This window comes from Mesorhizobium sp. M0028, assembly GCF_040323855.1.
GTDB lineage: Bacteria > Pseudomonadota > Alphaproteobacteria > Rhizobiales > Rhizobiaceae > Mesorhizobium.
In genome coordinates this window covers 1-172,455 of the sequence record NZ_JAMYVG010000012.1, presented here as the reverse complement: position 1 = coordinate 172,455, position 172,455 = coordinate 1, and the positions used below count along the sequence as shown (strand labels likewise).

153 protein-coding genes and 16 pseudogenes are annotated in these 172,455 nt (G+C 60.3%); 82 read left to right on the top strand and 87 right to left on the bottom strand.

The annotated features are described in order from the left end of the window. Both NKJ93_RS21885 and NKJ93_RS21880 read right to left on the bottom strand, forming a co-directional pair. A partial coding sequence (locus tag NKJ93_RS21885) for a methyltransferase family protein (RefSeq protein WP_502904404.1) occupies positions 1–206 on the bottom strand: 206 nt, incomplete at its 3' end. Between the two features lie 336 nt (positions 207–542). Then, a pseudogene (locus NKJ93_RS21880) lies at positions 543–788 on the bottom strand (DUF2285 domain-containing protein); the annotation flags it as partial. Between the two features lie 562 nt (positions 789–1,350). Here NKJ93_RS21880 and NKJ93_RS21875 point away from each other — a divergent pair. Then, positions 1,351–1,881 (top strand): Ros/MucR family transcriptional regulator, encoded by a 531-nt coding sequence (locus NKJ93_RS21875; RefSeq protein ID WP_023721808.1) that lies wholly within the window; start codon positions 1,351–1,353, stop codon positions 1,879–1,881. Here the strand turns inward: NKJ93_RS21875 and NKJ93_RS33660 are convergent. After that, a complete protein-coding gene (locus NKJ93_RS33660; protein ID WP_084643003.1) occupies positions 1,871–2,140 on the bottom strand; it encodes a DUF736 family protein in 270 nt (89 codons plus the stop codon). The genes NKJ93_RS21875 and NKJ93_RS33660 overlap by 11 nt on opposite strands. Before the next feature lie 315 nt (positions 2,141–2,455). After that, positions 2,456–3,016, bottom strand: a complete 561-nt coding sequence (locus tag NKJ93_RS21865) for a DUF1003 domain-containing protein (protein ID WP_023721810.1) — start codon at positions 3,014–3,016, stop codon at positions 2,456–2,458. 859 nt (positions 3,017–3,875) lie between these two features. Between NKJ93_RS21865 and NKJ93_RS21860 the strand changes: the two genes are divergently transcribed. After that, entirely contained in the window at positions 3,876–4,298 is a 423-nt protein-coding gene (locus tag NKJ93_RS21860) for a YidB family protein (protein ID WP_023721812.1), read from the top strand. Between the two features lie 38 nt (positions 4,299–4,336). On the opposite strand, the gene NKJ93_RS21855 is transcribed toward NKJ93_RS21860, so the two are convergent. From NKJ93_RS21855 to NKJ93_RS21835, 5 genes and pseudogenes are all read right to left on the bottom strand, one after another. Then, positions 4,337–4,495: a KTSC domain-containing protein gene (locus NKJ93_RS21855; protein WP_023721813.1), complete on the bottom strand. Its 159-nt coding sequence runs from the start codon at positions 4,493–4,495 to the stop codon at positions 4,337–4,339. Positions 4,496–4,579: 84 nt separating this feature from the next. Beyond that, complete coding sequence (locus NKJ93_RS21850) at positions 4,580–4,810, bottom strand: hypothetical protein (protein ID WP_352496536.1); 231 nt, start codon at positions 4,808–4,810, stop codon at positions 4,580–4,582. A gap of 200 nt (positions 4,811–5,010) precedes the next feature. Then, on the bottom strand, positions 5,011–5,214 hold the full coding sequence (locus tag NKJ93_RS21845; protein ID WP_031194857.1) for a CsbD family protein: 204 nt from the start codon (positions 5,212–5,214) through the stop codon (positions 5,011–5,013). Positions 5,215–5,368: 154 nt separating this feature from the next. After that, positions 5,369–5,669 (bottom strand): annotated as a pseudogene (locus tag NKJ93_RS21840) (DUF1236 domain-containing protein). A gap of 201 nt (positions 5,670–5,870) precedes the next feature. Beyond that, positions 5,871–6,257, bottom strand: coding sequence for an alpha/beta fold hydrolase (locus tag NKJ93_RS21835; protein WP_245278717.1), 387 nt, complete (start codon positions 6,255–6,257; stop codon positions 5,871–5,873). Positions 6,258–6,385: 128 nt separating this feature from the next. Between NKJ93_RS21835 and NKJ93_RS21830 the strand changes: the two genes are divergently transcribed. Beyond that, positions 6,386–6,970, top strand: coding sequence for a CGNR zinc finger domain-containing protein (locus NKJ93_RS21830; RefSeq protein WP_023721817.1), 585 nt, complete (start codon positions 6,386–6,388; stop codon positions 6,968–6,970). A 113-nt stretch (positions 6,971–7,083) separates the two neighbouring features. Here NKJ93_RS21830 and NKJ93_RS21825 read toward each other — a convergent pair whose 3' ends face one another. Together NKJ93_RS21825 and NKJ93_RS21820 are read right to left on the bottom strand one after the other, a co-directional pair. Further along, positions 7,084–8,301: an MFS transporter gene (locus NKJ93_RS21825; RefSeq protein WP_352591058.1), complete on the bottom strand. Its 1,218-nt coding sequence runs from the start codon at positions 8,299–8,301 to the stop codon at positions 7,084–7,086. A gap of 151 nt (positions 8,302–8,452) precedes the next feature. Further along, entirely contained in the window at positions 8,453–9,346 is an 894-nt protein-coding gene (locus tag NKJ93_RS21820) for an NmrA family NAD(P)-binding protein (protein ID WP_352591055.1), read from the bottom strand. Between the two features lie 120 nt (positions 9,347–9,466). Here NKJ93_RS21820 and NKJ93_RS21815 point away from each other — a divergent pair, with 120 nt between their 5' ends. Continuing rightward, positions 9,467–10,369 (top strand): LysR family transcriptional regulator, encoded by a 903-nt coding sequence (locus NKJ93_RS21815; protein ID WP_352591052.1) that lies wholly within the window; start codon positions 9,467–9,469, stop codon positions 10,367–10,369. Between the two features lie 458 nt (positions 10,370–10,827). Here NKJ93_RS21815 and NKJ93_RS21810 read toward each other — a convergent pair whose 3' ends face one another. The 6 genes from NKJ93_RS21810 to NKJ93_RS21785 all read right to left on the bottom strand — a co-directional run bounded on the left by NKJ93_RS21810 (position 10,828) and on the right by NKJ93_RS21785 (position 17,308). Beyond that, the gene (locus NKJ93_RS21810; protein WP_023721821.1) at positions 10,828–11,577 is read right to left on the bottom strand and encodes a ribonuclease activity regulator RraA; all 750 of its coding nucleotides are present in this window, start codon (positions 11,575–11,577) and stop codon (positions 10,828–10,830) included. A 22-nt stretch (positions 11,578–11,599) separates the two neighbouring features. After that, on the bottom strand, positions 11,600–12,763 hold the full coding sequence (locus NKJ93_RS21805) for a mandelate racemase/muconate lactonizing enzyme family protein (RefSeq protein WP_352591049.1): 1,164 nt from the start codon (positions 12,761–12,763) through the stop codon (positions 11,600–11,602). A 33-nt stretch (positions 12,764–12,796) separates the two neighbouring features. Further along, positions 12,797–13,894, bottom strand: coding sequence for an ABC transporter ATP-binding protein (locus tag NKJ93_RS21800; protein WP_352591046.1), 1,098 nt, complete (start codon positions 13,892–13,894; stop codon positions 12,797–12,799). A 10-nt stretch (positions 13,895–13,904) separates the two neighbouring features. After that, positions 13,905–14,795, bottom strand: coding sequence for a carbohydrate ABC transporter permease (locus tag NKJ93_RS21795; protein ID WP_352591043.1), 891 nt, complete (start codon positions 14,793–14,795; stop codon positions 13,905–13,907). Further along, complete coding sequence (locus NKJ93_RS21790; RefSeq protein ID WP_352591041.1) at positions 14,792–15,751, bottom strand: carbohydrate ABC transporter permease; 960 nt, start codon at positions 15,749–15,751, stop codon at positions 14,792–14,794. The genes NKJ93_RS21795 and NKJ93_RS21790 overlap by 4 nt, the downstream gene beginning before the upstream one ends. 78 nt (positions 15,752–15,829) lie before the next feature. Then, positions 15,830–17,308: an ABC transporter substrate-binding protein gene (locus tag NKJ93_RS21785; protein ID WP_352591038.1), complete on the bottom strand. Its 1,479-nt coding sequence runs from the start codon at positions 17,306–17,308 to the stop codon at positions 15,830–15,832. Positions 17,309–17,515: 207 nt separating this feature from the next. Between NKJ93_RS21785 and NKJ93_RS21780 the strand changes: the two genes are divergently transcribed. The 5 genes from NKJ93_RS21780 (at position 17,516) to NKJ93_RS21760 (ending at position 23,253) form a co-directional block, all read left to right on the top strand. After that, positions 17,516–18,226, top strand: coding sequence for a GntR family transcriptional regulator (locus tag NKJ93_RS21780; RefSeq protein ID WP_023721827.1), 711 nt, complete (start codon positions 17,516–17,518; stop codon positions 18,224–18,226). A 55-nt stretch (positions 18,227–18,281) separates the two neighbouring features. After that, positions 18,282–19,448: a mandelate racemase/muconate lactonizing enzyme family protein gene (locus NKJ93_RS21775; protein WP_352591035.1), complete on the top strand. Its 1,167-nt coding sequence runs from the start codon at positions 18,282–18,284 to the stop codon at positions 19,446–19,448. Between the two features lie 52 nt (positions 19,449–19,500). Further along, positions 19,501–20,862: a mandelate racemase/muconate lactonizing enzyme family protein gene (locus NKJ93_RS21770; RefSeq protein ID WP_352591032.1), complete on the top strand. Its 1,362-nt coding sequence runs from the start codon at positions 19,501–19,503 to the stop codon at positions 20,860–20,862. Positions 20,863–20,879: 17 nt separating this feature from the next. Continuing rightward, complete coding sequence (locus NKJ93_RS21765) at positions 20,880–22,079, top strand: mandelate racemase/muconate lactonizing enzyme family protein (RefSeq protein ID WP_352483892.1); 1,200 nt, start codon at positions 20,880–20,882, stop codon at positions 22,077–22,079. Positions 22,080–22,305: 226 nt separating this feature from the next. Further along, positions 22,306–23,253: a DUF5996 family protein gene (locus NKJ93_RS21760; RefSeq protein ID WP_352549518.1), complete on the top strand. Its 948-nt coding sequence runs from the start codon at positions 22,306–22,308 to the stop codon at positions 23,251–23,253. 387 nt (positions 23,254–23,640) lie between these two features. Here NKJ93_RS21760 and NKJ93_RS21755 read toward each other — a convergent pair whose 3' ends face one another. Together NKJ93_RS21755 and NKJ93_RS21750 are read right to left on the bottom strand one after the other, a co-directional pair. After that, complete coding sequence (locus NKJ93_RS21755) at positions 23,641–26,646, bottom strand: hypothetical protein (RefSeq protein ID WP_352483893.1); 3,006 nt, start codon at positions 26,644–26,646, stop codon at positions 23,641–23,643. A 1,202-nt stretch (positions 26,647–27,848) separates the two neighbouring features. Continuing rightward, positions 27,849–27,971: pseudogene (locus tag NKJ93_RS21750) on the bottom strand (tyrosine-type recombinase/integrase); the annotation flags it as partial. A 195-nt stretch (positions 27,972–28,166) separates the two neighbouring features. On the opposite strand from NKJ93_RS21750, the pseudogene NKJ93_RS21745 reads away from it, so the two are divergent. Continuing rightward, a pseudogene (locus NKJ93_RS21745) lies at positions 28,167–29,704 on the top strand (adenylate/guanylate cyclase domain-containing protein); the annotation flags it as partial. 90 nt (positions 29,705–29,794) lie between these two features. On the opposite strand, the gene NKJ93_RS21740 reads toward NKJ93_RS21745, so the two are convergent. Both NKJ93_RS21740 and NKJ93_RS21735 read right to left on the bottom strand, forming a co-directional pair. After that, positions 29,795–29,968: a hypothetical protein gene (locus tag NKJ93_RS21740; protein WP_352591066.1), complete on the bottom strand. Its 174-nt coding sequence runs from the start codon at positions 29,966–29,968 to the stop codon at positions 29,795–29,797. A gap of 619 nt (positions 29,969–30,587) precedes the next feature. Continuing rightward, a complete protein-coding gene (locus NKJ93_RS21735; RefSeq protein WP_352483895.1) occupies positions 30,588–31,124 on the bottom strand; it encodes a DUF3624 family protein in 537 nt (178 codons plus the stop codon). A gap of 1,061 nt (positions 31,125–32,185) precedes the next feature. Between NKJ93_RS21735 and NKJ93_RS21730 the strand changes: the two are divergent. The 4 genes and pseudogenes from NKJ93_RS21730 to tnpC all read left to right on the top strand — a co-directional run. Further along, positions 32,186–32,612, top strand: a pseudogene (locus NKJ93_RS21730) (response regulator transcription factor); the annotation flags it as partial. A 76-nt stretch (positions 32,613–32,688) separates the two neighbouring features. Next, positions 32,689–33,135, top strand: coding sequence for an IS66-like element accessory protein TnpA (gene tnpA / locus NKJ93_RS21725; protein ID WP_352591029.1), 447 nt, complete (start codon positions 32,689–32,691; stop codon positions 33,133–33,135). After that, complete coding sequence (gene tnpB / locus NKJ93_RS21720) at positions 33,132–33,488, top strand: IS66 family insertion sequence element accessory protein TnpB (RefSeq protein ID WP_352483897.1); 357 nt, start codon at positions 33,132–33,134, stop codon at positions 33,486–33,488. The genes tnpA and tnpB overlap by 4 nt, the downstream gene beginning before the upstream one ends. A 69-nt stretch (positions 33,489–33,557) precedes the next feature. After that, positions 33,558–35,085, top strand: a pseudogene (gene tnpC, locus NKJ93_RS21715) (IS66 family transposase). 404 nt (positions 35,086–35,489) lie between these two features. Here tnpC and NKJ93_RS21710 read toward each other — a convergent pair. Then, positions 35,490–36,024, bottom strand: a pseudogene (locus NKJ93_RS21710) (transposase); the annotation flags it as partial. A gap of 1,865 nt (positions 36,025–37,889) precedes the next feature. Between NKJ93_RS21710 and NKJ93_RS21705 the strand changes: the two are divergent. Further along, positions 37,890–38,996: a helix-turn-helix transcriptional regulator gene (locus tag NKJ93_RS21705; protein WP_352483898.1), complete on the top strand. Its 1,107-nt coding sequence runs from the start codon at positions 37,890–37,892 to the stop codon at positions 38,994–38,996. Between the two features lie 115 nt (positions 38,997–39,111). Here the strand turns inward: NKJ93_RS21705 and NKJ93_RS21700 are convergent, their stop codons facing one another. Beyond that, the gene (locus tag NKJ93_RS21700) at positions 39,112–39,918 is read right to left on the bottom strand and encodes a hypothetical protein (RefSeq protein ID WP_352483899.1); all 807 of its coding nucleotides are present in this window, start codon (positions 39,916–39,918) and stop codon (positions 39,112–39,114) included. A 474-nt stretch (positions 39,919–40,392) separates the two neighbouring features. Here NKJ93_RS21700 and NKJ93_RS21695 point away from each other — a divergent pair, with 474 nt between their 5' ends. The 13 genes and pseudogenes from NKJ93_RS21695 (at position 40,393) to NKJ93_RS21635 (ending at position 56,947) form a co-directional block, all read left to right on the top strand. After that, positions 40,393–41,325, top strand: a complete 933-nt coding sequence (locus NKJ93_RS21695) for a hypothetical protein (protein ID WP_352483900.1) — start codon at positions 40,393–40,395, stop codon at positions 41,323–41,325. Next, positions 41,322–42,596 carry a hypothetical protein gene (locus NKJ93_RS21690; protein ID WP_352483901.1) on the top strand — a complete coding sequence of 425 codons (1,275 nt, stop codon included), beginning with the start codon at positions 41,322–41,324 and terminating at the stop codon, positions 42,594–42,596. The genes NKJ93_RS21695 and NKJ93_RS21690 overlap by 4 nt, the downstream gene beginning before the upstream one ends. A 160-nt stretch (positions 42,597–42,756) precedes the next feature. After that, positions 42,757–42,934, top strand: a pseudogene (locus NKJ93_RS21685) (IS5/IS1182 family transposase); the annotation flags it as partial. A gap of 69 nt (positions 42,935–43,003) precedes the next feature. Then, complete coding sequence (locus NKJ93_RS21680; RefSeq protein ID WP_352483902.1) at positions 43,004–43,387, top strand: hypothetical protein; 384 nt, start codon at positions 43,004–43,006, stop codon at positions 43,385–43,387. Next, a complete protein-coding gene (locus tag NKJ93_RS21675) occupies positions 43,384–44,733 on the top strand; it encodes a hypothetical protein (RefSeq protein ID WP_352548550.1) in 1,350 nt (449 codons plus the stop codon). The genes NKJ93_RS21680 and NKJ93_RS21675 overlap by 4 nt, the downstream gene beginning before the upstream one ends. 350 nt (positions 44,734–45,083) lie before the next feature. Further along, positions 45,084–48,197, top strand: a complete 3,114-nt coding sequence (locus NKJ93_RS21670) for a virulence factor SrfB (protein WP_352591026.1) — start codon at positions 45,084–45,086, stop codon at positions 48,195–48,197. 15 nt (positions 48,198–48,212) lie between these two features. Continuing rightward, entirely contained in the window at positions 48,213–50,894 is a 2,682-nt protein-coding gene (locus NKJ93_RS21665) for a virulence factor SrfC family protein (protein WP_352548552.1), read from the top strand. Continuing rightward, entirely contained in the window at positions 50,891–51,832 is a 942-nt protein-coding gene (locus NKJ93_RS21660; RefSeq protein ID WP_352483906.1) for a hypothetical protein, read from the top strand. The genes NKJ93_RS21665 and NKJ93_RS21660 overlap by 4 nt, the downstream gene beginning before the upstream one ends. Positions 51,833–51,890: 58 nt before the next feature. Further along, a complete protein-coding gene (locus tag NKJ93_RS21655) occupies positions 51,891–52,640 on the top strand; it encodes a PAN domain-containing protein (RefSeq protein ID WP_352483907.1) in 750 nt (249 codons plus the stop codon). Between the two features lie 46 nt (positions 52,641–52,686). Beyond that, complete coding sequence (locus tag NKJ93_RS21650) at positions 52,687–53,571, top strand: PAN/Apple domain-containing protein (RefSeq protein WP_352591023.1); 885 nt, start codon at positions 52,687–52,689, stop codon at positions 53,569–53,571. A gap of 2 nt (positions 53,572–53,573) precedes the next feature. Continuing rightward, positions 53,574–54,776 carry a glycoside hydrolase family 3 N-terminal domain-containing protein gene (locus tag NKJ93_RS21645; protein ID WP_352548554.1) on the top strand — a complete coding sequence of 401 codons (1,203 nt, stop codon included), beginning with the start codon at positions 53,574–53,576 and terminating at the stop codon, positions 54,774–54,776. Positions 54,777–54,824: 48 nt separating this feature from the next. Then, a complete protein-coding gene (locus NKJ93_RS21640) occupies positions 54,825–55,424 on the top strand; it encodes a PAN domain-containing protein (RefSeq protein ID WP_352548556.1) in 600 nt (199 codons plus the stop codon). Between the two features lie 641 nt (positions 55,425–56,065). Next, the gene (locus tag NKJ93_RS21635; RefSeq protein WP_352483910.1) at positions 56,066–56,947 is read left to right on the top strand and encodes a PAN domain-containing protein; all 882 of its coding nucleotides are present in this window, start codon (positions 56,066–56,068) and stop codon (positions 56,945–56,947) included. Between the two features lie 647 nt (positions 56,948–57,594). Here NKJ93_RS21635 and NKJ93_RS21630 read toward each other — a convergent pair. The 6 genes and pseudogenes from NKJ93_RS21630 to NKJ93_RS21605 form a co-directional block, all read right to left on the bottom strand. Then, positions 57,595–58,227, bottom strand: a complete 633-nt coding sequence (locus NKJ93_RS21630) for a hypothetical protein (RefSeq protein WP_352483911.1) — start codon at positions 58,225–58,227, stop codon at positions 57,595–57,597. Positions 58,228–58,983: 756 nt separating this feature from the next. Then, complete coding sequence (locus tag NKJ93_RS21625) at positions 58,984–59,457, bottom strand: transposase (protein ID WP_352548559.1); 474 nt, start codon at positions 59,455–59,457, stop codon at positions 58,984–58,986. After that, entirely contained in the window at positions 59,457–59,942 is a 486-nt protein-coding gene (locus tag NKJ93_RS21620) for a hypothetical protein (protein WP_352548640.1), read from the bottom strand. Before NKJ93_RS21620 ends, NKJ93_RS21625 begins: the two co-directional genes overlap by 1 nt. 33 nt (positions 59,943–59,975) lie before the next feature. Beyond that, positions 59,976–60,029: pseudogene (locus tag NKJ93_RS21615) on the bottom strand (SEC-C metal-binding domain-containing protein); the annotation flags it as partial. Positions 60,030–60,333: 304 nt separating this feature from the next. After that, complete coding sequence (locus tag NKJ93_RS21610; RefSeq protein WP_502896961.1) at positions 60,334–61,599, bottom strand: ABC transporter substrate-binding protein; 1,266 nt, start codon at positions 61,597–61,599, stop codon at positions 60,334–60,336. A 97-nt stretch (positions 61,600–61,696) separates the two neighbouring features. Then, positions 61,697–65,116 (bottom strand): AAA family ATPase, encoded by a 3,420-nt coding sequence (locus tag NKJ93_RS21605; protein WP_352483914.1) that lies wholly within the window; start codon positions 65,114–65,116, stop codon positions 61,697–61,699. A gap of 808 nt (positions 65,117–65,924) precedes the next feature. Between NKJ93_RS21605 and NKJ93_RS21600 the strand changes: the two genes are divergently transcribed. Beyond that, a complete protein-coding gene (locus NKJ93_RS21600) occupies positions 65,925–67,304 on the top strand; it encodes a tetratricopeptide repeat protein (protein ID WP_352548561.1) in 1,380 nt (459 codons plus the stop codon). Between the two features lie 56 nt (positions 67,305–67,360). Here NKJ93_RS21600 and NKJ93_RS21595 read toward each other — a convergent pair whose 3' ends face one another. Next, positions 67,361–67,522 carry a hypothetical protein gene (locus NKJ93_RS21595; protein WP_352591020.1) on the bottom strand — a complete coding sequence of 54 codons (162 nt, stop codon included), beginning with the start codon at positions 67,520–67,522 and terminating at the stop codon, positions 67,361–67,363. Positions 67,523–67,669: 147 nt separating this feature from the next. On the opposite strand from NKJ93_RS21595, the gene NKJ93_RS21590 reads away from it, so the two are divergent. The 8 genes from NKJ93_RS21590 to NKJ93_RS21555 all read left to right on the top strand — a co-directional run bounded on the left by NKJ93_RS21590 (position 67,670) and on the right by NKJ93_RS21555 (position 74,839). Further along, positions 67,670–68,281 (top strand): cupin domain-containing protein, encoded by a 612-nt coding sequence (locus NKJ93_RS21590; protein WP_352483916.1) that lies wholly within the window; start codon positions 67,670–67,672, stop codon positions 68,279–68,281. 116 nt (positions 68,282–68,397) lie between these two features. Then, the gene (locus NKJ93_RS21585; RefSeq protein WP_352548563.1) at positions 68,398–69,336 is read left to right on the top strand and encodes an ABC transporter substrate-binding protein; all 939 of its coding nucleotides are present in this window, start codon (positions 68,398–68,400) and stop codon (positions 69,334–69,336) included. Between the two features lie 74 nt (positions 69,337–69,410). Beyond that, the gene (locus NKJ93_RS21580; RefSeq protein ID WP_352591017.1) at positions 69,411–70,208 is read left to right on the top strand and encodes an ATP-binding cassette domain-containing protein; all 798 of its coding nucleotides are present in this window, start codon (positions 69,411–69,413) and stop codon (positions 70,206–70,208) included. Beyond that, the gene (locus NKJ93_RS21575; protein ID WP_352483919.1) at positions 70,205–71,209 is read left to right on the top strand and encodes an ABC transporter permease; all 1,005 of its coding nucleotides are present in this window, start codon (positions 70,205–70,207) and stop codon (positions 71,207–71,209) included. The genes NKJ93_RS21580 and NKJ93_RS21575 overlap by 4 nt, the downstream gene beginning before the upstream one ends. Before the next feature lie 4 nt (positions 71,210–71,213). Beyond that, a complete protein-coding gene (locus tag NKJ93_RS21570; protein ID WP_352548567.1) occupies positions 71,214–72,302 on the top strand; it encodes a phosphotriesterase family protein in 1,089 nt (362 codons plus the stop codon). A gap of 27 nt (positions 72,303–72,329) precedes the next feature. Next, the gene (locus tag NKJ93_RS21565) at positions 72,330–73,100 is read left to right on the top strand and encodes a glutamine amidotransferase (protein ID WP_352548568.1); all 771 of its coding nucleotides are present in this window, start codon (positions 72,330–72,332) and stop codon (positions 73,098–73,100) included. A 3-nt stretch (positions 73,101–73,103) separates the two neighbouring features. Beyond that, positions 73,104–74,012, top strand: coding sequence for a ribokinase (locus NKJ93_RS21560; protein ID WP_352548569.1), 909 nt, complete (start codon positions 73,104–73,106; stop codon positions 74,010–74,012). After that, positions 74,009–74,839, top strand: a complete 831-nt coding sequence (locus NKJ93_RS21555; RefSeq protein ID WP_352483923.1) for a BtpA/SgcQ family protein — start codon at positions 74,009–74,011, stop codon at positions 74,837–74,839. The genes NKJ93_RS21560 and NKJ93_RS21555 overlap by 4 nt, the downstream gene beginning before the upstream one ends. A 111-nt stretch (positions 74,840–74,950) precedes the next feature. Here the strand turns inward: NKJ93_RS21555 and NKJ93_RS21550 are convergent. Beyond that, positions 74,951–75,198 (bottom strand): annotated as a pseudogene (locus NKJ93_RS21550) (type II toxin-antitoxin system Phd/YefM family antitoxin). Positions 75,199–75,347: 149 nt separating this feature from the next. Between NKJ93_RS21550 and NKJ93_RS21545 the strand changes: the two are divergent. Together NKJ93_RS21545 and NKJ93_RS21540 are read left to right on the top strand one after the other, a co-directional pair. Then, positions 75,348–75,776: a hypothetical protein gene (locus tag NKJ93_RS21545; RefSeq protein WP_352548571.1), complete on the top strand. Its 429-nt coding sequence runs from the start codon at positions 75,348–75,350 to the stop codon at positions 75,774–75,776. Between the two features lie 117 nt (positions 75,777–75,893). Continuing rightward, positions 75,894–76,916 carry a LacI family DNA-binding transcriptional regulator gene (locus NKJ93_RS21540; protein ID WP_352483924.1) on the top strand — a complete coding sequence of 341 codons (1,023 nt, stop codon included), beginning with the start codon at positions 75,894–75,896 and terminating at the stop codon, positions 76,914–76,916. On the opposite strand, the gene NKJ93_RS21535 is transcribed toward NKJ93_RS21540, so the two are convergent. Together NKJ93_RS21535 and NKJ93_RS21530 are read right to left on the bottom strand one after the other, a co-directional pair. Further along, entirely contained in the window at positions 76,904–77,881 is a 978-nt protein-coding gene (locus tag NKJ93_RS21535) for an alpha/beta hydrolase (RefSeq protein WP_352548573.1), read from the bottom strand. The two genes, NKJ93_RS21540 and NKJ93_RS21535, sit on opposite strands and share 13 nt — an antisense overlap. 15 nt (positions 77,882–77,896) lie before the next feature. Next, entirely contained in the window at positions 77,897–79,045 is a 1,149-nt protein-coding gene (locus NKJ93_RS21530; RefSeq protein ID WP_352496437.1) for a Gfo/Idh/MocA family protein, read from the bottom strand. Between the two features lie 437 nt (positions 79,046–79,482). Between NKJ93_RS21530 and NKJ93_RS21525 the strand changes: the two genes are divergently transcribed. From NKJ93_RS21525 to NKJ93_RS21500, 6 genes are read left to right on the top strand one after another with little or no spacing between them, the layout of a single operon-like run. Continuing rightward, complete coding sequence (locus NKJ93_RS21525) at positions 79,483–80,256, top strand: sugar phosphate isomerase/epimerase family protein (RefSeq protein WP_352496446.1); 774 nt, start codon at positions 79,483–79,485, stop codon at positions 80,254–80,256. 10 nt (positions 80,257–80,266) lie between these two features. Next, entirely contained in the window at positions 80,267–81,343 is a 1,077-nt protein-coding gene (locus tag NKJ93_RS21520) for a Gfo/Idh/MocA family protein (RefSeq protein WP_352483928.1), read from the top strand. Then, the gene (locus NKJ93_RS21515; RefSeq protein WP_352591014.1) at positions 81,343–82,161 is read left to right on the top strand and encodes a sugar phosphate isomerase/epimerase family protein; all 819 of its coding nucleotides are present in this window, start codon (positions 81,343–81,345) and stop codon (positions 82,159–82,161) included. Before NKJ93_RS21520 ends, NKJ93_RS21515 begins: the two co-directional genes overlap by 1 nt. Then, positions 82,161–82,994, top strand: a complete 834-nt coding sequence (locus tag NKJ93_RS21510) for an alpha/beta fold hydrolase (RefSeq protein ID WP_352591012.1) — start codon at positions 82,161–82,163, stop codon at positions 82,992–82,994. Before NKJ93_RS21515 ends, NKJ93_RS21510 begins: the two co-directional genes overlap by 1 nt. Then, positions 82,991–83,713, top strand: coding sequence for a ribulose-phosphate 3-epimerase (locus NKJ93_RS21505; RefSeq protein ID WP_352591009.1), 723 nt, complete (start codon positions 82,991–82,993; stop codon positions 83,711–83,713). Before NKJ93_RS21510 ends, NKJ93_RS21505 begins: the two co-directional genes overlap by 4 nt. After that, entirely contained in the window at positions 83,713–84,705 is a 993-nt protein-coding gene (locus tag NKJ93_RS21500; protein WP_352548581.1) for an ROK family protein, read from the top strand. Before NKJ93_RS21505 ends, NKJ93_RS21500 begins: the two co-directional genes overlap by 1 nt. 97 nt (positions 84,706–84,802) lie before the next feature. On the opposite strand, the gene NKJ93_RS21495 is transcribed toward NKJ93_RS21500, so the two are convergent. After that, positions 84,803–85,564 (bottom strand): DeoR/GlpR family DNA-binding transcription regulator, encoded by a 762-nt coding sequence (locus NKJ93_RS21495; protein ID WP_352496432.1) that lies wholly within the window; start codon positions 85,562–85,564, stop codon positions 84,803–84,805. 232 nt (positions 85,565–85,796) lie between these two features. On the opposite strand from NKJ93_RS21495, the gene NKJ93_RS21490 reads away from it, so the two are divergent. The 7 genes from NKJ93_RS21490 (at position 85,797) to NKJ93_RS21460 (ending at position 92,983) form a co-directional block, all read left to right on the top strand. Beyond that, on the top strand, positions 85,797–86,603 hold the full coding sequence (locus tag NKJ93_RS21490; RefSeq protein ID WP_352496431.1) for a beta/alpha barrel domain-containing protein: 807 nt from the start codon (positions 85,797–85,799) through the stop codon (positions 86,601–86,603). Beyond that, positions 86,600–87,538 (top strand): PfkB family carbohydrate kinase, encoded by a 939-nt coding sequence (locus NKJ93_RS21485; protein WP_352591007.1) that lies wholly within the window; start codon positions 86,600–86,602, stop codon positions 87,536–87,538. Before NKJ93_RS21490 ends, NKJ93_RS21485 begins: the two co-directional genes overlap by 4 nt. A 149-nt stretch (positions 87,539–87,687) precedes the next feature. Then, positions 87,688–88,833: an ABC transporter ATP-binding protein gene (locus NKJ93_RS21480; protein ID WP_352591004.1), complete on the top strand. Its 1,146-nt coding sequence runs from the start codon at positions 87,688–87,690 to the stop codon at positions 88,831–88,833. A 707-nt stretch (positions 88,834–89,540) separates the two neighbouring features. Further along, the gene (locus tag NKJ93_RS21475; protein WP_031194880.1) at positions 89,541–90,794 is read left to right on the top strand and encodes an ABC transporter substrate-binding protein; all 1,254 of its coding nucleotides are present in this window, start codon (positions 89,541–89,543) and stop codon (positions 90,792–90,794) included. Positions 90,795–90,952: 158 nt separating this feature from the next. Continuing rightward, entirely contained in the window at positions 90,953–91,834 is an 882-nt protein-coding gene (locus tag NKJ93_RS21470) for a carbohydrate ABC transporter permease (RefSeq protein WP_352591063.1), read from the top strand. A gap of 6 nt (positions 91,835–91,840) precedes the next feature. Further along, positions 91,841–92,689 (top strand): carbohydrate ABC transporter permease, encoded by an 849-nt coding sequence (locus tag NKJ93_RS21465; RefSeq protein ID WP_352591001.1) that lies wholly within the window; start codon positions 91,841–91,843, stop codon positions 92,687–92,689. 54 nt (positions 92,690–92,743) lie between these two features. Further along, the gene (locus tag NKJ93_RS21460) at positions 92,744–92,983 is read left to right on the top strand and encodes a ricin-type beta-trefoil lectin domain protein (RefSeq protein WP_352590998.1); all 240 of its coding nucleotides are present in this window, start codon (positions 92,744–92,746) and stop codon (positions 92,981–92,983) included. A gap of 87 nt (positions 92,984–93,070) precedes the next feature. On the opposite strand, the gene NKJ93_RS21455 is transcribed toward NKJ93_RS21460, so the two are convergent. The 5 genes from NKJ93_RS21455 to NKJ93_RS21435 all read right to left on the bottom strand — a co-directional run bounded on the left by NKJ93_RS21455 (position 93,071) and on the right by NKJ93_RS21435 (position 97,236). Next, complete coding sequence (locus NKJ93_RS21455; RefSeq protein ID WP_352516340.1) at positions 93,071–93,469, bottom strand: type II toxin-antitoxin system VapC family toxin; 399 nt, start codon at positions 93,467–93,469, stop codon at positions 93,071–93,073. Next, on the bottom strand, positions 93,466–93,732 hold the full coding sequence (locus tag NKJ93_RS21450) for an AbrB/MazE/SpoVT family DNA-binding domain-containing protein (RefSeq protein WP_031194881.1): 267 nt from the start codon (positions 93,730–93,732) through the stop codon (positions 93,466–93,468). The genes NKJ93_RS21455 and NKJ93_RS21450 overlap by 4 nt, the downstream gene beginning before the upstream one ends. 400 nt (positions 93,733–94,132) lie before the next feature. After that, positions 94,133–94,741, bottom strand: a complete 609-nt coding sequence (locus NKJ93_RS21445; RefSeq protein ID WP_352590996.1) for a 2-hydroxychromene-2-carboxylate isomerase — start codon at positions 94,739–94,741, stop codon at positions 94,133–94,135. Positions 94,742–95,386: 645 nt separating this feature from the next. Further along, entirely contained in the window at positions 95,387–96,517 is a 1,131-nt protein-coding gene (locus NKJ93_RS21440) for an S-adenosylmethionine:tRNA ribosyltransferase-isomerase (protein ID WP_352590993.1), read from the bottom strand. Then, a complete protein-coding gene (locus NKJ93_RS21435) occupies positions 96,514–97,236 on the bottom strand; it encodes an SDR family NAD(P)-dependent oxidoreductase (RefSeq protein WP_352496565.1) in 723 nt (240 codons plus the stop codon). Before NKJ93_RS21435 ends, NKJ93_RS21440 begins: the two co-directional genes overlap by 4 nt. 309 nt (positions 97,237–97,545) lie before the next feature. Here NKJ93_RS21435 and NKJ93_RS21430 point away from each other — a divergent pair. After that, a pseudogene (locus tag NKJ93_RS21430) lies at positions 97,546–97,760 on the top strand (LacI family transcriptional regulator); the annotation flags it as partial. Between the two features lie 677 nt (positions 97,761–98,437). Here the strand turns inward: NKJ93_RS21430 and NKJ93_RS33655 are convergent. The 6 genes and pseudogenes from NKJ93_RS33655 to NKJ93_RS21405 form a co-directional block, all read right to left on the bottom strand. Then, positions 98,438–98,574: pseudogene (locus NKJ93_RS33655) on the bottom strand (integrase); the annotation flags it as partial. 150 nt (positions 98,575–98,724) lie between these two features. Next, entirely contained in the window at positions 98,725–100,470 is a 1,746-nt protein-coding gene (locus tag NKJ93_RS21425) for an adenylate/guanylate cyclase domain-containing protein (RefSeq protein ID WP_352590990.1), read from the bottom strand. Between the two features lie 638 nt (positions 100,471–101,108). Beyond that, positions 101,109–101,294: a hypothetical protein gene (locus NKJ93_RS21420; RefSeq protein ID WP_156948243.1), complete on the bottom strand. Its 186-nt coding sequence runs from the start codon at positions 101,292–101,294 to the stop codon at positions 101,109–101,111. A 331-nt stretch (positions 101,295–101,625) separates the two neighbouring features. Then, positions 101,626–101,793, bottom strand: a complete 168-nt coding sequence (locus tag NKJ93_RS21415; protein WP_352590987.1) for an SgcJ/EcaC family oxidoreductase — start codon at positions 101,791–101,793, stop codon at positions 101,626–101,628. Between the two features lie 870 nt (positions 101,794–102,663). Then, positions 102,664–103,720 (bottom strand): annotated as a pseudogene (locus NKJ93_RS21410) (adenylate/guanylate cyclase domain-containing protein). Positions 103,721–103,923: 203 nt separating this feature from the next. After that, a complete protein-coding gene (locus NKJ93_RS21405) occupies positions 103,924–104,379 on the bottom strand; it encodes an SRPBCC family protein (RefSeq protein ID WP_352590985.1) in 456 nt (151 codons plus the stop codon). Positions 104,380–104,490: 111 nt separating this feature from the next. On the opposite strand from NKJ93_RS21405, the gene NKJ93_RS21400 reads away from it, so the two are divergent. After that, entirely contained in the window at positions 104,491–104,787 is a 297-nt protein-coding gene (locus NKJ93_RS21400) for a helix-turn-helix transcriptional regulator (protein WP_352590982.1), read from the top strand. Between the two features lie 52 nt (positions 104,788–104,839). On the opposite strand, the gene NKJ93_RS21395 is transcribed toward NKJ93_RS21400, so the two are convergent. Continuing rightward, positions 104,840–105,010, bottom strand: a complete 171-nt coding sequence (locus NKJ93_RS21395) for a hypothetical protein (protein ID WP_023723176.1) — start codon at positions 105,008–105,010, stop codon at positions 104,840–104,842. A gap of 103 nt (positions 105,011–105,113) precedes the next feature. Here NKJ93_RS21395 and NKJ93_RS33650 point away from each other — a divergent pair. Both NKJ93_RS33650 and NKJ93_RS21390 read left to right on the top strand, forming a co-directional pair. Continuing rightward, positions 105,114–105,263: pseudogene (locus tag NKJ93_RS33650) on the top strand (ISNCY family transposase); the annotation flags it as partial. After that, on the top strand, positions 105,214–105,453 hold the full coding sequence (locus NKJ93_RS21390; RefSeq protein ID WP_198030586.1) for a hypothetical protein: 240 nt from the start codon (positions 105,214–105,216) through the stop codon (positions 105,451–105,453). The pseudogene NKJ93_RS33650 and the gene NKJ93_RS21390, both read left to right, overlap by 50 nt. A gap of 130 nt (positions 105,454–105,583) precedes the next feature. On the opposite strand, the gene NKJ93_RS21385 is transcribed toward NKJ93_RS21390, so the two are convergent. The 6 genes from NKJ93_RS21385 to NKJ93_RS21360 form a co-directional block, all read right to left on the bottom strand. After that, complete coding sequence (locus NKJ93_RS21385) at positions 105,584–106,300, bottom strand: ABC transporter ATP-binding protein (protein WP_352590979.1); 717 nt, start codon at positions 106,298–106,300, stop codon at positions 105,584–105,586. Next, complete coding sequence (locus NKJ93_RS21380) at positions 106,297–107,043, bottom strand: ABC transporter ATP-binding protein (protein ID WP_352590976.1); 747 nt, start codon at positions 107,041–107,043, stop codon at positions 106,297–106,299. The genes NKJ93_RS21385 and NKJ93_RS21380 overlap by 4 nt, the downstream gene beginning before the upstream one ends. After that, a complete protein-coding gene (locus NKJ93_RS21375; protein WP_352590973.1) occupies positions 107,040–108,026 on the bottom strand; it encodes a branched-chain amino acid ABC transporter permease in 987 nt (328 codons plus the stop codon). The genes NKJ93_RS21380 and NKJ93_RS21375 overlap by 4 nt, the downstream gene beginning before the upstream one ends. A gap of 8 nt (positions 108,027–108,034) precedes the next feature. Beyond that, positions 108,035–108,907, bottom strand: a complete 873-nt coding sequence (locus tag NKJ93_RS21370; protein WP_352496556.1) for a branched-chain amino acid ABC transporter permease — start codon at positions 108,905–108,907, stop codon at positions 108,035–108,037. 161 nt (positions 108,908–109,068) lie between these two features. Further along, positions 109,069–110,337 (bottom strand): amino acid ABC transporter substrate-binding protein, encoded by a 1,269-nt coding sequence (locus NKJ93_RS21365; RefSeq protein ID WP_023723181.1) that lies wholly within the window; start codon positions 110,335–110,337, stop codon positions 109,069–109,071. Between the two features lie 627 nt (positions 110,338–110,964). Next, entirely contained in the window at positions 110,965–111,774 is an 810-nt protein-coding gene (locus NKJ93_RS21360) for a class I SAM-dependent methyltransferase (protein WP_352590970.1), read from the bottom strand. A 270-nt stretch (positions 111,775–112,044) separates the two neighbouring features. Between NKJ93_RS21360 and NKJ93_RS21355 the strand changes: the two are divergent. Then, a pseudogene (locus NKJ93_RS21355) lies at positions 112,045–112,213 on the top strand (integrase); the annotation flags it as partial. Positions 112,214–112,336: 123 nt separating this feature from the next. Here NKJ93_RS21355 and NKJ93_RS21350 read toward each other — a convergent pair. From NKJ93_RS21350 to NKJ93_RS21340, 3 genes are all read right to left on the bottom strand, one after another. Next, entirely contained in the window at positions 112,337–112,855 is a 519-nt protein-coding gene (locus NKJ93_RS21350; protein ID WP_352590967.1) for an RES family NAD+ phosphorylase, read from the bottom strand. Then, positions 112,852–113,241 carry an antitoxin Xre/MbcA/ParS toxin-binding domain-containing protein gene (locus NKJ93_RS21345; RefSeq protein WP_031195508.1) on the bottom strand — a complete coding sequence of 130 codons (390 nt, stop codon included), beginning with the start codon at positions 113,239–113,241 and terminating at the stop codon, positions 112,852–112,854. The genes NKJ93_RS21350 and NKJ93_RS21345 overlap by 4 nt, the downstream gene beginning before the upstream one ends. A 415-nt stretch (positions 113,242–113,656) precedes the next feature. Then, entirely contained in the window at positions 113,657–114,553 is an 897-nt protein-coding gene (locus tag NKJ93_RS21340) for an aminoglycoside phosphotransferase family protein (RefSeq protein WP_352590964.1), read from the bottom strand. 167 nt (positions 114,554–114,720) lie between these two features. Here NKJ93_RS21340 and NKJ93_RS21335 point away from each other — a divergent pair, with 167 nt between their 5' ends. Beyond that, complete coding sequence (locus tag NKJ93_RS21335) at positions 114,721–114,900, top strand: hypothetical protein (RefSeq protein ID WP_023723152.1); 180 nt, start codon at positions 114,721–114,723, stop codon at positions 114,898–114,900. Positions 114,901–114,987: 87 nt separating this feature from the next. Here NKJ93_RS21335 and NKJ93_RS21330 read toward each other — a convergent pair whose 3' ends face one another. Continuing rightward, on the bottom strand, positions 114,988–115,554 hold the full coding sequence (locus tag NKJ93_RS21330) for a type II toxin-antitoxin system VapC family toxin (protein WP_352496462.1): 567 nt from the start codon (positions 115,552–115,554) through the stop codon (positions 114,988–114,990). A 1-nt stretch (position 115,555) separates the two neighbouring features. After that, entirely contained in the window at positions 115,556–115,975 is a 420-nt protein-coding gene (locus tag NKJ93_RS21325; RefSeq protein ID WP_352590961.1) for a hypothetical protein, read from the bottom strand. Between the two features lie 728 nt (positions 115,976–116,703). Between NKJ93_RS21325 and NKJ93_RS21320 the strand changes: the two genes are divergently transcribed. Further along, entirely contained in the window at positions 116,704–117,750 is a 1,047-nt protein-coding gene (locus NKJ93_RS21320) for an NAD(P)-dependent alcohol dehydrogenase (RefSeq protein WP_352590958.1), read from the top strand. Positions 117,751–117,951: 201 nt separating this feature from the next. Here NKJ93_RS21320 and NKJ93_RS21315 read toward each other — a convergent pair whose 3' ends face one another. From NKJ93_RS21315 to NKJ93_RS21290, 6 genes are all read right to left on the bottom strand, one after another. Beyond that, positions 117,952–118,365, bottom strand: a complete 414-nt coding sequence (locus NKJ93_RS21315) for a hypothetical protein (RefSeq protein ID WP_352590955.1) — start codon at positions 118,363–118,365, stop codon at positions 117,952–117,954. Then, positions 118,328–119,713: an alpha/beta fold hydrolase gene (locus NKJ93_RS21310; protein WP_352590952.1), complete on the bottom strand. Its 1,386-nt coding sequence runs from the start codon at positions 119,711–119,713 to the stop codon at positions 118,328–118,330. The genes NKJ93_RS21315 and NKJ93_RS21310 overlap by 38 nt, the downstream gene beginning before the upstream one ends. A 50-nt stretch (positions 119,714–119,763) precedes the next feature. Further along, positions 119,764–120,444 carry a hypothetical protein gene (locus NKJ93_RS21305; RefSeq protein ID WP_352590949.1) on the bottom strand — a complete coding sequence of 227 codons (681 nt, stop codon included), beginning with the start codon at positions 120,442–120,444 and terminating at the stop codon, positions 119,764–119,766. Positions 120,445–120,646: 202 nt separating this feature from the next. Further along, complete coding sequence (locus NKJ93_RS21300) at positions 120,647–120,817, bottom strand: response regulator transcription factor (protein WP_352590946.1); 171 nt, start codon at positions 120,815–120,817, stop codon at positions 120,647–120,649. Further along, on the bottom strand, positions 120,799–122,316 hold the full coding sequence (locus NKJ93_RS21295; RefSeq protein WP_352590943.1) for a tetratricopeptide repeat protein: 1,518 nt from the start codon (positions 122,314–122,316) through the stop codon (positions 120,799–120,801). Before NKJ93_RS21295 ends, NKJ93_RS21300 begins: the two co-directional genes overlap by 19 nt. Before the next feature lie 802 nt (positions 122,317–123,118). Beyond that, entirely contained in the window at positions 123,119–124,189 is a 1,071-nt protein-coding gene (locus NKJ93_RS21290; RefSeq protein ID WP_352484298.1) for an NAD/NADP octopine/nopaline dehydrogenase family protein, read from the bottom strand. 242 nt (positions 124,190–124,431) lie between these two features. Between NKJ93_RS21290 and NKJ93_RS21285 the strand changes: the two genes are divergently transcribed. From NKJ93_RS21285 to NKJ93_RS21210, 16 genes are all read left to right on the top strand, one after another. Then, the gene (locus tag NKJ93_RS21285) at positions 124,432–125,403 is read left to right on the top strand and encodes a LysR family transcriptional regulator (protein ID WP_352590940.1); all 972 of its coding nucleotides are present in this window, start codon (positions 124,432–124,434) and stop codon (positions 125,401–125,403) included. Beyond that, on the top strand, positions 125,400–126,854 hold the full coding sequence (locus NKJ93_RS21280) for an NAD(P)-binding domain-containing protein (protein ID WP_352590937.1): 1,455 nt from the start codon (positions 125,400–125,402) through the stop codon (positions 126,852–126,854). The genes NKJ93_RS21285 and NKJ93_RS21280 overlap by 4 nt, the downstream gene beginning before the upstream one ends. A gap of 8 nt (positions 126,855–126,862) precedes the next feature. Continuing rightward, the gene (locus tag NKJ93_RS21275) at positions 126,863–127,333 is read left to right on the top strand and encodes a CMD domain-containing protein (protein WP_198023648.1); all 471 of its coding nucleotides are present in this window, start codon (positions 126,863–126,865) and stop codon (positions 127,331–127,333) included. Further along, positions 127,330–127,893, top strand: a complete 564-nt coding sequence (locus NKJ93_RS21270) for a peroxidase-related enzyme (protein WP_352590934.1) — start codon at positions 127,330–127,332, stop codon at positions 127,891–127,893. The genes NKJ93_RS21275 and NKJ93_RS21270 overlap by 4 nt, the downstream gene beginning before the upstream one ends. A gap of 55 nt (positions 127,894–127,948) precedes the next feature. Next, the gene (locus NKJ93_RS21265; protein ID WP_031212966.1) at positions 127,949–128,689 is read left to right on the top strand and encodes an amino acid ABC transporter ATP-binding protein; all 741 of its coding nucleotides are present in this window, start codon (positions 127,949–127,951) and stop codon (positions 128,687–128,689) included. 24 nt (positions 128,690–128,713) lie between these two features. After that, positions 128,714–129,541: a transporter substrate-binding domain-containing protein gene (locus NKJ93_RS21260; RefSeq protein WP_352484295.1), complete on the top strand. Its 828-nt coding sequence runs from the start codon at positions 128,714–128,716 to the stop codon at positions 129,539–129,541. A 69-nt stretch (positions 129,542–129,610) separates the two neighbouring features. Then, a complete protein-coding gene (locus NKJ93_RS21255; protein ID WP_352484294.1) occupies positions 129,611–130,327 on the top strand; it encodes an amino acid ABC transporter permease in 717 nt (238 codons plus the stop codon). Between the two features lie 19 nt (positions 130,328–130,346). Continuing rightward, positions 130,347–131,039, top strand: coding sequence for an amino acid ABC transporter permease (locus NKJ93_RS21250; RefSeq protein ID WP_352484293.1), 693 nt, complete (start codon positions 130,347–130,349; stop codon positions 131,037–131,039). A 784-nt stretch (positions 131,040–131,823) separates the two neighbouring features. Beyond that, complete coding sequence (locus NKJ93_RS21245) at positions 131,824–132,735, top strand: carbohydrate ABC transporter permease (RefSeq protein WP_352590931.1); 912 nt, start codon at positions 131,824–131,826, stop codon at positions 132,733–132,735. Continuing rightward, on the top strand, positions 132,735–133,634 hold the full coding sequence (locus tag NKJ93_RS21240) for a carbohydrate ABC transporter permease (RefSeq protein WP_352590928.1): 900 nt from the start codon (positions 132,735–132,737) through the stop codon (positions 133,632–133,634). Before NKJ93_RS21245 ends, NKJ93_RS21240 begins: the two co-directional genes overlap by 1 nt. A 47-nt stretch (positions 133,635–133,681) precedes the next feature. Continuing rightward, positions 133,682–135,211, top strand: a complete 1,530-nt coding sequence (locus NKJ93_RS21235; protein WP_352548605.1) for an ABC transporter substrate-binding protein — start codon at positions 133,682–133,684, stop codon at positions 135,209–135,211. 65 nt (positions 135,212–135,276) lie between these two features. Continuing rightward, positions 135,277–136,806: a xylulokinase gene (locus NKJ93_RS21230; protein WP_352590925.1), complete on the top strand. Its 1,530-nt coding sequence runs from the start codon at positions 135,277–135,279 to the stop codon at positions 136,804–136,806. After that, entirely contained in the window at positions 136,799–138,124 is a 1,326-nt protein-coding gene (locus NKJ93_RS21225; RefSeq protein ID WP_352590922.1) for an iron-containing alcohol dehydrogenase, read from the top strand. Before NKJ93_RS21230 ends, NKJ93_RS21225 begins: the two co-directional genes overlap by 8 nt. Before the next feature lie 80 nt (positions 138,125–138,204). Further along, positions 138,205–139,287: an ABC transporter ATP-binding protein gene (locus tag NKJ93_RS21220; protein WP_023722153.1), complete on the top strand. Its 1,083-nt coding sequence runs from the start codon at positions 138,205–138,207 to the stop codon at positions 139,285–139,287. Beyond that, complete coding sequence (locus NKJ93_RS21215) at positions 139,288–140,343, top strand: hypothetical protein (RefSeq protein ID WP_352590919.1); 1,056 nt, start codon at positions 139,288–139,290, stop codon at positions 140,341–140,343. A gap of 99 nt (positions 140,344–140,442) precedes the next feature. After that, positions 140,443–141,441 carry a sugar-binding transcriptional regulator gene (locus NKJ93_RS21210; RefSeq protein ID WP_023722155.1) on the top strand — a complete coding sequence of 333 codons (999 nt, stop codon included), beginning with the start codon at positions 140,443–140,445 and terminating at the stop codon, positions 141,439–141,441. 52 nt (positions 141,442–141,493) lie between these two features. Here the strand turns inward: NKJ93_RS21210 and NKJ93_RS21205 are convergent, their stop codons facing one another. The 5 genes from NKJ93_RS21205 to NKJ93_RS21185 form a co-directional block, all read right to left on the bottom strand. After that, the gene (locus tag NKJ93_RS21205; protein WP_031194992.1) at positions 141,494–142,225 is read right to left on the bottom strand and encodes an ATP-binding cassette domain-containing protein; all 732 of its coding nucleotides are present in this window, start codon (positions 142,223–142,225) and stop codon (positions 141,494–141,496) included. A 2-nt stretch (positions 142,226–142,227) separates the two neighbouring features. Next, a complete protein-coding gene (locus tag NKJ93_RS21200) occupies positions 142,228–143,208 on the bottom strand; it encodes an ABC transporter permease (protein ID WP_352590914.1) in 981 nt (326 codons plus the stop codon). Positions 143,209–143,412: 204 nt separating this feature from the next. Then, complete coding sequence (locus NKJ93_RS21195) at positions 143,413–144,396, bottom strand: sugar ABC transporter substrate-binding protein (RefSeq protein ID WP_352484285.1); 984 nt, start codon at positions 144,394–144,396, stop codon at positions 143,413–143,415. A 39-nt stretch (positions 144,397–144,435) separates the two neighbouring features. Next, on the bottom strand, positions 144,436–145,641 hold the full coding sequence (locus NKJ93_RS21190; protein WP_352590911.1) for a mandelate racemase/muconate lactonizing enzyme family protein: 1,206 nt from the start codon (positions 145,639–145,641) through the stop codon (positions 144,436–144,438). A 15-nt stretch (positions 145,642–145,656) separates the two neighbouring features. Further along, positions 145,657–146,376 (bottom strand): FadR/GntR family transcriptional regulator, encoded by a 720-nt coding sequence (locus tag NKJ93_RS21185; protein ID WP_352484283.1) that lies wholly within the window; start codon positions 146,374–146,376, stop codon positions 145,657–145,659. Positions 146,377–146,727: 351 nt separating this feature from the next. On the opposite strand from NKJ93_RS21185, the gene NKJ93_RS21180 reads away from it, so the two are divergent. Beyond that, entirely contained in the window at positions 146,728–147,717 is a 990-nt protein-coding gene (locus tag NKJ93_RS21180; protein ID WP_352591060.1) for a Tim44 domain-containing protein, read from the top strand. Between the two features lie 276 nt (positions 147,718–147,993). Here NKJ93_RS21180 and NKJ93_RS21175 read toward each other — a convergent pair whose 3' ends face one another. The 5 genes from NKJ93_RS21175 to NKJ93_RS21155 form a co-directional block, all read right to left on the bottom strand. Further along, a complete protein-coding gene (locus tag NKJ93_RS21175; protein ID WP_352590908.1) occupies positions 147,994–149,109 on the bottom strand; it encodes a Fic family protein in 1,116 nt (371 codons plus the stop codon). A 128-nt stretch (positions 149,110–149,237) separates the two neighbouring features. Then, positions 149,238–151,250, bottom strand: a complete 2,013-nt coding sequence (locus tag NKJ93_RS21170) for an AAA family ATPase (protein WP_352590905.1) — start codon at positions 151,248–151,250, stop codon at positions 149,238–149,240. Further along, positions 151,247–152,386 carry a metallophosphoesterase family protein gene (locus NKJ93_RS21165; RefSeq protein ID WP_352590902.1) on the bottom strand — a complete coding sequence of 380 codons (1,140 nt, stop codon included), beginning with the start codon at positions 152,384–152,386 and terminating at the stop codon, positions 151,247–151,249. The genes NKJ93_RS21170 and NKJ93_RS21165 overlap by 4 nt, the downstream gene beginning before the upstream one ends. Before the next feature lie 168 nt (positions 152,387–152,554). Continuing rightward, entirely contained in the window at positions 152,555–152,806 is a 252-nt protein-coding gene (locus NKJ93_RS21160; RefSeq protein WP_352590899.1) for a BrnA antitoxin family protein, read from the bottom strand. 479 nt (positions 152,807–153,285) lie between these two features. After that, on the bottom strand, positions 153,286–153,498 hold the full coding sequence (locus NKJ93_RS21155; RefSeq protein WP_031194806.1) for a cold-shock protein: 213 nt from the start codon (positions 153,496–153,498) through the stop codon (positions 153,286–153,288). A 520-nt stretch (positions 153,499–154,018) separates the two neighbouring features. On the opposite strand from NKJ93_RS21155, the gene NKJ93_RS21150 reads away from it, so the two are divergent. After that, a complete protein-coding gene (locus NKJ93_RS21150; protein ID WP_352496499.1) occupies positions 154,019–154,891 on the top strand; it encodes a ferritin-like domain-containing protein in 873 nt (290 codons plus the stop codon). Between the two features lie 342 nt (positions 154,892–155,233). Here NKJ93_RS21150 and NKJ93_RS21145 read toward each other — a convergent pair whose 3' ends face one another. From NKJ93_RS21145 to NKJ93_RS21120, 6 genes are all read right to left on the bottom strand, one after another. Then, positions 155,234–156,865 carry an ABC transporter ATP-binding protein gene (locus tag NKJ93_RS21145; RefSeq protein ID WP_352590896.1) on the bottom strand — a complete coding sequence of 544 codons (1,632 nt, stop codon included), beginning with the start codon at positions 156,863–156,865 and terminating at the stop codon, positions 155,234–155,236. Next, complete coding sequence (locus NKJ93_RS21140; protein WP_502896978.1) at positions 156,855–157,721, bottom strand: ABC transporter permease; 867 nt, start codon at positions 157,719–157,721, stop codon at positions 156,855–156,857. Before NKJ93_RS21140 ends, NKJ93_RS21145 begins: the two co-directional genes overlap by 11 nt. Before the next feature lie 14 nt (positions 157,722–157,735). Then, a complete protein-coding gene (locus tag NKJ93_RS21135; RefSeq protein ID WP_031194803.1) occupies positions 157,736–158,782 on the bottom strand; it encodes an ABC transporter permease in 1,047 nt (348 codons plus the stop codon). A 100-nt stretch (positions 158,783–158,882) separates the two neighbouring features. Beyond that, a complete protein-coding gene (locus NKJ93_RS21130; protein ID WP_352590893.1) occupies positions 158,883–160,490 on the bottom strand; it encodes an ABC transporter substrate-binding protein in 1,608 nt (535 codons plus the stop codon). 99 nt (positions 160,491–160,589) lie between these two features. Next, complete coding sequence (locus tag NKJ93_RS21125) at positions 160,590–160,943, bottom strand: Rieske (2Fe-2S) protein (RefSeq protein WP_292653661.1); 354 nt, start codon at positions 160,941–160,943, stop codon at positions 160,590–160,592. Between the two features lie 11 nt (positions 160,944–160,954). Then, complete coding sequence (locus NKJ93_RS21120) at positions 160,955–162,037, bottom strand: amidohydrolase family protein (protein WP_352496495.1); 1,083 nt, start codon at positions 162,035–162,037, stop codon at positions 160,955–160,957. 134 nt (positions 162,038–162,171) lie between these two features. Here NKJ93_RS21120 and NKJ93_RS21115 point away from each other — a divergent pair, with 134 nt between their 5' ends. The 3 genes from NKJ93_RS21115 to NKJ93_RS21105 all read left to right on the top strand — a co-directional run bounded on the left by NKJ93_RS21115 (position 162,172) and on the right by NKJ93_RS21105 (position 164,953). Next, complete coding sequence (locus NKJ93_RS21115; RefSeq protein WP_352496494.1) at positions 162,172–163,029, top strand: LysR family transcriptional regulator; 858 nt, start codon at positions 162,172–162,174, stop codon at positions 163,027–163,029. A 91-nt stretch (positions 163,030–163,120) separates the two neighbouring features. Continuing rightward, positions 163,121–164,197, top strand: a complete 1,077-nt coding sequence (locus NKJ93_RS21110) for an FAD-binding oxidoreductase (RefSeq protein ID WP_352590890.1) — start codon at positions 163,121–163,123, stop codon at positions 164,195–164,197. Positions 164,198–164,710: 513 nt separating this feature from the next. Beyond that, the gene (locus NKJ93_RS21105; RefSeq protein WP_352590887.1) at positions 164,711–164,953 is read left to right on the top strand and encodes a hypothetical protein; all 243 of its coding nucleotides are present in this window, start codon (positions 164,711–164,713) and stop codon (positions 164,951–164,953) included. Between the two features lie 156 nt (positions 164,954–165,109). Here NKJ93_RS21105 and NKJ93_RS21100 read toward each other — a convergent pair whose 3' ends face one another. The 3 genes from NKJ93_RS21100 to NKJ93_RS21090 all read right to left on the bottom strand — a co-directional run bounded on the left by NKJ93_RS21100 (position 165,110) and on the right by NKJ93_RS21090 (position 167,489). Then, complete coding sequence (locus NKJ93_RS21100; RefSeq protein WP_352496487.1) at positions 165,110–165,748, bottom strand: glutathione S-transferase family protein; 639 nt, start codon at positions 165,746–165,748, stop codon at positions 165,110–165,112. Between the two features lie 540 nt (positions 165,749–166,288). Continuing rightward, positions 166,289–167,182, bottom strand: a complete 894-nt coding sequence (locus NKJ93_RS21095) for an ATP-dependent DNA ligase (RefSeq protein ID WP_352590885.1) — start codon at positions 167,180–167,182, stop codon at positions 166,289–166,291. Positions 167,183–167,243: 61 nt separating this feature from the next. Beyond that, a complete protein-coding gene (locus tag NKJ93_RS21090; RefSeq protein ID WP_352496485.1) occupies positions 167,244–167,489 on the bottom strand; it encodes a KTSC domain-containing protein in 246 nt (81 codons plus the stop codon). 147 nt (positions 167,490–167,636) lie between these two features. Here NKJ93_RS21090 and NKJ93_RS21085 point away from each other — a divergent pair, with 147 nt between their 5' ends. Continuing rightward, complete coding sequence (locus tag NKJ93_RS21085) at positions 167,637–168,449, top strand: thermonuclease family protein (RefSeq protein ID WP_352590882.1); 813 nt, start codon at positions 167,637–167,639, stop codon at positions 168,447–168,449. A gap of 24 nt (positions 168,450–168,473) precedes the next feature. On the opposite strand, the gene NKJ93_RS21080 is transcribed toward NKJ93_RS21085, so the two are convergent. From NKJ93_RS21080 to NKJ93_RS21065, 4 genes are all read right to left on the bottom strand, one after another. After that, positions 168,474–169,049 (bottom strand): PIN domain-containing protein, encoded by a 576-nt coding sequence (locus tag NKJ93_RS21080; RefSeq protein ID WP_502900433.1) that lies wholly within the window; start codon positions 169,047–169,049, stop codon positions 168,474–168,476. Beyond that, positions 169,045–169,491 (bottom strand): helix-turn-helix domain-containing protein, encoded by a 447-nt coding sequence (locus NKJ93_RS21075; RefSeq protein WP_352496483.1) that lies wholly within the window; start codon positions 169,489–169,491, stop codon positions 169,045–169,047. The genes NKJ93_RS21080 and NKJ93_RS21075 overlap by 5 nt, the downstream gene beginning before the upstream one ends. Before the next feature lie 396 nt (positions 169,492–169,887). Next, positions 169,888–170,106, bottom strand: coding sequence for a hypothetical protein (locus tag NKJ93_RS21070; RefSeq protein ID WP_352590879.1), 219 nt, complete (start codon positions 170,104–170,106; stop codon positions 169,888–169,890). An 819-nt stretch (positions 170,107–170,925) separates the two neighbouring features. Further along, positions 170,926–171,135 carry a hypothetical protein gene (locus NKJ93_RS21065; RefSeq protein WP_352496201.1) on the bottom strand — a complete coding sequence of 70 codons (210 nt, stop codon included), beginning with the start codon at positions 171,133–171,135 and terminating at the stop codon, positions 170,926–170,928. 372 nt (positions 171,136–171,507) lie between these two features. On the opposite strand from NKJ93_RS21065, the gene NKJ93_RS21060 reads away from it, so the two are divergent. Next, positions 171,508–171,801 carry a rhodanese-like domain-containing protein gene (locus NKJ93_RS21060; RefSeq protein WP_352496202.1) on the top strand — a complete coding sequence of 98 codons (294 nt, stop codon included), beginning with the start codon at positions 171,508–171,510 and terminating at the stop codon, positions 171,799–171,801. 176 nt (positions 171,802–171,977) lie between these two features. On the opposite strand, the pseudogene NKJ93_RS21055 reads toward NKJ93_RS21060, so the two are convergent. Next, a pseudogene (locus NKJ93_RS21055) lies at positions 171,978–172,214 on the bottom strand (aminoglycoside phosphotransferase); the annotation flags it as partial. Positions 172,215–172,455 lie beyond the last annotated feature (241 nt).

The window sequence follows — 172,455 nt, the reverse complement described above, 5'->3', positions numbered from 1 at the left end:
TTGACTTCGAGGAGACCGATGCTGGCGAGCGCGTAGAGGAGCCGCGACAGACGATCGGGCTCGACTTTGAGCGCGGCCCCAAGGCCGTCAGCGGTCACCGCGCTGCTCCCGAGCCGGGTGAAGATGCCGAGGTCCAGCCCGGCGCGAAGCGCCAAGGCCGCGGGCACCGCTGCGATCAGTTTGTCGATCCGATCAGAACCAACCATGCCACATCTCCTTGCGCAATCCAGGACCGAGTTTGAGGCTCGGAAGATCGGATTGGACCGAGGCGGCGCTGTCCTCACCTATCCAAGCTGAAGAGTTGTGCGACCGACCGTGAAAAACACGCCGCACTCTACAGCACGACCGGTCTATCAGGCATTGCACCACGCCAGTGGCGTGGAATTGGGTTGGGCTGTACCCGGTGCGCGGGTTTGTGAAAGATCATACCCGCGCCGCTGCTTAGCTACTGAAATTTGGGACTTCAAAATGCCGTTCAAACGAGCCGTCCATACCATTCCGATCTTCATCGCGGTGACTTTCACCAGATCTTGGCTTCGCAGCGCGCTACCGGAAAGAAGATATCGATAGCCGTTGATGGTCATCCAGTGCGCGCGCGCTAGATGCGTCTGCCAGGCTGTGAAGGCCCGCTCCGGCTCCTTGTCCGAATCCACGTGCAGAACGATCCTAGAAACTTCCCTCCAATCGGCCCCTTCGTCAGAAGCATCAAGCATAAAGGTAAGCAGGTGCTCTTCGTCGTAGCCAGGCGCCTCGTCGGCAACGTCGGTGTCTAGCAAGGGCTTGAGCATGGCCCAAGAGAAAAACGCACCCGTGGCAAAGCGTCAAGCGAGAAAAGCTCGCCAGCACGCTATCGTAATCACGATCAGATTGCGCACCAACTCCGGATGCTGGATGGCCGTTCTGAAGCGCCGAGGCACCCGAACAGCCGGGGATGTCTGCCTGGCGATGCCGAGGGCGCGAGAGTTCGGCGATATCATCGCCGCTGCTTCCGCGGGCTCATGCGCGTGTCGCGCAGACCGGTCCGGCTGTAGCCTTCGACGTCAATGGGACGCTGACCTGGCACTTCTCAGACAGCGGGCCCAGTGATCTGGGCCTCGTTCCTGCCGCTGCCGATCGGTGGCATTGTGTCGGACCTCGACCCCGCCGAATAAGCTGCTGTTGCATTGCTTCATCAGCAGGCTGCCGACCTCGAGCGCCTCCCAACCTTGTCTGGAGCTGATGAAAGCGAAGCGTGCCGGTTGATATTTGCAACGAATGAGGTTTGTTGGCGAAACGACGAATTGTTTGCCTGATTCCGAAATAAACAGCTCATCCGTTTCAACGCGTGCCATTAGACAAGAGGAAAACTCGATGAACGTTTCTCCGGACCGAAACAACCAGGCTGATCTCACATCAATTACGGCCGACATCGTTTCCGCCTACGTGTCGAACAATCCCTTGCCGGTCGGCGAGTTGTCGAAGCTGATTGGGGACACCTATGTTGCTTTGCAAGGGATCGGCACGCCTGTCGTTCCGGCCGCAGTCAAGCTGGAGCCGGCGGTGTCGATCAAGAAATCAGTGTCACCTGATTTCATCATCTGCCTGGAAGACGGGAAGAAGTTCAAATCCCTCAAGAGGCACATCGGAGTTCATTACAATTTAACGCCCGACGCGTACCGCCAGAAATGGAGCCTGCCGTCCGACTATCCGATGGTGGCGCCGAACTACGCAGCCACCCGCTCGGCTCTTGCGAAATCAATTGGGCTCGGGCGCAAGGCGGCGCCCGCACCAGCAGCGGCAGAAAAACCAAAACGAGCTGCTCGCGCCGCGGCGGCGACAACAACCGCAACGGCCGTCAAGTCGCCGGTGAAGAAGGCGCGCAAGGCACTCGTCAAAGCGTAGCGTGCTGCACCCGATAAGGAGCTCCAAGCAGTGTCGTACCTGAACGTGGCGAAGCCCGCCTTTTGCGACGGGGCTCCGTGTTGGGGCGGATCACTCTGCGGCGCGGCGGGAAAATGATGAGCGAGAACTCGTTTTTTGTCTGGGTATCGACCACGCTTGCATAAATCGGAGCAGGAAAGCTTGGATCGTCGAGCTTGACCGAGTGATATTCGCGGCTTTCGCGACGTCTTCCATGCGGTGCCGACGCGCTCGTTCTGATTGACCTGCTTCCGGCCCGCTCAGATGAACCTCGCGGGTAGGGTGGAGGCGCTGGCCGGCTTCGGGCTTAGCACGGGCGACATTGCCTGCGTGCTCGCCACAGACGAGCAGGTTTAAGGCGACCTATGCCCATAAGCTCGAGAGCGGCGCCATCAAGGCCGACGCACGGGTCGCCGAGAACCTATACCGCAAGGCGAGCGGTGAAGGTCGAGGGCCGTCACTGAAGCAATCTTCTGGCTGAAGACCAGGGCGCGCCGGAAGGAGACGTCGATCCATGAGCTAGAGGGAGACACATCAGTGACCTTCGTCACCACCTTCAGCGCTGGTCCAGCTTCTTCGCAGTCTCCCGCTGCTTCGATTCGATCTCGTCCAGTACTGCTTCTGGCGCAATGTCTCTCTTAATCTCGCCGACTTCTATATCGCTTAAGGCTGGTTTTACACTCAACCGATCCGCTATTGAATCGACAAGTTCAGTAAGCTTTGTGAGTTCGTGCTCCGTTAGCAGGCTCACCTGAAGGTCCAGATCCGCCCGTTTATCTGCGGCAACTGACATCCGGTTTTGGCTGATCAGTACAAAGGTCGAGAGGAATATGGCCTCGACGGAAGCTACCATAGCCAATATCACGAATGTCGGATCAAATGGCGGAGTGATCGGTATCCAGCCCAAGTTCAAGACGATCCAGCCGCCATACACGGCCAAGTGAAGGTACACGAAACGCATACTGCCCGTAAAAGAAGTAATCGCCTCAGCGATTTTCTCTTCCAAAGTTGCATCGCTTGCTTCCTTCGCCCGGCGCTCCTCAATCGCTTGGATATTGCGTTTCAGTGTTTGGCTGAGTTCAGTCGGAGGTGGCGGAGGCAACGTTGGAGAATCCATGGAACACCCGTTGGATAGCTATCGGTCCTGCCACTCAGGGCAACGTACAAAATCATGGGTATTCGACTTTGTTCCCGACTAGAGCCATCTAATCATTGGCTCCGCTTTTTACCGGGGCCCGGGGTCTTAGACGCTTGGCGCCACCAAACGGTGGGTTGCAGTTTGCGCACCCTTGGGGAGGTCAAGTTGCCGAGCGCAGTGGTGTCTCCACGCGGCGGTAAGGCCGCTCGGGACTGGGCATCGAGGCTCAGCGCACCGCGGTCGTCCAGGGGGTGCTACGGCCCTCTGTTTAGGGCTCGGAGTGCCCGATGGGTTCCGCCTCTACATCGTGACGCGTGCCCCTCATGGGAACATCGCCCAGGACCGATGAGCACCACGTGCTGCAGCCTTCCGACTGATCCTTCCCGGCAATCGCCGTCACGACTATACCGAATGCAAGCGAAATGGCGAGGGCGACACCCATTGGGAGATGATGCATGCCTGCCCGCCTACCGAGCGCTTGGAAGACGGTCGATGGAACGTTTGGAGATAGTCCCATCACCCGCCTCAACATGCCTAACGAACCGTTATGCGGCTGGCGGCACGGTGCTGCTTGATCGAACCATCGTCGCAGGCGGGGGTTCTGCCCAAGACAACAAAAGCCCGCCGACCGAAGCCGACGGGCCAAGTGCAACCAACAGCTGATCACAATTTGCTGTCTGGCCGGAGTACAGGCACCAACACGCGAAAGGGCCGAAAGTTCCGCAGATGCTAATATACAACATGTGCGAGGCTGGCCCGGAATTCCGGTGGGAGATCCGACCCAGCGGAACCTTTCAGAGCCGCATGCCTTGTCCCTTTTGGATGAAGGAGACGACAAATGAGCCTTGACATAGGAAAGGTCGCCATAGCGTTGCTTGGCCTGCTTGCCTACAAGAACAAGGACAAGATCGGCGAGCTGATCGCGGGAAAGAGATCGACAGATCCCAATAGTGCCGGCTCGCCCGGCGGCCTCGGCGACATCCTGGACCGCCTCAGGAATGCAGGTGCCGGCGACCAGGTTGATTCGTGGGTAAGTAAAGGATCAAACCGACCCGTTCAGCGGGAGCAGGTTGAAAAAGCAATCGACCCGCAAACGTTGAACGATCTGGCCGAGCAGACCGGATTGTCCCATGACGAGCTTCTCGATCGGCTCACAAGAGAACTCCCTGACGCAGTGGACAAGCTCACTCCCGACGGCCAGTTGCCACCGAGCAAAGGTCCAAGTCTCCTGGACGAGGTCCCAAGGACTGGTCGCACTTAGCGCCACCTCGCCACGACATGTCAGGTCATCCCGGGTCGCTATCGCTCGCGGCCCTTCGCGAACGCGGCTTTGAATGCCGCAAAGGTCTCTGGCGGAACACCCTCAAACTCGTACCGCTTGCCGCTGGCCACGAACCACACCGAAAGTACCTTCCGCTCGGGATCGTACTCCGTTTTGCGAATCGAGGTAGAGGGCATAAAGGATCAACGAGCGGAAAAGCCGTCGCGTTCCTCGTCTTTGATGGCGGGGCGCAAAGGAAGCCCGGCGGCGCGACCGTCCCTCTAGTTCAGCGCCGGCGGCTGCCCTGGCCTGAAACTTTTCAGAGCGGCAGCGATGCCCATCATGATGGACGGGTCAGGAAAGTCGAGCAAGCGCAACGTGCCCGGCTCCTCGCCGCAAACGCAACGGATTGGCACGATTTGGTAGTCATCGTCGAACGGCGTGCCGCAGCCGTTTGCAAGAAAATCATATTCCGGGAAGCAGGCCTTCAGGAATGCTTCGACCTCGCGCAACACCGCTTCGGACCGAGCCCCTGAAGGTGGCAGGATGACGAAGCTATCGACCTCGTCGCTTGCCGGAGTACCGGAAGTATTGATGGCAGTAAGCATGAAGAACCCGACATAGCTCCTGGCGACTTTGGAACCAAACGCGGCATCTCGCGCGTTCCGTGAGGCTGCCCGCCGCCGTATGCCGGCGGCGGGCGCATCGTCCGCTACCATGATTGGCGGCTGTACCAGTCATCGACGTCGGATCGGACCCTGTCCTTTTCGATGCCGTAGCGTTCCTGAATTTTGCCTTCGAGCTGGTCACGCTTTCCGGCAATTAGATCGAGATCGTCATCAGTGAGCTTGCCCCACTGTTCTTTAACTTTGCCTTTGACCTGCTTCCAGTTTCCTTCCACGCGGTTCCAGTCCATGGTTTTCTCCATCAGGCGGGATCGCCATAGTTACGAAACGATTGTCACCGGTTTTGGTTCTACGAAACGAAAGGCTTCCCGATCAGTTGCTTGGATCGGCTGAACGCAAAAAGCCCGCCGCACCTTTTCGGCACGGCGGGCTTCAGGTAGAAAATCAGTCGTAGATCTTAAAAGTTTTGCGGGTACCTGGATCAACCAGGACGGTTCGTCCCTCGGCAACTACATAGCGGTACTGAACGTCCGGCACTTCGTAAAGCTCTGACTGTGTCGGGCAGAGCGGTGCCAATGTTGAGCTCAGCACAGGGAAGGCTCAGGGATGCTATCGGCTTCTTCTTTACATATTCCCGGATCACCATGTCTTGCTCAGGCTGAATGATGACGTCCTGAGCGGCGGCGGTTCCGATACCTACGAATAGAAAGATTCCTGTGGCAGCAGATAAAAGTTGCTTTCCCATATAGCAATCCTCCAGCGAGGCAACCTTCCGCTACGGTGCTTGATGCTTCCGTGAGAGGCTACTTACCTAAACGGGCAGAAGGACTTGTTGGAGCGCTCCTCGCCTGGGCCAGATCCAAGGGCCTCAAGCTCGCTGATCTCTTGGGCCGGGGGCATGGTGCCGATGCGGTCCCAGAACGCCTTTCGCTTCTCCGCCAGCGGGTCAGCCTTTGGATCGAGCTTGTCGCCCACCTCTTTTCGCCAGCTGAGCTTGTCGGCGTCGGTGTGGATGTAGGGCAGCTGCTGCGCACGAAGCGTCGCCGGCCCGACATACACATGACTTGAGCGGGTCGATCGTCTGCGCCAGGGCCTCCAACGTATACGGATAGTCTTCTGGCGCCTCCGTGAAGCTGAACCCGGGCAGATCGGGCGCGACGACCCGTGCCACTTCCGCCAGCGGGTTGATGACGTCGCGGAAGCTGTACGATGAGCTGGGCTGGCCGTGGAGCAGCAGGACACCGGGCGCATCGCGCCGCCCCGCCTCGCGATCGAACAAGTTCACCCCGTCCACTTCGACCGTATGATGCTTGGCTTTATGAACGTTCAGCATGGCCGTTTTCCGTCTTTGGTTTGCAGCGAGCGAAGAAACCTGATAAATCGGTCAATCCGGTTACGTTTTGTAACCATGTAACGGAATATTAAAGGTTAAGTTCCCTGTCGCGCGATCCCACGGCCTGGGTGCCAGAGCACTTCATAGGCGGCCACGCCGCCCTCGACCTTTCGAACGCCGTGTATGACCGGCGAAACCCGCCCCTGCACAATGAACTCTTCAACTCCCCTCGCGATATCGGGACGTGGTTGCTCGCCGCGGGGTTGGCAGACGAACAGGAAGCAGTGGCCGTTGCCGAGATACGGGATCGGCACTTCCTCCACGAAGTTCGTGACATACGGGAATCGTCATACGCGCTCTTCGACGCGATCGCCTCAAATCTGGAGCCTCCCTCGCAACCGCTTGGTCTTTTATGCTCACGCGCCGCAAACAGGTTGGGAGCCCAGCAAGTCGCGTGGGATGGGACACGGCTCGCTCTGGCGTCTGATCAATGGGAAGACCCAGCCTTGGTGACCGCATTCCTTGCGTTCTTGTCCATCGAGGCGTTTTTTACGCTACCCCGCGCAAGGCTCCGCGTGTGCCCACGATGTGGGTGGCTCTTCGTAGACATCTCACGGGGCGGAAAACGTCGCTGGTGCAATATGCGGGTTTGCGGGAATCGCGAAAAGGTAGCCCGCCATCGGGGCCAAGTGGCATCGTACGAGGTAAGATGACAACGCATCCCGCGCCATGGCCTCATTCGTCGCATATTGTGGGCTCCGGATTCAAACATCATGGCGCGTCGTTGTGCCACCGGCGAGCTCGGCGCGAGCTGACTATTCGTTTGTTACAGGTTTGTTGAGGTTTCCCCCGGCACCGAAGGTGTCCCCGGATGCCAGTTCGCAGAGCTGGCGATCAGTGCAGCAAAGGCAAAGACCAAGCTTGCACCGCTGATGCCTGCCCAGCCGGCCTGGGCCCAGCATACTCCAGCGAGACTGGAGCCGGCCGACCCACCCAAGAAGAACAACCCGGTGAAAAGCGCATTCATGCGTCCGCGCGCCTCCGGTCGGACTGTGTTGATGGCGATGCGGCCGAGCACCTGGTCGGCGACAGTACCGAGATTAAGCAGAACCGCCCCAATGGCCAACGCCGCGAGCGACAGCCAGGGGAAGCGATCCGCCTCCCAGAGACCCCAGCCGCCGGAAGTTGGCAATCCGATGAGCACGACGCCGATGAAAGCCGACAGGTGTGCAAATCGCGTTGCGCCATCTGACCAGCCTCGATCGGCGATCCGGCCCGTGAAAGGCGCAATCAACGCAGCGGGTATGCCGACCAGTGCGAAGGCTGCAATGCCAATCTGGTCGAGCCCGAATGGTGGCTCAGCAAGCCTCAGGGCGACCGCCGTCCAGAAAATATTGAAGGCAGCCATCAGCAGGAACTGATAAAGCACGCGACGGCGCAGCAATGGCTCTTCACGGATCAGCTTCCAAAGCGATCCGATGAGAGCGCCGTACTGAAGACCGGTCGCCGGGCGATGAGCCTTGACAACGCGCGCAAGGATCAGGCCGAGCACAGCAACCAATACGGCCATGATACCATAGAATGCACGCCATCCAAGAAACTCGGCAGCCAGGCTTGCGGACGGGCGCGACAGGAGGACGCCCACCACGATGCCGCTCTGCACCGTGCCCACGATGCGGCCCCGATCTTTTTCCGCCGCCAGTCTCGCGATGACCGGAACGAGCATCTGCGCGACCGTGGAGGTGATGCCGACGGAGGTCGAGGCGACAAGAAAAAGTGCCGCCGTTGCGGCAAGCGCGCTGGCAATCAGCGAAAGCACCATGAGGACAAGTGTCAGCCCGATAAGCCAACGGTTCTCCATCAGATCGATGAGCGGGACCAGGAAGATCAGTCCGGCTGCGTAACCAAGCAGTGTGACGGTCGGAACCAACCCCGCCATTTCCGGACCAACCTCGAATGTAGTCCCAATCAAGCCGAGCAACGGTTGAGAGGCATAGAGGCTCAATACGATTGCGGCGATGGCGGCGGTGAAAACTGGGACCAAGCGGCCCTCGGTGGCAGAGGCATTGCTTCTGCCAGGGTAATCGAGAGATGACGTTCCGTGTCTGCGCCGTGGCACGAGTTGGAAGATCAATTGGGAGACCGACATCGGAGATACCCTCTTTGCGAGAAAATGGCCGAAGGCGTCGATGAGATCAGGCGGCCGCGGCCGCCCCGCGCGACGCTGCAGCAAGTTCCTCGAAAAACTGATGCAACGTGCGGGGCTGGCGTCCGAGGATGGCACGCAAGGTCAGGCTGTTTCCGGCGGAACCGAAGTCGGAATAGGACTGAAATACCCGTTCGAGCTGAGCAAGCTGCTCCCCCCGGAAGGGCGGCTTCGCGACAGCGGTCCATTGCTCGAACGTCACCTCGGCTGCCTCCACGGGCCGGCCAAGGGCGACGCTCATCATCCCCGCAATTTCAACGCGATCGTGCATACTTTCTGCCGCAAGCTCGAAAGAGCCGTAGGCGAGCCGGTCGGACGTCAGGGCCTCGGCCGCCACTTCGGCGACGTCGCGGTAGTCGACACGCGCCAGGCGCGCCGTTTTCGCAAACGGCTCGGCAAAGACGCCGGTTTCCACCACGCCTTTCCAAGCAGCTGCCATGTTCTGAAACAGCGTCGCCGGATAGAGGATGGTGTAATCCAAATTCGCGCGGAGAATGGCCTGCTCAACGGGCAGCTTGCTTGCGTGGTTTGCAAGTCGGTTCGCCGGGTGGATAACTGAAGAGAAAACGAACTTGCGGATACCGGCACGCTTTGCGGCCTTGACCATGGTTATGCCTAGGTCCGCTTCATCGGCCACGAACGGCGGTCCGACATGATAGACTCCGTCGACGTTTCTCAGCGCTGCCTTTAGGCTCTCCGGATCTCGAAGGTCACCTGAAGCAATTTCGGTCGCTCCGCTCGCGCGTGCCGTCGCAGCAGCGTACTCACTGCGGACCAACGCCCTCACCGCTATGCCCCGCCGGGCAAGCTCGGCCGCGACGAAGCCGCCGCTGCGGCCGGACGCACCGACAACCAGAACAGTTCGTTTCTTGGGTTCTGACATGAGTTCTTCCTTTCGTAGCGAGGTGGCGTCCCTGCCCCATCGAGTGAAATATCGAGTTCCGCTTTTCGGATGGTAGGCGCGGAAAATGTGATATGGTCTCTCTAAATTTGAGAGATCATCATGGGCGGATTTCGAGACATTGAGGCGTTTCTCGCTGTCGTGGAGCGCGGCAATCTCTCAGCCGCGGCGCGGCACCTCAGCCGCTCCTTGCAATCTTTCAGCCGGTCGCTTGCCGCGCTTGAAACCAGCGTCGGCGTCGAATTGGTCCGCCGAACCACCCACAACACGCAAACGACTGAGGCAGGCCACGACTTTTATCGACGGGTGAAACCGGCACTGTCTGAGATTGTCGAAGCAAAGGCCGAAGCCGGCAAGCGCAGTGCCGAACCTTTCGGACTCCTAAGAGTAGGAGCGCCGGTGCTCTTCGGCCCTACTTACCTGGTACCCGTCGTGGCCCGCTTCATGGAGCGCTATCCGAGGATCGAGGTCGACCTCAAACTGTCGGACCGATTCGTCGATCTCATTGAAGATGAACTCGACCTTGCTGTTCGCATCGGGGAACTCCGCGACTACGATCTCAAGGCCCGGCGCCTTGGAGCGATGCGTCTCGTCATTTTCGGCGCTCCGTCGTATTTCGCCACGTACGGGCGGCCACAACATCCGAAGGAGCTAGCGAACCATCAGTGCATCTTCCGCAACACCGACCGCGATGCTGGAAAATGGCAATTCCTGGAAGCCGGCAAGCAGCTGAGCGTCAATGTGGGTGCGCGATTTCACGTCGACAATGCCGCCGCAAGCCATGCGGCGGTCGCTGCGGGGTTGGGCATCGGTCGGGTACCACTCTGGCAAGTAAGAGACCTGGTAGACGACGGGGCGGTTGAGGTTATCCTGGCAGCGTTCGAACAACCGCCGATCCCGATTCATGTGGTGTGGCCAGCGACCCGGCTTCCACTTGCCAAGATGCGCGTCTTCATCGACTTCCTGGTTCAGAACCTAGTCATTGGGGACAGCGAGCGAAATTGAACCGACATCTGATTTTCTGTTAAGCCTGCCGCCGTTTGTCGCCTTCAGGAGCTCTTTCGAACTAGACTAGGCTGATCGTGCCTCGTACCGGCGGACGCCGAAAAAGCGTTTCGACGCGCCTAGAGACTAGGTGATCCGCGCTGCGAGAAGGATCAGCAGCCGCCTCCTGGCGTGTCTTGGCGATACATGAGGTTACTCTGCAGCAGCCCGTACAAGCTTCGTCACGCCTTCGCCAATGGCGTCGATCGTCGCGGAACTCGGCTGCCGAACGCCCGGTGCTACGTCAGCTTCTAGGCGCTGATGAGGCTTCCGGTTAGCCATTGGAGGTCCGCATGGTGTAACGCTTGGTGCCCGCACGAGATGGCGGGAGCCGGACCGTCTCGATCGTTCAGTGCAGTGCAGTGGGCGCCCGACGACGAAACTCGACTCCCCGGCCCCGCCACGAGGTAGTTGATGCGCTAACTCGGGTTTTCCAAGCGATTTGCTTTGCGCCACTCCTCGTACTCCCCGCGGGCATCGTCATGCAGCGGATAGTAGCGTTGCAATGGGCCCCCCTCCATGAGCTTGGCTCGCGAAAACTCCTCCCAATCGTGATGCTTCTGTGATTCTTCGATCACCTTCGGGGCCATCACGACGGGAAGCACCACCACGCCGTCGTCGTCAGCGACGATGATGTCGCCGGGGATCACCGTGACACCGCCGCAGGCAATCGGAACGTTGACGGCATTGGGATAGATGCTGGTCTGCACATGATAGTTTGGCGTCCAGCCGCGCAGCCATAGGGGTAGATCGAGCTTTTCGACATTGGGCCGGTCGCGCATGCACCCGTCGATGACGATACCCGCCCCGCCCCTGCCCTTGAAATAAGTCGACATCATATCGCCAAAGACACCCGAGCTCATGTCGCCGCGCGCGTCGACCACGACCACATCGCCCTCCTGCGCGTGGTAGAGCACGTGCCGGTGAAGTTGGGTCTCCGGATCGGCATATTCTCCCTCGGTGAACAGGTCCGGCCGCTGCGGCAGGAACTGCAGCGTCAATGCCGGCCCGACGATCGACTTCCCATGGTTTTGCGCCACCGGACCGACCATGTGCGGATTGCGGAAGCCCATTTGGCCAAGCGTGCCGGCAACCGTCGCGGCGCCGATCTCCCTCAGCGCGTCGATCAGGTCTTTAGGCGGCCGCGTGATGTCGGAAGTATGCGTCATTGTCGACTCCGGATGAATGGAACTACCAGTTCGTAACAGAACCATCGCGGCGCTTAAGGTGAGGCGCTTCCCAGAAACGCCAACTCTGCGCCTGGACCGCCACTTCGTTGACCTCGACGCCGAGCCCCGGCAGATCGCCGACCGGGTAATCGGTCCCGTCGAGCCGTGGTTGCACGGGGAAGAAGTCGGAATTGTCGAAGCCCAGCTTTGTCTCGGGCGCCCTGGTCTCGAGCCACGCGAAGTTGGGTACCGCGGCGGCGAGATGCACGGTAGCGGCCGTGCACACTGGACCAAGCGGATTGTGCGGCATCAGGTCCACATAGTGCGCCTCGCTCCAGCCAGCGACCTTCATCGCCTCGGTGAGCCCGCCGACATTGCAAACATCGATCCGGTTGAACTGATGGATGCCGCGCTCGATGTAGGGCAGGAACTGCCACTTGCTGGCAAATTCCTCGCCGATGGCAAAGGGGATGTCGGTCATCGTGCGCAGCGATTCATAGGCCTCCGGCGTCTCGTCCCGTATTGGCTCCTCGAGGAAATCAAGCACGCCGCGGCCGAGCTTGTTGCAGAAGCTCGCCGCCTCTGCCACCGACAGCCGATGATGATAGTCGATGCCGAGAACGGCGTCGTCGCCCAGCGCCTCGCGCGCCTTGTTCAGCATACCCGCGGTAGCGCCGATCGACTCGCGCGGCTCGAAGATGTCCTTGCTGTTTTGCCCAAAGGGGAAGAAGCGGATCGCCTGCCACCCCTGTGCGCGTAGTTCGCGGGCCCGTTCGATGGCAACATCGCCCTCGGCCTCGTCGCCGGTCGAGGCGAAGGTGGGGACGCGGTCGCGCTGCTTGCCGCCTAGCAGCTCGTAGACCGGCACGCCCAGCGCCTTGCCCTTGATGTCGTGAAGGGCGATGTCGATGGCGGAAATCGCCGCCTGCAGGACTCGCCCGCCTTCGAAGTACTGGCTGCGATAAACCTCCTGCCAGATCCGCCCGATCTGCATCGGGTCGCGGCCGATGAGAAACTCGCGATAGTGCTCGACCGCGCCGGCCACGGCCCTCTCGCGACCGCTCAAGCCGCTCTCGCCCCAGCCGAAGATGCCCTGGTTGGTCTCGACCTTGACGAGCATCTGGTTGCGCGTTCCTACCCAAACCGGATAGGGCTTGATCGCGGTGATCTTAAGCTTCTCAGTCATCCACGCCCACGTTCCACACGCATCGGCCCTATCTCAGTTGGCTTTGAGGGCCATTTCAGTTTCGCCGTCGAACAGATGCATCCGCTCCTGGTCGAACTCGAGCCAGATCTGCTCGTCCGGCGAGACGGCAATGTTCGGCGGCACGCTGACGTTGACGATGGCGCCGGACAGAAACGCCTGCACGAAGGTGACGTCTCCGGTCGGTTCCACCGTGTAGGCCTTGGCCGGAATGGAACCGGGGACCGCGCTCTTGTGGAGCTTGATCGTCGAGTGACGTGCGCCGAGCACGACTTTCTTGGTCGTCGCTCTCGCGACCTTCTGGGCATTGCGCGGCGAGAGCTCAAGGCGCCAGCCCTCGGCGCCGGTCAACACCGTGTTGCCGTTTGCCGTCGATGCCTCCAGCGGAATAAGGCTCATCGCCGGGCTGCCGATGAAGCTGGCGACGAACATGTTCACCGGATGGGCAAAGACCTGCGCCGGTGAATCGTATTGCTGCAGGTAGCCGCCATTCATCACCGCCATCTTGTCAGCCATGGTCACGGCCTCGAGCTGGTCATGCGTCACATAGATGATCGTTGCCTTGAGGTCCTGGTGGAAGCGCTTGATCTCCGACCGCATCTGTACGCGCAGTTTGGCATCGAGGTTAGAGAGTGGTTCGTCCATGAGGAACACCGCAGGGTCGCGGACGAGGGCACGGCCAAGGGCCACGCGCTGCTGCTGCCCGCCCGAAAGTTCGCGCGGCTTGCGCTCGAGCAGATGCGTCATGTCGAGCACCCGCGCCGCTTCCTTGACCTTCTTGTCGATCTCGTCCCTAGGGAGTTTGCGCATCTGAAGCGGGAACGCCAGGTTCTTGTAGACCGATTTCTGCGGGTAGAGCGCGTAGTTCTGGAACACCATTGCGATATCCCGGTCCTTGGGGTCGAGGTCGTTGACCACCCGCTCGCCGATGATGATGTCGCCCGATGTGATCGGGGTCAGCCCGGCGACGAGATTGAGCGTGGTTGTCTTGCCGCAGCCTGAAGGGCCGACGAGCGCAACGAACTCGCCGTCATTGACCGTCAGCGAGACGTGATTGACAGCTTTGAAGCCGCCATAGCTCTTGACGAGATCTTGGAGGACCACGTGGGCCATCGGCAACTCCCTAGTGCTTGACCGCGCCTTCTGTAAGGGCGCGTACAAAGTATCGTTGCAGGACCAGGAACAGCACCACGACGGGCACGCTCATCATGAAGCTGGCCGCCATCAGGCCCGGAAAGTCCGTCGTATTTTCCGAGAAGAAGCGCTGGATGCCAACCGGAAGGGTCAACTGCTCGTTCTTGGAGAGGAAGGTGTAGGCGTAGATGTACTCGTTCCACGCGCCGATAAAGGAATAGATTGCGGTGGCGATGATCCCCGGCGTCGAGAGCGGCATCACGATCATGATAAAGGCCTGGAACCGTGTGGCGCCATCGATGCGCGCCGCCTGCTCCAGCTGCACCGGGATGTTGTCATAAAAGCCCTTGAGCAGCCAGATCGCCAGCGGCAGGCCGAAGGTGAGATAGGTGAGGATCAGCGAGCCGTGCGTGTTCACCAGCCCGATCGCGCGCATCAGGATGAAGAGTGGCACGAGAAAGATCACCGCCGGGAACATATTGCGCAGCAGCACGGCAAAAAACAGGAAATTCCGGCCGGGGAAACTGAAGCGCGAAAACGCGTAGGCCGCAGGGACAGCCACGATCACCGAAAGGATTGTCGTAACGGTCGACACGAAAAGGCTGTTCCAGAAGAAGCGGAGGAAATCCTGGCCGACGCTGTTCTGCGGATCGAGCAGCTTCTGGTAACTGGCGAGGGTAGGCTCGTCCGGCCACCATTGCGGCGGGAATTGCGTCGCCGCGAATCCGGACTTGATCGAGGTGATCAGCATCCAGATCATCGGCAACGCAGTAAAAAGCAGCATGAACACGAGGAATATGCGCCCGGCCCACCGCCAACCGTCGACGCGCATGCGGCGACGGGTCGGGGCTCGAGAGGCTGTCTCGGCAATCGTGCTCATGCGCTCCCCTCTTTCCGCTCGTTGCCGCTTAGCGCACGGACGTAGAAGTAGCCCAGTGTCATCAGTGTGAGGAACAGGAGCACTGAATAGGCCGATGCCACGCCCCAGCGCTGCCGTCCGAAGGCGAGCTCATAAATGTGGGTTATCCAGATATGCGATGCGTTCGACGGCCCGCCGCCGGTCATGATCCAAGGGATGATGAAGGAATTGAAGTTGGCCACTGCGAGCAGCAGCATCGTCACCACCGAGACGTTGCGCAAGTGCGGGAAGGTGACGTGCCAAAAGCGCTGCCATGCACTGGCACCGTCGACTTTTGCGGCGCGCAGCAATTGGTCGGGGACTGTCTGCAGGCCGGCCATCATCATGATCATGGCAAACGGAAACTCGCGCCAGATATTGACGACGATCAGGGAGGGCAGCACCGTGCTGACATTGTCGATGAAATTCGGCGGCCGGTCGGCCAATCCGAGGCCGACCAGCACCGCGCCGATGATCCCGAAGTCCGAATGGTAGATCCACTTCCAGATATAGGAGGCGGCGACGGCACTGATGACCCAAGGGATGATCAGGATAGCGCGCATGACACCACGGCCGATGAAGTCGCGGTGGAGCGCCAGCGCCGTTGCAAACCCCAGGACAAAGGAGATGAAAGTGGACCCCAGCGTCCAGATCAGTGTGTTCCAGGTGACCTTCCAGAACACCTGACTGGTGAGGATCGTCGTGTAGTTGTCGAAGCCGATGAAGGTCTTGTCGCGGAGCTGCAGACCAGGCGGTGTCTTAAAGAACGACAGCTCGACCGTGTAGTAGATCGGATAGGCGATGACGATGAGCATCACGGCGATCGCCGGGAGCACATACGCGTAGTCCGCGCGATGCTCCCAGATCTTCCGCAGCGTGCCGGCTGTACCGGGTTGCAATCTTCGGCGAGCCTCGGCCTTGCCGGTCACGATCGTCACTTGTGGCGTGCCCTTATTCTTCGGAACGAGGCGGCTGCGCCAGCGGCGCAGCCGGTCAGGTCGTAGGTCAGGCTTGGACTAGAGTCCGCCCATCACGTCTTTTACCTTCTTGGCCGCGTCGTCCGCTGCCTCGTCGACGGTCATCGCTCCGGTCAGGGCATTCTGCAGCATGTCCGGGATGATAATGTTCATGATCTCGGGGGCCTGCGGCAGCGCTGGGAACGGAATGCCGTATGGCAGCATCGAGGTCGTGACATCGAGGAACTTGATGTTGTCCAGACGTTCCTTCATCCACTTGGTCTTGAAGCCGTTAAGGTTGCCTGGGTTTGATCCGGCGTAGGCCATCTTCAGCGACCATTCAGGGCTCGTCCACATGCAGATGATAGCCTTTGCAGCAGGCTCGTCTACCTTGCCGCCCTCGACATATTCGGGCTTCAGGATGTGAATGTTCGAGCCGCCGAACACGACGGCGCGCTTGCCGTCGGGGCCAGTTGGAATCAGGCCGTAGCGCATGTTGTCGATGACCGTCTGCGCCTTGTCCTTGTCGGTGCCCGTCGCCTTTTTCTGCAGGTCGAGCATGACGTTGTAATCGGACGGGTGCGAGATCATCATGCCGAGCTGGCCGGCGACGAACAGGGGCTGGTTATCGGCCTGCTGGTTGGTGAGCGCCGAAACCGGAACCGACTTGTCGCGAACATACATGTCGTAGGAGGCTTGCAGCGCCGCCTTGCTCTGGGGACTATCGAGCTGGACCTGCTCATAGGTCGGATTCGCGGTGGCTTCGTCGAAGACGCCGCCGCCATAGGCCCACAGCTGTGGCATGAAACGGTACGGCGTATTGCCGGCATTCTTGCGCGCCACGAGGCCGTAGCCGGCAATGCCGAGCTTGTCGTGGATCTGCTTGGAATATTTGACGACGTCTTCCCAGGTTGCCGGAGCCTTGTCCGGATCGAGGCCCGCACGCTTGAAGATGTCGGCGTTCCAGATGAACGCCATCGTCTCGTTGTTGGTCGGAATGCCGTAGGTCACGCCCTCCCAGGTCACGGCCTTCATGGCGCCGGGCCAGAAATCCTCGGTCGAATACCCCACATCCTCTGGCTTGAGCGGCGCCAGATAGCCCTTTGAGGCGAACTCGGTACCACCCAGGATTTGCAGGCGGACCGCCATCGGCGCGGCATTGCCCAGGAGCGCCGTGCGGAACTTGTCGAGAAGGTCGTTATAGGTGAGGGCTTGTTCCTCGAGCTGGATGTTCGGATAGGTTTTGCGGAAGGTCTCGAAGAAATCCTTATAGTACTGGCGCAGGAGGTCGGGGTCGCCCTCGAACACGCCCTGATACCAGAAAGTCAGCCGCCCCTTGTAGTCGAGCGGGGTGACCTTGGCGCAATCGGCCGCCGTGTCAAAATCCTGTGTGCCGGCGATTGAGCGCACATATTCCGGCGACCACTTGCTGAGGTCGACCGGTGGCGCAGCCAGCGCCGATGTGGGCATCAGGGATGCCATCAAAACAGTGACGACAGTGCCGCGCAGGATCGCACTGCCGAGCGTAATCCTCGTCATAGGTATCCTCCCTGGTTCTCCCATGCCGCCCTGCGCCAAGGCAAAGCGGTCCTTGCTCGTTTCGATCGCGAGAATGCTCAATGTATTCTCTCGATCCCTTGGTACGTTTTCAGATCATGGATTGCCTGTCAACGCGCAGGATCGTACATTGTTTGCGAAAGCCGTGTGTGATATCGGGCAAGGTATGTATTAAATTGGGAGCCGGCCTTGGCCGAAATAAGCGATTTCAAAGCTATGCCACCTGTGGGCACTGATCCCATCGGGGCCTCCAGCGAGGGCGCCTCGCTTTATGAATTGATCAGGGAAGACATCATCGAGGGACGGCTCGCCGCCAACGAACGGCTTGTAGTCACCGATCTCGCCCGGCGTCACGGCACCTCGACCAATCCTGTGCGCGAGGCCCTGCAGCTGTTGCGCGGCGAAGGCTTTGTCATCTTTGTCGCCAACCGCGGGGCGCGCGTCCGACCCATAGATCAGGATTTTGTCCGGGATATCTACGAGATCGGTGTTCTGATCGAGCCAGCCCTGACACGATGGTTTGTGAATATGGCTACTGGCGAGGACATCGCCGAACTCGAACGTCTCCAAGGCCTGATTGAAGAGAACAACTTCGCCGACACATTCAGGCACAGTGAGCTTGATACCGCTTTCCACACCGTGATGTACCAGCGGCACTATAACCGCCACGCCGCCGAGCTTTGGTGGAAGCATCGCGAAGTGCTGCGAGCCGTGAGCCGTCGTTTCAACTTCACGCTGGCGCGACGTGCCGCGATCATGCGCGAGCACCGCGAGCTCATCGCGCTCGTAAAGGCGGGAGAGGCCGACAAGGCGGCCGAACTCGTCTCCCGCCATGTCGAGGGCTCGGGCCGGCATATTCTCGAACAGATGCGTGCGCGCAACGCCGCCCGGGCCGGATAGAATGTCCAGTCCAGAACCTCGTTAGGCTGACCATTCTCAGACAAAGGTTGTTGAGATGAAAATCACGAGCATTCGGCCGTGGCTGATCAAGTCCGATGCTTCTTATTGGGGAGAGTTCCTGTTCGTCGAAGTGACGACCGACGAGGGAGTGAGTGGCTGGGGAGAGATCACCACCACCACAAGGCTCGCCAACCGCGCGCTCTGCACGATCCTGCGGCAGATCGGCGTCGCCGTGACAGGCGAGGATCCGGCGCGTATCGAGCATCTCTGGCACAAGATCTTCCGCAGCTTCACCTACATGGGAAGCCGCGGCGCCGCCGTCGAATGCGTGAGCGCCATCGACATAGCCCTCTGGGACATCCGGGGCAAAGTCCTCGGCAAGCCGATTTACGAGCTGTTGGGCGGACCGGTACGCGATGAAATCGCGCTCTACACCCATCCCAACCAAGCCAAATTCACCAGCAAGGAAGCCGTGGTCCGCGAAATTCTAGACGTCGTCGAATCCGGACACACTGCGCTCAAGTTCGATCCGTACCCGCACCAGGGTCGCAGCGCCGATGGCCTGCCTCGCGAACAGCGGGACGGCTATCTCGATGGCAGCATGACCCGCAAGGACGAGCGCGAAGCCGCCGAACTCACGGCTCTGATCCGTGAAACGGCAGGGCCCGATGTCGACATTCTCATCGATGCGCATGGCCGTTTCGACGTTCCCACCGCCATTCGCCTCTGTCGAAGTCTCGAGGAAGCCGGTCAGATCGACTGGTTTGAGGAGCCCTGCCCGCCCGAGAGCCTTAACGCCCTCAAGCAGGTGCGTGAGAAGGTCAATACCGCCATCTCGTGGGGCGAGCGCGGCCACACGAAGTGGGATTTCGTGCCGGTACTTGAGAACAAGCTCGCCGACTACATCATGCCCGACGTCACCTGGACCGGCGGCATTACCGAACTCAAGAAGATTTCTGCCCTTTGCGAAGCCTACTACGTCCCGGTCTCGCCACATGATGCCGCGGGACCGATCAATGTGGTTGCGGGAGCGCAGGTGATGATGACTGTCCCCAACTTCTACAAACTCGAAACGTCGGAGTGGAACCTGGGCAAATACGATCACCTGATCGACAGACCGCTCGACATTTCGAACGGCAGCCTCAAGCTGACGTCGAAGCCTGGTCTCGGTATTGAGATGGACCGCGACTATCTGCAGGCCCACGAGATTGAGCTGGGCTAGCAACACTCTATGCCCAGGGTACGGGGCGACAAGCCGAAAACGAGGATAAGTCATGGCAAAGACAGGTGGCGCCGACGAGGCGCTCAATCGGGTGAACGCGAACTCCAAGCCATCTCAGCTTCGCATCACCGACATGCGGGTAGCCGAAATCGTCGGCGCGCCGTTCACCTCAACCCTGCTCAAGATTTACACCAATCAGGGCATCGTCGGACTTGGCGAAGTGCGCGACGGCGCCAGCGCCACCTACGCGCTGATGCTGAAGAGCCGGCTGCTTGGCGAGAACCCCTGCGACATCGACCGCCTGTTTCGCCGGATCAAGCAGTTCGGAGGGTACGGCCGGCAAGGCGGCGGCGTCTCGGCGGTCGAAATCGCGTTGTGGGATCTCGCCGGCAAGGCGTATGGCGTGCCCATCTACCAGATGCTCGGCGGCCGGTTTCGGGAGAAGGTGCGCCTCTATTGCGATACCGATGCGACCGTGCCGAGCGGCACCGAGACCGGCAAGCGCCTCAAGCAGCGCATGGCGCTTGGCTTCACCTTCCTCAAGATGGATCTGGGGCTGATGCAGATCGCGGATGTACCCGGTGCGGTCGTATCCCCTGCCGGCTCACTTGAAGGGTACCGCGTCCACCCCGGCCGCGGCCCGGTCAAGACCACGGAGGAGCGGCGCGCCCGCAATGCCGCGTATGATTTGCATAATGTCCCCCACCCGTTTACTGGCCTCCACTTTTCCGACAAGGGCCTCGACCTGCTTGAGCAGTACATTGCCGAGGTTCGCGAAATTATCGGCATGGATGTTCCGCTCGCCATCGACCATGTCGGCCACATCTCACTGCAGAACGGTATTCGCCTCGCGAGGCGGATTGAAAAATACGTGCCAGCCTGGCTCGAGGATGTGATCCCATGGCAGTACACCGAGCAGTACCGACAACTGCAGGCCGCCACCACGGTGCCGATCTGCACCGGCGAGGACATCTACCTTAAGGAGGGCTTCGAGCCTCTGCTCAAGAGCGGCGGCCTCTCCGTTATCCACCCAGACCTGCTCACCAGCGGGGGCATTCTGGAGACCAAGAAGGTCGGCGACATGGCACAGGATCACGGCGTCGCCATGGCCATCCATATGGCCGAAAGTCCTATCGCCGCAATGGCCGCGGCACATGTCGCGACCGCGACCGAAAACTTCATGGCGCTCGAATACCACTCTGCCGACGTCGACTGGTGGGACGATATCGTCGCCGGCATTTCCAAGCCGCTCGTGAAGGACGGCTTTATCACTGTTCCGGACAAACCTGGCCTGGGGATTGACGACGTCGTCGACGAGGTGATCTCGCTGCATCTGCAGCCGGGTGTCACCGGCATCTGGCAGCCCACGGATCACTGGGACGACGAGTATTCCTGGGACCGCACCTGGAGCTGAGGCGAAAAGAACCGAAGATGAAGATCACCGACCTCCGCTGCGCCGTCATCGGCAAACATCCCATCGTCCGCATCGTTACCGACGAGGGCCTCTATGGCCTTGGCGAAGTCGAATTCACCAAGACCTATCTCAAGCCTTGGGTGCTGCATTTCCGCGAGGCGCTGATCGGCGAGGACCCGACCGACGTCGAGCGGGTGATGCTGAAGATCCGCCAACGCGGCTCTTTCAAGCCCTATGGCGCGGTGGTAAGCGCTATCGAGCATGCGCTGTGGGACATTGCCGGCAAGGCCGCAGGCGTGCCGGCCTACAAACTGCTCGGCGGCAAGGTGCGCGACAAGGTACGCGTCTATAACGGCTCGATCCGCCAGAAGCGAATGGGGGACCGGCCGGAGGATTACGCCGCTGACGTGAAATGGATGATGGAGCAGCCGCAGAACTTCTTTATGATCAAGCAAGGCATCTCGTTCCATTCCAACATGAAGGACAGCATCGAGGGCTTCCATTACGGTGTGACGCAGAAGAAGGCCGGCTATCACGGTGCTATGGATCAGGGCGTGATCAGCGAGCGCGGTTTCAACCACATGCTCGACTGCGTGATCGCGATGAAGGAAGTGCTGGGCGACAAGGTCAGCCTGGCGCTCGACTGCGGCCCGGGCTGGATGCTGCCCGATGCGATCAAGTTCGCTCGCGCGGTCGAGAAGTACAATTTGATGTGGCTCGAGGATATGCTGACCGGCGACTATGTGCCGTGGGTCAATCCGCAGGCCTATCGGGAGCTGACCACCTCCACCTCGACACCAATTCATACCGGCGAGCAGATCTACCTGCGGCACAATTTCAAGGAGCTGATCGAAACGCAGGCGGTGCGCGTCATCGGCCCCGATCCGGCCGATATTGGCGGCATTGCCGAGCTCAAATGGGTCGCCGAGCACGCCTATATGCACTCGATCCTGATGGCACCGCACGGCACCGCGAACGGCCTTCTCGGCCTCGGCGCGCTGATCAATGTCTGCGCCACCCTGCCCGCCAACTACATCGCGTTCGAATACCCGAGCGCCTCCGACCCCTGGTGGGAGGATCTCGTAATCGGCCTGCCGTCGCAGATCGTGAAGGACAGCATGGTGGACCTGCTAGAAGCCCCGGGGCTGGGCCTCGATATCGACGCCGAAGCAGCCAGGAAGTATCTCGGGGAAGAGGATGCAGGCTTCTTCGACTGAACCGTCCTTCTTGCGCCACCCTGCACACGCGGACTGATTCTCGCAAATTGGCATCCGGAATGACCGTTTCGGGCCGGAATCTGCCGGTCCGTTTTCGAAACACATTTGGCTGAAGCGGACATTCGGCAAACGACCCAATATCAGTCGCCGACTGGCTCCTTGCCGGTGATATGAATACGGGCGGTAGTGCGATTCTATTCAAGCTCCATCGAGTTAGGTTGGCCCAATGAATGAACGCATCCAGGAAAGATGGCCGGCTATACCGTACGGTCCTTGGCGCAGTACGTGTTCCGCGCTGCATCTTTATATTCAGATCATAGGGAAATATCGGCTCGCCCGCTCACCGTGGGTGAACCATTCCTGGCATGCGACCCTTTACATCGACGCTCGCGGTCTCACGACCGGCCTAGTGCCAGATCGACCAGGCGGGATCGAATTGAGCCTCGATCTGATCAACCATGAGGTGGTCGGACGAGCAACCGATGGACGCATTGCCCGGTTCCCGCTTGAGCCGATGTCGGTCGCCTTCTTTCATGGGCGCGCGTTGGATCTCATTCGTACTCTCGGTGGGACACCGGAGTTCCATGGCAGGCCGAACGAGATTCCGCAGGCTATTCCGTTCGCCGAAGACAGGATGGAACGCCCCTACGACGCCAATGCTGTGACACGGTTCTTCAGGGCATGTGTGGCAGTGACGAACGTGCTCCAGATCTTCCGTACGGCGTATCTCGGCAAGGTGAGCCCGGTGCATCTCTTCTGGGGAAGTTTTGACATTGCCGTGACACGCTTCTCCGGTCGACACGCGCCCTCACATCCAGGTGGTATTCCGGCCCTGCCTGACGAAATCACCCGCGAGGCCTACAGCCACGAAGTCTCGTCAGCTGGCTTCTGGCCAGGTGGGGGTGCAATCGACTTTCCCGCGTTCTATTCCTATGCATACCCGATGCCGACCGGTTTTGCAGCTGCAAGAATTTCTCCTGAAGCCGCATATTACGATGAAAAACTCGGAGAATTTCTGCTGCCCTATGATGCGGTCAGGCTTGCCAACAATCCAGAAGACATGCTCATGACCTTTTTGGAAAGCACGTATCGCGCGGCTGCTGAACTCGGTGATTGGGACAGGGCTGCGCTCGAGTGCAAGGTTGGTAAACCTCGACAACCTCGGCCCATGTGAGACACAGAGGATTCGACTGAACTGACGACTTTTCCCGACTACTAGATTGTCGTCGTTCCGGGCGAACTGGCCGAAAGCGGACTTGCGGCTTCGAGGCTCGGAAGGTCAGAAGCGGACCTTCAAGCGCCCCGCGTGCATCGACGTGAACTGACCCGTTGCGGACCCTCTTTGGAAACAAAGGACGTCGCGGTTGGGTCATGACTTCCGGTTCCCGGAATGGCGCGGCCGCGCCCAGTTCCAATCGGAGGATTCCAGTTCGAGCGGCCCTGATCGCGGGGAAAGGTCACGAACACGTCAATAGCCAGTCCATACATAGCCGAACACCACGCTGGTCCAGCGCTTTGGCGCTGCGCAGCGCACGCTATCTTGGATGTTGGGGACACCCCCTCATAGGGGGACCGTAAACTTGCAGGATTCGCGCGGCGCGGGCTTGTTAGCTGGAGATCCGGGCCGTTCAGGATTTCGCAATACCTCCGCAGGAGTCCGCGGCGTCCTATCAGGGGTAAATTCAGGAACCCTTCGACCGCCTTCGTCGCCTGGCACAATGACCGCACCCTCCGGCGGCGGAGCCACCTCATCTAAAGGACAGGGGGTGAGGTCGCGCTCACAGATATCCGCGAAGCCGGACCCATCCGCATCGATAGCCAATGGATCTGGGTTGGTTCCACAAGCCCCGATGTATCTTCCCCAAATTGGGTTTGTGTAGGCGAGGCGCGTTCCGCAGCTACCAGGTTCAAGCTCGCTCTGGCAACTCATCTGACCGTCCGCCTGGGCGAATGCGCGCACGTAGAAAAGGCTTTCATGCTGGGTGGCAAGCTCAAATGTTTTGGGACTTAGGAAGATCCTTGCTTGTCCATGGAGCCTAATGTTATTGGCTTCGCGCTGGAGGTCAACTTGGAGAACGTCGGCTGGATCGGGATCGTAGGCGCTTGGCGAACCGCCCGGATCGTCAAACTGGTTACGTGGGCCATGACTGAATCGTGAAGAGCCCTCATTTGCCCTCCGCTGGTAGGCAAATGTACGCTGGGCATTACCGACGTACAGGTCAACTTTGCTGATTGGACCGAACTCAGGCGTCGACTGCCATTCGATAAGAACCGGTACATGCTCGCCAGGAAAAAGGTTGAACGTTTCGCCCATCTGGAAGTCCGTTAGGTCAATCCGGCCGTTGCGGTTCCTGTCAATAGCGATCCGGAGCGCAGGCCCATCGGTCACCGAGAACCTGCCTGCCGCCAGCGCGTCTATCACCTCCGTATTGCGGTATCGCGCGGTCTCCCGATCGCCAGAGACGGGCGCAAACACAAGTGGTGCCTCTGTACGATTTACCAGCACGAGGTTCCTTGGTTTTCCGATGGCCGTATCCACTACCGGCGTGTCGCACCACTGCTCCTTGCACGGGCGTCCCTCTCGACGGAAGTTGAGGTCGCCATGTGCGTCTGATCCCCCAGCCATGAACCACTTCCGTGGCTCCGCTCTTGGAAGCCAGTCAAGATTGCTGGTCTGGTTTGCGTTCAGTCCCTTACGAAGGAACAAGTCCCAAACGTAAGCACCGTGGTACAAGTTAGAAAAAAGTCTTCGCGGATACTGCGGCTCCTCGCGGCGCTGCCAAAGCCAAGGGAAATGGCCAAGTGCGGAGCCATCGTGCCAAGGTAAGTGGTACTTGTACTTATTATCAAGAGCGCTCACCACTATGCGATATCTCTCGTCCTTACGGGACTGCAGGCGTGTGTCCTCATTCCAAAACTGAAGGCCCAAGATTGCGGGAGAGCTCCATGCTCGGTTAAGCGCCTGGGTGGAGTAGGGTACAATATCAGGGCCAATTACGCTGTCAGGCGCCAGCCCGACGAGTGGATGAGCCAGGAATGCAGCGCCTTTTTTCTCAATTTCCTCGATTAAATCCTCGAGCCTACGCGAAGCACCACCAAATCTTGTAGTATTGCTCGGAATGAAACCACTTGCATCGTCAGCCTTTCGAGGAAAGTAAATCATGTGCTGGCGAGAAGGTTGCGGGGTAGGATTAGGAACCCTAAAGCGCTCTAAAATATCACTCGCGACTTCGCTGCCGAGTTTGTCGCCTATAAAGTCCGCGACAGGCACCCCTTGCTCGTCAAGCACGAGATAACTGTCGGAGCCATTCGCCCCATAGGGTTTGGAATAGCGCGCACGGCAAGCAGACAGGCCATCCGCGGCTATACATCTGTCGTTATCTGGCCAAAGATACGCGAGACCATCGCCGAAGCGGATCGCACCGTTGCGCTGCTCCGTCGCGGACATCTCTGGCCAAGCGTCTAGCTCTTCTCCGAGATAGACCTGTGGAACAACGCGCCGCCCAGTGAAGCCGGGAACGTTGCCAAGCCTGACATCCTCGTCAATGTCGTAGTTTGCGCCCTTTGGCCCATACAAAATGTTCCTCGCAGCAGCAAAGCGCGAGGGGTTCAGATCCCGAGCTTCAAATCCGATGAACCGCTTGCAACCACTGTCGTCTTCGCGGCGGGCATCCGCCGGCCTAGCTACCTCTGCACGGGGGCAAGTTCTGCCAACCGGTCTGCCATTCGGACGTTGAAAACATTGCTCGCCTTCTACGGTCCAGCATCGAGATACGCCGATCGCTCCGTCGACCTGCTTTCCCCCTGAGGCATGATCCGTCGCGAATACAAAATCCATGCCCATTGCGCCCAGGGCCCGAACGACGTTGCGGTACGAATAACCCGATTCACCTTCGTTATCCGTCATTTGCGCGTGGTAATGCAGGTCGCCATAAATCCACCCCGGAAACCGGGGCAGCGGAGCCTCTCCAGCATGCACAACGAGGTAATTGGTAAACTCGCGGCTGTCGCCACCGTACTTAGTTCGTACATTCACTTGGAGATGAATATCTCGGCCGGGGAAGACGGGCGTTTTGGGGGTGTACCACAAGCTCGCATGCCAAGCGTGTGACTGTGAAATTTGCAAAAGTTCAGCGGTACAATCTCGGCCCATCAAAGGACTGCAAAGTTTATGCTCCGGTTCAGCGTCAGGCGTCGAGATCCACCCTTGGCGTTCGATCTCGCGCAGATCGCCGGGTTGGTAGATCGTCGATGGATTGTCCGGGCCCTCTCGGACCCTTTCGATAACCTCGATCTCCTGGAGAGTTCCCGCATGGATCCTTTCGAGGAATAATGCTTCCGTGTCGCCTCGGTTGTCGTCGTAAATCGCGTCGTGAAAAGTCACGGAGATCGGGATAGCAGTGTAAGTGAGCCCGCCATCGCCGGCCTCCACCGGCTCAAGCCGCCAAGGGGCGTCAATTGCGAACTCAAGCCCGAACTGGCCGCCGACAGCATGCACCGGGATTGGCATTTCAGTGAGCCCCAAGAGCAAGAGGGCTCCAAATCCCTGGCGCCAACCTGTCGCCATGCTGTGCTCCATCGCATGCGTCCCCTCGATAGAGAGACGGCAGCAAGTAGCTAATCCTATCTTGCACTTTCTGTCCATTTCATTCGTCCAAGCGAGGCGAAGGCGTGTCGGAAGGCACCGGCCGCCTAATCCACTGGAATGGCCGATGCCGCGGAAATGAGGCGCCGCACTGACTTCGCCCCTTGCACCGAACGCGCCCTTCGTGTGAGGCAGTGTCTCGGCCAGATCAGGAGAGCGTCGCGCACCTTCTTCTGGCTGGCCTAGTCCTAGTTCGGAACTTCGAACTTCCCTGGTCCTCCTGGTTGGTCGACCTTGACGGCGTCCTGCAAGGCGACGGCCTTTTTGACGTCGTTTGGACCTCGGGATCGGCCAATGTGCGGATTGCCGTTCCTACGCAACGCGTGCCGATCTGTTCCTTCGCCAGCCTGTACGAACCCGCCCCGTAGAAGACGCTGGGCACGTACTGATCTTCGTCGATTATCTGAAGCGCCGCGACCTTCATCGCGATGGTCGGAGTTGTGCCTCTGCCATTTGTGGCTTCTTGTTTCCGAAAGTTCTATTGCCAGTGTTCATGTCGTCCGCGGCCTTGCCACCGCAGGGGGTCGACGGATAGCAGCTTTCTTAGCTGCTTCAGTCGGACCAAGAGAACGCTACTGTGGCGCTGGCAGAATTCCAACGGCGCGCGAGATTGCGGATCGCCGAGGCCCGTTTTGGAGTAGTGAGCAGCCATTTGGCGTGAGCGATACGAACGTCTGAGTTGGGTCATTTGACGCTGGTTCGCCTGAACGTACGCTTCCGAGATGCTAATTGGCGTCCGGAAGGTCCGGTCAGGGTCCATGGGTGTGAGTTCGGCCGAGGGTAGCGAACTTCCGCAAGGGGTCGATTTTCCCCGTTCCCGTACGGTCGCAGGAGGGTGGAATGAGACTTTCAGCCTGTCGCAAAAATCAGGTCGATTGGCGCTAGTCTTAGTCTAGCGTCCCCTTTGAGGCAATGGCACAGTCACTCGGAACTAACTTATGAAGGTGGCGGCTTCCGGGGTCTTCGACAAGAGCCCGTGAACGGCTCGAATTGAGGCGCAAACGTGTCATCTCGCCTGTTCGCTCGAAGGCCGCTTTTGAGATTAGGGCTATGGTCTGCTCAACGACCGACATGAGGCGCATTTCAGTTCGCGGCCCCACCGGGATCGTGGGAGCCGCTTTTGGTCATACCTCGGTCGCCTCGGCTAGCTCTAAGGCATCTTCTACATCTACACCGAGATACCGCACTGTATTCTCGATCTTGGTGTGGCCGAGCAGGATCTGAACTGCACGCGGACTGACCGAACGCGGCTATTGCGGCCACACTTTGCACACCAGAAACGGACGCAGCCGGCTCGAAGTCGAGCGCCTATGGGACGGACGAGTGCTAGTCGACCACATGCGTCAGCGGCGCTGCGGCAAATGCGGCAAGGAAGTTGGTAAGCCAGAGCTCCCTTGAGGCCAATTCGGTGCCTCTCCCCACAGGGCGCCATTTCCGTTAGGATGCTCCGAGATGGCGGGAGGTATGACCTGGATCGCGTTCACCGTAGAATGGCTACCATCCTTGCTGCCGACGCAGTTGGCTACAGCCGGCTGATTGGCAGAGACGAGGAAGGGACACTTGCCACCCTGCGGACGCATCGTCAGATCATTGACCGACTGATAGAGGAACATCAGGGACGGGTGTTCGGGAGCGCTGGGGACAGCGTCATCGCCGAGTTCGCAAGCCCCGTCGAGGCGCTTCGATGCGCCACTGAAATCCAGTTCCAAGTCGGCAGACAAAATGCTGAGCTGCCCGAGTCGAGCCGCCTGCGCTTTCGCATCGGCATCAATCTCGGCGATGTTGTCGTAGAGGGCGACAATCTCATGGGCGACGGTGTGAACGTCGCCGCCCGTCTGGAGGCGCTGTCACCTCCAGGTGGAATATGCATTTCGGAAGCGGTGTACACGCAGGCCCGCGATCGGCTCTCGCTCGAATTCGTCGATCTTGGCGAACAAAGGATGAAGAACATCGCCCGGCCTGTGCACGCGTACCGCGTGCCTCTCGCTTCAGAGGAGCAAGTCACGTCGCCTTTTCGAGGTCCCAACCCCTTCGAGTTCGAAAACGCCGACCTCTTCTTTGGCCGAGCTCGGGCGACTGCTGCCTGCATCGAACGCCTGGAGCAGCAGGCCGCCAACGGCAAGGCATTCCTGCTCATCTATGGTATGAGCGGTTCCGGCAAGTCTTCTCTCCTTCGAGCAGGGCTGCTGCCTTCCATCACTCGAACCGGTGCAGCGGCTGGCATCAAGGTTTGGCGCCGCTGCCTAATCCGCCCTTCCGACGCCCCTGATGCGGTCGCCTCGCTGGCCGCTGGGCTGCTTCGCGAAGGCGCCCTGCCGGAGCTGGCTTGCGAACCGGCAGCGCTGGCTCAACTCTGTTGGAGTTCGCCTGATCGAGCTCTGGCGCTCGTCCGCCAGGCTCAGGCCAAAGCGGCGGCCGTCGCAGGTTCAGCCTCCTCACAAGTGCGATTGGTAGTGGCGATCGATCAGATGGAGGAGCTGTTCACGACGGAGCCGGCATCGCGCGAAGTGCTAGTACGGCTCCTCGCGGCACTCGCCAGCAGCGGACTGGTCTGGGTGATCGCGACGATCCGATCGGATTTCTTTCATCGTTGCGGCGAGGTCCCCGGTTTCTGGGCACTCAAGGATGGCCTCGGCAGCTATGAACTCCTGCCGCCGACCGGCGCTGAGATCGCCCAGATCATCCGCGAGCCGGCACGCACCGCCAGGCTGCGCTACGAGGAGACAGCCGAACGGGGCCGGCTGGATGATGTCCTGCAGGAGGCAGCAGCTGCTGATCCTAGATCTTTGCCCTTCTCGAATTTGTGCTCGACGCTCTGTACGATGCGGGGCGAGAGCGCCGGATCCTCACCTTTGCTGCGTATCAGGCACTTGGCGGCTTGGAAGGGGCGATCGCGCGCCGCGCTGACGAAGTCGTAGACGCTCTCCCGCCGGACATCCAGGAGGAGCTACCAGTCGTATTGCGTGCCCTCACCACGGTGCGCCCAAGCGATGAGGCAGTTGCGGCGCGTCCGGCCTTGCGCGCGGAAGTCACGGGCACGCCTCAACGACCCAGGATGAACTTGACAGGCTCATCGGCCACTTCGATGCAAACCCTCGTCAAATTGCTTGCCGGAACGCCCGAGACGGTCGCACAGCTTGCTGATGGCATCAGGCTCGCTGGTAATCTCGCTGAGATATTCCACCGTGCCGGAGCGTCCGCTCTCCGCCACCGCGACCGAAATCCGTTGCTTGTGAATATCCAAACCGACAATCTGATATGTTCCATGTGGCCCGTCTCCTATGCATGAGGCTCTGCGCCGGCCAGCCGGCTTCACCCCAGGCCCAGCAATCATAGGGACTAGCAGGTCTGCCCGCCACAGTCGTTGCCACAGCTATGGCAACGCCAACAAACTCGACCGCCTCCATCTGATCCCCAAAATGGTCGGAAACATGGGTCGCAGTCGTCGTTGCCACATCCCCCATACGATTGGGCTCGGGCCTGGTGTGGGAAAAAGGAAATAATTGCCGCTGCGGACAAACCTCTCCCCATCAACACAAAACTAGAGCGTCGACTAACGTCGAACTGTTCATTGCGCGGGAGCCGAATGCGAAACAGAAATGCGATCATATGTCCGGCCCACAGGAAAGTCAGCATAAATGATGCCGCCGCCAAGTAGATTGCCGCGCTTGTCTGTCCTAACGATATCGCAATTAATACAAACGCCCAAAGGGCTGCGGCAGCTAAAAACGCCTGCCTGATGCAAATGTGGCAATTGCCAAGACGGCCAAAAAGAAAGCTTCGCATCTTGTCCTCCCAGGTTCACCAGAGCTGCGGTATGAAATCATGACCGCATTCCCCGTCCACCTTCCGTTCCGCACGAATTAAAAACATGCGTGGTTACTACTGTCACACGATGTGCCGTCCTGGCAGCACCATGAGCTGTCCCCCCATTGGCAACAGAAAGTGCCTTGGCCGCATTGGCCATCGTAGCAATTCATCGCCAGTTGCGTACCCCTACCCTTTTTGGGCGTCTCCAACTCCTTTATCCTCGGCAAAGTGGTCATAATCGCCAGGCTCGCGAAGGCAGTCGAGAAATTTGCGATGAAAGACCTCCGAAGAGGGGAATACTCGCCAGCGTTCACTGAAGGGGACTGCAACTTCGTTTGCCGCAGGGAGTAGCGAATGGCATATACAACTAGGTGCAGCAGCCAAAGACCTGACAAGAGCAACGCAAGCGCGACGGAACAGTGCAAGATCGGGCCAGCACTTGTAACGAACCCCGATCCATAGGTAATCCCAACGGCTAACCAACCAATGCAGGATGCGAGGAATGACTGACGCATGCAATTTGGACATCTTCCTATATCGTAGAGAAACTTGACGGACCAGTGTCCAGCCTGCAATTGTTGTTCGCTCATTGCATCTACTCCCAGCAGCTGATGTTTATTTAGATGTGCCAAATTCACTCACGGATTGCTCATGGCATGTTTCTGATGCGTTTAAGGGTCGTCGCACAAGCCAGAGCATATTGCTGCGCACGCCTGTCCAGTGAGATCGCAGCCCTTATGTTCATACGCGCAGGCCGCAAAACTTCTCTTGTTTCGGCAACCGGGGGGATACCACCGGCTGTCAGACACAGTTAAAGTCAAACGCCGGCCCCAAGCACTGCGTGGATTTTGCCAAGGAATTGATCCAAGCGTCGCAACGCTGGTCGCATGCTGAGTTCCGCTCTGTTGGGCTAACGTCGCGGATGGCAAGAATGCCGGACTCAACACACAGTTCAAAGCTATAGCCCAATTGAAAAGCCGCCATTTCATGTCGGTCCTCTTGCTCTCCGTCGCCCAAGCGCTCCTGCCACAATCTCATCATAATGTCGTACCACTGCCCTGTTCCGCCCCCCTGCTTTGACTGCCGGGGCGGTGTTACCAGGAAACCTGCTACCCACGATCGAACCCATCCTACCTCCTCCTTGGATTTGGTTCATCTTGGCGATGAGTCCGAAATCTCGTGACGCAAGATATTAGCCGCTCAGCAACGACCACGCCTGACCCGTTTGGGTTATGAGCAAGTCCCTTAATCATCGGACTCGCAACCGTCATCAAAGAGCGTATTGTGGGACATGGAAACGTGTGCCAAGTGGTGTCGTCAACGTCTGCGCACCAAGTAAAACTATTGCCACTTTTGTTCTGGCGAGAAGTTTAAATATGAAGACTTGTCGAGCTCTGTTACGCGGGAACAGCGATTGGCGCATCCTTCGATTTTCGAACGATTAGCACGGCGTTTGCGGAAGCTGCTCTTGGGCAGCAGCACTAAAGATCGCCACCGCATTCAGCAGTGCCCCGCACAGCCTAAGAGCCTTAACCCGAAACGCCCCTCCCCAGGTAAGCCTCATCGACGATAGCGGATTTATCGGGAATGTTCTGGACAAAAATCCGTGGGTCGACCCCGAAGAGCGACATCATGAACAATGCAAAGCCCTCTTTTGCTTCCCGATGGAAGGGGGATCGTGTTCCTTCGCGCCCTGAGGGCGGCCGGGGATGTCACCCCAATCATCATCCTGACAGCGCTCGACCAGGTGTCAGACGACGGGCTGACCGCGGGGGCCGACGACTACATGGTCAAGCCGTTCGATCTCGACGAGCTGTCGGCGCGCATCGGCTCGGTCGCGCGCCGATATTCGGGCAATCCAAACCCCATCATCCGTCTTCGTTCGCTCCCACATAGACATTGCCCGCCGGAGCGTGCGTCGGGACGGCAAGGCCGTTCAGCTGACTGTCCGCGAATGGGCACTGCTGGAGGCCTTCCTGACGCGGCCTGGCCAACTGCTCTCCAAAGCCCAGCTCGAGGAAAAGCTCTACGACTTCGACGCCGAGGTGGAGAGCAACGCGATCGAGGTCCACATCAGCGTAAGCGATGTTCCGACCGCACCTTTCGGGGATCGGCGTGAAGGACGATGTTCGGAGCCTTTGAGGGCTTCGACATATGACGATTTCAGAGCTTACGCTTAAATCGAACGATTTGGAGCCGGTGCGCCGGTTCGAGGTGTTCACGGGCTCCGGCCGGCGACGCGAGTGGCCTCCAGAGGAGAAGGCGCGGATCGTTGCGGAGAGCTACGAGGCTGGTGAGACGGTTTGTGCTGTAGCTCGCCGATATGCGCTTTCCCCGCAGCAACTGTTTGCCTGGCGCCGAGCTGCGCGTCAGCCCTCGGCAGATGCGACGGCATCAGAATCTCTGTTCGTTCCTGCGGTGGTTGCGGCGTCCTCGCCGGAACCGGTGGCGCAGCGCCCAGGACGATCACGGAAGCAGAAGACGGTCCGCGACGCCGGCGTGATCGAGCTTGAGATCGACGGTGTCGCCATGCGCGTTGGTCGTGGCGCCGATACCAAGACGGTGGCTGCTGTAATCCGCGCGCTGAAGGCAACGACGTGATCGGGCCAACGGGTGCGGTCAAGGTCATGGTGGCGACGAAGCCAGTCGACTTCCGCAAGGGCGCGGAAGGATTGGCGGCGCTGGTGCGAGAGACGATGGGAGCCGATCCGTTTAGCGGGGCCGTTTACGTCTTCCGGGCGAAGCGGACGGACCGGATCAAGCTGATCTTCTGGGATGGCACCGGAGTCTGCCTCTATGGCAAGCGTCTGGAGGACGGCGAGTTCCGCTGGCCGAAAGTGCATGACGGCATGATGCGGCTGACGGCCGCGCAACTATCGGCGCTGCTCGAAGGTCTCGACTGGCGGCGGGTCCACGAGGCGCGCCGGACCCGCGTTCCGGTTCAGGCGGGCTGACCCGCGACGAAGTGAATCAGTCTGGATTCCGCTGTCGCGGGCTGTCGGCGAATATGATCTGATCCGGTCATGACGATGACTGCTGACCAGCTTCCCGACGATCCGGACGCGCTGAAGGCGATAGTCCTGGCGCGCGACGTCGAGAAGCCCGCCTTCACCAGATCATCAAGGAATTGCAGCGTCACCGCTTCGGCCGTCGTGCCGAGACGCTGCCAGAAGACCAGCTGCTCCTGGGGCTTGAGGAAGCCGAGCAGATCGAGGCCGCCGGTGAGGAAGAGCAGGCACAGACCGCTCCTGGCGAACGTCAGGCGCGTGTCGCAAAGCGCCGAGCGAACCGGGGCGCGCTGCCACCCCATCTGCCGCGCGTGGAGATGGTCGTCGACATCGAGGATCAAGCCTGCCCGTGCTGCCGCAATGGTCTGCATCGCATCGGCGAGGACGTGAGCGAGCGGCTCGATATCGTGCCGGCGCAGCTGCGTGTGATCGTCGTGCGGCGGCCCAAATATGCCTGCCGTGCCTGCGAGGACGTGGTGATCCAAGCTCCCGCATCCGCCCGGCTGATCGAGGGCGGCCTTCCGACTGAGGCAACGGTCGCCCAGGTCCTGGTCTCAAAATATGCCGATCATCTGCCGCTCTATCGTCAGGCGCAGATCTACGCCCGGCAGGGTATCGCTCTCGATCGCTCCACGCTCGCCGACTGGGTCGGCCGCGCCGCCTGGCATCTGCGTCCGGTGCATGAGCGGCTGCTTGGCAGTCTGAAGGCGTCGCCGAAGCTCTTTGCTGACGAGACCACGGCGAGGTGCTCGATCGCGGCCGCGGCAAGACCAAGACTGGGCAGCTCTGGGCCTATGCCCGCGATGACCGACCATGGGAGGGGAGCGACCCGCCGGGCGTCGCCTATGTCTATGCACCCGACCGGAAGGCCGAGCGTCCGATCGCTCATCTCGCAGGCTTCACTGGAATCCTGCAGGTCGACGGCTATGGCGGCTATCGTGTGCTGGCCGACAAGAGCGGCGTGACGCTCGCCTTCTGCTGGGCGCACGTTCGCCGGCGGTTCTATGAATTGGCCGTGTCCGGACCGGCGCCGATCGCCGGCGAGGCGCTGAGACGGATCGCCGAGCTATACAGAATAGAGGACGATATCCGCGGCCGATCGGCCGATGAACGCCGTGCGATGCGTCAGGAAAATAGCCACGCTATTATCGCCGATCTCGAACCCTGGCTGCGTGAAAAGCTCGGCCTGATCAGTCAGAAGACGAAGCTCGCCGAGGCGATCCGCTATACGCTCTCGCGCTGGGAAGGCCTCTCGCGCTTCCTTGACGACGGCCGCATCGAGATCGACAGCAACACCGTCGAGCGCTCAATCCGCCCGATCGCGCTCAACCGCAAGAACGCGCTCTTCGCTGGCTCGGACGGCGGCGCCGAGCATTGGGCCGTCATTGCGTCGCTGATCGAAACGAAACTCAACAGTGTCGAGCCGCTCGGCTATCTCGCCAACGTCCTCACCAGGATCCTCAACGGCCATCCCAACAACCGGATCGACGACCTGCTGCCTTGGGCCTACATCCGGGCGGCCGAGCTAAAGGCCGTGGCCTGAGAACACCGCTTACGGTTGTGTGCTCGTTTTAGGTGTTTTGGCGATACTTTGTGCGCATCGTCGTTCCTGCTATCGGCTACGATAATATACGCCTCAATTCTCTTGCTACGATTCCACCTTTGGGCGTCGAGTTCCGGTGCGCCGCGCAGTCTTCGGCGCTCCGCGACGGGATAGTTTCGCAGCACTCGAATCGTCGTCGCGCGCTTTTCAATCGGACTGACGGAGCATCGTCACGGGCTGTCGAGCAAGGTCGGCCGTCTCATCGTCGACGCGGCCGCAGGCAGGATAATGTGCGGTCCGTTGTTCCTGGTTTGCATCAGGTCCTAATCCGGCCCACGGATCTCGTTGTTCAGATGGCGTCCGTCAGCGTGCGGGCGCCATGCGTTTGATCCGCCGTCGCACACTCATCGATGCGCTCCCAGAAGCTTGCGGTCCTTGACATGCGCGCGCTGCGCGGCGTCGCCCTGGCTCGCCGTCGCTTGGCCGACATGCAGGAGCGTTTGGCGATCTCCCGGTTCCAGATCTTGACCTTGTCCTTGCCCTCGAGCGGGTCATCAGTCTCGACGTCGCTTCGTAGAGCACGCGACGCATGTTCGCGTCGCCGGCCTTCGAGATGCGGCCCTGAACTCGAGGTGCCCGACTGCCAGCGAGCGCGGCGAAGTCAGCCCGAAGCAGGCCGCGAGGTCGCGCGAACGGCGGAAGCGCGATGGATCGTGGGTCTCCGTCATGAACGAAAGCGCCGCCACCGGGCCGACTGCGCGGATGGCCATGAAGCGCAGGCAAGGTTCGCTGCGCGCCCCCATTTTCACGGACGAGATCGTGCAGCCGGCAATACTCTCGCCATAGCACTGCGCGTGCCGACAGTATGGTGCCCATTAACTCGGCTGACAACGGATCGTCCGCCACTGCTTGGATCACCGCCTGCTCGAACGCACCGCGTCTGGCAATCAGTCTTCGGCCGTGTTCCGGGGGTCCTCGTCGATAGCGCCAAACAGCTGCGGCCGATCTGCAGCCGCCTTGATGATGGAAGCGTATCCCTAGCACGACTGCGGGTACGGCAAAACATGCCAGGCTTGACCTTACGTGCTAGTGGCTGGCCTGGCCATATCGACTGCGAAGACATGCCCGAAACAACCTGGCTGATCAAATGAAGGGGAGCCGACGTGTGGCAGCGGCGCCGCCGCAAGGATATTGGAACAAAGTTGGTGCCGGCAAGAGGGTGCCTGCACCGCCCAAAGCGCCACCGCGGCACCCCGGTGAATTGGGCCCGGGCAAGTGTCGCAAAGGTTCTGACGACTGCAGCCCCCGACGGCTTTCTAATCGACAGGCTGGCTACAAGCCAAGATCCCCGAAAGCAGTATTGTGATATGTCGCTGCACTATTAGGTAAGCCACGCAGCTTTCGCAAATGGCAATTGGAGGTTTGGAAAACCTCAAAGATTACCAATATTTTTCGAGAATTGTGCCAAATCGAGGCCCAGCAGGACTTGCGCCAGTGCGGGGAAGATCTGGCCTGTGATTCTGCTGAGAAACTACCTTCGGCGCCCGCACCTCTCTCGTCTCGGTGGCGGCGTGGCGTCGCGTGGCGGTCGATCGGCACGATCTAACCCGTCTTTAAGAGTACGTGCCTGGTTCTATTGCAGTTTGTTACCGCGGAGTTTGCCAATTGTCGGGCTGTTCAGGGGCGAGAATGGTATCAGGAGCCCGTTTTCGCTCACCCCCTTGAATTCGGCACTCCCGCATGCGGCAGGAACCAGTTCGAAAGCATCGACATCCTAACCCGCGTCATCCAATCGATGGATGAAGCCCACCGTGGGCCGCGCTAGTTTGAACGGTTGCCGCATCGGCACTTTTGTGGGCCGGGGGATGTCTGGGGCACTATTCCGCAGGTGGTGAAGACCCGTGTAACAGGAGCAGAATATGCGAGCATGGCGGTGAGCATGGCTCACGACCTATAAACCAAGTTGGCGGGGATTTTAATACAAAGGGGACGAGCAATAACCGAGGGGAGGAACTATCGTGCGTACGATTATCATTCCTATACTAGTCGGACTGACTTGCGCATCTGGTTGCACCACAGCCCAAATTAATTCAACCACGAACGCATTTGTGCCGTTGATGAACCAGACGCTTTCCCAACCTCGGCGGGCACCTGTTTACCGTCGACCTGCCCCTTATCGTCCGCCGCCACCGCAGCGACCAGCGCCGGTCTTCCAAAACAGCCCAGATTGCCCATCAGGCGAGCATATGTCTAATGGACAGTGCATAGCAGAGAGCGCTCAATAGGACTTGGGGGTAGCCAGCTCAACTTTTGTAGCTTTCCGGGCAAGCCGAGAACGTTGAGGCGGTCTTCATGCCCGGAACCACTCGGTGACGCAATGGACCTTCCCGTCGACCTTCATCGGCTTGTGGATCATAAGCCGCTTCCGCAGGTGCTCCGGTGGACTTCGAAGAGCGTGGTCCTCACGGTGGGGCTGCAGCGGCTGCAATCGAATTCGTGTTTTGCGGATCGCCGCCGCCATATACCATCATCAGGCGGAACGGCAGTAGCGGACGTTGCCGCAGCTGCACTCAGCCTTCACAAGCATGTTGTGTCGGGTGCCGATCGAATCGTGCGCCATGAGAATAGAGTGCGCCATGAGAATAGAGATGGAACAAATTCCTCTCCGGTTGATATTGATCACAAAGACGGCATGATACAGTTGATACTGCGCGCCGCAGCCAGAGATTTGTGTAGCTCCAGTCGGGATGTCACTGAAATTTCAAATCTGCCAATATAGCTCGAAGCCCTCGTGCGATAGCGGAATGGACATGGGTGCAGCTTTCGATCTGGATAGAGTGGCCAACGCGATGGCTGAAGCCGCGGTCGAGCCGTCGCGGTGGGATGCGGCGATGGACGTTGCTGCTGAGGCCACGGGAAGCTTTGGAGCGATGCTCTTCGATATGAGGAGCCATTTGCCCAGCATCCCGCGCAGTCGCAAAATGAGCCCATCTTTCGAAGCATACGTCCGGGATGGCTGGATTGACCGCGACGACCGCTATGACTTAGTGCCGCTGATGGTGCGCCGAGGGGTTGTCAGCGAACTTGACGTTCTGACGCCTGAGGACATGGCCAAGCGGCCGTATTATCAGGAATTTCTAACCCCCTTCGGTTTACGATGGTTTGCGGGCGTAAAGGTTGCAGCTGGCGATGACTTGTGGTGCCTATCAATTCAGCGGTCGATCCAGCAAGGGCCATTTTCGCCTTCCGAGATGCAGCGCCTTGCCGAGCTCTCAAAACTATTAGGTCCCGCGGCAGCCTTGGCTCGGATGCTCGGCCACGCACGGGCCGAAGGTGCAATGGATGCTTTTAGCGCAAGCGCCACGCCCGCAGTAATGCTTGATCGGAACGCGGCAGTGATTCTGGTCAATGAACCTGCCGGCAAAATGTTTGGTCAAGATCTTCTGCTCATTGGCCGCCATCTGGCTTCGTTCGACAGAAACGCCACGGATGCCCTCGACCGCGCCTTACACGCTCTATTGCGTAATCCGCACCCGGCAGCAATGATGCCGCCAATCTCATTGCCTCGACGGTATGGCAGACCCGTGCTGGCCTATCCGTTGCGCCTTCGAAAAATTACCTCGAACGCCTTTGGGTCCTGTCAGGCTGTCATAGTCTTCATTGATCCCGATATTTATATTCGACCGCCCGAGTTTGCGGTGCGGACCTGTTTTGGGCTGACCTCAGCCGAGGCAAGGCTGGCCTGCCGGATCTCATCGGGCGACGGATTGAAGACCGTAGCGGAACATTTGGGAATCTCCTTCGAAACCGCGAGGAACCAGCTCAAAGCCATATTCATGAAAACTGAGACTCATCGGCAGGCGGAGTTGGTCGCCTTACTTGCCAGATTGAACAGCATCTCGACATTATGAGCACCCACACGGGCGCCATTTGGGATTGATCGAAGGCGACAGTTGCGTTCGCACAAAATGGCTTATCGCGAGGCAGGTGACCCAAACGGGTCGAGAGCTCCGCGCGCGCCGCCTTTTACTGATGACTAAGCCATATGTCGATGCGATAGCGGTCCGAGCCTTGCATCGGCAACATGCCGTCTGGTCGTGTTCCGATTCCCAAAGGACGAAGGGTCGAACCCAATTCCTCCAACGCCGCTCCGATTCTCCGATCACCGGCATTCGTCGCGGAATAACCGATGGCCTTGGGCACTAGCGTGCATTGCGGCGTGGTGTCCCTGTCGAACTGTTCAATCCTGCCGGGAATGAGCCGCAACGACTCGAAAACATAATCGTTGATCGACCTGCGCAACGACTCCGCGTCGACCGGGGCTCCGCTGCAAACATTGATATAGACCCAGCCGATCGGGCGCGGGTCTCCGGGAATTGTACGATAAGTGATCTTGCGGCCGCTGACGTCCGGCGGCTCCGGGTGCGCAACAGCTCGCTTCGGCTGGACGGCGGGAGTGGCAGCGGGAGCCACAGGAGGATTTGAGGGAGGACGATATCCGGCGATCAGGTTTCGCGCAGCTGCCGTCGACACCAAGCTTTGGTGGGCTGAGCCCACGATTGAGAAAAGCCGACAGATGCTGCCTTCGGACGAGTGGTCAAAGCCGACACAGCCCGAGCGCGAGGAGCAAAGGGAACGGCATGCTTGCAAGGGCGCGACGACCTTCGCGCTTACGGTCCCGTCCAGGGCAGTCACTGGATAGTCGAAGAGTTCTGCCGTGGCCTGGGCGCTCGCCAGTTGAATTCCAGCCAAGATAACGAGAGCTGTCGAAGACGCGCCGACCGCTACAAGCAGGCGCCCGAGGAATCCGCAGCGAAAAAGGCTCGCAAACATGTTTCCCCCCGCTGTATCTCTGGTGATCTCGACCTGAGTAGGCGAGAACTCTGTGTCTTGATGTCAATAACGATAAGATCACGGCGCATAAAAGCGGCCGCCCGTTCGGGCTATGGCGCTCTGGCGCCATAGAACGGCCAGAACCTCATGGCTGACCGCAGTTTTTCAGGTTACCCCTCTTTTCTTTTGCCCCGGCGGTCCCCACGGCGTCCGACAAGTTGGCGCGGCGCGCACAGTAGTCCTCCAGCGTTTACTTTTCCAGCCCCAAATGGGGGATGCCGCAAGGCAAAATCGGAGCCAAAATAGACCCAGCTGCGACTAAGCAAGGAAATCTGAGTGCGATCCCGTTCCGGTTAAAGCAAGTGTGAAGAAATCTACTTGAGGGCTCGTTGACATAGCGTTTCCTTTCCGTCGAATATCCTGGCCGGGATGCCGCATGGTTAACGGTCAATACGTGTGGCAGGGGAACAGACTATGGCTGGGGGGGGCAACGCCCACTTCATTCGTTCAACACAGGCACGCACCGGCGACGTATTGGCTGTTGCGGGGACTCCCCTATGGCGTGACTGCGAAACGACTTTTGCCCGCATTGACGAACTGTGCGGGGAAAATGCGTCGAGGCTGTTGCCCGAGCCGATCGTCAAGGAACGGAAGGGCTGTGCCCGTCTGGTCGTTGTTGCGTGGTATGGCAGCTTCGACCAGGAGCCGAAGCGGTTCGACGAAGGAATGCGGTCCCGGGTCGAGTCGAACTTGGCCGAGCGGATTGCGGCCCTTCGTCCGGCGCAAGCCGACCAGGAAATCGGCGAGACCGTCCGAGCTATGTTCAAGGTGGCGGACGAAAACTCCATCTTCGCCGTCGGCCAGGACCCTGCCCTCACGAATTGGGGGATGTTGCCGGAGGAAGCCAGCTCCTCTTGCGCGGGGTTCGCGCGGCACAGCGAGAAGACGATAGACCGATACCTTCCGAGCGGCATATCGCCCGGGGTACCAGGTCAGGTGTGGGCTGTAGTCGGAGGGTTCAAGATGGCCGGCCAAACTCCACCGCGACGCGTCATTGCACCCGAGGCCGCCAGTTTGTCCCTGGGGATGGAGGTCGCGGCTTCGTCAAGGCCCAGGCGTTCCTGGCTTTGGCCGCTTGGGGCGCTTTCGCTGGTGTTCGCCGCCTGCCTGGTCTACGTGGCCTGGCTCTGGCCAACTCACCTTCTCTATCCGGAAGTGCTTCCGCCCCAGCCGATGGCTCCCGTCGTGGACAGCGCGGAAGTCAACCGGCTTGTCGAAGAGCAGATCGGCAGAATGAAAGCCGAGCTTGCGAAGGCCGCATGCGATGCAGACCCCGCTGTTTTTGGCCCTCCGCTCCAGGAAGCCGGGAAGAAAGCCGACAGCGACGCGTCGGTACCGCCCCAATGAGCCAGTTCGTCACAACGACTACGCTCAGCCAGATGCGGTCCCTCGGATCGACGGCGGAGCGCTCGGTCCACCGGCTTCAGGCGGTGCTGGGCCGGGAATTCCCCGCCGGGATCGGTCTTGAGCTCGCCGAGCCCGTGCCGCGCACGGACGGCTCCGGGATCGACTGGTACACCGAGCGCGACGAGCCTCTCGTCCGCCTGACGGATTTTCCGCCCGAAACGTCTGCCGTCTACAAGACGCGGCTCTACCAAGCCGTCCAGGCAGTTCTCAGGGCGGCGGCCGCGCACGAAGCCCGCTCCGACCCGGCGGCCAAGTCGACGGCGACTGCGCTGCGCAACGCAGTGACGTTCCCCGGAGACGAGAACGTCTGGGTCTCCGGCGGTTCGGACGGCAGCGACGGAATGCTCGTGGTCACGGCGTGGGGTTACGAAAAGCACGACGCCGTAACGAGCGGCAAGGGAGAGATAATCGACGTCAGTGACCGCCAGCTGTCGAGTGTGGCGCGTCAGACGGAGCAGTCCGCGCGACGGGTGGCCGGGACTTCCGCCGGGGCCTTTTGGTGGCGGTGGGTCGTCGGCAGCCTCGTCTGGCTCGTCCCCCTAGTGCTTGCGGGGGCGACCGCATGGCTGCTGATTCCGGCCTGCGGCCTGATCCTACCGTTCGGGACCGTCGCCTTCGGAAAGGGCGAAGGCGCCTACTGCGCCCTGGCAGCGCCGCTGCCGCCCCTGGACCAGGCCAGCCTGCGGACGCAGCAACTCATCACGGAAGCAGCAGCGGTCGAGGTCCAACTGCGGCGGCACCTGACTTCGTGCGCTCCACCCGTTCCAGAACCAAAGCCCGAGCTTGATCCAGTGAAGGAAGCGGACATACGCGTCATAGAGGCGAACGGGGAGCAAGGCTACACCCAGGTAACGCTCATCTGGAATAACCGGACAGACTTGGACCTCTTCGTAAAATGCCCAGGCGGCGAAATGGTGCCTCTATCTGGAACTTTGGCATGCGGTGGCAAGCACGACATCGACACGAACCTCAATGGGGAGAGGACCGATCCTGTCGAACATATATCGTGGGCGAGCAAGCCTCCGCCCGGACACTACGAGGTTTACGTGAGGATGTACAACAAGCACGGAGATCCGGCCCCGCGGACCGAATTCGACGTCATCCTCAAACTCAAAAAGGGCAAATCAGCGGAACCACCCATCCACGGCGTGCTGACTGAAACATCCCCCGAAGCGACGCAACTGAAAGTCACGGAGTTCGATGTCCCATGACTGCGGCAAGTCGGCCCCACTGGCAGGATTACTCAAATGCTGACCAACCTCGCCGATTTCAGCGACGGCTTTACGCCGGTGCCGGACAGCGGAATCCCATTGGTCGAGTTGGGGATCGACGCGTCTTTGCTTGCGAAGTGCCGAACGACGGCTCGGCCAAGGGGGCGGGCGCAATGTCGAAGCGAGCTTCCATCCCAAAATCGATCGAACGACACGCATGCCTCAACCACCGATCTGGATGCGCGGCCCTATTGCAAGGGGCAAGGCAAGGAGACCAAGCTGTGGTTCATCGGCTGATGGAGAACCGCCATGGCCTGCTGGTCGACCCCTGCCTGACCGATACCTTCCGAGCGGCATATCGCCCGGGGTACCAGGTCAGGTGTGGGCTGTAAGTCGGAGGGTTCAAGATGGCCGGCCAAACTCCACCGCGACGCGTCATTGCACCCGAGGCCGCCAGTTTGTCCCTGGGGATGGAGGTCGCGGCTTCGTCAAGGCCCAGGCGTTCCTGGCTTTGGCCGCTTGGGGCGCTTTCGCTGGTGTTCGCCGCCTGCCTGGTCTACGTGGCCTGGCTCTGGCCAACTCACCTTCTCTATCCGGAAGTGCTTCCGCCCCAGCCGATGGCTCCCGTCGTGGACAGCGCGGAAGTCAACCGGCTTGTCGAAGAGCAGATCGGCAGAATGAAAGCCGAGCTTGCGAAGGCCGCATGCGATGCAGACCCCGCTGTTTTTGGCCCTCCGCTCCAGGAAGCCGGGAAGAAAGCCGACAGCGACGCGTCGGTACCGCCCCAATGAGCCAGTTCGTCACAACGACTACGCTCAGCCAGATGCGGTCCCTCGGATCGACGGCGGAGCGCTCGGTCCACCGGCTTCAGGCGGTGCTGGGCCGGGAATTCCCCGCCGGGATCGGTCTTGAGCTCGCCGAGCCCGTGCCGCGCACGGACGGCTCCGGGATCGACTGGTACACCGAGCGCGACGAGCCTCTCGTCCGCCTGACGGATTTTCCGCCCGAAACGTCTGCCGTCTACAAGACGCGGCTCTACCAAGCCGTCCAGGCAGTTCTCAGGGCGGCGGCCGCGCACGAAGCCCGCTCCGACCCGGCGGCCAAGTCGACGGCGACTGCGCTGCGCAACGCAGTGACGTTCCCCGGAGACGAGAACGTCTGGGTCTCCGGCGGTTCGGACGGCAGCGACGGAATGCTCGTGGTCACGGCGTGGGGTTACGAAAAGCACGACGCCGTAACGAGCGGCAAGGGAGAGATAATCGACGTCAGTGACCGCCAGCTGTCGAGTGTGGCGCGTCAGACGGAGCAGTCCGCGCGACGGGTGGCCGGGACTTCCGCCGGGGCCTTTTGGTGGCGGTGGGTCGTCGGCAGCCTCGTCTGGCTCGTCCCCCTAGTGCTTGCGGGGGCGACCGCATGGCTGCTGATTCCGGCCTGCGGCCTGATCCTACCGTTCGGGACCGTCGCCTTCGGAAAGGGCGAAGGCGCCTACTGCGCCCTGGCAGCGCCGCTGCCGCCCCTGGACCAGGCCAGCCTGCGGACGCAGCAACTCATCACGGAAGCAGCAGCGGTCGAGGTCCAACTGCGGCGGCACCTGACTTCGTGCATTCCCAAGCCGGCGCAGACGAAGGAGTCGAAGGCTATGGACAAGAGCCTAGGAGAGGGGCACACCGGAAAGCTGCAGGTGACATTGTCATGGCAAACCCTGGACGACCTTGACCTTATTGCCTCCTGCCCAGGAGGAATTCTTGGCGGCAACAAAGGCGCCACGGGTCCTGGGATCTGTGGCGATGGCGTAAGAGACCGCGATTCAAACAGGAATCTGAAGAAAAACATAAGTTCTGAACCCGTCGAGAACATCGTGTGGCAAGACGACATTCCACAGGGCACTTACGACTTCACTGTAAATCCATGGTCTACAAAGATTAAAAACAGGGATATTAGTATCCATTTTGATCTTAGGTTTCGCCTTGATGGAAAAGAAACAATTTGTCATGATACTGTGACGCGAGGAGCCGCAAAAGGAGATGGAGTCATTGGGACAGCGAAACACCTAACTTGGAATTACAGCGATACTCTGCCTAATTGCAATTTTGAAACAAACGAAATTACCATGTGTGTTACAGATTGCAAGCAATAGACACTGATATGACGTTGCCCCGCTTGACGCGGATTTATGGAGATCGTCTGAAGAGGCAGTGCAAAGGATGCAGGAAACACGGATGCTGGCGAATGTTGTCAACTTGAGCAAAGGGGCCGCTCTGGTTCCCAGCTCGACCAGATGCGCTTCGGGTTGGAGACGGGACAGAGGCTGCGGCCCGCATCGGTCGGGTGGCGCAGGCTGGGCCGAAGAGGGCGAAGGACCATGTGCTTGAGAAAACAACCGGGTGGCGGCCTCGATACGCCAGACAAAAAATCTGCTGTTGAAAGCCACGGGGTTAGACACGCCATGACAGCGCCTGCCCCGGCAAAGCCCGATGAGGCGACCGCATGCTGACCAACCTCGCCGATTTCAGCGACGGCTTTACGCTGGTTCCGGACAGCGGCATCCAATTCGTCGAGTTCGGGTTCGACGTCGACGCGACTCCGCGCCTGTCGAGGTCGTTCATCGAACGGCTGTCGCCGGGCGAAACGGGTTCGGATGGAAAGACGTTGGTCCGCCTGCTTCCGAACTGGAACGACGACGATCCCGAATCGGACGAGCAGCCCTACCCCCCCAAAGGAGACGACATAGAGTACCCTATCTCGAGTGCGAAGGCGCTGGAGACCTTTTTGGACTGTTGGGTCCCGATGCCGTTCTTCAAGATTGAACCTGGAAAGGACGCGCTGGGCAACGAAATATACGCGCAGGGCCCGACCGACTGGGTCCGTGTAAGGGTGACCGAAACCAGGAAGGCCTACGGAGACCGGAAGGGAACGCATAGGGCGATCTTCGCGTTCGACAGTTCGCTCGCCCCCCGGAAGCCGAACCGCGCCTATCTGGCGCCCAGTCCGGAAGACGCGATGAGGACGGAGTCTTTTCGGTTCGTCAGCCAGATTCCGGACATCATCTCATTCCTGTCCCACAAGGTCGAACTTCCCGGGCAAGGCCCTGTGGACGCGCAGAAGTGGCTGGACGACTGGGTGAAGGACATTTTCTTTGCGATCAAGAAGCTCCAGAGGAGAGGGCGGGAGCTTCGGCCAGAGGACTTCGAGGGTAAACAGTTCGAGCATCTCGCCCGGTACATGACCTTCGTCCAGTTTCTCGCCAGCGCGATCAAGCCGATTCGCGTCACCCTCATCGATACGGTGAGCGAAAACAGAAACGTTCAGCCCGTCGACGTGGACCTCGTGCTGGACATCGGAAACTCGCGGTCATGCGGACTTCTGATCCAGTCGTTTCCGGACGACGTGAACGTTGACCTCAACAACTCCGTTGTCCTGGAGCTACGGGACCTTTCGAAGCCCGAGCTCGTTTATCGCGATCCGTTCGAGAGCCAGTGCGAGCTGATAGCCGGGGAATTCGGCCCGGAGGACATCGCAAGGCGGTCTGGCCGGCCCCGGGCGTTCTTCTGGCCAAGCCTGCTGCGCATTGGCCCCGAAGCCTCGCGCCTGCGCGGCGAGTCGGAAGGCACCGAGGCCGCGACCGGGCTTTCTTCGCCAAAGCGGTATCTGTGGAGTTCCGATCCTGTTCTGCAGGAGTGGAAGTTCCGTTCGAATTCGCCAGAGCCGCCGATCGAGCGCTCAATGTACCGTTTCGTAAACGACAGGGGCGACGTTATCGAACAGATCGAGCAAGACAGGCGCGATTTCAAGTTGAGGGTCAGGGAGAGCGAGATGCAGACGGCGAGCCGCTTCTGCTTCTCGAGGTCGTCCTTCTTCACGTTCATGCTCGTCGAGATCATCGCGCAGGCGATTTCCATGATGAACAATCCCGGCGCGCGTCGCGAAAGAAGACTCAAGGACTCTCCCCGCCGCCTCCGCAGGATCATCATCACGATCCCGTCCGCTACTCCGGTCCAGGAGCAGCGCATCCTCCGGTCGCGCGCGGAAGCCGCAGTCAAGCTGCTATGGTCCCTGTCAGAATGGGGCAGCGGCGGCATCAACAGCGAGCGTCCGAAAATTCACTGCTCGTGGGACGAGGCGAGTTCGGTTCATCTCGTCTATCTGTATGGCGAGGCGGTGCACAAGCTGGGCGGCTCCATCAGGACGTTGTTCGACGTGCTTGGCAAGGACAGGGACAGGCCATCGACACTTCCACCGCCAAAATCCAAGGGGAAGCCGGAGCGCTCTCTGCGCATCGCCAGCGTCGACGTGGGCGGCGGCACAAGCGACCTCATGGTTACGACCTATTACCAGACCGACAACGTTGCGATCTTTCCCGACCAGAACTTCAGAGAGGGCTTCCGCATCGCGGGTGACGACCTCCTCAAGGCAGTGATCGAGCGAGTCGTGATCCCGAAGCTCGAGCAAGGGCTCGCCCAGGCAGGCCTGCCAAATGCGCGGAACTATCTAAAAGCCCGCTTCGCGGGAGACAATCCGAACATGTCCGAGCAGGAAAAACACCTGCGCCGACAATTCGTGCTTCAGGTCCTTCAGCCAATCGCAATCGGGCTCCTTTCTGAATGCGAAGCAATGCCGCCGACAAGCCGCAAGACGGAAATCCGCAAGGCCGGCAGCTTCTTCGAGATGGGGGGCTGGACGATGGAGTCCGGAGGCGACATTCCCGTGGCCGCGCGCATACTCGGCTATCTCAAGGAAAACATGGGTGCGCTCGGAGCCGGCGACTTCAATATCGCTGACTGCGATATCGCGATAGACCCTCTGGCGGTCGAGGAGTGCGTCCTGTCGATATTCGACGGCGCGTTCGACAACATCGCGGAAGCGATCAACCATCTGGACGTGGACGTGGTGCTGCTGACCGGGCGGCCGATGCGCCTGCCGCAGATGATAAACCTGTTCGTGAACAAGATGTCCGTCCGCGCCGACTGCGTCATTCCGATCAAGGACTATCGCGTCGGCACGTGGTATCCCTTCCGGGGCCTCAGCAACACGCACATCAACGATCCGAAGACAACCGCGGTCGTGGGAGCGATGCTGTGCGCGCTCTCCGAACGGCAGCTCACCGACTTCACGCTCTATTCCAAGTACCTCAGGATGAAGTCGACCGCCCGCTACATCGGGCGGCTCCAGGGGAACGCGACGCTACCGGACGAAAGGCTGCTTTTCTCGGAGGTCGACCTCGATGCCGCAACTGCCTCTGCAGACGAGGCAGAGTTCGATTATCACAGCCCGACTCGCCTCGGTTTCAGGCAACTTCCGCTGGAGCGCTGGGTGGCAACGCCACTCTACAAGCTGACGACCGCTCAGATGCATTCGTCGAGAAGCATAAACAATCCAGTCCGCGTCACTATCGGGCGCAACGTGCAGGTTCCGGAAGGGGACGAGACGGGCGAGATCGCCCTTCTGTCAAGCGAGGCGACGCGCGAGGAATTCGTGATCCAGGACGCGGAAGACGCCGACGGCATTCCGGTCAAGCGTTTGATGGAGCTGAAGCTGGACACGCTAGCGGTCGAGACAGGTGACGGTTACTGGCTCGACACGGGAATAATCTCTATCCAGTGAAACGGCGGTTTAAGCATGCGTAAGGAATTGAAGAAAGCCTGTGACACCGCGCTGAAATCGGCGCAGGATGGGCTTGCGTGGATCGGAACCGCTGCGAACTCGGATCGGGTTGGCAGCACGCGCGGAGGAGCCGAGCAGCAGCTCAGAAAGACGATCGTCTCCACCCGAAAGGCGATGGCGGCGATCGACCGCCCGATGTGCGTCGGGGTGTTCGGCCCGAGCCAGGCCGGCAAGTCCTATCTCGTGTCGGTCCTGGCCCGCCATGGAAGCGCGCCCTTGATGGCCCGCTTTGGCGATCTCGGTCGGGAGGTCGACTTCATCCGGGAGATCAATCCGGGTGGGGATCGGGAGTCCACCGGGCTTGTCACCCGTTTCTCGGTTCGCGAAGAGCCGAGCCCTCCGGGCGCGCCGGTCGTCCTGCGAATGCTCAGCGAAGCCGACGCCGCCAAAATTCTCGGCAACAGTTTCTTCCTTGATGGCGACGCGAAAAAGCGTGCGCCGCTCTCGCCAGATGCCGTCGTATCCGCATTGGAAGAAGCCCGCGGCCGGGCCGCTTCGAAAGCGCCAGCCGGAGGCATGACCGAAGAGGACGTATGGGACATCCAGGAATATTTCGAAAAGCAGTTCGCTGGAATGCCGAACATCGAGACGCTCGGCGCGTACTGGGAAGAGGCGGCAACACTTGCGCCGCGGCTTTCCGTTGCCGGGCGGGCCGACCTCTTTTCCGTGCTATGGGGCGGGGTTCAGGCGTTCAGCGACATCTACCTCGAACTCGCCGAAGCGCTCGAGAAGCTCGGGTTCCCCAACGAGGCCTACTGCCCGATCGAGGCGATCGTTCCGAGGGACCGCAGCATCATCGACGTCGAAACACTGCTCGGTCTCGGAAAACCTGGCCAGGAAGAACTGCTCATCCAGCCGATGAAGGGTTCCGCAATTTCGCTTCCGAAGCCGGTCATTACCGCCTTGGCCGCTGAACTCCGCATCGCGATTTCTGAACAGCCATGGCCGTTTTTCGAACACACGGACCTCCTCGACTTCCCCGGCGCGCGGAGCCGCCAGAAGGTGGAGATCGAGTCTTTCCTCGAGCTTAACCCGCACGGGCTTAAAGACCTTTTCGTCAGAGGCAAGGTGGCCTTCCTGTTTGACCGATACGTGGCCGAGCAGGAACTCTCCAGCATGCTGCTCTGCATCAAAGACTCGAACCAGGACGTCGCCACGCTCCCTGACATGATCGACGACTGGATCCAGACTTCGCATGGCGCGACTCCGGCAGAGCGGGCCAACGCCGAGACTGCGCTGTTCCTGGTGCTGACTATGTTCGACAAGCACTTCAACGAAAGAGCAGGGGATGAAGGGCAGAGTCTGGCGGATCGTTTCGGCGCGCGGTTGGGATCTTCGCTGACGCGTTTTTTCGGCAAGGCCCACAAGTGGCCGTCCGAGTGGACACCAAAGAGGCCGTTCAACAACACGTTCTGGCTCCGGAACCCGAATTTCAAGGCCGAGTTCCTGATCAAGTACAAGGGCAGTGACGAGGTCGCAATTTTGCCGGACAAGGTGGCGAAAGTGGCCGCCCTGCGCGAAGCCTATCTCGAAGTCGATGAAGTCAATCAGCACTTCCGTGAACCGGCCAGGGCTTTCGACGAGGCTCTGAAACTAAACGACGGTGGCGTAAGCTATCTGGCGGAGAACCTTGCGGCAATCTGCCGTCCCGAGATTAAATATGGGCAAATCCGCGGCCGCGTTGGCATCATTGTCAATGAAATCCGGCGCGTTCTGGCGCCATATTTCGTCGACAGCGACATCAATACGCGCCTTGCCGAGCGCCGGGAGGTAACAGACCGGATTCTTGGGGGCCTGACCGAAGCATGGGAGCGGGACCAGTTCGGCCTCGCGATGAAGTTGCTGCAGATTTCGCAAAGCGGAATTTCCGAACATCTTCACATCGATTACGGCAACCGTCTCAAGCGCCAGAACGCGCCGGAGGAAGGCACCCAATCGGACCCCACCTCGAGAAGGCGTACAGGGCCCCGACAACCTCCTCATCTGCCTGGGAGAACGAAGGTGGCCACTGCCGCGGTGTCCTCGCAGTCTGTTTCGCAGAAAGCGCCCGCGCGCGAAGCCTATCTCGCCCGCTCCGCGATGAGGCATTGGGTGGACGGGCTTTCTGCTCTTGCGAGAAACGACAGCGCATTGCTCGCCATTGGCCTTGGCCAGGAATTGGCAAGCGAGCTGATCGCGGAGCTGACTGCCGCAGCGCGCCGCTCTGGGGTCGAAGAGAGCATAGCCGAGGACCTTGCCAAGCTCTCGGGAGCTCTCGAGAATCCTGCCATCCTGCTCGAGAAGGCAGGGTTCCTGGCGACGAGCCGCATAAACCGTTTCGTCAGCACGCTCGGTTTCGAGGCGGTGCCCGAGGACAAGCGGCCATCGGCTCCTGACGGCCAAGACGGTGAGGTCAAGGTGTTTGCCCGCCGCCCGAACGTTTCCAACTGCGACGGGATTGGCAAGGAGCGTCGGAACTTTTCCTACCTTGCCCTCTCGGAATGGATGTACGCCTTCAACCAACTGGTCACCGACAATGTCCTTTCAGGCGAAGGGGTCACAGTCAACGTCGGGGAGAACGAACGCTTGAGGGCTATCCTGGAGGCGCTCGATGCGTCGGCGACGCAGCCTGCCGGGTTGGCTGGGGCGGTTCGATGACGGAGGTTAAGATCGACGTCACAGAGGACGAAGAGCGCCTCTTCTGGCATGCCCTGGTAAAATTTCCGCAGCAATTGGGCAGCTCTCCGCAGTTGCGCCTGACGATAACACGCAAGACCTCCGACACTCCGTATCTTGGCGATGCCGGATGGCAGGCGAGCCCGGCGACCATAGAAGCCGTGGTCGTCAGCCGTTCCGCGAACTCGGCCACGGTGGCTGTTTCGCCCGAGGTCTGCGACAACATTAGGGTGGACACCAAAGTTAGGATCGAAGTCGACGGCCATGACGTATGGGGCAACGCCTTCTGGCCGCCGATCACCCCTCGCCCGGGTAATTGGGGCGCAGGGCTGACCCCCCCTCCGAAATTCACGCCTATCAAGAAGCCCTCCGACGATGTCATAGAAAAGATCGTCGACCCGCCCCAGGAGGAGGAAGAGAAGCCGAAGGACCGAACTCCGCCTGTGCAACTGCCAAAGAAGAGGCGGCGGTACCTATACCTTCTGATCCCGTTGGTGTTGCTGTCGGCGGTCGGAGGATACTGGATAATACCTAAGCCCGAGCCTTTGATCGTGAAGTTCGAGAGGCTGAAGCGGACGGACAGTAGCGGTGCTGAACTGTTCGCCCTGAGCGGCGAGGCATACCAAAAAGGCAACGCAGCGATCGGCTTGCAGGCGATCAATCTTGCGATGGAAAGGGGCAATAAGGACGCAAAGCTCGAAGTCGCGCGCTGGTACGATCCGGGTTCCTTCAATCCCGCCAAAGCAGATCGGCCAGACGCAAACAAGGCTGCGAGGACCTATTTCGAGCTGACGATAGAGGGTCAAACGGGGGCCAAGGAACTGCTTCGTTCCCTCTGCGCGAAAAGCGCGAGTTCTCCTCAAGGTCCCGGTTTTGACGGGTTCTTGGTGAACACTTATTGCGAAGGGACTTTAGAATAATGACAAATGACAAGGCCTGGCAACCCGCCGCCTGTGGAATCTTCGGAGGAATGGAAGCATGCGGAAGAGCAACCTAGAGAAGTATCTTGCTTTATGTGCCCTGCCCCTCCGTATTTCTGTGGCGGCCGCGGCAATGCTCCTTTGCACCGCCGTGTCGGCGGGCGCGCAGGATGCTGCCGCGCCCGTCGAGCTTTTTAACTATCCGGGCACTGTGCTGAACGGGATCACCAGCGCCCAGGTTCCCATGAAACTGGAAGCATGTCGGCAACTCTGCGAAGGCCGTTCCGGGTGCCAAGGTTTTGACCACTCTGAAAAGAACGAATGCCGCCTGTTTACGAGCGTAGTTGGTTGCCGTTCGGGGAGTGGCTCGACCTCGGAGACGCGCAGCCTTGTACCGAATTGCCCCGGTCCGACAAATCCTCCACTCGCAGTCAGGCTGGCGAAGCTCAGGGAAACGGACACGGATGGTCATGAACTCTTCGCCCTGAGCCAGGAGGCGTTCAAACGTGGAGATCGGAGCGTCGGCATGGAGGCTATCAATCTTGCCACGCAGAGAGGCAACCAGGATGCGAAACTCGAAATGGCGCGCTGGTACGATCCAAGGACGTTTGCGCCGGATCGCGTCGACGGAATCGATGCCAACAAAGCCGCGCGTTCCTATTTCGAACTTGCGCTCGAGGGCAATCCGAAAGCCAACAGCCTCCTGAACTCACTCTGTCTCGAATCCAGCGATTCCGGCTCGAACCACGCCAACGCATACGAAAACTTCCTTCGCACCACCTACTGCGAAGGGTCGATCAATCCCTGACCAGGCCGCGTTTTCATCGGGGGTTTGGGCTTAGGGGAAGGCGAGTATGCAGCAGAGGTGTCATCGGTTTAGCGCGTTCGCGGCAAGGATCGCGTCGGCCGCGCTGCTGCTGTCCCTTTTGCTAGCGATGCCCGAAATTGTGCCCAGAGTATCTGCACAGGAGCCCGGGGAATTTCTCGACTATCCAGAGACTGCATTGAAAGGGACCACCAGCGCGGGGTTCGAGAGACCTCTGGATGACTGCCGGAAAATCTGTCTAGAACGTTCGGGCTGCGTTGGATTTGATCACTCCTCTGCAACTAACATCTGCCGCCTGTTCGAAGGAATTGGCTCCGCTCAGTCAGATCCGCTTTCGACTGCCGGCACGCGCCAACGGATTCCGGGATACCCCGATCCCGTCAACTCCGAGTCCTGGTACTACGCGTCTTTCAGTGGCATTGATCTCTGGGGCCAAGATATCGTGCCGAAAGGCTTGGCTGCATCCAATGCCGAAAGATGCTCGGTAATGTGTGACGGCCATGCCTCCTGCCGTGCATTCACCTACAACCAAGAAGCGAACCGCTGCTTTCTGAAGTCGGGCTACGATTTCGTGCAGTCTTACTCGGGCGGAACTTCGGGCCTCTATTTCAAGGCAAAGCCTTCGCAGCCCGCCTTGACCCTGAGCACCGAATGGGAACTCTTCATGAACAGCGATTTTCTAGGCAATGACCTAAATGACTGGCCGGCGCGTTCGTACCAGGAATGCATGCAGCAGTGCGGGTCGGACAGCCAATGCGGCGGATTTACATATGTCACGAGGCCCAATCGCTGCTACCTGAAAAGCGGTACATACCTCTCTCCCGTCAGGAGCTCCAAAACGAGGACATCCGCGCGAAAGTCTGAACGGACGGTTTATCCTGACTTTGTCCGCCCCGTCTCTCCGAGGGACTGAAGATGCCGCCGCGGATCGCACCTGTTCTTGCTGTCGCCTGTGCCATCTTGGGTGGCATCATAGCAGAAGCTCTCTCGAGTCCATTGCGGGCGGAACCGATGTCGGAAGCTAAAATTCAAGAGACCAATTTGCACCGGATAATCGAAGACGCCAGATTGCGTCAGATGATCGGTCAGATGGTGCTGGTTGGCTTCGTCGGCAGCGACCCGGATGCCGAGGGCTACAGGAGGGTCGTCAGACAAGCCGAAGACGGAACAATAACGGGAGTCATCTATCTGGGGCGCAATATAGGTAGTCTTAAGGGAGTGCGGCAATTGAACGAAGGCTTGCAGCGAGTCGCCGCAGCCCCACTGCTCATTGCGGTCGACCAGGAGGGTGGCCGCATCCAGAGGCTCACGAGCGCCGTCGGATTCAAGGAGACCCCCAGCGAGGCAGCGGTCGCAAAGACCATGACTCCAGACGCAGCCAACCTTGTTTACCTAGACCTCGCGTCAGGTCTCTCCAATTTGGGTTTCAACCTCAACCTAGCCCCGGTGGTCGACGTCAATCTCAATGCTGCTAATCCCATTATTGGAAAGCTCGGACGAAGTTTTTCCGCGGATCCGCATAAGGTCGAGGCCTACTCGAGGGCTTTCGTGCAAGCGCATCGGGCGAAGGGGGTTCTGACCGCGCTGAAGCACTTTCCGGGACACGGTTCCAGCAACAAGGACACTCACAAGGGCATGGCAGACGTCACCGGGACATGGAGCACGGAGGAGCTTCTTCCTTACGAAGCCCTGATCGGATCGGGCGACGTCGACATGATCATGTCCGCGCATGTCATAAACGACAGGCTGTCCGGTTCGAGCAACGTTCCGTCTTCTCTTTCCCGCGCGACGTTGACGGGGCTCCTGAGAAAAGCCTTGCACTTCTCAGGAGTGATCATCAGTGACGACATGCAGATGCAGGGCATCACCGACCGCCTCAGCTTTGAAGACTCAGTGCGGCAAGCCGTTCTAGCAGGGAATGACATCCTGATATTCGCCAACGACAAACATCCTGACCCTTCGATCCCCGAAAAGATAGCTGATCTCTTGTCTGAGGAAGCTCGCGAAGATCCGGAAATGCTTGAACGAATACGAGAATCTTACGGCAACGTCATGCGCTTGAAAAGGAAGCTTGCGCCGGCTGTTGCCAAGGAAACAATCACTGTGAGAGAACGTTAGCGCGTGGGACGATGCTGGCGCGAGCCTCTGGGGCAAGGAAAATGAAGCATGTCGGCTGATGGCTCTAGGTACAGAGTCGTAGAACTTCTAACGGCATTGCTTAGCACAGTAGCGGCTGCCGTTGTTCAATCGGTTGCAGTCTGGCCAGCGAACGCCCAATCGACCGAGGTACTCTTCGACTATCCACAGACTTTCCTGAACGGGATCGGCACCGCACAGGTCAGTGTCCCGATGGAATCCTGCAGGAATCTCTGCTCCACCCGTTCCGGCTGCGCCGGCTTCAGCTACTCGTCGGCCGCATCACTTTGCAGCCTGTTCTCGAGTGTCGACGGCGCGGGCGAAAACAGGCTATACACTGCCGGCACCCGCAGCCTCATCATCGGCTACCATCCACCAACCAATCCGCCTGCTGCTGCGGCTCAACCGCCAAAGGTTAACGGTCTTAACGTGCCGGTTCCGAAGCTACACGAGAATGCGAAAAGCACGCGGAAAAAAGGCGTTCGCAAATCCAAGCCGGCCGCCGCCCACCGCGTTGTGCCGCAGCAGCAAGAACCGGTAAAGAAGCAAGGGGGGCGGTTTAAAATGTGCAAGACTGTGAGAGGCGTTTTCCAAGTGCCGGCGGGCGAGTTTTGCTCGCCAGGGATGTGAATTCGGGTGCTCGCTGGTTGCGGGAACGTCAGCGCAGGCGCGAGCCGCGGCTTGGGTAGGGAGAATACGTGTCGGCTGACGGCTCAAAGGCGCCAGCGAAGCCGAGCTAGATACCGCCGGCACAGTCTGATCACCGGCTACTCTCCGTCGGCCGGTCCGCCTGTCGCGGCTCAATTGCCGGGATGAATGCCTGATGCGCTCCGAACCTCTCTAGAAGAAGTCAAGGAAGGGCACAAAGTGAAAAGGATCGAGTTGCTTCTTACCATTCTAGTCTCGATTGTTGTCATTCCTTGGCTCGGGCATCCTGACGTTGGTAATTTAGAGTGGGTTGCTCCGTTAGCTCTGCTCGTGGTTTTCGTTGGCATACGCGCCTACGACACAGGTACCGACGAATGGCAAACGCGTTTTCGGGTAACCCGGCTCGTCCATAAGTGGCGGATCGCGCTTCTGTTCTGGCTAGCAATTGCCTGTTTGGTGGGAAGCCTCTGGCTGAGTCCCGGATAAAGGCAATATCAAATGCCTCGAACAACAATCGGCCGATTTGGTGGGGATGCGCAAGATTGAAAGGAAGGTAGCGTTGGAGCCTGTAGCCAAGAAAACAAATACGAGGTCATTGGCGCTGGCGCAGACGAGGAGCGTGCATGTCGGTTGGCAGCTCTAGCTACAGGATCCCCGGGCTCCTTTTGGCACTGGTTGGCGCAGTTACGGCTGCTGTCGTTTCGTTGGTCGGAATTCGGTCAGCGAAGGCGCAATCGACCGAGGAACTCTTCAACTATCCACAGACTTTCCTCAATGGAGAAGTCAGTGCGAAGGTCGGCATCCCGATGGAGTCCTGCAGGAAGCTCTGCTCCACCCGTTCAGGCTGCGCCGGTTTCGATTACTCGTTTGCAGACGGACTTTGCAGGCTGTTCAAGAACGTCGCCGGCGCCAGCGAGAGCCAGCCACACATCGCCGGCACTCGCAGTCTGGTCATGGGCTACCATCCGCCCTCGAATCCGCCTGTCGCGGCTCAACCGCCGGAGCCACCGATCGAGGAAGCCACGGCTTCGCCACCGCCTGCGAGTTTCACGAGATTTCGCAATAGGGATCTCACCGGCGAGGCGACCGAAACAATCGGGGCTCTGGATGCTGACCAATGTGAAGGTATGTGTCGAAGCGCTGACGCTTGGTGTCGAGCCTACACGTTCGATGCTTGGAACAGGAAGTGCTTCCTAAAGGAGGGAACTGGGCAGCTTCTGGTGAACGCCCGCGCCACCAGCGGTGTCCTTTCCAGCCTTGCCACTCCGACTTCGTCGCAGGCCGACATGTACTTCGAATACTTCAACAACAAGGCTTTCCCGGGGGATGGTTTTCATGTCCTGTCAGCACGGAGCCGGGACAAATGCGGGAGCGAATGTTGGGCCTTGAATCAATGTGTGGCGTTCTCGTTCACAGCATCGCAGCGGCGCTGCATTCTTTTCGATCAACCAGGCGAATACTCGAGTAGTCAGGGAACTAGCAGCGGCGCAAAACGCCAAGATTGAGTTCTCCTCCAGGTGAACTCAATCACGTGCAAAGGTAGAAGGAATTGGCTTCTTGTTCGCAGAAGCCCAAGAAGCTTTGTCGCTCCTGGTGTCAAGCTTGGCAATAGTACTTGGTTGAGCTTGTACAGAGAAGAGCGTCCTCCCTCCCCTTCTGGTGCTGTCGCTGATCGCCGCGTACCGACAGAGGAAATGCAGCATTCGACTTGCACCACTTCCTAGCCTTGCCGCCTTGCCGCTGGCGCGAGGCAACTCGACCAAACCTCCTCGGATCGTCCCATATTCAAATTCGCCAAGGACGATTGTTCCGGACGGCCTACTACCACCGATGGCACCGCTTCGATACAAGACTTTGGGCGCAATCGCAGCGAGATCATCCAGAAGGACTCATCGAACGATAGACGTCACGTGCCCCGTGAAAAGCTGAGGACTTCCGAAATCAAGTTGCACCTGGTCCCTCCGAAGAGGCCTACGATGATCAAGGCTGCCTCGACCGGCCTGGCGCCGGACTGATGCCCGGGTAAATGCGGCTCGATCGCCGCCCACGCCTCATCCGGCAACGAGAAGAGCGCCATGCGCCACTTCCCGAGATTCCCATCATACGTGAATCAGGAAAGCTTTTCCGCCTCAAGTCTCTGATCGGTTTGAGCCTAGTTCAGCATGCAACGTTCCTCTGACCAACCTCTCGCCCGCTGCGCGGCGGTACAGACGCTGCCCCCTGGGAGAAGCTGTTTGTTGTTTTGACGGATGTAATTGTCAGCTTGTTTGTTGTACCGCGGCGCTGGGCGGTACGTTTCGCGAGGCGGCGATGGTACGAAAGCCCCAGCCGCGCCGAGCCCGCCAACGAATGCGTTCAAGAACGCGTCCACGTTGCCTGCCGTTTGTTGCTGCCTTTGTTGCCGTGAATACCTGGCGTCTGCCACCGACAAGTTGCGGATTCGGAGCCCGTTCTCGGTGAGGGAGCCGTTTAGGGCGACTACTTGGCACAGGTCATAACCGGCGCTGTAGCAATCATTCAGCGTGGCGGTAATCATGGAACGGGCGTTCTTCATCGTATATTTGAGGCCTTTGTTGTGCCGCCAGAAACAATATGCCTCGCCGTCGCTATGCCGATAGCCGCCGACGAACACTTTCGGATACCGGATTCTGTCGTACTTGTTGGACATTGGCCCTCTGCAGGTGTCCCATACCACCGCGCCGATCGTCTTGGCTGCGATGGGTGTCGTGGCCGCGAAGGGTCCGATCATTGATGCGAGGATAGTAACTGCTAGTTTGTAGCGCATGGTCTGTTCCTCCTAGGTTTCCCTCCTCCCTCTCTGCTCGCGGAGGAGGTCAGGTGAGTAAGCGATTCAGAGTGCGCGGCTTAAACGCAATTATGTGGCGGAGGGCAGCCGAGTCTGGCGGTGCAGCCTTTGACGACCGGGTGCGCAAACATCCCCATTGCTGTCTTCCTGGCAACCTTCCTCGCCGCATTGGCAAGCGAAGGCGCGAACCCCCGGCCTGTGGAAAAGGCAGGCTGCCGGCTACCGCCAGCAAAGCGAGTGTCGCAACTAAAGAGCTTCGCTACCCCCATCATTTCACGACCTCGATGTTGTGTTTGATAACACAAGGAGGCGTATCACTGATTGATTGGTATCCGCTTGACCCATTTGGGTCAGGCGGCATAGTCGGCAATCGACTGCTGAGGAACTGCTGGTATTGCGCTGCCGAATACCGCATCAGCTATAGTCTTCTCGGTTGCCTTGCCGCTGGCCGCGCATTATCCCGGCCTAGCATGCCGAACTTCGTCTAATTTGATCTTCAGGCGTTTCGGGGCACCTCTTAGAGCGACTATCCTCTTCATCGCTACATTGACCGAACGCGGCACAGCTCTCCATCCGATCGATCGCCTTCGGGCGGTTGTGCGTGAAGTTCTGCAAAAAGGGGCGGCCGTGGTGGTGCTCATGCGGCTTGGCGCAGAGCGAGTTTCTTGTGCTCACGCAGGTCGCCCATCTTGATAGCAACATCGCTGCGGCGGCGGATTTCCTCGTTTAAGCCGTTCAAGCATATTGGTGCACTTGAGGTGCTTGTGGTGCTGGCGCGGCAGGCGGAAGAAGGTCAGCGTACGTCGATGGACTCCTCCACCCAAGCCGGCAGTCGGGGATAACGTCCCGACTACTTGGACAACCATGCGACGAAATCAGCCTTGGCCTCGGTGAGATCGCGCGGGTTGTAGGCCAGCACAGTTCCTCCAGGCAATCGTCGCCACGTTTCCTCGTTAGGTGATCGAGCGCGTTTCTGAGGAAGTGCAGGTAGTAGCGCCGCCGTCGTGCTTCCGGGATCACTTCTCCGATCGCCGCAACCAGGCCGGCATGATCGTCGGAGACGACTTCGACGCCCTGAGGCCGCGCCTTCAGCGCGCGAGAGGAAGTCCTTCCAGGCCGAGCGGCTCTCGCGATTGGCCACTCCACGGCCAAGATCTGGCGCCTGCCATCCCATTCGATGCCGACCGCGATCAGCACTGCCTGGCTCATTACAATGCCGGCTTCGCGCACCTTATCGTAGCGGGCGGCGAGGATACCCCGCGAGCATCCGCAAAGGAGCGGTCAATATCGTCGGTTGAAGAGGTCAGATAAGCCAGGTGCAGCCAGCACGCGATGAAGCCCATCATCTCAATGGTCGTCACCTTCCGGTCGCCGGGCTTGTGGCTGCTGTATGCTTGCGTCTTTTGCAACCACCGGAAGAGCGGGTGCCGGCCCTTGCTGCGTTCGCGCTCGCCCCATTCATGGCCGAGCGTCTTCTTCATGAAGTAGTCGAGGAAGTTGGGGAAGATGACCCAATTCCTCCCCCAGTGGACCGTCGTCTTAGCCGCCACGAACCGGAAGCCGTTCGCCTCATCCACCCACGACACGATGGGGTTGCCGTACCCTTGCTGCTGCTGGCGCACGCTCTCCGCAGCCTGATGCTGGCGCATCATGGCTTGCGCTTGCGCCAAGAAGACGGGGTCGCGTTCAGGCATTAGCCCGCTCCGCACACCCTGTTTGGCGGCATTCAAACAGCATTTCTTGAACTTCTTGCCGCTCCCGCAAGGGCACGGCTCATTCATTCCAGTCTTCATTTTTGGGATTATCGCAGAGTCGTGCCGCTGGGTCATACCATTGACAGACGGTTGGTGGCTCGCGCCGCCCGTCTAGAGCGGGACGTCTGCAATTCCCCGATCGAGACCTTGGCCGTGCACCAAGCCAAAGTCCGCCCTTGACCCGTAGCCAATAGTTTTCGCGCGTAGGGATGGCAGCATTGCGCGCCAGGAGCGGCCATTGAGGTCACCAAAACAGCGACAAAGCAATGGATCACCGCTCAGTCGCCTCTTAGCCAGCGGCTTGGTCTCCAGCCTTCCAAGGCCAGACGGCCTACTGGCGGCCGTATTTCTTGAACGTCGCGTTCCAGTCGGCTGCCAGCGCGTCAAGCGTTTCCTTGGCCGTGCCGGAATCGCCGGTCACATAAGGATAGACGCGCTGGTTGAATTGTAGCAGTAGTTCGGCATTCTCGGGAACCGCCCAGAAATCCTTCACCTTGAACATGGTCTCGTGGAAGGCCTTGTTGTAGGGCGTGGCGTTCTGGAACTCATCCGACTTCAGTACGGCTGCGCTGCAGGTGTAGCCGCCGAGCGCTGCCCACTTCTTCTGGGTCTCATCCTTGATGAACCATTCCAAGAACTTCAGGGATTCTGCCTGCTTCGAGGAGTAGGAGACGATCGAGATGCCCTGCCCGCCAAGCGCGGCGAACTGGTCGCCGTTCGGCCCTGCCGGGTTGGCGAAGAAGCCGGTGTTCTTGGCGTTGGGATTGCTCGCTTCGTTGATCAGTGATGGGAAGAACGCGAAAAAGTTCATGCTCATCGAGGCCAGGTTTTCGGTGATCGCCTGGTTGTCGTGGATGAAATTGGCGTTGGCCCAGCCCGGAGGCGTGAACTTGTAGAGTTCCTTGTAGGCATCGAGCGCGGCGATCGCCTTGTCGGAGTTGATGATGCCGTCGACCTTGTAGGTCGAATAGTCGCCAAGCTCGCCGCCGTAGGAGAAGAGCAAGCTTTCGAAGCCGCCTGCCAGCCCGTCGTGGACATTGTCGGTGTAGATGGCGACGCCGTATTTCTTCTGATCGGGACGGTAGAAGAACTCGGCGATGTCGCGCAGCGCCCTGAAATCCTTCGGCACGCCGAGGTCGTAGCCGTACTTGGCCTTGAACGCTGCCATTTCCTTCGGGTCTTCGAACCAGTCCTTGCGGTAGGACCAGCCCATGGCGTCGCCTTCGAGCGGGATCGCCCAGTACTTGCCGCTGTTGCCGGGATATTCGGCGTAGACTTTCACCGTCGCGGGGGCCATCAGTTTGGCTACATCGTGCTTCGCGAAGAAGTCGGTGAGGTCGACATAGTGGCCGCCGGTCGAGCCGGCGCCGAGCCACTGCGAGTCGCCGACGACCATGTCATAGGCGTCGCCCTTGGCGTTGAACTCGGCAAAGGCCTTGGTTTCGAATCCCGGCCAGGCCGTCGTTTCAATAGTTACCTTGACGCCGGTTTCCTTCTCATACTCGTTGACGAGTTCCTGAAGGTAATTCGCCGGGTCCCATTCCGCCCAAAAGATAGTGAGCTCTTCTGCCGAAACCGATCCACTCGCAAATGTCATGGCGGCGCCCACCAACAGACCAGCCCACGTTTGCATATCGCTTCTCCTTCCACGGCGACGTCGTCCAACTAGGAATTTGCGTATCGGATGCAATGCTTCACCCGCGTTCCGTCGAATGCGAAAGCATTCGGAGCAGGCCTTTGGCCTCTACGAGATCAGGCGTGTCAAACCCCTCGGTGAAGCTGGCGTGGACTGGCGCAAGAATATGCCGCGCCTTGTCGTTGCGGCCTTGGCCGGTATAGAGGCGGGTGAGCCGAAGCGCGGCCCTCAGTTCAGAGGATTTCGCGCCTTGATCGCGGGCCGCCGTGAGAGATTGCTGGAACCAGCTTTCGGCGGCTTCATCGGTTGGGTCCAGCGCTGAAACCAACTCACCCCTTGTGCGCAATAACTCTGGTAGCTGATACTTCGAGGTCGATTTGCCCAGAGTATCGAAGGCCTGCGCCAGGAGGGCAAGGCCTTCGCTTGCATCGCCGCGCTCGCCGCAGTTACGCGCAAGAATGCAAAGGTAGTAGGCCATGCCCATATCCGCGCCAGTCGCGGCGATACCCGCAATTCCCAGGCGCATTTGGCGAATGCCTTCCTCCAACTGCCCCAGACCGGCGAGCGCCCAGCCGAAATACACACGAGCCTGGCCAAGCAGCAACGGCATGACGAATTCATCACACAGAGTGATAGCTTTCTTCGCCCATTGAAGGCCTTCGGCGGGCTCGCGCCGCATCAGGTGGACCAAGCAGAAACTTAGCTGCGCTTGTGCTGTGCTGACCGGATGCGAGTCTCGCTCGGCTAGCGCTATTGCATCGCGTGAGCGTACGAGCGCCTGGACCGAATGGCCGCGCATGAAGAGCATCTGTGCGGAAAACGCCCTACAGCATACGCCGGGGTCGTGTCCGGCATAGCCCCAAGCAAGGTGACGATGTCGCTCGTAATCATAAGTGGCCAGGCCATGGCTTGCATGACGTTCGCTCGCGTCGTAGTCACCGAGGTAATAGTAGATCCCCCAGAGTTGGTGATGTGCTTCGAGGATGTACCCCGAATCATCGGATGCTTGCGCGAGTTCCAATCCGAGCGATTGGCATTGGTGGCCCAGCATCTTGGCAGCGCGCAGGTTGCCTGAAATGGTCTGGTAGGAGCTCTCGCCGCGCATCGCGGCGAATATTTGCGGCTTGTCGCCTAGCGTATCGGCAAGCCTCCGCGCGCTCGAAAAGGCCTGAAGGACTTCTGGTGCTCCCCAGCCCTTGGCTGCAATCATTGCCGTTCCCGTTGCGCTTTCAAGCGAAAGCTCCAGTCGCAGGCGGTCCTCAGATCCGGGCAATGATCCGACCAGCTCGAGCCCCTTGCGGAGGTGGGAGGCCGCCTCGAGATTGGCAGATCGCTTCAGCGCGAGCTGCCCTGCCTTGAGCCAATAAACGGCAGCCTGATAATTGACGCCGGCGACGGTATAGTGATGCGCAAGCGTTTCAGGTTCTGTCGCGACAACTTCCTGGAATTGCGCCTCTAGCGTCGCGGCGATCTTGGCGTGAATCTGTTGCCGACGGCTTTTCAGCAGGCTCTGATAGGCAGCATCCCGCACCAGCGCATGCTTGAACGTATAGGTCGCCTCTGGAGGAACGCCTCGCCGACAAACGAGCTCGGATTCTTCCAACTGCGGCATGACGTCTTGGAGACGGATTTCGTCGGGGTCCGTCACGGCAGCGAGCAGTCGGTGATGGAAGCCGCGGCCAATACAAGAGCCGATTTGAGCGACCTCCTTGACCGCCCCCAGTCGGTCGAGGCGAGCCATCAAAGAATCCTGGAGCGTCGAAGGAATCGCAAGAGGAGGCAGAGGACCTGAGAGCATGTAATGGTCGCCCGCGTCGACAAGGAGACCGGAGTCGAGCACGGTCTTGGTCAGCTCCTCAACGAACAGCGGAACGCCTTCGGTTTTGGCCAGAATCTGGCTGGCTACCTCCGGCGGCAACGCCTTTCCACCTGCCACGCGATCCATGATCGCTGCTCCTTGATCGGGTCCGAGGCGATCGAGCGACAGGGCGGTTACATGCGAAAATTGATTCCAACCCGACGGAAATTCGGGTCGAAAGGTTACGATCAGGAGCACCCGCATGTCCCGCAAGCGACCAATCAGCATATCCAGCCATTCGCCGGTCGTGGGATCGATCCAGTGCGCATCCTCGACGAGGACGATGATGGGCTCGCGTGCGGCCAGCGCCTCGACTTGTTGGACAAGGGCAGCCAAAGTACGGGCCTTTTGGGCTGACGGCGGCAGCCTGGTGGGCGGGTAGCGGCCAGTCGTGTCGATCGACAGCAGCGTCGCCAATAGAGGCATTGCTTCCGCAACGTCCGGGACGATGCTGCGGAGCAGGGCCTCAAGCTTGTCAAGCTTGACGTCCGTAGTGTCGTCACGATCCAGTCCGGCGGCTCGCTCGACGTGCGTGGTCACGGGATGGAGCGCGCTGTTGATGTGATAGGGCGAGCAAAAATAGCGTAGCCGCGGAGGCGGCTCGGCGCTCAATCGATCAACCATCGCCGCGATCAACCGGGATTTGCCAATGCCCGGCTCTCCAGACAACAGCACCACTCGGCCATCCCCGGCGCAGGCCCGGTGCCACTGGTCAACCAGAAACTCGAGTTCCTGGTCCCGCCCAACAATCGGCGTCACAATGTCCTGCCGCGCCTCGAAACGACTCTCTGCCGCTGTCTCGCCGACAATGCGCCAGGTGCGGACCGGCTTTGCGAAGCCCTTTAGCTCCCCGCGACCGAGATCGACCATATCGAATAGACCGGCCACCAGTCGTTGCGTGCCGTCAGCTACAACAACGCTGCCCGGCTCGGCGAGCGCTTGCAGCCTCGCAGCCAGGTTAGGCGTGTCGCCTACAACGGCCTCCTCCTGTGCCGATCCTTCGCCAACGAGATCGCCGACAACGACCAGTCCCGTCGCGATGCCAATGCGGGCAGCCAGCGGTTCGCCTCCCGGCGCTGTAAGTCGGGCCGTTGCTGCGGCGGCGGCCATGCCCGAGCGAACCGCTCGTTCGGCATCGTCCTCGTGCGCCTGCGGCCAACCGAAATAGGCCAGCACCCCATCGCCCATGAGCTTGGCGACTCGCCCTTCGTAACGGGTGATCTCTTCCGACACTGCGATCTGATAAGCGCGAATAACCTCCCGCATGTCCTCCGGGTCGAGGCGCTGCGACAACTCGGTCGAGCTGACGAGGTCCACGAACATGACTGTTAATTGGCGCCGTTCGGCGTGCGGTGGCCGCGCGTCACCATGCTCGGGCGACCTTGCCGGCGCACTCCCGCGGTCGCGCGAGGATGCTTTGATCAGTAACGGGCCGGATGTGTCTCCGAATGAAGCCACAGCGGCAAGCAGCCGGCGCCGGTGACCGACCGATGTGATCCCGAGTGCTATCAGATCCTCCGCCGTTAGCTGAGGAAGCATCTCGGATTCAATGTCATTGTCGCGGAAGACCAGAGCGTATCGCTCCAGTCCCAGGCTACTCAGCCATGCCGCGATGTCCACGTCCTTCTCCCAACCAAGCACTAAGGGTGCTGTGTGGAACCATATCCCAAATTGGAAGGGGAGTCGTCATACGCTCGGGAACCAGGCGAATGGCAGTTACGGGTCCCCGGACACCATGCCGCCTGAGCTGTCTGTCTGTTTTCGGGAAACGACCCAGGAGGCCTCAATGTCGGATATTAGGCGCAGAGCAGACAGGCGGCTTTCGAACCGGAGCGACAAGAGCAGACCTTTGTTCGGCGCAAATGTCGTCCTGACCTGACCCAACGTGGTCTTTCGGCTGCGAGCGTCGCTGGCTGGAGCTGCGTTACTCGATCGGAGGCCAATGGTATTTTCAATGGAACGCTAATATACATGGAAACCCCAACGAGCAGCGCCTGCCAGATATTTGAGGAATGCCATGCGAAGGCTCATCTTCACGGCAATGTGTATCGTCGCCGCAACAGCAGCTAACGCCCATGATTGGTACGAAGACAAGATTGACCCGCAGACCAAATTCAAATGCTGCGGTGGTTCGGATTGCCGCGCCGTACCTCGGTCTTCGGTGCGGTCCAGGGTAGACGGTGGGTACACTTATTTGCCGCATAATTTCACCATCCCACGGGACCGTGTACAGGAATCCCCGGATGGACAATACCATATCTGCGAGAATAAATATGTTGTAACCAATCAGCTGTATTGGCGTTGCTTCTTCGCACCTCGTGTCGATGTGTCTATACTTCTAAAGCGCTAAGGCAAATACCAAACTCCGCTTCCGCAATTCACCTTCGCAAGGTGCCAGGCCATTAATTCTGTTGGACTTTCTTTAGAATTGTCGAAGCTCAATTTACGTGATTTCGTCCTAGTCCAGGCCCACTTTGGCTGCGCGGTCCCGAGCGCGAGCAAGCCCACAACCTCGCGATCAGCTCAAGTCAATATTTATCAGCCCATCTTCTTAGCGGCGATGCCTTCCGCAGAACCTGAATTTGTTGATCAAATTGGCAGGAGACCAACAACCCGCAATAGTGATCCGAAATCTGCTGACATGATGTTTGACAGGCGGCCAATCGAACGGTCAATTCAAGCGGGACATCGGGTACTGGCCGGTCTCGTTTTGCTGCTTGCGCTCGGCGCTCCGACCTTGGTTGAGGACGGCAACGATTGCGGTGGCGCCGCTGCAGGCTCACAGCGGATCGCGGCCTGCACGCGGATCATCGAGGACAGGACGCGAAGCCCGGGCAGTCGCACCATCGCTTACCACAACCGGGCTATGGCCTGGATCGACAGCGGTGACAATGACCAGGCCATGGTGGACTACGACAACGCCATCGCTCTCGATCCGAACGACACTGATGCCTACAACGAGCGTGGGCTGCTGTGGTTCGAGAAGGGTAAGAACGACAGCGCCATCCGCGATTTCGACCGGGCGATCGAGCTCGACTCGGGGAAAGCCATGGCCTTTTACAACAGAGGTCTCGGCTGGGCTCACAAGGGCGACGACGCTCACGCAATCGCCGACTACAGCCACGCAATCGAGCTCGATCCGGCATATATGGAGGCCTACAACAACCGCGGCTTCGTCTTCAACAGGATAGGGGAATTCGACCGCGCCATCGCTGATTTCGACGAGGCGATCAGACTCAACCCCCGACACCCGTTCGCCTACAACAACCGGGCCATCTCCTGGGGCGCAAAGGGTGATGCAGAGCGCGCCGTCGCTGACTACAGCCAGGCGATCACGCTCGATCCGACCTATGTCAACCCTTATGGAAGCAGGGGAATTTACTATTTCTACGGCCCGGAACCGGCCAAAGCGCAAGCCGATCTTACAATGGCGGCGACACTTGCACCCGACAATGCCTACTATGCGATCTGGGCGGATCTGGCCGAGCTGCGCGGTGGCGGCGCCAGCCATTTGCGCCGTGTGGCCAGCAAGTTGGACATGACCAGATGGCCGGCGCCGTTGGTTCGCATGTTCCTTGGCGAGCAGTCGCCCGAAGCAGCCTTGGCCGCGGCCGACGATCTCGTCCCGAGCAGGAGGCGCGGAAATCTGTGTGAGGCCAATTTCTACGCGGCGGAATTCCACCAGCTCAAGGGCAATGCCGACAAGGCTTTGCGACATTACCGGCTAGCCGTGCGCCACTGCCCCAGGGATTTTATCGAGTACGTCGCGGCTACCAAGAGCCTGCGCGCCCTGGGCGTAACTCCATAGGGCGCTGCCGCGGGTGACTTCTGGCGGACTCCGCGAATTCGGTGACAGTCCAGATTTTATCGTGTCGGCACGGCCGTGGTTGTGTAGATTGGCTGTGTGGCCGTCTTGCAGGCATTGTTGTTCCAGGTCCACTCGCCACGTGACGCAACGCGGTAGCGGCTGGCGATTTCGGCCACGATGGATAGCCATGCGATAAGGACAACTGAGCGCGGGGTCATCAGCGCGATTCATGCGGGATTAGCATTCGCCAGATGCGGGAGGTCGGCTGCAGTCTCGAATTTGACGCATCAGCACTTGCAATTCGTCGGCCGAGGTCTTTTGCTCGCGCGATAGTTGCCCTTGACCGTTGAATGGTTGGCGAACAGATGAATAAAATCGATCGGCGGCGGCCAGAGTCGGAAACGGACGCCACCGTAAATGCCGCGAGACTTGGAACTCGGCTGCGCCTCGCCCGCCAGACACGCGGCATGACGCTGAAGAGCCTGGCCGCGGCTGCGAATTGCTCGGAAAGCCTGCTGTCCAAGATCGAGAACGGCAAGGCTTCGCCGTCCCTGCCCATGCTTCACCGTCTGGTTGAGGTTCTCGACACCAATATCGGCTGGATGTTCGAGCAGGTCGACGACGACGAGGCGATCGTGTTCCGGGCCGGCGCGCGGCCGTTGATCGCGCTCGACGCGTTACGGCGCGGCGAGGGAATCTCGCTCGAACGCATCATCCCGTATTCGGCCGGCCACCTCTTACAATGCAACATCCATCACATCGAGGCAGACGGCGAGAGCGAAGGTCCAATTCAGCACGCCGGCGAGGAAGTCGGCTACGTGCTCGCCGGCCGGATCGAGTTGATCGTCGACGGCAAGCGACATGCTCTCGCGACCGGCGATGCCTTCGTTTTCAGGTCGGAGCTGCCGCATCATTACCGCAATATCGGCAAGGAACGCGCCAGCATCTTCTGGGTCAACACGCCGGCGACTTTCTGAGCAACGCTCAGCGTTCATTTGGATTGACAAATATTCAAGTCTCTTGAATGCTTGCCTCGTGCCTGTAGCACCAACGGGAACCAGCCGGTCTGGTCCGCAAGCAAGGGGAACCGAAAATGCGTCTGTTCAAACTTCTCGCCGGCTGTGCCGCCGCCATTGCCATGGGCTCGGCAGCCATGGGATCGGCGCTTGCCGATACGTTCGCACTCGTCAACATCAACCAGCAGGCCCTGTTCTTCAACCAGATCAACGAGGGCGCGCAGAAGGCAGCCGACGCCGCCGGCGCCAAGCTGGTCATTTTCAACGCCAACAATGTGCCGAGCGCGCAGAACGACGCGATCGAGAACTACATCACGCAGAAAGTCGACGGCATCATTCTGGTCGCCATCGACGTCAACGGCGTCAAGCCCGCGATTACTGCGGCCAAGGCGGCCGGCATTCCCGTCATCGCCATCGACGCGCAGATCCCCGACGGCGACAACGTTTCGTTCATAGGTGTGGACAACACCAAGGCGGGCGACGACATCGGCAAATTCTACGCCGACTATGTGAAGACCGAGATGGGCGGCAAGGCCAAGATCGGCATCGTCGGCGCACTCAATTCATTCATCCAGAACCAGCGGCTCGACGGGTTCAAGAAGGCGGTGACCGAAAGCGGCCAGGCCGTCACCTTCCTGGACACGGTCGACGGCCAAAACGTTCAGGAGACGGCGTTGAGCGCTTCGGAAAACCTGATGACCGCCAATCCGGACATGAACTCGCTCTATGCAACCGGCGAACCCGCCTTGCTCGGCGCCGTTTCGGCTGTGACCAGCCAGGGCCGCACCGGCGACGTCAAGGTGTTCGGCTGGGATCTGACCAAGCAGGCCGTTCAGGGCATCGACGACGGCTGGGTGGTGGCGGTCGTGCAGCAGGATCCGGCAGGCGAAGGCAAGGCCGCGGTCGAAGCGTTGGGCAAGCTCAAGAAGGGCGAGAAAATCGACCCGATCATCAATATCCCGGTGACGATCGTGACCAAGAAGAATGTCGACCAATACCGCGCGATGTTCAAGTAAACTGCGTCGGCGACCGAGCCGCGGCGCCGCCTGAAGCTGCGCCGCGGATACCTGGCAATCGCGTGGAATCCCAGATGAGCAGTGGCCAGACCTATCGGGTGCGGATGAGCGGCATCTCAAAGCGTTACAACGCCATCCAGACGCTCGATGATGTGTCGCTGACGCTGAAGCCGGGCGAGGTGCTGGGGCTGGTCGGCGACAATGGCGCCGGCAAGTCGACATTGAGCAAGGTGCTGTCGGGGGCTGTGGTTCCCGACGCCGGCACCATCGAGATCGACGGCAGGCCGGTGATCTTCAGCTCGCCGGCGGACGCACGTGCGGCGCGCGTCGAGATGGTCTACCAGGACCTGTCGCTCTGCGACACGGTCGATGTCGCCGGCAATCTGTTTCTCGGCCGCGAGCCGCGCCGCCGCATCGCCGGCATTTCCTTTCTCGACAAGAAGCGCATGCACGACGAGACGCGCCAGATGCTCGATCGGCTCGGTATCGTCATTGCCGACACGCGGCTCAAGGTCGAAAACCTCTCCGGCGGGCAGCGCCAGTCGATCGCCATCGGCCGCGCCGCCTCGTTCGAGCCGGCCGTGCTGATCATGGACGAGCCGACGGCAGCGCTTGCGGTGGCCGAGGTCGAGGCGGTGCTCGAACTGATCCGCGCGGTCAGCGCGCGCGGTGTCAGCGTCATTTTGATCACCCACCGGCTGCAGGACCTGTTCCTCGTCTGCGACCGCATCCAGGTCATGTATGAAGGGCGCAATGTCGCCGAGCGGCTGATCGGCGAGACCAATATCGAGGACGTGGTCAATCTGATCGTCGGCCGCAAATTCAGTGCGCGTTCCGCCACCAACGGCTATCGCGGTGGAGCGCCGGCATGAGCGATGCGATCCACGCTGCCCAGCCCTCACGAGTGCGCAAGGGCACCTGGCGCGATGCGCTGCTCGCCAATGGCAGTGTCGTCTCGATCGCGCTGTTCTTTCTGGTCGTCTGCATCATCTTCTCGGTGGCGACCGACGCCTTTCTGACGTCGCCTAATCTGTTGAACATCCTGCGGCAGTCGGCGCCGCTGCTGATCGTCGCCGCGGCAATGACTTTCGTCATCACCACTGGCGGCATCGATCTTTCGGTCGGCTCGGTACTGGCGCTGGTGGCAACGCTGTCGGCGACGCTCTTGCAGTTCGGCCTGCCATGGTCAGTCGTTATCCTCGCCATGTTGGCGCTCGGTGCCCTGCTTGGCGCGGTGCAAGGCTATTTCGTCGCCTATGAGGGCATCCCGTCCTTCATCGTCACGCTTGCCGGGCTTTCGGTGATCCGTGGCGTGGCGCTGCTGATCACCGGCGGCTATTCGATCCCGATCGAGCCCGGAAGCGCTTTCACCGTGCTGGGCCGTGCCTGGTTCCTTGGCGTGCCGGTGCCGGCGCTGATCGCGCTGGCGATCCTGGCCATCGCCTATCTCGCCTTCAACGAGACGCCGTTCGGCCGCTATGTCACCGGCATCGGTGCCAACGCTGAGGCGGTGCGGCGCGCCGGCGTCAACACGCGGCAGACGACGCTCTTCGTCTATGTGATTTCCGCCACCGCGGCAGCCCTTGCCGGGATCATCATTGCTGCCCGGCTTGGATCGGGATCTTCGAATGCCGGACAGGGTTTCGAGCTGGAAGTCATCGCCGCCGTCGTGCTCGGCGGCACCAGCCTGTTCGGCGGCCGCGGAACGATCATTGGCACGGTGCTCGGCGCGCTGACCGTGGCCGTCATCGGCAACGGCCTGATCCTGGCGCATCTGTCGCCTTTCCTGACGCCGATTGTCACCGGAACGATCATCCTGGTCGCCATCTGGCTGAACTTCCGCCTGTTCCGCGGCGCCGTGCGGAGCCGTTGAGCCGATGGGCGGTCTGTTCGATGACGCGGTGCCCGGCCAGCGGCTGGCGATCGGGGTCGAAACCGGCCATGTGATGACCGTGCTCGGCCCGGTTCCGGTCGAGGAGATGGGCATCACGCTGATGCACGAGCACATCTTGCTCGATGGCGCGCGCAGCTGGAAATGCCCCTGCCATCCCGATGACATGGCGGTCGCCGAGCAGCCGGTGAACATCGAGATCATCGGCGAGTTGCGAATGAACCCATACGTCAACCGCGACAACGTTTCGCTCGACGACGCCGACCTGGCGCTGTCAGAGCTACAGCGCTATCGCGCACTGGGCGGCCACACCGTCGTCGATGCCACCAATATCGGCATCGGCCGCGATCCCGAAAAGCTCGCCCGTATCAGCCGCATGTCCGGCCTGAAGATCGTCATGGGCACCGGCTTCTATCTCGAGCACACCCATCCCGAATGGCTGAAGGCCATGGATGTGGACGCGGTGACCGAATTCATCGTCAACGATGTCGGCGGCGGCGAGACGCAGCCGCCGATCATGGCCGGGCTGATCGGCGAGGTCGGCGTCAGCAAGGATTTCACCGCCGAGGAGCGCAAGTCGCTGACAGCTTCGGCGCGCGCCTCGCGCATCACCGGCGTGCCGCTGTCGATCCATCTGCCGGGCTGGGAGCGGCTGGCGCACGAGGTGCTCGATATCGTCGAGGCCGAGGGCGCCGATCTCCGCCATACCGTGCTCTGTCACATGAACCCGAGCCACGACGACCCCGACTACCAGACAAGCCTCGCCCGGCGCGGCGCGTTCCTCGAATACGACATGATCGGCATGGACTATTACTATGCCGACCAGGACGCGCAATCGCCCTCCGACGAGGAGAACGCACGCGCCATCGCCGCCCTTGTCGAGGCCGGTTTCGGCGACCGCCTGCTGTTGTCGCAGGATGTCTTCCTCAAGATCATGCTGACGCGCTTCGGCGGCTTCGGCTATGGCTATATCCTGAAGCATTTCATACCGCGCCTGAAACGCCACGGCGTCGAGCAGGCGGCCATCGACCGCATGCTGATCGCCAATCCGAAAAGCGTATTCGCGCGGCTCTAAGCGGCCTGGAATTACACGGGAGTTCAAATGTCCAAGAAGAAGATCCTGCTTGCCGGCGAATCCTGGGTGTCGACCGCGACCCATATCAAGGGTTTTGACCAGTTTCCGACCGTCACCTACCACACCGGCGCCGACGAATTGCTGGGCGCGCTGAAGGCGACCGATTTCGACGTCACCTTCATGCCGGCGCATGAGGCGCAGCGCGGCTTTCCGCAGACGATGGAGGCGCTGTCGGCCTATGACGCGGTCGTGCTATCCGACATCGGCGCCAACACGCTGCTGCTGCATCCCGACACCTGGGTCCACTCGAAGCCGACACCGAACCGCCTGCGCCTGCTGCGCGATTATGTCAGCGGCGGCGGCGGTCTGTTGATGTTCGGCGGCTACTATAGTTTCCAGGGCATCAACGGCGGGGCGCGCTACCGCAAGACGCCGGTCGAGGACGTGCTGCCTGTGAACTGCCTGGCCTATGACGACCGCGTCGAGGTTCCGGAAGGTTTTGCGCCCGTACCGAAACCAGGGTCGACACATCCCATCCTCAGGGGCCTTGGTTCGGACTGGCCGATGCTGCTCGGCTTCAACGAGGTGAGGCTGAAGGACGGTGCGGAAGTTCTGGCTGCCGTGTCGTCGGACTATGGCTCGCTGCCGCTGCTCGTCACCGGCCACTATGGCAAGGGCCGCACCGTGGCCTGGACATCCGATGTCGGGCCGCATTGGCTGCCGCCGCAGTTCATCGCCTGGCCAGGCTACAAGACCCTGTTCGAACAGATGCTGGGCTGGGCGACCGGTGAGAGCTGAGCCATGCGCGTCCACGTCGTCGGCAATGCCTGCGTCGACACCATGTTTCGCGTCGGCCGCTTCCCGGCCGCGGGCGAGACTTTGAATGCCGTGAGCTATGCCGACGGGCTCGGCGGCAAGGGCGCCAACCAGGCAGTCGCAGCAGCACGGACTGGTGCAGAGGTGACGTTCTGGACGGCGCTCGGCAAGGACCCAGCTGGCGCATGGATCAGGAGCCGCCTCGACAACGAGCTGTCCGACCTTGAGGTCAGCCAATTCGAGCTGCCGAGTGACCGCTCGACCATCGTCGTCGATCGAGGCGGAGAGAATTTCATCGTCAGCGGCGTCGCCTGCGTCGAAGCCTTCGACCCGGTGGCGCAGACAGCACTTGTCCGCTGGATCGCTCCCGGCGACATCCTCGTCTGCCAGGGAAATTTGCCCCTCGCCGCGACCAATGCCTGCCTCCGAGCAGCAATGGAAAACGGCGCGCGCACCGTCCTCAACGCCAGCCCCATCGATGCGGCATCTGTGCCCGATCTCGGACTGGCGGAGGTTTTGGTGGTCAACCAATCCGAAGCGCAAGCCCTGACCGGCCAGAGCGATATGGCAGCCGCCGCCCGGGCGCTGGCGGCCAGAGGCGCAGGTATTGTCGTGATCACGCTCGGCGGCGAAGGCTGTCTCGTGCTTGGTCCGGACCAGACGGAACCGCTTCGCTTGCCGGCGCCGCGCGTCGAAGCACTCGACACCAGCGGCGCCGGCGATGTGTTCTGCGGCTGCCTCGCCGGCGGGCTTGCCCGGGGCATGCCGGTCACCTCGGCACTGGAGCTGGCGCTCGCCGCCGCCGCAATCGCCGTGACACGGCCGGGCACGCTGGCATCCTGTCCTTCCGCCTCCGAGATGGCGGCGCTCATCGATCAAATGGAGCTCTCATGACCCAGATCGGCCAATCCGGCGGCGACGCGCTCGTGGACCTTTTCGGCCGCACCAAGGTGGTGATCGGCGTCGTTCACCTGGCGCCGCTGCCCGGCGCGCCGCGCTATGATGGCGAGGCGATCGAGGCGATTTACCAGCGCGGGCTCGACGATGCCCGGGCCTATCTCGATGGCGGCTGCGACGGCGTCATCGTCGAGAACCATGGCGACATCCCCTTCGCCAAGCCTGACGATATCGGACCGGAGACGGCGGCCTATATGGCTGTCGTCTCAGACCGCATCCGCCGCGAGCTCGGCAAGCCGATCGGCATCAATGTGCTGGCCAATGCCGCCATCCCGGCCTTGGCGATCGCTAGCGCCGCCGGCGCCGGCTTCGTCCGCGTCAATCAGTGGGCGAATGCCTATGTCGCCAATGAGGGCTTTGTCGAAGGCGAATCGGGCCGTGCGGCACGCTACCGCGCCAGGCTGCGCGCCAACGGCATCCGCATTTTCGCCGATGCCCATGTCAAGCATGGCGCACACGCCATCGTCGCCGACCGCCCAGTGGAGGAACTGGTCAAAGACCTAGTCTTCTTCGACGCCGACGCCATCATCGCCACCGGCCAGCGCACCGGCCACGCCGCGGATTTGGGCTACATAAGCATGATCAAGCAGGCCGCCGGCCTGCCGACGTTGGTCGGCAGCGGCGTGACGCCGGACAACGCCAACGATATCCTCGCCATTGTCGACGGGGTCATCATCGCCAGCGCGCTGAAGCACGACGGCGTCTGGTGGAACCAAGTCGACTCTGCTCGAGTAAAGGCGTTCATGGGTGGTCTGAGGCGATAGCTGACTTCAACCCCCCACCGCACCGAAGGGCCGCAGTCACCCGCGCGAGGGGCGGGAGCTCTTCGGGCTCGCCCGCCGCCCAGAGCAAAAGATGGGCATCGAGCAGAAGTTTCATGCGTCGCCGCCAAACAGCTTCCCGATTTCCTCATCGGCCATGCGATCAACCTCGTCTGGAACTGAAAAAACTGCCCGGCCATAAACCCAACGCGACGCATTTCGCCGGCCGCAGGTGCGTCTATGGCAACGACCTTCACCATCGGCTTGCCGGATCTCGCAATTATGAAGGATTCAGCTTTGACCGCCCTGTCGACAAGACGAGACAGATGCGTCTTGGCCTCGTGAATATTGACGGTGTGCATTGCGGGCCCCGCGACTTAGTCCATGCAACTTAGTCTACTCGGGCCGATCTTCAACTATTGAGCGACTTCCTCGCGCCTAGCCGGCTCCTAGCAAGGAAGGGATTTCGACCTAATGACCCGAATTCGCCGTTAGGAATGGCTTGATCAGGATGGTAGCTTCGCTCAACCACAGCAACGAAGTCGGAGGCGATCGTTCGATGCTTGTGGGGAAGGCATATCGTCCAGTAGTGTCGCTGGACGCCCGTTTCGACTTCGATGCCGCCGATCTTCACGGATCTCGAGACACAGTAACTGTTTGGAAGTCCCGCATCGCCTCTGCGGATTCGGAGTTGCCAGCCCCAATTCCTTTGGCAAGCCTGTTTGAAGCTGGTTTAGCTGTTCATCGTAGCGTGCCGGCACCACAGGGTCACCGCGCAGGGGTGTCGGCTGATCTCGACAAGGATCTCGCCGGACTGACCAGTTTCTCCATCTCGCGGAATTCGTTCCGGCGCTGCGCTCCCGCCTCGCCGCGAGACTCGAATTTTCCCATTGCTCACCCAAAGATGAATACCGCTTTCACCTTTTGCGTCAATTTATAAATTTACGCATGGAAACTCTTGGACATTATCTGTAAATTTTCGCCTTGCAGTTTGCACGCCTGGCGGGCAGCGCCGAGGAACCACCCGGGAACAGATGTCCGTGACGAGAGGATTTCAATGCCGATGACGCACAAGACCATGGAGGATTTCGCGCGCTCCTGCGGCGTCTCCAGGCCGACCTTGTCGAAATATTTCGAGGATCCAACCAGCGTCAAGCCGGCGACGCGAAAGCGGATCGAGGAGGCACTCCGCTCGTCCGACTATCAGCCCAATCTGTTTGCCCGCAACCTGAACCGCAAGCGGACCCGCAGCATAGGCATCGTGGTGCCGACACTCGCCGATCCTTTCTATTCCGAGATGGTCAGCCGCATCGAACTCAGGCTGCGCCACGAAGGCTACTGGCCGATCGTGATCTCCTCGCACGGCTCGCGCGAACTCGAAGTGGAAGCGACGCGAACCATCCTGTCACTAAAAGTTTCCGGTGGGCTGATCGCGCCGCTCGGCCTGCGCTCGGACCACCGTGCGCTGGAGAAGCTGACGCAGGCCATACCAATCGTCTATTTCGACACCTATCTCGAGAGCGGCACGCCATTCGTCGGCAACAACAACAGCCAGAGCGTTTCGACGATCGTCGATTACCTCTGCCGCTCCGGCGACGCGCCGGTCTATTTCGACATCCCGCACGTCAATCACAATACGCGCGAACGCCTGCACAACTATGTAAGCGCCATGCAACGGCTCGGGCAAGAGCCGGTGATCATTGGCGACACCCATGAATACACCTGGGATTTCGAACGGATCGGCTACCAGCAGATGGAGGCAATGCTCAGCACTGGTGGCTTGCCGGGTAAGACCATTTTGTGCGCCAATGACCGCCTGGCCTTCGGCATCATGGCGGCCGCCTATTCGCAAGGTCGCAAGGTCGGCCGCAAAAGCGATTGCGACCTGCGCGTCGCGGCCCATGACGACCACCCGCTCAGCCGCTACACCTGTCCTGCCTTGACCACCATGGCGCAGGACTTCGCCGCTATGGCGGGACGCAGTGTGGAGACGCTGCTGGCCCTGCTTGATGAGGACGGGACTGCGGTTGCACCCAAGATCAATCTCGACGCGACGCTGGTCATGCGTCAATCGGCCTGAGCATTTCCAAAGGCGAGATCGAAGCCGCGCCATGCGCCGACCGCCGCGCTGACCGCTTGCCGTGCAGCCGGGCCATGGCGGCCCATCGAGACGAAGCCGTGGATCTGGCCATTCCAGCGGCGCAGGGCGACCGGCACTCCTTCATCTTCCAGACGCTTCGCGTAGGCCTCGCCTTCGTCGGCGAGAATGTCATGGCCGGCGATGGCAACAAAGGCCGGCGCCACACCGGCAAGGCTGGCCGCCTTCAGCGGCGACACGCGCCAATCGTCGATATCGCCGGCATGGGTGACATAGTGGTCGCGGAACCAAGCCATGGTTGCCGCAGTGAGACCAAAACCCTCGGCAAAGCGGCAATAGCTGTCGGCCGTCTGCGAGGCGTCCGTATTCGGGTAGAACAGCAGCTGCGCCGTCGGCGGATTCTTGTTTTCGCGCGCGAGCAGGGAGAGCACCGTGGCGAGGTTGCCGCCCGCACTGTCGCCTGCGACAGCGATGCGCTTCGCGTCGACGCCGAGATCGTCGACGGCACTTTGCATGAAGGCAAGCGCCACGCGGCAATCCTCGATGGCCGCCGGGAACTTGTGCTCCGGCGCCAGCCTGTAGTCGGGACAGACGACGACGCAGGCGGCCATGTTGGCAAACCAGCGGCAGATCTCGTCATGGGAGTCGAGATTACCGATCACCCAGCCGCCACCATGCAGATAGAGCAACGCCGGCGCGCCGTGCGCGGAAGCTCCTAGCCCGCGATAGATCCTGAGCGTCAATGGGCCGCTTGTTCCGGCGATGGTGCGCTCGGTCAGCGAGGCGACCGGCTCGCGTTCGCCCTGCAGTGTCGGAAAGCCCTGCTCATAGGCGTGGCGGGCTTCCTGAGGGCTGCCGGCCTCGAACGGCTTGGCGGCCGCCTGCCGGCCGAGGTCGAGCACATGCCGGGCTTCCGGATCGAGCAAGGGCGAAGGCGATATTGTCATGGACGGCCCCCAAACTCAGGCAAGCAGGCTTGCCGCCTCGTCCTCCGCAAGGAGTGGCGGCTGATCGACGGTTCCATTGACTGCAACCGACTCGCGGCTTTCTCCCGAAGCGAGGGTCGCTTCCATGATCTCCAGCACATGCAGCGCAAGGTCGCCGGACGCACGCGGCTTTCTTCCGCTCAACAGCGCGCGTGAAAGGTCGGCGACGCCGAGCATGCGGTAATTGGCGCGATCGGGCGCGGCGAAGGGCCAGTTGCGAGCGCCGTAGAGTTCGCTCTCGCTTGTGAAGTCAGCCCAGTCGGCTCCGCGCTCCGAAAGCGAGACGGTGCCGCCGAATGTGTCCGGATCGGGCAGCTTGAGCGAGCCTTCCGTGCCATGCAGTTCGATCGGATGGTTGGAGTGCTTGAAGACGTCCCAGGAGGCGCCGAAGGCGACGGTAACGTCTGAGCGGAATTCCAGCAGCGACAGGATGTTGGTTGGCGTGCCGACCTTGAAGGTGGTGTTCCTGTAGGGACCCTCTGCGGTGATCAGGCGCTCCTCCTGGCCACGCGTTGCCATGGCCATCACGCGGCCGACCGGCCCGAGCAGGTTGACCAGCATAGTCAGGTAATATGGCCCCATGTCGAAGACCGGGCCGCCACCGGGTTGATAATAGAATTGCGGATTGGGATGCCAATGCTCCATGCCGCGCCCCATCATGAAGGCGGTGCCGGTCACCGGCCGGCCGATCGCGCCCCCGTCCATGAGGCGGCGCGCCCGCCGGCCGGCGGCGCCAAGAAACGTGTCGGGGGCCGAGCCGAGCAGCAGCCCGCGCTTCGCCGCCTCCGTGACAAGACGGCGACCGTCGTTGGCCGAGGTCGCCAGCGGCTTTTCGGTGAAGACATGCTTGCCCGCCGAAAGTGCTGAAAATGAGATGTCGAAATGCGCCGACGGGATGGTCAGGTTGAGGACGAGGTCGATCTCCGGGTCGGCCAGAAGCGCGTCGACGCTGAGCGGACGGATGCCATATTCGCTGGCGCGCAAGGCCACCATGTCGGCGGAAATGTCGGCGCAGGCGCGCAGTTCCACCTCACCGAACAGAGCCGCATTGCGCAAATAGGTCATCGAGATGTTGCCGCACCCGACAACGCCGATGCCGAGCTTTGTCTTTGATTTCCCGTGCATTTCGATCGTACCTCCCAACACGTCAGCGGCCTGGACCGCTGCGCGGCAACGGATCACATTCGCAAGCCGCTATACAACATTTTAAATATTGACGCGCGTAAAATTGTTATAGAACATGCGAAAATGCTGACGAACGTCGGGCGCGCTGCCGGCCCTGGGAGGAGAAATGACTGACATGAAAAATCGGCCGGCCGCCGGCTCGAAGCCCGTGCTCATGTGATGATCGCCGACCGCCGGCAATTTCTCACTGGAAGCGCCGGGCAGCTGGTGCAGTAGCGCGGCTTGCGCGCAGGACTGGGCGTTCGCCGGACTCGCGCCAGTCGCGCGCCGAGCTTTGCCAACACCGCCTCGGGGGAGTCTGACGCAGGGCGGCATCAAGGAAGGAAAGGACGGTCGTGAAAAACCTGAAAGTCGGTTGCCAGACTTTTACTTGGGAAATGTTGGGAGACCGCTTTGCCGGCGGCCCCGACGATCTCGTGAAGGCGATCGCGGATGGCGGCTATGCCGGCATCGAGATCACCGACACGATGATCGGCCGCTATGCCGGCAGGCCGGCGGAATTCGCCACCGCACTGAAGGCGACCGGCCTCACCCTCGTCTCCTTTGCCTTCGGTTCGAAGAACGGCTTCACACTGAAGGAGCAGATCGGCGCCGACCTCGAGGCCGCGAAGCGCTGGATCGACTTCGCCGCCGCTTTTCCGGGCGCGATGGTGTCGATGGGCTCGGCCACCGTCGTCTCGGACGGCCGACGCGACGACAGGTTCGCCATCGCGGCCGAGATCTACAACAGGGCGGGTGAGCTCGGGCGCAAGGCCGGCGTCGATGTCGCGGTACATCCGAGCTCGCACCACAACACGCTGCTGTTCGACCGCGCCGATTACGACCGTATCTTCGGGCTGATCGATCCGTCGCTGGTCGGTTGGGTGCCCGACACCGGCCATATATTGCGCGGCCACAACGACATGATCGACACCCTCACAACCCATCGCGACCGCATCCGCTACGTTCACCTGAAGGATGTCGATGCCAGCGGCACTTGGGCAATGCTTGGCAAGGGCGTCTGCGACACTCAGGCAGTGATCGCCATCGCCAGCGCCGCGCCCAACTTCAACGGCTGGCTGGTGTTGGAGGAAGAATCCGACACCGCTGCCGCAGATCCGGCCGCCGCGGTCAAGACCAACCGCCAGACGATGCGCGGCTACGGCGCGTGAGGAACAGATCATGATCCGGAAACAAGACCGCCGCCTTCGTGTCGGTGTGCTCGGCTGCGGGCCGATCGCGCAATTCGCCCATCTCGAATCCTGCGTCAAAGCAAGAAACGCCGACCTCTATGCTATCTGCGATGCCGCCCCCGACCTTTTGGCGCGCATGGGCGCGACCTATGAACCTGAGAAGATGTATGGCGACTACGACGCCATGCTGGCCGACCCGGAACTGGAGGCGGTGATCGTCGCGACCTCGGACGCCTATCACGTGCCGATGGCGATCAAGGCGCTCGAGGCCGGCAAGCATGTGCTGTGCGAGAAGCCGATCGGCGTCTCGGTCGAAGAGGGCCAAAAACTCGCCGACGCGGTCAAGCGCTCCGGCAAGGTGCTGCAGGTCGGCCACATGAAGCGCTTCGACCCGGCTCTTGAGGCGGCGCGCGATTTCGTCCGCGACGAGATGGGCGAGATACTGGCGCTAAAAGCCTGGTATTGCGATTCCACCCACCGCTACATCAACACCGATGCCATCCAACCGCTGCCGGTCAGCAGCCGGCTGGCGCGCAAGCCGGCCGGTAATCCGAAGGCCGATCTCAGGCGGTACTTCATGCTTGCGCATGGCTCGCACCTCGTTGACACCGCACGCTTCCTGTGCGGCGAGATCCTCGCGGTGCGCGCCCGTCTCAACCAACGTTTCGGCGCCTATTGCTGGTTCGTCGAAACGGAATTCGCCAACGGAGCGCTTGGCCATCTCGACCTGACGGTGGCTGTGCGCATGGACTGGCACGAGGGCTTCCAGCTCTACGGCGAAAACGGCTCGGTGATCGCGAAGACTTTCAATCCCTGGTACTTCCGGGCAAGCGAGGTCGATATCTTCCATGAGAAGGATGCAACGTCGCGCAAGCCGCTTGGCGCGGACGGCCATTTCTTCCGACGCCAGCTCGAAGGCCTCTCCGACACCGTGCTTGACGGCGCGCCGCTGCGTGGCGCCGACGTCGAGGACGGCCTCGCCTCGATCCGCGCCATGGTGGCGATCGCCCGCTCGGTCGAAACCGGCCAACGCGTCGAGATTGCTGGCGTAACAGGAGCGGTCTGATGGAGATCGGGGTGTTCGCCAAGACCTTTCCGGGAAGCGAGCCGGCCGGTGTGCTGGCCGCGGTGCGCGACGCCGGATTTGCCGTTACCCAATTCAACCTTGCCTGCGCCGGCCTGCCGTCGATGCCGGATGCGGTGCCGGATCACGCCATCAGCACTATTGCGGCTGCGTCTAATGCCTCCGGCGTCGCTTTGGTGGCGCTGTCGGGCACCTACAACATGGCCCATCCGGACATGACGGTGCGCCACGACGGCCTGCGCCGTCTTGGCGCGGTCATCGAGGCCGCGGCAGCGCTTTCGGTTCCGCTCGTCACCCTGTGCACGGGAACGCGCAACGCGGACGACCAGTGGGCGCATCACCCTGGCAATGCCGATCCGTCGGCCTGGGCCGATATGGCAAGCGAGATGGAAAAGGCGCTTGCTCTGGCCGAGCATCACGGTGTCGAACTCGGCATCGAACCCGAACAGGCCAACATCGTCACATCGGCAGCGGACGCGATGCGCCTTATCGCAGAGATGGGCTCGAAGCGGCTGCGCATTGTGCTCGATCCGGCGAACCTGTTCGAACAGGCGAGCACAGGGCAAGCACGCGCCGTCGTCGCTGCAGCAGTCGAAGGCACCGCAGGCCACGTCGCCATGGCCCACGCTAAGGACCGTTTCGCCGACGGCCGCTTTGCCACCGTCGGCCGCGGCGTCGTCGACTTCGCCGATTTCGTCGCCCGGCTCAAAGTGTCAGGCTTTGACGGGCCGCTGGTCACGCACGGCCTTTCAGCCGAAGAGGCACCAGGCGTCGCCCGGTTCCTGAAGGGGCTGGCCTGATGGCGCGCCCGGCCACCTTGTTTCGCGACGATGCCACGCTGCGGATTTCCGATGAGGGCGACGGGCTTGCCGTCGTCTTCCAGCACGGGCTGGGCGGCGGCGAGGCACAGGTCGCGCAGGCTTTCCCCATCGACGCCGGCTGCCGGCGCATCACGTTGGACTGCCGCGGACACGGTGAGTCCGATCTAGGCAGCCGCCGACCGTTTTCAATGGCGATGTTTGCGGACGATGTTCTGGCCGCCGCCGACCAGGCCGGGCTCGACCGTTTCGTCGCTGGCGGCATTTCCATGGGCGCCGCGATTGCGTTACGCCTTGCCTGCCGTTGTCCGGACCGCGTCGCCGGCCTGATGCTTGTGCGGCCGGCCTGGACGTTCGAACGCGCGCCAGTGAACCTGCAGCCGATCGCCGAGGTCGCCGGCCTCATCCTCGATCATGGCCCCGACAAGGCCAGGACGATCTTCTCGCGGTCTGAAGTCGCCGCGCGCCTGCAGAGCGAGGCACCAGACAATCTCGCCTCGCTGTTCGGTTATTTCGACCGCCCGGATGCAGCATTGTTTGCGCAAGTCCTGGCCGACATCGCTGCCGATGGAGCTGAGGTCTCGGCAAGCGACGCCGCCACCCTTGGCATTCCTGTGCTGGTCATCGGCAATACTGTGGATGCGGTGCATCCACTATCGGCCGCGCATACACTTGCGGATGCCATCCCCGGCGCGGCCTTTGTGGAGATCGCCGCCAAGGCGCTCGACGGCAAAAGGCATTTCGCGGAGCTGCAGGCCGAGATCACCACGTTCCTTCACGCCCACTTCAACATCCGGAGCCTTGTTGCCTCATGACGAGCAAATCCTTATCCGGCCGTGTTGCCATCGCCGCCTTGCCGCGCAACCGGCTGCTCGGCGAGTTTTCCCTGTGGTCGGCCGACCTGGCCAACATGGAGCGCGATCTGAAGCGCATAGACGCTTATGTCGACCTGCATCACATCGACGTCGCTGACGCCCGCTTCACCCCCGGCTTCCTGTTCTTTCCGGATCTGGTGGCACGGATCGCCAAGCTGACGACAAAGCCGATCCATGTGCATCTGATGGTCGAAGCGGAAATCGTCGAGGAGCAAACGCGCCAGTTCATCGAGGCCGGCGCCGACCTCATCAGCGTCCATGCTGAAAACGGCGAGGCCGGGTTGCGCGCCGTGCGGCTGGCGCATGAGCTCGGCGCCGAGGCCGGCGCGGTGCTCAGGCTGGAAACGCCTGTCTGCGCCGTCACGCCCTTCTTGCCCGAAGTTGCCTTTGTGACGCTTCTCGGCACGTCGATCGGCGTCAAGGGCCAGGCGCTGTCCGATCGGGCCTGCCCGCGCCTGATCGAGGCGCGCGCGCTGATGCGAAAAGCAGGTCGAGAGAACCAAATCATCTTGGCTGCCGATGGCGGAATCCGACACGAGACGGTGCCGCGCCTGCGTGCTGCCGGGGCCGAAACGGTGGTGCTCGGATCGCTGGCGTTCGGCGAACCCGACCTTGCGCAACGCATGGCCTGGCTGCATGGGTTGAAGGTCACCGCCTGATGACCAAAGTTGCGCTTGCATTCGATCTCGGCGGAACGGAGCTGCGGGGCGCGCTGGTCGAGCGCAACGGTCGGGTTGTCGCCCGCGTTTCGGCGCCGACGTTGGCGGGTGCGGGATCGGAAGCGGTGATCGGCCAGATTATCTCACTTGCTGGCAGGCTTTTGGTCGAGCGGCCGCAGGCAGAGATTGCCGGCATCGGCGTCTGCGCGCCGGGGCCGCTCGATCCCAAGGCCGGGATCGTGATCGCGCCGCCGACGCTGGCCGGCTGGCACGACGTGCCGCTGCTCGACATTCTGGGCAGGCATTTCGGCCTGCCGGTGCGGCTGGAGAACGACGCCAATGCAGCCGCGCTGGGCGAATGGCGTTTCGGCGCCGGCCGGGGTAGCGGATCGGTGGTCTTCGTCACCGTGTCGACCGGCATCGGCGGCGGCGTTGTTGCCGATGGCCACATCTATCATGGCCGACGCGGGCTGGCAGCCGAGATCGGCCATATGACCATCACCGGCGAAGGCGACCGCTGTTTCTGCGGCGCCATCGGCTGCTTCGAGGCGGTGGCATCGGGAACCGCGCTCGGGCGGCATGCCACGCGGCTGACGGCTCCCGGCGACGGCTCACTGCTCAGGCGTCTTTCCGGCGACGGCGATGTCTCGGCCAGGCACGTCGTCGAGGCCGCTCGCGCCGGCGATATCAGGGCCCTGGAACTGGTCGAGGCCGAGGCGAAGTGGCTGGGCATCGGCTTCACCAATCTGTTGCACCTCTACTCGCCTGATCTGATCGTGATGGGCGGCGGCCTCGCCAACGGCTTCGATCTGCTGGCGCCGCTTGTCAGGGGCACCGTCGAAGCGCGGGCGATGCCCGCCTATCGCGATGTGCCGATCGTACAGGCGCAGCTCGGCGACCAGGCCGGCCTGGTCGGCGCGGCAAGCCTGATCCTGCGGGAGGGCAAGCCAGGAACGTCACTGGCAATGGCGCAGAACGACGAGAGAAGATGACGCCGGCACTCGCCGGGAGCGCTTCGGCCGCAGCGAATTCGAACTCCGGCGTCAAACGCAGCGCGGCACCGAGAGGCTGATGGCAGACGGAAGGCACTCACACGTAGCGCACTTCGACTCCCAGCTTGTCCAATCGGCTACGAATCCCATACGGCATACCAGTGTCGGTGATGATCAGATCGACACGTGACAACGAGAATGCCTTGGACGAGGCGCCGATATCCCATTTGCTTGAATCTGCCACAAGGATCACACGCCTGGCCATACGAACCAGGTTACGCTTCGTACGTGCAATGTCTTCTGAGACATCGACGACGTCGAATGAGTGATCTATCGCATGCGCGCTGACGAATGCCTGGTGAGCCACAAGACCGCCCACGGCCTTGTCAAAATCCGACACGATCGTGCTGACCGTCTCGGGATAGACCCGACCGCCTATCATATGCACGTCCAGTCCGGGACGATACATCAGATGCTGCGCGATGTTCATCGCGGTTGTCGCTACTACGACATTGCTGACCGGGGGCATCTGCATTGCGACCTGCAGCAACGTCGAGCCGCTGTCGAACAGCACGGACTGGTTGTCTATGATCTGGCGCGCCGCCATCTGCGCGATACGCCGTTTGGCATCGAAGTTGCGGTACATCCGTTCTTCGAAGGCCGCGGCGGGCGAATCAGCGGGCAAGGCAATTGCGCCGCCATGCGTTTTGATCAACTGCTTTTTTGCGTCCAGAATTTCCAGGTCGGACCTAATGGTCACCTCGGACACGCCGAAGTTTTCCGCCAGTTGGCTGGTGCGCGCCTGGCCGGTCCGTTGAAGCTCGAGCATGATCTGATGTCGTCGTTGTTCCGCCAGCATGTGTGACCCCGAATTGCTGTTTGAATAGCTGCACGCTAACCTTTCGAAAATCGAACCCCAAACCGGCAAGCGTTTGCGAATCCTTGGGATAGCGCGTCATCGTAGCGAACGCTAGCGGTCGCAATCGCAATCTTATATCAAAACGAAAGAAATCGAAATATTGAGTATTGTTTTGCTTTCGAGTTAGGGTCCCTCAATGTCAGATCAAAAATCGCGAAGGGACTGCACCGATATGGGCCTTGGAACTAAAATTCGCTTGTCGCGGCTGTTCTCGCATCGATCTGGAAACCTGTTCGGTGGTGCGGTCGACCATTTCGTAGGCTATGGCAACGTCCGTGAGGGCGGCCTTGCGGATCTCCCCGGCGCGCTCAAGCGAGTGATGGCCGGAGAGCCAGATTACATCAGCATTCAGCCTGGTGCGGCGCGTCATCTGTGGCCGGCTTACGCCGGCAAGGCGGCGCTGGTCATTCAGGCGGGATGCTTTACGCCCGACGATCGAATCAGTCAGTTGATCGCGACACCCGAAGATGCCGTGCGCTACGGTGCCGATGCGCTGGCCGTCGCCATTCCGGTGCGGGGCGATACCGAGGGCCACTACATTCGCTGGCTTACCGATACGGTCAACGCTGCTGCTCGTTTCGAAATGCCGGTCGTTGCTCATGTTTATCCGCGCGACTATTCAAACGGCTGCAAGATCGTCTTCACGCCCGACGAGATCGCCTATGCAGTTAGGATTGGCTTTGAGACCGGCGTCGACGTGATCAAGGTCGGATACACTGGGGACTTCGACTCATTCAAGGAAACGGTCGCCACTTGCCCGGTTCCCATCGTTATCGCCGGCGGCCCGAAGACCGAGGATCTTCTGGGCGCTCTGACCCAGACCTCTGAAGCCCTGCGCGCCGGCGCGAAGGGTGCGGTCGTGGGGCGCAATTTGTGGGGGCATGGTGACACCACGATGGCAGCGCGTGCGTTCAAGGGCGTCATTCACGACGGGATGGCGCCGCAAGACGCTTTGGCGGCTGCGGCACGTGAGCCGTGACCGGCGATCTTCAGGTCTTGGGCTTCGGAGCCTTGGCGATTGACGACATCATCTATGTCGACAGCCCGCTGGGTGCCGGCAAAGGGAGGGTGACAAATCGCACGAGGGACCACGGCGGCAATGTGGCGACGGCACTCGTTGCTGTCGCCAAGTTGGGCGGGCGTGCCGGTTTCATCGGCTGGCTGAGCGATCAGCCACATTCAGATGTCAGCGCCCGCGAACTTGAACGACACGGTGTCGACATATCGTTCGCGCCACGTCGTTCCGATGCCAGGCCGATCCGGTCGGTGATCACTGTGGCGCCTAATGGTGACCGGTTCATCGCCTATGATGATGATGTGCCGCACGGGACCTCAGATGCGCTGGCCGACAGCGTCCTTGCGCAAGCCCAGGTATTGTTGATCGACGGCTACGCCACGCAGGCGGAGATGGTCGTTGCTCGTGCCCGCACGCTGGGTCTGGCGGTGATCGCCGATATTGAGTGGACAATCGGACCTGCAACCGACCGATTGATCCGCCTATCAAATCACCTCGTATTCCCTCTGGAATTTGCGCAGACCTATACAGGCGAAAAAGAGGCGACGGCGATCCTGCGCAAGCTGTGGTCGGATGACCGCTCCGCGGTCGTGTTGACCGATGGCGATCGAGGCGCCTACCTCCGGCAAAGGGACGATGCCGTTTTGTGGCACGTTCCGGCCTACAAGGTCAGGGCAGTGGACACGACCGGCGCGGGGGATTGTTTCCATGGGGCCTATGCCTTTGCCCTTACACAGGGAAGGCAGCCTGTCGCCTGCGTTATTTATGCAAACGCCGCGGCCGCGATCTCGGTAACGGGCCGCGGTGGCCGTATGGCTCTGCCAGACCACAACGCCTGTCTCGCGTGGATGGCGAAAGAAAATGCGCCTGTGCCCATACCGATTACGTCGCCAGACTGAGAATTCATCGCTCGGATATTGCCGCTTCTGGTGGAACGTCCGGGGAGCGCGCCTTGGCTGCGCCGATGACACTGCCGGTTCGATCTGCAGTCGCGCTGGGTGGAGGCTATTCGACGTTTAGCTAGCGCTGATAATAGGGAGGATGTGACGTGGCCATTGTTGTGTTGGACAAGATTTGCAAGACCTACGGGACGAAATTCCAAGCAATCAGGGATCTTAGCCTGACGATAAACGATGGCGAGTTCCTCATTCTCGTTGGCCCGTCGGGATGCGGAAAATCGACTGCCTTGCGCATGATCGCGGGGCTGGAAGAGATCAGCAGCGGAACCCTGACCATTGGCGGCGAGAATGTTGAGGATCTGGCGCCGAAGGACCGCGATATTGCGATGGTCTTTCAGAATTATGCCCTGTATCCGCATATGACAGTGTTCGACAACATAGCCTTCTCGATGAAGCTTGCGGGGAAGAGCAAGGCCGAGCGCACGAAGCGCGTCCATGAAATTGCAAAGACCCTGCAATTGGAAACGCTGCTCGACAGTAAGCCGGCGGCGCTGTCAGGCGGACAACGCCAGCGGGTCGCCATGGGGCGCGCGATGGTGCGCGAACCGGCGGCCTTTCTCATGGATGAACCCTTGTCAAACCTCGATGCCAAGCTGCGCGTGCAAATGCGCGCGGAAATTGTCAGCCTGCAAAGACAGTTGGGGGTGACCACGATTTATGTAACACACGATCAGACCGAAGCCTTGACCATGGGCGACCGGGTTGCGGTCTTGAAAGGCGGTGTGCTTCAGCAGGTCGACACGCCAAAGACACTGTACAATCGGCCAATCAATGCCTTCGTGGCGGGTTTCATCGGGTCGCCATCGATGAACCTGTTCGAAGGCCGTTTGCACAATGGCAGGATCGACCTGCCGACCTTTTCGATCCCGGTGCCGACGAGTGCGTTTGAGCGCTCGCCTGGTCTGACCGCCTTCGAAGGCAAGACACTCATCTTCGGCATACGCCCCGAGGATCTCTACGACAGCAGTCTGGAATCGGGATCGCGCCATGCCACTCTGCCGGCCATCGTAAAGTCGACGGAGGAATTGGGATCCGAGCTTGTCGTTCACCTGAGTGTCGATGCGGTTCGAATCGATTCCGGCGACCCAGATGCCGTTGAAGATCTAAGCGGTGCGGCAAACGCCGTAGCGAGGTTTGAAGCCGTCAGCGCGGTCCGGCCGGGCGAGTTGATTAATCTTGCGATCAACGCGGCCAAGTTGCACTTCTTCGATCCCCAGACGCATCTCGCAATTTAGCGTGATCCGCGAGGGTTGATCCGGAAAGAATCGGACGCGCAAATTTTGTTAGACGCTGGCTCCGCTCTGGTGTGCGAACCCCTCGCTCGACCATCAAATCGGTTGGTTGAGGGTTATTTTTGGGCCGTGACTTCTAAGCTGCAAGATCGTAGCCGGCCAGGAGCCAAGCATTCGTGGGCGACTAAGATCGTTGGCTTTGCATCAAGGGAAATTTCGGGCCGTCCTCCTTGGCAAACGGTGCAACCCTGCTCGACATCGTTCAGCGTGCGACACGCCGATTTTTTCACCGGGAGCTCGAGATCGTCTTGTGCCCATTGGTCACCCAACAAAGCGACCAAGCGATCAAGAGTCGCCTGAACGCCGTCTAAATTGCGACGTCTTCGCAAGTGCGTGACCTCGCCGAAAGCCCGCTTTTCCGCCCGATCGATGCGCCTTTCATTTGTTTTCTTTTGAGCTAACAGGCTTTCGTTTGTTTACGAAATTAGCGGAAAAATGCGACGCGAGCAATGTGTACAATGGAAAAAGCACCTCCTCGGAACTCAGACAAATCGCGTTATTATTCAACTGCTTATATTTATTTCTGGCTTCGCATTATCCCAGCCATTCTTCACGATCCCAGTTCTTGATTGACACAAAGACCCGGAAGGGAACCTAGTTTGATCGCGATCGGGAGGATCGAGCCAAAACATCGCTCCGAGGAGGGAAACATGAACGTCAGTAAATATATTGTAGCGGCTTCGTCCGCTGTGGCCGTCTGGGTACTATCTGCCACCTGCGCCTTCGCTGAGACCAATCTCGAATTCATCCAATGGTGGGAGCCCGAAATGCCCGCTGGCGCTCTGCGTGGCATCATGGATGAGTTCGAAGCTAAAAACCCTGGCATCAAGGTGACGCTTGTCAGCGGCCCCTACTCCGCCACCCATGATCAGATCGTGGTCGGCGCCGCGTCGGGTACGCTCAGCGATGTCGTCGGCCTGGACGGCGCATGGGTCAACGGGCTTGCAAAGCAGGGCGCAATCGCGTCGATGGACAGCCTAATGGCCGACGCCAAATATGACCCGAGCCAGATCGCTGACATCATCAAGGTCAACGGCCAAAGCGTCATGTTCCCGCTAGCCTCGTTCGTATACCCGGTCTTCGTCAATCTCGATCTGGCCAAGGCTGCCGGTGTCGACAAGATGCCGACTACCCGCACAGAATTCGCCGCTGCCGCGAAGAAGATGACCAATACGGACAAGAACGAATACGGGTGGGTGCTGCCGCTATCGCTGCAAAATCCCGGCGGCATCCAGAACGACGTGATGTCTTGGGTGTGGGCTTCCGGGGCGTCGATGCTCAAGGACGGTAAGCCCGATGTGGAAAATAGTGCCGTGGTCGGTACGCTCGAATACATCAAGTCCCTGCAGGACGCCGGCGTCATATCGCCAGGCATCTTTGCCAAGAAGGAACAGGACAAGGTCGAAGAGTTCGTCAACGGCCGCGTTGGAATGATGATCGACTCGCTGGCACATATCAATCTTATCCGCCAGCGCAACCCCGATCTCAAGTTCGGCATCTCTGCCCTGCCTGCGGTTGATGGCTATTCGGGTAAGCGCGGACTGCCCTATGCCTCGTGGGGCATCGGCATCAGCAACAGCACCGAGCACAAGGCTGAGGCCTGGAAGCTCGTTGAATATCTGATGAGCCCGGAAGTGAACGGCCGCCTGGTATCGCTCGCAAACGCCTTTCCAGGCAATGTGCACGCGAAGCCTGACTTCTCGAAATCGGACCCGCTATTTGAGGAAGCCTTCAAGATCTACCAAAGCGGCCACCTGGCCAACGAATTCGTGGGCCTGCCCGTCGCCGAGGACCTGATGCGAGACATGAACGTCGAAGTGCAAAAGATGTTCGACGGCCAGCAAACCGCAAAGGACGCGGCTGCCAATACGCAAAAGCAGTGGTTGGTTGACTTCGCCAAGTAGGCGCAGCTCCAGACAATTCCGGCAGCGCGATATGGTTCTATCGCGCTGCCGCTGCATCGTAACCAGACGATACGTTCCTACGATCAAACGGGTTACACCTCATGAGCCTCGCCAACGAAGGTCTGATCGTCACGCCAACGAAAGTGCGCAAGCGTGGCATGATCTCTTACAAGACAAGAAAGAGGCTGATCCCGCTGTTTTACGTGGCACCAGCCACGTTTTTGTTTTGCCTGCTCATGCTGTTTCCCATGATCACGGTCCTGCGCTATTCGCTGATGGACGGCGCGATCATGAAAAAGGACGCTGCTTTCGTAGGGTTGCGGAACTACGTGACGATCTTCGCAGATCCGGTTTTCTGGCAGTCGGTCGGGCAGACCCTCTATTTCACGGTGATGAGCGTCATTTTCCATCTTCTGATCGGCTTGGCCTTCGCGCTCTTGCTCAACACGCAACGGGTCCATCCGGCGGTTAGAAGCATTCTGCGTGTTCTCTACATCTTGCCCTGGCTTTTTACGGCGGTGATCATCGCGATCATCTGGCGGCTGATTCTGGATCCCAACGGCGTGGTCAACAGCATCCTGATGGCGCTCCATATCGTCAACTTCAAGGTCGAGTGGTTCTCTTCGACGAAAACCGCGCTCCATGCGTTGACGTTTGCGAACATCTGGGCGGGATACCCGCTTTACATGGTCAGCTTGCTCGCCGGTCTGCAGGGCATCCCCAAGGACCTTTACGAGGCCGCAGGCATCGATGGGGCCAATGAGTTCCAAAAGTTCCGGTACATCACGATTCCGCAGCTGATGCCGATCATCATCAGCATCGCCTTGCTGGATTTCATCTGGACGATGCAGGTCTTCCCGCTGGTCTGGATGACGACGGGCGGTGGCCCGATCCACGCGACCGAGGTGCTGAGCACGTATACCTATAAGCTTGCGTTTTCGAGTTACGAATTTTCACAAGCCTCGGCGAGCGCGATCTTCATCCTGATCATCTCGATGGGCGCGACTTACTTCTACATCAAACACCAGAAGGCCAGGTGACCGGCAATGGCAAAGCGCTCTTCTTTCAAAAACACCGTATTGCCCACCGTACTGACATATCTGGGGCTCGCGGCCGGTCTGGTCTTTGCAGGTTTTCCCATCCTGTGGATGTTTTTCACTTCGTTGAAATCGAACACCGAGATATTTGCCCTACCGCCGAGGCTGCTGCCCGACCATTTCACCAACGTAGCCTACCTTTCGATCTTCAATGATCCGGTCAAGGTGCGCTTCTTTCTCAACAGCTATCTCGTCGCGGGAGTGGTAACGCTTCTGACGCTGCTGGTCGCCATTCTTACGGCCTATGGCTTCAGCCGCTATTCATTCCGTTTTAAGAATACGCTTAACGTCTTCATCATCAGCACGCAGACGGTCCCACCGATCACGCTTCTCATCCCCTATTTCGGCATGGTCGTCGCCTTCGGCATTTTCAACACCTATTTCGCGCTGATTCTAACCTACATGGTGTTCACCCTGCCTTACGCAATTCTGCTGATGACCGGCTATCTCAATACCCTGCCAAGGGAACTCGATGAGGCGGTGTTGGTCGATGGCGGGTCAAGTTGGACAGCGCTGTGGCGTGTGGTTATCCCTCTTTCAGTGCCTGGCATCGTCGCGACTGCGGTCTATACGTTTCTGTTGGCGTGGAATGAGTTCCTCTTTGCGCTCACTTTGACGAAGTCGACAGACATGCGGACCGTTCCAATCGGTATCGAGTTGCTAATGGGCCAACATGCGTTCGAATGGAACGAGATGATGGCGATGAGCGTGCTGGGATCGCTCCCGCTTCTGATCCTGTATCTGATTGCACAGCGTTATTTCCTCGCGGGCTTGGCCGCCGGGTCGGTGAAGATCTGAGCGGCTGGACTCCCAGTTCGCCGCTCTCGTCATCCCGTTGAGGGATTGGCCGGAATGGTGTTGCTGAACACAAACACGCCCAATGTCCGGCTACCCGGTTCGAACGTGATCGTCCATTCCTGCCAGCAGGGAAGCAATCAACGCTGGGATCATACTGGCGGCCAACTTAGGAGTCGTGCTTCCGGCCTATGCTTGACCGCGCATGACGGCGCACAGTTCACTATGGAAAGCTGCACTCCCGGCACGCGCAATCAGATTTGGCACCTGCCTCTCCTGCCTGCCGCACCTAGATGATTGTGGCACGGGACAAACAGAATTCGATTCCTCGCAGCAGCCTCTAACAGACGCGACAGCGCAGTGCGAAAGACCACCGCGGAAAACTTAGGAAAGAAGCTGTACGGATTGTCCCTGCGCCGAAAGCAGTTTGGCGGCCTTCCGGTCAAACGAGACGAAAGTCTCCCCGCCAAGCCAGCCGCCGTCAAAAGCGATCACGCCGTCCGCGAAATCGCCGCCGGCATCGAGGACTGACAGCCCTGCCTCAACTGCCGGCCGGTTGACGACAACATTCGCGGTGTTCAGCAACGCCCGGATCGCCGCGGCAATATTTTCGCGCTCTGTCTGGTATTGCCTGGCCAGAACCCAGGCGAACTCGCACAAGGCCTGCAAGCTCACGGCCACGATGTCCGCTTTGGCCAGCAGGTCGACGGCAACGGCCGCCTGCCCCTCATCATCGGCGACATAGGCGCGCAGCAGCACATTCGTGTCGGCCGTAACCCTCATTCCTTGCCGGACCCGGCCGCGGCGCCCGCTTCCGCTATCGCCTCGTTGATCTCCTCGATGCTGAGCACCTGGCCGTTCGTCTTGCCTCTGAGGAAGCCGTGGAGGTCCCGGAATGACCCTTTCGCCCGTGCCGCCTTCAATTCCGCCCGACCGTCGGGCAGCAGATCAAGCTCGATCTTCTCGCCCGGCTTGATGCCCAGATGTTGCAGCACGTCCTTGCGGAACGTCACCTGTCCCCTTGTCGTCACTGTCAACGTTGTCATATTAAACATTTCCTGTTCATCGCAATAAGATAATGCAAATCTGCATTATTATCAATGCAGATCGTCGGGGCCAAGCTTGGCGTCCATGCGGCGACAGAATCGCATTCCTGCCGTTTAGAAAGCCGCCAGGGACTGTGGATTCGCTCTCGCCCCCTAGTTCGGCAGATTCGTTGATTTCCCAACGTCGAGTGGATCACGAACGGTCGCTTCGAGTATCTCGAGATAGCTTTTTCGACGTTGCGGCCGGTCTGGACCGCTGCCCTCCATCTGCTCTGCGATCTTCTTCAGATTTTCCGCCGCCGGCCAGAAACGACCATCACCTTGGCGAATTCGCTCATAGCGGACAAACAGGGCAGGTCAGCCACGATTGGCGGATCCAAGGGGCTCGCGCACTTCCGTGCTAATGGACATCTTGCAACCGATGCCGACCGGTTGCCCAAGAAAGCGCTTCTTCGAGCCGGTCGTCTCCCCAAAAAGTTTCGCCATTTACCACGAACGCAGGCGAACCGAAAATTCCGTATTCGCGCGCCGCATCGGTTTCCATCTTGAGCCGCTCGTGGGCGGCGGGTGCGTTGGCCTGAGCGATCACCGCATCCACGTCTTTGCCGAGTGGCCGAAGCACGTGTTCAAGGTGGCCTCTGTCGCCGAGGGCCACGCCCTCCAAATACCAAGCCTTGAAGCTCTCGATTGTATAGTCCTCACACCAGCCGCCTTCCGCGGCGACCATAGCAACCCTGTTGGCCAGAAGGTCGGGGTCGGTTGGCCAGATGGGTGCATTTACGAAGGGTAGCGCGTGAGTTCGCGCCCTGCGCTGCACGTCACGCCACATGTATTTGACCTTGGCGGTCTGCGAGCGAAGCGCAATGTTGTTTTCCGCCATGACGGTGCGGACATTGAATGGACGCCATCTGACGGTAATGCCAGCGTCCCTCGCCAAAGGGCCGATACGCATGACGGAGAGGTATGCATAACCACTCCCAAGGAAATAGAAAAATTCGAGTTGCCTCATCCGCTGTCTCCTCGACACTGTCTGGAGCCCGGGCGTTCACGCGATCGTCGACGCCACCACTACGCTGCCAGCTGCCCTTACCAAGACTTCACGCGTCGCCTCCCAGTTTCCTGGTCGTCATGGCGCATCGAAGGCATCCTGCCCAAACATCAGGGTAATTGCTGAGTTCCTGTATTGCGCAAGCGAGATCCCTGTCTTCGCTCTGTGAAAAGGCTTGCCGAATTGCTTCCCAACCACGCAACGTTACAGTGGAAGAGACGATCCACCTGGCATCTTCCGCCTAGGCTGAAGCACAAGCTGCTGCCTTGAACCGATTCACGAGCTGCAAGGTATTCTCTCGTGATTGGGCAAAGTCTAAGCTAAAGCCAACTATGGCCTCCTGCCTCCCGACGCACACTATCGCCCAACGTTGGAGCGTAGGCAATATTGTATTAGCGTCAACTTGAATACCGCCATCGTCGCTCCCGGCTCACCCTGGCGCGGCGAATAGGCATTGGTGAGGTGGTGGCGATCACCGCGGCACAGGGCGCGGGCCTATCCGCGTCTCAGCCGCAGCTCGCGCGTGACTCCCGGCGGCGAAATTCGAACTCCGGACCCCTAGAGTCGAAGTTACTAGTGTCAAAATAGTTGTTTTAGATGAATTACTTAATCAAAATGTCGTTTTCGAAAGCCTTGGAAATCCAAGATCATCGGATCGCCTAGAGTAGAGGCTTCGTCTCGCGCACTTCCTGGTTCTGTCCGCGATCGATCCAGCCGTTGGCGATTGAGCAGCATGGAATCGCCGAATTCATGCGTGCGATATCGGTGCTCGGCGAAGGCTGCGGAGGCCTTGGCGAGCAGAGCATCGTAGGCAAAGGCGCGCAGCAGCTCGAAATGGCTTTCGCCGGGCTGGTGGACGCCTGTGAGAATCGCATCGACCACGCGAAGTGGCGTGCCCAGCGCGATACGCCCGGTCGCAATGCCATTTCCGGCACGCACATTGCCGTCGGGGTTGGCAGCTGCCTCAAGCGCGCGCACCACGCTCGTGCCGATTGCGATGATGCGGCTTCCGCGGAGCTTCGCCCGCGCGACCTGGGCCGCCGTGCGCTCGGGAATGCGGTACGGCTCGTCGAAAGGGAGGCGCAAGTCGAGCGCGGGGTCCCCGGTGGAAGACACGCCCGCGGCATGGGTGAGTGTTGCGAAGCCCACGTCTCGCCGACGCCAGGCCTGGAGCGTGCGCCAGTCGAGTGCGAACCCTGCCGATGGCGCCTCGAACGCCACCGGCCCGGCGGCAATCTTCGTCCAAACATTCCAAAGTGCCAACGGTTCGCGAACATTCGCATATTGGATCGGCCGGCCGTGCTGCGCCACTCCTGCAAGCACCGCTGCGCGGTTGCCTCGGAAGCGCAATTCGAGAAGGCGAGGATGGTCGAGAAGGCGCTCTATGACGGCTTCAAGCCGGCCGAGCCGGAGGTGATCGCCTGGTGATAGCGGGGGCGGAGGCAGCCGATTTTCCGTGCGCATGCGGTGATCGCCCGCGCCGAAGGCAATCGCCAGGAAGTTGGTTGGGTCGGGAAATGTCAGCCAGCCTGCCAGGCGGATCTCGATCGCCTCGTTGCTGGGAAGGTGCGTGCCGCGCAAGCTGGCAGGCAAGGTCGCGGCGTCATTGGCGATGACCAGATCGCCGGCATCGAACAGTATCGCGAGTTCAGTGCGCGGCAGGTCGCGCGTCGCGCCGTCCGCCTCCACGACGAGCAGCCTGGCGGCGCGCCGATCCGGACGGTCGGCGGCAATCATCCGCGTGTCTCGGCGAGAAGTGTTGCGCCGGCCGGCAACGTATCGAGCATCTTTTCGATGATCTCGGCAGCAGCCAGGTCGGGACGCTTCAATGTCGACGGATCGGCGTCAGGAAGCGCCAGCGCGTGCAGCGGGGTGTCCATATCGCCGGGGTCGAGCGCGAGGTGCCGGATGCCGTCGGCCTTCGCCTCCTCGTCCCAAATCGCCGTCAGGTGAGCAAGAGCGGCCTTGCTCACACCATACGCGCCCCAGCCGGGATAAGCGTTCACCGCCGCGTCGCTGGAAATGTTGATCACCAGCGCGCCACGGTCCTCGCGCGCGGACGCGGCAAGTGCACCGAACAGTGCTTTCGTCAGCCGGAACGCGCCGACGAGGTTGACCGCGAGCGCTTTTTCCAGCTCCTCGCACTCGGTATCGGCAAGGAGCGCCAGTGGAACGGGCCCGAGGCTCGACGCATTGTTGATCAGAACGTCGAGCCCGCCTAGGCTCGCGGTGACCTGCAACGCGATCGGGTAGATGTCGTCCTTTTTGCCGACGTCGCCGACGATGCCATGTGCGCCCGTCTCGTCAGCGATGCGTTCGACGTTCGCGGCAGTGCGGGCAACGAAGGCGACGAACGCACCCTCTCTGGCAAGCTGCCGGACAAGCGCCAGTCCTAGGCCGGACGTGCCGCCGGTGACTGCTACACGAAGTCCCTGAAGATCAATGTTGGTCAGCATTGACGATACTCCTTCAATCCGTACAACTTATTGGTACAAGCTGAAGTTAACTTGAGGTCAAGCATCATTCCGTGGATCGATGCCGACCAGACTCACGTATCGAGGCGCACCTTCGCCTTGTCGGCCAGCGGGCTGATCGCATGCGAGCGGGCCGGAACGGGCGCAAGCGCAGCCGCGATCATGCCGAGCCGGATCGCCTTATCGTCTTGACGCCGCGTATTGGCTGTCGATCGAGGCGATCGGCTCCGAGTTCGCCGTGATTATCAGGCCGGTGAAGGAAGCGTGTCGCCGTGCAAGCGCCATCGGATTGCGGCGGCGGAAACAATTCTCAGCCTCGCCGAACGCCACCAGTACACTACCAATCTGCAGGCGCGGGGCTTGGGAGGCTCGCGATCGGGCCTGGTCGGACTGATGCCGCCCATCCACGACAATCGTTACTTCTCCGCCATGGCGCAGACTTTTGAGGACATGTGCGCAGCCGGGGCCAATGCTCGGTCGTGGTCAGTGCCAGCCGCGACCAGGAGAGGAACGGCGGACGCGGAGACGTTTTCTCGATGACGGCGGCTTCTCCGGCTGACCAAGGCGCACCGGCTTCACTCAACCAAAGAAATATGATCATGATCTGGACCGAGACGATCGGCTTCCTCGGAAGCTTCTTCGCCGTTCTCACCTACTCAATGAAGCCTCAATGAAGCCATGCTGTGGCTGCGCATAACGGCGGTGCTGAGCTGTTTGTGCTTTGCCGCCTATGGCGCCCCTCATCGGCAGCCTACCCTGAGCCTGATGGAACTGGTGCTGCTGCCGATTAATGCCTGGCGCCTGTTCGAACTTCTCCATCAAACTCAGCCGGGCCGGATTCAGGGGGCCCGAAAATGCCAACACCGCATCTCTGGCTGCTGCTCCGGTGGGCGCTTTCCCTCTGGGTGCTCGGCCGGATCTGGCTTGTGATCGCCGCTAGCGACCGCTTTCAGGAAGTAGCAGAGCTCGTCTCAACCGCCGAGACGAGGCGCAAATTCGCCTAGCGCCTCAACGCCGCATAGTTCCGCCTTTGATGGGCGACAGTGGACCGGCGGTTTTCGGGATGACCATCTTCCATGCCGAACGGCTGTGATGCGACGCATTGCGGAAATCGAGCCCCGTAACTGAGCGGTGGCTTTTCAGAACATGATGACCTCTCCGCGAAGTCGAGAGGCCATCGTGATCAGATCTCGGTTCCCTCGGCGATGTGAGCGCGTCCCCGACCTCGACATCCGGATGGCGAACCGTATTCTCGATCTCGGTGTGCCCAAGCAGGATCTGAACCGCCCGGAGGTTGCCTGTTGCCTTATAAGAAGCGGATCGAAACCGGAAGTTCGACGCGAATTCAACGGAGAGCTCGCCGGCTGTTCACGCTGCTCTACGCGCTCAGTCCTAACACAAGCCGCCAGAGAACTGGCCTTCCAGAAGCGACGCAGCTCAAGGGAACGTCGCCTCGCCGGGCATCGACGATCACTCTGGCACGCCGGAGATGCCCAGCGCCTCGACATAACGCTCGGCGAACACCTCGTCCAGCCACGGGTTGATCTGTCTCTGCAGGGTGAGCGTGTAGGTCGGGAACGCCTTCATAAGACGCCGCGCCGCCGCCTGCGCCTCGTCCAGCCGGTTGAGTTTGACCAGCGCCATGATCACCACCCGGTGCGAAGAGCCGTAGTTCGGCATCTCGTGCAGCGCGCGTTCTCCCCATGCCAGCGCTTCCTCGTAGCGCTCGAGCATCAGGTAGCTCATCCCGATGCCGGAGAGCGCGATGCCCTTCTCGGGGTCGATCGGGCTCAGCCGCATTGCCCTGTGAAAGTGCTCGATGGCGACGAGCGGGCGGCTGGAATGTGCGTTCACCCAGCCGCTGCCCGTATGGCCCTGCGCCGAATTGGGGTTGAGCAGCAGGGATCGCTCGATCGTGCGCAACGCCATCTCGTAGTCCTTCGCGCTGTAGGCGATCACCTGCGCGGCGAAGCGTAGGCTCGTGGGATCGTCGCGCGCTTCCGCCAGTACCTCTCGCGCCATGCGCGCGGCGACTCGGATATCGTCGGGCTCGTGCCAGCACTGGCTCACGGATAGGCTGCGGATATAGGCGCCGAGTGCCTTCGCCAAGTTGAAGCCAGGGTCGATGCTGAGCGCCTCGTTGGTGAGCCGGCGCACGTCGGCAAAGCCTTCGCGCGTCATGCTGTAGAAGCGCGGCAGCGCGCGAAGGTAGAGGTCGTAGGCGCTGATGTACTCGGTCGGTTTCATGCGCGCCTGCTTGATCTCCTGCAGCCGGATGCTCGGTTCGACCGCACCGACGACGCTCTCGGTCACCTTGTCCTGCAGGTCGAAGATGTCGCTCACATCGCCCTCGAAGCGGTCAGTCCAGACATGGTGCCCACTGATCGCGTCCACCAGCTGCCCGCTGATACGCACCCGCGATCCTGCTCTGCGGATGCTGCCTTCTAGCACGTAGCGGACGCCCAGCTCGCGCCCGACCTGGCGCAGGTCTACCGCCCGGCCCTTGTAGGTGAAGGACGAGTTGCGGGCGATCACCAAGAAGGAGTTCACCCGACTCAATCCCGTGATGATGTCCTCCACCAGCCCGTCGGCGAAGTATTCCTGGTCGGGGTCGCCGCTCATGTTGGTGAAAGGCAGGACCGCGATCGAGGGTTTCTCGGGCAAGGGAGGCGATGCAGCCACCGAGGCGCTGGCGTCGGACTCGACGCGGTAGGCGCGCACGGGCCGCTCGATGTTCTTGAGGCGCAGGTTGCCGAGCGGCCTGAAGCCGCAATCGAGCTTGCCCTGAAGGTGGTCGTACGCGGTGCCGGAGACGACCACGGTGCCGGCATCGGCGATGCTTTCGAGTCGGGCGGCGATGTTGACCCCGTCACCGTAGAGGTCGCCGTCCTCCTCGCAGACCACGTCGCCGAGATTGACACCGATGCGCAAGCGAATCCGCTCTTCCTCGGGCATCTCCGCCTCATGTTCTGCCAGGGCCTGCTGAATCGCCATTGCCGAGGTCACCGCGTTAACGACGCTCGCGAACTCGCACAGCATGCCGTCGCCGGTGAGCTTGACGATCCGACCCTGGTGCACAGAGACCAGCGGTTCGAGGAGGTCCTTGCGGTACATCTTCAGCCGCTCGAGCGTGCCGCGCTCGTCGCGCTCCGTCAGGCGCGAATAGCCGACCACGTCGCAAGCCAGGATCGCTGCGAGGTGGCGCTGCGTGGTCATTGCATCGCTCAGCCAAGCGCCTGCACGCGGGCTGCCCCGTGTCCGTGTCCTGCCAACTTCCAGACGCCCCATGTGCATGGTATCCATCTCTCCGGTCGCCGCCCGCCGCCGATATAGAACGCAGAACGCAGCTCGACCTTGCCTTCACGAGGTTTCGCTATCCCTCTTGCGAGGCGTGGAGCGTTCCAGTCGCCGCGCCCACGCAGCCTCTGGAGACGCTGACACGTCACTCCCAGAAGGCCGGAGATATTTCTTGCCCTGTGTAACCGGTTGACGCCACCGTGGCGGTGCTTTTGTCACGGCGATGTAACAGCGAGATGGCCTGCGAGCGCGCGCATCGGGCATTACACCAGACGTTTGCGGGTGCTGAGGTCGGCAGGTGGTGCGGGCGCGACCTTCAGCATGGTCAGCTGCGATGTCTGGCTTTTGGGCGAAAGCAAATCCGCCTCTGCGGCCGATATTAAAGCGCAAAACTGCCATTCACTTCGTGATAGATGTAGGCCGGCTTCAATTCAGAACCGACCTCGGCCAAAGGCTACCTTTGAGCCAAGATGGCCTTAGTTGCATGTGATTGGGCAAACACGCCGACTTCCTCAGTCGGCTATTGTCAAGCCGCTCGGGCTTCATGTCTTCGCCGCTCACCATTTTGTCACGGCGGAGAAATCGAGTTTGCCTGAGCCGAGGATAGTCACTTTCGCAACGACGCCCACCTCGGCCGGTACCCTCAGGTCCATGGCGCCATGGGCCTTGGCGAAGACCAGGAATTCGGTACGCGTGGCGTTGACGGCCTCGGTGACGAGGATCAAACCAGTCGAATTCGGCATTCCGGCACGCATACGTATTGGTGGTCAGGCTCGCTGGCGGACGCCCTGTTCCGCCTCTGGTTGACGCGAGCTAGCCTTTCGAGCCGGCTGGGGCGATTGCGCCTGGAACAATATCCGTGTTCTGAGCCACCTTGATTCGCCATCCCGACTGCCCTTCTTGGACAATCAGAAGCAATATGCCTTTCCTAACCCCGGCCGGGGAGCCGTCCGGAGCAAATGCTCCCGTTAGCGTCCAAGTGTAATGAACAGAAGCAAGCCCCGGAGCCAATTCCACAACCGACGAGATATCGCCTTCTAATCGGCTATCCCGAAACATGGTGTCATGGGTGGCTCAGTGCGCCGCTTCGATCTCGGATCGGTTCTTCCACCAAACACCTACGACGTTAACGAAATTAGCATCGGAAGCGAACAGAGACGCAAACTCATCCATGTCATGCCGGTTCCAAGCGTTCGCAAAAGCGGTAGCGACATGCTCGGGCTTATCAGACGTCACGCTCATGACCCACGTCTCCTGCGTACCTCCGCTAAGCATATAGGAGCCGGGACCGGATGCGACACGGCAAAGGTCAAATTTCAAATTGACGCACTAGCGGCAGCGGAGGAATTGCGACATCCAATGTGGGATCCTGTTACGATCCCCTATGGCCATCCGAATAGTATCCTGGCTCTTCTTTACGGATTCGCAAAACTCGTTGAACGTTATGGCGGCGTTGGCGATCAGCCTTCTCCATGTGAAGAAGGCTCAACCTTTGATTGCCCAGACCGCAATGCGCCGCCACCTTAAACCTGAGCCTAAGCATTCGAGCGCGCTTGGAATAGGAAGTCGCGTTCGCGCCAATCAAGCGGAAGACCAAAGTCTGCACGGCAGAAGAGCGAATTGATGGCTATCATCGTGACATGATAGCGTTGCCGCACCTTGCCCGAGGACGGTGTCTTCGCGCCATTCCATGCACATGCCATGCGTCGCAGTTGCGCCACAAATGCTCAGGGCGCCAGTCCGGCCTTCCCCCAAGTGACAATCCTGGCGTCAGGCGCCGCAGGCTGATGGATGTTGTCTGGTCGGTCATCTTTGATGAAACCGTACCGGATGCAGACGCCGAAGGGGGGCGGAAGCCGACTAAGAGCCCGCCAATTTCGTCTAAGTTCATGTCCGCCGTTTGCAAGTAAAAATGCGAAAAGACACTACGATGCAAGGACTTAGCTTGCGTTCTTGAGCCTTCGACCTTTCTCTAGCACGCGGCAGTAGTCCGGAGCAGTGGGTCTGAGTGCCCCTATTCTGCTCCTAGTTTTTGACGTTCGGAGACGACTAGATGGCCAAAATCAAGCTAACCAAATCTGCGGTTGACGCCGCCGCCCCGCAGGACCGCGATTACGCATCCGGCAGGGTGAAGACGGTGCAGGGCGCGGCGATGCCGCGCAGCACGTGTTCGCCCAGCGGCACCAGCGGTGTGGTGATCTCGGCGGCGAGCGCGCCCGAGATCAGCACCGAGCGGCCGAGCGGCCGGCATAGCCCCTCCAGCCGGCTGACCAGGTTGACCGCGGGGCCGATGGCGGTGAAATCCAGCCGGTCGACCGCGCCGATATTGCGCCACAGCATCTCGCCGAGATGCAGCGCCGCGCCGAACGGCAGCCGGGGCAGGCCCTGCGCCTGCCGCCCCGCATCGAGATGGGCCATGCCGGCGCGGGCGGCGACGACGGCGCGCAGCGCCGCCTCGCAGGCATCGGCCGGCGCAGCGGTGACCGGGAAAATCGCCAGCATGCCGTCGCCGATGAATTTCAGCACTTCGCCCCCAAAGGCGTGCACCGCGCCGGCGACGCGGTCGAACCAGGCGTCGAGCGCGGCGATCACCGTCGTGGGCTCGGTTGACTCGGACAGGGCGGTAAAGCCGCGCAGGTCGGCATAGAGCAGCGCGGCGCGAATGGTTTCTCCGGTGCCGCGGCGCAGGGACCCGCCTTGCACCCGGGCGGCACTGCCGGCCGAGATAAGCCTCGAGCAGCGCTGTCAGCGCCGCCCGCGCCGCAAGTGCGGCAAGGGGCGCCGCGGCGAAGCGCGCGGCCTGGCGCAGCCGGGCAGCCTCGGCGGGGCCGAACGGCCGGGTTCCAGCCCAGCCCAGCACCGGACTATCCGGCGCCCGGCCAACCGGGCCCTCCTGCACCGGGCCGAGCTCCGCCAGCCAGTCGCGCCCGGCCTGGCCGAGCGGACCGCCGGCGAAGCTCAGCGCCTCGATCACCGCCCCTGTCTCCGCCCGCCAAAGCCAGGTGCGGCGGGTGATGATGGGATGCGGCACCGCGAGCGTCAGCGCGCCGCCGGCCAGCGGCAGGCCGTCAGCCAGAAGTCGGCCGCCGAGCTCGGCCAGAAACCGATCGGGGGCGGCCGAGGCGCCGGCCTCGTCCACCAGCCAGGCGAGAGGCGCGGGCAGATCCATGGCGCGATTATGCGGCCACCGCACCCGGCCTGTCATCCGCGCCGTGACGATGCGCAGCCGGCCCGCCGATCTATCCTCCCCCCGCCCCCGGCGCTGGTACGGTCCGATCCTCGATGGCGCCGGGTTCGACCCGCCCTGCGAGCCGGCGTCCGCCGTCAAATTGCAACGGGCTCACGGGCGGCGATATCGCGCGCGGAAGGCCGTCACCCCCTGCCCGTGTGGCCGTATTTGGGATCCGGGCCGGGATCACGCCCGGCTGCAACCTCGCCCAGCCTGCCGAGGTAATGAGCCCAGCCCTCCGCATGGCCGGCGCATTGCTCGGCATTGGGCAGGCCGGTGTGGGTCAGGCGCAGCAGCGTTCCGTCCGGCTGCTCGATCAGATCGATCTCAACCAGGCTCGATCCCGGCGGCACCTCATCGCTCTCTTCCCAGCCGAAGCTGTATGCCAGACGGTGCACCGGCACCACCTCCCGGAAGGTGCCGCGAGCGACGCGAGCCCCGGTAACATTGACGAGATAGAGCCCGCCGGACTGCGGCTCGAGCTGCGCCTCCGTTCCCATCCAGCGCAGGATCTTCTCCGGATCGGTCAGGAGGGCAAACAGCGCAGCGGGGGGCGCCGGGATGTGTGTCTCGCGGCGGACGACGAGGGCCTCTTGCATCGGCTTCCTCCATAGTTGCGACAGTTGGAGCAATTGTAAACCAGTTGGCTGCTCGTGCGATAGAATAGGATCGGACATCTACTCTGGAGTGACAAGTGTGGCGAGATTCCGATGGGCACTCGCCGATCACAGCCGCGGCGCATGCGCTCCGCTTCGGGAGCGTTCGAAGCGTTGGGTGCCGCATCCGATATCCCGAGGATCGATTCTCAGAGATCAGTTGCATCACCGGAGATTGGTTTCGGGCTGACGCCACGCGAGCTGCACGTGCTGCGGCTGGTGGCGACCGGCAGGTCGAATAAGGTGATCGCTCATGAGCTCTGCCTCAGCGGAAAGACCATCGACCGGCACCTCTGCAAATTCGCAGAACCTAAGCGCCAAAACTGGCGCGGTGCTCCTACGCGTAGCTGATTCCCGTCAGTGACCGGGGTTTCGGCGCGGAAACAGGCAAGCTGCGGCAGCTTCATGCCCCGTCGTCGCCCTCACGCCACCAGACGCGGAGCAGTTCGTGCAGTCGCGGCGACATCGTGGAGTGGCGGTCCTTGCGGCCCTTGCCCTCCTGGACGCGGCCGAAGTTGATCGGCCGCAACACCAATGCGCCCAGTATGATGATCGGCCAGCGGGCCGCGGACATGATAGTCCATCAAGAAGTGCTGCAGTGACGCCCGTCGATCCCGGGCTCCTACGCAACATCCATTTCGGGACCATCTCTCTATTATTCTGCAGGCGGACGCGTGCCGGTTGCCAAAGGACGTGTTGAGCGCGCCATCAGACACTCCAGGACCGGCTTGTGAAGGCACTGCGCCTGCGCGTCATCAGCACGATCAAAGGAGACCAATGCTTATGCACCTGAGTTCATGGCGGACTTCAACGCTCGCTTTGGCAAGGACGATCCTGCCGGTGGCTTCGGCGAAGCGCCGGGCCGGTGATCTGAACATTCCCCTTTGCGGCGATATCTTCGGCATTCCACGAAACGAACGACGGGAGTTGGATATGAGAACGGAAATGTTGCTCGACGCAAAGGTCTCGCCAAGTCGGCCACAGGGCGAGTGTTCAGGTTCTGAGCAGCAGGCTTGAACTTCTGTACGACAACGAACTCAGCCTGATCATTCTCCCAATTGACTGCCGAAAATGACCGCCTTCTTACAATTAACTGCCAAGCGAGATTTGGCACTTGCAACTCGCGCTGGGGTGTCGACCGCTTCTCTCACGCTCCCCCCATATAGATTTCCATGATCTGCCGGTCGTCGCGCACGTCCCGACGCGTCCCCTCGAAGCGCTTTTCGCCGGCCGCCAGGATGTAAAGCTTGTCCGCAATCGGCATCGCCTCGCGGATGTTCTGCTCCACCATCACAATGCCGATGCCGTACGCGGTGAGGGTGGTAATACGTTCGAGCGTCTCGATGACCATGGCCGGCGACAATCCGGCGGAAGGCTCGTCCAGCAGAATGAAGCGCGGTTCCGAAACCAGTGCCCGCGCCAGCGCAAGCATTGCCTGCTCGCCGCCCGAAAGCGAACCGGCCGCGGTACGCCGCCGCCGTGCTAAAGAGGGATATTGCTCGATCAGCGCCTCGATGCGCTGCTCGACTATCCGCCGGTCCGCGATGGCGTAGCCACCCATGCGCAAATTCTCCATCACTGTCAGGCGCGGAAACACACCGCCGCCCTGCGGCATCAACACCAGCCCCTGGCGCACCACTTCATGGACGGCAAGGTTGGAAAGTGTTGATTCACCCAGGCGCGCCGTACCGCTCCACACCGGCAGCGCGCCGACAATGGCCTTGAGCAGGGTCGACTTGCCACTGCCGTTCGGCCCGAAGATGCAGGTAATCTTGCCAGCTTCCGCGCTCAGCGAGACGCCATGGACGATCTCCTGCTTGCCGTAGCCGGTGACGATGTTGTCGGCGGTGAGCGTGGTGCTCATTGTAGCCGCCCCAGATAGGTCTGCATAACTTCCGAATTGCGAACGATGTCGTTGAAAGGCCCGGTGGCCACGACACGGCCTGCATCCATGACAATGATGCGGTCGCACACGTTCCGCACCATTTCCATGTCGTGCTCGATGACCAGGACGGTGGTGCCGCGCTCGCGCAGCCGCGCGATGGCCTCCACGATGATCTTGCGGAGGCTGGGATGCACGCCCGCTGTCACCTCGTCGAGCAGAATGAGCGAGGCCTGGCGCATCACAACGCGCCCGAACTCCAGCAGTTTCTGCTGGCCGCCCGAAAGATCGGATGCGCGGTTGTCTGCGACATGCTCCAGCTTGAGCAGCGCCAGCGTATCGGCCGCCCGTTCGCGCGCGCCCCGCCAGTGGCCCTCGGCCGCAGCCGCCAGCAGGTTTTCGGTGACGCTCATATTGTCGAACATGGCCGGAATCTGGAAGGTGCGAGCAAGCCCCAGCCGCGCGATCGTGTGAGCCTTTCGGCCGCCGATTTCGTGACCGTCGAAGCGGATCTGGCCACGATCCGGCGTCACCGTGCCCGATATCAGGTTGAACAGAGTCGACTTGCCAGACCCGTTAGGCCCGATCAGGCCGGCGATCTCGCGCCGACCGACGTCCAGGGAGACACCGTTGACGGCCTTGATGCCGCCGAAATGGCAGTGGAGTTCGCGCACGACGAGAATAGGTTCGCCGGTGCCAGAAGTTTTGCCCTCGGCGGCGCTCAACTGGGCCGTCCCGGGCCGCCGCCGACAAGATTGCCGACCGCCTTGTCCAGCACGGCGCCAGACTTGGCCACGCGCCTCGGAAACATGCCGACGATGCCGTTCGGCAGAAACAGCACCACCAGCACGATGGCCGCGCCCAATATGGCGATATAGAACGCGGTGTCACCCCAGTACATCCAGATGATGCGGTTTACGACAAAGAGCGCCACACCGCCCAATGCCGGCCCCCACAGGCTGCCCAGCCCGCCCAGCAGCACCATCACCACCATCTGATCGGTGATGTCGCCGCCGAAGACGCTTTTCGGATTGATGAACGTGACCCAGTAGGCGAAGATCGCGCCGAATACCGAGGCGGTGACGGCACTGAGCACGAAGGTCTGCAGCTTGACCAGCGAAGTATTGATACCGATAGCCTCGGCCGCCGGCTGATGATCGCGCAGTGCCTTGACCTTCAGCCCGAAACGCGAGCGCTCGAACAGCGCCCACGTAATGAGATAGGTGAGCGCAGCCGCGCCGAACATGGCGAAGTAGAAGAAGCGCTCGTCAAGAAAGGGCGGCAGCCCAATACCGCCGATGCCGCCGGTGAAGTCCATCACCGAGGCGAACTGTATGAGCACCTCGGCGAAGGCCCAGGTGGCTATGGCGAAATAGGCTCCGCGCAGGCGCAGCGTCGGCGCGCCGATGATGATGGCAAACAGCGCCGTCACCACGATACCGGCCGGGAGGGTGGCGAAGAAGGGCCAGGCGAGCCTGTCGCCCATCAGCAGCGCCGTAACATAGGCGCCGAGCCCGAAGAAGGCCGAATGGCCGAAATTGATGTAGCCGGCATAGCCGCCGAGCATGTTCCAGGAGCAGGCCAGCCCCGCCCACATCAGCGCGCCGGTGGCAATGCGCAGCCAGTAGTTGTTGACCAGCATCGGCAGCAGCGCCAGCACAACGATTACGGCGATCAGCAGGAGGAGGACGGCCCAGCGTGGCTTCATGTCCCGCCTCACAAGCCGTGCCGCAGGATCCCGCGCGGAGACACGAGAAGGACGAGGAATAGGGTGCCAAAGATCGCCAGCAGCGAATAGCTCGACCCGACATAGGTCGCGACGAAGGCTTCGATGACGCCGAGCAGCAGCGCGGCGACGAGGGCACCGCCGACGGAGCCCAAGCCGGCAAGCACAGCCACGAAAAATGCGAATAGAGTATAGCGCAGGCCGACTTCCGGGTTCACTGAAAAGATTGCACCCATTAGTACGCCGGCCATGGCAGTGATGCCTGCGTAGAGCCCGTAAACAGTGGCGCTGAGGCGGCGGATGTTGACGCCCATCAGTGCGGCGTTCTGCCGGTTTTCAGCCGTCGCTCTGATCGCCAACCCATAGCGGGTGCGGTAGAGGAACAGGAACAGTCCGCCGGCGATGGCGATCGCGAAGACCGCCGCGGCCACGCGGATCAGTGGCACCGTCACGGGGCCGACGGCGAGGCTCTCTCCGCTCAACACGGTCGGCACGCTGTGGGTATTGAAGCCCCACGCGGTCAGCATGCCGCCGCGCAGCAGTGTGAACAGGCCGAAGGTCAACGCCAGCGCCATCAATTCCGGCCGCGCCGTGCGGCTGTTGCGGACATTGTAGAGGATCGGCCCAATCAGATAGCCGATGGCGCCGAATAGCATGAAGGCCACGGGGATCGCCAGGAATCCGTCGACACCAAGTCCGGCACCCATATAGTAGCCGAGATAGCCGCCCAGCACGACCCAGCCGCCCACCGCGAAATCGATGACATGCAGCACGCCGAAAGCGAGCTGGAAACCGATCGTAAAAGTGGCGATGACGCCGCCGATCAGAAGGCCGTTCAGCAAGGTCTGTAGGAATAGATCCAACGCGGGAACCGTCCGTCAGCCAACGAAAGAGCGGAGTGCCGCGGCAAAGCGGCCGTACACACGATAGCATGGTCCGTCATTTTCCGAGCACGCGCAACCACCGTCATTGCGCCGGGCAAGGGTGATGGCGACGAGGCCGCCCCCACCCTGTCCAGAACCGGCTATTTCCAAGCTGGCAGCGGGTACGTGAGGTCCGCTGCCGCGGCCTCTTTCGGCCCCACCGCTACGGTCTTGCCACCCTGAATCTGGATCAGCACCGGCACCGGCTGGACGTTGTCGTGGTAGTGGTTGCCTTCCTTCTCGAACTTGATCGGTCCGTAGAAGGTCTGGATGTCGGTCGCGGCTATCGCGTCCTTAAGAGCAACCCTGTCTTCAGGCGTGAGCCCCGGCTTCTTGCCAAGCCGCTTGACGGCATCGCCGAAAACGAGACCGCTGGCCGCGCAGGCCGCTTCGGTATAGTCGGGCTCGTGCCCGGACTTCTTTTGCGCCATCTCGGCAAACTCCTTTGCGGTGCCGAAGAGGTCGTCCTTATATGAAACTGACGGCAGCCACACGGAGACGCCGCAGGTGCCGTCGGCGTCCGCGGCGAGCGCCTGGGCGAAGGCCGGGTCGGTGACGCCATAGTGCATTATCAGCGCCTTGGGCCGGAAGTTCAGCGACTTGGAGGTCTTGACGACATTGATCAGCGGCTCCTCATGGCCGCCGACGGCGACGATATCGGGATTGAGCGCTGCGATCTTAGAGATGACGGGGGTAAGGTCGCCAGAGGCCGGCACCAATTCGTAGGCGACGACTTCCAATCCGGCCTCCTTGGCCCCGTCGCGAAAACCTTCGCCGGTTTCCTTCGAGAAGGGTTCGTTGACGCCGATCACAGCAATCGTCTTGGCCATGGGGTTAGACAGTTTCGCCAGCACGGCCAGCGATTTACCCGCAGTGGTGTCCACGGCCGGGATGATGCCGAAGTTGAATTCCGGCTTGGCCTTCCAAACGTTTGGGGATTCCGCGGAGCCGGAAATCATCGGCACCTGGTACTTCTGGCAAATCGGCTGCACGGCGATAGTCGAGCCGCTGGTGTAAGGGCCGAATAGCACGTCGACCTCATTCTGGACGATCAGGCGCTCGGCGGCATCGGCGCCGGTCGCGGGGTTGCTTTGGTCGTCACCGTAGAACATGTCGACCTTGAAACGCTCGCCGGCGACTTCAACCCCGCCCTTGGCGTTGACGGCCTCCGCCCATAGGTCGTAACCGCGTTTGGTCAGGTTGCCGCCGAGGATGTTCTCGCCCGACAGCGAGGTGATAACGCCGGCCTTGAATGTCGTCACCTGCGCGCATGCCGCTCGCACAAACGGGCCCAACGGGCCGGCTGCGAAGGCGCCGGCGCTGACGCCGAGGAACCGACGGCGCGAAAAACGTTTGCTGTTCGTGAACATCACTCAACTCCCTTCATCCGTTATCAGATTGGAAACCGACGATATCTCCTGTTTATACCACTGTATGCCTTTTATGCGGACAGAGAAGATATGCCTGGGTCAACAGGCAATGCGTAAGGCGGCTTCGGGTCATCAACGCGTAGAGGCGCCGCAGGCTGTGGATGCTCAGTGCCTCGTCGTGCACCAGCTTCGTCGACGTATGCCTTTTGGGCGCCATTGGCGCCGCGAGCAGTTGTAGACGCGGCTCCTATTCTGCACCTAGACAAGTTTGCGAGGCATCAAGGAACGAAGGTCTAGTCATTAGGCATTGATTTTTCTATTGATTTATGTTCCTCGCGACGCTCCGTCGCATGGTAGACAAACCACTTTTTGAGAGGCAAGGCGCGAGATAGCCCTCGGATCATGGTCGCGGAGGGGTGGGATTCGCCGATCATGGCCTCGTCGCCAAGATGACGCCTTCGGCAGCCTTTTGATTTCTTTAAAACGGTCGCCGCAGTTTCGAAGATGGAGCCCCACGGAACCAAATCTGTCCGCTCGCGTCCGGGTTGGCTGGGCAAAGCCGGCCCGGCGCCCGAAGGCAGGCCCAAGCGGACAAGCGTGGCAACAATGCTTTCATTCCAAATTGGGTTACTCGGGCCGTTCTGCCACAAAGAGAGTATCGGAGAGAAGCCCAAGCCGGTCGCGATCCGCGGCGGGTATACGATCTGAATTTATTCGGGTGACCGTAAAGCCGGCGTCCTCGATACGCTCCTTGATATCCGGTCCGTAGGCTCGCACGTGATCCGATCCACCAAAGCGCTCGTCGCGCTCGCTCAGTGACATAGATGGCGTCGCTTCGATCGTTTGGCGATAAATAAGCGGCACCTGGATCCAGACCTGCCCTCGGGGCTTAAGAGATGACCAAAGTTGCCGAAACACATGCCGATCATCAGGTACGTGTTCCATGACATGACTTAAGACGACGATATCGAGATCGCTGGTGCGACGCATGTCCATCAGGTCAATTTTCACGGTATCGGGCCCGTACCGTCCCGGCTCGAAATCGGCTTTGATTAGATTGCCCGCTTGAGAGAGTCTCTTTGAAAGACCCTTCTCGCTCGGCGCAATCTGGAGAATTTCAAGCTGCCCCGCCGGCAACTTGATAAGCCTACGGTCTAGAGCACAAATCAAAAACCGCTCACGATCCACGGCATGACAAAGCGGGCAGATAAGAGTGTACGCTCCGAAACGGTAAAAAGCCGCTACATCGCGATCGCAGGCATTGCAGTGATGAGTCTTGCTCGTCGGGAGGTGCGTCAGGGCAAAGGCTCTGAGCCAATCTCGGTACGAATGAAGTTTGCGTGTGACCCGCCGTACTGTGATACGATCACCATAGCTGCGAAAAAGAGATAGAAGTCGGCTCTCTCGAACATTGTTCTTCCTTGATGGTTTCAGCATGTCGCCTCTAAGGTTTTTTCACCCAGGGGACGATAATTAGCGCCAGCTGATATGAAGTCGAGTCTGCGGAGCAGCCCGTGCTCCCGATCGGTCGCTGACGATGCAGGGCGTGGGAGCCAGGCCCTCGCGCTAACGCTGGGACAGCGGCCAGCAGGAACACGCGCTGGCGGGGCTGCTAGTTCTAGTTGTCCTATTCGAATCCCGCCTTTGAAGAGAAAAATTCGATCATCGTCATTGCTGCGCCTTGCCCGCTGCTCCTCGACAATGGCCCGCATCGTCAAATTCGCCGGCCACTCGCTGCGCGTTGACCTCGTCGGCCGAGGTCGACGATCGCTATGTGCAAAAACAGCTCGGCCATAACTCCTCGGAGATGACCCGCCGCTATCAGCGCCGCAGAGATCGCTTCCGCATCAACCTGACCAGGGCTTCCGACCTCTAACGAGGCAAAAAACCCCTCCTCTGCCGTTATTCCGCCGCTCAGGTTCGCGCGAACGGCCTCAACCTGAGCGCCAAAAGACTGGTTTTCGGCCATTCGGGCTGCCCCGGAGCCTCCGGGCCTGTTTCATCGCCAGGACAGCTGGTCTTTCGGCAGCCGACCGCTCGGATCGAACACGTTCACTTTGTGCGGAAGATCGGGACCCCAGTCCCATAGCACCAGATTGCGGTCTTCCGTCTCCGCGCCCGGAGCAAAACTCGGCACCAGAATTCCAGCGATGCCTTCAGGCCGCAGCCGGTCATAGATGGACCAGGATGCAGGTCGCTCTCCGTTGCTGAGAGCCGTGGCCCAGGCGCTCCCCATGTCCGCAAGCGTGACAGAACATTCTCCCCTCCCCTGCTCGGTTGTCAGATCAGTGATGTCCTCGCAGTCCACCTCATAAGAGCACAGCACGCAGGGGTCGATGCGATGCGCGAAGCCCTGGTTGGCTTCCTTGACAGCCGTCATGACGGTCAGCGCCAGATATAGCGCGGGCACACCTTTGGGATTGAATCGAGCGCCCCTGATCGCCGCTCCATCACCGGAACTCGGCTTGAATGCCCAACGTGGATCATGCGCCCTGTAGCAGGTTCCGACAAACCTCAAGCAAAGCCACCCAGGGCCATGTGATCGAGGTAGTCGCGAATAGCAGCGGCCTTGCCGTCCTTCACGAGGGCTTCGGCGGTGCGTCCACCGAATGCCGGCAGCGGCTGGGCTCGGTACCAGGCCATGGCCTGTTCCTTGCCTCCCGCCCAATCCGTCACGCGGCTGATGATTTCGAGCATCTCGCGCAGACGCCCCTGCGTCTTTGCCGTGCGGCTGCGCTCCAGCCGATAGAGGGTTTCGCGGGCAAGCCCGGCCGTCTGAGCCAACTGACCCTTGGACATTCCAAAGCTGTCGGCCACCTGGTCAACGGCAATTTTCCCGGCACGGTCCATATAGGACAAAACCAGGGGTTCATTCTGCATGGATTTCTTGAGGGCTTGCCCCATGGAGTTCCTTGTCATATTAGCAGCCGTATTTACTGTGCAAAACATATGGCGCTTTTCGACTGGTTTCAAGCCCCAAGCGCATGGCGTTGTTTGGCGGCTTCTGGACGCGTGCCCCGGGCGACAGCACCCGCCAGATCTCGTTCAGCGGGCATGTCACCTTCGTCGTCCAGGGAATTCGTTTTCGCAAGGACGGCACACACTCGGCAAATTGCACGAAACGCTGACGTTGTCTTTCAAAGACGAAGGCAAGCGGAGGGAGGAGGTTGGTGGCCGATCAAAAGTTTGAGCGATATCCTCGTGATGTGCGCGATTGGCGCCGCGAGCAGTTGGTTCGGTGTCTCGCGACACTCCGGCGCATGGTAGACAAACCCCGTTTAGGAAACGAACGTCCGTCCCGACGGAGGGACTGCGCGATTCAGATGTCCGGATCGTCGAGAATACGAGAGATCGTGCTGCGCCCCAGCGCACTCATGGCGGGGTTGGTGCGACGGTAATACCAGACGAGACCCATTGCCTGCTGGAATGCCCAAGCAACACCACGCTTCCACCAAAGATCTTCAACCTGAAGGCCGCACCGAAAGGTCGCTCTTCGCTCGCGGTCTAGAAGATGCCACGCGACTACCAAATCTAGCGACGGGTCGGCTGGTCCGAAACTGCCGCCATCAAGCACTCCGACAAGACGCCCGCCCTGCACGAGAAGGTTTGCTGGGATAAGGTCCCTATGAGTCATCACGACAGGCCCAGCGGATGGCAACTCCCGGAAGCGAGTCCACAAATCGCGCAGTCGAGCCACATCAAGAAGGCCCTCGCTCTTTTCAAAGCAAACACTCATCCAATCGTCATGATCGGAGAGATGTCCACCACGTCCTTGCCCGTCGAAGCGTCGGCCCCGTGTGTCCGCTTGGCGCAACGATGCCACGAGGTGTACAAGGTCTAGGGCGAACGTCGTCGATCCACTTAGCCCGTGCGGCGTGGCAACCTCGCCTTCGATCCAAGTTTGTAACGCCCATGGCATTGGGTAGTGAGGACCTGGCTCGCCGAGCCCAATCGGTTGAGGCGTCGGAAATAAGCAATGTTCCCCAATCTCGACCATGGCAGCGGCCTCTGACCGAAGCATATTGGCGCATTCGGTCGGATTCATCGCCCTCAGTGGGAACCGCGCCGTGCTCTTCGAGCCAATGCGGAAGATGACATTGACGGTTCCCGACGATCTAACTGAGGTGATGTCTTCATGACGATACTGGGGAAACTGGTCGCGGATCATCTGGCGGGCGATATCGATGTCGATATCCACCTGGTCGTCATGCATCATGAGTTCTCGTTCTGCCGAGCTCGAATATGCGCAGCACCCGAGGCATTCCACACTCTTGTCCTACCTCCACCGATGCCATCAAAATCTTCCTTGCGGCGCTTCGCTTGGCATAGATGCCGACGCCCAGAAATTTTCGCCACGATACCTCAGCCCGCCGATCGCGGTCTATGAGCATCAAGCAGAGGTCCCCCTATTCCCAGGGAGTAAACCGTGGCGACGCGCAGATCGCCGGCGGCCTCGGCAGCATGATGGATGCGTCGATGTCGGGCCACGTCGGCAATGTCGACAATCGCGAGCGCGATGGTGAGTGTCTTTGCTTCAGCACGCCGCGAATGACCGGACGGTAGATCCCAGATCAGGAACCGATTGATAGGGTTCTTGTGCTCCGGGACGCTAAGCAGAGCTTGCAAATGATGGTGTCCCGGGCGTGACGATCAGGCTTGCCGGTAAAACAGCGCCCGTCCGGTCGGAATTAGCTGAAGAAGATAATCGAAGTCGCTGATGTTCGCTGTGAGTACCGTGAACCCTAGCTTCTGCGCCTGCAGGAACAAGACACAATCCTGAAGCGCGCGGAGGCGAGCATCTTTCTGGTAGCCCTGAAGGCGGCACATGATGCCGGACAGCAGCGCAGCTTTTCCAAGCACGTCCGTATCCGGTGCGAAGACACGATGCGGGTGCATGCCGCGAACGGTAGCGCCAATCTGTTTGATTGCAGTCTTTGTACCGGGATGCTTGGGGTCCAGCACGCCGACGGTGTGCATGAGTTTCTGGATGGCAACCGTCGAATGATTACTCAGTCTGAGATCGAGCAGATCGGCGACAACATCCGGGGCGTGGCTCTGCAAACCATCAATGTAGACACAGGTATCGAGCATCAGCTCTTGCCCCGCCTCGGCAGTATCACCGAGGAACGGAAGGTCGTCGTCCTTGCGGCGAGACAGCCTTTCCTGAGGATCGAATCGTGCCCAGCGGACAGAACTGGCAAAATCAAAGTCAGTCAACTCAGAACCCGAGCTTAAGCGTCGGATCGACGGTGCCTCTCGTCTTTCTGAACGTCTGTCCGAAATTGTCGTCGAGGGCGACATTGGCGAGGGCGAATTCGATCAAGTCGGTGTCAGTCTTGATCCCGGTCTGCTTCTTGGCTTTTTCGATCAGCGCCGGACTGATACGACCACCGATCCGCGTGCTCTTCTCACCCAGCAGACCAGAACGTTCCGCCGCCTTCATGACGGCCTCAACACGGGTTCTGCTGACCGCGACAGACTTGCCGGTCTTTGCTGCCCGACCAGTCTTCGGAAGTGGCTCGCCGGCCTTCCTCGTCATTTCGATTATATCGGCCATACCGGCGCGCTTCTGAATGGCAAATCTCCCTTGCCGTTCCGCGCCACCACCCGTGTGTTTCTTCCTCGCTGCCTTCGCCATGACGCAGCCTCCAATGTCTGACATTTCACGATTTCGTCCAACATAACATGATTGAGACAATTTTCAAGGAGCCACCGAAATTCGGCGACGGCTGGCGGTCTCGGAAGACCGGCAGGGCGAACGCCTGGATGCGATGCTTCTCGCCGACGCCGTGCGGCGCGCCTATGCGAGCGCGGCCACAGTCGGTTCCTCAGCGAGCGCGCCGCTGCCCTCTATGAGGGAAACGGCTTCGTGCGGCTGCCGGACTCCCTCCGGCTGGTCCTACCGATGCACGCAATCCAGCAACTGGTGGAGCCATGATCGACGCAGCACCTACATCGCCTAACGTCAGGCGCTCTGTCGCTCGGGCGGCCAAAGCCGGGCGACAATGCCGCAAAATCGCGTCACCGCATCCCTTGTTGCGCCGCTTCGCCAAAACAGAACCGAAGAATGGGCGACTTTTGTGTGCACCGAGCGTGCACGTCGCCCTCTAAACACTGGGTTCCTGTCCTGTTGCCAACCCATCACTGGATACCTCAGAGCACGCTGGATGATCCAAACGCTAATTCCGCAGCGTCATGGTCGGCCTTCAAAGCCCTTGGCCGGGAAGTTGGTACGCATAGTCGGAATCAAGCAACACCCTTCCGAACTGGATTTTGAAGCCGCGGATAAGCGGCTATGATGAGCGTGCCGAATGCAAGTAAGGTCGAGGAGGCCTCGAACAATCGGCATTAGAGGAGATTACGTCGATGACGAACGTTCGCGCCCTTGTCCTTGAACGCCAGCACGAACTCAAGCTGCGCGACATCGACTTGCCGCAGACGGTTGGCCCAGGCGAAGTGCGCATCAAGATCCATACGGTGGGCATCTGCGGTTCCGACGTGCATTACTACACGCATGGCCGCATCGGCCCGTTCGTGGTCGAGGCGCCGATGGTCTTGGGTCACGAAGCCGCTGGCACCGTCGTCGAAACAGGCGAAGGCGTCGAGCATCTGAAGGTCGGCGACCGCGTCTGTATGGAGCCGGGCATCCCCGACCCGAATTCGCGAGCGAGCCGGCTCGGCCTCTACAACATCGACCCGGCTGTCAGATTCTGGGCAACGCCGCCGATCCACGGCGTGTTGACACCCTATGTCGTTCACCCCGCCAACTACACTTTTAAACTGCCCGATAATGTCAGCTTCGCCGAAGGCGCCATGGTGGAGCCTTTCGCTGTCGGGTTGCAGGCGGCTGCCAAAGCAAAGATCGCGCCGGGCGACACGGCGGTGGTGATTGGCGCAGGGCCGATCGGCACGATGGTGGCGATCGCTGCGCTCGCCGGCGGCTGTGCCCGCGCCATTGTTGCAGATCTCGCCCAACCCAAGCTCGACATCGCCGGCGGCTATCAAGGTGTGATCCCGGTCAACATCCGCGACAAGGGCCTGGCGGCGGAGGTAAAGCGCCTGACCGACGGCTGGGGCGCCGACGTCGTCTTCGAATGCTCGGGCTCGTCCAAGGCATGGGAGACCCTGCTCGATCTGCCGCGGCCCGGTGGCGCGGCGGTGGTGGTCGGCCTGCCCGTGGCGCCTGTGGCGCTCGACATTGCCACGGCCTCGACCAAGGAAGTCCGTATCGAGACCGTTTTCCGCTATGCCCACCAATATGAGCGGGCAATCGCGCTGATGGGGTCGGGCCGGGTCGACCTGAAGCCACTCATTTCGGCGACCTTCCCCTTCGAAGATTCCATCACCGCCTTCGACCGCGCAGTGGAAGCCCGGCCGGCGGACGTAAAGCTTCAGATCCGATTGCCGGATTAAGGGGACGCTGTTTTCTACAGAGCGGCTGGTTCGCCAACCCATATGTCTCGTATCATCTCGTATGGTCCGGCGAACCCTAGGATAAAACCCAGAAACGACTTCGTCGCACCTTGCGCTCCTCCAGGCCCCGGGGCAGGAGTTCGAATCTGTTCGGGCGCGCCACCTTCTCGGCCACCATCCTCCGGTCCATCGCCCGCGCGGTCATTTGGTCCCGATGCCAATATTGACGGGGTTTCTCAGAATGGCCGAAGCGTCATCGCCGGCCCGTTCGCGCACCATGCGATCGAGCGTCTGGCGAATGACCGCGCGCTCGCCTTCGCTCAACGCGAGGCTGCCAAGCACTTCCTCGACAATCGGATTGCTCCATACGATCCAATCCCATAGCTCAGCACCTGACTTGAACGCCGTGCTCTCGGTGATCATCTCGACATTGACGCCGTTCAGTCCAGCCTTTGCCAGTTCGCGGGCAAGCCGCTCCGGATCGCTGAGCTGAAACGGCAGTGGCGGCGGATCCATTGGCGGACCATTAAACTCCGGGCGTACCGATTGAACGGCCCCAACCAAGAAAGTGAGGAAGTCAATTCGATGCGGGTCGCCATAGGCAATGACCAGCACCCGCCCTCCAGGTTTGACAACCCGCGTCATCTCCCGAATGCATCGGCATGTCGGGAAAGAGCATGACCCCAAACTGAGATCCCGCCACGTCGAAGCTGTCGTCGACAAAGGCAAGCGCATGCCCGTCCATTACGCGGGCGTCAATTTCCAGGCTTTCGCGGCTGGCGCGCTCTCGCAGCAGGCGGAGCATGACGGGCGACTGGTCGACGGCGACTACCTCGGCACCGATCCGAGCTGCCGGGATACTGAGCGCGCCGCTGCCGGATGCAATGTCAAGAAGGCACATACCTGGGCGGAGCCCTGCCCTGGCCAGACTCTCATTGCCAAGCCACATCTGTGTTTCGGTATTCGTCCGATCGTAACCCGAGGCAATTCGGTCCCAAGCCTCACGTGTGTCCGGCAGCGCCTGAGGAGTCGCGGATCCGGCTGCGGCAAGCGCAGCCCGCAGCACCTTTACAAATTCGGCAGGCTGCTCGATCGGCGGATCATCGGCGGCGCCGTCGATAATGTGGAGCGGCCACCCATATCGGACGCTCGCCGCTTCCGCTACAGGCAATGGGGTGGCAAGATCGTGCCGCCCCCAGATCAGGAAGGTCGGGATTCTGATGCGCGCTAGTTCCTCTGATGGGATTGCGGGAAATCCGAACTGCTCCATCAGACCTTGCTGGGTCGGCTTCAACGCCGGCGCCTGCGCGCGATCGAGATTGTAGGCTCGCAGCCGCTCCCAGTTCTCGCCCATATGATCACGCACCGTGTCGAGGTCGAAGGCGCATTGCTGCCAGAGGCGGTCATGGCTTTCCGGACTTGGCTCCGTGATGAACGCGGCGAGGGCCGCACCGAATTCAGGCGCCGGCTGAAACGGCGCAAGGCCGAGCGCGTCCGACAGCACCAAGCAGCGGAGCTGGCTACCGTGCTTGGCGGCAAAGCGAGCAGCAATTGCGGCGCCGAGAATTTGGCCGACAAGAATGGGCGGTGTTGGGCAGGTGCGTTCGATGAGTTCGCCAAGCCACGCGAGAACACGATCGGGATGAATCGGACCCTCGACGGTCCCCGACGTGCCGTGGCCCGGCAGATCGGGCGCGATTACGTGATGCGTTCTCACAAGCTCCGGAAGAATTCTCAGCCACTTTGCTGCATGTTCTCCTGGGCCATGCAACAGCACGATCGGTGATCCCGCGCCCCCGTCCAGTAGCACGGTCGAGATGCCGGCCAATTCGAGCCGCCGTTCGGCGATCGACAGCCCGGTGAGCAGGCGCTTGCGCGCAGCTTCTCCGGATATGCGGTTCGATTCAATTGCCGCCGGGGTGGCGGTGTAGTCTTCAACGTGAGTCATCATGGCCTCCCTCATGTTGATAGGGCGATTTCGTCTTGCACATGCCGCCTGGCCTCTTGGGTTGCTCACGTGCTAGAGCGCGAGCTGCGAGCGGTTGACACGCTGATCTCGGTTCGCGCGAGCCCCAATCCGAACCACAACGTCCAAAGGGCCATCACGAAAGACGACGCAACCCAGACGAGGCTGCCCAGCCAGATGCCGAACCACATGCCCAACGGCCAGCCGGCAAAGGCAGCAAGCCCAGCCACAACTCCGACCAGTGACGCCCAGGTCGGCGTTATCTGTTGCCGGCTCAGCGCCTCATTGCCGGCGATCACGACAACCGCCAGACACAGGAACATGAATCCGTTGGCCTTGCCTTCGGCGAACGCCCACCAGGCCGTGAAGCGCGCCATATCGTTGGCGGCGGCGGCATCGGCGACGGTGGTGGCCTCGGCCACGGCGGTGGTCATCGTCCAGAGGGCGCCGACCGGCACCACCGCCCAGGCGGACAGGGTCCACCAGTGTTCGGTCAGGCGAGAGCCCGCGGTCAACACGATCAGGCTCGCGACGACGAACAGCGACAGTGCTGCCGCGGCGGCCCAATGCACGACCACCCACAGGGTGACGTTGTTGGCGATGATGTGCATTTGAAGGGCGAGGTCGGGATGAATCGGCCCGTGACCGACCAGGACGAAACCTAAGAGTACAGAAGCAATCGCAAGCCAGGCGCCCGCCACCCGCATCCCGGTATCGGTACGTGACATCACTTCCTCCTTTCATTGTGGCCGGATGTTTGCAGCTCGATCACCGAGTCCGTCCTGCAGTCTGCAGGCGAGTTGCGCCGAGGCGCCGCGCATCCATAGCCGACAGGTGCAAGCTTAGGCCGGAAGGGAAGGCGGCGCTTCGGGCGAACTACCCAATCGGCGCCGACGATGCATGGGTGATTCCACCCATTGCCGGGCACGCTCAGACTAGGCGGTGCTCGTAGGCCCAAGCGGTGGCGGCGGTGCGAGTGGGGACGTCGAGCTTGTTGAAGATATTGCTTGCGTGCCTGTCCACTGTCTTTCCGCTCAAATGCAGTTCGTTGGCGATTTCCTTGTTGGTTTTGCCAGAAGCGATCAGGCGGAGGACTTGCAACTCGCGGGCAGACCGCTGGCTTCCTCCGACCGCATGTCAAGCAGAGCATCGATGCGAGAAACCTCGGGCGCGGCACCAAGCTGCTGAAATACTGTCCGTGCTGCCTGCAGCTCCAGTGTCGCGCCGTCTTCGTCACCGAGGGCGCGGCATGCCAGGCCCATGATGACCCGTACGCGCGCTGCTTCGTATGGCGCGTCGACTTGCTGCCACTCCTCTATTGCCCGGCGCAGACAAATCGCCGCGGCCTGCGCTTCGCCTTCTGCCAGTTCCACCGCTCCCCGCGCGTGGGCGGCAAGGGCGCGCAACGGTTCGGTCCCGTAGCTTTCTGCAACGTCCGCCAGTTCGTGGCAGGCACGCCGTGCTTCCTCGATGTCGTCAGCCGCCAGCATGATCTCGACGTGAGCTGGCAGCAGCCGAATGCGCTTCACTTGGTCGGTCGTCGCGGCCATGACGCGCCGGATTGCGGCCACAGCCGCATCGATGTGCCTTTCGGCCAACCGCAACAGGGCAAGGCCCGGCTGCGGTTCGAAGCCATATTGGCTTGCACTCCGATATGCCTGTTCGGCCGCTTCAAAGTCTCCACGGAGGCGGTGTACTTCCGCCAACTGGTACCACGCCCCAGCCGTATCTTTTCGATTATTTGACTGCGTCAAACGCTCCACGGCATGCTGCGCTTCGTCGATTGCGTCCTGCCATGCGCCGCTGAGCCGTTTAATTTCAGCGCGATGCATCAGGCAGGTGCCGCTAAAACTGATCAGCTGGGGCTGTTCCGAGCACCATCGCCCCAGAGCGGAAGTCCATTCGCGTGCGCGACCCAGAGCATGGACTTGCTGACACGCTTCGATCACGCTGCAGTAGATCAGGCCGGTAAGCAGCGGCGACAATTCGCCGGCCGTGACCGAAACCATCGCCTCATCGAGAAGCGCGAAACCTTCTGTGGTCCGCCGCTGACGTAACAGAACACGGCCCTGCAGGTGCCGCGCACAGGCAACGAGATCCGCGTCCGCAAAGCGCTCGCCAATCTCGACTGCGCCGCTGGCCGCAGCGTAGGCTGCCTCAAGGTTGCCCGCAGCAAGATTCTGTTCGACGTGGGGCAGCATCAGGTAACCCTGTTCGACACAATCATGTGGCTCGCGTTCGAGCAGTCGATGGGCCCGTCCAAACCAGCCGGTCGCCGGAGCCATCTCCCCACGAAAGACAAGACGCAGGCCCAGCCAGAAGGCGCAGCGGGCGGCGCGATGGTATTCGCCAGCGTCGAGATATGCATGATGGGTTCGCTCCAAGGCCCGCAGGTACTCCTCGTCGCGCCCAGTCAAATAGGCCGACATCGCCAGCCGTTCGAGATCATCCACAGCAAGCGGAGCCGTCTCATCGGCGTGCGAGAGGAACCTATAGGCGTCGCCCCACGCCCTTTCTTCGTAAGCCTCACGACCGAGAGCGAGCTGATCCGTCTCTTCCAGGGAGCCGCTGTTGCATTGCTGTCGATCTGAGCTGCCCATCCCATTGGCTCCGCAGACGAACAGAAATCCTAGCCATCAATGGCTACTTTCCGAGGCGGAGTATAGCATGCTCGAAAATGAATGAACGGAATGCACTTAAGCGCTCCGAATGAGAGCGTTCCGGACGACAGCAAACGGGTCGGATCGCGACGCTCGTCGCACAAGATGCAAATGTCGTCTCATGACGCGACCAAGCCGTCCGACGACCTGCCGCGCAACGGGCCGACCTTATCCTCCCTCCTGACCTTACCATCTGCGGCCGGTGATCTGGCGCGATCTCATGCAGCAAGTGCTCGCTATGTTATCGGAGTAGGCTAGGCGCAACCAAAAGCTGCTACTTGCGAAACCTCGACGAGTGGTAGACCACCATCTCCTCACCCGCCTCTTCCGATTGTCAGTAGCCCACAACAAGTCAATGAAATCAAAAGCGATGCGTGCAGGTTCGCCATCTTGGACTTGGCTAACCGAGGGCACAAATAACCTCTAACACGTTGATAAATAACGACAATGGTGGGCCCGGAGCGACGTGGTCTTTTCAACAAAAACAACTACTTAGCGGGTGGTTAGCCCAACCATATCCTTCGTATGTTCTCGCATTTGGTGGCGAAACTAGTGACGACAACTCCGAATGAGGACCGGCTCAACAACAATGGAGAGAGGCCTAAGTCCGGCGGCTCAGTGTCAGAGGCGCGGACGAAACGTTCCAAGGAATGCCGAAACCATGTCCTGCTCGCCGGCGCATTGCCGGCTTATCGGGTATATTGGCTATGCTGACTTCCACTGTTTCCATTGTGAAGAGTTGTTAGAATCCCTTACGGCAAAGGTTTTCAAGATCGGCTTTTGCCATTCCCTCGATGCCGACCGCAGGAAGAATATCATTATCTGCCTTGAGATCGCGACCACAAGCTGCCGATAATATCGAAACTCCGGACTCGTGGAGTATCGCCGGTTTCCCCGTTAGCTTCCCCAGTAGTACGGTCGGCAGCAGTCCGAACGGAACATCCTCTAGAATATAGCGGCTTTCGATGGTTGTTGGGCCAAAGCCGCCACGGCCTTGGCGCTCCATCTCCTGGTTCATCTCCGAAACGGTTCCCATCGGAACATGGAACGACAGTGAAAAATGCTCTCTGACGGTGCGAACGGCGATGCTGAAATGGGCCGCGATGGCCAGCCGTTCGGCATCCAGAGCCTCGATAAGACGGCCGACGGCGGGAGTGACGTTTCCCCCCTGGCTCCATTGCTCGGCCTTCTCCATGCGTGTCAGGTTAAGAAGCGCAATACCTAGATGGTTTTGCGGGTTGAGGTTGCTGAGCGCGATCGCAAGCATCCCGTCGCGCTGGACGAAACGATCGCCGAACAAGGTCGTGCAAAGTTCGTGTCCTTGATCCTGGTAACTGAAAGGCAGCGTCGCCACGTCAAGCTTCTGGCGAATGGTGGTGACATGGACTTCGGTTGGTCCGAGCTGGCGGCCAGTCAATAGTGTTGTGCCCCAAACGACGATCGGCAACGAGACCTTGCGTTCGGCCAACCGCTTGGAGAGATAAAGCGCCGAGAACGAACAATGCGAACTGATGATGACCGGGATTCCATCAATCAGATGGGGGGCGGCGGCATCCATCACCATCTTGTGGCCGTAGGCCGGAAGCGCAATCACCACCACGTCCGCGTTGGCGACGGCATCCGTGCAATCCTTGGCAATGCGCACCGGCACCGTCGCGTCTATATCCCCTGTGGCTTTCAATAATTCACCCGCAGCCAACGCCCTGGTGCGCTGTCCCGACGGTGACCAAAGCGTTGGCGAATGTCCCGATCCTGCCAAATACGCGGCAAGGCCATAAGCAATTGCTCCGGCGCCCAGAATACTCACGCGCATAATATTCCTCCTGTTGCTGGCTTTGTGGTTCGAGAATCCTTGCCGTCGTCACACATGAAAGTTTTCATCAGGAGGTTCCGCAAGCCGGAGTCGCGTCTGCCGTCCTCGTCCGCCTCCGCCAGGGATTCCGGCTCTGAAGCCGGCCAAATGCACAAAGCCGCAACGAACATTAGTTTCCGCTTGACACATATCAAAAACGAATGAGACGATGTCAATCATACGGAATATGCATGTAGGCGAAGATGGAAACTCGAGATCTTCAGACCTTCCTTGCGGTTGCTGCCAGCGGCAGCATTACCAAGGCGGCTGATATGCTCGGGCGTTCCCAGCCCGCAGTGACACGCACCATTCAGGATCTCGAGGCCGAGCTTGGCTTCCAATTGCTGCACCGGGTCGGTCGACGGGTGCAGCTGTCTGAAGAAGGTGTCGCCTTCGAGGAAGAAGCGCGGCGACTGCTGATGTCCTTCACCGAACTCGCAGCGCGGGCCAAAATGATCGCCGCCGGCAGGGGGCGGATCCTGCAGATCGTCACTACCTCTGCGATCGGTACTGGCTTGATCCCGACGGCAATGGCTGAGCTCAAAGGTGTCGAGCTTCCGCACGAGACGCATCTCGGGCAGTTTCTTCCCTCGATCGTCGCCCAGGAAGTGCGCAGCGGACGTGCCGAGATCGGGTTTTCAAGCCTGCCGCTCGATACGCCCGGTTTGGATGTCCTGCGGCTCTATTCGGCACCTGATGTTGCTGCCGTGCGGGAGGACGATCCGCTGGCTGAACTTGATGTCATACCGCTTTCGGCTTTTGCCGGTCGCCGCGTCGCGACGTTGCTCAATCCGCTGCGTTTTCAGTTGCATGTCGCCAAGGCACTGGCGGCCCGGGGCATCGACACCGGACCAGTGATCCGGACCAACACTGCCTACGGCGCGTTGCAGATCGTGCGCCATACTGGTGTCGCAGCCGTCATCGATCCGCTCACGGCCTACGGCGTGGCCCTGCCTGGGGTCGTCATTCGCCCGATCGACGTAACCGTTCTCTTTTATTGGGGCGTTGTGGCTGCCGAAAAACGTCCCCTTCGCCCAGTCGCGCAGGCGCTGATGGATGCGGTCGAAGCGGTGGCTGAACGGTCGATCGCCGGTTTCAGGAAACTCGATCCAGCTTTGGCCGGCCAATTGGTCACCGATCCCGCCTCGGGCACAAATAACGGAACTGGAATATGAAGCATACTCCCACCCCGGCAGCATCGACGGGCCTTGCCGCGTTGGAAGCCCAACTCGCGCAGGATCTCGACGTGCTTGAGTTGCCCGCCAAGCCTTGGGTCCCCACACGCATGCAGGAGGGCGCCCCGGTCCGTGATGTCGTTGTCATTGGCGCTGGCATGTGCGGACTTGCCGCCACAGCAAAGCTGGTGCTGACCGGGATTACCAACGTCGTCGGCTATGATGCGGCGCCTGCCGGGCTCGAAGGACCGTGGGTAACGTTTGCCCGCATGCAAACACTCCGGTCACCGAAGACCCTCAACGGTCCGTCGCTCGGCCTGCCGCAGTTGACGTTCCGCGCCTGGTTCACGGCACAGTGGGGCGTCGAAGCCTGGCAGTCGCTGGACAAGATCCCCAGGGGCCAGTGGATGGATTACCTGGTCTGGTATCGCAAGGTCCTTGCTCTGCCAGTGCGCAATAGCGTGCGCATGACCGGCCTCGCACCCGTTGGAAATCTGATTGCGATCGATATCGAGGGCGCGGAAACCGGCCGGGTTCTCACTCGTCATCTCGTTCTGGCCACTGGTCGGTCCGGCCTGGGCGGTTTTGCCGTGCCCGATTTCCTTAAGGGTATCGATCGCGCCTATTGGGCCCATTCTGCCGACGACATCGATTTCGGTGCTCTGAAAGGTAAGCGTGTCGCGGTCATCGGCGCTGGTGCCTCGTCCATGGACAATGCAGCAACGGCGCTCGAGGCTGGCGCCGGCTCGGTGGACATGTTGATCCGCCGCAAGGAAATGCCACGCATCAACAAGCTGACCGGCATCGGCAGCCAGGGCGTTGTACACGGCATCTATCACCTACCCGATGACTGGAAGTGGAAGTTTTTCGACTACACCGCCTCGACCCAAACACCGCCGCCGCGTTCATCGACGCTTCGCGTGTCTCGTCATGCGAATGCTCGGTTCTTTCTGGACTGTGGCATAGTCGCGGTAAAGCAAGATGCCGAAGGCCTTCTGGTCGAAACCACACAAGGGCCGATGCGCTACGATTTCATGATCGCGGCAACCGGCTTTTCCAACGACTTCAGCGACCGCCCGGAATTTGCAGCACTCGCCCCATACATCCGCACCTGGTCGGATGGTCGATATTCGCCGGATATGGGGCCGGCTCGTACAGGCATGTCGGAGGCGCCAGATCTCGGTCCCGCCTTCGAATTTCGCGAACGCGTTCCCGGCTCCTGCTCGATGCTAGCACATATCCACTGCTTCAACGACGCCGCCATGCTGACCCACGGCAAGGTCTCCGGCGATATCCCGGCCGTCAGTGCCGGCGCCGACCGTCTGGTCCGCGGCATTGCCGCGTCGCTGTTTGCCGAAGATGTCGAAACCCACTTCGCCAATCTGATCGCCTACGACACGCCCGAGCTTCTGGGCGACGAATGGGTCGATTCAACAGAGGCCGCGCTGTGATCGACGCAATGGACAAGGCCGCCGGTATTTCGCCGAACGATGCACTTTTCGCTGCGCGGCGGTTTCGGCCCGAATTTGTGCAAGGGGCGGAGGAATGTCGCCTCTCCGTCCTGCAGCCGGCAAACGATCAGGGGCTGGCGCCGAATTTGAGGGTTGCTCTGGCCCGTCGCATGGCCGCTCTGAATGCCGATCCCGTCCTGATGGCCGAATATGATGTGCAACTGGCCCAACTTGGTCCGACAGAGCAGCTCAGAGCATTGGCTCGGGGCGAAACGGATCTCGATGAGCCATTGGCGACCATCGCCCGTCACGTCGACCTGATCACGCTGATGCCGAAAAAGGCGGAAGCGAGCCATATCGCCCTCCTCGCCAAGGCCGGATTGAACAATCCTCAAATCGTCGCGCTCTCCGAACTGATTGCCTTTGTGAACTTCCAGACACGGGTGGCGGCCGGCTTGCGCCTGATGAGGTCGATATGATTTCCTCGGTTCGCCTGAAGCCATTGAATTGGCACCCGTACATCGCGCCGGTCGAGCTCTCCGGGGCGACGCCGGAACAGCTTGAAGCGATGAAGGTTACGCCATCGGCCAAGAAAGTTTCGGAATATGTGCGCACCCTTGTGCATGACCCAGAGAGCTATCTTGCCCGCACGATTCTGTTCAACGCGATCATGTATGTCGAAGGCGGGCTTGCCCGTCCCGACCGCGAACTTGGCGCATTGGGTGCCTCGATCGTCAATGGCTGCAAATTCTGCGCCGTTGTTCACGCCCGCCGCCATGCAGAGCTGACCAAGAGCGATGATGTGGTCACCGCGCTTTATCTCGACAAACCCGAGGCGCTCGGGCCGCGCGATGCGGCAATCTACAGCTTTGCCCGCCGTCTGTCGGCGGCGCCGTCGGAAGCAACGGTAGACGACATCGCCTCGCTGCGTGCCGTCGGCATGAATGATGCCGAGATCATCGACCTTGTCCACGCCATAGCGATCTTCGGCTGGGCAAACAGGCTGATGCACGTTCTCGGCCACGCGGAGAGCGGATGATGACGTCGCATACGGTCAAAGCAGTCCGTCCCCCACTCTGAAGGACCAACCAGAAATGCTTGAACTCAAAGATGTAAAGCTGTCTTACGGAAGCACGCAGGTCCTGAACGGCGTCAATCTCTCGGTAAAGCGGGGTGACGTGGTGTCGATCATCGGCCCCAGCGGCACCGGCAAGACCACGCTGCTGAAATGCATCAACTACCTGGCCAAGCCGTCGTCAGGAACCATCGCGTTCGACCAGATTCGGATGGACTACCAGCGCGCCGACAAGACCGCTGTCCAGGCGATCCGGCTTCGCACAGCGATGGTCTTTCAGCAGTTCAATGTCTTCAAGAACATGACCGTCCTCCAGAACGTGATGGATCCGCTGGTCGTCGTGCAGCGCAAGTCAACGGACGAGGCGCGTGAAATCGCGCTGCGAGAGCTTGACCGGGTCGGTCTCTCAGCGAAGCGGGACAGCTATCCGTCCCAGCTGTCGGGCGGCCAGCTCCAGCGCACCGGCATCGCGCGTGCGCTGGCGGTTCGTCCCAACGTGATGCTCTTCGATGAGCCTACGTCATCGCTGGATCCTGAACTCGTCGGTGAAGTTCTGAAGGTGATCAAGGATGTCACGTCGTCAGGGATCACTTCGCTGCTCGTGACCCACGAGATGCAATTCGCAAAGAACATCTCGAACCGGATCGTCTTCATGGATCGTGGCGTGGTTGCCGCCGATGGCAGTCCAGCTGAGATCTTCGATGCACCATCCAGCCCACGACTTGCTCAATTCCTGCAGTCAGAACTCGCTTTTCAATAGCTCAACAAGAAGGGAACCTAAGAAATGTCTGCAATCACATCCAGTTTTTCCCGTCGCGCTGCCCTGGCTGTTGCCGGCGGCATCGCAATTGCTCTTGCAACCGCGGGGATCAGCAATGGTCAGACCGTTCGCACGATCAAGATCGCGACGTCTGCCGAATCCAAGCCGCTGGCATGGGGTGCGATCGGCGTAGAGCCGCAAGGCTATGAACCCGATCTTCTGAGAGCGATCAACGCAAAGCTGCCGCAGTATAAGTTCGAAATGGAAGGTGTTTCGGATATCGCGCAGGAAACCGGCCTCGCCACGGGCAAGTACGACATCGCCGTCGGTGGCTACTACAAATCCCCTGAGCGCGCCAAGCAGTTCTTCATTCCGGAAAACCCCATGGGCGCCAGCCTGATGAAGATCTACAGCAAAAAAGGCAGCGGCATCAAGGAAATGAAGGACCTGGTCGGCAAGAGGATCGTTCCGACCACGGCCGGCGGCGGCACCTACAAGTTCATCATGAACTGGCAAAAAGAAAATCCACAATACAAGCTTGATGTTACGGCATCGAGCGCCGGTATTCCCTATCCCAACCGACTGGACGAAGTTCAGAACGGCAAATTCGACGCGCTTGTTCTGCCTTCGAATCTCGGTGAGCAGACCGTCATCGAGGAAAAGAAGCTCGATATCGTGGCGTCCGATCCGGTCTTCAGCAACAACACCTACATGCTGATTCATAGGTCGGACGAAAACAAGGTTTTAGCCGACGATGTGAACAAGGTTCTCAAGGAATTAAAAGACGATGGCACGATCGAAAAGCTCTCGCAGAAATGGTTCGGCGAGGACATCGTCAAATACATGAAGTAACAGGACCTTTTCCCAACCATGTAGCGATAGCCAGCGGTAAGGCTGAATTGCAAGAAGGAGCGTTTCAAAGTGGATGTTTCTGCTATGATTCCCGAGTTGGTCTCGGCGTTGCCGCTGACTCTCGCCATCACCGTTACGGCCATGGTCGTCGGCTTTTGCTTGGCTCTCGTCGCGACAACACTCCGAGTTCAGAGGATACCGGTGATCAGTCACCTGACTGACCTCTACGTGTCCTATGCCCGGAGTGTTCCCGTCGTCCTGCAGTTATTCGTCGCGTTCTACGGGCTGCCCTTGTTGGTGATCCTGTTCGGCGCCGAGGATTTTATTTCTGCAACGATCGCTGCGATGGTGGGGCTGAGCCTCTATCATGGAGGGTATCTGTCGGAAGTCATGCGACCTGCATACCTGGCCGTCGATCGCGGCCAGCATGATGCGGCCGACAGTCTGGGATATACCTTCCGACAGAAGATCACCCGCGTAGTCGGCCCGCAAGCGGTGCACTTCGCATTGCCGGGCTATGGAAACGCCATCATCTACCTGATCCATAACGTTGCGCTGGTCATGTACATCGGGGCAGCGGATGTGATGGCGACCGCGCACTTGATCATGGAGCGCGACTATAACCAGTACCAGTTCGAAACGTACCTCGTGCTGGCGGTTATCTATTCGCTGATGTGCCTCGTCGCGTGGCTCATCGTGCGCTTCTTCGAGCTTCGCTCGCCAATGCAAGCGCCAGAGGCGACGACAACAGCTCAGCTCAAGAACGCGGCCGTCGCGAGCGTGTGACGTAAGGGGTAATCCGACCATGTTTGATACCGATATTCTGCTCCAGGACTCGCAGGAAATTCTGGGCGCCGTACCCGTGACGCTCGGCATGGCTTTCACGATTTTCATCCTGTCCACGATCGTCGGCAGCCTTTTTGCGCTCGTCGAACATAGGCGGATCCCCGTGCTGCGACAGCTCATCATGGCCTATAAGGTCGTCTTCAAAGGCGTTCCGATGGTGATCGTGATTTTCCTCGCCTATTTCGGTCTGCCCCCGGCATTCCAGTTCCTGCTCTCGTTGCTCGCGATCAACTTCAACGCCCACGAAACGCCCAACTGGGTAATCCTTGTCATTGCAGTCACCGGCTGCGTTGCGGCGTTCCAAGCGGAAATCATCAAAGGAGCCCTGAACGCCTTCGACACCGGTCAGTCGGACGCCGCCCATTCGCTCGGCTATACAAGCGGCCAACTGTTCCGACGGATCCTATTTCCCCAGGTGGCCCTCACCGCAATTCCCGACCTGACAACCTCGATGATGGTCATCATGAAGGCGCTTTCCCTCGGGTTCGCCATCGAGGTTGTCGATATCTTCGCCCAGTCCCAATTGACCGCCGCGCTGAACTACTACTACCTAGAAGCCTTCGTGATTGCCGTCGTGATCTACATGGTGATTGCCTATATCGTCACCCAGATTGCCGACAGGCTGGAGCAGGCGCTGAGGGTGCGGACGTGATAAGGATGCGGGATAGAATCGCCAAGCTTCGGATATCGAGCCGCACCTGGGAGACAATTCTTTCGGAGATGAAAAGCTTGAGGAGAAACCCGAGTAGCCGATGTATGTACAGATGATTTTGGTGCGATTTGATTGACCGCATTGTTTGCGCTGCTGGCTGGCTTCATGCCGACTGGAGCCACTGATCGCCCCGACGCAACGTTGCGCATGTACCGACGATAGCGGCAACCCGTAGGAAGATCAGCTTCTCCTCAACTGAAACGCGCGTCGATTCCGTTTATGTCTCCCATTTGCGCAGCAAATCGACCGGCGGTCCTCGGAAGCCCACCATAAATCAACAATATCAATGCGCTACTCGAAGGTTCGCCAGCTACGGACTTGGCTAACTGAGCCAAAATATAGCGCTAAACCATTGATAAATAACGACAATGATGGGCCTGGAGGAGTTCCAAAAACCCCGGGCTGTCCTCCCGATCTCCTCGATGATTCTGTAGCTTTCCTTGGGCTGCTAAAGTTGGCGGCGGCCCTGAGCGCTTTCGATGCTGCTACACGGCATTTACTGCCGCGTTCCCTTCAAAAACAACTCCATGCCCGGCCATGACCGCATCCTCGGGGACCACGAGCAAATCCCTTGAGCGCTGATGGAACCGACACTTGACAAATTGGCGGTCGTCCGACACGTTCTTAACAAAAGGCACAACAAACTTACAAAAGTTCAAGTTGGCACAATCTGGCCGATAGGGAGAAGGCCGATGCATCTCGGTCACCGAGCGGAGACTTGCGCGTGAGCAGCGCAGCCCTCACGCGGCCGACCTCCAGGTGGGCGCTACCCCGGTTCATGACGGCCGAGCATCCTTTCCCCTGGCTCGCGCCGATCACGGTGATGCTTCTCGTTTTCGGCATCTATCCCCTCGCCTATTCGGTCTGGCTATCGTTTCACAAACGCAATGTCGTCTCCCGGCAGCTTGACTTCGCCGGGCTCCACCAGTGGACGCGCGCCTTCTCGGATGCGCGTATGTGGTATTCGCTGGAAACCACGCTGATCTACACCTTCGTCGCGCTTGCGGTTCAGCTTGCGCTCGGCATCCTCATCGCGCTTCTGCTTGACACCGATCGCAAAGGTTACGGGGTGCTGCGGGCGCTGATGACACTGCCGCTGGTGGTGCCGCCTGCGGTGACCGGAATGATGTTCCTGCTGATGCAGGACGGCTCTTTCGGCGTCCTGTCGTTCTACCTCTATGCCGTCGACCTGATCTCGCCGGCGCAGCCGATCCTGACGCAGCCCGGAACCGCATTGGCGGCGATCCTGCTGGCAGACATATGGCAATGGACGCCGTTCATGGTGCTCATCATCCTGGCAGGGCTCAGGGCGCTGCCGAAGGAACCTTTCGAAGCCGCGGCGATCGACGGCGCCAGCGGCATCCAGACGTTCTTGCGGCTCACATTGCCGATGCTGCGCAAGGTGATAGCGGTCGCGGTGCTGATCCGCGGCGTCGATCTCTTTCGCATCTACGACTACGTCTACATCATCACCGCCGGCGGGCCTGGCACGGCCACCGAGACGCTTTCATTCTACGCTGGCCGTATCTACTTCACCGGAGACTTTCCCTATGCGGCGACCCTGTCGCTGATCGTGCTCGTCGTCTTGATCGTCGTGTCGAACCTGTTCGTCAGGCTGTTCAAGGTGAGGTTCTGATGGAACCGTCGCGCGCCCAAACCATCGCCCGTGACGTGCTCGCCGTCCTGGTGGTGGCGATTTTCATGTTCCCGATCGCGTGGTGGGCGCTGTCGTCCATCAAACCCTATTCGGCGATCTTCGACCGCAGCGGACCGGTCTACGTCGATTTCACGCCGACGCCGGACAATTACCGTGTGACCTTGCTTGGCGTTTCGCGCGTCGACATCGGCATGGAACAGGGCGGCGAGGCGGCCGGGGTCATCAAGGGTGGCGCCAGCTCCTACGATTCCCGCCAGTCGCTGCTCGACAGCGCCGTCATAGCCGTCGGATCGACGGCGCTGACGCTGCTGCTGGCCACTCTGGCCGCCTATTGCCTGTCGCGAATGCAGTTCAGCGGCCAGCAGTCCTTCCTGTTCTGGATTCTCTCGCAGCGCTTCATGCCGCCAATCGCGATCGTCATTCCGATCGTTTTCATGTTCCGGGATCTCGGCTTGCGCGATACCTATACGGGGCTCATCCTTGTTCACAGTTTGATCAACCTGCCGCTGGCGGTTTTGCTTTTGAAGTCGTTCTTCGACGATGTTCCGCGCGAGGTTGATGAAGCGGCGCTGATTGACGGCGCGACGCGCTGGCAGACGTTCCGACGCGTGGTCCTTCCCATGGTCAAGGGCGGCATCGCTGCGACGGCCGTGCTGTGTTTCATTTTTTCGTGGACCGAGTTCCTGCTCTCACTGTTCCTGACAACGTCGATCCGCACTGTGCCGGTGAAGATCTCGACCTTTGTCACCTCGACCGCGACCGAGTGGGGCTACATCACAGCGCTCGGCACGTCCGCGATCATACCCAGCTTCATCTTTATCCTGCTGGTTCAACGGCATCTGGTCCGCGGCCTCACCCTCGGGTCCCTGAAGGAGTGAGGCGCAGACGAGAACAACGACGACAAAACCGCAACGGAGGAACGATCATGAGCTTCAGTGAACACGACAAGAAGACATTCGTCACCGATACCTGCAATGACTTTACGGCGCGCCGAATAACCAAACGCGACTTCATGAGGAAGATGGCGCTCGCAGGTGTCGGCTTTTCTGCCTTCGGATCGGCTATGCTAGGTGGTGGCCGCACCAATCGGGGGATGCTGGGCCTCGGGGTTGAAGAAGCCCGCGCCCAGGACGCCGATATGCTGAAGTGGCTGGCCGACGTCGGCAAACCATACGCCGGCACCAAAATCCGCTACACTTCGGAAGCGACGCCGCCAACGATCGTGGCCAACCAGCTTGTCGCGGGTGAATTCACCAAGGCAACCGGCATTGAGGTGGAAGTCGAGATCGTGCCGCTGGAGCAGGTTCTCGCCAAAGCTACGCAAGACGTACAGGGCCAGCTGGGCACCTACGACGTCTACTATCTCGACCAGTCCTGGATGGCGACATTTGCACAAGATGTCGTCGATCCGCGCGAATATTATGACCAGAACAAAGAACTGGCGATGCCCAACTTCGACTGGGACGATTTCTCCAAGCCGCTGGTCGACGGCATTGCCATGTACAACGGCAAACAGTGCGGAATTCCATTCGATATTCCGATCTTCATCCTGATGTACCGCAAGGATCTTTTCGATAAACACAATATCGCGCTGCCGACAGACCTCGACGCCTATCTCAAGGCCGTGCAGGCGCTCACAGAGGCAGAAAAAAGCAACGGCATCTTCGGCACAGCGTGCCAGGCGAAGTCCGGCCACTATTCGCTGGAATGCGACTGGACCTTCGCATTGTGGGGCCATGGCGGTTCGATCTTCAACAAGGACAAGAAGTTTGTCGGCAATGACGAGCGCGGCGTGGCCGGACTGCAATTCTATCAGGAGCTGGTCAAAAACTCGCCGCCCTCGGCGACGACTTGGACCTGGGACGGTCAGGGACAGGCGTTGACACAGGGTCAGGCCGCCATGGCAATCACCTGGGGCGAAGATTTCCCCGGCTTCGACGCCAACGATTCCAAGGTCAAAGGCCTGTTCGAGGCCCTGCCCGCGCCCAAGGAGGTTCCTGGCCGCCGCGCCGCCGCCGATTGCGGCTTCAACGAAATCCCGGCCGTCGGCCACCAAGGTGGCTCGACGATCTCGCTGTCGCAATATTCCAAGAACAAGGAAGCAGCATGGCTGTTCATGCAGTGGGTCTGCTCGAAGGATGTGATGGCGCGGGTATCGACGCTCGGCGGCGGCGCCTCGCCGATGCGCAATTCCTCTTTTACAGATCCTCGGGTCAAGGCGAAGGCCGTTGTCGGGCCCGGAACGACACGCCATTTCGAGGCGATCAAATACACTATCGACAACCAGATGGGATCGGAGCCGGACATGCCGATCTGGGCGGATCTGTCGAACAACGACATCCCGGTTGAACTCGGCAAATTGCTTACGGGCCAGGACTATGGCGGCGATGCCAAGGCATGCCTGGATGCCATTGCCGGCATTGTCGACGGCAAAGTCAAGGATGCCGGTCTTTAGCGGCTAGTCGGTGATTTGGGCGAAGGCGGCTTCGGCCGCCCTCGCCGTTTGGCAATGTGGCGGCAATGGTTCCGGATCTCGTCATCGGCATCGATTCCTCGACCTCGGCAACCAAGGCGATCGCCTGGGACCGCAGTGGTCTGGCCGTGGCTGAAGGTCGTGCACCGCTTGCAATGTCCAACCCGCGTTCGGGCTATTTCGAGCAGGATCCGGCCGAATGGTGGGCCTCGACGGTCACGGCGCTTCGTTCTGTCGCGGCAACAGTTTCGCCCGCACGCATTGCCGCCCTTGCGATTGCCAACCAACGCGAGAGCTTCGGCCTTTTCGACGAGCAGGGCCAAGCCGTCGGGCCGGCAACGCTCTGGCTCGATGAGCGCGCCCGGCGGAAAGCACGCCGCTTCGGCGAGAGCTTCGGCGCGGCACGCGTCCACGCAATATCCGGCAAGCCGCTGGACGTCATTCCTTGCCTTTACCGCATGATCTGGTTTCGCGAGGAAGAGCCCGAGATTTTTGCCCGCGTGGAGCGAATGGCCGAAGTCCACGGTTATCTGGTCTTTCGCTTGAGCGGCCGGTGGGTGACGTCCACCGCATCCGCCGACCCGATGGGCATACTCGATATGCGAGCTATGGACTGGTCGAACGAAATACTCGCCGCAGCGGGCATCGCCCGGCGCATGATGCCGGACCTGGCAAGGCCCGGCACCGTTCTGGGCCAACTGACTTCGGAAGCGGCCATTTCGACCGGCCTGCGCGAGGGCACGCCGATCGTCGCCGGCGGCGGCGACGGTCAATGCGCCGGAACGGGCGCTGGTGTGTTGCAGCCGCGATGCGCTTACATCAACCTCGGCACGGCGGTCGTCTCCGGCAGCTTCGGCACGGACTACGTCCACGACCAGGCCTTCCGCACCGAGACGGCGGTCGCCGATGACGGCTATATCTATGAGACGTGCCTTCGCGCCGGCACTTTTCTCGTCGACTGGATGGCGCGCGAAATGCTTGGCGTCGATCTGCATGGCGCAAGCGATGCTCTGGAGGCGCTCGAGGCCGAAGCCGCTGCGAGCCCGATCGGCGCAGGCGGCATAATGCTCCTGCCCTACTGGCAGGGCGTCATGGACCCGCACTGGGATAGCGCGGCCCGTGGTGTGATTGCCGGGCTATCCGGCTCCAGCCGCCGCGGCGACATCTATCGCGCCGTGCTGGAAGGCATAGCGCTGCATCAGGCCGCGACAAGTCAGCGGGCCGCTGCGGCTGCCGCCCAGACCATCGACCAGTTCATAGCCATCGGTGGAGGAGCGAAGTCCGACCTGTGGATGCAAATTCTGGCGGATGCACTCGATCGTCCCATAAAGCGTTCGACGACGGTGGAAGCCTCCTCGCTTGGCGCGGCGATGGCGGCGGCAAAGGGCGTGGGCTGGTTTTCCACCATCGCCGAAGCGTCCTTGGCAATGGCCAGCGAGCCGGCCAAAACCTTCGAACCGGACACGAGACGGGCCGAGCTCTACGCCGAACTTCTTGCGATCCATGCCGATCTTTGGCCAACGCTTTCAGCCTGGAACCAGCGCCTCGCGGCCTTCATGGGGGCCGATCATGGCTGAAACGACCAACTGGAACGCGTTGATCGAGGACGTTGTCGCGGGACGCTGGACAGATCCCAAGACCGGCGCGGCTACGATCCTGCCGTTCCAGACGATCGAATTGCTGGAGACGACGGAGGGCCGCGAGGCGGATCTCGTTGCGCCCCTGGCGCTAGGCAGCCGCATCGCAGTTGTGTCCGATATCAACACCGTCGATGTGATGGGCCGGCGCGTCGCGAAGGCGCTGCGTGCCATCGCCAACATCGACGAAATCGTGCTGCCTGACGGACTCGACTGCGATGAGGCAACGATCCAGATGGTCAGAGAGAAGACGCGTCATGCCGACGGGGTCGTCGCCGTCGGGTCCGGCGTCCTCAACGACAGCTGCAAGCATGCAACCTTCCTCGACGAGCGGCCCTATGCCGTCTTCGGCACGGCCGCCTCGATGAATGGCTACGGCGCCTCGACAGCATCGGTGACCTTGGCCTCCGGGCTCAAGATCTCGCTGCCCTCGCACGCGCCGCGGGGCATCTTCCTGGACCTTGGCGTGTCGGCTGCAGCACCCGCCTGGCTCAGCGCCGCCGGGCTTGGCGACAGCCTCTGTCGTCCCACCGCCCAGATCGATTGGTGGGCTTCGCATCGGCTGTTCGACACCTACTATTCTGCCGTGCCCTACCTGCTGCAGGCGGGCGATGAGGAGCCGATGCTGGCCAATGCGCCTGGCCTTGCCAGGCACGACATCACCGCCGTCGGGCATCTCCAGCGCGTCCTAACGCTGTGCTCGATGGGTGTGTGCTTCGCCGGCGTTTCCCATCCTGGATCCATGGGAGAGCACCAGATTTCCCATTGGGTCGACATGTTCGCGCAAGACCATCATCCCGGCACCACGCACGGTCAGCAGGTGGGGGTTGCGTCGATGGTCATGGCGCGTCTGCAAGCGCGGCTGCTCGACATGGACGAACCGCCGCAGGTGAAGCCGACCGCCATCGACGAGGCGGCGATGCTGGCCCGCTATGGCGCGCAGCTCGGACCACTTTGCATTGCCGAGATGAGGAAGACGGCTCTCGACGTCCGCCAGACGGAAATCTTCAACCGCAGGCTTGCGGAAATCTGGCCGGCGCTGCGCCAGGAGGTTCGGCCGATGGCGATGCCGGTCGCCCGCATGGAGGCAGCACTCAAGGCTGCGGGGGGGCCGGTCACCGGCGCGGAACTAGGCCTGCCGCGCGCGCTTTGGCACGATGCCATTCGCTATTCGCGGGAAATCCGTGGCCGATGGTCCTTTGTCAATCTGGCCGCCGATGCAGGGCTGCTGGAGGAGTTTCTGGAGAGCGAATGGTGAGACCGCATCCGACCGTCGCCAATGACTCGCATGGCGAAAGTTGAACCCAACCGGCAAGGGCAATCGAAGGATAACAATTTATGGCGTCTGTCACCATCAGCAACATAAAGAAAGACTATGGCGCCCTCTCGATTATCGATGGACTCGATCTCTCGATCGAGGATGGCCAGTTCGTCGTTCTGTTGGGGCCGTCCGGGTGCGGCAAGTCCACACTGTTGCGCATGATAGCCGGTCTCGAGCCCATCACGTCCGGTGAGATCACGATAGGAGACAGGGTCGTCAACACACTTCATCCCAAAGACCGCAATATCGCGATGGTCTTCCAGAATTACGCGCTTTACGCGCATATGACCGTCTTCGACAACATGGCGTTTTCCATGCAGTTGAAGAAACGCCCCAACGAAGAAATCAAACAGAAGGTCGGATGGGCGGCATCGATCCTCAATCTGACCCCTTATCTGGAACGGTATCCCCGCCAGCTTTCGGGCGGCCAGCGGCAACGCGTCGCCATGGGTCGCGCTATCGTGCGAGACCCAACTGTCTTCCTGTTCGACGAGCCGCTGTCCAACCTCGACGCCAAGCTGCGCGTGCAAATGCGCACGGAAATCAAGGAGCTCCACCAGCGGCTGAAGACCACCACCGTGTATGTCACGCATGACCAAATCGAGGCCATGACCATGGCCGATGTCATCGTCATCATGCGCGACGGCCAGATCGAGCAGATCGGGCGCCCGCTTGATGTCTACGATCGCCCGGCAAACCTCTTCGTCGCCTCCTTCATCGGCTCGCCCGCAATGAACATGTTCCATGGCGAGGTGGCTTCCGAGCGCGACGCCTGGGTGGTGCGGACCGACGAGCTATCCCTCCCGCTTCCGCCAGAGGCTGCGGTCCGGCCCGGCCAAAAGGTGATCTATGGCATTCGGCCCGAACATCTTCGACCTGTGGCAGACGGGCGCGGCATCCCGGCGAGAATTACGGTTGTCGAGCCGACTGGCCCCGAAATCCATATCTTTGCCGCCATGGGCAACATTGCGATCTGCTCGGTGCTGCATGACCGCATGGAGCTCTCTCCTGGAGCTGTGATCCACCTGGAGCCAGCGCCTGAGCGAATCCACCTGTTCGACCAAGGCAGCGGCGAGCGGCTGGACAAGGAAAGAAGCTGAATGGCGAAGATCATTATCCTCGGCGCTGGCGTCATGGGCTCTGCGATGACGCTTCCGGCCGCTCACGCGGGTAACCGCATCACTCTTGTCGGCACCCATCTCGACGAGGAGATCGTCAGCTCTGTGGCCGACACAGGTCATCACCCTCGCCTCAACATCACTCTGCCTGACGCGGTAGCCGCCTGTTCCTGGACCGAATTCGGGACGGCGATGAACGATGGAGCCGACCTGCTTGTACTCGGCGTCTCGTCGGCCGGCGTTCCTTGGGCGATCGACCGCATTGCTGAAAGCATCAAGTCGCCCATGCCGATACTTATGATTACGAAAGGACTCGCCGCGAGCGACGAAGGCATCGAAATCCTGCCGCATCTGCTTGCCCGCGAGATTGAGCAACGTACTGGCTTGTCGATCTCGGTGATGGCCGTCGGCGGACCTTGCATTGCCGGCGAACTGGCCGCACAGCGCGATACCTCCGTGATCGTGGCTGGGCACGATCCCGACCAGCTGGCCGCGGCGTCACGCATCCTGCGCGCGCCTTTCTATCATGCGCGACCATCATCCGATCTCATTGGCGTCGAGATCTGCGCCGCTTTCAAGAACTTCTATACACTCGCCGTTGGGGCTCCCGTCGGGCTGCTTGAGCGAGACGGCAAGGCGCCCAACGGTGCGCTCATGCACAACCTTGCCTCGTCGCTTTTCTCGCAGTCCCTCGCCGAGATGGCGATTCTGGTCGAAGCTCTGGGTGGAAAAATCGAAACAGGGCTGGGGCTGGCCGGCTCCGGCGATCTTTATGTGACCTGCCAGGCGGGCCGTAACGGTCGCATGGGACGCCTGCTCGGCCGCGGCCTGCCCTATTCCGTGGCGAAGCGCGAACATATGAGTTCGGACACGGTTGAGGGGGCGCAACTGGCGCTGGACCTTGGTCAGGCTTTGAAGAATATGATGGGCCGGGGTGTACTTCCCCATGATCGCCTGCCGCTGACGACTGCCATCATCGACGCGATTTGCCATGATGCTCCGCTGGTTTTGTCCTTCGACCGCTATCATCGAGGCTAGCGGAGCCGGGGAAACTCGATTGATGCCTCATATCGATGAGCACATGGCTCGGCCGAGCCCGCTCTGAACCCGCTGCCGCGGAGTGGACAGGATGATCTGATGGAGAAACCAGCACGAAAGAAACGCGACGGCCGCCAAGCCGTAACGAGTTCCGTCACGGCCGATCGCGAGGAAGGGCTGCTCGTGCGCGCCGCCTGGCTTGCTTATGTCGGTGACCTCACCCAGGCGCAAATCGCCAAGTCTCTTGGCCTGACCCGCCTTCGCGTCAACCGGATGCTGGCGCATGCGCGCCAGCGGGGGATCGTTCAGATTCGCATCAATTCCAAGGTGGCGAACTGCATCGAGTTGGAGAACCGGCTGCGGGACGCCTATGGTGTCTCGGATCCAATCGTGGTCCCGACACCGCCGGATCCTGCTCTGGTGCCACAGGTCATCGCAGCCGCCGCCGGCGAAGCCCTGTCGCTTAGAATCCGTGACGGGATATCGGTGGGCGTGGGATGGGGGCGGACGCTCCAGCTCAGTCTGCGGTCGGTGACCGTGCGCCCGGTCAAAGGAATGTCGATCGTTTCCCTGCTTGGCGGGCTCACACGTGGATCGGCGATCAACATCTACGAGATCGCTTCCCGGCTCGCGGCGCTCTTCGACGCGGAATGCTTCTACATCGCAGCACCGGTGTTCACGGATACCGAGGCCACACGCGATCTGCTTATGCGCCAGTCAATTCTGGAAGATGCTTTCACCCATGCCCGCGACGTTGACGCCGCTTTCGTTTCGGTAGGCGCGGTGCACAAGGACGCCACCATCTTTCGGATCGGACTGGTAGGGGACGATGATCTCAGATCGCTCCGCCAAGCCGGAGCTGTCGGCGATATTTGCGGCCACTGGATCGGCGCCGACGGACAACTGGTCGATCACCCGCTAAACAGTCGCGTCATCGGCCTCGCCCCCGAACATCTGCGCGACGTCGACACTGTGATCCTGCCCTCCGGCGGCCTCGACAAGGTTCCGGTGCTGCGCGCCGTGTTGCGCTTGGGTGTCGTCGATGTGCTGATCACCGACGAGAAAACCGCTGAGGCGATCCTTACGGAAAAGCCGTAGCGCAGACTGATCTCCACCAGCAGAGTGGCTCGCGAGTGATTGCTTCTTCACGTCACAGCACCTCGTGGATTTCCTCGATCGAAGTCTCGCCGATCGGCTTGTCCAGAACGATCTCTCCGCGCGCCATCGCCACGACCCGGTCACAGCATTCGAAAACATGATGCATGTTGTGGCTGATGAAGACGCTAGTGATGTTCTGGGCCTTGAGGCCACGAACGAAGCCGATCACCTTTCGCGTTTCCTTCACCGAGAGATGGTTGGTTGGCTCGTCGAGAATCATGACTTTCGACTTGAAGTGCATGGCCCGGGCGATCGCCACGCCTTGGCGCTGGCCGCCCGACAGTTCGCCGACCAGCGCGTCGGGCGACCGCAGATGCAGGTCGACGTCGGCGATCGCCTTGACGCTTTCGTCACGCATGCGCTTCTGGTCCAGGATGCCGATACCGAAAACCGAACCCTTCACCGGCTCGCGTCCGATGAAAACGTTGCGGGCGATGGTCATGGTCGGGACCATGGAATTGTACTGGTAGATCGTCTCGATGCCGCGTTCCATGGCGTCGCGCGGGTTAGAGAAGCGGACCGGTTCACCTTCGATCCTGATCTCGCCGCCATCGGGCTTTTGGGTGCCTGAGAGGATGTTGATCAGCGTCGATTTGCCGGCGCCATTGTCGCCGACGAGGCCCAGTGCCTCGTCGGGATAGATATCCAGCGTAACGTTTTTCAAGGCGTGGACGCCGGAATACCATTTCTGGAGTCCCTTGATCGCGATGATGGGGGCCGCCATGATCAGGTCTCCACCTTCATTGCCCTGCCCCGCTTTCGAAGCCATGCGTTCATGACGACCGCGAAGATAGTCAGAAAGCCGATCGCCATCTTGAACCAGTTGGCGTCAACCTGGCTCAGCACCAGTCCGTTGTCGATGACGCGGATAAGGGCAGCCCCGATGATGCCGCCGAAGATGGTGCCGATGCCACCAGTCAACGAGGCGCCACCGATGACGGCAGCCGACACGGCCTGCAGCTCCAGCCCCTCGCCGATCGACGGCAGCGGGGCGCCGAGCCGCATCACCTGAATGGTACCGGCAAAGCCGGCGAGCACCGAACAGATCATGAAGCAGGCGACCTTCACCCGGGCCGTCGGGATGCCCATCGATTGCGCGGCGGGCAGAAAGCCGCCGGTGGCGCGCACCCAGTTGCCGAAATTCGTGTGCGACAGGAGCACGGTCACCAGGATTGCCACGGCGAGAAACCAGAAGAACGACATGCGAAAGAGGTCGCCCGGTCCCACATAGACCGTAAACAGCCATTTGGGCAGAGCGTTAGCTGGTATGACAGGAGGGAAGCCGCCGGAGATTACCACCGTCAGCGAACGCGCGATGAACAGCATACCAAGCGTGGTGATGAAGCTTGGTATCGCGAAACGAATCGTTATGAACCCGTTGAAAAAGCCGATGAGGGCAGCGATCGCGAGGCCGGCGGCAAAGGCCGGCGCGAACGGAACGCCTGCCGCGAGCATCACCGCCATGGTCATCGGGGTCAGCGCAAAGACCGAGCCCACCGAAAGATCAAACTCACCGCATATCATCAGCAGGGTCACGCCGATCGCGACCAGCCCCATTTCGGGCAGCAGCCCAAGCATTCCGCGAAGGTTCTGTGTGTTCAAAAATACGCCGTTCGAGCGAATCTGAAAGACGATGAGGAGCAGGAGCAGGAACACGACCGCCGCAAGCTCCGGCTTCTCCAGATAAATCTTCATCAAACGCTTCATCATTCGCTCCGGCTCGGGATCGTTTCCGCTGGTTATCGCATCGGCAAAGGGGATGGCGGCAGTCTGTCTTCTACCGCCCTTGACGGGGAAGATGCCGCTGGAGGATGGGGACGGAGCCAACGCCCAAGACCGTGTTGCCTGGCCCTCCCCCTTGTCCAGCCGACCTCTCCCCGTAAGAACGAGGAGAGGACGCCGGCTTCGTGCCTACCGCACGCCCTTTGCGGCCAGTTCCTTGAGCTTTGGCACGTCTTCCTTGACGATGATGCCCTTGCCGGTGTCGATGTCTGCCGGCAGCAGACCGACGTTCTTGGCGAGATAGGCTTCCATCACCGGCATGAAGCCCTGCATGTAGGGCTGCTGGTCGACCTGGACCTGGATATAACCCGCTTCCATCTGTTGCAGGACTTCCGAGACGATATCAAAGCCGCCCATCAGCACCTTGCCCGGCTCGATGCCGCGATCGATCAGTACCTGGGCGACGTAGGCATGCCAAAGGCCGGTGTCGAAATACACCGTGGTGTCCGGGTGGGCAGACAGATAGGCGCCAACACGATCGGCGACGACGGCGCCATCTGTGCCGGTGTCGAGCCGTTCAATGACCACTTCGCGTCCGCCATTCGCGGCCTTGTATTCCTCAAGGAACTTCATGACGCCGGCAGCGCGCTGTTCCGACCAGTTCTGACCGGGCGCGGAGACGCCGACGAGGGCCCTGATCTTGCCTTCCTTGGGGAAGAACTCGGACATCTTCTTGCCGAGTTCGTAGCCGGCGGGAATGAAGCCCTGGCCGATGAAAGCCTGGCGGGCATTGCCGGCGGCTCCCTCGGTGTCGTCGACATTGGATGCGATGACCGTGACGCCGGCAGCGCGGGCGTCGGCGATGATCTGGTCGAAGGCATTGTTGTCGACGATCGAGGTGATCAGCGCGTCCGGGTTTGCCGCGAGCGCCGCCTGCATGTTGGCCGATTGTTGCTCGATCGAGCCTTCGGTCTGCGTGAAGACCATCTGGCAATTGGCCTGGATCTTGGCGCAGGCGTCGTCAAACCCCTTCTTCACAGCTTGCCAGAACGGGTTTGACGCCGACGAATGATGTGTGAAGACGATTTTCATCGGCTCCTGCGCGCGTGAGCCGATTGCCGAGCCTCCAGCCAGTACTGCTCCCAAGGCTGCCGAGATAAGTAGCTTCTTCATGGTTCTCCTCCTCCGTAGAAAGCTGCTTCAGGTTCATTTTCAGAGAGTCGATGCGTCGGTCACCCGTCGAAGCGCCGTGAAGGCGCGATCGATCTCCGGGTTCAGTTCCATGCCGAGGCCCGGTCCGGAAGGCACGGTGATCATGCCGTTCTTCACCTGCGGCAAAGCGGTCACAAGGTCGCGGTACCAGGTCTTGTAGAAGGCCCTGACACTCTCCTGGACGAGCGCGTTCGGCGCATTGAGCGCCAGGTGGGTCGATGCGCCGAGCACAACTGGACCGGTGCAGTCGTGTGGCGCGACCGGCAGGTGCCATGCTTCAGCCATGGCAGCGATCTTGCGCGCCTCCGAGAGCCCGCCGCACCAGCTGATATCGAGCATAATGACGCCGGCCGCCCCGGTCTCGAGAAGGTCACGGAAGGCCCACCGGGAACCGAGCGTCTCCGAAGCCGATATCGGCGCCAGCGAAGCCTCGGCATAGCGTTTCAGGCTGGACAGGCTGTCCATCCTGATCGGATCTTCGTGCCAGAAGGTCTTGTAGGGGGCAAGCTCGCGGGCGATCTGCATGGCCGGCAGCAGCTGCCACATTGAATGGAATTCAACCATGATGTCCATCTTGTCGCCGACCGCATTGCGGATTTTCTCGAATGGCGCCAGCGCGGAATTCAAATCAGGCTGCGAAATATACAAGCCGCGCGTTTTCTCGGCGGCCATGTCGAAGGGCCAGATCTTCATGGCCGTGATGCCTTCCTCCAACAACGAATGCGCCAGTTCGTCGGCGCGGTGAAGGAAGCCGTTCAGATCATCATAGGCGTCGCCGGGCTTATCGAGCCCGTAATTGGCCGTCGTCTGGCCGGTGGTCTTCTTGATGTATTCGGTACCGGCACAGGTGTTGTAGGTCCTGATCTCGTGCCGGGTGAAACCGCCGAGGAGTTGTGCGATCGGCTGACCCGTCGCCTTTCCGAACAGATCCCACAGTGCGATATCGAAAGCGGAGTTGCCCCTGACTTCCGCGCCCGTCGATCGGAAACCGAGATAGCCGACGAGATCGGCGGCAAGCAGGTCGATCTGCAAGGGGTTGCGCCCGATCACGCACGGCGCGACATATTCGTGCAGATAGGTCTCGACGGTTTCGGCCATGAAGAAGGTCTCGCCCAGCCCAACGAGGCCTTCGTCCGTGTGAACCAGGACCCAGAGAAGGTTCGGCCGCTCCTTGAGCCGCAGCGTTTCCAGTTTCGTGATCTTCATCGCGCACCCCGCTCCTCAGGCGATGCCAGCCGCCAGCAGGGCCTTGACGCTCTCGTCAAAATGCCTCGCCATCAGGTCGCGAGCGGACTGAGGATCACCGGTCTCGATTGCTTCGGCGAGATCGATATGGATTTGGATCATCTCCAACTGCTCGGCATCCGAAGGGCGGCTCCGCCAGCCGATCGGCCAGGTCTGGCGCGATACGCGCTCGAACGCGCCGACGATGAGGCTGAAAACCGGATTCTTTGCAGCCTTGGCGATTTCGAGGTGAAAGGCGAGATCGTGCTCCATGACCTGTTCCGGCCGCTGGAAATTCTCGCGCATGGCGAGCGCATGCGTCCTGATCCTTTCCACTTCGTCGGCTGTTCTGCGCAAGGCCGCCAGCATGGCGGTGCGGGTCTCAATCGTGCGGCGCACGTCGTAGATTTGCTGCACCGTGATCTGCTCGGTATGGACGCCATGCTCGATCACCAGCGACATGGCGCCATAATCCAGCTCGGCGACGGTAGCCCGTCTGCCTGCCCTCAGGTCGATAAGCCGCATGGCGGCGAGCGAGCTGAAGGCCTCGCGAACCACGGTGCGCGAGACGCTCAATTGTCTCGAAAGCGCGGCCTCGCTGGGCAGCCGGTCGCCGGGCCCGAGTTCATGCGCGCGAATATGGCGCGTGATCTCGCCGATCGTATTGCTGACCAGGCTCGCTGCGTCGGAATGTTTTGCGGATACCGCCGTGCTCACGCAATCTCCAGTTCAGGGGGCCAACCTGTATGGCAGGTTTGCCTGAGGTGTTGATAGTATGCGAGAAAGATGTATGTCAAGATCAGGCGGGCCGGCGTCGTCGCCAAGAGACCGATGGCAAGAGGCTTGCACGAACGATGCTCTTGACGCGACCGTCGCCGGGTCGGCCGGGTGCAGGAGCCCGCGCGGTCGAGCAGGCGATTGTCTGCTTGGTGCGCTCGACATTCTCGTCGTGAACAGCGGCGTGCCGCCGACCATGTCGTTCGAATTTTCTTGGCGGATGATTCACTGATATTTCGATCGAGGCACCCCATATGAGCGGAAAGAGTGTCACTTGAGGACTTGCCTATGCTGATTTCGCGTTCAGGACGGTTTGCAATTTTGTTTGCGGGATTGTTCCTGGCATTTTCCATGGTCGCTGTGGATCACGCCGATGCGCGCCGTGGCGGCAGCTTCGGCAGTCGCGGCATGCGCACTTTCCAGCCGGTCCCGCCGACCAGGACGGCGCCACAGCCTTCCGCACCGGTCGAGCGCTCGATGACGCCCAATGCGGCAACGAACAATGCGGCCCGCCAGCCGCAGGCATTCCAGCGTCCAGGCTTCTTCAACGGCCTCGGTGGATCGATGATGCGGGGGCTGCTGCTCGGCGGCTTGATCGGCGTTCTTTTGGGCCATGGGTTCGGCGGCTTGGCCGGCATGTTCGGCCTTCTCCTTCAAGTGCTGCTGATCGGCGGCGTGGTCATGCTGGCCATTCGCTTTTTCCGCTCGCAATCGGCGCAAAACCCAGAGCCCGCTATGGCCGGTGCCTCGCGAGGTGCTGGGAGCTTTGGGCGAAGCGCAGCAGCCCGGCCCGAGCCGAGCAACGTCCAAGCATTCCCCATTCCAGGCATCGGGTCGGGATTTGGCGGAACGAGCCAGGCCAGCCCTTCCGATGAGATCACGCTCACTAAAACCGACCTCGACACGTTCCAGCAACGGCTGACGGAAGTTCAAGAAGCATTCGGGCGCGAGGACCATGCTGCCTTGCGCCGGTTGGTGACGCCCGAGATGGTTTCCTATCTGTCCGAGGAACTTGCCGATAATGCCAAAAAGGGCGTCCGGAATGACGTGTCGGACGTCAGCCTGTTGGAGGCCGATATTGCGGAAAGCTGGCGGGAGAATGACCGCGACTACGCGACCGCTGCTTTGCGCTACGAGTCTCGCGACGTGACCCGCGATCGCATCAGTGACAAGATTGTCGAGGGCCAGGCCGATCAGCCGACAGAGACAACCGAACTGTGGACCTTTACGCGGCAGAACGGCGGTGACTGGAAGCTTGCCGCAATACAGCAGCCGAGCTGATGTGCCCGGCCTTGATGTCTGCCAAGAGTTTGTTCAGGTTTCTCGCTACCACTCGAAGGCCAGCGCGCCCCTTCCGCGCGCTTCTTTCCCCCAACGCGCGTTGAGGTAACATTATACCACCGGCTTCAACCGGGACCGGACAATCAGCATCGCACCGCGCGACTTTTTGCGTTTCCGGTCTCGTGTAACCCAATCGACGAACCTCCTGCCGGGTTGCAGCCCGCCACCCCTCGATGCTCAGGCAGGCAGGCTCTTTGACAGCCTGCCTCTTCTGGTTTACGTGGGGCCATCAAGAATGTTCAACGCGTAACGTGTGTGTCGCCGTTCGCCGGTTCTTATCAGTGCACCGTTGGCAACGAGGTCCTGCAAATCTCTTGTTGCCGTCGCGCGCGATGCCTGCGTGATTGCGATATAATTCTCGGCGCTGAGCCCCCCTTTGAACCCGTCGATGCCCGCGCGGAACATCCGGGCGATGACCTTTTCCTGGCGCTCGTTGAAGTGATCCCGGTAGCGTTCGTGAAACTTGGCCTTGACGACGGAGAATTCGACACGAGCGAGCGTTACGCGCTGCGCTTCGAGGATCGTGTTGGCGAAGTAGAGCAGCCAATCTGTTACCGCGTTGCTCGTGTTGCTGGCCTCCAGATGGTCGTAGTAGGCCTTGCGGCGGCGCTCTATCGTATAGGCCAACGCGATGAGGCTGGGCTCACCCAGATTTTGCGCCAGCGCCTTTTCGCAGAGGGCACGGCCTATGGGACCGTTGCCATCCTCGAACGGGTGAATGCTCTCGAAATAAAGGTGCGCGATAGCGGCACGCGTCAACGCTGGGAGCGGTGTCTTGCCTTTGGGTGAGGTATCGTTGAACCAAGTAGTGAAGGCATCCATTTCGGGTTTCACCCGCGCGGAGGGCGGCGTTTCGAAATGAACTTTGGGCTTATCCAGCCGATTGGAAACGATCTGCATGGCATCGGCATGCTGGCGGTAGTTGCCGATGGTCTCGATACGACGCTCACCCGACATCACCATCGTATGCCAAGCGTAAAGAGTGCGATGCGTCAGCGTATCGGCAAAATGCAAGTAGACATCGGCCATCATTTCAGCGATGCCCCGCTCGGCAGGCGGAATGCGCCTGGTCTCGCCGCCCAGACCAAGTTGCTGGCGCAGGGATGATTGCAGGCTCTCGCGGTCGAGGTACTCCCCCTCAATCGCGGATGTCTTCAAGGCCTCTTCGCTGATAAGATCGATGCGGATCTGGTCGCGATCGTCGGAACCGACATGACGAAAGACGCCTAGGAACTCGCCCGATCGCAACAGGAACTCGCTTTCCAGCGGTTCCAACGCCTTCTTATCGTAGGTAAAATGCGGCCAGTCCGCTTGCTCCCAATTCCATACCATGAGTGATAGGGCACCTTGCTATAACTCACGATAGCAACAATTGTGAGCTATAGCAATCTTCTCTATGCCTCAGAAGTCGCGGCTTTGCCCCGGCGCGATCCAACGGCTAACCATCCAGATCAATTTAATCATGCTTGTAGGGCCGCCGCATTGCGGGCCGCGCTCAATCGTTGCTCGAACGTTTCGGTTTTTTCTCCCAGCTCAATGAGCGGCTTAAGTTCTTCATACCCCGCACGTGCAGCGACACGCGACGTGGTGCGACGGGATGACAACGGCGTGTGACCAGGCCGCATGCTTCCAGCCGCTTGAGCAACGGCGTCAGCGTGGTCGCGGATACGTGTGATGGCGGCTGTTGTTTCGGTGAGGCTGCGGAGCGTTGTCCGGATCTCCGCGAGCTCTCGCGCGTTGGCCAGCCGAACCGCTGCAACACTGTCGTCACGCGCCAATAGCGCCTCGAAATCGTCAGCAGTTTGGCCAGTAAGTTCGCCCCGATGCCTGGCCCACGCCTTGTCTCGGGCGCGGCGGATGGCGGCGGCGGCTTCATCGTCGGGCACATCGATCGAGGCACGAAGCGCATCCAGGCGAGCCGAGAGCAGGTCGTGACTCTCCTGGTATTCGGCGAGACGTTCGCAAAGGACAGCCCTGCCCTTTCCCAACCCAGCTGCCCGCACCTTCCATGCACCAACTTGCGTGACACTCGGGACGGGCACCCTGGCCAGTGCCCCGGCGTCTCCGGACCAGGGATGCAGTCGAGCGATTGCCGCCTCCCATCGAACCGTGCTCGCGTCCTCCGCCTCGCGGGCCATCCTGAGGTCTTTTAGGTGCCCGCTGGCTCGCGCTTTCGACAAGGCCGAGGCCAGCCTTGCCCTGGCAGGTTCGGGCACCCCCCTCTCTTGCCCAACCCGCTCGCGTGCCGCCTGAAGTGCATCGAGCGCCGCCGCGCATTCGTTGCGGGCAACGCGTACGCCGGTGGTGATTCCCGATCGCTCTTCGAGCATGGCGCGAACAGCGCCGACTGTGGCAGCAGGCAAAAGCAGCGCAGCCGGATCTGCCTCGGACGATCTTCCAAGGGCGGCAAGGCAATTCGCCACGGCGCTGTCGAGTATCTGCAGCTCGGTCCTGCGGCTTGGCAGGTCAAGGCCTGCGGAGACATGGCGCACTTTGCGATCCGCGAGCGCCCGAACCCGCTCGGACATTGCCAGGATCGCCTCGTCCACATCGACCGACACGATTTTCGTCGTCACTCGCTCGGCGTCGTCGATGTTCCCTGACAGCCGCGTTCTCAGGCTGGCGTCGTCATCGATCAATCCGGTGACGGTGCCTGTCCAGGTCCGCAATGGTGAAGCGATGTCAGGCAGCTCGGCAAGCTGGGCCGCCTTGCGTCGAATGTCGGCGAGGATCGGCATAGCGCGAAGGTACCTGGCAATGGTGTCAAGCCGAGCCGACAGCAATGATCGTTCAGCAATACTGCGGTCGTATTTTTCCGCCGCGTCAAGACGTTCGGCCTCAAGGCTCTCAAAAGTCGAGGCCAAGGTGTCGATCGCGTCCCTGCGCGACTTGAGTTCCGCAAGGCGCTTCTTGAGCAGCGCAAGTTCGGTTCCGTGAGCCTGCTTGCGATAGAGCCCGTCCGCTTCGGTCTCTAGCGCGCTCAACATGTCGCTCGCATGCCCAAGACCGGCGCTGGCCGTGAACAGGAGCTTGCCCAGGTCGCCACGCGACTCCAGGATTGATTTTCCGCCTGCTTCCAGCGTCTCGTCGTCCAGCGAGAACATGGTCTCGTATGCGTCCCGCGACAGACCTGCGAGATGGGCTGCTATCGCCACCTCGCTCACCGGTTGCTCCATTGCGTTCAGCAGCGAGTTGGTGCGCTGCTTCGTGCGCGTGAATGTGTGCTCAGTGCCGGCGAGTTCGAGCACCCCGCCTATACGCATCGCGCTGTACTCGTGCAGGAAATTGTAGCGGCTGCGTTCCTCGATACCGAACAGCAGGTCCAGATAACCGGAAAGTGCGGTCGACTTGCCGGCCTCGTTCAGCCCGAACACAATGTGGAAGTCGGGACCGGACTCCGGCCTTGGGCCGAATTCGATCGTCCCGTCGGTGAACTTTCCATAACGAATAAGATCAAGGCGCCGGAGCCTCATTGCGCTCCACCTGCTTTGAGGCGGGCCGTGACCAGGTCGGCACCGCTGGCAAGCACCTTGTCGATGAACAGTTCCAGCCCAGCTTCGTCCCGTCCGGCGAAGTCGCGCCCGTCCGGCGGCAGATCGGCAATCATCTTTTGGACAAGCGCCCTCGCCTCGGCGCGGAAGGCCTCAGACTTGACATTGGCATGCATGGATTGCGCGAGTTCGAAAATCGGATCGGCGACGTCATCGGCTGTTTCCGCGCTCTGTGGAGCGAGATCAAGCTCAAGTTTTTCGACCCATGTGTCGCCCGTCTGCTCCGCCGCCTGCTCGGCTTCGGCCAGCAGCAGGTCCCTGTCGCGGATCAGCGCCCATGACAACGGCGACGCCCCGGCCAGTCCGAGACGGACCACAACGTGGCGGGATCTGACGGAACCCCGGATACCTTCGAGCGCGGAACGGACACGGCCGACGACCTCAGACCATTCGACCGTCCCGGTCAGATCGACGCTCGCCCGCTCGAACTGCGCGATACTGGTCAGTTTTTCCTCGATCTCGACGGACCGGTCTTCTCGTATCGTGACCAGAGTGGCGGATTTCTCTCCGGCCTCGTTGATGTCCCTGCCCTGCGGCATTCCCGTCATCACAACGGTGCTTGCTCCAGGATGGACTTGGCGCACGTGGATGTGCCCAAGCGCCCAATAGTCAAAACCATGGCCGTGCAGGTCAGCGATGCTGCAAGGGGCATAGACATCGTGACCGGGCGATCCAGCGAGGCTGGTGTGCATGATGCCCACATTGACCGCCCCTTCCCGGGCCGCCGGATACTTGGGCAGCAGGCTTTCCGGCGCCTTTGGGTTCGCGAAGCTCAATCCATGGAATGCGACGTCAAGCCCGCCGGCCGTTTGCACCACCGACTGGGGGCGGCCGCCGAAGATCGTGACCGTGTCAGGAAAAACGAGCTGTTTCGATATGCGCGATAAGGCAATGACGAGCGCATCGACACGTTCCGCAAGGCAGAGGTCTATTATCGAGACAAATGCCTGGCGACTGGCGTCCCCCACGAGTTCGGCAAGATCAGGGTTTCGCAGCACCAGCGAACGTAGCGGCGAGTCGAGGTGAATGTCGGCCGTGTGTACGAATCGAAATGCCATTCGGGTCTCCGCCCGGAGCATAGAGGGGTTCGGCCGCGGCTCGATGAAAAAATTCCAGGATGCGCGTTGTCGGTTGTCCAAATGGTGCGCAATCGCTTACGCTTATACTTCCGTTCAACTCCATCTGCGTCGCCGCTATCAGCGCCGTGCCGATCAGTAGTCGTCTGATCATTTGTCATCGGCATTGGTCGGTTCTTTGGAGATAGCGCGCCGCAAGGTGTCGTTGATCCGATCCTGCCAGCCTGGTCCATCTTCCTGGAAGTGGTCCAGCACCGCCCTATCGATCCTGATCGAAACAAGCTCTCTGATATTTGGAGCAGCCGACGGTTCGCGAACCGGCGCCGCCGGCTTTTTGATCGGCTTGAAGGCGGCTTCAGCGGCTGACATCGGATTTGTGGGTCGGCGTGGAGGATTTGCCATTTGGATGATCCTGACTGGTCATAATGCTTGTCGAGCGCCTCATAGCGAATGCGCATCATAACCAATGTACCGCAGCCCACACAAAAAGAAAAAGGCCGGACTGTTGAGCCTGGCCAAGTATGAAGGCAGCTTAAACCTACAAAGGGGGAGGAAAAATCCGACGCGATGTCCATGTGGGGCCAAACTCAGGCTATCTTCAATGACATTGCTGTAGGATACAACAAGCCAAAGTGCTCCACGGGGCAACACCACGTCGCCAACCATCCTACGCTGGAGGACGCAAACGCGAAAAACGCGGGGGACTTCCCGCCTTCCGTTACCTGACAACCTGGTTCACACGATCGTTTCTGAAGCGTCGCAGCAATCTGCTGCCCAGGTCTCTCCATCACACCAAGCTTCGCGCGCTTTTTTTACACGGCGGTCAGTACATTCGCGACTTGCCGCGCTCCTGCGGCTTTCGCCACGGCGCGCCAGAGAAATCAACCCGCTTTGCGGAGATTGCCAGCAGAAGACTTGCCGGTACGTCGGTCCTGCTCGATGTCGTAGTTGATCTTTTGGCCCTCAACGAGGTTCGACAAACCAGCGCGCTCGACGGCGGAGATGTGAACAAAAACGTCCTGACCGCCATCGTCGGGTTGGATAAACCCAAACCCTTTAGTGCTGTTGAACCACTTCACGGTTCCAGTTGCCATGTGCATATACTCCTTGTGACTTCCCAGCGTGTTTGATCCGACGAAGAGGCCAGACCGGTTCATAGATAGACGCAGCAAAAGCGAGAAATCGCAAGGCCGGATGGATCGACCAGAATACCAACTTCTCTCGGATGGCCCACTCGTCTCACAAGTCGACAGGAATTTTCCTTTCCGGCGTGAAGCCCCTCCAGCCATCCTTGCTGTCCTGGGTTATCACGGCCCGCTCGTTTCCCTCCGGCCCTTAGCTTGCCGACTTGCGTTTCGAGTTCTTGGTCGACCGTGCTGACGCGGGCGTAGCCTATCCGGCTCATAATGTGTCACCTCAATGTCTGGACTCGAGGCTTGGTCACAAATAGTCGATGCCAACTCCGACGTTACGCTGCCCAAAAAGCCATTGATCCGGGAGCAACCCCTGCAAAGTCCGACCTTTACAGGAACATTTCGCCTATGGCGGAGTTGGGCGCGTTGCCCGCGATAAGGTGCCAAACAGGTGACGCCGGCGGGCTTTTGGGAGGAAGCCATGATACGTGCCATCCCTTCACTCCACCTTTCCCGTCGCCGCGCATTGCAGTTTGGGCTGGGAGCCAGCCTCGCCGCCACGACGGGCCTGGCGCCGGTTTCTCGCGCCTATGCCAAGGAGGAACTGCAGGACGAGGACATTTTCCGCTTTGCGCTCAACTTGGAATACATGGAGGCCGAATACTACCTTCGCGGCACCACCGGAAAGGGCATCGACGCCGCCGATGCCGGTTCCAAACCCGGCGATGTGGTCGGCGGAAAGAAAGTGTCCTTCGAGACACCCGCCATCGGCGAATTCATGCAGGAGGTTGCTGAAAACGAACTCGCGCATGTCCGGTTCTACCGCAAGACGCTTGCAAAGAACGCAGTCGACAGGCCGGCCATCGATTTCGATGCTGGGTTCAAAGCGGTTGCGGAGGCAGCGGGCCTCGGGCGGGACTTCGACCCCTTTGGCAACGAAACGAACTTTGTTCTCGGCGGCATGCTGTTCGAGGATGTCGGCGTCACCGCCTATGCCGGTGCTGCGACGCTTCTGAAGAACAAGGACTTCCTCGCCGCCGCGGCGGGCATATTGGCGGTCGAGGCCTACCACATGGGAATGGCGCGCTCCACTCTATACCGGAAGGGAGAGAAAGCCTGGAAGGCCGCCAACGCCGTCTCCGATGCACGAGACAAGATCGACGGGCCGGAAGACAAGGACCAGGGCATCCAGGTGAATGGCAAGGCCAATTTCGTTCCCTCGACGCCCGACGCGATCGCGTTCACCAGGACGCCGAAAGAAGTGCTGCGGATCGTCTATCTCACCGACAAGGACGGCGTCAGCAAGGGTGGCTTCTATCCGGAAGGGATGAACGGGACCCTGAAGAGCACCTGACCCGCTCGCGACCGGCGATCGGATCGCCGGAAGAGACGCAGCGGACCTGCGGTCGGCACTGCTGGTACGGCTGCGCGACGATCACGATTCAAATCCGCTGCAGGAGTCCCCACCCAAGATTGATTGAATTCCGAACCGCGATCATTGCGGCGTTCACAAGAACGTCAGGAAAGTGCGCTCGGTTCGTTCCGATGGACGGAACGAACCGACCGCTTTGCCGAGAAGCAGGCTCTGCAGTTGGTGCGGCGAGAACCGCCAATTTCCCCGCATTGTTCCGTACGGCCGACCGCCAAGCTGTAAAATGGTGGCGATATGGAAGACACGCGACGCTCTGCCCGACGATCACATCCTCCGGCTGGCGAGCAGCCTTGTGAGCCAATCCGGATCCATTTCCGGCACGGAGGACAAAAGCCGTTCGGTATAGGGGGCATGCGGCGGCGTGAGAACTTCGCTCTTTAATCCCTGCTCAACGACTTTCCCCTGGTGCATGACCACAATCTCGTCGGCGATCGCTCGCACGGTGGCAATGTCATGGGTGATGAAAATGTAGCTCATGCCGAGCTCGCGCTGAAGCCGCATTAAGAGCTTCAGGATTTCCTCCTGCACAATCTGGTCGAGCGCGGACGTGATTTCGTCGCAGATGATGAGTTCCGGATCGGCAGCCAACGCTCGGGCGATGCAAACGCGCTGCTTCTGACCCCCCGACAGTTCGGCCGGCAGACGATCCAGGTAAGTTTCGCTCATCTCGACCATGTGCATGAGTTCGCCGATCCGCCTATCCCGCTGTGCACCCTTGAGGCCGAGGTAGAATTCAAGCGGACGAGCTATGACTTCTTCGACCGTCTGCCGCGGATTTAGGGCGTTGTCGGGCATTTGATAAATCATCTGTATGCGGCGCAAGATCTCTTTTGGGCGCGCCTTCAGGGTCTTGGAAAGGGCCTGGCCAGCAAAGGAAATCGATCCCGAAAGCGGCGGCAGCAGGCCGGTAACAACGCGAGCGAGCGTCGATTTCCCGGAACCGGATTCGCCGACCACAGCCACTGTTCTTCCACGTGGAACGTTGATGGAGACACCCTGGAGCACCTTAACCGCCCGGCCGTAGGCCGCCGTGACGTTGTCTATCGTAAGCAGATAGTCATCGGCCGGAACTTCGGGCTTGGCGAGCTTGCGCACGGCCCAGAGCGTCTTGGTATATTCCTGGCTGGGCGAGGCGAGCATCTGGCGCGTTTCTGCCTCCTCCACGGTAAGTCCATGGCGCAAAACCATGATCCGGTCCGCCATTTGCGCCACCACCGCCAGATCATGCGTCACATAGATTGCAGCGGTGTTGAATTCCTCCACGATGTTGCGAATGGAGGCGAGAACTTCGACCTGCGTCGTCACATCGAGCGCCGTCGTTGGCTCGTCAAAGATGATGAGGTCCGGACGGCAAGCCATCGCCATCGCGGTCATTGCCCGTTGCAACTGTCCGCCGGAAACCTGATGAGGATAGCGAAAGCCGATCGTCTCCGGATCTGGAAGCTGAAGACGGCGATAGAGATCGACGGCACTCCGGTTCGCTTTCTCGCGGCTGGCAATCCCATGGGCCACGACTGTTTCGACAGTCTGGTCAAGGAGTCGGTGGGCCGGATTGAAAGAGGCCGCTGCGCTTTGCGCGACATAGGCAATGCGGGAGCCTCTGAGGCGACGCCGCCCTGTTTCGCTGAGTGCCAGAAGATTGATTCCGTCGAACAGGATCGAGCCCTGTGTAATACGGCAGCCTGGCTTGGCGTAACCCATCGCGGCGAGGCCAATGGTGGATTTGCCGGCGCCTGACTCGCCGATCAGGCCAAGAACCTCCCCCCGCTTCAGCGCCAGATCGACCCCGCGGACAATGGGATGCCACCGCTCGTCCGAGAAACCCTCGACATGTAGGTTGCGGATCTGCAGCAGATCCTTGCCTTTTTCGCGCGAGCCCGGACCGCTACCTTTCATCGCGCAACCCGCTGGTTGCGTGCAGGAACCAGTCGACGACGAAATTCACGGAGACTGTAAGGAGGGCAATCGCGCCGGCCGGCAGCAGCGGCGTGACATCACCGTAGGTGATCAGGGTCGCATTCTCGCGCACCATCGACCCCCAATCAGCGGTCGGCGGCTGAATACCGACGCCCAGGAAGGACAGTGCCGCGATCGTGAGGAATACGAAGCAAAATCGCAAACCGAACTCCGCGACCAGCGGCGGCATGACATTGGGAAGGATTTCCTTGGCGATGATCCATTTCGGGCCTTCGCCGCGCAATCGCGCCACCTCGACATATTCCATCACTGCCACGTTAAGCCCGACGGCGCGTGCGAGCCGAAAGACGCGGGTGGAATCGAGCAGCGCAATGATGATTATCAGGCTGGTGATCGACGAGCCGAAGATCGAGAGCAGCACCAGGGCGAAGATCAGGCTTGGGATCGACATCAACACGTCCACCGCACGCGACAGTATCTGGTCGAGCCATCCCCTATACAATGCGGCAAGAAGGCCGAGCGAGACGCCGACCGCGAAGGACAGCAATGTGGTCGCGACGGCGATACCGATGGTGTTGCGCGCACCGTAAATCAGGCGCGTGAGCATGTCCCGGCCGAGCTGGTCGGTTCCCAATTTGAACTGCTGGCTCCACGGTGCAAAGGCTTCGCTGAAGACCTGCGTTTCGCCGTATGGGGCTATCCAATGCGCGAACACCGCAACGATGACATAACCGAGGATCACGAGGATGCCGAACCATGCACTGAAGGGTGCCTTCTTCAGCGCCGTTTTCGCACGGGTGGCGCGCGAGCGCCTCAGCCTGTGAACCTGAGCCATGGGTTCGTAGCTGGTCATCGTGGATGCAAGAGTCTTGGATTGGTGGCGATGGAAATAATATCGGCGGTCAGATTGAGCAGGATGTAGGTCGCGGCGAAAATCAGGGCGCAGGCCTGGACCACCGGAACATCCCTTGATTTGACCGCGTCAACCATCAGCTGACCGATGCCGGGATAGACGAACACCACTTCGACCACGACCACTCCGACGACGAGATAAGCAAGATTGAACGCCACCACCGTGACGATCGGAGCCCATGCGTTGGGCAAGGCATGCCTGAGTACGATGGCCATGGGCGACATTCCCTTGAGACGCGCCATGTCGATATATGGGCTTGCCAGCATGTTGATGATCGCCGCTCGTGTCATTCGCATCATGTGCGCCACGATGACGAGCGTAAGAGTGATCGCCGGCAAGGCTACTCTCCAGACATGTTCCCAAAACGGCGTCTGATCGTTCACATTCGACAATGTCGGGAACTTAGGAACTGCATTGAGTATCCAGTTCAGCGAGACCGCGAGCCAGTGCGGCAGGGATTGTGCGAACTCGGATCCGATGAACGTGTCGCGCGAGATGACGAGGTAGGCAAGCATATAGGCGACGAAAAACTCGGGGAACGAAATGGTCGTCAGCGTCACTGCGTTCACCAGCCGGTCGAACCAGCCATTGCGGTAGAGCGCAGCGAGGATGCCCAATCCCAGGGCCAGCGGAACTGCTATCAGCGCGGTCATCGATGCAAGGAACATCGTATTGTAGAGGCGCGGGGCGATAATCTCGGCGACGGTGCGCCGGTATCCGGTGCGGCTCGCGAATGAAGAGCCGAAATCACCGTGGAGCATCTGCCCGACCCAGACGAAGTAGCGCTCGACAGGCGGACGGTCGATGCCGATTTCTCGCTGGAAGGCGACGACCGTTTCGGGTGTCGCCGATTGCCCGAGCATCGCCTTGGCGAAGTCGCCCGGCAGCATTGCAATCGCAGAGAAGATGATGATGGACACGATGAACAGCGTGACCAGGCCGAGGCCAAGGCGCTGCAGAACCGTTCTTGCGACGGGGTTCATGGGTACGCGTTTCTCGTTGCTGCCGCCGCCCTGCCACACCAGTCAGGGCACGCGGTTGCAAGCCGGAGCCTAATAGCCATCGCGGGTCCGGCCCGCACTCTCACGCAGTGGCGATCCACCAGCGTTCGGCCATCTTCAATCCATCATTCTCCCAGTTCGGCGCCACCTCGCCATGTGCGAGCTTATTGGATTTGGCGCTGACGAAATTATTGAAGACCAGCACGATGCTGCCGCCATCATCATGGGTCAGTTGCTGCATCTCGGCATACATTGCCGCCCGCTTGGCCTCGTCCGTCTCGGCGCGCGCCTGGACAAGCAACTCGTTGAAGCGGGGATTTTTCCAGAACGACTCGTTCCAGCTGGAGTCTGCGGCGAAGGCTTGCGTGAACATCCAGTCGGCCGTCGCGCGACCGCTCCAATAGGAAGCGCACCAGGGTTTCTTGAGCCAGACATTGTCCCAATAGGCGTCCTCGGCCTCACGCACGACGTTTACGTCGATGCCGCACTGGGCTGCCGTCTCGCGGATGAGGGCAGCCGCGTCCACAGCGCCGGCAAAGGCGGCATCGGCGACCGAGAGGTCCATCTTCAGCTTTTCCATTCCGGCCTTTTTCAGGTAATGCTTGGATTTTTCCGGATCGAAACTGTGCTGCGGCTGCGGATTCGTGGCGAATTTGATCGCCGGGGCGATCGGGTTGTCGTTGGCCACCGTGGCGTGGCCGAGAAAGATCTTGTCGACGATCTCCTGACGGTTAATCGCCCATTTCAAAGCCATTCGGACGTCTGGATTGTCGAACGGCGCAACCGTGACATTCATCGGCAAGGTATAGTGGCCATAGCCGGTGACCTCGACGATCTCCACCTTGGGATTGCGTTTCAACATGCCGAGGGTCTTGAGGTCGGCGCGGCCAATATAGTCCACCTCCCCTGTCGATAACGCGGCCATGCGAGCGGCGAGATCGGTGATGGCGATGAACTCCACCTCGTCGAGATAGGGCTTGCCGTTCTTGAAATAGTTCGGATTGCGCTTGAGTTTGGCCGAGACGCCGGGCTGGAAATTCTCGAGCACGAAAGCACCGGTGCGAACGCCCGATCCCCAATCCGCCTTGCCGTCCTTGGCCGGCATGATGACCAGATGGTAGTCACTCATGATGTAGGGGAAATCGGCGTTGCCGCTCTTCAGCGTGAAGACAACCGTCTCCGGGCCATCCGCCTTGATGCTGGCCACGGGCTCAAGCAGCGGCTTCGCCGCCGATTTGGTTTCGTCGCCCATATGATAGCGCAGCGAAGTCACGACATCGTCCGCCGTCACATTCTTGCCATTGTGGAAGGTTGCGCCCTTGCGCAGCTTGAAGACCCAGGTTTTGGCGCCGTCGGATGATTCAAAGCTCTCGGCAAGATCCGGTTGGACGTTACCTTTCGCGTCGACCTCGGTGAGGCTGTTGGACATCGAGCCGGAGAATGCCGTTTGTGTGAATGTGTCCGGGTAGCCGGCCGGATCGATCGAATCCGTCGTTGCGCCATGTGCCATGCCGAGCTTGGCGAAGCCGCCCTGCAGCGGTTCGGCCCGGGCCGTGCTGACAAAGAGCTTGTCCGCAGCGGTGACCGTCAGCCCAGCGGCCAGCCCAAGATGAATGAAGTCACGGCGGGAAATCTTGCCGTGACCGATCAGGCTTTGAGCGATACCAAGCTTGTATTCAGATTCTGACATTTGACTCTCCCATTACGGATTTTCCGCGTTATTGTTCGTCAAGCACCTGTGAAGTTAGTTTCGATCACCTTTCTTCTACTCTTCGAATCCGTACCTCAATCAGGCCGTCACATAGATGCTGCCCGCTTCGACGGTTACTGGAAATGTGCGCGCGCGAACGGACGGATCGACCAGGGCCGCGCCTGATTTGATGTCGAATTCCCAGCCATGCCAGGCGCAGCGCACGATCTCGTTTTCGCGGTGATAGATGAATTGCGCCTCTTCGACCGGTGCAGTTGTTCCGCATTGCGGCCCCTCGCAAAGCGGAGCGCCGCGGTGCGGACAAACATTCAGCAGCGCGTGGAATGAGTCTCCGATGCGAAAAACGCCGACCGAAAGGCTGCGGATCTTGGCGATGAAGGGAGATCCGGTTTCGATCTCGTCGACGCGGCAGATGTATGTCTTCTCGGGCATCGTCTGCTTCCTCAGGCGGCATTCGCCGCTTGCGCGCGGGGGATGCGTTTGTAAACCTCCAGCGCATTCAGCCCCATGATCTTGCTCTTCCAGGCAGGAGGGATTTGCAGCGTGTTGGCATCGTCGTAATCCCAATGCGGATAGTCTGAGGCAAACATCAGCGTATTTTCTCCGTCCATTGCCTCGAGAGTGGACCAGAGATGCTGAATATTTGCGGGCTGCTCCAGTGGCTGCGTGGAAAAGCGGATGTTGCGCCGGCAGTATTCGGAAGGCAGCATTTTCAGCCATGGCGTCTCTTTGCGTAGGGCTTTGTAATCGGCGTCCAGGCGCCACAGCACCGACGGCACCCAGGCGACGCCGCATTCGATGACCACGAAGTAGAGGTCCGGCCATTTTTCGAAGACGCCATGCGCAATCATGCTTGCGACATGCGAAATCGCCGACATGTGCAGGATGGCATGGGTCTCCCAGAAGAATGTCGTCGGGGCCGGAGCAATCGCGGTCGAATTCACGCCGCCATGGCCGCCCAGATGTATGGCAAAGGGCAGCCCCACCTCGGCGCAAGCCTCGTAGATTGGATGGTAAAACGGATCGCCATAAGGCTTGACGGAGCCTTGCGAAGCGAGAACCTGAACCATGCGCGGATGATTGCCCAGACGGCGTATCTCGGCGGCCGCGAGCTTCGGATCCTGTGGCGCGATGATGATCGAGCCCATGAAGCGATCGTCCTTCGGCAGCCATTGGTCGATCTGGTAGTCATTGTAGGCGCTGACGAGGGCGCTGGCATAATAAGGATTGGCGAGGGTGGAAGCCTCGATCGGCTCATCGCCGGTCAGGATCGCCACATCGACCTTGTACTTGTCGAGGTGTTTTTCCTTCATGATGAGATAGTTGTCGGCTTCTGTTTTCGGACGGACGTCCTTGCGGGAGAAGTCCTGCGGATGAAACCAGGGACGATGGCCATGCGGGAAGGCGCCAACGGGGCCTGTCTTCTCGCCTTCAACGAACATGTCCTTCCATAGGCCGGAAAGGTAGGACTCCAGTACGGTCGCGCTTGACCAGTAATTGTGACAATCGCAGTCGACTATGAACACGTTGCTCAGCTCCGTAGCTTCAGCCTGGTCGATCTGCCGGCCGATTTCACCGAGGGCAGCTTCCGCCTTGAGTATTGTTTGATCAAGCTTATGATCCTGCGCAATATGATCGACTTTTTCGATCGGGAGGTCCCGTGCAGCTAGATCACATCGAAACCTTTCTCGACATCATCGAGTCGCGAAATTTCAATCGTACCGCCGATCGCTTGGGGTTGACCCAGTCGACGATCAGCACCCGCATCAAGAACCTCGAGAGCGCGATCGGGTCCGAGCTCTTTCAGCGCGGGCGCGCCGGCGCTGAGCCGACAGCCGCGGGACGGCGGTTCGAAGCGTACGCCAGATCCCTGCTGTCAACCTGGTCGCAAGCTCGCCACGACGTGCGGGCGTTCAACCGTTTCGAGGGCACCTTGCGCATCGCCGCACAGGTGGGCATGACCCGCTCGGTCCTGCCCGGATGGGTCGAGACACTATGCCAGGCCCTTCCAAAGTCCTCGATCCATGTCGAGTCGGATTATTCAAACCAGATGGTCAGCGATCTTAGCATGGGAAATCTGGATATCGCCGTGCTTTATGCGCCTCGCTACCTGCCTGAGATCGCCTACGAACATCTGATGGTCGAGGAATATGTGATGGTTTCGACGGCTGCCAGAACGCTGTCCGACGTGGACCCTGAAACGTACATTCGCCCGGGCTATACCGCCGTGCTGGAAAAGACGCACGCAGAGCTGCTGGCCGAGCTGGCGATCTGTCGGCTTTCGACGGGATCGGAAACTCTGGCGGAGATCATGCTCCGACGAACGGGTGGCACCTGCTATATGCGTAGCGACGATGCGCGCAGGTTCACTGCTGAACTCCGATCGTTCCTGGTCGAGGGAGCGCCGACGCTGCACCAGCCAGTCCACACCGCGATACTCGCGCGCCGCAAACACGAACCCATCATTCGCAAAGGCATCCGAGCCCTCCAGGTCGCTGTGATGTCACTGGAAGTTTAATCGAAATTACCGATCATAAAGGCAGGATTGCGCGGCTGTTCAGCGGGGTTTGAAATGGCATCTTGGCTCGACTCCAAACCTGAGTTGAATGATGAATGCATACGCGGCCTTTGCAGCCTCCGGCTTCGTCCCAACAAAGCGTCACCGGCAGTGGGCACAGACCACACCGCAGCTTGTGCACTGCCGGCGCGTGATCGACGAAACGCACGATGTGAAAACATTCGTTCTCACACCCGCTTCAGATCGAATCTTCTGCTTCAGCGCTGGCCAGTATGTTCTGGTGCACCTGAGGATCGACGGTGCCGCGGTGACGCGCTCCTACTCTGTTTCGTCACCACCGACGCGACCGCTCGACCTTCAGATTACCGTGAAACGGACGCCGGGCGGGCTCGTTTCGAATTGGCTCCATGACAATTTGATGCCGGGCGATGCGATCGAGATCGAAGGGCCGCTCGGCTCGTTCAATCTCGACGATCTGCCGCATGGAAAGTCCCTCTTCCTTTCAGGTGGCAGCGGGATAACTCCCGTCATGTCTATGTTGCGGGCACTTACCGACCGCGCAGCCGCCCAGGATATCCACTTCATTCACAGTGCGAAAACGCCGGACGACATCATCTTTCGGCTCGAACTGGACGCACTTGCCGCTCGCTTTCCCAATGTTCAAGTGACTTGCATTTGCCGTCAGGAAGACCCAGCCTGGACGGGTCCAACTGGACGCATTAGCAGTCAAATGCTCCTGAATCTGGTTTCCGATCTTCACAGCCGGACCGTTTTCGCCTGTGGGCCGGAATCCTACATGAAGGCGGCACGCCGGTGCCTGGAGGCAATCGGCCTCGCCCCTTCACAGTTTCATGAGGAGAGCTTCGGAGGCGGCAACGGTTCGCGTTCGGAACTGGCTTCAAAGATTTCGTCTTCGGTCCGCTTCGCCCGCTCCGGCATTGCGCATCACTGTGCGCCCGGAGAGACCCTGCTGGAAGCGGCGCGCCAATGTGGCGTCCACATCCCCACCGCCTGCCAGCAGGGAATTTGCGGTACGTGCCGGATCGCCAAGCTGTCCGGCGAAGTCGTCATGGATGACCTAGGCGGGCTGACCTTGGAGGATCAATCGGCAGGCTACATCCTAGCGTGCTGCAGCCGCCCACATGGCGACGTTTTGCTTGATCTCTAACTGTACCGCATCGCGGGACGAAATCGGGTCAGCCTTTGCGTTCCACGACCAAGCCATACTAATGCGACCGCAAGTGGTTAGCGTTTCGGAACCTGTTTTTCCGCCTATCACTTTCACCAGCGAGATCGTCTCGTGCACAATCGCTAGGGAACGAGTGCCCAATTGGCTGTCTTTGCAACCAAGAGCATGAAATCCCATAGCACGCTCTAATTCGCTTCGAACACATTACTTGCTGTTCGACGTTCCGGGCGTGGAGTTATTGGAAACGCAATTCTGTTTGTTTGCACATTCGCCGGTCCTGATAGTCACGGTCTTGACCTTTTTCGGCGTAACCTTGCTCGGCTCGGCCGGCTGAGCCTCGGTTTGCTCCGCATGCACACCCTTGCTTTGCTCGGCGGGTGGAGTAGTGCCCACTGCCTCGCACCGAAACTGATCGTACTCCTCCATCTCCGAGTTCACGCCGTAGAACTTGCGCGTGTTGGTTTCCCCGAAGCGTATCTCTAGGGAGCGAGCATGATCACGCCGCCGAGACGACAGGGCGAATATGCCGACCGCGAGATCGATTGCCAGGAGGCGATGGAGCCAGGCTTTCAGGCGATCATTGATTGCATGCTCGAAGCAGGTTGGACGCGCGGCGAAATCATGCGGTCGCTTCGGCGGCTGATCGCGGCCGACAACATGACGCAGAAGGAAAACGCCAAAGTCGAGGCGCAGCTCGCCATCGCGCGCGCGATGATGCGTGCTGGCCGGCCTTGACGATCGCCACCGCAGCGCCAGTATCCTGACGATGGACGAGAACTACATTTATGAGGCCGTAGCGTTGGTTTCCCGCTAAACAACGCTACCAGACATTTAAGCACGACCGCGTAGGATCGATGGTCTTGTGAATTTTTGGATTCGGCAACGCGACAACTACTCCCAGAGGGATATTCCCTCTTGCGTTAAGGCTCGTTGCACAGCCGCTCGCTCCTCCAACCGACGTGCATGAGAGGTCCAAGCTGGGTAGGTATTTCGCATGTCAACGGCCATACGATTTCCCCACCTGTAGAATACGAGCAAATACGGATCAACAATTGAATAGGACTCTCCTACGGCCCAATCTCGGTCCGTCAACTTGGATTCTATAAGGGCAAACGCAGAAGCCAAGTGCTCCTTTCCTTTATGAATCAAGGGCTCGTACATCGATTGATCCGGTAAGAAAAAGTCGGCGCGCCAGATCATTCGGACGGCGACCGCGTGAACCGCACTCGATAGCCAGTTAAACCATTCGATGGAACGGATGATATTTTCTGCATCCGCTCCCAGGAGCCGCGCGTCTGGATTCGTCAGGGCCAGGTGAAATAAGATTGCCGGCGCTTCAGTGAGAGTGAAATTGTCGGCAATGAGAACAGGGATTCGCCCTTTCGGGTTTAAGCGGTGAAATTCGTCGGTCTTGGCTTCGGGATGGCCTGGCGACATCAACGCCAGCGAATAGGGCCTTCCAATCTCCTCCATGACGATGTGAGGTGCAAAAGAGCAAGAGCCTGGCGCAGCATGGAGTGTGTAATGCATCAATTCCTCCGAAAACCGCATCTTACCCCCCCATCACGTCGGGTGCGAACCCGTTTTCCAAGAAGCGGGATGAGATCGGAGTAACTAGCAGGTGGTTCGATTGGAACAAGCCGACGATCAGGACAGTCCCGCATTCGCGGGCAAAAGCCAAGCACGCGAAAGAACCGGCCTGCAGCTCGTTCGCATAGCGATCGAGCTAACCTGCCCCGCCGGCGTGCTGCCGAGCGAGCAGGCGGTCAACGCTCTATGGACCGCTGCCGGTGCATGAGGGCGAGGCGCTGGCAAAGGCGATTATTGAGACGGTCGAGCGACTGACCCGCTGCCCCAATTGAGGTGCGCCCCAGCACCGTCGCTCCGATCATCGGGACCCAAGTCTGACCTGACTGCTCAATGGTCCGGTGCACGGGCGGCGTCGGGAACTGCCGCATCCCATTCATAGTTGGTAGCGTCATCTCCGAAAGGAGAAATCGGAGCAAGAAAAGTCCCTTCATTGCGCTGATGGGGGCCCGCCGGCCATTGCTGGATTTGGCAGGCGGGCCCTTATCTCCCCGGACGCTCCGGATCGTCGCCGAAGCCAAGCAGCGAAGCGTGGCGTATATACCTGTGCTCGCCACGAAGATGCTTGATCCGTAGCTTCACGCCTGGCTCAACCCACAGCGTCGCCGGTCGCTTCTTGATGCCGCCCGGAGGTGGGCCGGCATGTTCCTTGACCCGCTTCCACAGCCGCTCCTTCATGTCGCGCCCCAACGAGATGAAGGCTGAACCGACATACTTTCCGGTGTCGGGATGCGCGAGCAAGGCGAACGCCGCCTTGCCCGGCTCGCGCCCGACGCCTAGCAGTTCGAATTCCTCGACCGTCCAGCTCTTGGTCTTCAGCCAATTCAACGTCGGGCCACTCCGATACGGGCTGTCGGCGCGCTTGGAGACGATCCCTTCAAGGCCAGCCTGGTCAGCGAGGTAGAAAATCGACTTGGCATCACCGGGTAGAGCCTCGCTGAACTGGATGCGGCTGTTCGGCTTGATGATGCCAAATAAAATTTCCCGGCGCGCCTTGCAGCCAACGTCGCGCAGATCGTGGCCGTCAAGATGCATGATGTCGAAGGCGCCGAGGATCGTGGCGTAGCGATCGCTGTGTACGGCTTTCTGTAGTGCGTCGAAATCGGGCAGGCCATTCACGCCCGTGACGACCGCCTCGCCCTCAAAGATCGCGCTCTTGACGTCGAGATCCCGCGCCGCCTCGATGATGCCGGTGTATTTCCTCGTCCAATCCGCTCCGCTGCTGCTGAAGGCGCGAATATCGTCAGGGCTGTTTAAGATGATCTGGGTTCGGTAGCCATCGAGCTTGATCTCGTGAATCCAGTGTTCACCCTCGGGTGGCTTTGCGACCAGCTTGGGCTCCATCGGACGGATAAACGCCAGCCTCGCCCCGTTCATACAAACTCCACGCCACACCAACCCGATTCAATAAACTTTGAACGTTTCGGTTCCGCGAACCTCAAAGCCCGCGTCTCTGGAGGGAGGAGACGCGGGCAGATCGGATGCCATACCGATCTCGGTAACGGAAGTGATTGCGGATATGGTCGTTGAAGTAGCGGCCCTTGGCGAATGCAGCTCGGAACGCGGCGTAAGTTTCCGGTGGGACGTCCTCGAATACGTACCCTTTTCCGCTGGCCACGAACCACACCGAGAGGGTTTTGCTGCCGGGATCATATTCCGTTTTGCGGATCGAGGTAGATGGCATGACCGCGGCTCAATAAAAGCAGTCAACGATCAGAGAAGCGGTGGCGTTCCTGGGTCAGTGCGGTGCGCCGGCCAAGAACCCGACCGCCGTCGGCTCTAGACTTGGCCGTCAATTAGAAGCACTCTGCCCCTCAAGAGGAGACAGGGGTTGGGCAAGTCTCGCTATAATGGTCGAACCGACCAGTGGCGTAAGCCGGGGCGCGTGCGCCAACTGGCTGGCGTTCCGAAGCGGCTCGTGTTCGTGGCCTTGGCGGCGATGGCAGCCTACGTGACGCAGTTCGTCATGCAGCATAGCGATCCTGTGCCCGAGCTCAACGTATCAAACTGGATCGGATCAAAGCCGGCGCCGATCGCCGGTGTCGCGTCTGTCATCGATGGCGATACGATCGAGATCCACGGCCAGCGCATCCGCTTCAACGGCATCGATGCGCCCGAGAGCCGGCAGTACTGCAACGACGCGAACGGTTCTGAGTATTCCTGCGGGCGACGGGCCGCTAACGCGCTGGACACGTTCCTGGCCGCCTCGAGGCCGGTGCAATGCAGTTTCGTCACTTGGGACCGCTACGGCCGCTTTGTCGGCGATTGCTGGCGGGCGGACGGCTCCAGTGTCGCCTCATGGATGGTCGAGAACGGCCAGGCGCTGGATTGGCCGCGCTACAGCCACGGCGCGTACGCGGAGCAGCAAGCAAAGGCAAAGGCGGCGAAGGTCGGTCTGTGGGTCGGAACGTTTCAGGCGCCCTGGGAGTGGCGGGCGGCGCACGCCGATAGGGCGACGCCCAGCCAGCCGCTTGGCCTCGTCAGCCGCAAGTTGGTCGCGCAGAACGGTTACTCATGCGAGCCGCGGCGAACGTGCAAGCAGATCAGTTCGTGCGACGAGGCCCAATGGTATCTTAGCAACTGCTCCTGGGGTGGAAAGTTGGACCGCGATAGCGACGGCGTGGCATGCGAGACGCTGTGTTAATGTGCCGAGTGCGAACGGCTGCGACTAAATGACGGCGGCGTAGTGTCGGAGTTCGGCCACGGTTTTGGTGAGCCCTTGCCGTTCGAGGGTGTCGAGGTATTCCTCTGCCGTCCTAGGAGGGTTTTTCAAGCGCGCGCGACAGCGTTGCGCCGCCACAACGACCGCAGCTGTGTTCAGCCCGAACTGATGGAACAGAAATTCGTCCGGATGCAGGAGCTCTAGCTGGAACTTCGCTAGGTAGTCTCGCGGAAAGTCTTTTAGATTGAAAGTGATGATGGCGTCGCAAGCCGTGTGGATGGCGGCTGCAAGAACATGTCTGTCATCACCGTCTGGGAGCTTCAGGCCTTCGATCAGATCCTCGTAGCCTTCGACCGAGCAGTCAGGTACAGCCTGATTCATCAGCTGCTTCGTCCGCAACAACTGCTCTGGCTTAAGGTCCTTGCGGTCATTAAGGACGTTACGAATCCATTCGTCATGAATGCGCTCGGTCCATTTCGCACGGAACAGCCCTCCCGCTGCGAGCTCCATGAGGAAGTCTCGCAGCGGGGCTGGGTACAGTGCGCAGGCGTCAAGAATGACGGTGTAACTGGACTTCCTAATAGCCCATCCCCAAGTCTTGCGCTTGGGCAGCTAGTTCGTCCATTACACGCTGACGCTCTTCCTCAGTTGACTTGCGGAACGCATCTAAATCACGGAACTTAACTCGACGATGAGTTCCTACCATGTGGAACTTCACCTTGCCCTCCTCGAGAAGTCGAACAAGATAAGGACGTGACACGTTCAGATAGTCAGCGGCTTCCTGTGTCGTCAGTTCGGCATGGATTGGGAACAGGGTAACGGCGTTACCCTGCGCCATTTCGGTCAGCAAATGATAGAGAAGATCATTCACTGCCTTAGGAAGGCGCAGCATCTCTCCTCCATCCACTTGAACGCGCAATTCAGCGCCCTCGTGTTTGGCTCTAGAAAGGTGGCGGCTGGCCTGCGCAGCCAATTCGGCGTCGTCGGCCGAAGGCAATATCGGTCGTTCGAGCAGCGTTGTCATGGTCGTCTTCCCTGTGTTCAACGGATATAGCACCGCGAATCAACAATCGCAATGTCCGAAATAACCGAAACAAGTGAACGAACCGTCACCTCTTTGGTTCCCGTTCCCCGCAGGTGCCGATCTTCGCTCGCCGGAGCCACGCCCCTGACGTTTCCAACTTGCCAAAAGCCGTTTATGTGGGAAGGCAGTGTGAGACGGCCCAGAGGTCAGCCCGTGAAAAGGACGTAAGTGATTGAAAACCTTAGCGCACCCGACAGGATTCGAACCTGTGACCTCTGCCTTCGGAGGGCCCTGCTGGTTGATCCTGCCCGGAGCATCAGACTAATGATCGCGCTTCCTTCCGGCCTTTTTCTAGCCGGCAGCCCGAGATGGTCCTACCGTGGTCAGAACCCCCTTTTAGTCTTGCGCGAAGTCGCCGTAGAGATGCGTGACGCCCCGGTATCGACTGATGTTCTCAATGAAGATTGCCTTGCGGAACAGCTCCGCGAGCGCATCAGAGAAAAGGCCGCCGGTCACCGCAACGAACGCGCCGGCCTTCAACTGGTTCGGATGGCGATCGAACAGACATGTCCAGCTGGCGTCCTGCCGAGCGAGGAAGCCGTTTTGCCCGTCCATGAGGGAGAAGCGCTTGCCAAGGCCATCATTGAAACCGTCAAGAGGCTAACCGCTCAGTCGGCCACTCCGTCGTTGAGATGAACGATCGCGTCGAGGATCGCCTAATGAACGCTGCCGGTGTCTTCCTCAATCTCGGTGCTGCTGATGCCTGGCGGCTTGGCGTCTTCGAACGGCTTATGCGTTAACTCGCTCATCGGAATCAAACGTGGGCACAGACGTTTCGGGCGGGTCGAACCCTATCCACTTTACAAGGAGTTCGTCCCGCGGGCGCTCATGGTGAACTAGATTGTGACGCGCATTAGGCTGCTTCTTCTCGGTATCCTGCAGCTTATATTTGCCAGAGTTGGACAGCGCAAGATTTCCAAGTCCGAAGCGGCCGAGCGAGGAACAAGGTCCGGATCCAGGGCTTCGGTACCTGAAGGAGCCTCACATGGGCGAGGACAGGTCAGACCACGAGCGATTGAAGGATTTCAGGCGAAGTTCCTAGCCAAGGAAACTGGCATAACGGAGACTCAAGCGCGCGAGCTGATTGAAATGATCGGAACTGACCACGCGTCATTGCTACGCGAGGCGCGCTTACTAAAGACCGGCCAAAAACCGCCAGGATAGAAGCTACGCTTCGGCTCTCAATTCAAAAAGGCCCGCCAGCAGAAGCCAGCGGGCAAGGGGTAGACTGTCCGGGTTGGGGTCAGCCCCCCAGTTTGGGATAAAAGTCTTCTGTGACATGCGCATCGGCCGAACAGATGAGCATCTCCGCCCTTTCGGAGAAGTTACGGGAATGATGGAAGCCCAACCGATCCATTGGGATCTGTCAATCGCCTACCGTCCAAGCGGCTGTCGGGAAGCCGACAGAAGTTCTTCCTCGTCCACTAGCCCGGCCATGTAATTTGCAATGATCCGGGACGCGAGCGCTTGACGTTGATGCTCAGATTGAGCGTCGACCTTCAACCGATCGAAAACGCGGCCCAGCAGCGCCATCTCGGATGGCTTGAAAACACCAGCATTTTCGGCTTTTCGATGTATCGGCATGACAAACCCCCTTCGCCACAGGATTTTGTCCGTGCAGAATTACCATACACCTAAATCGCCCCCGGGTTCCTGAAACCGCAGGCGCGGAAAACGACAGAAGCTCTAAAGGGTTTCGACCGGTCAGGTCATCCCCCGTCGCTATCGCTCGCGACCAGACGGTAGCGGAAGTTGTTGCGGATCTGGTCGTTCAAATAGCGGCCCTTAGCGAACGCGGCCCAAACGCGGCAAAGGTCTCCGGCGGTACGTCTCCGAGCGAAATCGCACGCGAACCACTTCTCAGCCGAATTTACCTTCGAAACGGACTGTTGGGATGTTCATGATGCGCTGTCGCGCGAACCCGATTTCGTCCTCCTCGATGTCCGCAGCCCTTCGATGTTCGCCCAAGGTCATATCCCCGGGGCCATCAACTTGCCCCATGGCAAGATTGTCCGCTCAAAGCTGGAGCGCTGGTCCGACCAAATCGTATTCGTCACCTACTGCGCCGGCCCTCATTGCAACGGTGCCGACCGGGGGGCGCTTCGCCTTGCGGAGCTCGGTCGCCCGGTGAAGATCATGGCTGGCGGCGTTACGGTTGGCTCAATGAAGGCTTCGAGTTGGCGAAAGATTCAGACACGTGACCATTGCGATCCGAGTTGCATCGCCAGGCGATGCCGCTCGGCTTCATGAACTGATTGTGGAGCTTGCTACGTTCGAACGGAGCGCCGCATCTTGCACTGTCCGAACTGGAGAACCTTCTTCGAGACCCGGTCAAACTCCTCGTTGCCGAGCGCGATAAACAATTATTGGGCTATTCCGCCATTAGCCATCGATCAAAGGGATCTAACTTCGGCGAGCCGTCTTGATTACGCAATCGTTTTCCAACAAACAGCGGCTTCCCAAGCGGCTGACGCCTGAGCGGCAATGTCATGGGCGGCTTCTTCGAGACCAGCCGCATAGCCATGAACAACACATGTCCTGCGCCCGACGAGCCGCGACCACGCTGCCCTACATCGGGCAACGCCGTCCGGCGGCATCGCGGCAAGGTCGATCCTGGTTCCCGTCTCGGCTTGCAGGAGGTCGATTGACGAACGCCAGCCTGGCGGTACGCGGAGTTCGTGAGAAAGCTTAACGTCAGCGACATCGACATCGAAAATGCGATCATCGAGCGAAAGGTGCAAACGTCGCTCCGCTGACGCTTCAAAGCCAAGCCCGCGCACCGTCGTCCTGTCGCTCCCAACCGGCGGTTGGTGGACGCGTTGCCGCTGTTGCGCTTAGGTTGGTTACGGTCCGCGCTCACTTGGCAAGCCCAACCCCCGCATCCCCCCGCCTGGTGCAAAGCGT

Excerpts from the sequence above, each read along its gene's own strand:
- NKJ93_RS21875 (WP_023721808.1), top strand. The coding sequence starts at position 1,351 with ATGAACGTTTCTCCGGACCGAAACAACCAGGCTGATCTCACATCAATT.
- NKJ93_RS21865 (WP_023721810.1), bottom strand. The coding sequence starts at position 3,016 with ATGGATTCTCCAACGTTGCCTCCGCCACCTCCGACTGAACTCAGCCAA.
- NKJ93_RS21860 (WP_023721812.1), top strand. The coding sequence starts at position 3,876 with ATGAGCCTTGACATAGGAAAGGTCGCCATAGCGTTGCTTGGCCTGCTT.
- NKJ93_RS21855 (WP_023721813.1), bottom strand. The coding sequence starts at position 4,495 with ATGCCCTCTACCTCGATTCGCAAAACGGAGTACGATCCCGAGCGGAAG.
- NKJ93_RS21845 (WP_031194857.1), bottom strand. The coding sequence starts at position 5,214 with ATGGACTGGAACCGCGTGGAAGGAAACTGGAAGCAGGTCAAAGGCAAA.
- NKJ93_RS21835 (WP_245278717.1), bottom strand. The coding sequence starts at position 6,257 with ATGCTGAACGTTCATAAAGCCAAGCATCATACGGTCGAAGTGGACGGG.
- NKJ93_RS21820 (WP_352591055.1), bottom strand. The coding sequence starts at position 9,346 with ATGTCAGAACCCAAGAAACGAACTGTTCTGGTTGTCGGTGCGTCCGGC.
- NKJ93_RS21815 (WP_352591052.1), top strand. The coding sequence starts at position 9,467 with ATGGGCGGATTTCGAGACATTGAGGCGTTTCTCGCTGTCGTGGAGCGC.
- NKJ93_RS21810 (WP_023721821.1), bottom strand. The coding sequence starts at position 11,577 with ATGACGCATACTTCCGACATCACGCGGCCGCCTAAAGACCTGATCGAC.
- NKJ93_RS21805 (WP_352591049.1), bottom strand. The coding sequence starts at position 12,763 with ATGACTGAGAAGCTTAAGATCACCGCGATCAAGCCCTATCCGGTTTGG.
- NKJ93_RS21800 (WP_352591046.1), bottom strand. The coding sequence starts at position 13,894 with ATGGCCCACGTGGTCCTCCAAGATCTCGTCAAGAGCTATGGCGGCTTC.
- NKJ93_RS21795 (WP_352591043.1), bottom strand. The coding sequence starts at position 14,795 with ATGAGCACGATTGCCGAGACAGCCTCTCGAGCCCCGACCCGTCGCCGC.
- NKJ93_RS21785 (WP_352591038.1), bottom strand. The coding sequence starts at position 17,308 with ATGACGAGGATTACGCTCGGCAGTGCGATCCTGCGCGGCACTGTCGTC.
- NKJ93_RS21775 (WP_352591035.1), top strand. The coding sequence starts at position 18,282 with ATGAAAATCACGAGCATTCGGCCGTGGCTGATCAAGTCCGATGCTTCT.
- NKJ93_RS21770 (WP_352591032.1), top strand. The coding sequence starts at position 19,501 with ATGGCAAAGACAGGTGGCGCCGACGAGGCGCTCAATCGGGTGAACGCG.
- NKJ93_RS21765 (WP_352483892.1), top strand. The coding sequence starts at position 20,880 with ATGAAGATCACCGACCTCCGCTGCGCCGTCATCGGCAAACATCCCATC.
- NKJ93_RS21760 (WP_352549518.1), top strand. The coding sequence starts at position 22,306 with ATGAATGAACGCATCCAGGAAAGATGGCCGGCTATACCGTACGGTCCT.
- NKJ93_RS21755 (WP_352483893.1), bottom strand. The coding sequence starts at position 26,646 with ATGGCGACAGGTTGGCGCCAGGGATTTGGAGCCCTCTTGCTCTTGGGG.
- NKJ93_RS21735 (WP_352483895.1), bottom strand. The coding sequence starts at position 31,124 with ATGAGCGAACAACAATTGCAGGCTGGACACTGGTCCGTCAAGTTTCTC.
- tnpA (WP_352591029.1), top strand. The coding sequence starts at position 32,689 with ATGACGATTTCAGAGCTTACGCTTAAATCGAACGATTTGGAGCCGGTG.
- NKJ93_RS21705 (WP_352483898.1), top strand. The coding sequence starts at position 37,890 with ATGGACATGGGTGCAGCTTTCGATCTGGATAGAGTGGCCAACGCGATG.
- NKJ93_RS21700 (WP_352483899.1), bottom strand. The coding sequence starts at position 39,918 with ATGTTTGCGAGCCTTTTTCGCTGCGGATTCCTCGGGCGCCTGCTTGTA.
- NKJ93_RS21695 (WP_352483900.1), top strand. The coding sequence starts at position 40,393 with ATGGCTGGGGGGGGCAACGCCCACTTCATTCGTTCAACACAGGCACGC.
- NKJ93_RS21690 (WP_352483901.1), top strand. The coding sequence starts at position 41,322 with ATGAGCCAGTTCGTCACAACGACTACGCTCAGCCAGATGCGGTCCCTC.
- NKJ93_RS21680 (WP_352483902.1), top strand. The coding sequence starts at position 43,004 with ATGGCCGGCCAAACTCCACCGCGACGCGTCATTGCACCCGAGGCCGCC.
- NKJ93_RS21675 (WP_352548550.1), top strand. The coding sequence starts at position 43,384 with ATGAGCCAGTTCGTCACAACGACTACGCTCAGCCAGATGCGGTCCCTC.
- NKJ93_RS21670 (WP_352591026.1), top strand. The coding sequence starts at position 45,084 with ATGCTGACCAACCTCGCCGATTTCAGCGACGGCTTTACGCTGGTTCCG.
- NKJ93_RS21665 (WP_352548552.1), top strand. The coding sequence starts at position 48,213 with ATGCGTAAGGAATTGAAGAAAGCCTGTGACACCGCGCTGAAATCGGCG.
- NKJ93_RS21660 (WP_352483906.1), top strand. The coding sequence starts at position 50,891 with ATGACGGAGGTTAAGATCGACGTCACAGAGGACGAAGAGCGCCTCTTC.
- NKJ93_RS21655 (WP_352483907.1), top strand. The coding sequence starts at position 51,891 with ATGCGGAAGAGCAACCTAGAGAAGTATCTTGCTTTATGTGCCCTGCCC.
- NKJ93_RS21650 (WP_352591023.1), top strand. The coding sequence starts at position 52,687 with ATGCAGCAGAGGTGTCATCGGTTTAGCGCGTTCGCGGCAAGGATCGCG.
- NKJ93_RS21645 (WP_352548554.1), top strand. The coding sequence starts at position 53,574 with ATGCCGCCGCGGATCGCACCTGTTCTTGCTGTCGCCTGTGCCATCTTG.
- NKJ93_RS21640 (WP_352548556.1), top strand. The coding sequence starts at position 54,825 with ATGTCGGCTGATGGCTCTAGGTACAGAGTCGTAGAACTTCTAACGGCA.
- NKJ93_RS21635 (WP_352483910.1), top strand. The coding sequence starts at position 56,066 with ATGTCGGTTGGCAGCTCTAGCTACAGGATCCCCGGGCTCCTTTTGGCA.
- NKJ93_RS21630 (WP_352483911.1), bottom strand. The coding sequence starts at position 58,227 with ATGCGCTACAAACTAGCAGTTACTATCCTCGCATCAATGATCGGACCC.
- NKJ93_RS21625 (WP_352548559.1), bottom strand. The coding sequence starts at position 59,457 with ATGAGCCAGGCAGTGCTGATCGCGGTCGGCATCGAATGGGATGGCAGG.
- NKJ93_RS21620 (WP_352548640.1), bottom strand. The coding sequence starts at position 59,942 with ATGCCTGAACGCGACCCCGTCTTCTTGGCGCAAGCGCAAGCCATGATG.
- NKJ93_RS21610 (WP_502896961.1), bottom strand. The coding sequence starts at position 61,599 with ATGACATTTGCGAGTGGATCGGTTTCGGCAGAAGAGCTCACTATCTTT.
- NKJ93_RS21595 (WP_352591020.1), bottom strand. The coding sequence starts at position 67,522 with ATGACCCCGCGCTCAGTTGTCCTTATCGCATGGCTATCCATCGTGGCC.
- NKJ93_RS21590 (WP_352483916.1), top strand. The coding sequence starts at position 67,670 with ATGAATAAAATCGATCGGCGGCGGCCAGAGTCGGAAACGGACGCCACC.
- NKJ93_RS21585 (WP_352548563.1), top strand. The coding sequence starts at position 68,398 with ATGCGTCTGTTCAAACTTCTCGCCGGCTGTGCCGCCGCCATTGCCATG.
- NKJ93_RS21580 (WP_352591017.1), top strand. The coding sequence starts at position 69,411 with ATGAGCAGTGGCCAGACCTATCGGGTGCGGATGAGCGGCATCTCAAAG.
- NKJ93_RS21575 (WP_352483919.1), top strand. The coding sequence starts at position 70,205 with ATGAGCGATGCGATCCACGCTGCCCAGCCCTCACGAGTGCGCAAGGGC.
- NKJ93_RS21570 (WP_352548567.1), top strand. The coding sequence starts at position 71,214 with ATGGGCGGTCTGTTCGATGACGCGGTGCCCGGCCAGCGGCTGGCGATC.
- NKJ93_RS21565 (WP_352548568.1), top strand. The coding sequence starts at position 72,330 with ATGTCCAAGAAGAAGATCCTGCTTGCCGGCGAATCCTGGGTGTCGACC.
- NKJ93_RS21560 (WP_352548569.1), top strand. The coding sequence starts at position 73,104 with ATGCGCGTCCACGTCGTCGGCAATGCCTGCGTCGACACCATGTTTCGC.
- NKJ93_RS21555 (WP_352483923.1), top strand. The coding sequence starts at position 74,009 with ATGACCCAGATCGGCCAATCCGGCGGCGACGCGCTCGTGGACCTTTTC.
- NKJ93_RS21545 (WP_352548571.1), top strand. The coding sequence starts at position 75,348 with ATGGTAGCTTCGCTCAACCACAGCAACGAAGTCGGAGGCGATCGTTCG.
- NKJ93_RS21540 (WP_352483924.1), top strand. The coding sequence starts at position 75,894 with ATGCCGATGACGCACAAGACCATGGAGGATTTCGCGCGCTCCTGCGGC.
- NKJ93_RS21535 (WP_352548573.1), bottom strand. The coding sequence starts at position 77,881 with ATGACAATATCGCCTTCGCCCTTGCTCGATCCGGAAGCCCGGCATGTG.
- NKJ93_RS21530 (WP_352496437.1), bottom strand. The coding sequence starts at position 79,045 with ATGCACGGGAAATCAAAGACAAAGCTCGGCATCGGCGTTGTCGGGTGC.
- NKJ93_RS21525 (WP_352496446.1), top strand. The coding sequence starts at position 79,483 with ATGTTGGGAGACCGCTTTGCCGGCGGCCCCGACGATCTCGTGAAGGCG.
- NKJ93_RS21520 (WP_352483928.1), top strand. The coding sequence starts at position 80,267 with ATGATCCGGAAACAAGACCGCCGCCTTCGTGTCGGTGTGCTCGGCTGC.
- NKJ93_RS21515 (WP_352591014.1), top strand. The coding sequence starts at position 81,343 with ATGGAGATCGGGGTGTTCGCCAAGACCTTTCCGGGAAGCGAGCCGGCC.
- NKJ93_RS21510 (WP_352591012.1), top strand. The coding sequence starts at position 82,161 with ATGGCGCGCCCGGCCACCTTGTTTCGCGACGATGCCACGCTGCGGATT.
- NKJ93_RS21505 (WP_352591009.1), top strand. The coding sequence starts at position 82,991 with ATGACGAGCAAATCCTTATCCGGCCGTGTTGCCATCGCCGCCTTGCCG.
- NKJ93_RS21500 (WP_352548581.1), top strand. The coding sequence starts at position 83,713 with ATGACCAAAGTTGCGCTTGCATTCGATCTCGGCGGAACGGAGCTGCGG.
- NKJ93_RS21495 (WP_352496432.1), bottom strand. The coding sequence starts at position 85,564 with ATGCTGGCGGAACAACGACGACATCAGATCATGCTCGAGCTTCAACGG.
- NKJ93_RS21490 (WP_352496431.1), top strand. The coding sequence starts at position 85,797 with ATGGGCCTTGGAACTAAAATTCGCTTGTCGCGGCTGTTCTCGCATCGA.
- NKJ93_RS21475 (WP_031194880.1), top strand. The coding sequence starts at position 89,541 with ATGAACGTCAGTAAATATATTGTAGCGGCTTCGTCCGCTGTGGCCGTC.
- NKJ93_RS21470 (WP_352591063.1), top strand. The coding sequence starts at position 90,953 with ATGATCTCTTACAAGACAAGAAAGAGGCTGATCCCGCTGTTTTACGTG.
- NKJ93_RS21465 (WP_352591001.1), top strand. The coding sequence starts at position 91,841 with ATGGCAAAGCGCTCTTCTTTCAAAAACACCGTATTGCCCACCGTACTG.
- NKJ93_RS21460 (WP_352590998.1), top strand. The coding sequence starts at position 92,744 with ATGGTGTTGCTGAACACAAACACGCCCAATGTCCGGCTACCCGGTTCG.
- NKJ93_RS21455 (WP_352516340.1), bottom strand. The coding sequence starts at position 93,469 with ATGAGGGTTACGGCCGACACGAATGTGCTGCTGCGCGCCTATGTCGCC.
- NKJ93_RS21450 (WP_031194881.1), bottom strand. The coding sequence starts at position 93,732 with ATGACAACGTTGACAGTGACGACAAGGGGACAGGTGACGTTCCGCAAG.
- NKJ93_RS21445 (WP_352590996.1), bottom strand. The coding sequence starts at position 94,741 with ATGAGGCAACTCGAATTTTTCTATTTCCTTGGGAGTGGTTATGCATAC.
- NKJ93_RS21440 (WP_352590993.1), bottom strand. The coding sequence starts at position 96,517 with ATGATTGCCGCCGACCGTCCGGATCGGCGCGCCGCCAGGCTGCTCGTC.
- NKJ93_RS21435 (WP_352496565.1), bottom strand. The coding sequence starts at position 97,236 with ATGCTGACCAACATTGATCTTCAGGGACTTCGTGTAGCAGTCACCGGC.
- NKJ93_RS21425 (WP_352590990.1), bottom strand. The coding sequence starts at position 100,470 with ATGACCACGCAGCGCCACCTCGCAGCGATCCTGGCTTGCGACGTGGTC.
- NKJ93_RS21420 (WP_156948243.1), bottom strand. The coding sequence starts at position 101,294 with ATGCCGAATTCGACTGGTTTGATCCTCGTCACCGAGGCCGTCAACGCC.
- NKJ93_RS21415 (WP_352590987.1), bottom strand. The coding sequence starts at position 101,793 with ATGAGCGTGACGTCTGATAAGCCCGAGCATGTCGCTACCGCTTTTGCG.
- NKJ93_RS21405 (WP_352590985.1), bottom strand. The coding sequence starts at position 104,379 with ATGCAAGAGGCCCTCGTCGTCCGCCGCGAGACACACATCCCGGCGCCC.
- NKJ93_RS21400 (WP_352590982.1), top strand. The coding sequence starts at position 104,491 with ATGGGCACTCGCCGATCACAGCCGCGGCGCATGCGCTCCGCTTCGGGA.
- NKJ93_RS21395 (WP_023723176.1), bottom strand. The coding sequence starts at position 105,010 with ATGTCCGCGGCCCGCTGGCCGATCATCATACTGGGCGCATTGGTGTTG.
- NKJ93_RS21390 (WP_198030586.1), top strand. The coding sequence starts at position 105,214 with ATGCTTATGCACCTGAGTTCATGGCGGACTTCAACGCTCGCTTTGGCA.
- NKJ93_RS21385 (WP_352590979.1), bottom strand. The coding sequence starts at position 106,300 with ATGAGCACCACGCTCACCGCCGACAACATCGTCACCGGCTACGGCAAG.
- NKJ93_RS21375 (WP_352590973.1), bottom strand. The coding sequence starts at position 108,026 with ATGAAGCCACGCTGGGCCGTCCTCCTCCTGCTGATCGCCGTAATCGTT.
- NKJ93_RS21365 (WP_023723181.1), bottom strand. The coding sequence starts at position 110,337 with ATGTTCACGAACAGCAAACGTTTTTCGCGCCGTCGGTTCCTCGGCGTC.
- NKJ93_RS21360 (WP_352590970.1), bottom strand. The coding sequence starts at position 111,774 with ATGCTGAAACCATCAAGGAAGAACAATGTTCGAGAGAGCCGACTTCTA.
- NKJ93_RS21345 (WP_031195508.1), bottom strand. The coding sequence starts at position 113,241 with ATGGGGCAAGCCCTCAAGAAATCCATGCAGAATGAACCCCTGGTTTTG.
- NKJ93_RS21340 (WP_352590964.1), bottom strand. The coding sequence starts at position 114,553 with ATGATGCATGACGACCAGGTGGATATCGACATCGATATCGCCCGCCAG.
- NKJ93_RS21335 (WP_023723152.1), top strand. The coding sequence starts at position 114,721 with ATGAGCATCAAGCAGAGGTCCCCCTATTCCCAGGGAGTAAACCGTGGC.
- NKJ93_RS21325 (WP_352590961.1), bottom strand. The coding sequence starts at position 115,975 with ATGGCGAAGGCAGCGAGGAAGAAACACACGGGTGGTGGCGCGGAACGG.
- NKJ93_RS21320 (WP_352590958.1), top strand. The coding sequence starts at position 116,704 with ATGACGAACGTTCGCGCCCTTGTCCTTGAACGCCAGCACGAACTCAAG.
- NKJ93_RS21310 (WP_352590952.1), bottom strand. The coding sequence starts at position 119,713 with ATGAGGGAGGCCATGATGACTCACGTTGAAGACTACACCGCCACCCCG.
- NKJ93_RS21305 (WP_352590949.1), bottom strand. The coding sequence starts at position 120,444 with ATGTCACGTACCGATACCGGGATGCGGGTGGCGGGCGCCTGGCTTGCG.
- NKJ93_RS21295 (WP_352590943.1), bottom strand. The coding sequence starts at position 122,316 with ATGGGCAGCTCAGATCGACAGCAATGCAACAGCGGCTCCCTGGAAGAG.
- NKJ93_RS21290 (WP_352484298.1), bottom strand. The coding sequence starts at position 124,189 with ATGCGCGTGAGTATTCTGGGCGCCGGAGCAATTGCTTATGGCCTTGCC.
- NKJ93_RS21285 (WP_352590940.1), top strand. The coding sequence starts at position 124,432 with ATGGAAACTCGAGATCTTCAGACCTTCCTTGCGGTTGCTGCCAGCGGC.
- NKJ93_RS21280 (WP_352590937.1), top strand. The coding sequence starts at position 125,400 with ATGAAGCATACTCCCACCCCGGCAGCATCGACGGGCCTTGCCGCGTTG.
- NKJ93_RS21275 (WP_198023648.1), top strand. The coding sequence starts at position 126,863 with ATGGACAAGGCCGCCGGTATTTCGCCGAACGATGCACTTTTCGCTGCG.
- NKJ93_RS21270 (WP_352590934.1), top strand. The coding sequence starts at position 127,330 with ATGATTTCCTCGGTTCGCCTGAAGCCATTGAATTGGCACCCGTACATC.
- NKJ93_RS21265 (WP_031212966.1), top strand. The coding sequence starts at position 127,949 with ATGCTTGAACTCAAAGATGTAAAGCTGTCTTACGGAAGCACGCAGGTC.
- NKJ93_RS21260 (WP_352484295.1), top strand. The coding sequence starts at position 128,714 with ATGTCTGCAATCACATCCAGTTTTTCCCGTCGCGCTGCCCTGGCTGTT.
- NKJ93_RS21250 (WP_352484293.1), top strand. The coding sequence starts at position 130,347 with ATGTTTGATACCGATATTCTGCTCCAGGACTCGCAGGAAATTCTGGGC.
- NKJ93_RS21240 (WP_352590928.1), top strand. The coding sequence starts at position 132,735 with ATGGAACCGTCGCGCGCCCAAACCATCGCCCGTGACGTGCTCGCCGTC.
- NKJ93_RS21235 (WP_352548605.1), top strand. The coding sequence starts at position 133,682 with ATGAGCTTCAGTGAACACGACAAGAAGACATTCGTCACCGATACCTGC.
- NKJ93_RS21230 (WP_352590925.1), top strand. The coding sequence starts at position 135,277 with ATGGTTCCGGATCTCGTCATCGGCATCGATTCCTCGACCTCGGCAACC.
- NKJ93_RS21225 (WP_352590922.1), top strand. The coding sequence starts at position 136,799 with ATGGCTGAAACGACCAACTGGAACGCGTTGATCGAGGACGTTGTCGCG.
- NKJ93_RS21220 (WP_023722153.1), top strand. The coding sequence starts at position 138,205 with ATGGCGTCTGTCACCATCAGCAACATAAAGAAAGACTATGGCGCCCTC.
- NKJ93_RS21215 (WP_352590919.1), top strand. The coding sequence starts at position 139,288 with ATGGCGAAGATCATTATCCTCGGCGCTGGCGTCATGGGCTCTGCGATG.
- NKJ93_RS21210 (WP_023722155.1), top strand. The coding sequence starts at position 140,443 with ATGGAGAAACCAGCACGAAAGAAACGCGACGGCCGCCAAGCCGTAACG.
- NKJ93_RS21205 (WP_031194992.1), bottom strand. The coding sequence starts at position 142,225 with ATGGCGGCCCCCATCATCGCGATCAAGGGACTCCAGAAATGGTATTCC.
- NKJ93_RS21200 (WP_352590914.1), bottom strand. The coding sequence starts at position 143,208 with ATGAAGCGTTTGATGAAGATTTATCTGGAGAAGCCGGAGCTTGCGGCG.
- NKJ93_RS21195 (WP_352484285.1), bottom strand. The coding sequence starts at position 144,396 with ATGAAGAAGCTACTTATCTCGGCAGCCTTGGGAGCAGTACTGGCTGGA.
- NKJ93_RS21190 (WP_352590911.1), bottom strand. The coding sequence starts at position 145,641 with ATGAAGATCACGAAACTGGAAACGCTGCGGCTCAAGGAGCGGCCGAAC.
- NKJ93_RS21175 (WP_352590908.1), bottom strand. The coding sequence starts at position 149,109 with ATGGTATGGAATTGGGAGCAAGCGGACTGGCCGCATTTTACCTACGAT.
- NKJ93_RS21170 (WP_352590905.1), bottom strand. The coding sequence starts at position 151,250 with ATGAGGCTCCGGCGCCTTGATCTTATTCGTTATGGAAAGTTCACCGAC.
- NKJ93_RS21165 (WP_352590902.1), bottom strand. The coding sequence starts at position 152,386 with ATGGCATTTCGATTCGTACACACGGCCGACATTCACCTCGACTCGCCG.
- NKJ93_RS21160 (WP_352590899.1), bottom strand. The coding sequence starts at position 152,806 with ATGGCAAATCCTCCACGCCGACCCACAAATCCGATGTCAGCCGCTGAA.
- NKJ93_RS21155 (WP_031194806.1), bottom strand. The coding sequence starts at position 153,498 with ATGGCAACTGGAACCGTGAAGTGGTTCAACAGCACTAAAGGGTTTGGG.
- NKJ93_RS21150 (WP_352496499.1), top strand. The coding sequence starts at position 154,019 with ATGATACGTGCCATCCCTTCACTCCACCTTTCCCGTCGCCGCGCATTG.
- NKJ93_RS21145 (WP_352590896.1), bottom strand. The coding sequence starts at position 156,865 with ATGAAAGGTAGCGGTCCGGGCTCGCGCGAAAAAGGCAAGGATCTGCTG.
- NKJ93_RS21140 (WP_502896978.1), bottom strand. The coding sequence starts at position 157,721 with ATGGCTCAGGTTCACAGGCTGAGGCGCTCGCGCGCCACCCGTGCGAAA.
- NKJ93_RS21135 (WP_031194803.1), bottom strand. The coding sequence starts at position 158,782 with ATGAACCCCGTCGCAAGAACGGTTCTGCAGCGCCTTGGCCTCGGCCTG.
- NKJ93_RS21130 (WP_352590893.1), bottom strand. The coding sequence starts at position 160,490 with ATGTCAGAATCTGAATACAAGCTTGGTATCGCTCAAAGCCTGATCGGT.
- NKJ93_RS21125 (WP_292653661.1), bottom strand. The coding sequence starts at position 160,943 with ATGCCCGAGAAGACATACATCTGCCGCGTCGACGAGATCGAAACCGGA.
- NKJ93_RS21110 (WP_352590890.1), top strand. The coding sequence starts at position 163,121 with ATGAATGCATACGCGGCCTTTGCAGCCTCCGGCTTCGTCCCAACAAAG.
- NKJ93_RS21105 (WP_352590887.1), top strand. The coding sequence starts at position 164,711 with ATGATCACGCCGCCGAGACGACAGGGCGAATATGCCGACCGCGAGATC.
- NKJ93_RS21100 (WP_352496487.1), bottom strand. The coding sequence starts at position 165,748 with ATGCATTACACACTCCATGCTGCGCCAGGCTCTTGCTCTTTTGCACCT.
- NKJ93_RS21095 (WP_352590885.1), bottom strand. The coding sequence starts at position 167,182 with ATGAACGGGGCGAGGCTGGCGTTTATCCGTCCGATGGAGCCCAAGCTG.
- NKJ93_RS21090 (WP_352496485.1), bottom strand. The coding sequence starts at position 167,489 with ATGCCATCTACCTCGATCCGCAAAACGGAATATGATCCCGGCAGCAAA.
- NKJ93_RS21075 (WP_352496483.1), bottom strand. The coding sequence starts at position 169,491 with ATGACAACGCTGCTCGAACGACCGATATTGCCTTCGGCCGACGACGCC.
- NKJ93_RS21070 (WP_352590879.1), bottom strand. The coding sequence starts at position 170,106 with ATGGACGGGCAAAACGGCTTCCTCGCTCGGCAGGACGCCAGCTGGACA.
- NKJ93_RS21065 (WP_352496201.1), bottom strand. The coding sequence starts at position 171,135 with ATGCCGATACATCGAAAAGCCGAAAATGCTGGTGTTTTCAAGCCATCC.
- NKJ93_RS21060 (WP_352496202.1), top strand. The coding sequence starts at position 171,508 with ATGTTCGCCCAAGGTCATATCCCCGGGGCCATCAACTTGCCCCATGGC.